We start from the raw sequence: 228,484 nt of genomic DNA on the forward strand, positions 1-228,484 counted from the left end.
AGCCGTTCTCATTGGCCGTTTTCAGACAGCATCAGCCGTAACGCTTGAGCGCCTTAAACAAATTGTGCAAACAAAAAAAGAGCTTTCTCAAATACCCGTTATCGCAAATATAGATTTCGGCCATACAACCCCTTTCTTTACATTTCCGATTGGCGGACGGTGCCGGATCGACGCACAGAAAGAACATGTATCACTTTGTATCACAAAACATTAAGGCAGAGGATGAACACATCCTCTGCCTTTTTTTATTTGGCAAGACCCCAAGGCGAAAATAACAGATAAATGCAGGCCATCAGACAAATCACAAGAATAGAAGCAAGTTTGGCATGCTTCCATGGCCGCAAGTCAACCTTAGCATTTTTCTCAAGCTTGAATTCTGACGGCCTTGGCTTCAATTTTCCGATGAAAAGCATCAAGAGAACGGAAAACGGAAACAAAACGGCCAATATATAGAGAAAATGAATTTGGCCAAAATAGATTTTTGAGATGGTATACAAAACAATGTGTGCGAATATCGCCCATTTCACAGCAAGCGCCGGCACTTTTTTCGTAAAGAATCCAACGACGACGGCAGCCAATACAGGGACATTGAAAAATCCGAACATTTCCTGCAAATAATTGTAAAGGCCGGACGGCGCAAACAGAATAAAAGGCGCGATGATAATCGACACCGCGGCAAGGATCACCACAAAGATCCTTCCCGTTTTCACAAGCTCTTCTTCTTTTGCCTCAGGCTTGAAGATCGGTTTGTACAAATCCAATGTAAACAACGTGATCGTGCTGTTCAGCGAACCGTTAAACGAGCTGAGAATCGCTCCGAATAAAATCGCGGCAAATACACCGATAAGTGCAGTCGGCAGCAAATCAACGATCAGCTTAGGGTAAACGGTGTCAGCATTTTCAATATGACCTCCGTAAAGATGGTAAGCAATAACCCCGGGAAGAACGAGATAAAACACACCGATCGTCTTAAATACACCGGCCAGCAATGCGCCTTTCTGCCCTTCAGCCAAGTTTTTCGCCCCAAGCGCCCGCTGAACGATCGACTGATTAACAGCCCAATAAAATAAGTTGTTCACAAGCAGTCCCGTAAAAATCGTCGGCCACGGGACTTCTGCAGCGTTGTCGGCTGTAATGGCATTCAGCTTTTCCTTATGTACACTCGTCAGCTCAGTATAGCCGTTTAAGAGACTGCCGTCGCCGATTGCCATGATTCCAAGCACAAAAATAAACAGACCGCCAAGAATTAAACCGGCGCCATAAATGGCATCAGCCGATGCCGCAGCTTTTAGTCCCCCAAAAAATATGTAGCAGCAGCTTGCGGCCCCGATCACAAGCGAGATGAAAAAAACAGTCGCAAACGTACTGATTCCAAGCGCAGAGGAAATATTAAACACTTGATCGAGAACGAGCGCCCCGGAGTACAATACGGTTGGCAGAAACGAGGTCGCATATCCCAGAAGCAGGAGAATCGAGACGATTTGCCGCGTTCTTTGATCATAGCGTTTTTCAAGAAAGTCAGGTATCGTCGTAACCCCAGAACTGAGATACCTCGGTAAAAAAACGAATGCCAGCATAATGAGCGCAAGCGGTGCTGTAACCTCCCAAGCCATCGCACTCATCGTTCCCGAATAGCTTTGACCGTTTAACCCTACCATTTGTTCTGTTGACAAATTGGTTAAAAGCAGCGAACTTCCAATATAGAGAGCAGTGAGACTGCGCCCGCCGAGAAAATAACCGTCTGACGTCTTCAAATTAATATCTTTTGTCCTCAGATAAGAAAAAATAAAAATCCCTGCATTAATCAATAAAAATGTCATGATAATCCACAGCAATACTCCTACATCTCCTTTTCTAAATCAGCTGATATGTACATATCTATTGAACTACCCATTTGCCAATCTAAAAAAACATCTAAATCGAAAAAAAGATGCAGAAAACAGAAAAAAGACACTGATCATCTCCATGGTCAGTGTCCATCAATGGTAAAACTTCTTATTTTAAAACTTTTACTTTAACCGTTTTAACGCCCCAGTTTTTTGCCGCGGATTTGCTTGGAACAAATACGTCGATTTTGTTCCCTTTGATCGCACCGCCGGTGTCGGCAGCAGTCGCTTCTCCGTAGCCTTCAACATACACCTTGGATCCAAGCGGGATCACGTTTGGATCCACCGCAATAATCTTGGCGTTTTTATTGGCGTTCAGATCAAAACCCGTAGCTGTCACGCCTGTCATTCCGCCGTCATTGGCAGTGTATGCCGTTGCGGTAACCGTCAGTTCTTTTGCAGCGCTTTGAGAGCTTTGAGATTCGTTTGAACGGGAAGCCGTTTCTTTTTCCTGCTTAGGTGCAGGCGCAGCTTTCTCAACTTTCGCTTCTTTTTGTACGGCAGGCTTTGTTTCCGCAGGCTGCGCCGCAGCAGCTTGAACCGTCGCCTGTCCGTCAACAGTTATGGATGTATTCGGGTAAATGATATCTGATTTTATGTTGTTCCAATTTTTAAGGTCGTTCACGGAAACGCCGAATTGTTGAGCGATTTTCCAGAGAGTGTCTCCCTTTTTAATGGTATATTGTTTCTTTTCTTCTGTCTGTTTTTCAGAAACGTTCAGCTTTTGTCCTGGAATAATCAGGTCTGAGGAAAGCTGATTCCATTCTTTTAAGTCCTGCAGATTTACCCCTTGTTTTTGCGAGATTCCCCAAAGGGTGTCACCTTTTTGGACTGTTACTTCTTTTGCAGAGGCACTCGCTCCGAATGCAGTTGAAGATAGTGCTGCAACTGCAACAAAGGACATAAACGTCTTCTTCATAAGTAAATCCTCCCTTGTTAGCTTTTTATTGTCCGGCTAACAGGAGCAATCGTAACATATGAAAATGTCAAATCAATAACAAAACAATTTGTTTTTGATTACAGTTATTTTACGAGGAGGATTTTCAGCCGTCCAAAAATCGGCATAAATTCAGGTGTATCAAGGGTTCCAATCTTTTTTTATCTGCAATAGGAGATTTACTAAAAAAACTTTTTACATATGATGTTTTTGGGTTTTTATGCTTCTTTCTCAGTTTTATAGGCTTGAAGCTCCTGTAGAAATACAGCGCCGTATTTTACTCTTTTTTGTTCTCCCACTCCTTTGACTGACAAAAGTTCTTCGTCTGTCAGGGGAACTTTCCCGCTCATTTCCCGCAGCGTTTCATCAGAGAATATGACAAAAGGAGGCACGCCTTGTTCCTGGGCAAGTTTTCTGCGCAGCGCTCTTAACCGTTCAAACAATTCGTCATCTTTAACAATTTGACTTGTCTGCATTTTTTCTTTGCGCATCACCGCTTCCCGGCCGAGCAAAACGTTTCGCCCCTTGTTGGCGACAAAGAGAACGGGATATGTTCCGTCGGACATCTGGATGTACTCATCTGCGATTAAAAACTCTATAAAATCGCTGATGTCGGCAATAGACCGGTTCTTTAAAATTCCGTAAGTCGATAATTGCTGGAAGCCGTTTTCGGTCACTTTCTTATTTTTCGAACCTGCCAGAACTTGCGCCACCATGGTTTTTCCGAACCTTTCTCCCATGCGGATGATGCAGGACAGTACCATCTGTGCTTCCTTCGTCACATCGGTGATGCTTCGGGTGTCGAGACAGCTGCTGCACCTGCCGCAGTCTTCAGTCGAAACTTCGCCAAAATAAGAAAGAATAAACCGCTCAAGACAGCCTTCAGTATGGCAAAAATCAACCATTTGCCTCAGCTTTTTCACGTCTTGTGCCCGAATGTCTTCATCTTCTGTCGACTGTTCGATTAAAAACCGCTGAAGCCGGATGTCCTGAGGAGAAAATAGCAGGATACACTCGCTGTCAAGACCGTCGCGTCCGGCTCGTCCTGCTTCTTGATAATAGCTCTCCATGTTCTTTGGAATTTGAGCATGAATCACATAGCGGATATTGGATTTATCGATGCCCATTCCGAATGCTGAGGTCGCTGTCATCACACTGATCTCGTCATTTAAAAAGAGATCCTGCTGCCGGTCCCTTTCTTCATCATTCATCCCGCCGTGATAGCACCCGGCCGCAATTCCTTTTTGAGACAGGCGGCTTGATATTCTTTCGGCTTCCTTTCTTGTCGCTGTATAAATAATTCCCGCCTCTGAGCGGTTTTTCTCCACATATGATTCGATAAAACGATCCTTGTTTTCGCCTTTTAAAATTTTAAACGTCAAATTATCCCGTGAAAAACCGGTGAAAACCGTGCTCTCTTTTTCGATCCCGAGCTGTGTGCAAATATCCTCATGAACCTCGGGCGTTGCGGTAGCCGTCAATGCCAATACGACCGGACGGGTGCCGAGGCTATTTAAAAAGCTTTCAATATGTCTGTAGCTCGGCCTGAAATCGTGGCCCCACTGTGAAATGCAGTGAGCTTCATCAATCGCTGTCAGCGGGATATGAATGCGGGAAAGCACGCGAATAAAATCGGGAGACGTCAGCCGCTCAGGTGTGACATAAAACAGCTTGTAGCCGCCTTCCTTTAAAACGGAAAGCCGCTCAGCGATTTCGCCATGGCCTAAAGAACTGTTCACGTACGCAGCTTGAATTCCAAGCTGATTTAACGCATCCACCTGGTCCTTCATCAAGGAAATTAAAGGAGAGATCACAATGGTTGTCCCCTCCATAAGGAGCGCGGGAATTTGGTAGCAGATTGATTTCCCTCCGCCCGTAGGCATAATGCATGCTGTATCCCGTTTTTCAGAAACAACCGATTGAATGGCTTTCTTCTGACCCGGACGCAGTGAAGGATAGCCATAATAGTGCTGCAATAAAGCTTCAGCTTTCTCTAGCATATAAATGAAACCCTCTCTTATCATAAACTTCTTCCTGTCCACCATGATATCATATTTAAACCGGCAATCAGCCTCTCTCCGTAAAATCGTCTACTCGATAAAGAAAATTCATTTTTAGCTCAAATACAAAAAACTCCGGCGATGATGTAAAGCGTCAGAGTATCAAATGAATCGTTTCGCCTTTCATTTAATCGCAGTTTGTTGTTCAGCTAATAATTGCAAACGCTTCGCTTCCTCCAAGCAAAGTGTTTTGTATGCCAGGGCTCCGGTAATGCTCGCTCTGTCCGATGCATCCCGACGCAGAGCGGAAAGCTCTGAAAGCACAGATGCCGCGTCGTCTTGTATCATTCCGCGGTCATGCAGCATTTGAATCAATTCATCGCCTTCAAGGCGGATCGCATTTTGATCAAATGTCGAGGCTGTTTCCCGCAGAACATTGTGAACATCAGACCAAGCGCTTTCGATCATGTTCTCCCCTGCCGGCGCTGACCGTACAGATGTCAGTCCCGATAACCTTTTTTCCCGTACGGAGACGAGCTTCTGAAGCCTTTTGTCAAACTCCAATTCAAAGTCCTTGTATTTCAGTTTGATCAATTCCTTCATCCGTTCAGACAAAGGTTCCTTTAACAGCAAAACGCACATCATCAAAGTAGCTGGCCATGCCAATGATTGAACCGTCGCAGAAACAAATTCAAGCCAATCCATAAAATCAGCCTCCGTTTCAAAAGGAAAGTTGTTTTGTGAAAGACCAGGTGGTAATGTTGAATCGAAAGGAAAATTTTGTGCAAAAGGGTGTGGTTTACCATGTGGATCATCATCATATTAATGATCATATTGATCGGATTTGCAGGAAACATTGTTGCCATGTTGCGAACGATTGTCAAGCAGAATGATAGAATCATCAGCCTCTTCGAGAATGAAATCAACAAAGGACATTAGACAAATGCTCAGGAAGTGAAGAATCGCGGAAGATACAAAACAGCCCCTCTCCTTATTCGAAGACAAAATAAGGAACCGGTCAGTGGCGGTATTGAGAGACGGCTTCTTTTCATGGTGTTTAAGAGCCGCTGGGATCGGCTTACCACTATATTAAATTGAATATTCAGATTAGTAAATATGAGTAAAGTCCTCACCTCTCTAACCGATACACATGTTAAGGAGGTGGTTATGTTGGATATTGCTGTTTTATCAATGGCCATGAGTCAGGCCGCTCTTTATCAAAACGTGCAAATGTCGCTGACAAAGACGGCTTTGGACACCGCCGAACAAAGCGCACAGCAGCTCGTTGACATGGTTCAGGCGCCTCATCCCGTTTCAGGACATCATATTGACCTGAAAGGTTAAGGCCAAAACATACATTCAGCAGGCTGCAAAGTCTGCCGGATGTATGTTTTCCCGAAGAAATTTTTAAAAAAACCGCTGCAACCTCTTTATTTTTTCTGATTTTTGCACTATAATATTGTTCTGTGTCCCAGTAGCTCAGGTGGATAGAGCAACAGCCTCCTAAGCTGTGTGTCGGGAGTTCGAATCTCTCCTGGGACGTTTTAAATGAGAAGAGGCAAACCCTTGGTACGTAAGGGTTTGCCTCTTTTGTTAATGGCCGTGTTGTTGTTGCTTTAAAATAAAGTTGATTAAAATCATCATGAGAACCCACATATTATAGAAAGAACCCGTTTTGAAAAAAAGATTGATCAAAACGGATTCTTATCCAACGAATTTAAGTTTCGGTTTTATAAAAAAGTTCGAACATTTTCTGGTTCCTTTTGCGAAACGATCATTTCATGATTTACTTGGTTAAATTAAAGCTTTGCTCAATTAAGTTATAAACTTCTTCTTCTGAATCTATACGTTCTAAAACAAGTGATATCCAATTTTCCTTATCCATATGATATCCAGGTAAAATGCTCTTTCCATTTCTTAAACTGCCGCTTATTTCGGGAGGGCATTTTAAATTCAGAATATCTATTTCGTCATTTCCATCTAAGCCTAACTTTTCTGGGAGAACATTCATTACAAGACCATACCATTTTTCGTTAGATTCATGTCTTAAAGCGGCATAGTTTGGAAATTTTTGGAATGGGTAATCTGGCGATGTACCGAATTTTTCTTTGACATGCTTAAAGATATCTTCTCTTGTTAACATACTGAATCATTCCTCCAACAACTTAAATAGATTTTCGGCATTTGCCGATCCAGATGGAACAATGGTGAATTTTTTGAAGTCATGATGTGAAGGAGACATGTTTCTCCTGTAACGGGATTAACACCCTCAGTGGCTTTCTTGTAATCATAATATCCGGTGATGTTTCCTGCAAATGTGCTGCCTGCATCCAACACTTTTTCATACCACTCCCGCTCGCAAGATCTTCCTGTTTTTTGAGTGAGCTCTTTTTGCTTCGATTTCATATGATTAGCCGGCTGCCTCGTATTTGATCATTTTTAACTAGTTCATGAGATCTTTTCACCAAAAACCCGAGCTGGCAACAGCCGGCTCGGGCGGGGTCAATCCCTCTTATTCATTCCTCTTTTCTCTCGGGGTTCCTGATGATGTTTTTGGTGCTCCGGAGGCTGAGTCGTGCGTTCCAGCTCCTCTGTATCTTGTCCCATTCCTTTTAAAAAGGAGAATAGCAGTGTAACTGCTTTGTTGATTTCCGGGTCTTTGAGTGAGCGGATGACATCAAAATAACCTGTTTTCTCTTCGCTGTCCTTTTGTTCCACCGCGTTTGCCACCCCCGCATTCACTTTCAAAATGAGAGGTTCCAGCTGTTTCACGTCTAACATGCCGAGCGTCCCAAACAGAAGAAGCAGATTTTTAAGCGTGTTGGCCGTTTCCTCTGTATCTGCCTTTTTCACTAAGATGTCCAGAACTTTATCTCCTTGGCCAAAAAGGCCGCGGAGCATTGGCAAAACACCGCGCTCGTTCATGTGCCCAATCATATGCAGCGTTTCAAGAATGGCTTCCTTATTTTCGACTAATGCATCTTCTATTTCTTTCATATCACGCTTTCTCTGATCCTCTTCGGTTATCTCGATTTTCTGAATTCGTTTAATCGCTTTAGCCATTATACCCAATCCCCCTTTTCACAGCATCGCCAGGGAAAATATAATCCTTCCGCGCCCATTTCTTTTGTACCTGCACACCGATTTGCGGCTGCGGATTGCCGTTGCGGTGATTGATCTTAGGCAACGGATTGGTTCCATCGCGCTTCAAAATTTCCAATTTGGCCGATGTTTCTTTGTATGCAGGCGTATCGGTATCCTTATCAGCATGGCTGCCTGTTAACAGGTTGATCGCTGCTTCCCCTGAATCGTTCATTGGCAGATACACTTCCTTCCCTTTGACACGATCAGTGATCAAGCACTTCACTTTGACATTTCCGAAAGGCGATGTGAGTCTGACAAGGGTTCCGTCCTGAATTCCCCGCTCTGACGCCAGTTCAGGAGAAATTTCTAAGAACACTTCCGGCGTTTTTTTCGAAATCCCTTTTGATTTGTAGGTCAGGTTCCCTTCGTGGAAATGCTCTAAGAGCCGCCCATTGTTGACGTGGATGTCATATTCCTCACCGAACTCTTCAGGCTCTGCCCACTGAACAGGGTAGAGTTTGGCCTTGCCGTCCGGGAAAGGGAAGCGCTCTGTAAAGAGTAAAGGCGAATCCTTTCCATCAGCGCTTACAGGCCATTGCAGGGAATTGTAGCCTTCAAGGCGTTCATAGGTGACGCCGGCATAAATCGGCGACAGCATGGCTGCTTCCTCCATAATCTCTCCAGGGTGCTCATAGTGCCAGCCGGCGCCAAGCTTATTGGCTACCTCCATAATAATCTGCCAATCAGGCTTTGATTCGCCCAGCGGTTCAAACACCTGATACAGCCGCTGAATACGGCGTTCTGTGTTTGTAAAGGTTCCTTCTTTTTCAAGGCTCGGGCTCGCAGGAAGAACAACATCAGCAAACTCGGCTGTTCGTGAAAAGAAAATGTCCTGCACTACAAAGAAATCAAGCTTTTCATATGCGGCGTGTACATGATTGATATTGGAATCGACCAGACCCATTTCTTCACCTTTTACATACATCGCATTCAGCTGGCCGGAATGGATTTTTTCGATCATTTCGTGGTTGGTCATGCCCGGCTCCTTCGGCAGCGGCACACCCCACGCCCGCTCGTATTTTTGGCGGACTTGTTCGTCCGTCACTTTTTCATACCCCGGCATTCTGTCAGGCATGCTGCCGAAATCACTTGCCCCCTGCACGTTGTTATGGCCGCGCAATGGGTAAGAGCCTGCTCCCGGTTTACCGTAGTTTCCTGTCACAAGCAGCAGATTAGAAATTGCCGTGCTCGTGTCGCTTCCGCCAATATGCTGTGTCACGCCCATTGCCCACAATGCGCACACACTGTCAGCCTGACCAATCATCTCCGCCATTTGGATGAGGGTTTCTTGATCAATTCCGGTTTTCTCCTCGGCATATTCAAGGGTATACGGCGTTAGGCTTTTCACATATTCGTCCCGTCCGTTCACTCTTTCCTGCAAAAAGCGTTCATCTGCCTTGCCGTTTTCAATTAAATATTTGGCGATGGCATTCAGCCAGACGATATCTGATCCGGCACGCGGCTGGACAAATAAATCAGAGCGCTCTGCCATTTCGTGTTTTCTGATATCCGCTACGATCACTTTCTGTCCCCTCAGCTTATGAGCCCGTTTAATGCGAGTGGACAAGACCGGATGCGATTCAGACGTGTTCGAACCGATAATCAACACAAGGTCCGCTTCCGCGATATCTGTAATCGACCCTGAGTCACCGCCATAGCCGACTGTCCGGAACAGGCCGGCAGTCGCAGGAGATTGGCAATAGCGCGAACAGTTGTCGACATTATTTGTGCCGATGATCCCTCTGGCCAGCTTTTGCATGAGGTAGGATTCTTCGTTTGTACATTTAGAAGATGTAATAAAGGCAAGCGAATCCGGGCCAAACTCCTCTTTTAAATCCGTGAACTTGCTGGCGATCAGCGATAACGCCTCTTCCCATTCAGCTTCGCGGAAATGGTCGCCTTCTCGGATCAGCGGCTTTGTCAGGCGTTCCTCGCTGTTGACGAAATCCCAGCCGAACTTTCCTTTTACACAAGTAGAAATGCCGTTGGCCGGCGCTTCCTCCTGCGGCTCGACTTTCAGAATGTCTCTGCCCTTTGTCCAGACATCAAAGCTGCAGCCGACGCCGCAGTATGTGCAGACGGTTTTCGTTTTTTTGATTCGTTCATCACGCATGGCAGATTCCATATCGGAAATGGCGAGAATCGAGCCGTACCCTGTTTCTACGCCTTTTGTGATCTCGATCATCGGACGCAGCGTTTCGTCATCGATTCCTGTTAAATATCCGGCTTCCCCCTCCATTCCTTTTTCCATCATCGCATTACATGGACAGACGGTAGAACAGTGTCCGCATGATACACAAGATGACTCATTGATCGGCACATCATTATCCCAAATGACGCGCGGGCGTTTCCGCTCCCAGTCTATGGTCAGTGTTTCAGTTACCTGAACATCCTGACACGCTTCGACACAGCGTCCGCACAAAATACATTGATCCGGATCGTACCGGTAAAACGGATTTGATTCATCCTTATGGTAAGGCTTCTGATCAAACGGGATGCTTTGGTGATTGACTTTCATTTCTTTCACCGTATTATGTATTTCACATCCCCCATTGTTGTAATCGCAAACTGTACAATAAAGCTCATGATTATATAAAATCTTGTCCATCCCGATAACCTGCGCTTTTTTCACATCAGACGAAAGCGTATCAATGACGTCGCCATCCTTTAATTCAGCGGAGCACGACCTCTTCAGCTCGCCATTGATGCTGACGATGCACGTATCGCATGTTTCAATCGGCCCTAAGCTAGGATGATAGCAAACTTGCGGCACTTCAATCGAGCTGTTATTCAAAAGCTGCAGCACCGTCTGTTCCTCGGACGCTTCCATTTCAACGCCGTTTATTGTGATTTTTTTCTTGTCAGCCATCTCCATTCCCCTTTCTTGCTTGTGTATATACCGAATTACCCATTTCTCTTCCCTTGCAAGGGATCAATAAAACATACAAAGCGCACTCACATGTTTTATTGCATCCTCACCGGGAAACGAGAGGGTAGATGAAAAAGAGGGATCAGCATGAAAAAAACAATGTCTGTTCTAACCGTGGCAGCAGCACTGACAGGCTCTCTTTCCGGCTTTGGGGCGCCGTCCTTTTCAACACCGACAAACACCGTAACTGAAGGCGCGCAATCCTGCATAGACTCCAGCCGCTCCTCCTGTGAAGCTGACGACCTTCATCATCATTCGATACATCCGAGTTCACCCTTGATAAGGGAAAGGTGCGTCTCCCATTCTGGCCAATAAAAAAGCGGCCACCAATCAGCTGCACAACATCCGTGTGCAAAAGATCAGTGTCCGCAGGCTCTCCTTCTTGGACTCAGGTATACGTTCATTTTTCTTGTCTCTATCGTATGACAAAGTGGAATAGAAAAAGTCCCCCATTTTATCCCCCTTTTTGTCGGATTTTTCTCGGAAATTGAACAATAAAAAAAAGCACTCAATCAGAGATTAAGTGCTTGAATATATTAAATTATTCTTCATCGTCCCAATCTTCGTCTTCTTCCCAAATTTCTTTTTTCTCTTTTAGTCTTTCAAAAAGAAAAGTTAAGAAATCTTGTTCAACAGTTCTTCCATAACCTCCTTGAGTTGCCCAAACAACTACAGGACATTCTCCATCAATCATTTTATTCGTATCTAGGCAGTAGGCAAAGATATCGATATCCTCTATCACTACTAATCCTTCATTTAGGTTGTAAAGCTCTCTATACTCTTTAGTTTTTTCAACTACAGATGCACTTACCAGATCGTAGCCTAAAATGTTAGCAGCGTAGATCCCTCCAGAACCATATTTTTTTAAAAACCATCTATAGCTCTCCGGAAGATTAACATTAAGTTCATTTTCAATAAATTTAACCTTTTCTTCAGAAACTCCTCCTGTAATTGTCGCATGGTCTTTGTTCTCATCAATTAATTTTTCTACTTTTTCGGTTAACAATTACAACACCTCTAATCATTTTAAATATTGTTTAGCTCTCCATTTCCAGTACCTATCCCGAAACCTATCATACTGACTTTCTAAAACAGGATCATTTCGAAAACTCTCTCCATTTCCTTTTAGCCCGTGTAATACCTTGCTATATTTAGTATGCCAGCTATTTGGAATCTCTGCCATAGCGCCAGGTTCTTCTTGTATTAGGTGGTGTAGGTTAATTTGAGTACCATCATTTGCAAAAGGTGGTCTTCCTTCCTTCATTAACTGTAAATTTGTCTTTCCACTTTTAGGATCAATTCTATTAATATCAACATCCTTAAACATATACACTCTCCGGCTTACATTTTTAGTCTCTCCTTTTGTCTTTACGTGTCCTTCTATTTCAACAGCTTCATACCGTTTTTTATTTAACCAAGGTAGATTTATATTTTTTCCTGTAAACGGTTTTCTGCTTATATCAGAGACTTTCTTCGCAAACTGAATAAGACTGTCTTTTATATGCTCCCCATTAAGTGCATGATAAGGAACTTTCCCTCCGCCTGCAAGCTGAATTTGCGGCGCAAAAGGGTTGTGTATTTGAATCCCTTTTATGTTTGAAGCAACCCTTTGCATCGATTTCTTGAAAGACGCTACGCTTTTTTCCAAAGCTTGTTTCGATACTTTTTTAGAAGCTTTAGTTGCTTTGGCAGCGACCTGCCCTACCTTCCCCGCTTTGGCGGCTTTTGCTGCTTTGTCAACGCCTTTAGAACCAACAATCGATGTCCCGACCATTCCAACGGCATAGCTAAACCATCTGGCTTGGGTGTAAGAATCACCATTGACGACATCTCGTTGATACGAGTCTTCAATTCCTTTTTTTATAATATTGAATGTGACATCAGGATGATGAAGTGTAAAGTTAATGCCCTCAATCGTTTCGTCTGCGTGAACGACCATGTCCCATAGGCCTACCGCAGTATCGACGACTGCATTTTTGAGTCCTTCAGCACTTCCTTTAATTGCGTTGCCAAAATCACGAGCGCCTTCAATTTGATTGAAATATCGCTGTTGCCAAGGGGAAAGGTTTTCGTACCCTATTTCCGCAGCCATCTCATAAAACTCTGAAGCCGTTGAAAAATTGAAATCATCAAGCTTCTTCTTGAGTTCAGAAATTTTATTATCCTGTTTGCTAACCTCGCTAACTTCTTTTTCAAGCTTTGATCTCTTATCCAGCTTATCCAACATGACGCCCATCGCTGTGTCTTGGCCACCACGTAAAGCATCCATCTCATCTGGCTTTAAAATCGAGCCCTTTTGGTAACCGGTGATTTCAATTTTAGGGCCTGTGTACATCTTTTCAAGCCTACTTATGTATCTCTGCATCGTTTCCAGGTCGTTTTCTGCGGTTTTTAGAGCGCTTGTCTGTTCCCTGTCGAACGTATGCAGCTTTTCAATTGTCTGATTGATTTCCTTTAAGGATTCTGATTCTGTTCATGAAAATCGGTGTCATTCAAATCAGGCAAATCGACAATATGACTGACCTTCGCGATCGTGGCGTTCGATTTAGACACCAGGTGTTTGGTTGTTCGATTGGCCGCATTCAATCCTTGTTCTAGCTCGTGCTCAAGAAAGGTTTGCGAAATAAACCCGTTATGGTTTGGTTCCAGCGAATTCAATGCGGTTTTCATTTTCTTCAGCGTGGAACTGTATTTCTCTATGAAAGTATCATAGAACTGTAGAAAAGGGGTGTGGCACTCTTTGTAAAAGGCACGGATCGCGTCGCCACCTTTTCCTTTTAAAGCATCATCTAGTGATGCGATTTCCTCAACGCTTTTTTGGACTTTGTCGAATTCGTCTGATTGATGTTTTAATTGTTCCAACGTTTGATCAATAGCTTTGTGCAACGCCTGAACATCAAGAGTCTTCATAGCATTCTCCTCTAATACTAAAGTGACATACCACAAAATATTTTACCACTTTATAGAAAAGAATTGGTGAATAAATCCTGCCAATCCATGAAAATGAATCTTATTGAGCAGGTCTTATACCCTGACACGTTCGGCATAACCTTTTTCAGATTCCAAAAAAGGAAAATCATTGTAAAAAAATGATCCTTTATGTAAAATGAATCATATGCAGAAAAAGACAAGGTTTAATTTTTCGAATATTTAAAATCAACTATATGAAAGGATGCTGGGGGCATTGGAAGCTAAGTTGCGTTTGAGAAAGTCGGTAAAATGCTTAATGATTGGTATTGCTTTATTAGACAAAACAATATTCAAAATGCTACTAAACTGCGGGAAGAAATTAAAAATATACTGCCTAATATGAAAGAAAATCAAAATGTGCTGTTATATTTTAACCTTATAGATTCACGTTTTAAACTGATGACCGAGAATTACAAAGAATCTGGAGATCTGTTAAACGATATAAAATCAATAGCTTAGAATCCTGTACTGATGAAATGATTCAGTACTATTTCTCTTTCTTTTCCGGGTTGTATGAGTTTTATAAGAAAAGATTCACCCAAACTATTAATTTTTATAGAATTGCTGAAAGTCATCTACATAAAATCCCTGATGAAATCGAAAGGGCAGAGTTCAATTATCAAGTTGCCATTGCATACTATGAAATTCGGCAAAATTATTTTTCCTTAAATCATGCTGAAAGAGCATTAGAGAGTTTTAAAGCAAACGGTATGTATTCCAATAGAGCAGCAACGTGTCAAATGGTTATTGCATGTAACAAAATCGCAAAGTTTTCCTCTCCCCCCATTATATCAACTTTTAGACCTTCTGAACTAAAATGTAGTTTCAATTCTTTTAGTCTCAAAATATTACCTCCAAAATTTAATTAATATAATAAATAATCATCTTTAATGAACAATGACATCATACGATTGGAATATGCAGCTCTGTTTTCGTGTCAAAGTGAACCACAAAGCCATTGAACAAACCAAAGAATTTTTTCTGTAATCCTCAAAGCAGTAGCCCCATCTTTAAATCCCATTTGGGGGCATGGTTCGCCCACAATAAGGTATTTGAATTAACGATGATTGCCTTTATATAATTCTTTTAATCCTTTCCAATAAATTTTAAAATGGTATAATTTGATTGATTCATTTTTTTATGGAAGGGTATGAGACTTAATGAAATCAGCTTATTGGCTCGGTAATACAATTAAGTTAAGAGCACCTTTAAAAGAAGACATACATATATTTGATACTTTGGATCGTGACATATTAAAGAATCTGAATTCAATTTCTTTTCCTCGAACCAGAATACAAATTCAAGAATGGATTGATACTATTTCAAAAACTCCTTCAAATGAAAGTGACGATTTTTATTTTATTGCTGAAGATGAAAATGAAAATGTAATCGGCACGATTGAAACATTTGATTGTGATATTAAAAATGGTACATTTTCTTATGCCTTATCTGTTTTCCCTAGTTATAGAGGAAAAGGTTTTAGTAAAGATATGATTTTAACTGTGTTGAGATACTATTTTTTTGAACTTAGATATCAAAAGGCAACCATTTGTGTTTACTCGTTTAACAATGAATCTATAACTCTTCACAAAAATCTTAATTTTGTTGAAGAAGGTAGGTTACGAAATATGATTTATACAAATGGTTCATATTTTGATGAAATCTATTTTGGTATGACAAAAGAAGAATTTAAATCCTTTTATAAATTTCCTACTTAATCTTGTAACCCATTCTGTAATCAACACGAGGAAATTCACCCTTCACCGTTTCAATGATCGTTTTTCCATGTTCCGGTGCCTTAGCTTCGTAAGCTGTTCCGTACCACCGCTTTTTTCTCTTGCCCATTACGCGATGACTTGGACTTCTTTTGTTTGATTTCTTCACTCAAAGCAGTTGCGAGATAATATTTGATTGAGTCCATCGCTTTGATCTTTCATGTATCACCATCAGCCTCAAAAAGTGCAAAGATTGGACCATTCTTCATTCTGAATATAAATTCTGACTCTGGCTTGCTCAACTTGGGCGAACGTTCTATATGATGGAGCCAAGACGACTGGATTTGGTACTTGTACGTTTGCCAATGAAGCAACTCCTGTTTTTGCAACAACTTGTTGAAACCCCAACGGAATTGACCTCTTCCTCTTTGATATTTCCAACGACCTTTAACATGAGTCTCGGCCCGCATTTTTCACAAATACCGATTGCAATTTGATGTTGAATTCTTCAGTAGCGTAAAATTGATCAAATCTGAACGAAGGAAGTAGCACTTCAACATTGATAAACTCTTTACGCTGCGTGTCTCTATTAAGCTGAGAGTAAACAGCTAAGATTATTGATTTCGAGAAACCAAGAATTGAAATTATATTTTGGCCAAATACGGTAAAGACCGCGAGCGTGGTTTCCGATGGGGGATAGTCATGAAAGTGAACCAGGCAAATCTAAAATAGATAATTCTTTTTTGATATGGGCGCGGAATTTAGAGTCTTTTAAAAATTTCAGCAGGAACCCATTCATATTTCGAGAAAGTTTTGCTTTCTCGACTGGAGTTAAATCATTTGCAAAAAATGCAATATCTGTCTGGTTTCCATCTTTATCTGTCGCATACATTGCAATCGTAAGAATAAACGCGGTAGATCCTCCCTTTTGTCCCGCATGAACAAGCCATTCACAATTGTTTGGATTTCTCATTATTTGTTCCATTACTGGATCAAGATATTGATATACACTTTCACTAAAATATACTTTGCTATTTAGCTTTTTCATAATAGATACATAATCTCTAGTCGTTGATCGGGGCAAACGGTCAGACCAAATTTTTTGAAAATCATTGTCCAAAGTTTTTCTTAATTGTTTTTTTTCTTGATCAGTTAGTGGTTGGCTCAGCCATCTATTATGAATTTCAATCGCTTTATTACGGTATTCATGCATATCCATGTTTTTCATTACTTCTAGGACTTCTTTTTTCGATAAGTTCTTTTCATTCATCAGTTGGGCAGGTATATAAAGTGCACTTACAATGGGATACATAGGCTCATGCTTTAACATATCTAAGCTCTTTGGAACATGATTGATGTTTTGAAGCCCCAGCACCTCAATTAAGTATTCAGTATTTGCATTAGAACTGTAAGCAATCATCCCGTTGACTACCTCACATAATGGAACACGATCTATCTCTATCTCTTTGTCTTTTTTCAATTGAATAATCCAAGCCTCATGCGCACCGCCGTCTGTTTTTGGGATATAGAAATTCTCTAATTCCTTTAATCTTACTTCTTTTTGCGGATCGATTTTTCCTGCTGCTGCTTGTTGTGCATATTCAATGGCTAAGATGATTTTCACAGTACTTGCCAGAGGGAGTTGTTCGTTTACGTTAACATCAACCCAATTCTCATCGTTGTGTTTTATGGATAATGAGACATTCCCGCTTCCTGATTTTGCTTTAACAAACTGTACAATATACTCTGGATTTAACTTTTTTATTTCCCTCCGAAACATAAGAATACCGATTGCTATTACTAAACCAAGAGAAATTATTATACCTGCAATAATCAATAGTGCAATCTTCAATTTAACACTCCCTATAATGTTCAAATTACTATAGATACGAATTAAATAATGTTAGGTTTCAATTTCCTTCACACCAGCTCTTATGGTACGCAGTCCAGAAACCGTTCTTCTCAGGATTTCTGGGCATCATGGTCCATCCGAATGACACGGCCATCATCACGTTGATACTTAAGCTGGAATCACCAGTCCACCGCTTTTAAGAATAGCAAACGTTATTTCTGCCTTTTTGATAATCTCCGGGTTTCTCATCGTAATCTTCCTTTTAAAATAAGCCATCCCAAACGGCCTTTTTTAACTAAGTCTTGATCGGTTTTAATTTGTCATCAAGCAATTTCTCAACCTTTTTTCAATTCGTATTCGATTCTGCCAGACGAGAGCTCACAGAAATCTTACGACCGCCTTTTTCTACTGGTGTTTGGTGCTTTGCTTCAAAAAAGAAGTTTTTCAGCAAATTAAAAAGCCCTTTTTCTTCATTAGCAGAAGAAAAAAGGCTTCTCTTTTTTTTCGTTGGTTCAGCGGTCGCGACCATTGAATCCCGGTTATGTCACCTTTTTTGATAACGCATTCCAAGCTTATGCGACGAGAACTCAAGCTTCTTTTTTGACCTTGAAATCGGCCGGCGCAGCCTAGGATTCCACTGCTTCACCGACGATGTTGCTTGTCGATCTGCCGTTTTCATGCAGAATATCTGTTACATATGAAGGCTCACTACACTTCAGTGCAGTTGATGACTTCTGTTGGCAGAGTTGGACGCCAACTTGCCAACAGATTTCCATAAATGTATATGGCGGGGACGAAACATCTCTTCTGAATTAATTGAGGGATATCAGGCAGATCACTGTATTCCTAAACTTCCATTCATTCAGTTTTCAATTTCCTTCTTTCTGTCAATTGCAATTTTATGCAATAATGTACAAGGGTTTGCTCATCATGTTCATTCATCTTGATAAATTCAACTGTCATGAGCTGTTTGTTTGTTCTGCGATCAATGTAAGTGCGTTTAACTTGAGCATGGACGTCAATCACATCTTCATCATGTCCCTCATTTGGCAGATGGATACTTAGCTTCAAATCTTCTTCCGGTTCGTGTTTTTGCGTTTCTTCAATGATTAACGCAGCGCCTCCAGCACTGATATTTGCTGTATATGTTTTAAACATTGAGCCAGATCCATATGGGCGAACAGTGACGGGAAGCGTTGTATTGACTCTAAAAAATTGCCGTCTTTGAACTTTTTTCATTTGAACTTCTTCAGGTAAATACATATTTAGTACAGGTATATCCTGATAAATTTCCCGGCCTTTTATTACACTATTAAATTTATATGGGACTTGTTGCTCATTTATAAAATGAACTGTTACCGCTGTATTTGTTGGAATAATAACAGTTCTCCCCGTTTCTTCATCAACAGGATAATGCACTCTTAAAACATTGTCTTCAATAGATAGTACTTTGCTTTTCGCAAGGACATATTCTTGAATTTCGTTTTCAAATTCTATTGTTATAATATTTCCTAAAGATAACAATGGACATCACTCTTTCAATTCTACTTAATCATTATATCGGTACTATGACACATAATTTAAAAAAAGAAAAGAAGAAGGCATTGAAAGGCTACTAAATCTTACATACTGCATAGACTCAGCCGCTTCACCAGTAACCCTGACGATCTTCATCTTCATTCGATACATCATTTGATTATGGAAAGGTGTGTCCCCGGCATTAAAAAGCGGCCGCCAATCAGCTGCACAACATGTGCAAAAGATCAGTGTCCGCAGCCTCTTCGTCTTTGACTTAATATTCACGTTCGTTTTTCTTTTCTCTAGTTTTATCCCCTGAACATAAAACAAGCACTCGATCTGAGATAAGTGCTTGAATATATTAAATTATTCTTCATCGTCCCACTCTTCGTCTTCTTCCCAGTTTTCTTTAGACTCCTTAAGGTCTTTCATGAAAAACTCTAGAAAATTATGTGCAACAACATTTCCGTAACCTCCGTCATTAGCCCATACAATTACAGGACACTCTCCGTCTTCCATTTTATTTGTATCGAGGCAATAGGAGAACTCGTCAACATACTCTATTACAACTATCCCATCAGGTAAATTATAATATTTCCTATAGTCCTCAGTTTGCTCTACAACATAGGCACCCTCAAGGTCATATCCAAGTATCTCCACGCCGAAAATTCCACCTGAGCCATAGTTTTTTAAAAACCATTTATAACTCTCCGGGAATTCAACTTGAAGTGTTTCTTCGATCCACTTTATATTATTTTCATTCGTGCCTCCAGTAAATATTGCCTCATGTTTATTCTCTTCAATAAATTTACTTACTTTTGAGAATGTCATAAAATTATTCACCTCATCTGCTTTTCAATTTCTTCTGCTCTTCCAACGTTTGATCAATGGCTTTGTGCAACGCCTGAACATCAAGAGTCTTCATGGCATTCTCCTCTATTTTGTTTTCATCGAAGAAGCCAGCTGTTTGTCGGTGCCCTGCATTCCTTCGACTGCTGATTCCGTTTGGGCGGCTTGTTTTGAGAAGGCAGAGGCATAGGAAGAAGCGATCTTATGAATCGCCCGATTCAATTCCTCTATCTTCTTCGTCGCATCAAGCTGATTCTGGCCCTTGATATCTGTCGGAACCGATGCTTTCATTGAATGGCTGGAATGCTTCAAATTAGAAAGCTCTTGTTTGACTTCCCCAGTATTTACTTTTATTTCTTGACCCATTTTTCATTTACTCCTTGCTTCGCGCTTCGCGTTCTCAATCTTTTTCTCTAAAGAACGAACTTCCTGGCTGAGCGAGTGAATATCCTCTTCTAAAGATTTGATTCGTTCATCGATTTTGCTTAAAAGATCAGAAAGCTGTTTTCCGCTGATGTCATTGTAGGCAGTCTTCATCAGGCCTCGAATACGGTTAAAGGAGTCAGCAAGACTGCCTTGCCACGAATGAGACGACAACTGTGGTTCGGTGATCGTCTTTTTAGAATCAGAGAACTCCGTTTTGTCTTTTTCTAACTCTTTACGGCAAGCTTTCAGCTCTGTCAAAAATTCTTTCTTCATCGATAAATCAACTTTCATGATATCTAAAGCCAGCGTTTCTCCAAGTATTGAACCGATCATATGCAATACCTCGCTTCCCGAAAAATGTATGACAAAAGTAATGACCAACTAAGAGTTTACCACTATACGGAAAGGAATTGGTGAATAAATCCTTTCAACTATTCTTTAATCAAGAATTTCAAGCGCATAAAAAATGCCGCTAATGAAACGGCTGCAAAAAGATAATTCAAAACTTATTTCTAAGCTGAACAACAACACCATGACTGAGAGCGGGTTGTGATGTTTCTTGAAGCTGGTATACTGCGTGAGCTTTTCTGCTGCTTGGGTTAAATATTTTTCAGCAAATCAAGAAATACTGATGAAAAAGGTGGTGTCTTTTTTGAATTTTCCAATCATTCATACAAACTTTTGGGATGCTGTTATAGCAGTGCCAATTATTTTGATCGTCACACAGATAATTAAAATTTTTCTCAAGGTTCCCAAAAAGTATGTCCCATCAATTGCGATCGCACTAGGCTTAATCATATCTGTTTGCATAAGCCATCGACACAGCCTCATAGCTGGAGTATTTATGGGCGGATTCTATGGTTACGCAGCTATTGGTTCATATGCATCATTGAAAACAACCATTTCATCATATAGAAACAAAAAAACATAAACAGGCAGGAAAATATACATTCCAGAGTTCAACTCGCTTTTTTTCCGCTTTTATCCCCCAGTGAAGGCGCCCAACGAATAAAAGCAAGTTCACATGTTCTTAAATACATAAGTCTTAAATATCGAATGAGAAGTTATCCTGTTTGATGTCTGCCATTGAAAGGATTGGCGTCGTTCCTGCACGCCCGGTTTTGCTTTATGATTTTTGTGCGCCTGTTCTCTTTCCCTTGATATAGGGTTGAAGATTGATTTCCCGAAAAAGCGAATGAATACCACCTCAACAGACACAATAAAAAGAGTTGATATTTCAGCACAATTCGCAAAGGAGTGAAACAATTGTATTGAATGATCATCAGACTGAAAATGCCCCTTTCTATTTTAAAGGAAACATAAAATTCAATAATATGGAGTGATAAACGTGACGCAAAAACATGGAGCAGACAGACCCGATGACTACAAAAGATTTTCTTCAGCAGACAAGGAATACGATTCTCAGCAATCGTTAGACAGCAATGCTAAGACAGAGAACGTTAATACTGAAACTGATAACAAAGAAAACATGAATGACAGCACGGATGTGGCAGGAAAATATTTTGACCCCTCGGATTATGAAGGAGCCACGCAGTTGGAAAAAGGATTGGCTGAAACTCATGAACAAGTCAGTGATGACTATTTTGAAGGAACGATCGATCAAAATCTGGATTAGTCATTTGAACGGCGGAACTAACTTAAAAAGTAAGTTAGTTCCGCTTAGATTAACAAAGTATCGATGTTCTCAAGTCCCAATTAATCATTCAGTAACATCAAAAGTGATGGCCGAATGACAAGCTTAGTCTTTTTACTGCCTCATCTCTAGAATTCCCTCAATGATCTTGACAATTATATGATCAAAAAAGACACAAAGCAAACTCATGATTGCGCTGGTTTTGTGTCCGAGGATTCTCCATTTAAGACTAATATTTTTGTAAATATCTATTTTTTTATTCCCTGTTTCCCTATTAATATCCGTGTCACTCTTTTCATGAAATTCAAATCCCGTCTCCTTGGTCTTCCACTCCTTTACTTCAAAATCACTTTCAATCATTGCCAATGTGGCGCAATCGAAAGGAAAACAGCTACGCCTTCCGCCGATCGAACTTTTATATGAATCTTCTATATATTTGTGCTAAGATAAAGTCATCTTTTGACAGAAAGGCGTGCTACGATGAAAAAATATTTACTCATAACAACCAGAACCGAGAATTTTGAAGATCAATATGTGCCAGCCCATTATCAATTTTTGGACAGGCTTAAAGCCGAGAACCGCTTGGAAATGTTTGGCCCTTTCAGCGATGCTTCCGGGGGCGCTTATCTTATCAGCGCAGAGTCTCTCAAGGAAGCAACAGAGATCGGAAATTCTGATCCGATTGTTGACAGCGGCTCTTCAACACTTGTCATTAAAGAATGGCAGATTAAATAAACTATTTGGACATAGCCAACATAAGCCTCTCCAAACACGGGAAGGCTAATCTTAAACGGAAAATCTAGACCTGCGGGTCATTTTGAAATTACGGTAAAACCGTTTTTTCCCTATTGAAGGAGAATAATATAAACGGCCATCGACATTTTTTAAAATTCTTTGATTTTTCATGTTCCATATTTCTTTTCCTTCGTCGGTAGGACAAGAAGCTATTTCTTGCAATCAACAACCTAGGGGGAGCCAAAGGTGAAATCGGCAGCCCCCTAGTCCCACGATTCAATTTTCTGAATAGTCACTTTGTTTATGATCAACCTTCCACCCATTCCTTCTATCCCTTTCACTGACTGCCATGCCCATCTGTTTTTTGTTTTTCATAGTTTTTGACAGTACCGCCTTTCCCTTTGATCCACATGATCCCGTCTACATCTTTTTCATCTAGTAAACCAAGGAGCCTATTTGTTTTTCCGTTAATGGCTGCAGCTCCTGCATATTTGATTTCCCTATTGACACCGATAACGTTTGAAGCAAATAGTTCGTTCCAGCATTCATCAGCCCGGCAATCTGGGCTCCTGCTGTGTACGGATTAACATATTGGTATGTCAAGGTGATTCGATCTTTCTTTGGATCATTGACGCCCATTTAAATAAATTTTTTCAAGGGCAGTCTCTCGGCCTTCATCAACCCCTACAGCAAAAGTCAAACCAAGATCTTCAATTTCATGGCTGCTCGACCATCCGGTTAAAAAAAGTTGGAGAGGCTTTTACACCCTATCAAAGCCATACGCGATTTTTGGTTTTGTGCTTCTCCTCAAAAAACTTCCATCTTTTTCAACTCATCTATGCTACAATAAAATGGAAAAAGGAGGGGGTTTTGAATGAAACGCTTTTTGCTGGTCATGGTGTTATTTTGTGGATTTTTCAGTTTTGGGAGCAGTGCTGAAGCTTATTCGTTCCCGCATAAGCTGAATCTTACGTTTACGGGAACTCATGTGGAGGACATTCCCTATAGCGACTCTAACGTTTCTCACTGGCATATTGGCTACAAGTTTACGATTTTTAATGCAGAAAACTGCAAAACAACGATTAAAATTCAGATGATGCATCTTTCCGGCAGGTTTATGAGTTTAAGCATTAAAGATTTTGAAGGGAACTGGCCTGATCGAACTGCTCAGGATGTCATCACATTGATGCCTAGGACTTACAGGCTTTATTTTGAGAATACCGAAGGTGAATGTAAAGATATTCGTATTAAAGGAACATACGGAGCTATTCCGCAAACGTATGATAATTTCTCGGTCTTCAGCCAAAGATAGCCGTTATAAAAGACTGCAGGAAGGCAATACAAGCATAAAGGCCCGAGCAGCATTTTGCATGATAGATACTGATATAAACGAATGTGGGGGAATCATTTGAAAAACTTTTGGATATACGAAGACGAAGATCCGTACACTTTAAAAAGCATATCAGAGAGAGGCATTCTGAAAGCTGAAAAAAAGTTAGGTGTGAGACTTCCGGAGGAATATAAAGCGCTTATTCTTGAACAAAATGGTGGCTATATCAATTTTAACGCCTTCCCTTCTGAACGGCCCACCTCCTGGGCTAAAGATCATGTCCAGTTTGACTACTTATTAGGCATAGGGAAAAAGGATGGAATTCTCGAGAGTAAAGCCTTTATTAAAGAATGGGGACTGCCTGACAACCTGGTCCTTATTCATGGAGACGGCCATACGTGGATAGCGCTTGACTACAGGGAGACGAAAGAAAATCCGCCCGTTCACTATTTTGACTCAGAATTTGAAGAAGATTTTAGATTAGCCGGCTCATTTGGAGAATTTCTCTCTAAACTTTATACAGATGACTCCATTGACGATGACCGCTGCGGACATACGGGAGGCATACATTCTGGGAATGCAGATATTCCCTATGTCTATTCGGAAGATGCCATCACAAAAGAAAAAGCGGAACAGATTCTGACTGAAAATTCGGCAGCCGATCTGTATCAGATTCATTACTACCCTATTGAAGGTTTGGATGATTTAAATTGGCTTCTGACAAAAATAAAAGAAAGCTCATTGATAGCAAATATTGACAATGGTGTCGAACTTGCCGTTGTTTTGGAATCTATTATTTCCCATCATAAAGATTTAATCCTTGATAACGAACAAACAAGAAGGCTGGTTTTAGACATTTCAGCTATTCTAAAGAATTTGAATGACTCTGTTATAGACATCCTTTTATTACAGATAAAAAATTCCCTTTAAAAAACAACTTTTACGTTGTTTTTTATTTATGTTTCCGCCCCATTCTTTAAACTCTCCTGTTCCGAGACCTCAATGTAGGCAACTGTTGTTACTCAACCCTTTTATAAAACATAGAATACTAAATAGATTGTTGGAAATTAATCCACAAAAGGAGTTAAGATTATGAATTTGAATGATATAAAAGGAGACTATAATGCCATTTTCGGATTAGGCCACCTCTGTTTAACTGCTCTTCAGCTTAGGAAAAACAATTTAAGGCCGTATGCAGGTCCTTTAGACTGGGTCGGCACCTCTTCCCTGACCGAACTGAACCGTCTTTTAAAGAATCGCTTTTCAAATTTTATGGCACCCCAAAATCTAAGGGTAACAGGCTACTCAACAGGTGTTTATACTACTGACCGTTATATCTCTTTAACAGATGATTATTATCATGTCGATTCAGCTCATGATTTTAAAGCAGATAAAAATACACTCGAACATCTTGCCACATACAATGAAGTGATGGAAAAATTCAATAGAAGAATCAACAGATTTTATGAAAAGATGTCAACCGCTAATCGGATCCTTTTTGTCAGAACTAACGGAACCTACAAGGAGGCTCAAGAACTGGAGTCCGTATTATCGGATTTAGTACAAAACGACTTCAGGGTACTCCTTATCAATCACTCAAAAGTTAAAGGAATTGTCGAGCAGAATTGGCCATTAAAAAGAATATGCGCGGTTACACTTCCAGATCGTGAAATTTGGCAGTCTAATGATCATCTGTGGAGAGAAATGCTTAATGGCGTGAATTATATCCCCTTCTAATCAAAACTTATAAGCGACAGGAAAAGGTTATAACATCATCATAACCTTTTCCATACATACTCTTCTCTGAAAACTAAACCAAAAAGCTGGTCTTCAAACAGAAACAATTCCCAAAGAGCGGCCTTCTGAAGTCAAGCAAGGTAAGTTTATCACTGAATTTCAAAGGAAAGATCAATAGGCGCCTTCAGGGGATCGGGATAAGATATGGTCTCTAGCTTCCAGCGCTTTTTGTCTCACCTTTTCAAGATCTGCATCAACCAATCGACCGTTTCGTTTCACTGCTTTTCCTGCGACATATACGGAATCTACATTTCCGGTGTGCGCGCTTTGGACGATGGCCCCCACCGCATCAGTCAAAGGGAGCAAATTGACGCTGTCCGTTTTCACCATGATAAAGTCAGCATCTTTGCCGGGGGAAAGCGAGCCGATTTTATGATCGAGCCTTAATGCCCTCGCCCCGTCAATGGTCGCTGCTTTCAAGATTTGTTCGGCCGATATGCTCAATTCGGGACCAGGCATGATCCCTTCTTTCAACAGCTCTTCATTGCGCTTTGCACGCTCTGCTTGAAGGGCAAATTTCATCTGTGCGAAAAGGTCACCTCCCGTCGATGTCACAACATCAACCCCAAGTGCAGTAAGAACCCTGTTTTTTAGGGCGAGCCCTGTAACAGGATAGCCGTGCCCCATCATCATCTCAATTTCTGGTGTCACAGAAATCGAGCTTCCGTGAGCCGCAAGCATTTTCATTTCTTCTTCACTCATCGCATTGGCATGCACCATATTTAAATCGGGACCGAGCAGCCCGGCTTGATTCAGCTTCTCAATCGAACGATCTTTCGCTCCCCAGTTGCCAAACGCAATATGCATGCTGCATAAGGCATCAAGTTCCCGGGCCGTTTCGATTTCAAACACAGATGTCTTCCATGAAGAAAACTCCGGACCGCGAATGGCAAGCCCCATCGTCAAAAGCTGATCCTTCGATTGAAAATATGCTTTTTTTACCCGTTTCGCTTCGTCCATATTCGAAAGATCACTGTCTCTGTCCCAATATTCGGCATCACCGGATGTTCCGAAAGCGAATACTGCGCGAATGCCGGCGTCTTTCAGTCCCGCAATCAGCTGGTCCGTATGATCAGGCGATTCAATCATCGTCCAGTCCAGCAAAGTTGTGACCCCTGCCTCAAGCGCCTCAAGCGCTCCTAAATAGTTCGCGACCCAATCATCCTCAGGCCTTCTCATTGATCCATAATTGCCATAATAAATCCGGTTTAAATAGGTTTGCAGGGACCAGTCGGCTCCGATTCCGCGGATCACAGATTCCCATACGTGGCGGTGTGTATCGACAAATCCAGGCATGATCAGCATGTTGGAGGCATCAACAATCTCAGCGTCTCCCGGTGCAATCGACTCGGCAACGTCTAGAATGAAGGAGCCTTCAATCAGCATGTCCCCTTTTTCGATCGTATGAAGCTGCGGATCAAGAGTTACAATCGTTGCATTTTGAAAAAGTGTTTTTTTCATAACGGTTCTCCTTTCTTCCCAGCCAACTAGAAAAAACAGCATCCTATATGTACCATTTTAAAATAAAAAAGGTATAAATGATATTAATATGTATTGTGCGACTTGAAAATCCGCCTTCTGAGCTAGATGGAAGAGATGCAGTACACGATCACGTTAGAAAAAAAGAAAGGTGAATTGCAGGAAACAGCGGTTGTTTAAATTGCAATGATGCGTTGTGTATTTATCGTAAATTCTGCTTTCATACTGCTCGCAATCACGATATACGGTTACTACCTCCCAAATGGAAACAGACCATAAAAAAGCTATGGTCTGTGAAATGAGTGAACGTATATTTAACTGCGATCAAAATATGGTATAATCAAGCTTTTATTAATAGCAATGGCCATAGTCCGACTTTTTTTCATAGCCTTTGCAAGGTTTTCCGCAATGATAGTGTTCATGCGAAACGTCTTTATGATGTGAATAAGTGTGCGGATAGTAATGAACATGTTCATATTTGTGGTGGTCAATTTTTTTAGTATGCTGCGGATGAATATGAGGAACGACAGACTTTGAATACTTATGATCCTCACAATATTTCGTAGGGTAAACATGCGGCTCATGATGTTTTTTGCAGTACATGTGTACACGCTCCTTTCATTTTATAGATTCACTAGTACATTATGCTGAAAAGCTAAAGTCTGACTGCATAAGTACCTATACTTTGTCCCTATTTTTGCCCGTTCATTTTCTGAAGATCGTGTTTGGAAAATCTGCTTGATTACCCTGAAGCATCCGCCGGTTGAATACCCCTTGCTTCCGGAGTTAAAAAACACACTAAACGAATACTTTAAATGTTCGCTTAAAGTCCTTCATCTCCAATATACCTTGACGGGCTCTGTATGAATATGCAGCTCTGTTTTTGTATCGAAATGAACAACAAAGCCTCTGATTAATCCATAGAACTTGTTTTTTTCTGTAATTTTCATAACGGTCGCTTCGTCTTTAAATCCTGGCGGATGGCATGGCTCACCTACAATATATTGCTTTGAATGAACGGTGATTGCTTGAATTGACTTCATTAAATTCCATTCCCCCTCAAGAAACGTCATGCTTCCTTCTGCTTCTGCGCAAAACGGAGATTCACCCTAGTAAAAATTGCGATTCTTCTCTTCCCTGGAGTGCAAAATTATTCGGGTATTTTTACGCTACAAACTGTAGAAGCAGTCTCGGTGATTATCATCATAACACGTTATCCAAAATATTCCTTTCTGCTTTTTGAACATTATGTGGCGGCAGCTCCTCGGTATAGAATCAACCGATAAACTGCGTTAAAATACGGTTGAACATTTCACGTTCCTCCCAGAACGGACCGTGTCCGCTGTATTGAAACGGAACAAGATATGAATTTCTTATTTTGCGGTTGAGTCCCTTTGCTTGTGCAAACGGAATCACCTTGTCTTGAACACCGTGAATGATCAAGGTCGGAGCAGCGACTTTTCCAAGATCATCATACAGTTTCTCATCTCTCAGCATGTCGATGACCGCTTTTGTTGACCAGCCCGCCGCCTGCAATCCCAATTGAAAAAACCAGTCCGAGAACGGTTGTGTAATATATTGAAAGAAAAATGTGTCGGTCACTTCACGCATCATCTTAGGACGATCGTGAGACGCTTGCTGAAGCAATTTGGCTGCCGTCTCTTCTGTAAATCCCACAGGTGCCGCTGCATCGATCAAAACCAGCTTTGAGACCCCGGAACCCCTGTATCGCGACATATAGCGAAGTGCTATGGCGCCGCCGGTTGAATGACCGGCAAGCGTGAAGCGGTTTAGTTGAAGCGTCTCAACGACAGCGCGGATATCGTCAGCCAAACGGTTGTAATTGTAGCCCGTCGCCGGCTTATCCGAACGCCCGAATCCCCGCCAGTCAATGCCGATACAGCGGTATCCCTTTTGTGAAAGATCGTCAAATTGATATTCAAACTGCAGATGGCTTAATGGCCAGCCGTGCAAAAATACAATTGTTTTGCGGCTTTGAGGATTAATGTCTTCTACGTACAGGTTAACGCCTGATTCTGCCTGAACAAAGTATCCCATGCCGTCGCCCCCAATCATGGTGTCTTTTACCATAAGGTACTCCCAAAATGTCAATAGGTGAATGTCCTGGCGGCTGAAGGTGAAGAATTTGAAAAGGTGTGACTGGTTAGACTATTTCAAGATACGGAGGTGGTTCAATGATGAAACGCTTGGGAAGTCTTGCGCTGTCGCTTGTCCTCATGCTGCCTGCGGCGGCGATCCAAGCGCAGCCTGCCGCACCAATACCTTATCCATGCAGCGTCGTTCTTCATCCAGCCCAGGATATTCCCAATGCCCGTGGAACGGCTTTAATTGCAAAAGTGAAAAAACCGTATACCGAAGCACCTGACAGTCCAGTCAGGGAACGGCGAAGCGTCGGCATCTACGCCGATTGGCTTCCGGCCCCTGCTTCATTTGGAGATTATGATCAATATGAAGGAATGGCCCGGATACCGGACCAGATCAGCTGGCGCTTCACCATGCATCTCGTCCGGGAAGACGCGCCAAGCTGGTTTGGCGGAAGTCTTTGGGCGGGCAAATTTGACGAAATATCGTCAGAGCTGACTGTGAATACCCGAGTCGAAGTGCGTCCTTTCAATTCGAAGACGAAAAAGGCCGGCCGAGCTGTTTTGCAGGGGACTTTGCAAGGTTGCAGGAACTAAATGAAAAAAAGGCCGCAGAAGCACCATTAGGACGCTTCTTACGGCCTTTTTTTCATGAGAAGAACTTTTTCTTCCGGAAAGGTTAGTATTTTTCGTAGCGATTACAAGGTTTACCGCAGTAAGAGTGATCATGATAAACCGGCTTATAGTTTGAATAAGAATGCGGATAATAGTGAACATGCTCGTATTTCTGATGATCCACTTTTTTAATATGCTGCGGATGGATGTGAGGAACGATCGTTTTAGAGTATCTGTGATCCTCACAGTACCTGGTAGGATGCACAACTGGCGGCAGAACGCGCGGTTTGCAGTAAGACATAAGCACTTCTCCCTTCCTTGAGTTTCATTCTTCATTATCAAAATATGTTGATTAGCACAAACTTGTACTAATACAAGAAACTAAAAAACCGTCCATTTTCCCCGCCTTTTCACTCAAAAAAGAGTTTCTCTGATCGTATAATAAAAAAATACTAATGAAAATGGAGTTGGACAGATGGATGTGATATCGATCGTTTCTTTTTTAGGTGCGGCTGTACTGCTTACACTTATGCCGGGCCCTGACAACTTGTTCGTTTTGGCACAGAGCATCTCAAAGGGAAAATCGGCAGGTACAGCAACCGCATGCGGGCTATGCACAGGGTTAGTCGTCCATATCACAGCTGCTGCAGCAGGTATTTCTGCTGCGATCTATCAATCAGCTGTCGCCTTCTCGATCGTGAAATATGCAGGTGCAGCCTATCTGTTGTTTTTAGCTTACCAGTCTTTCCGGCGAAAAAGTGCTGGTTTCAATCTTGAAGCTAAAGATTCATTGAACCGCAGAGCTTTATACCAAAAAGGCGTTGTGATGAATCTATTAAACCCGAAGGTCTCTTTGTTCTTCCTTGCCTTTCTTCCGCAATTTATTCATCCCGGCACCTTCAGCGTGACAACGCAAATGCTCGTTTACGGCATGTTATTTTTAATTCAAGCGTTTGTGATCTTTGTGATGATCAGCCTGTTTGCGGAAAAAGTCGGAGACCGGCTGCGCAGAAGTCCGCAAGCCGCCAAAAAAGTTCATTTGCTGGAAGGGTCTTTATTCGCTTTGATCGGGCTTAAAATAGCGGTCAGCCAAAGGTAGCCGCTGAAAAAAAGGTGTGCAGCCGGCACACCTTTTCCCGATTTTACCGCTTATAACATTTGACGCGTTTACCATATCCGCCGTCGGCGCCGTTTTCAAGGACACAGCGGCAATGTCATCCCTAGAACATCGAGGTTCATGTGAAAATGAACAGCCCTGCATTCCGTGATTCGTTTTCAAGCTTGATCTGGAGCGGGAGCTGGTGTTGCGGAATCGAAGTGATTTGTTTCTTTGGCTGGAGTCGAATCACAAGACTGTCAAATTCTGCAGCGCTTTCTTGCTGTGTTAGATTCTTCCTTCGTTTCATTGTATAGTGGAGTGTCAGACAATGAGACAAAAATCTAAATACCGTTGTTCTCTATCCTTCCCCCCTTTCTTTGAAGCCAGTATACAAATTTCCCGCTGCTTCGTAATGATGCAAATCGGTTATTTTCCGCTCAATCCAAATCATCAGATCGAGCAAAGCGGACACATCGATCTTAGGGATGGCAGATCAGTCAATCGATGGGCGTGGGTCTTTTTTGATAGAATATGCCGCTTTTTAAGGAGAAACGGGATCGTTTAATTGCTTTAATCAATGAGATTCATTTTCGCTTTTTATCTGCAAAGCGAGTCTTTTGAATTTATTTACAAATGATATTTTAAATGTTATAATAAATTGTTTACAGAAATAAATTCTATTTTTATTTATATAAATCGATGAATTTAAAATGAAGGAGGTAAAAAGATGGCCAAGACTTCAATGATTGTCAAACAAAAACGGGAACAAAAGTTCAAAGTCAGAGAGTACACCCGCTGTGAACGCTGCGGCAGACCGCATTCCGTGATTCGGAAGTTTAAATTGTGCCGCATCTGCTTCCGTGAGCTTGCTTACAAAGGGCATATCCCCGGCGTTAAAAAAGCAAGCTGGTAAGAACGACTTCGTCAGCCTTTTTAAGAGGCTGGCTTTTTTGATTTAGGCTCTGTTGAATTTTAATGTTGATATTGCATGAAAATAGAGGAAATCCTATGATTAGGGTTTCCTCTATACTTGTTCAACTAACGTCTCTGTTAGCTGGATAAGAACTATTGAATCAGTTGCTCATTATACACACTCATTGAGTGTACATTCTCTTTTAATAGGTTATCAATGATTTGCTTTATTACATTTGGTTCTCGTAAGTCTTCGTTCTCAAATGTTACAAGGTCACTTACTTTTATCCACTTGCAGTCTGAAATTTCATCTTCTTCGAGCTTGATAGAACCTCCGGTAACTTCACCAATAAAATGAAATAAAATAACTTGATTCTTCGTCCTGCTGATAAAATTATATACACCAGCAGCCGCAATCAGTTTTACGTCCAATCCAGTTTCCTCTTTAACTTCTCTTCGAGCTGAATGGAGAATGTCCTCTCCATATTCGATACGTCCACCCGGAAAGTTCCACTTATGAACGGCGGTAGGCTTATTCTCTTTTATCATCAAGACTTTATCATCCCGTAAGATTGATACACTGGCTACTAAAACAATTCCATTTTGCGACATCCATTTCTCCTTCATTTTCATTGGTTTGACTGGCTTCTTCTTTCATGAATCTGCTTTGTTCATTGAAAGCTCTCAACGCTTTGCTCACCTTGAGAATCAAACCGAACTCTTGTTCTGTTTTTATTATATCAGGTATAAGCATCAAACATCAATATAAGCGCTCATGAGCCGTCACTGTTCAATATTTGAACAAACCCGTTTGTTCCGTCGATTCGGATGTAGGCGCCGTCTTCTATGATGTCTGTCGCTTTGTCAATTCCGACGACCGCAGGAATGCCGTATTCCCTTGCCACTACTGAACCATGAGTCATCATGCCGCCCACCTCCGTAATCAGTCCAACCGCTGAAGTAAAAAGCGGAGTCCAGCCCGGATCAGTATACGGCGCCACTAAGATGTCCCCTTGATTCAGCCTCGCGTCTTCAGGGCTCTTCACAACTCTGGCGGTCCCTTCAATGATGCCCGCAGAAACCGGTGTCCCTGTGAGAGCTCCTTCGGGACTTTTTGCATTTCGCAGCCTCCCTGTGATGATCTCCCCTTCACTTGTCATCACACGGGGGGATGTGAGCTTTTGATTGGACATATGCTGCCGTTTTCTGTCTGTTAACCATTCCGGAATATTCCCGATGCTGCGATTCTCCAATAGCGCGATAAGCTCTTCAAGCGTCAAGTAAAAAACATCGTCTTCACAATTGAGGATTCCTTTTTCAACGAGGTGGCGGGCTTCTTTAAGAATGGCTTTTTTGTATAAAAACATCAATTTTACAAGTGTAAATTTATGATGCTCCCGCATTCCCATCAGGCTTCGATACATATGAACGAGCCGGGAGATTCTCTTTTTTTCCGTGAAACGAAATTGAGAGATGATTTCCTTTTTTGCTTCTTCCGCTTCCATTTCGCCTTGTTTAAATTTCCTCCTGTGTTCCCCTTGGGCAGTCGTCCGAATATGGCTGAGTATGGACGGAACGAGCTGAACCGGAGCCTCTGCCCATCTTGACCTTGTCATATCGATTTCTCCCACGCACCGCATCCCGTACTTTTTGAGATAACCATCTAAACTCGCCTTCAATTCGGCGCCGCCGGGGATTTTGAGCAATTCTTCCATAAAGTTTTCGCTGTCTGCACGCTTGAAATAGTCAATGACTTCAGGATACTTCCTCGCTTGATCGGAAAGATCCCCCAACTCAAGACCCATTTCCGTTGTGACATTATGAGGCAGGGATTTATACAATTTTCCCAGTAAAATAGCGCTTTTTTCGTCCCCCAGCTTTTTTTTCAGCTTTTTTTCGAGCGCTCCGGCTGCAATCATTCCGCTGAAGACATATACAGCGACTTTTGAAAGCACGTCTTGGAACATCCTTTCCATTCCTTTTTGGATGACGCGGATCGTCTCAGCACCGGAAGTCCGGCTAAGCTTCTCCTCGGTGTCCGTCACGATCGCTTCAATGATCAATTCCGCTTTTTTCTCGGCTTTATCGGGGTTTTTCATCAGCAGGATTCCGACAACCTTTAATGCTGCCGGAATCAAAATCGGCATCAATCTCCCGGCAATATGAAACATGCCTTTTATCGAAATGGAATTAAGCTGTTGTTCTTTGCGCTTGACTGCCTCCGATACAGCAGATGCCATCAGCTGATCCATACCATTTAATACTTTAAGCAGCCGGCTTCGGGCGAATCTGAGGGAAAGAACACCCGTAATATCGGCGAACACTCTTCCTCCCGCTTCGCGAAGAATCGGCTGTGCCGAAGGGTCTTTTTTAAAAAATCGGAGAACTTGGCTGATCACCGATACACCCAATGGTTTCATTGGATCGGTCATCATTTGGATATAGCCAAAATTAATCAATACATGCGGCTTATCATCAAAAACGTGTACGGCCGGGTATAGGGATGTGATCGGCCGGCTTTGAAGAATGTAAAAGCTGCCGCCGGCAAAAGCCCATTCTATATCCTGTTCCTTACCGTAGTGAGCCTCGATTCTGCGCCCCAGTTCTGCCAATTCGACGATTTTTTGATCCGGCAAAGCCTGTGTTTGTTGTTCTTCCGGAGAGAGGGTTTTCTGAATGGTTCCTCCTTCTGGAACGGAGTAAATGGCCGATTCCTTCTTCGAAAGTTGTTTTTTGACGATTTCACCTGACTGAACCTGATACAGATCAGCGCTCACAATTCCGGACACCAACGCTTCACCCAAGCCGAAGCTGGCATCGATGGAAACCGTTTTGCGGTGCCCCGTGATCGGGTCCGCAGTGAACATAATACCGGACACCTCAGGAAAAACCATCTCTTGCACGACAACTGCAAGAAAAACAGAGCGGTGATCGAAACCGTTTTTCGCGCGGTAGGAAATCGCCCTGTCCGTAAACAGAGAGGACCAGCATTGTTTTACCGCATCAAGAAGCTGATCTTTTCCGCAGACATTCAAAAAGGTATCCTGCTGCCCCGCAAATGAAGCTGTCGGCAGGTCTTCTGCCGTAGCACTGGAGCGGACAGCATAGGCTTTATCTTTGCCGGTCGTATCAACGCCTTCCAGTATCGCCGATTTGATCTCGTCAGGTATGGGAATCTGGGCAAGATGCTCGCGAATCTGCTTCCCCGCAATCCGAATCTGTTCCAGATCATCATGCTTGAGCTGTCCAAGCTGGTCGAGCAGGCTGTCGATGATGCCGCTTGTTTGTATGAACGCGCGATAGGCGGCAGTTGATATGCAAAACCCCTCGGGAACGGGAAAACCCGCTTTTGTCATTTCCCCGAGGTTCGCCCCCTTTCCGCCGACATAGGGCAAAGCAAATTGATCGATTTCATTGAAATACAGCACATATTTCTCCATTCTATCCTCTCCTTAGAGCCGCTTTTTGAAATTCCACGCCTCATTTTGGACGATTGATTTTGCCCTGGCCGGACTTTCAACACACTTTGTCTTATGAGGCATGCTTTTTCATACACAAATATTGAACACTGTGTTGATTAATATTCATCATGTTTATTATAATTGCACAAAAGGCGAATGCAATGAACAATCAATCAGCAAATGTTAAGTTCTCAACACAAACATGGACATTGTTGATTTTCATGGACCTCAGGAGGATTTGTATGACTGGACAAAAAAAAGACCGCAGGGTAAAGCGCACGAAAAAAATGATTAGAGACGCACTTTCTGAACTGATGAAAAATAAAACGTTTGAAGAGATATCCGTCACGGACATTACAACGAAAGCCGATATTAACCGCGGCACGTTTTACTTGCATTACGAAGATAAATACGATTTGCTGGAACAAAGCGAGGAGGAAATTATCCAAGAGATCAGTAACATTGCTAAACGCTCGATTCACTCAATGGACATATTAAATCAGGATGTGATTGATCATCCGCTAACGTTTGTCGTCGATATTTTTCAATATATAAGAGAAAACGAGGTTTTTATGAAGGCAATTTTAGGCCCGAAAGGCCCGGGTTCCTTCCGTTTGAAATTCAAATCGGTTTTGAGCATCAATTTAAAACGGCTGAAAAAAGCGATCAAGGCGGATCCGATCGTACCGGAGGACTACTTGATTTCCTATATAACCGGCGCTCATATCAGCGTCATGCAGCAATGGCTGGAAAACGGCATGAAAGAGACGCCGCATGATATGGCGCTCATTTTATCAAAAATAACCGGGATGGGCCCTGCATACGCGGCAGGACTGAGAAAAAAATGACAGGCTTTCAGGAAGAGGGATAACCCTCTTTTTTGCTTTTTTCGTGGTATGTATAAGAAATCAAAAACAATCCAAAATATAGTGAAAAAGGTGGTGAGACCATGCAGAAGAAAGGCATTCAAAACAGCAGCCTCGAGCAGCTGAAAAACGACCACGAAACAGAAAGCGCATTCCAGCAGGATAACAAAAGCAATAAACAGCAACAAAACAGGAATGCTTTAAAATAAGCTGAAAGGTGTGGAAACGAAATGAAGCATGTAAGAGTATTGTGTTTAAAATTTATTGTGAGCCTTGTCCTCTTATATGTGGTGCTAACTCTATTTTTTGGCGTTCCATTTGGCGAAATGTTTGTTTTGACATTGTTTTTAGGTGTGATCTCCTATCTGATCGGAGATCTTCTTCTTCTGCCGAGAACAAACAATACAACTGCAACAATGGGAGACTTTGGCCTTTCCCTCGTATTGATCTGGGCGATTCTCGCCATGCAAAATAATCCGCCGTATGGTTCGCTTGCTGCCGCTTCAATCGTGTCAGCAATCGGCGTCACAGTGTTCGAATATTTCTTCCACCGCTATATGGAAGCCAACGTTTTGGGCGAAACGGAAAACGAAAAACGGGAAAAGCCAGGCTCATTGCAGTATCAAAGTGAAGCATCGGAAGAACTTTACCCGGTTACCCCATCTAAAAAACAGGACGAAGACTAAGCACAAAAACCTGCCGATCGGCAGGTTTTTTACTTTTTATGCCCCGAGGTATTTTTTCCTCATTTAAAGGAATATCGATCTTTTTCACGAATTGATAATAAAAAAGTGAGGAGGGCTAAAAATATGACACATCGCGCACTAAAGCATTTAGATTATCACAACTGGGCGAATCAAAGGGTGCTCAGCCACCTGAAAAGCCTGCCTGAAGAGCTGTTCACCCGGGAAATCCAAAGCGTTTTTCAATCTGTATCTGAGGTCGTTACCCATATGTGCGTGGCCGACGCCTTGTGGCTGAAAGTAATATCCGGAGCCGCTTACGAGGAAGCAAAGGAAACCGGCATGCGGCTGAAAGAAATGTTAAAGGGAAAAAAGATTGATGACTTCGTCTCCATTTTTCAAGACACGGCGCTTCAATATGAAACGTTTTTTGAAAATCTTGAAGACCCCGATGGTGAAATCACGATTGCACATCCGGCATTCGGCGAAATCAAAACGCCTGTTAGCGAACTCCTTCATCACGTGGTCAATCACGGCACGTACCACAGAGGCAACATTTCAGCGATGCTGAGGCAAATGGGTGAAGCGGGTGTGCCGACTGACTATGTTTATTATTTATTAAGCATGAAGCAGCCGACATAAATAAAAAACCCTTGTTCCGCTTTTGGAACAAGGGTTTCACAATTAAAATGATGCTGCAAGTTTTTTAGCTTCTGCTAAGCCGTTTTCAATGATTTTTTGAGCGTCGTCAGGAACAGCGTTGTGTCCTTCGATGACAACGGTATGCAGGTCTTGAACACCGAAGAAGCCCATGACGGTTTTCATGTAGTTCAATGACATTTCCATTGCAGCCATCGGTCCTTCAGAATAGAAGCCGCCTCTGGCATTTAACAGAGCAACCTTCTTGTCTCCCATCAGGCCTTTAGGTCCTTCAGGAGTGTATGTAAACGTCACTCCTGCGCGGGACAAGTAGTCCACATAAGTGTGAAGTACAGCTGGAACAGCAAAGTTCCACAATGGGAAAGCAAAAACAACTTTATCGGCTTTGACGAATTCGTCCAAGTAACGGTCCGCTACAGCTGCAGCTGCTTTTTCTTCCTCGTTCAATTCCATGCCTTTTCCTGCTTTAAATGTCCCGTTAATAGCATTTCTGCCCAGGTACGGCGGGTTTTCTTTGTAAAGATCAAGCTCTACAATTTCATCGTTTGGATGATTTTCTTTATAGCTGTTAAGAAACGCATCATAAAGTTTTACAGATACAGCTTCTTCAGCAGTACGGTCATTAGCTTTAACAAACAATACTTTAGACATTCTATTTTCCTCCCGTGCTAACGTTTCAATATTTACTTACAAATAGTATGTTACTTTCTTTTAAATAGAAAGTCAACTCATTTATTTTGATGCCAAAAGATGTTTCTATCAAAAAAGCCCTGTTCATATTTGATAAAAAACAAACGATTGCTCATATCAGCAAGAACTTTCGTTCGGATAATACAACATTATTTAAGTTCAAGCATAAAATATTATATTATGTAGCATATTTATGCGTGGTAGGAATATGCTGCGAAGCAAATAAAAAAGTTTTCGTTTAGGTTACAATGGCACATCTCATTAGGAACATTTATATCGATAACAATATACAAACCAAGTGATACTTGCACTTAGTAAAGACAACGCAATCAGTGCGGTTAGATAACTATACGTTTGCCAAACTAGAAATGACCTCCAACTAGCCCCAAATATTGTGGGGAGGATTAGGCATAGGATACCTATAAAAATTGTAGTCACAAGCCAAAAAGCTATGAGTATCAATCTCTTTTTCGTTAACGGTAATTTCCTATTCTGTTTCTTTCTACGCACCCCTAAAAAGAAAAATAGAATTGCTAGTAATGTTAGAGCAATTGTAGCGGAAGATAGGGCGATATCGGAAATCTGCATCAAACTCATTTGATAGCTTTGGGAGATGTTTCCGTCTAAAATATCCTTAATATTATATAACATATCAATATTTGTACTGGCACTATTGGATAATAGAGAGATACCTAGCTGTTCTTCTGGGAATAAGAATATATTTGTTGCAAACGTTGGATTACCACCTGCGTGTTGGATGAATGTCTGATCTGCATTCACGACCCACCCCGCCCCATAGTACAGTTCATCCACAGCCGCAACAGACCTATTGCCCTCATGTGATTTTGCAATCAGCCCTTGAAAGATTTCCGGAATATCTTCAACAATTCCCAATTGAATTCCCATCCAACGGGCTATGTCTTGAGAGGACGAAAACAGATACCCAGCAGGTGTGTTTCCTCTAAATTCCGGTGCATCATATGGCAGCGTCATGAAAAAAGCGGAACGATAGCCCTGTGCCAACTGACCTGTCGCTTGTACCTTACCTCTATTCGCATAAGTTTCATACAACCCCAGTGGTCGAAATACTTGTTCTTCCATAAAATCCTCAAAGCTTTGCCCCGATACGGTTTCTATCACCAAGCCCAGCACATCATAATTTACCGTCCCATATTCATATCTTTCGCCAGGAGGAAATACCACTTCGGCATCTATTAACATTTCAACGGTCTTTTGCAACATATCTGGTGTATTTCCCTCTGGGATATGCTGAGTATGATACCTATTGATTAACCCTGTAGTATGATGAAGGAAATGATTCAAAGTAACACTCTGCATGTCAACGGGCTGTCCCTGATATCGCAATGAGAACCAAGGTAAATACTCTACAACCGAATCGTCCATAGACAAAAATCCCTGCTCTTCCAAAAGTAAAATTCCTAAAGCAGTAAAAGCTTTGCTGACGGAGGCTAACTCCCATATGGTGTTTTCATTGGTCAAAATCCCTTCCTCAGAGTTTGCATAGCCGGATGAAAAGAAATAGGTATCATCCCTTGATTGTATTGAAACTGACATGCCCGGTGTGCCAGATATACGCCTAGCATCTTCTAATAATGATTGGATTGCAACAGACTCTTCCTCTGTCAATGCATAGGCTGAGGTGTTAAATCCAACAAACAACATAAATACTGTGATTATTGTTATAATTATCATCTTACTTCCCATGAGACACCCCCAGTAATAAAATATTGACTCGCTATCTGTGATCATGATGCCACTATATTTTTTCATTTCAAAGCAGACACATTATACCGATTATACAAGGGAAAAGGTTATTTCTGAATATGTAATGAGATTAATAAAATGGAAAAAGATAGATTAAGTTATGGCGCAGTACGTAAAAACTATTACCTTATCTTTGATAAACATAATAGAGAAATTTACATATTAAACATGATTATATGTAAATCTCCTTATTTTTCTGCTAATGTAAAAGATTTTGATAGGTGTATATTCAATGCTTTCATGTCTACAATCCATCAAGCAATTGTTTCTTCGTTTTATATCCAGATATTATACTTTATCGGCGTTCTGTCTCTCACTCAACATCGATTATGCCCCTATGACAATATGTCCGCAAGAATTTTATTGCAGCAAGAATTTTATTGCAGAATTTGATACTTTTTTCTCCCTCTCTAATAGTTGATATGATAAGGATATTACACAATATCACAACACATCATGCGATAATAACATTGAACAAATAAAGATTTATTTTGCACCCCCCCTACAACTCCAATACAAATCGTAATATGATATTAACCGTAACAAAGATATAGACAGAAACTTAGCAAGCGAGAAAATAAAAATGAGAAAGAGCGATGTATGAAGAGCTATTTTTTTAAAAAACAACATTGCATATCGTGATATTTATTTTGTGAGAATAGCCATACTAAAACCTTTCTACATGCGAAAAATCACTTCATAAGCTGTCTTTGAAAGGAATTATTTAAAAATACTCCCATACAACTAAATACAGAAGTTTGAAACTACTACATTCATGAATGGAAACCTAAGATGACTTGTTTCAAGCGAGACATACAAGCAGTCTCTAAACATTGTAGTTGATAAAACAGCGAGCAGTATTGACCGTAAAAGCTGTTATGTAGACTAATGATTGTAAAAACAATCTACTATATATCGCCATGATGGAAGCCTATTCCAGAGCGATTGATAAGCGCCGAGATACCGAATACGAACGGTTAGCGAGATAAATAGAAATAGTGCTTCATTTTTCACAATGGAAGTGAGTGCATGGAGAAATTATGAAAAACTGCCGAAGTGACACCGCTTCCGCAAGCGGCAGCAAAAGCGAGCAAGTGGAAGCGGTGTGCGTGTCGTTGCGTAGCAACGACACCATTCTACCTCTCCATATCTAACAGGGAGGTAGGAAATAGAGAATAATAGTATGGAATCCGTTGATACGGTAAGGGAAATGATGTCCTGTGCTGGAATTTTGTGGCGGACATATCAAGGAATTGGATAAAAAAGGTGATAAAAAAAGACTTTTATATCAGATTGATGGAAGAAACAAAGAGATTTGACTTAGGCATGTAGATTCTTTTAAACAACTAACACTGGATATATCTTGTGAAGAAAAATGATATACAAAAAGCTACGTTTCAAAGATACCTAGAAGCGTCAGGGATTATTAGAAAGTTATTCGGAAATATTCAGTTAAAAGATATGAATGACATTGCTGTGCAAAGAAAAATTGATGAATACGCAAAGAAGCGTTCTCACAGTACCACTCGCAGCTTGTTAATAAAAGTCAAAATGGCACTTCGTGACGCTTACGCTCGTGGTTATCTCACGAATGATTTCGCAGAACTTGTCAAACCTCGTGGGAAAGAGTTATCGAAACGAAACAAAGCGTTATCCATTACGGACTTCCAAAAGCTAAGAACATATCTACTAGCACACACAGAGGAAGAATTTCATGTGCTCGTCTTAGTAGCTTTAGAAACAGGTATGCGAAGAGGAGAATTGGGTTAACGTAGACACCTTCTTGATGAAGTGAGTCTGCAAAACGTAAAGTTGTGTCGCGATCTGGAAGAATAATTGGAATAATAGGTGATTCACTATGTAATACATTAAGACCTATTTGTTGAATGCCGTCTCTTAAGTACTTTTCGTTTTCGTGTAACTTTTCCTGGATGTCCGGATTTTTCTCTAGAATATCAATAGCTGCAATTAAACCTCCGATAACTGATAAATGTTTTATTGTGTCGAGTACTTGACTCCCCGTCGACAGTTGTAGGACATCTCTTTTAACAAACAGAGCCATAGAAAAAAGCACCCTGTTTTTGCGGGTGCTTATTTTGAATCCTGCTCCTCATCAAGACGTTCGTAAGCATATGAACGCTTTTGATCCATCGTTTCTCTGTTTGTCAAATCCTTCATTTGCCGTGTAAATTGCTCGTCATATCCTTCCCCCTCTTGATTTCTTTTTTCTGTTTCAGCTTGAGTCTCCGCGGTTTTTCTTGCATATGGAACGGCTTCGAGGCGCTCATATGGTATTTCTTGACCTGTTGCTTCACATATTCCGTATGTGCCGTCTTCCAATCGCTTGAGGGCGTCTTCCACTTCTTTTAATAAATTTCTGTCCGTCTGCCGGAAGGTCTGCTCTCTCATTCGTTCAAAATAAACGCTGGCATGGTCAGCCTGATGATTGTCAACTCCGTTTGAAAGCTCGCCCGTTTCTTCCGCCATCGACTGATCTGTTCCTTCTGCAGGGGAAAGGCTTTGTTTTAAGTCAATTAATTTATGGTAGAGATGGTCTTTTTGTTTTTGTGTTAATGGCATGGCTGATCCTCCTCCTTTCTTCTTCCTTTCCCGATTTCGTGGGAGAAAAACCCGCCTTTCCAAAATAAAAAGGCCGTTCAGACGCGGGCAAGCGGTGAACAGCCTTTACGGTTTATGCACATAAGTATTTTGATAACAGCGCTTGAATTTCAAGCATGTCGGTATCCTTCGTAAATTCCAGGTCAAAGATTTTGCTGCTGGTCATCAGAGAAAGAGAACTGTCTGGATTGAACATGCTGACTTCTCTAATCGCAAAGCCTTCAATCGATCTGTATGGCAGAAAGACGCGGACTTTCTTTTTGGAAAACAGTTTATTATCAAAAAAAATAATCCGCTTGTTCGTAAAACAAATTTGATCTATCCTCAGTCTGCAAACCGATTCAATTTTTTCTCCTTCTATGAGCAGCGGTTCAAATTTTTTGCCGTCTGCTGTCTTGCTTGCTGAAAAAACGCCCAATCAAAACCCCTCTTTCTGTATATCCAATTTATGTTTATGCACAAGGCAAAGTATACTTGTCAGTTACTAATAAGGATACGATAACCCTGATTTATAAACAATTACGAGCAGATTACATTTCTTTAACGCTATATGTTTGTTTTTACTATCAATTAATACGCCCGGCGGACGCGGGAGGTTTCAACTTTTTATCAGTTTTTTCAGCTTATTTTTCGTTTGCTACCAATCAAAAGGTGGATAACGGATAAAACAAAAAACCGCAGCAGGATGTTCTTCCTCTGCGGTTCTCTTCTGACTATTATGCCTGAAATGCACATATCAGGCACTTGCTTCTGCTTCGGTCAAGCAACTGATTCAGTCAGCCGATTTTTTATGAATGCGTGCGGGTGTTTGTTCAACTACCATTCATTGCTGTTGATGACCCGTGCAAATTGATTCAGGCTTTTACTTCTTCAAAGTACTCTTTGTAATAGCCGCCGACTTTGTTTGTATTATCGATGATAAACAGAAACTCTTCCGTTTCGTTTTTGACCTCGTATACGTTGCCTACGGTCAGCGCTCTGTTGACGATGTACTTTTTGGCATCGGTATGTATGCACTTTACTTTTTTAATGGTGTTATTGTTTTGCCATTTTTCGTGAATCATGCGGATGTCTCCTTTTTCATACGTGTATAGTTTCCATTGTAGCGTTTTTTCGCCGAAATGCAATGCGATCTGGAGGCGAATGTGATTTTAAAGAGCATGGATATTGATTTGGATTCATTCCCTGTTATAGAATGGTGGTGTATAGTTCCAAAATCAGAAATATATCCCTCTTTCATCCGCGCAATGACCAAATCAAAAGACAAACCAGCACCAAGACAACTCACCCGAAGACAGACCAAAATTTCAAAGGAGGTTTGTTTGACAAACATGAGTTCATTAACAATGCAGGTCAGTAAAAAGCTGGAGGTATTTTTGCAGGGAACAAAGAAGCTCTATATTAACGGGGAATTTGTAGCCAGCGCCTCAAACAAAACGTTTGAGACCCCAAACCCGGCGACTGGTGAAACGCTCGCCACCTTATATGAAGCAGATCCCGAGGATGTGGACAAAGCGGTGAAAGCCGCGCGGGAAGCTTTTGACCGCGGTGAGTGGCGGACGATGAACCCGGCCGAAAGAAGCCGGCTGATGTACAAACTCGCCGATCTGATGGAGGAACACAAAACGGAACTGGCTCAGCTTGAAACGCTGGATAACGGAAAGCCGATCAGCGAAACGACCGCAGGCGATATTCCGCTGTCAATTGAACATATGCGCTATTATGCCGGCTGGGCGACGAAAATAACCGGACAGACGATTCCTGTTAACGGACCTTATTTTAACTATACACGACATGAGCCTGTCGGAGTTGTCGGGCAAATTATCCCTTGGAACTTCCCGCTTCTGATGGCCATGTGGAAAATGGGAGCCGCTCTTGCAGCCGGATGTACGGTTGTCTTAAAACCGGCGGAACAAACGCCGCTTTCCGCTCTGTATTTGGCGGAACTGATCGATGAAGCAGGCTTCCCGAAAGGCGTCATCAACATCATTCCTGGCTTCGGTGAGACGGCCGGAGAAGCTCTGACCGATCATGCCCTTGTCGACAAACTGGCATTCACAGGGTCAACGGAAATCGGCAAAAAAATTATGGAGAAAGCGGCCAAATCGGTTAAACGGGTGACCCTTGAACTCGGCGGAAAGTCGCCGAATATCATCCTTCCTGACGCCGATCTGAAGAAAGCGATTCCAGGCGCACTAACCGGCGTCATGTTCAATCAAGGCCAAGTGTGCTGTGCGGGATCGCGCGTGTTCATCCATAAAGACCAATATGACAAAGTCGTCGATGAAATGGCCGCATATTCCAAGTCGCTCCGCCAGGGTGCGGGCCTTCATGAAGACACGCAAATGGGACCGCTTGTCAGCAAAGATCAGCACGAACGCGTCCTCTCGTATATTGAAAAAGGACGTCAGGAAGGTGCGAAAATCGCAGCCGGCGGAACATGCCCTTATGAGCAGGGATACTTTGTTTCTCCGACTGTATTCACCAATGTCGAAGACGAGATGACAATAGCAAAAGAAGAAATCTTTGGTCCTGTTTTGGCGGCGATCCCTTATGAAACGGTAGATGAAGTCATCGAACGGGCCAATCGCAGCGAATACGGCCTTGCTGCTGGCGTATGGACGGAAAATTTGAAAAACGCCCACTATATCGCCGACCGTCTGCAAGCCGGTACCGTTTGGGTCAACTGCTATAATGCCTTTGACGCCGCATCCCCATTCGGCGGCTACAAACAGTCGGGACTCGGACGTGAAATGGGCTCATACGCTCTGGATAACTATACAGAAGTAAAAAGCGTCTGGATTCATACAGGCGAATAACGCACGATATGAGTTTCTGCAGCCGCCCTGTCGATCAGGGCGGTTTTCTTTTTTATAGAAATAAACATTTATAGACACATATGGTAAAATGAATGATAGTTTAAGTCGAATGGAATGATAGAATCGTGTTTTCTTCCTCTCTTGGCAAAACCCTCTGGAATCAAAAAAGTTTTAGATACATATGGGCATCACAAACAGCACAGGCTGTCGGGTCGATTTTGATGACGATCATCGTCATGGTCGATGTGTTTAAGGAAACGAACTCTGTATTCGGATCGGGTCTGGTCTTGGCTTTATCCTCGTTCGGCAGTGTATTAGGCGGTGCGATGGCTTCTTTTGCTATTCAGCGCCTCGACCTGCTTCAAACAGCGGCTTGTTCAACATGGTTCAGAGCGGTCTGCGCATTATGCATCGGCTTATGCCAAACGCTGGGCTTACCCTCTTATATCATTTATGTGCTGCTGTTTTTGCAAAGCTTTGTCGGTTCCTGGTATTCCCCCGCACAGTTAGGTTTACTGTATCAAGCGATTAAAAAGCGCGATTACGTGGCGGCATCGGGAAGCATCGTAACGGTCAACCAGTTTGTTCAGGCAGCAGGCTGGGGGCTCGGCGGCTATTTAACCGTTTTGGCCCAAACTCACACGCTGACAGTGTTTACAGCAGGACTCTTTTTCGCATCAGGACTTTTAATCAAATTGCCGGATTTGAAAACAGCGGTTATCCCTCGTCAAAAAACCCGCACACAATCAGTCTGGCGCACTGTATACAGGAAGAAAACCGTTTTGCTGCTTACGATGATGGACATGTCAGAAGGTTTAGCAAATGCGGTCTGGACTTCCGCCGTTTTGCTGGCTTTTACGAAAGAGGTGCTAAATAAAGGGGAGGCTTGGTGGGGATTCATCAATGCCGGTTATTTTTTGGGAGCGATTTTGGGCGGCATTCTCGCTGTGCTCTTTTCCAACCAGCTCAAAAAAAGGCTTGGCCTCATGATTGTCTTGGGTTCTGTTTCAATGGGAATCGCAACGCTTTTATTCGCCTATTCGTCAAATCCCCTCCTTTCGGTCATCCTCTGTATCATGATGGGTCCGCTTTATCAAGTAAGAGACGTCAGCCAGACGGTTATCCTTCAAGATACGTTGACAGATGAAGAGCGTGCACCGGTCACCGCCGCCAAAAATACTATTTTGACTGCATGGTCTGTCTTGACAATCGCCATTATGGGGGCTTTGGCGGACTTGATCGGGGTGCAAAGCGTATTTATCGCTGCAGCTGTATTATATGCCGGAACAGCCGCTGTCACATTTTTCGTGCGGGATGTGAGAACGTACAGCCAGTCTGCAAGGCAAATAGAACGATGAAGCTGCTGTGGATATTCGATGACAATGGCGCTGATTGCCGGCGGCATTTACAGCCGTTCAGCAAAGATTGAAAAATAAGAATGAACAAAGCGGCGCTCAGTAGAATAACATGCTGCGCGCCCTCTGATTCAGCGGGATATCAGCTCTTCGTATTCCCGCTTCAATATCCCCATAATGATTTCATCTGAGTACTGTTTATTCATATAAAGAGCCTCCCTGACCGTACCTTCCCTTTTAAATCCGGCTTTTTCATATGCTTTCAGCGCGCGCTTATTGTGTGAAAATACTTCGAGCTGAAGGCGGTTAAGATCGAGTCTTTCGAATGCCAACTGCATGGCCAGCCGCACCGCTTCAGAACCATAGCCTTTGTTCAAATAAGCGGGGCTGTGCAAAGCGATTCTAAACCCCGCTTTTCGATTCGTCCGGTCGATGTCAATGATGGACAGATCGCCTATCAAACGATCGTCCTCCTTTAAGCAGACGGCAAAATCATAGCGCGTCTCATCGCTTGTGATTCTCTCGTAGTGCTCATAAAGGTCTTCCATCGTAAATTCGCGCGTCGTGCCCGTCATATATCTGATGTCTTCATTTTGAACAGCTTTGTAAAAGCTCTCCATATCGCCTTTTTCAACAGGTCTGAGATAAACCTTGCGGCACTCAAACATCGAACGCCCCTCCCCTGCTACTTTTGATACGCAGCAAACCAATGGTATGGCTGTATTTCCTTTAAAGATTTATAAAGCAGACGCCCATCCGGTACAGTTACAGCTGCTTTAAGATCCGGCCCCCAATAAAAAAGTCTTTCCTGGCATACCCCGCACGGCGTTAATACCTTGCATTCGGAATGTTCATCATCTCTCACAACACAAACAGAGTGCGTAATTTTTGCCTGATATTTATGGGCTTCGAGAATGGCGCCCGTTTCAATGCATAAATCGGTTGAAGCGTTGATTACTTCCGGCGCTACGCTCGTCAAGATTCTCCCGTCTTCGGTATACATGGCAGCTGCCCCGCCCCATCCGGTCGGATACCTCTTTTTGATCAATTCGACTGCGGTGTCATACAGCATCTGTTCAATATTCATTCAGCAACATCCCCCAAACATTGTTTCTAAGGTCTCTCTTTTTACAATACCTGATAATGGAACAGAGGTAAACGAAGATATTCATGATTTCCTGATCATGCTCACGCATGCCCGCGCCCGAATGCCTCTGTATGCTCATCACATATTCTAAATCGCTGTTCTTCTGTTTTCATCCGGTTGGCATGACACATTTCCGAAATGAATACAGTAAAATGAAGGAGATGAGAAGATTGCGTTCTTTACTAGAAGACGTGAAAGCTTTCAGACAAAAGACGCTCGCAAAGCTTCAAAATAGACAGAGACCTGATGGGTCATGGCGGTTTTGTTTTGAAGGGCCCGTGATGACAGACAGCTTTTTCATTTTAATGCTGACCTCACTTGGCGATCAGGACTCTTCTCTCATCACAAGTCTTGCTGAACGAATCCGTTCGAAGCAGAGCGGAGACGGTGCGTTTCGCAATCATCCGGATGAAACGGCAGGCAATTTGACCGCGACAGTCCAGGGCTATACCGGGATGCTGGCTTCGGGGCTCTATGACCGGAGAGATGCGCATATGCAGAAAGCCGAGGCGTTTATTAAGGCAGCAGGCGGTTTGAAGAATGTGCACTTTATGACGAAGTGGATGCTCGCTGCCAACGGGCTGTATCCATGGCCGAGAGCCTATATTCCGCTTTCGTTTTTACTGATCCCGCCCTATTTCCCGCTGCATTTTTACCATTTCAGCACATACGCAAGAATTCATTTTGTCCCGATGGCCATTACGTTTAATCGACGATTCTCTTTAAAAAACAACCAAATCGGCTCGCTTCGGCATCTGGATGAAACCATGTCAAAAAATCCTCTCGAATGGCTGAACATCCGCTCTTTTGACGAGAGAACCTTCTATTCTTTCAATCTGCAATGGAAGCAGCTCTTTCAATGGCCGGCTTATGTCCATCAGCTCGGATTTGAAGCGGGCAAAAAATATATGCTGGACAGAATCGAAGAAGACGGAACACTATACAGCTATGCGAGCGCGACCATGTTCATGATTTACAGCCTGCTGGCGATGGGAATATCAAAAAACGCCCCCGTTGTTAAAAAAGCAGTCGGCGGAATCAAAAGCCTTATTTCCTCATGCGGAGAGGAAGGCTTCCATTTGGAAAACTCAACTTCCACTGTCTGGGACACCGCGCTCATCAGCTATGCCATGCAGGAATCCGGAATACCTGAACAACATTCTTCCATCTCATCGGCAGCGGACTACCTTCTCAAAAGACAGCATGTGAAAAAAGCGGACTGGGCGGTCTCAAACCCTCAAGCGGCACCGGGAGGATGGGGTTTTTCACACATCAATACAAACAATCCCGATTTGGACGATACCGCTGCGGCATTAAAAGCAATTCCGTTTCAAAGGCGTCCGGCTGCCTGGAACCGGGGGCTCACCTGGCTTTTATCAATGCAAAACAAGGATGGGGGGTTTTCAGCATTTGAAAAAAACGTTGACCATCCGCTCATCCGACATCTGCCGCTCGAATCTGCCGCTGACGCAGCGGTCGATCCGTCAACGGCAGACTTGACTGGGCGCGTTCTTCATCTGCTCGGACTTAAAGAGCGGTTGACAGATGACCATCCCGCAGTCAGAAGCGCTCTAAGGTGGCTTGATCACCATCAGGAAGCTGACGGTTCGTGGTATGGCAGATGGGGCGTCTGCTTTATTTACGGGACATGGGCCGCACTCACCGGAATGAAAGCCGTCGGAATTTCCCGCAATCACGCGTCTGTCAGAAAAGCGGTCTCCTGGCTTAAATCGATCCAGCTCGAAGACGGAAGCTGGGGAGAATCTTGCAAAAGCTGTGAAGCGAAGCGTTTTGTCCCTCTTCACTTTGGAACAGTTGTTCAATCTTCATGGGCGCTGGAGGCGCTTTTGCAATATGAGCGTCCGGATGACCCTAAGATCTTAAAAGGGATTCGTTTTCTCACCGATGATCACGAAAGCTCGCCTGAGCGACTCGAATACCCGACGGGAATCGGGCTGCCGAAACAATTCTACATCCGCTATCACAGTTATCCTTTTGTGTTTTCATTGCTCGCTTCAAGCGCATTTATTAAAAAAGCGGAAATGAGGGAGACATATTGAATGCTTACAAAGAAAAAATAGCGTCATGGGCCAAAGGTCTGAAAGACCAGATGAAAGATGATCCTTCTATAGAAAGCCAGTTAGAAAAACTTTTTCAATCACTGGATGATCCTCGTGCGACCGAACAGGAATGGTATGAACAGGCAGAAGCCGTGTATCAAGCCATCTCCCGCAGTGATGCGTCTCAAGCAGGCCGGCAGCCATTCAGAACAGTGCCGATCGGAGGCCATCGCCTGCCAAGCCTGCCCTACTCTTATTCAGCCCTTGAGCCTTATATTTCAAGAGAAATTATGTTTCTTCATCATACAAAACATCACCAAAGCTATGTCGACGGCTTGAACAAAGCTGAAAAAGAACTGCAGAAAGCAAGGCAAACCAAACAATTCGACCTTGTAAACCACTGGGAAAGAGAGCTCGCCTTCCACGGAGCCGGGCACTATTTGCACACGATATTTTGGTACGCGATGCATCCAAAAGGAAAAAGGCGGCCGACAGGCGAATTGCTGGAAATGATTAACCGTTCTTTCGGCAGCTATTCGGCCTTTAAAGAACAATTTTCCGAAGCGGCGAAAAAGGTGGAAGGCGTGGGCTGGGCGATCCTTGTCTGGGCGCCTCGCTCACACCGCTTGGAAATTCTGATCGCAGAAAAACATCAGCTGATGAGCCAATGGGATGTGATCCCCCTTCTCCCGCTCGACGTATGGGAACACGCATACTACCTTCAATATAAAAATGAAAGGGCAAAATACGTCGATAATTGGTGGAATGTCGTTGACTGGAGAGAACCTGAAAGGCGGTTTGCGACAGCAAAGCGCGTTCTATGGGAGCCCTTCTGATTCAAATTCAATGGCGGGACTTCAACTACTGAAGTCCTCTTTTGTTTCGGTAGTTGCGCCCGACATCGGCCTCCCCGTCAAAGCCTTGCCTCAAAAAGCGGACGAGCCTTTCCTCTCGCACCTTTCTCTTCTCTGCGCCAGGCAGCCGTCGACACTGGCCGAATCGAGCGAAAGTGCCGATACCTTATCACTCTCAATACCGTATCTATATCCCTTAAACCCTCTATCGTCTGTAATAAGATAACAAATAAAAGTTTAAATATCCCAGTTTCTCTTGAGGATTGTTAAGACCGCTACACGAAGATTGGCGAGGCGGAGTCGGAAGAGAATCCCCACAACCATACATCCTTCTGAATCTGCTATTTTGATCATCCCTTTATGAAATACTGAATCTCAACAGTCTATCAATATATCCCAAATTTGTGCCTTAAGTATGGAATGTGAACATTTTTTGATTTATTTGGAAAATAGTCGTTTTTTCTCATTCTTCTAATTCCAAAAATCGTTAAGCTATTCTACAAGAAGGGAGGGAATAAATGAACAAACTGTCGATGTTTGTCTGATTCAGCCGGTCAGTTTTTCGAAAATGGCAAATTTATTTTAGGAGGGTAAATCATGAAAAAAATGTTTGCTTTCTTTACAGCCTTAATGCTCGGTTTGACTTGTTTGCCGTACTTATCAGAAGCGAAAGAATCAAAGCATACGGACAGTTCTGTTACAACCTTGCCTTCTATGTCTATATCCACATCTCTCAATCAGTCATTGGACCAGGAAAAACAACAGTTTAAAACTTCCGCTATTAATCTCAACATCAGCCTCGACCTCTTAGGAATCGGAAACTCGATTAGAGACGCCATCGTTCAAAGCAATAACCGCAGCGGTTTCGTCAAAAACTGCATGGAAACCGCTTTTTATTCTGCCGGGCAAAGATACAATGTCATGGTGTTCAACTTAAGCCAAGGCTATCACAACGGTTTAAGAGGAGTTAAATTTTATGGATCTGCCAACTATCATGGCGTGATTTACGGCATTTGGGTATTTGAAAGCGGACAATTTACAAACCAGGGAGACGGCGGCTGGATTAACTGGGCCTTTAAAGGCTGGTTTGATCGAAACGGCCAAACTGTAACATTCCGCAAGCCTTAATCAAAGTCAAAGTATCCCCCTCTTCTGCCTGCCGGTAAAATCGTCAAGAACGAATTCACGGCAGGCCTTTTTAATATGTCTGCCGCAGAAAAAAGCCGATTAATCAAACACTTCCCTTGCCGGTCATACCGCTGCCATTTCACAGAGAGAAAAGAAAGTACCGCTGACAAACTGTCTGCATGAAAAAAAGGCCGGACAAATCCGGCCTTATAAACAATTCAATCTTAAAATACGCCAATGACGTCCAAAAAGACGACAATAATAACGATCGGAGCGGCGTAGCGGATCAGCAAAAGCCAAGCTGCAAACCATTTTCTGCTGATTTTAGAGCCCTCCCTCAATTCGGCAAAAAGCTCTTCTTTCGGGATTTTGAGCGGCACAAAAACGGCGATGAGCAAAGCGCCGAGCGGCATTAAAATATTGCTGACAAGGTAATCCGCCGCATCAAAAATAGATAGATTAAAAATCGATACATCCTGAAGCACGCCATATGATAATGCTGAAGGAATTCCGAATAGGAAAATCGCAATTCCCCCGGCCCAAGCGAAAGCCTGTCTTTTTTTAGGATCCCCTTTTGATAAGGAAGAAACAAGGATCTCAAGCATTGAAAATGCGGACGTCAGTGTAGCAAATAAAAATAAGAGCAGAAACGCCAATAAAAAGACGATTCCCAAAGGCATCTTGTGAAAGACTGACGGCAGCACATTAAATAACAGCATCGGGCCGGCATCAGGAGATAATCCGAATGAAAAAACGGCCGGAAAAATCGCAAACCCGGCAAGAATCGCTACAGATACATTGAGCAATGTCACTGAAACGGCCGACTGTATAAGGTTTTCTTTTTTCGATAAATAAGAGCTGTACGTTACCATAACGGAAACACCGACACTCAGCGAGAAAAAGGATTGTCCAAGCGCAAACAGCACCGTTTTGGCTGTGATATGGGAAAGATCAGGTTTTAAGAAAAATTCCAAGCCTTCCATTGAACCGGGAAGTGTAAGCGAACGGATGATCAAAAGCAGAAAAATAACGAACAGAGCAGGCATCATAAACTTGCTCGCTTTTTCAATTCCGCTTCTGACCCCTTTTGCAACAACAAGAATCGTGATCATGATAAATGCAAACTGGCTCGCAAGAACGAGATACGGATTTGCAATTGTCTCTCCGAAAAGACCTGCATAATCCGTGCTTCTTGACAGTTCGCCGGTCAGTCCTTTGATAATATAAATGATGATCCAGCCGCCGACAACACTATAGAAAGACAGCAGAATAAAACACGTGATAATGCCGAGCCGGCCGATCCAATGCCAAAGCGAGCCGGGCGCCAGCTCCTTATAGGATTCAACGGCATCTTTTTGAGTCTTTCTGCCGATAATGAACTCCGCCATTAATAACGGAAGCCCAATCAATAAAGTAAAAAGAATAAACATAAGTAAAAATGCTCCACCGCCGCTTGTTCCGGCGACATAAGGAAACTTCCATATCGCGCCGAGCCCGATTGCCGAGCCGGCCGAAGCTAAGATAAATCCAAGCTTTGATGACCATATATTTTGTTGATTTTCCACTTAAGCACCTCTTCTTCTCGGTCTAATTGCATATGGCTACAAACTATCATTTTAAAAAGCATAAACGAATTCGTCAAGGTTTTCAAACATTTCTTTCAGTTTACATAATAATATTATTTAAAACAAATTCGAATTTTACAAGCATTGAATTATTCAGAATATTAATTATAATAAGAGGATGTTATATTTTCTACAGATGTGAGGAGCTGGACTTATGAGTTATTTGATCAAAATCAGTCAATTTGCAGGAAAAACGTTTGCCATTTGGGTGATTCTGTTTGCGGTTCTCGGCTTTGCCTTTCCGACGCAATTCACCTGGATCACCCCTTATATTACCATCCTGCTTGGCGTGATTATGTTTGGCATGGGATTGACATTGTCAGCGGACGATTTTAAAGAGCTGCTGAGACGTCCCCTGCATGTGCTGATCGGTGTGCTGGTTCAATATACGGTCATGCCGCTGCTCGCTTTTGGACTGGCCTATGGACTCGGGCTTCCCTCCGAAATAGCGGTTGGAGTCATTTTAGTGGGATGCTGTCCCGGGGGAACGGCATCAAACGTCATGACATTTTTGGCGAAGGGAAATATCGCCCTGTCAGTGGCGATTACAACGGTTTCCACATTGCTTGCCCCTTTTTTAACGCCGTTTCTCATTTTATTTTTCGCAAAAGAATGGCTTCCGGTATCTCCGGGCTCACTGTTCTTGTCGATTTTACAGGCGGTGCTGCTCCCGATTATCGCCGGGCTGATCGTTCAATTTTTCTTTACAAAACAAGTGAAAAAAGCGGTGCAGGTGCTTCCGCTCGTCTCTGTTCTCGGCATCGTCGCCATCGTCACCGCGGTCGTCGGAGGCAACCGGGAAAACATTATTCAATCAGGGCTGTTGATTTTTGCAGTCGTCGTTCTTCATAATGGCCTCGGCCTTTTCCTTGGCTTTGTTTTGGCAAAGTGCTTTAAAATGGATTATGCATCACAAAAAGCCGTGTCCATTGAGGTCGGCATGCAGAATTCGGGTCTCGGTGCAGCATTGGCAACGGCGCACTTCTCTCCTCTTTCCGCTGTCCCGAGCGCTGTTTTCAGCGTCTGGCATAACCTTTCAGGCTCATGGCTTGCGACATACTGGAGCAAGAAAGCAAATAAGCAGAAGAATAACAATTATTCTCCTGCCCCGCAGATGATAAACAAAAAGCTTTGACCGTACATGCGGCCAAAGCTTTTTTCTTGATTTAACCTTCCAACAGAAGCTGTTCAGGATCTTCAAGCAGATTTTTAATCGTAACCAGGAAGCCGACTGCCTCTTTACCGTCGACGATCCGGTGGTCATACGATAATGCAATGTACATCATCGGGCGGTTTTCGAAACGCTCTTCATCAATTGCCACAGGGCGCAGCTGGATCTTATGCATGCCCAAAATACCAACTTGCGGACTGTTCAAAATCGGAGTCGACAACAGTGATCCGAACGTTCCTCCGTTTGTGATCGTAAAGGAGCCTCCTTGAAGCTCGTTGAGCGACAATTTGTTGTTTCTCGCTTTCTTCGCAAGCTCTCCGATATCCTTTTCAATATCAGCAAAGGTTTTGCGGTCTGCATCCCGAACGACCGGTACGACGAGGCCATCCGGCGCAGCAACAGCGATTCCGATGTCATAGAATTGTTTGATCACAAGCTCGTCGCCTTGAATTTCCGCATTGAGGAGCGGAAATTTTTTCAGCGCGGCGACCACAGCTTTTGTAAAGAATGACATGAATCCGAGCTTCACATCATGCTGCTCAAGGAATTGATCTTTTCGGCGTTTCCTTAGGTTCATGACCGCCGTCATGTCCACTTCGTTGAATGTCGTCAGCATAGCGGCGGTGTGCTGAACTTCAACGAGGCGTTTGGCGATCGTCTGTCTCCGGCGGGACATTCTTTGACGCTCTACCGGTTTACCTGCATTTTCGGTTTGTTTAGCAGCCGGCGCCTGTGTTTCGCGTTTTGGTTCAGGCTGAGCTTTTGGCGGCTGCTCGTTCTTCTGATAAGATTCAACATCTTGCTTTCTGACCCTTCCGAGCGGATCACCGGTAGGAATCTCCGATAAATCGATGCCTTTTTCACGGGCGAGCTTTCGGGCAGCCGGAGAAGCGATTGTCCTTGTTTTGGTTGTATCCGCCTCATCGTTCGCGCTTTCGCGAGGTTCGGCTGTCTTTTCAGACGTGGCTGGCTTCTCTTCCGAAGCGCCGGCGCTTTCTTGAGCGTCAGCTTGAGGAGCCGTTGATTGGCCTCCTTCTCCTTCGCCTTCTGAAATCGTTCCGATTATTTCGCCGACCTGAACCGTGTCACCGGAATCTTTCAGCACTTCCTGAAGAACGCCGGACTGCTCTGCCGTCAATTCAACGTTGACTTTATCAGTCTCCAGCTCAAGCAGGAATTCCCCTTGTTCTACATAATCTCCCGGTTGTTTCAGCCATTGGGCTATCGTTCCTTCTGAAATTGATTCCGCTAATTCAGGTACTTTAATTTCCGCCATTTTTTAGTTCCCCCTTAATTTTTGCGAGTCAAGCTATCAGATACAATGCGTTCCTGTTCCTTTTTATGAACCGTCGGATCCCCTTCTGCCGGACTTGAACGTCTTCTTCTGCCAATATAGCGGACCTTCACGTCCTTTGGAGCAATCTCTCTTAAATAAGGCTCGATATAGTTCCATGCACCCATATTTTGCGGTTCTTCCTGTACCCAGACAATCTCCTCCAAATTCGGGAGTTTGCTGAAGATCGCTTTAATATGCTTTGCAGGGAAAGGATACAGCTCTTCAACCCGTGCAATGTGCAGCCAATCTTTTTCACCTTCCATTTTATTGAAATGGCTGCTGATGTCAATCGAAACTTTACCGCTTGAAAGGACGAGGCGCGTCACTTTGTCATACTGATGGGAAAGTCCTGACATTTCATAGACCGGCTTAAAGTTACTGTCGCTGAGCTCCTGCACTTCTGATACGGTATTCGGATTTCTCAGCAGGCTTTTCGGCGTCATGATGATCAGCGGGCGGATCTCCTCGCGAAGGAGCATCTTCGCCTGCCTTCTTAAAATATGGAAGTACTGGGCAGCGCTCGTCAAGTTGGCGACAGTCCAGTTGTTTTCCGCCGCCAGCTGAAGGAAGCGTTCCGTTCTTCCGCTTGAATGCTCAGGTCCCTGCCCTTCATAGCCGTGCGGCAAGAGAACAACGAGCCCTGATTTTTGTCCCCATTTCGCTCTTCCTGCAGAAATGAACTGATCAAAGTACACTTGCGCCGCGTTTGCAAAGTCTCCAAACTGCGCTTCCCAGATCACCATCGTTTCCGGCGAAGACACGTTATATCCATATTCAAAGCCAAGGACGGATCCTTCAGAAAGCGGGCTGTTGTGAACCGCAAATGACGCTTTCGTATCTGCAAGGTGATGCAGTGCGATGAATTCGTCCCCTGTCTTGCTGTCGTGAAGGACAAGGTTGCGGTGTGCGAATGTGCCGCGTTCTGAATCCTGCCCGGTCAGCCTTAGAGGTGTGCCGTCTTTCAAAATGGATGCAAAAGCCATCGCCTCTGCAAGCGACCAGTCGACTTTTCGGTCATCGTCGAACGCTTTGGCGCGCCTTTCGAGGATTCGCTTTAGCTTATCGAAAACGTTGAAGTTTTCAGGCCATGAAACAAGCTCCTGATTAATTTTGCGCAAAGTTTCAACATCAACCGACGTGTCAACATCAGGAAAACCGTTGGAAACAGGTTCCGGAAGAACGATTTCATGCGTCATATCTTCCTTTTTGGCCGGCACTTTGCGATACGCTTCTTCTAAACGCTTCATGACAGCGTCCCCGATTTTGTCGACGGTTTCATTATCGACGATCCCGTTATGAATCAGCTTTTCAGCAAAGATGTTCTTGACGGTCGGGTGCTTTCTGACCGCATCATACAGCATCGGCTGCGTTGCAGACGGCTCATCCATTTCATTGTGGCCGAAACGGCGGTAGCCGATCAGATCGATCAAAAAGTCTTTGTTGAAAGTCATGCGGTATTCAACAGCGAGCTGAACCGCTGAAAGGCATGCTTCAGGATCATCCGCATTGACGTGGACGATCGGAATCTCAAAACCTTTTGCAAGGTCGCTTGCATATTTCGTCGATCTTGACTCATTGCTTTCCGTCGTAAAGCCGATCATGTTATTGGCGATAATGTGAATCGCTCCGCCCACCTGATAGCCTTTAAGCTGGCTTAAATTCAGCGTTTCCGCGACAATGCCTTCCCCTGGGAATGCCGCATCGCCGTGAATCAGAATCGCCAGCGATTTTTTAACGTCTTGAAGCGGATAGCCGCTCTCCGTTCTCGTTTCCTGGGCGGCTCTTGTCGATCCCTCAACGATCGGATCGATGAACTCCAGGTGGCTCGGATTGTTCGCGAGCGCAATGCGCGCCGTTTTCGTATGCTCATCCTGAATCTGACGGTTGGCGCCGAGGTGATATTTTACGTCACCCGTCCAGCCGTAATTGATCCCTGTCGAACCTTCCGACGGAACGAGATCTTTGTTCGGCGCATGCTGGAATTCAGAAAAAATGATTTCATAAGGTTTTCCGAGCACATGCGCAAGAACGTTCAGGCGGCCCCTGTGCGCCATTCCGATATTAACGTTTGTCGTACCTGCCGAAACGGACTTGGCGATAATATCATCCAGCATGGGCACAAGCGCATCAAGTCCTTCTATTGAAAAGCGTTTTTGCCCGACAAAGGTTTTGTGGAGAAACTGTTCAAGGCTATCAACTTCTGTCAGCCTTCTTAAAACTTCCACCAGCTTTTCTTTCGATTTCGGGGCGAATAATTCCCCGGATTCGATCTTTTTCATCAGCCAGTTGCGCTCTTCAAAAATGTGCACATGGTCAAATTCAAAAGAAATCGATTTTTTGTATGTGTTTTTCAAGTACTGGATGGCTTCTAAACCGTTCGTTACTTCTTTAGGGGCATCTTTGCATATGACAGACGCCGGAATTTTTTTCACATCCTGCTCAGTTAACCCGTACTCAGCAAGAGGAAAAAGCTCCTGTTTCTCTTGTGTTTTTCTCAGTGGATTGACGGAAGCGTTTAAATGGCCATAGGTTCTAATATCTTCTGCGAGTTTTATCACTGATGCGATTTTTTGAATAGATCCAGCCGTGAAATCTGCCTCTTCGTTTTTTAGAGAGGCGGCCCTTATATCGCCCGGGGGAGCTCCAAGTTCGTCAAACATCTCTTTTAAATCAGCATCCAAGCTTTCTGGATCCTTGACGTATTGATCGTAAAGCTCCAGCACATAGCCGAGGTTCGGACCGTGAAATTCTTCCCAAGTCATTCTTTGTTTCATACTATTTTGAAACATTTGAACATTACCCCCAACCTAATAATCAAGTGAATGATTCACTATCTTAATATATCTTCTGAACCTTACGCCCAGAAATATGTAATAAAAACGCTTCCACGTACATTTTACCACTGTTTCTCATTTGTTTCTACACAGATTGTTCAAATAAAATTAAAAAATCATCTTGAAAAATAAAAAATTTTATAATTTTGAACTTTCAGACCGAATTCTTTTAAACCGGCTCATTATTTATTCACATATTTCCCCTGACCGTCTATTTTTTAACATCCCGATGTGCTCCGCAAAAAATTAAGTTGATAAAAATAATAAAAATTTCAATATTTCACTGTGTTTCTACGATAAAAAACAGATGGCCGCGAGTATTGCTGCCATCTGTCCTATCTAGCCTATACTTTTGTTCAACAGCTTTTTTAAAAGCGGGTACAGAACATCGGGAAGCTGATCGACGTCCGGGACGAAAAGGCTGTACTTTCCGTACATGTCCTGTATCGTCTTGATTTGCGATTCTTCGATTTCGCTGTTTGATAAAAATACATTGATGACTTCGATATTTCGTTTCCGCGCTTCCATAACGGCTTCATGTGTATCGACAATCCCGTTTTGTTCATAATCGAATGCGGCCGGCTCCCCATCTGAAAAGACAATCAGGAACTTCTGAGCTTCGCTTCTTTGAACAAGCATCTTCGTCATCTGTCTGATCGCATATCCATCCCGGTTGTCTTCCTCCGGTTCAAGCTGCATGATATGCGGTCCGGCGCCTGCTTTTAAGGAATCCGCAAAAGAGACGACCGTATGAAAGTAATTGGGCTGGCTCGTCTCTGTCGCATCGTTCGTATCTTCCCAAAAACCGACGATTTGGTGAGGGACAGCAACAGATTTAAGCGCTTCGTGAAACAGGACAATGCCCCGTTTCGTCTCCGCCATTTTGTCATGCATGCTTGCTGAACAGTCGACGAGCAATGTAAAAACGGCGTCGATCTCTGTTGACGGTTCTTGCTTTTTATAGAAGAGCCGTGGATTGCGCTCTGTAAAGTAACGGAGCAGTTTATTGTTCAATCTGCCTGCATGCAAATCGGTTCTCGGGAGCGTTTTTTTATGCTCGAGCGTTTTTTGAATCATCTGCTTGAGCCGTTTTTGATACGATTCGATTGTTTTGGCTTGAGCCTGGTAGTCTAATATGTCTTCGTTAGAAGGTTTTTCCGGAGGCTTCATCACCGAAAACGCATAGCGGTTTTCTTTGCCGGCTGGTGCGGCGCCGCTGTTTGGCTCATCTTGAACAGATTCAAGCGATTCAAGTTTTGAATAGTCTTTTCTTCTCGTCTGCTTCGCCGTTCCCTGAACAGACCCGAGCGCTTGGTCGCCGTCTTCGCCTTCTCTTAAAGCGCCGCCGGAAATATCGGTTTTTGCGCCGTGCTCCAAATCAAACTGGAGAAAGCTTTTCGCCGGAGCTTCCGTTTCTCTGTGCCAAGTCGGCATTTCTTCTTCATGAACTTCCTCATCACCCGCACTTTTCTCTTCAAGCGTCAGATCCTCGCTCAGCTTCGGTTTTGCTTTCAAATCTTGAAAAAGCGCTTCTTCGTCAACTTGCTCGTATTCCAATTCCGGAAAAAAGAAGTACGTATTAAGCATATCTTTTTCGAGCACCTCTTCAAAACCTTCCATCAGCCCGCTTACAATCGAGACGATGTCAGCAGTTGAACGCGCTTCGAATACGCGGGCGAGCTCGGCTTCTATAAATCCCTTCATCGGATCGACCGATTCATGTATAGCCGGTATCTCATCAAGCGGCGACTCCGCGGTCAGCTTAAGATATACAGCGCAAAACAAAGCATCTGTAAAAATGCTCCGCTCCAGATTCAGCGTCAACTGGGTCGCAAAATGTTTCCGGTACATTGATTTCCGGCTCGAAAATACCGGTTTTGTACCGGGCCGCTCCCTCTTGATGAACTCTTCGATTCTGATATCTTCAAAAAGCATAAACAACTGTTTTGCCAAACTCTTAAAATGATATTTCCGAGTCGCGTCAAGCATGCGGGAAAAGTCTTTCATCGAGCTGTAACGGGAGCCGATTGACCGCAAGTATACATCGCTTTTCAAACCGTCTACCATATCCCGGTGGTTCCGGTCTTTCCAAAAATGGCTCATGTAGATCTTTTTCTCAAAAGGATTGTAGTAAGACTGAACCCCGTACTCCACTTCAACCTGATCGCTTTTCGCGAGCGTTTTCGCGAGATCTGTCAGCTCCATAAAAAGCAGAGAGTCAATCTTGCTGTCATTGAATTTAATAAACTTCATAAAAAAACCCTCATTCGAACAAAGTTTGGGCAATATTTCGGACCGCCGCTTTTTCGCGTTCATCATCAAGCTTTTCAACGATGCCCCGTTCGATCGCTCGCAGCGGCGGAATATATGTCGACAGGTCGCAAGTATCGAGAAGCGCTCTGATGGAAGCGGCCTCTTCAGAAACCTGTCCATTATGAGCCTGCGTCATTAAGTCCGATGACAGGGTAACAAACCGGTTCAGCAGCTTCTGATTTTTTAGTTCGGATTGTGTTTCAAGCACCCGCTTCAGCAGGTCACCTTTAATGTAGGGCACGTCGATAATGACAAACCGGTTTTTCAGCGCTTCGTTCAACGGGACCGTTCCGACATAGCCTTCGTTTATCGCTGCAATCACGCCGAATCCCTCTTTCGCTTTGATGACGTCCCCCGTAAACGGATTGGTCATCATTTTCCGGTAATCGAGCACCCCGTTTAAGATCGGCAGCGTTTCCGGTTTCGCCATGTTGATTTCGTCAATATATAGGAAATGGCCGTTGTTCATCGCTTTTGTCACAGGACCTTCGATAAATTCAATAGAGGCGTTCCCGTTGGTGTTTTCAATCGTTTTGTAACCGACAAGCGCCTCTGCATCAAGATCCACAGAACAGTTGACACTGTGCATAGGTTTTTGAAAATAAGCGGAGAGCGTTTCGGCAAGTTTTGTTTTTCCGGAGCCTGTCGGGCCTTTTAACAAAACGTTTTTTCCGAGTGACAGCGCGATCATCGCGTCATAGAGAATGGCGCTGTCTTCCGCTTCATAACCGGGCGTTCCAATCAATGATTGGTATTCCGCGGCAACAGGTTTAGCGGCAGACTGAATCAGCCGCTCTTTTATTTTTTCAGGCAGCTCTAGTTCATGCAGATCATATTTCATGTGTTGTAAAATTCCTTTCTCAAAGCGTCTTCTGTATGTAAGTATACTAGAAAAGATGCGCTACCCTCAATATAAACGGCTTCCATGCGCCGATTCACTTTTTTCCGGTGTTCGTCAGCGCTCCGCAAACCATCCGGGCTCCGGAGTTTCCGGATGGATTTGTCAGATCATCATCCTGATGCTCATGAATGACGAAAGCACTTCCGTCATGATCAAGCAGACTGAACTTGCTTTTCTGATCGAGGGTGACGTCCGGCGCATTTACGATAACGTCGACTTTGCCGTCGGCTCCGACTTCAATATTCGGCAAATCACCGGCATGCGGTCCTTTCGGATTGTGAAAGCCGTGCTCCTTTTGGTCAGGATTGAAATGAGCACCCGCACTTTCAAAATCAGGCTTTTTACACACGCCCGTTTCATGAATATGAAAAGCAAGCATTCCCGGCGGCAGATTATGGGCGCTGACTCTGATATCAAGGCCTTCTGCAGCAGATTCAGACACTTCTATAAAACCGGTTTCCGTACCGTCGCGTTTGATCAGCGGTACTTTTAACGGCTGTGTCATCGCTTCAAAGGTTACTCTATGTTCCTGTTCGACATTTTTTTGCTGAATTTCTTTCTGCTGTGTACATGCAGCTGCCAAACAAACGGCCATACATGTGAGCAATATGTAATGTAATGTTCTCAAACGGCTCCCCCCTTCGCTTTTCTTTTCAGTTTAGACAACGAAGAGGGGCATTAAACCTGTCCTTCCTATCCTGAAAACACGCAAAAAAAAAGCCATATAAAATGGCTTTTTTAGAATGAATACCGTTTTGCGCCGAGATAGCGCTGTTTCCAGTAGGAATTGTTCATGTCGCTGACAGTGACACCGGAATCGTTGGCATTGATAAACTTGTTGTTTCCTAAATAAATCCCGACGTGTGAAGGGCCCGCTTTATATGTTTGGAAGAAAACGAAGTCTCCTCTTGAAGGTTGGCTGACTGGTGACATGACGCTCCAGTATCCGGCTGCGCTCAGCCTTGAGACAGATGTGACTTTGTTCAACGTGTAATAGATGAATCCGCTGCAGTCAAAGCCTGAAGGGTTGTTGCCTCCCCATCTGTAAGGCACGCCGATATGCTTTTCTGCTTCTGCAATCATCCGTTCGACCTTTGCACTTGTCGAAGTGCCGGTTGAAACTGAAGAGTTCGGCGAGCTGGAAGACGGGCTGCCAGATGATCCGGAAGTCGATGCACCGGAGATTTTAAGCTTCTGGCCGACTTGCAGGACATCTGTTTTTAATCGATTAGCTTCTCTGATGCTTTGTACTGTCACATTCATCGAATTTGCAATTTTCCACAGAGAATCGCCTGGTTTAACCGTGTAAGTGGTCGTTTTTGAACTGCTGCTTGTGTTCGTTTTACTTGATGAAGAATTTGAAGACGAACCAGAAGATGTTTTGCTTCCGCTGGAAACCGTTCCTTTCACTTTAAGAACCTGGTTCGGGTAGATCGTGTCCGACTTCAAGTTGTTCAGCGTTTTAATTTCGGCGATTGTCATATTCAAATTATTGGCAATTTTCCATAAAGAATCGCCCAATTTGACTTTGTATGTGCTGCTTGAACTTTGCGAGCTTGAGGATGAGCTGGATGATTTCGAACTGGAACTCGAACTTGAGCCAGAGCTGGAACCGGTGTTTTTCGCGCTTCCTTTAATAACCAGCTTTTGTCCTGGGTAAATCATATCGCTGCTCAGACCGTTTAAGTTTTTAATCTCTTTTACGGTTGTTTTGTAGTCTTTGGCAATCAGCCACAAGGAATCTCCTAATTTCACTGTGTAAGTTGACTTTGCAGTGCTTGAGCTTGAGCTGGAACTTGCGGATTTTGTCTGTGAGCTGCTTTTTGACTTGCCGTCCGGTACTTTTAAAGTTTGTCCGACATAAATAACTGTAGATGAAAGATTGTTGGCTGATTGAAGTGCCGAAACACTGGTATTGTACTCAGCTGAAAGCTTCCACAGTGAGTCTCCGCTTTTCACCTTGATGGTTTGGGCTTCTACCGGTGACGCCGCCAATGAAGTTCCAACTACCGCAGAGGCCGCCAAACCTACTGCTATCTTCTTCTTCATAACCTCTTAACCTCCCGTTTCATTTTCGTTCTCTCTATGTATGCCATTACATTTGCCATTGCTTAAGACTTTATCCAGCCGGTCAGGCAGGTGATCTGATCACCGTATGGATGGCCTTTGGCTGAAAGCCCCCTTTTATATTCTTAAGCAAAAAATGCAATTCACGATTTGTATCGGTCTAATTTATATTTTTTTAATAGTCTTTTTGCCTTTTTACAAATTTCTTATTAAAAATACAGACTGATAGGCACATTGACAAAAATCAACACTTTTTTCAATGCTCGAGATATCGGGTGCTTTTTTTGCAAAGGTTTGAGTTTTAAGTTTTCGGAAATACGATGATCAGTTGTTTTAAAATCAGAGGTTCATGGTGAAAACAGCGAGAAGGAGTTAACTGGATATGCTGCATGTGCCGAAACAGCCCGAATAGACGCCGTAACATGCGGATTTCTGTGCCGTTTTACAGCCGATTTTCTTTTTCGGATCAAACGGTCAAGCCCAGCGTTCAAGTTGAGGGTGTAAAAACTGCGTATTCTTATTCATTAGTTTACCGTAAATCGCCGATCAATCCTCATCTATTGCCTAATCGAAAAGCAAAGATCAGGATCACTTATACATTTCTACATTTCAGCACAAATTCCTCCACGAAACCATAAATTGACTATATCATACATTTTTTTTGCCAACATCCGGAATTGGGAGTATCTTTTTTTTAGATCGAACGGCGTTTTACTATTTCATCTATAGATTCTTATTTCCTATCTTAATATAAAGATAAATGTAAAATTAACACTTAATACCCATTCTTTTTTTGTATATCAATAGTCGTTATTTACTATTAGAAAACACATAAAAAAACTTCCGGTTTATTACCGCCGCTTTCATGCATGTTTCCTCCTTTTATGACGCATTTTAAGATATGGAGGTGAATCTTCTTGGCCATTCAAAAAATATGTCAATATTTATGTACGTGTTTAGGAATTCTTTCTCTTTCCTTTATTTATGTGCAAATGTTTAAAAAAGCAAAACAGGCGAAAAAAGATTGAACAGACATTTATTGCATTTTATACATAACGTGTTATAATTTCTCTCGTTATCCAAAAGAAACGGGGAACTGATATGAGGGAAACAAAGGATTTGCGGGAGAAAACAAGGCAGTTTTTAACGATTTTAATTCCGATTTTGATTACGCAAGCGGGACTGTCGCTCATTACGGTTCTCGACACGGTGATGTCAGGCAAAGTCAGTGCCGCCGACCTCGCCGGCGTCGCAATCGGTTCGAGTTTGTGGACCCCGGTTTATACAGGGCTTGCCGGCATTTTGACGGCTGTAACACCGATGGTCGCCCAACTGATGGGGGCCAAGCGGCAAAAGGATGTCCCTTATACTGTTATTCAATCGATTTATGTGGCCGGAATCATTAGCATTGCCGTGATCGTCTCCGGGTACTTACTGATTGATCCGGTGCTTGAGAATCTCGATCTTGAACAGAAGGTAGCGGTCATCGCAAAGCAATATTTAATCTGCATCGGGCTCGGCATATTGCCGCTGTTTGTTTACAATGTGATGCGCTGCTTTATTGATTCACTCGGAAAAACGCGGGTGACGATGCTGGTTACGCTCTGTTCTCTGCCCATTAATTTTGTTTTGAATTATTTGTTCATTTTCGGGAACTTCGGCTTTCCAAAGCTTGGAGGAGCAGGAGCCGGTATGGCTTCCGCCATCACATATTGGTGCATTTGTCTGATCTCTTTATACATCGTCCACAAAAAGACGCCGTTTCACCAGTTTAGGATTTTTGGAACATTCTATTCATTTTCTTTTGCTGAAAGTATGAAACTGCTGAAAATCGGCATTCCGATCGGATTCGCCATCTTCTTTGAGACGAGTATATTCGCAGCTGTCACTTTGCTGATGAGCCATTTTGACACGGTCACGATCGCTTCCCATCAGGCGGCAATGAATTTCGCTTCGCTTCTTTACATGCTTCCATTGAGCGTATCGATGACGCTGACAATTGTCGTCGGCTTTGAGGCCGGAGCAAAACGGTTTAAAGACTCGAGAACCTACAGCTATCTCGGCATTTCAATAGCGGTCGGTTTTTCATTATTCACCGCACTCATCATTTTACTGTTCAGAGAGCAAATCGCCGGTTTGTATGCGGCTGACCGGGATGTGCTGCTTCTGACAAAGGACTTCTTGCTGTTTGCGTTGTTTTTTCAGCTGTCAGATGCCATCGCCGCGCCGATTCAAGGAGCGCTCAGAGGATATAAAGATGTTAACTACACGCTTGTCACAGCTCTCGTCTCGTATTGGATTATCGGGCTTCCGGTCGGTTTTGTGATCGGAACGTATACTTCATTCGGAGCTTTCGGGTACTGGATCGGACTGATCACGGGGCTCGCAGCCGGTGCAGTCGGGCTGTTTTTCAGGCTCAAACGCATTCAAAACCGCTATATTCACACTCAAAGCGTGTAAAAAGGTGCCGGGCTCATATGCCCGACACCTTTTTTGATCATTTTAATCATTCCATTGATAGGTCCAAAATGTTTCTTTTTCAAACCATGTCTCAACAACCGGCTCGCCATTGGCGAGTTTTTTCTCTATTTCTTTCATAAAGCCGCCTGTTTGAGATTTATGCGCTTTGAGCGCGTTCATTTTAATATCTGCGGCTTCTTTGATATCAAGAACGACGTCAGGTTTGCCAAGAACCTCTTCCCTGTGGTGGGTGATGGCCATGCATAAGACGCGCGGCCGGTCTTCTTTCTTTTTCCGCGATAATGCCCTGATGACCGCAGCACCGCACGCATCATGGTCAGGATGAACGCCGTGTCCCGGATAAAACGTCACAACAAGGCTCGGGTTTACATCATCAATGACAGCCTCTATTCGATCGGCCAGTTTTTCTTCATCCTCGAATTCGAGCGTTTTATCGCGGTATCCGAGCATGCGCAAGTCCTGTACATCCATTTCCCTGCAGGCGTCGATCAGCTCTTGCTTTCTGAGCAGCGGAAGGGTTTCCCTGTTGGCAAAAAGCGGGTCTCCCATATTTCTTCCCATCTCGCCCAGCGTCAGGCACGCGTATGTTACAGGTATATCTTCTTTTCGGTTTAAGGCGATCAAGCCGGCGACTCCGAAAGATTCATCGTCAGGATGCGGCAAGATCACGAGTAAATGTTTTTTCATCTATAACACCTTCTTTTTAGACTGCAAATGGCTTTTTGCTGATTTGAAGCGAAATGGCGAGTTTGCCGCCCGGCAAATAGCCGGCGAGAAGCAACCTTCCTTCATCATCAACCGTATAATCCGTCAGGCCTTCGGCGTAGATCCAGCCGTCTTCGATTTTCAAACCGGCGCGAAATGGCCCCTCGCCCGTGATTTTGGCGCGGGAGCATGTCACCTTCGCGTTTCTGATATACGCCACCACGGTCATGTTCTGCTCATCTTTATGCGCGGAATACGATCCGGTTGTCGTCTCCAAATGAATGTAAACAGGCTGGTTTAAAAATGTTTCCAAAGAAGCCTGCACATCTTCTTTTATTATTGCTTTCATGTTACTCCCTGCTTTCTTCGTTTGTTAATAACTCCAATCGTTCCGTATGCCATTCAATCAGCTTGAGCTTCATATCTGGTTCCAATTGTGAATTCACAATGCGCCGGATTGATTGATAGTATTTTTCGTGCTTCGTCTTTCTGAGCCTTGGATGGGTGCGGAGGTCGTTCAACTCATCATCAATCGCCCGATGAAGCGCCTGCCTGCCTTCTCCGTCCATCGTCCGGTTTTTCCAAAGGGTTTTATACGCCCGGAAAAGCTCTAGTTCGTCTGCCATGACGGAATAACCTCCGAATTGCTTCAATAATGTTTAATTATACATAATCAGTGCTTATTGAAAAGAAAAAGGGCTTACGGATGAAAGGAATTTTTTCTTTTTAAAAATACCTTCTCCGGTTTCTTCCATTGAAATTGCGAAAGTGTAAACAAAATCAGCGCCGCCCATATGCAGGTAAACGTAAAGACCTTACTGCTGCTGAACGGTTCATGGTAGACGAACACGCCTAAGCATAATGTAATGGTCGGAGCGATATATTGCAAAATGCCGACTTGATAAAGCGGAAGTTTTTTCGCACCTTCCGCAAATAAAAGCAGCGGAATCGCAGTTAACACTCCTGCCAAAAACAGCAGTACCATCATGCCGATGCTCCCTGAAGCGGCTTGAGCCTTTTCCGGATGGCTGAAGAACAACAGATAGATCACTGCAACCGGAGCGATCATCATCGTTTCCAGGGTAAGTCCTATGGCGCTTGAGAGCGATGTCCGCTTTTTCGCCAGTCCGTAGAGCCCGAAACTGAATGCAAGTATCAGGGCGATGTACGGCACGGAACCGTACTGGAAGGCGGAAATAAGCACGCCGAAGGCAGCGAGAAGAACTGCCGCTCCCTGCATCCGCGTCAGCTTTTCCTTTAAAAAGACAATTCCGAGCACGATCGATACGAGCGGATTGATGTAATAGCCCAGGCTCGCTTCAAGAATATAACCGTTGCTGACAGCCCATATGTAGACATACCAATTGATCGAAATCAGAACGGACGACAAAATGAGCGGTACAAATTCCTTACGGTTTCCCGAAAGCGCGCGAAATGCTTTGACTCCGTTTTTCCACTGCCGCAAAACGAGAAGCACGCCGCACATGAAAACAAATGACCAGATAATCCGGTGCGCCAGTATATCGAGCGCAGCCGTCTGATCGAGCACTTTCCAATATAAAGGAAGGAGCCCCCACAGCAGATAAGAAAGCGCTGTGTAAATGATTCCTTTCGTTTGAGATGAATGATTCATGTCTGTTTCTTTCCTTTCTTCTCATCACTTTCCGCAACTTTTTTGCATATACTGTACCGTCTATGTGAAAGGAAGTGTGATCGTGTTTGATTGGCAACGCTTTTTTCCATTTCAGCAGTTTTCCAAGGACGGATTAAAAAACGCTGACCCGAAAGATGTGGAGCAATATATCCACCACATGATGAAAAGCGTTTTCGGACCGGGGTATGCAGTTCAATTTCCTTTTCGTGACCCTCTCTCAAAAGAAACATCGGCGGCAGATGAATCTGATCCGATTGATATTTTTGAAACGACAAGCCATGTATTTGTTAAAGTACCGCTCACCAAAGAACAGCTTAACCTTCTGAAAATTAAACATACTTCACAAACCCTGATCATAGAAAACTACCCTGAAAAAGGGCGGCAGGAAAAAGTCGTTCTCCCCTCTCTAGTGCGCAGAAAGGGTACGAAAGCAATATTTAAAGACGGCATTTTAGAAGTGATGTTCTTAAAGAATGAGGACTTTAACCTGTCTGAAATCGACATCACGTTTTGAAAACGGCCAGCTTGGCAAAGCAGGCTGTTTTTTTTCTTCCTGTACCATTTTAACACTAGTCCTCAAGGATGATCACCTCATTTGCCTGACATGCGGCTGAACCTTTACATTTCGACGGTGTTAGTCATTATTCCTTAAAAAAACTCTGTAACTATTTGCTCTTTCGGCTGTTGTCAGTTAGTCCTTATAATGATAATGGTTCTCAATTTATAAAACAGGAGGATGGATATGAAAAAGAAAATCAGCTTATTGATCACAGCAATGTTTTTGACGATCCTTTGTTTTTCACCTCAAGCTTCTGCAGCATACAACTCACTGCATAAGGGCTACGCCACTTACACGGGGTCGGGTTACTCCGGCGGTGCATTGCTTTTGGATCCTATTCCGTCCAATATGAAGATCACCGCTTTAAATCCGACAGATATGAATTACCGCGGAGTGAAAGCAGCTCTTGCCGGCGCCTATCTGCGGGTTGAAGGGCCGAAAGGAAAAACGACCGTCTATGTGACCGATCTGTATCCTGAAGGCGCACCGGGAGCTCTTGACCTTTCACCGAACGCTTTTCGCCAGATCGGCGATATGAAAGACGGCAAAATCAACATTAAATGGCGTGTAGTTAAAGCGCCGATTACCGGCAATTTCACTTACCGGATCAAAGAAGGCAGCAGCCAGTGGTGGGCGGCAATCCAAGTCAGAAATCACAAATATCCCGTCATGAAAATGGAATATTACAAAGGCGGAAAGTGGATCAACATGGAGAAAACGGACTACAACCATTTCGTCAGCACCAATCTTGGGACAAGTCCGCTTAAAGTCAGAATTACAGATATCCGAGGAAAAGTCGTAAAAGATACGATCAAAAAACTGCCGGAAAACGGGACGTCAAGCGCATATACCGTACCTGGAAAAGTACAGTTCCCTGACTGATCGATCCGGAAAGAATGAGACGGCGGCCAAAGGCGAAAAGATTCGCAAGCTTTGGCCGCCGCTTCATATTGGACATCCGGCATTTTAGATGCCAGCAACAATTGGCTTATTGATCAATAGCCCGGTCCCGCCCCTCTGAATGGAGCTGCGCCCGGAACACCTCCGTACGGAACGGCCCCAGGAGCTGACCCGTAGCCGTAATAAGGCGTGCCGCCGTAAGGTCCAGGGTATGGCGGCGGGTAAGCGTAAGGTCTTGGGTAGTTAAAAATCGCACTTCCGAGAAATCCGCCCAGCAATCCGCCGACAAGCGGCGCTCCAAAACCCCAGAATAACGGGAATCTGGCCGGGTATCCGGCAGGACCTGATCTCGAATAAAGCATATGAGGGTTCATTGGCTTTTATCCTCCTTTATGTCTGCCTATAGTAAAGGTATTCATAAAGTCGGGAAACGTTTGGGCTATTCTTCATAAATCATTTTTTTTGTCATTCCGCCGTCCACCATCAAGTTTGTACCGGTGACAAAGCGATTGTCCGGATCGGTCAAGTAAAAGCATGCTTTGACGATATCCTGAGGGCGGCCGACCCTGTTTGACAAATGCTGCCCGTGGTCAATAGGCCGCAGGGCAGTATCATCACCGGTTTCGATCCATCCGGGAGAAATGCTGTTGACGACAATTGAATCTTTGCTTAAAGACGCGGCCAATGCGTGAGTCAAAGCGATTAAGCCCCCTTTTGACGCGGCATAGGCTTCCGAGTCAGGCTCGGACATAAACGCCCTTGTCGAAGCGATATTGACGATGGCTCCGCCTGTTTTCGCTTCTTTCATTTTTTTGGCGGCTTCTTTTGCGCAAAGAAACGCGCCTTTCAAATTGGTATTCAGAACATCGTCCCATTCTTCCGCCGTCAAATCATAAGGGGACTTCCAAACTGATCTGCCCGCGTTATTAATGAGCGCAGATATCGAACGGCCGTTTCTGGAAGCTTCCTGCATCAGCTGTTTCACATCTTCTTCAGATCCCACATCACAAGCTGCAAACTGAACCCGCGCTCCGGAAGCGGTCAGCTCTTTTTCAAGCTGTTCCCCCTCTTCCTTCAGTACATCGGCGAATACGACGATAAAACCTTTTTGAGCATAGGCGGTCACAAGGTCTCTTCCGATGCCTTTGGCCCCGCCTGTAATGACGACTGTTTCTTTACTAGTCAATCCGGTCAGCTCCCTTCCGGATCGCAATGATGCTCGGCCCAGGTTTGTATCTCTCTGAGGACAGGCTCTAGCGCCGTTCCCTTGTCTGTCAATTGATAGATGACTTTTACCGGCGTTTCCGGCAGCACTTGGCGCTCGATTATTTTGCAGTGTTCGAGCTCTTTTAAACGTTCAGCCAGCATTTTTTGGCTAATCATCGGTATCATTTCGGTCAAGTCTTTAAACCGTTTAGGTCCATCCAACAATACATGGATGATCAATCCATTCCATCGTTTGCCGAGTAAAGAAAAGGCGGCTTCCATTCTAGGACACATTGTAAACCCCAATTCTCTCACCCCTCCATATCCAGTTGACAAATATAATGTGTGCCATTAAAATACTCAATAAAGTTACAAAAAGTAAGTTTCTAACTTTTTGTCTGACTCTATCATAACATGTTTAGCCCAAAGGAGGAAGTCACATGTCTTCACAAGAAAACACCGCTCTCAACATTCTGGAAGAGCGTACTTCGATTAAAGAATATGACACAAGCGTTTCCATTTCCAAAGAGGAGCTGACAAAGCTGCTGAGCGTCACAACAAAGGCTCCGTCAGCCTGGAATCTGCAGCACTGGCATTTTACAGTCTTCCACAGCCAAGAATCAAAAGATAAGCTCCTTCCGATCGCGTTCAACCAAAAACAAGTCAGCCAGGCATCTGCGGTTGTAGCCGTGCTTGGAGACTTACAAGCGAACCTGAACGGTGAAGCCGTATACGGCCCTCTGACAGAAGCAGGTTATATGACCGAAGACATTAAAAACACGCTGCTCGGACAAATCAACGGCGCTTATCAAAACAGCGGATTTGCAAGAGACGCCGCCTTTACTAACGCATCGCTCGCGGCCATGCAGCTGATGATTGCGGCTAAAGCTATGGGCTATGACACATGCGCGATGGGCGGCTTTGACAAGCAAGCGTTCGTTAAAGAATTCAACATCAATGAACGTTATGTACCGGTCATGCTGATTTCGATCGGAAAACCGGTCAAACCTGCGCACAAAAGCAATCGTTTTGATGTGTCTGACGTATCTACATGGCTGTAAACACGCTAAAAACCTTAGTCCCCAAAAAGGACTAAGGTTTATTTTTATGCTTTTATATGCTTTTCATACCAGATTTTCGCCTGGTCGATCTCGCTGTGTGTCAGCTGATGACCGCCGCTTTCCCAGTGAAGGAGCACTTGGGCGCCGGCGTTTGTGAAATAGCCGGCAAGCTCGCTTGATTCCTGCGGCGGGCAGAGGGGGTCTGTTTTGCCGGCTCCAATGAACACGGGCAGGCCTGTCATATCAGGGAGCTTGCGATTTCTAAACGGAACCATCGGATGATGCAAAATCGCCCCTTTCAGTACACGTTCATGACGGAACAGCAGACTTCCCGCGATATTGGCGCCGTTTGAATAACCGATTGCGACCACCCGGCTCCTGTCAAAGTGAAATTCATTTGCTGCCTCATCTAAAAACGCTTTTAATTCATCCGTCCGGTCGATCAAATCTTTCTCGTCAAACACCCCTTCTCTCAAGCGCCTGAAAAACCGGGGCATTCCGTTTTCCAGCACATTTCCCCTGACTCCGAGTAAATTTGCATCGGAATCAATCATCCTGCCGATCGGCAGAAGATCGTGTTCGTTTCCCCCTGTTCCATGCAATAACAACAGGGTGGTATCAGAATTCCCTTTCTCATATATATGATTCATTTCCTTTCACTCCTTTTCCCATTTTGTTTCAGCGATGTCATTGCGCCGGTGCTTTCCAGCGGTTCATCAATCAAAAAGCCCCCGTTCGCCCGTCTCTTTCCCATTCTTTTACTCAGCAGTCTCCTGCATGGTGATCCTCTTCATTCTGTTTTATCTCGAATTCAAGATATTAATTATTGTAAAGTTATACTTTCGAATATGCAAGCCAGAACGCCTGTTTAAATAATTTAAAAAATCACTTTTTTCTAATAATTATCTTGTGATTAAATCTGACAACTGCTATGATTATGAACATTAAAATCGCTAAAGGAGGAAAAAAGGTGAATCAACAGCTTTTTAAATGGGTTTTGTTCATCATCCCTTTTATCGGGCAGCTTGCCTTGCTACCATTTGTAAACCGGATTGATCCGATCGTTTTCGGACTTCCATTTTTTCATTTTTGGCTGGTGCTGTGGATTGTGCTGACACCGATGATCACATTTGCGATTTACAGATTTGAGAAAAGAAACGGAGGTTATGAGTGATGCAGGGAAATTTAACAGCGCTCCTCATCACCGCCGGCATTATTTTGACCGTGGTCTGTATCGGGTTTATCGCCGGTAGCAATAAGCAGTCGCGGAAATCGGTTGAAGAGTGGTCTGTCGGCGGAAGGCGGTTCGGAGGGCTGCTCGTCTGGTTTCTTGTGGGTGCCGACTTGTATACGGCCTACACGTTTTTAGGATTGACAAGCACCGCTTTTACAAGCGGAAGCATCGCTTTTTTCGCGATTCCTTATTCGGTTTTGGCCTATTTCATCGCCTATTTTTTTCTGCCGAAGATTTGGAAGGTTGCGAAAGTGCACCAGCTCACAACGCTGGCCGATTATGCAAGGGAGCGCTTCAGCAGCAAGCTCCTGTCTTCGCTTGTTGCGATTGTCGGCGTCTTAATGCTGATCCCGTATATCTGCCTGCAGCTCAGCGGAATTCAGGATACGCTTCAAGTCGCGGGTACAGGGTTTATTAACGTCAATGTCGTCGTAATCATTTCGTTCGTCCTTGTCGCGCTTTATACGTTTTTCAGCGGCATCAAAGGTCCTACATACACTGCCATTATTAAAGACATTTTAGTTTGGGTGATGATGCTGTTTATGGTCGTTTCGTTGCCGCTCATCCATTTTAACGGCTGGACGCCGATGATTGACAAGCTGGCAAATGAAGCGCCGCATATGCTGACAATCCCTTCTGACGGACCTCGCGGAATCGCCTGGTTCATCACGGCATCGATCGTTTCCGCGTTTGCTCTGTTCATGTGGGCCCATGCGGCGACAGGCGTTTTCACGGCGAACAGCGCGGATGCACTCAGAAAGAACAGTATGTTTCTGCCGTTGTACAATATTGTATTGATTTTAGTCATTTTTTTAGGCTTTATCGCATTTCTCGTACTTCCTGATGACATTAACCCGAGATTTGCATTGCTGTATTTAATTCAAAGTTCCTACGGCGGCGTCACGCAAGGATTCGCCTATTCAACGATTGCCCTGGCAAGTCTGATCCCGTGTTCGATTATGGCGATAGGGGCATCCAACCTATTCGCTAACAATTTATACCGCGATTTGATCAACCCCCGCGTTTCGGGACAAAAGCTGACGATCATCACCCGCTCGATGGTATTCGTCGTCATCGGTCTGGCCCTTTTATTCGGAATGCTGTTCCCGGCAGCGCTTGTAACGCTTCAGCTGCTCGGTGTATCAGGCATGGTGCAGATATTCCCTGCCATCGTCATCAGCCTGTTCTGGAAAAACCAGACGAAGGAAGCGACGATCATCGGTCTTCTCATCGGCCTGGCCGTTACATTTACCGTTTATTTAACAGGTGCCACTTTCGGCATTTACGAAGGCTTCTGGGGGCTTACCGCCAACCTTTTGACCGTTGTCTTGTTGAATCCGTTTTTTGTGAAAAATGTAAAACACAATTCTGTGATCAGCTTTTTGTTCCATGCTAAGAAGGATGTGCAAAAAAGCGCTTGATCACTAAAAAACCCTTGCGCTTCGTGTGAGCGCAAGGGTTTCTTTTATTTTTCTTTTTTTAAGATCTCTATCGCTTTATCCAGCTGCGTATCATTGTCAGCAAGCTTAGCCTGCAGCTTACTTGTCATGCTGATCGTCGTCTCGCCCGTTAGGATGCCTGTCGTTTTCAGCTTTTGGTCTTTTTGAAAAGCCTTAACGGCAGCCTCTGTCTGTGCGTCGAATGCCCCCGTCGCATTCAGCTTATAGCCGAGCGCTTGGAGCATTTGCTGGGCAGCTTTCACTTCGTCTCCGGTGCTGCCTGCCTTATACTCTTTTTTGGAATCCAGGTACGGCAGTTTAGCATAGCTTGGGAGCTCCGCTTTATATTGAGGTTTGATTCCTTTTTCGTGAATCCAGTCACCATTTGGCGTCAGCCACTTGGCAATCGTCAGCTTGACGGTCGATCCGTCAGAGAAGCTCTCCGCATTTTGAACCGTTCCTTTTCCAAACGTATTTTCACCCACAATCGGGATGCCTGAAGACTGGTGAAGTGCTGCGGCCATGATCTCAGCGGCGCTTGCCGTTCCTCCGTTGACGAGAACGACGGTCGGCTTGTTCACTTTTCGCTCCTTCTCAGCTTTGTACACTTCTTTTTTCCCGTTTTTGGATTCAACCTGCATAATGGTTTTGCCTTTATCGACAAACATGTTGCTCATCATAATCGCTTGGTCCATCAGGCCGCCGGGATTTCCTCTGAGGTCAAGCACGAATCGTTCCGCACCTTTTTCAGACAAGTCATCAATGGCTTTCGTCAGTTCCTTAGCGGTATTTTCAGAGAAAGACGTAATTTGGATTTCACCGATGTTGCCGCCGATCATTTTAGAGTACACCGTTTCGATTGGAATCGTATCGCGCTTAATCGTAACATCGATTTGGCCGACGCCTCCCCTGTTGAGAACAAGCTTGACATTCGTGCCTTTTTTGCCGCGGATCATTGCTGTCGCTTCGTTGACGGTCTTGCCTTTTACGCTTTTGCCGTCCACTTTCTGAATTTCATCATGCGGCTTTAAGCCGGCTTTTTCTGCGGGAGATCCTTTAATAGGCGCGACGATTAGAATTTGTCCATTTTTTTCTTCTACTTGGGCGCCGATTCCTTCAAAAGAAGAGGTAATGCTTTCTTCAAAGCTTTTAGCTTCTTTCTTATCCATGTATGTTGAATATGGATCGTCCAAAGCTCCAAGCATCCCTTTAATTGCCCCGTCAGTCAGCTTTTCATCGTCTGCATTTTGATAATAGTCGCTCTTGATTTTGTCGTACGCCGCCATCAGCTTTTCGAATTTCTCGGAGTCTGAAGCGGAATATACTGAACCGCCGCTGCCTTTGCCCACCAGATAAAGCGTCAGTGCGGAGGCGGCGACAGCCGTAATCAATACAGCCAAAAAGAGTTTTAACTGCTGTTTCAAACGAACACCACCTTTTCTTCTTACCATATTATCATGGACGAATCTTTATTCGTCAACTCGAATTACTCAGGATCCGATTTTCCGGTCTGCTGGGATTCGATCGTTTTTCAACCATTATTCCTTTTTTGCATATGCATACAAAAAAGGAGGGATCTCAATTTGAGCGATTATTTAGACATGCTTGCCAGCTTCGGCGTCTCATCCGCTCATCCTGGCGGGATGTCCCTGTCAAAGGCAGTGCTCGCCAAAGCCGGCATCGACCCTGAGCAGCCGATTCTTGATGCAGGCTGCGGAACTGGCCAGACCGCCGCTTATTTGGGGCAGATGCTGTTTCCTGTCACTGCCCTTGATGCCGACCCGGTCATGATCGATAAAGCCCGACAGCGTTTCAAAAAAGAACAGCTATCCATTCCGATTGTCCACTCTCCACTCGAGGAAATGCCGTTTCAGTCTGAAAGCTTTGCCTGTGTATTATCTGAATCTGTACTGAGCTTCACAGATATCCGGTCCGCTTTACAGGAAATCCGGCGGATTTTAAAACCCGGAGGGATGTTAATCGCGATCGAAGTGTGCCTTAAGGAAGGCAACGCTCTGACAGACGAAGCCAAAAAAGAAATCACGGACTTTTACGGATTCACCGCTTTATATGCCGAGAATGAATGGGTCAATGTCCTGCGGGAAGAAGGATTTTCAAAGGTTAGCATCATCCCTGTCCTATTGGAAGACACAGCAGACCCTGATGACGCCGTCGAAATGGATCTGTCGCCTTCGATTTCCGACAAAAACTATGAAACAATGGAAAAACACCTGCATTACCTGGAAAAATACCGGGATTCTCTTGATCATATTATTTTTATATCACATCTATAAACCATCATTTGTCCTCCTTCTTTCGTCCAACCTTTTCTATTGAAACTATCATAAGCTGACTAGGAATAGATTAGATGATGGAAGGAGCATTCAAGTGGACCGATATTATAGGTTTTGCCACCAAAATGTTGGCAGAGTTGCGAGAATCACCGACAAAGGAGGCCGCGTCCATGTCGGAAGAATCGTCCGTGTATCACCAAGCAAAGTGTATATCGCCCCGATGATCAGACGGGGAGGCCGCGGGTTCGCCTACGGATATTACGGCGGCGGATGGGGTTGGGGCCCTGTATACGGACTTGGCCTCGGTTTAATTGCAGGTGTGGCCCTTGCAGGTTTGTTTTTTTGGTAACATGAAAAGGCCGATATCTATCGGCCTTTCCCTTTTATATCTTTTTCACCTGTTTAAAATACTCTTCAAGCGTCAAGCCGCGTTCTTGGATGACTTTAGCCGCTTTTTTGCCTACATAGCGCAGGTGCCATGGTTCATACTTATATTTCGTAATGTCTTCTTTGTTTTTCGGATAACGGATGATATAGCCGTATTTGTAGGCGTTCTTCTCGACCCATTGTCCGTCTTTCGTATTGCCGAAGTCCTCTGATAAGGCGAAGCCGTTGCTTTTGCTGGAAATATCCATCGCAAGTCCTGTCTGATGCTCGCTTTGACCCGGATATGCCACAGCTTCTTTCGCCTTTTCTTCTCCCTTTTGGCTCACTTCGTTGTTATAGATCGCTTTTTGTCTGTCATAGGATCTGTAGCCGGACACCGCAGCCAGTTCATAGCCTTCTTTTTTCGCGGCACTGAACATCTCTTCAAGCGCTTTGGCGGCTTCTTTTCTGATATACCGCTTGTCGATATCCTCGGTAAAAGAAAACGCGACATCAGGCACTGTCAAGTCGCTCGGTGCATAGTTGCCGGGAAGCGCGTACTCTTTATTGACAAGCGCCAGTATGTTTTCCGGATTTTGAATCGTCGGCAGCCCGTCTACATCTTTAATTTGATTAAAATACTTGCTCTCAAGTATGAACTCCTGATCTTCCAGGCTGCTGTCGTCCTTTTGGTCTTTCGCATCTTTGCTTGCATTTGCAGTGTTCTGTGTTTTAGCCGTGTCATTTTGCTTCTGTTCAGTCATGGTACATCCTGTGCCAAGCAGAACCGCTGCACTCAGCAATGAAGCAATCGTCACGTATTTGTACTTTCCGTTCATTCGAATCCATCCTTTTTCAGTGCATGTATCTGGTTACAATGCGGTATCCAGAGCCAGCAGAATCATATCATTAAAGGTCGTCTGCCTTTCTTCTGCTGTTGTTTCCTCGCCGGTAATAACGTGATCGCTGACCGTTAAAATGGAGAGGGCTTTTCGGCCGAATTTCGCAGCTAATGTATAAAGCGCCGTCGTTTCCATCTCGACCGCAAGCACTCCATGTTTGGCAAGCTTCTCAATTTGGCTGTCGTCATTATAGAATTGATCCGCCGTAAACACGTTCCCTGCCGTAACCGGGATGTTCCGCTCACTTGCAGCGTCATAAGCAGCTTTTAACAGGCCGAAGTCTGCGCAGGGCGCAAAGTCGATCGATCCGAATGCCACTCTGTTGATTTGCGAATCGGTTGATGAAGTCATTGCCAGAATGACATCTCTTACATTGACGTCTTTTCTGATCGCACCGCACGATCCGACGCGGATCAGGTTTTTCACATCATAGCTTCTGATCAGTTCATCGACATAAATTGAAATAGACGGCACACCCATGCCTGTCCCCTGTACGGAAACGCGCTTTCCTTTATAAGTGCCCGTAAAGCCGTACATTCCCCGTACTTCGTTATAACATTCAACGTTTTCCAAATATGTATCAGCGATATATTTTGCACGCAGCGGGTCTCCCGGCAGCAGCACCGTTTCTGCAATTTGTCCTTTTTCTGCGCCAATATGTACGCTCATGAATATTCCTCCTGCCTTTTTAAAGCTGATTGGTGATGATGATTGCAGCATCCACTCGCATATGTATTATAAACCAACATCGCGGAAAAAGAAAATAAAGCCCTGCAACGCTTCGGCATCATTCTTTTGTTGTCATGTTTAAAAAAGGACAGGCATACCTTTAAAAAAGAATCATTACGATTAGCTATTTCAGGATGGAGGAAAAGTGATGTTTCGTTCACTTAATAGTTATTTAATCGACTTTACCGGGCTTGTTGTCATCGGTGTTTTGCTATGCCTTGTGTCAGCCGGCGGATCGCTCGCCGCAGGCCTCCCCTTCCAGATTCCGGCTTCCGTTCAGCAGCTGAATACGATTTTCATCAGCATTTTAATCGAAGCTCTTCCCTTTGTATTAATCGGGGTATTGATCGCCGGTTTCATCCAGATTTTTGTAACTGAAGAGCACATCCGCTCGCTTTTTCCAAAAAACAGGTTTTCAGGAGTAATTGTCAGCTGTTTGCTCGGCGCTTGTTTTCCGGCTTGCGAATGCGGAATTGTCCCGATCGTGAGAAGGCTCGTCTCAAAAGGCGTTCCCATCTACGCCGGCGTCGGCTTTCTGTTGACAGGTCCGCTGATCAATCCGATTGTCATCTTATCCACTTTTATGGCATTTGGCAATGATTTGCGAATGGCCGTTTTAAGGGTTGCTGTCGGTTTTGCCGCAGCGGTCATCATCGCTTTTGCGATCAGCATGATGTTCCGCTCCAGCCAGCTGAAAACGGAAAGCAGCATAACAGCTGCACACTGCGCCCATTCCGGCAGACAATCCCCTTTTTCGGAAAAGCTATTTGATATGCTGAAACACGCTGTTGACGAATTCTTTGATATGGGAAGGTTTCTGATTATCGGCGCTTTAATTGCCGCACTTGTGCAAACCTACCTCCCGTTAAAATCGCTGTTTTTGTTCGGAGGGGGCATGCTCGACTCGGCATTGGTCATGATGGGACTGGCTTACTTTTTATCACTGTGCTCTGAAGCGGATGCATTTATCGGCGCCTCCTTCTCCAATTTGTTTCCTTCTTCGTCCATCCTTGCTTTTCTCGTATACGGACCAATGCTCGATTTAAAAAATACGGTCATGATGCTGCATGCGTTTAAGCCGAAGTTCGTCATTTGTTTGTCTATTCTGATCACAGTTGTTGTCTATGTTTGTATCAAATTTGTCAGTTTGCTTTAGAAAGGAGGTTTCACCAATGGTTTTTCAGCCTCGGCAATTTTTGTGCGCACTCGTGTTGGCGGCTTTTTCCGTCTTTATTTTCAAGCTCCATTACACAGGGGAAATTAATAAGCTGATCAATCCGAAATACGATTACACAAGCCTCATCGCCGCAGGTGTGTTTGCGTTTCTGTTTATCATTCAGCTGACAAGGGTCTGGACGGTGAAGGATGACCACTCTGGAGATTGCGGCTGCGGACATGATCATGACGAATCAAAGCCTTTTTTCATCAGGCTGATGCATTATGGCGTAATCACGCTTCCCCTTATCACCGGATTCACCCTTTCCCCGGCTGTACTGAATTCGTCTGTCGCCGCCAATAAAGGGACGATGCTCACCAAAACGGAGATCGCCCTTCAAACCGAAGGCGAAAAGGAACATGTCATGACACCGGAGATTCAGCAGGGGCTCGCCGATTCAGCGATGCCGAAGTCGGCGTATGACCGGAAGATGGAGCAATTTAAGCATGAAAAGCGAATTGTCATGAATGACGATATGTTTGCAGACTATTATGATGAAGTGACAAGCCGTCTTGATCATTACATTGGAAAAGAAATCACGGTCAAAGGCTTCGTCCATAAGGAAGCGGGGCTGAGCGCACGCCAGCTCGTGCTGTCCCGATTTATGATCACACACTGCATCGCAGACGCCAGCCTGATCGGGTTTCTCGCCGAATGGAGCGGCGCTGAGCAATTGCAGCCTGATACATGGATTGAATTGGAAGGAACGCTCGGCAAAGCATCTTATAACGGCGCTGTCATCCCGATCATCCGCACGAAGCGATGGAAGGAGATCAGCGAGCCGAAGCAGCCGTATGTCTACCCGGCCGCGATCAATATGACAGAATAAAGACGACTTTCTCTTGGATAAATAGCGGGGCGTTTAGTCATCCTATTTTTTAGGAAGGAGGTCATAAATGATGGGCAAAAAACAGCGAAACAGAGTCACCGGTCAGAAAAAGAACAACCACATCCCGACAAAGGACGTCATCGCGGCAGAGGATGCACACGAAAAGGAATTCAGCGCCAGAAAACGAAAGAATACAACATAAAAAAACTGCGGACAGCGCTTCCGCAGTTTTTTCAGCTTTACGATGACTGCAGCAAAATGCGGTTGATTTTGCTCCATCCCGTAGACAGCAGTTTATAATAGGTTTTTCCCTTTCTTCCTTCATCGATTAAAACGATGTCGCCTGTTGCAAGGAATCTCGCCTTATAATCATTCGGCACCGTGTCATAAACATTGAAAGTGGAAAATGTCCGTTCCAGCACATCTTCATGGGTTCTGCCGTTTATTTCCGTTCTGTAAACCATTTCATATCCCTTATCTTCACCAAAGCAAGGCGTTTGAAAAATCGTCACATCATAAGGTGTCAGCTTCTTTTTAAACAGTTGAAACATTAACGGCAATACAGATCCCTCCTTTTTTTATACAATTGGCGCTTCGCGGCTCAATCCCTTTGACTACTTTTGTCGAACAAGCGGGTACTTTTCGCCAATTTTTTTGAAGATGAAAAACAGCGCCAGACCGAGAGAAAATCCTGAGATGACATCTGTCATATAATGAACGCCGAGATACATGCGGCTGATGCCGATAAGTCCGACGATAAGGCCTGTCCACATGTAAAGTGCGCGGCTGCGTTGTTGAAAAAAAGGAATGCAGAGCAAAAAGAGATATGCGATAAACGGATATATGCTCGCCGCATTCATTGAATGGCCGCTCGGAAAGCTGTGTGACGGTTCGTGCACGAGCGGGTTTATCGAAGGGCGCTCTCTGGCAACCCAGCCTTTTAAAGCTTCATTGGCCGTTCTTTCAACAAAAAACAGCAAATAAAGATACAGTGATGCCGCTGCTTTTTTATAGACGGCAAGTACCAAGGTTAAAGCAAGCATCAGCGGCAGCATGAAGCCGCTTGACCCAAGCTCTGTCACCGCTTTAAAAAACGCTGTGAGAACCGGGTGTCTGACAGATTCGAGAGCCTGTATCACGCTCACATCAAACGATTGAACCGCCGGGATGCGGATAAGAATGGCCATCATTGCAAAGACAGCGGCTGAAAATAGTGCTTTATACATTGAAAAAATCAGTGCCTCCTTGTCATTGTTTTTAAACATTTTACACCCGGCTCCCCCGCCGGGCAAATTTATAAGAAAAACCGGAGCAGGTGCGCCCCGGTCCCTTTTTTCAATCCTCTATATGCTCATCTATCATACATTTTGCAATCAGATAATCAAAGGTGATATCGGCAATTTCGAATAGTTCGTCCTCGCTCGGTATGTAGCCTCTTCTTGTCAGCTCTAGATAAAAAAAATCAGCGATTTCTTCTGTATCTATCATCAGTTCAATTTCTTTCATTGTGATCGCCTCCTTATTCTGATGTATGAGCTGGCATCCGGTTTTATAACCGGTTTGTCATAATGTTTGTCCTCTGTCATATACATGTCGTAACAAGACAAAAGCCGGAAGGGGAAAAGAAAATGATCCAAAAAACGCTTGAAGCACTTGACGGAGAAGGGTTTGACCTGGTATTGGGGAAGGTCTTGAAAGCCATGTTCGGCCTGATTGTGTTCGGCTGTTTTCCTTACTTTTTATATTTGTTGTTTATCATTTGAAATATTCCTTCAGGCTGCTTAACACAAACTCCATCATTTCTTTATATTCCGCATCCTGAAACATTTCATACAATACTTTATAGTCATTGTAAATATCAAGCAGCTCATCCACGACAGCAACAGCCATGTTGCGCTCATGCTCATGCTCCTCGGGATCCCCCGCGAATGGCAGAAACACCTTTTCAGATATCGGTTCATCAAGCTCTTGTCCGGCTTCGCCGACATAATGAACAAACAGAAGCTGATGGACGAACTGGTCCATTTCGTAAGTTCTGAGAACGAGCGTTAAATCTTCTTCTTCGGTTTCAAGCCATTCCCCGTCTTTCAAACGGGTCAGCTCGTAAATGATGTCTTCCCAGCCATCCTCCACATATCTCCAAATTTCCGTTCTGTGCCCGGTGATTTTAAACAATTCTTTGCCATAATCTTTTACATAGACGACATCCCCGATTAAAAATTCATATTCGATATCAAGCTTTTCCGTATCGACAATGACCCCGTCATAATCTTTGTAGAGCTGAAGAGAAGTTTCAAAATAAAGCACTTCATTATGATTGACTTCATACAAAAAATGCTTATCGATTTTATGAACTTTTGTAATCGTTCCGACCGTCCCGTACATCACGACAACGACAACATCCCCGACTTTGAATTTAGGCGCGTTTGACTTCATATTTGGATTCCCCCTTGCCTTGAAGCTTCCGTGTTACGCTTATCGTATGCTGAGTGCTGTTAATTCGCATGGGCTAAGGTTACAAAGCCCGATGAGTTTTCCGAAAAGCCCAGCCGGCTTTAGGCGAACGTAAAAAATCCGCAGTTATTCAGAACTGCGGATTTTTTATCGCTTTGTTTCCGAAATATATTGCTCCCAAGCCTCATCAAATGTCGTCATTGACGATAAATAATCCCCATTAAGCTCAAGGTAAGAGCTGATTTCATCGTAATGAGTTGATGTCTTGGGAAATCCGTGATCAAGATAAGCGTGGTTCGCAAATTCGCTGATCGCGTCCTTCGGTTTCGGATGGCGGTATTTCATTAAATAATGGTAAAAAGACTTCACGGTCTCCCCTCCTGTCCTCTTTTGATGTTCTATTATACAGGGCGTCTGAAAAAATACAAACAAAAAAAACCGGCAAAAAGCCGGCTTCATGAAGAAAAATCAAAGTAATTGCGCTTCAATATGCGCTCTGTTTTCATCAGCGCATCATACGAAACGGACGAAGGCAGTTTTTTTGTATCGATCAAGAGCAGCTGATTTTCAATTTCCCAAGTGACATTGTCCTCCTGATAGACCATGCCGCAGCCTTCGCATTCCACCGCAGGTGTATCGGTGATTTCGATCGCTTTCGTCCCGTCAGGAAGCTCCCAATAAACCGCCGTGCGGGCTTCCCCGGCTTTTTCTTCACTGCACCATTCACACCTCTTCATTGCACACGCCCCTCAGCTTCGCCTTCTTTTTTTTGCTGAGCAAGGAATTTCTTTTCTTTCAATTCATCGCGCTTTGCCCGGCGGCTTTTCAATGTTTCATGATCGGGCCTTGTGGAATAGCTCTCCCTTCTTTCAAGCCGTTTTAAGCCGTCCGGTGTGTATGAAAGAGCTTGATCCGCATAGATTGCCGATATGCCGATCTCCTCTTTTTCCTTCATTACATCAGGGAAAATTTCGGCAAAATAGTCGTCCGCTCTTCCCGGAATATAGTTCTCAGGCTCAGGATAAGACGTAATGACGCCTTCAAAATTGCGGAGCACGACTTTATCGGGGCTTTGCGAAATCAAGTAATTCGGCTGTATGGCGATTTTTCCGCCCCCGCCCGGCGCGTCAACGACAAAGGTAGGGACTGCATAACCGCTTGTGTGTCCGCGCAAGCCTTCAATGATTTCAAGACCTTTGGAGACAGGCGCTCTGAAATGGCCGATTCCTTCAGACAAATCGCATTGATAGATATAATACGGACGGACTCTGATTTTCACCAAATCATGCATCAGCTTTTTCATAATGGAAACGCTGTCATTTATACCAGCCAAAATCACGGCCTGATTGCCGACCGGAACCCCGGCGTTGACCAGCTTCTCACAGGCTTCCTTCGCTTCCTTCGTGATTTCGATGCTCGTGTTGAAATGCGTATTCAGCCAGACGGGATGATACTTTTTCAAAATGCTGCAAAGTTTGTCGGTAATCCGCTGCGGGAAGACGACCGGGGCTCTCGTGCCGATCCGGATGATTTCCACGTGCGGGATCGCACGGAGGTTTTTCAAAATATATTCAAGAATTTGATCGTTAATGAGAAGACCGTCCCCTCCTGAAATCAGGACATCCCTGACATCGGGCGTATCCCGGATATATGCGATCGCCTGATCGAGCTGCTTTTTCGGCACGCCCATGCCGATTTGTCCGGAAAAACGCCGCCTTGTACAGTATCTGCAGTACATCGAGCATTGATTAGTGACGAGAAACAAAACCCGGTCCGGATAGCGGTGGGTTAAGCCGGGGACAGGCGAATCTTCATCCTCATGAAGGGGATCTTCAAGGTCGTATTTTGTTTTGTGCATTTCTTCTGCCAGGGGCACCGACTGCATTCTGATCGGACAGCGCGGATCATCCGGATCCATCAGTGAAGCGTAATACGGCGTAATATTTAAAGGGATCGTCTTTGTGGAGATTCTCACCCCTTCTTCTTCCTCTTTCGTAAGATTGACGACTTTTTTCAAATCGTCAAGCGTTCTGACGGTGTTGGTCAGCTGCCAGATCCAGTCGTTCCATTTTTCCTCGGGAACATCTTTCCAAAGCTCAATATCCTTCCAGTGCCTTTTCGGCTGAAACAGACCGTTTTCCATCTTTCATCCCCCTATCAGCATTTTCCCTATACTTTTCAGGTTATGTGACCGGTGTGAAAAGTGTCTCTTCAAATATAAAACCCGCGGAAGACCGCTTTTTAAGACCGGCTTAAATTTTTGCACCAGATGTTCATGTTCTCGATGGTTTTATAAATGAGGCAGTTGTTCAAAAGCCGGCCCCTATATGAGTATGATAAATGATAAAGACTGGCGTTCATCCCGAAAGAAGCTGCTCTTGCGATTGAATAAACGTAAAAGATACCCGCTTGTTTCAAATCGGTTTCGAGTGCGGCAATCAGCCGCCTCGTCAATGAAAAGCCCCTGTATTCCGGCAGGACGGCGCAGTCTGTTATTTCCGCATTCCCCAAAACGGGATTCACGTCTGCACCTGCTGATGCAATCACTTTTTCCCCGTCAAAAGCGAGGTAGTAAACAGCCCCTTTCCCCATCGCTTCCTTAAGATATGCCGGATCTGAAACAGGCGCGGGGTATACAGGAAAGACGCAGTTGTAGAGATCGGCGAGACCAGGCGCATCACTGGAGGCGGCCCGCCTGATATGAAAGGAAGCGTTTTGGGCCTCCGCGATGCGGGGAGTGCTGAACAGCTCTGTCAGCATTTGATCCTGCGCAAGCCAGTCAGCGGTTTTTCGCCTGTCTTCTTTCACATATTTTACGAACACGTCAGCATCATGCCCGTTAAAGTATCCGTCAATTTTCCCTTCCGGTTCAAACGTCCGCTCAAGCAAAGCGTTTCTGTCATTCGTTTTGGTGAAAACGATCATTTTCCCTATGCCGTGTTTTTTTGCTTCTTTCAATATGGCGGGAAAAAATGAACACACATCGCCTTCATAATTGATGATTCTGATTCTTTTACTGAACAAGTCGACATCCGCTTCAAGCGTACAGCTGTCATTGCTCCATTTTTCCACCATATTTAACCTCCAAAACAGCTGATCTTTTCACCGTTCATAATCACACCAATTCATAATAAACAGGCTGATGATTTTGGCTGACTGAATCAGGGCGTCTTTTTCAATGTATTCATTTGCCTGGTGAGCCATTTTCGTTTCTCCCGGACCGAAGACGATGACAGGGGTGCCTCCGGCGTGCGACAATATTCCGCCGTCTGTCGCCCACGGGGAAGCTTCGATTAGGGGATCGTTTGCCGTGATGGTTTGATAGGCGGATTTCAGCACTTTCGTCAGTTCATGGTCTTCAGCCAAATCGTTTGGGAGCCACATGGCGCCGAACCATTCTATGTCAACAGGGTAGTGTTTAAACCATTCATCATGGTATTGAAGATCATTGAGCCAGTTTTCAAACTCGGACTGGACGGCTTCAGGAGATTCGTTCGGAGCGATTCCGCACCTTCCTTCCAGTGTCACCGTGTCAGCGACCGATGAAGGCCATGCGCCTCCTTTGATCGTGCCGATGTTAATCGGAACCGGAATCGGGATATTGTCATACAAAGAATCTGTTATTCTCTTATTCCTGACCTGTTCAAGCTGGCGAAGCGACTGGATGACAAGCATGCTTTTTTCAATGGCGCTGACACCTTCATATCTTGTGCCGCCGTGTGCAGAAAGCCCTTTGACCGTGATTCTGAACCACATCGACCCCTGCTGCTTAATAAACATTTTCATATTTGTCGGCTCGGGAATCAAAGCGCCGTCCGCCTTGTAGCCCCTCATGACGGCCGCCAGCGTCCCGGCTCCGCCACACTCCTCGTCTACGACACTTTGAAAAATCAGGTCTCCTTTTAAGTGAACCCCGCATTGCTCCAGCGCTTCCATCGCCATTAAAAGAGCCGTATTGCCGCCTTTCATGTCAGTTGTGCCCCGGCCGTATATCCGTCCTTGCTTCATGACCGGCTGAAAAGGCTCCGTCTCCCAGTCTTTTCTGTTTCCTTCAGGCACGACATCGATGTGTCCGTTTAAGATCAGCGATTTCCCGCCGCCCTTTCCTCTTTTGACAGCCGTAATATTCGGGCTTTCTTTAAAGCTTGTTCTGTCTGATTTAAACAGCGGGTGCTGTTCCAATTGCTTCATGCTCGGCTCCCAGACATCGATTTCAGCTTCGAATTGCCTCAGTTTCTCCAGGACGACAGCTTGGGCGGTAAATTCACTGCCCATTGTGCTTTTTTCTCCGACGAGTTTTTTCAAAAGGCGAACCGCTTTTTTCTCGTGCGAATCGATCCAATCGCACACCTTTCTCTCTATGTTCTCCATCCAATTCCTCCTCTTACGAAAGCGGCAGTTCGATCCGGACCTTTCCATCCGTCAGCCGCAGCACATCATCAAGATCCTCTTCATTCATCAGCTCTTTTAATACAAAGCCGCCGCTGTCAATGGTGATCACGGCTTTTTCTGTAATCACCATGTCAACGCAGCCTTTTGCAGTCAGTGGCAGAGTGCAGTCGGCGACAAGTTTGGGGGCGCCGTTTTTATCGGTATGGCTCATCACGACAATGACTTTTTTCGCCTTTTGGGCAAGCTCCATCGCCCCTCCCATTCCAGGAACCTTTTTGCCGGGGACGATCCAGTTGGCCAGATCCCCTGACTGGCTGACCTGCAGAGAACCAAGAATCGTGACATCAATCGCGCCCTTTCTGATCATGCCGAACGACAGAGCCGAATCAAAATAAGAAGCGCCTTTTACTACGGTGACAGGCCAGCCTGCCGCATTGCAAAGATTCTCATCTTCCCTTCCTTTTTCAGGCGACTCGCCGATGCCGAGAAGCCCGTTTTCAGATTGGATCATAACGGAAGTGCCCGGATCTAAAAAATTGGGAACTAAAGACGGAATGCCGATGCCCAGATTGACAATCATTCCGCTTTTGATTTCGCGGGCCGCCCGTTTTGCAATTCTCTCCCGCTCTATGACTCCCAAACCCATTTCCAGTTCACCCCTTCCGTTTCAGCGACACCTTCGACAAAAACACCGGGTGTTACAATTTCTTCTTCATCCAGCTCTCCCAGGGGAACGATCCGCTCCACTTCGGCAAATGTCCGATCAGCAGCCATCGCCATAAGCGGGTTCATGTTACGCGCCGTTTTGTCGTAGATGATATTGCCGAATTCATCGGCGGTTTTCCCATAAATAAAAGCGTATTCCGCACTCAGCGCTTCTTCGGCAAGGTATGCACGACCATTCAAAGAAACGATCTTCTTTCCTTGACGCACCATGTCATTATCGATCCCAATATCGGTCAAAATGCCGCCAAGACCTGTGCCGCCCGCACGGATTCTTTCCGCGAGCGTCCCTTGCGGTGAAAATTCAACGGCGAGAAAACCGTCAGTCATTTGTTTTCCCGCAACGGGATTTGATCCGATATGGGAAGCGATCAGCCGCCTTACGCGGTTATTGACGATTAATGGCCCGATGCCGATGCCGGGAAAGCCTGCGTCATTGCATATGACCGTTAAATTTTTTACGCCTTTTTTCAAAATCGCACTGATGAAAGAAGGCGGTGAACCGACTCCCCCAAATCCGCCAAACATGACGGTCGCTTCGTCTTTCAAATCGGCAATCGCATCTTCAACAGCAATTCGTTTGTTCAGGACCGTCATCTTTCGCGTATCACCTTTTCTGCTTGTTTTTCAATCTCGTGTACGGCATGTTTAAATATATGAATAAGTTCTTCCAGCTCTTGATCCGATATCGTAAGGGGCGGCGCAATGATGACCGCATCTCCCCCGCCGCCGTCAATGCCCGCCTGGGACGGATAAAGAAGCAGGCCTCTTTTTTTCGCTTCGGAAATGACGAGAGCCGACACCGGCATTGATGAAGGAAATGTCTTTTTGCTTTTTCGATCGGCGACAAATTCAATCCCGATAAGAAGCCCCTTGCCCCGAACGTCGCCAATGATGCTCGACTGTTTCATGATTTCTTTCAGCATCTTTTTCAGCTTTTCCCCTTTTATCCTGGCTTGTTTGACAAGATCGTGCTTCAGAATGTAGCGGAGAACGGCGAGCGCCGCACGGGTTGAAAAAGGGTTTGCGCTGTACGTATGTCCGCTCATGATGACTCCTGAGCCGTTTTTGACCGTTTCCATGATGTCATCGGATATGACAGCTGCGGCAATCGGTGAATACCCTGCGCTCATCCCCTTGCCGAGTACGGCAATATCCGGGGTCACACCCCAATGTTCAATCGCCAGCAACCGGCCGGTTCTTCCCATCCCACTCATGACTTCATCCGCAATAAAAAGAATTTCATTTTCTTCGCAAATCTTTTTTACTTTTTTGTAATAACCATCGGGCGCTGTTATGGCTGCTCCAGCAGCCCCGATGACGGGTTCGGCCACGAAGCCCGCGATAAATTGCTTGCCGATCCTTTTAATGGCGAGCTCGATTTCTTTCACGCACGCTTCCTGGCAGTCGGGATGAGAAAGCCGGCATCTGTAGCAGTTTGGCGCGGAAGCGGCGGGATACTTGTGCAGCATGTGCGTAAACCTGTAGCGGCGCTCATAAAATCCCGACAGCGACAGGGCTCCGTTTGTAATTCCGTGATAGCTGTTCCATCTTGAAAGGAAAATCGTTTTGTCGTTTTGTCCTTTTTCCTGCCAGTATTGAACGGCGATTTTCATGGCGGTTTCAACAGCTTCCGACCCGCTGTTGACAAAAAAAGACCAATTCAGATCACCCGGCAGCCATTCAGCAAGGAGTTCGGCAAGCTGTTCAGCTGGTTCACTCGTAAACTGTGAACGGTAGACAAATGAAACGAAATCAAGCTGCTCTTTGAGAGAATCAATCACTTCTTGTACACCGTGCCCGAGATTGCAGGTAACAGCCCCCGAACAGCCGTCAAGGTACCGTTTTCCGGAATTGTCGACAATCCAGCTTCCTTTTGCATACTGAACGACCGGATAGCTTGCGTGCAAATCCGGCTTAATCAAAAATGACATGAAAACATCCCCCCTTCCCCAATGAGAGGTTTTTCTTTACATTATATGAATGGGGAAAAGGCGGCATTCTCTTTTCAAGTGAAATGGTTGATTTCGGAGCGATCGCCGTTAGTGTAAACAAAAAAATAAAAGGACATTTCCTTTTATTTTTCCAAGCGCGCTTATTCACATTGACGTTTTGTCCTGCAAAGCAACGGTTTCCTTCGTCTGTTTTTCCCATAAATAAAATGATCTCATCATCGAAAACGCAGCAAACGGCGCGGGCAGTGCGACGATGAGGAATAAATATTCGGGACTGACAGCATCCGACAACATTCCCGCGGCCGCATAGCCGAGCGGCATAAAAGCGCTGTTGACCGCAAAAAAAGCGCCCAGCGATCTGCCTCTGTTTTCACCTTCCGTTACCCTTTGCAAGTAACCTTCAATATAGATGTTGACTACGCCGCTGATCATTCCGATGACGATCAAAATCGCGGCGCCGAGCACGACATGATTAATCCAGCCTAGAGGCGACAAAAGCAGGCCGAAAATCAGCATTAAAGCGGGCACAGCAGCTTTTGCGTGCTCCGGTTTTGCGATAAAAGACAAGAAAAGCGCCGCAGACAGCGTCCCGCACGCCCAAAATGATTGAAAAGCGCCGCCCAGCCAAGCCTGATCTTTTAATAATAGCGAGGTCCAAATGACGATATATATTGGAAAACCGCTGAATACAAGCTGCTGTATGCTCGTCCCATACAACAAATACTTGAGCGGCTTATTTTGAAGCAAGCTTGTAAAACCGCTGAACAATTGTTTGTTTGTAAAAGGAATACGCTTTTGGCTGCCCCTTTTATCTTTGATTCTCCACTCCAAAAAGATGGATAGGAAGGAGAGGCTTCCGCACAGCACCCATAACCAGCCGAAATGCAGAAAGGAAAACAGAATCCCTGTGACAAGCGGAACGATCACTTGGATAAGCTGTGTGATCACTTCTTGAAATGCGATTCCTTTTTCAATTTGTTCTTTCCTCAGTGTATCCGGCAAGAGCGATCTTGCAGCAGGTTCGATTGCGGTCAAACATGCCGATACAATCACCCTTGCAACCGCCAGTAACATAACTGAACTCATGCCTGACAGCGCCAAAAATCCGATTATTAAAAATACAGTTGAAATGATCATATCTGAAGCCGCAATCAATTTCCCCCTGTGAAACCTGTCGGACAGCCAGCCTGTAAACGGCGATATCAAAATCGAGACAGTCAGCCCGATGCCGATCACGACGCTTCCCGAAAGGGCGCTTCCGGTTTCAGCTAAAGACCACCATACCAATGAATAATAGAAAAGAACCGAACTAAAGAGCGATAAAAACGTTCCAGACCACAGTCTGAAAAAGTCCCCTTTAATGACCCAAGCATATTTCAAAGTTTCTCCCCCGTTTGTCCGATATTTTCACCTCATGATTATATTACATATATATGTAAAATTTTACAACAAAAACAAAAAAACCTTCCGGATGGAAGGCTTTGTGAGCATGTCATGCGACCGGGCGTTGGGCTTTTAGCTAGCAAATGAAAGCCGCACCGACAATGATGAGCAAAATAAAGAGGACAACGATGAGCACAAATGTGTTTCTGCCGTGAAACCCGTAGCCGTATCCTCCAGTAGGACAGCAATAATGGGAGTAATGCACAGGCTTATCATCCTTTCGTATAAAGTCTACACCCCAGCCTATGCAGGCCAAGTCCCAATTGGTATGTGCACCTGCCTACTTTATTCAAACAAATATTTAAATACCGTCGTAAGCTTTCCCTTCTGCTGAAAACCCAGCTTTTCATAAAACGTTTTCACCTGATCGCTTCCCGAAGTCACAAGATAGCACGATTCCATGCTCGATTGTTTGGCAGCGACGAGCATCTGCTTGATAAGGCCCGATCCATAGCCTTTCCGCTGATAAGGCTCCAAAATGGCGACTTCCTCGATTTTAGCAACGTTTTCGTCCTGATCGAGATAAAGCTCGGCACATCCAATCGGTTCTCCTTCTTCCGAGTAGCAGACACACAGCTGAATGATGCCTTCCTCGTAAAAACGATACTTGCGCAGCAGCTTTTCCTTCGCAAACGCTTCATTGATCGACAACGAATCATAAGCCTGCATGATGCGGCAGCCGTCAATGAGAGATTTCTTCGTCCCCCATTCTGCCCGCACAGGGGAAACTCCTTTCCAATCTGCAAGCCGGATCGAATAAAACAATTCTTCATCAAGAATGTATCCAAGATCAAAGAGCGACTTTTTCATTGTGAAAGGGAGATCGCGGTTAAAAGAGCTTTTCACATGAATATAATTTCGGTTTAAAATATCGGGTACCCGAACGAGCAGGGAGTACAGCTCTCTCAGCGGAAATTCGTCCTGCAGCTGCAGAAAATGAGATGAAAACATTTGCGGGATCTGGTCATCTGTGTATATATGATAATGCGACTCAACTTTTTTGCTGCATGTCAGCATTAAATAACGGTCTTCTGTGTTTGAAATGGATGTCACAACGGCTGCCTCTTTTCTAAGATGTTCTATTATATTGTTTTTCGCTTTCAGAGCAGAAAATCCTCTAAAAAAGATGGCCCTTTTGAAAAAAGTCATCTGAACATGCCGTTTTTCTCAGCTTTCTTCGTTTGTATTTCGTGGGATGTTAACAGATTTTTCTATATGCTGGGTATCCTCACGGCAGTCTTATGCCGCTTTACTTTAGCAATAGAAACTACTCGACTTTCTAGCTCGGAGTATTCAATTCCAAATTCGGAGATGAAAAAGCCCTCTCTGCTTTGTGAGAGCAAAGAGGGCAAACCATTGGTTATTTATCATACTAAGGTACACGACGAGTGCCTTTAAGATCTATTTTTCCCCTTCAAACAGCTTGGCATATTCGCCGTACCCTTCTTTCTCAAGGTCATCCTTCGGCACGAAACGGAGGGCTGCTGAATTGATGCAATAACGCAGGCCGTCCGGTCCGGGGCCGTCCGGGAACACGTGTCCAAGATGGGAATCGGCAGACTTGCTTCTCACCTCAGTCCGAACCATGCCGTGTGAAGTGTCAAGTTTTTCTTCGATCTCCCCGGTATCGACCGGTTTTGTGAAGCTTGGCCAGCCGCAGTGTGCGTCAAATTTGTCAAGCGATGAAAACAGCGGTTTTCCCGACACGATATCGACATAGATTCCGTCTTCGTGCAGATCCCAGTATTCGTTTTGGAATGGAGGCTCCGTCCCGTTTTTCTGCGTCACTTCATACTGCATCCGGGTCAGCTGCTTCAGCCGTTCTTCTTTATTGTTCGCCATGCTTACGCCCCCAATGCTGTTGTATAAATCCTTCTCTTCCGCTTCCGATCCGATACTGTGTGTAGCGTTCAGGATGCTTTTTATGATAATCCTGATGATATTCTTCAGCCGGATAAAATGGCGCGGCTTCCAGAATGTCGGTCGCGATTGGATCTTTAAAAATGCCACTTTCTTCAAGCTTTTTCTTCGATTCCTCAGCGAGTTTCCGCTGCTTGTTATTATGGTAAAAAATCGCTGTCCGGTAAGACTCGCCGCGGTCTGCGAATTGTCCTCCGCTGTCAGTAGGATCGATTTGCTGCCAGTAGAGTTCCAGCAGTTTTTCGTATGGAAAGACATCGGGATCAAACGTGATTTGCACCGCTTCCCTATGTCCCGTTGTATTGCTGCAAACCTCTTCATAGGTCGGATTTTCCGTATGGCCGCCGGTATAGCCGGATTCGACTTTTATAATGCCCGGCTGTTCGTCAAAAGGCTTGACCATACACCAAAAGCAGCCTCCGGCAAATGTGGCGAGTTCTCGTTTTTCAGCCATCTGTTCTGCCTCCTTCTTTTCAACATTTGTTGGGAACCATTATATCACAGCATGCTCATTTTTAAGCCCTCTCCCGCTCATCGCAAAATCAGCCGCTGCCTAAAAAGAAAAAATGACAATAATATGTCATTGCCATCACCAAATTCTAAGAAACAGCAGTATTCATCTATCATTGTCATGGACCGTTGTTCAATTGATGGTCAAATGAACTAAAAATCTTCTGAAACATACACTTGAAAAACGAAAATTATGGTATCATAGTGATATCATGTTCATGAAAAATAATATTCATGCTGATTCGGTCATTCCTTTTTAAAAAAAGCTGAAATTTGCTACTTATATGGAGGGGCGAAATTTTGAAAGTTAGAGAACAAATGATGTATGATATGGAAGCACTGCTTCGCACAGTATTTAAACAGATACGTGATGAGATAAATGAGCTGCTCGAAAAAGAGATGTCCCGCAATGAATTCATGATTCTCCGCCTGCTGAGTGAGCAAGGTCCGAAGAAAGTCACGGAGTTTGCAACGATTTTAGGCGTTTCTGCGAGCCATATCACAGCTGTAACCGATGCGTTGGTTGAAAAAGGATGGATCACGAGAGTCCGGTCAAAAGAAGACAGACGGATCATCAAAATCCATCTGACAGACGCGGGAAAAGAAATTATCAGATATTTTGAAGAAAAGAAAACGGAATATTATTTCAAGCGGTTCAGCAGCTTCAGTGATGAAGAGCTGAAAACGCTGATTGAACTGTTCAGCAAATTGGACAAAAAACGGGAACAGCGCTAATCGGGTTTTCATAAATTGGCCCGAATCTGTGCACCTTAATTAAAAAAGAGGTGTATTGACATATGACAGCTCCTTATCTTTGTCCAAACTGCAAAACAAACCGAACACGGTTCAACTTAATCGAACAGTCTCCGACATCCGTTAAGATTGATCCGGCAACAGGGGAGATCATGGAAACGTATTCAGATGACGAGCTTTCTCCATTTCACCTGCCCTACAGCGGTCCCGCCATAAAAGTGCAGTGCGGCGCGTGCGGATTAATTGAAGACGAAAAGACTTTTATCAAACTTGCGGAATTCGATAAACGAACATAATAAAGACAGGATAGATGGACATCGTTTCATCTATCCTTTTTCGTGCAGCTTAACGTGAATTCAAACGGAGGCGCACACCCGGTTTCTCCCAAGGTGCTTAGCCCTGTACAAACATTGGTCGGCTTTTTCAATCAACTCGTCCGTACTGCGAATGACCTCCGGAAATGCCGCAACCCCAATCGAAACGGTAATATGAATCTTTTTAGAATGAGAAATTGAAAAAGTGTGTGTCTCCACTTCCTTGCGTATCCTTTCAGCAATCTCTGCAGCCTGCGAATGAGAACTGTTCGGCAATATGACCGAAAACTCTTCTCCGCCGTTTCTTGATACGATACCTTCCGCACGTGTTGACTTTTTTAAAATCGTTCCCAGTTCTTTTAAAATCACGTCTCCATTTGAATGTCCGTATGTATCATTAATCGTTTTGAAATAATCGATATCGATCATAAGCAAAGACAGTTTCTCGTTCTTCTCCCTTGCGTTTGAAATATGAGCATTCCATATCGCATCAAAATGGCGGACATTATTCAATCCCGTTAAATAATCAAGCGACGACTCCTCTTCATACTTTTTCAACAGAAAATGAGATTTTTTTAAATATGAGACGACATATACTGATGTAAATCCGCCGATAGTAGATAAAATCCAGAACCATATCATTAAAATTTTTACTAAATGGAAATCATGGAGGAGCATCAAGATCACAATTGAAATCGCCACATTAGCAAAAATAACCAAAGCAAATGTCTTTCGATAAGTGTCAGCGTCTTTATCCATGACCCTGAGGATGAGATAATATCCTATGAATATAACGATCATTCCTGTAAGCGCTGCAATCGAAGATATATTCCCCCCGTAAACAAATCTTCCTCCTATAATCAGCAGAGAACAAATAAAGGCCGGAAAGACGCCCGTAAATAGAAACAAAATCATAACGGGCACATAACGCAAATCAACGATCGTTTCATCGGTTGCCTGGATCGAAAAGAACATGAGCACATTCCCGAGCAATCCTCCCATGACGCCGTCAATCCAATTAAGTTGTTTGTTTGTAGCTTTTCGGGAAAAAATATTCCACTTTAGCTGAGTGTAGATAAAGAGTGAAGTAATTAAAATGCACAAATTCAAAAATAAATCGATTAAAAACATGACAAGCCCCCAACACCAAACTCATTTTATATTGTATATATCGTCAATTATTAAGACGTTAACAGCATTTTTGTTTCTTTGCTTCAGATGCCCGGCGGGAATCGCTTCCGGGGCTTGCCGCAGGAGCTTGTTCTTTCATTTTTCAAATAAAACGAGGTCCTTCCACTTCCCGTAGCGGTAATATAAAAACGCGGTCAGGCTGCTCAGCATAAAGCTCATTCCAATGCCAAGTGCTATGCCGTTTTCGCCAAGCCACTTTGAAAATAAGTATGTAAACGGATAGCGCAAAACCCAAAAAGAAATCACGTTCAGCACCAAAATTTGAAACATCGCACCCGCTGCCCTTACAACACCGTTTAACACAAAGTTAATCCCGATAAACGGATAGAAAAAAGCAATCGTTTTTAAATATTCTTCCCCGAATGCAGCTGAATCGGCTTCCGAAATAAACAGCCTGACCGCATGATAGCCTGTCAGAAATATCGCGGTGCTGACGGCAGCCATAAACAGCAGAACATAAATGACGCCGTAGTGAGCAATTTTTTTCGTACGCTCCATATCGCCGCTGCCGACGGTTTGGCCAGCCATACTGTTGACAGCCGTGCCGATGGCCATCGCCGGGAGTATCAGCAGGCTGTCAAGCCTCTGTACCGCGCCAAACCCTGACACGACACGTTCTCCAAATGAATTGACAACGCTCATAATCGCCATCGAGCCGCCTGAAATCACCATCATTTGCAAGCCGGCAGGCACTCCGAGCTTCAAAATGACGGACGTCTCTTCCAGAGACGGAAGCGCGGGCTTTGAAAATGGAACAAGCCGCTTTCTCACCGTATAGACCACACCGTAAATGAAAGCAATCCCTTGGGAAACGACGGTTGCATAGGCCGCTCCGGCAATTCCGAGGTTGAATACCGAGATAAACAGCGGATCCATGAACAGGTTCAGGATGACGGCCAAGAGGACGAAACGCAAAGGTGTTTGACTGTCGCCGACCGCCCTTAACACTGTACTGATGAAATTATAGCCGAATAAGAATATAATCCCGATAAAATGAATGCTCAAATAGCTTGCAGCCAAATCCATCATATTGCCGGGCGTTTGAAGAAGCGAAAGCAGAGGCTCTGTGAAAAAATAGCCGATAACCCCGAGCAATACGCTCATCGCTGTCATCAGAACAACAAACGCGTTGATATATGAAGTAAGTCCCTTCTTATCCCCTTTTCCTTTCTGCTGCGCAAGAATCGTCAGCGCCGCATTGTTGACGCCCAATACGAACGACAGCACCGTAAAGAAAACCGTCCCTGAGACGGCCGCAGCACCGAGTGCTTTTGCTCCGAGCAGATTTCCGACCCACAAGCTATCGACGAATTGAAATGAAATCTGCAAAAGATTGGCTAAAATGATCGGGCCGGAAAAAAAGACCAGCTGTTTAAACACATTTCCGTATGTAAAATCCGTTTTCATTGTTTACTCCTTTTCATCTGTCGTCTTGATCGCGATGTGACCGATGGCTTCGCAGCCTCATATAATGTCAGAAAGCATGCAAAGGGGCGTGACAAAATGTTCTCTACAGATCATGATGCCCGTCAAATGGCGGAGGGTTTTCGGAGGAACTGCTACCATCTTCCGCCTGTAGAGGCGCCCTTTTATTTTCGAAACGGCGGAAAAGCAGCGATGATCAGACTGCTCCACGCGGCTCCTCACACCGACAATCTCGACGTATTCGTAAACGGCATATCCGTTTTTCAAAACATCTCCTATACAGATTTATCTTCTTATGTCCGGTTTCCTGCCGGCCGTATTCAAATCGATGTTTTCCAAAGAGGCAGGGCGCACGGTCCCTTGCTGTCGGTACAGTATCACCTGATCCACGGCGGGTACTGCACGGTTGCCGTTACAGGCACAGCTGCAAAGCTCATTCCCGTCGGAATGTATGACCGGCCTGCGGCTGATCCGGAAAGCCGCAGCATCCGTTTCGTTCATTTATCACCGGACTCTCCGGCTCTTGACTTTGCGGTGCAAAACGGACCTGTCCTGTTTTCAAGTGTCCCCTTTCAAACGGTCACGCGGTACATCCAGGTGCGTTCACAGAAAATCGACATGGAGGTAAAGGCCGCCGGTTCAACAGCGGTCCTGCTGAAGGTTCCGAAAATCACGCTTCACGCCGGGGAATCCACAACTTTGTATGGCCTCGGTTTCGTCAACGGCTCCCCTTCTCTCACAATAAAAGCGGCACCGTTTCCTGCCAAAGCTCCGCCTTCATAGCGAAAAAAAAGAGACCTGATGTCTCTTTTACAGTCTGCTGAAGCATGGACAACAAAATCCTAAAACGGTCTCATGTTTTAGGATTTTGCCGGCAATTATTGATTGTGATGGTCAGTTTTTTTATGTTTTTTCGCATCTAGGGTAAAGATCATAATGCTTAAAAACAACGCACAATACCCGATGTTCAAATACATCTTGTCCATGTTTTCATCGATGAAACTGAAGGCGGCGAGGCCGCCGAAGTACAGTGAAAACAACATAGACAGCAAGCTGAAATATGTGTAGATACGTTCCATATGTTCACCCCTGTAAATCCCGCCGCACGATCTATGAATCTGTTTGTGCAGGCTGATAATAAACAAATTCGATTTGATCTTTTTCTAAATCAATGTCTTTTGCTTTCACATACATTCCGTTTTTAAGCGGCATCTCTGACAGACGGACTTGAATTTCTTTAGCATCCGAACGAACGTGTACAAAATCAGGAAGATCATAAAATTGATCCATGTAGTTCAGCACCATCGATATCGGAACATTTAACTTGCCGATCGAAAATCTCGTCACGTCAAGAACCACATCTCCGTTTTTTTCCACTGTCGGCCGAAAGGACACCCTCGCATCGACTGTCGAGGAAAAGGCGCGGATCGCACCGACGATGTGGAATTCATCGTCGATTTCGATTTGATAGTCAAGATCCGGCGAAGACTCCTTCTCCAAATATGTGTTGATGAATGCGGCCAATGATTCTTTCGTGCTCGTCACGTTCAATTGGTATTCGCTCGGAGTCGGCCGCGACGGTTCCTTTTGACCGCCGGGCATGAATACGAGAATGAAAATCCCGGCAAGTATGATGACGTTGACTGCTGCTAAAATTAAAAATAAGTTCTTCCATTTCTTCATTTTTTCACCTTATTCTGCTTGGGGGTCTTCGTTTTTAATTTGTTCGTAAACGCGTTTCGCTATTAAAGAATATCCGTATTGATTAGGATGAAACTCATCTTTTGCAATCTTCTTTTCATCGCTGTATTCCTCAAAAATATCAGCGATATTCGCTATTTTCGTGTTGGAGACCTTTTTCAGGCTTTTTTCTGCTCCTTCATTCCATTCGTCTACGACTTGGTCAATTTCCCTCAGTTCAGACAGCGTAAACTTAAACGGATTATACATGCTGACATAAATCAACTCAGCGCTGGCGTTTTGCTCTCTAATTTCCGCTAAAATATTCGAAAACCGCTTTTCAAACAGTTTTTGTTCAACGCGGAAAGGTGTAAGCGTTAAGTGCGCGAAGTTTTGGCGGACGACTTTCATCAGGTCGTTGCCCCCTATTGTAAACAAAATGTAGTCTGCATCTTTCAGGCCCTCTTGTACTTCTTTTTCTTTTAATCTTTCAAGCAGCTGATCAGTCCGGGAGCCTTTAACGGCATAATTTTTGACCGTTACGGACTTCACATCGCTCCGGCTTTCAAGCTCGTCGGCCACCATGCCGACATAGCCTTTCTTCTCTTGATCGCCTACCCCCTCTGTCAGAGAATCGCCCACTGCTGCAATCACGATATCGCGCTTAGGGGAGACCGATGTTTTTTCAACGCCCGCATTCCATTCCGTACAGGCTGAAAGCAGACAGACGAGGGCCATCATGACTGTTATAAACCGTATGTTCAAAAATGATGCCCCTTCCTTCTAGATACCTAAAAAAAAGTGTACCATGTTTTGATTCTTTTGAAAATGATTTGACAGGTGTAAAAAAAAGCCTGTTTCCGGTGGTCAGGAAGCAGGCTTCAGCGGCAGGCGCCCGTTTTTATCAACGGTTTTCCAGCGTCTTAATATCGGCGATGATTTCATCGTACGGCGTATTTTTTGCACCGTCATAATCCTTGACGACTTTGCCGTTTTGATCGACTAGATAAAATGACGATTGGTGAATCACCTGATCCTCATCTTCAGGTTTTTTCACGATTGCTTTAAAGCTTTTCAGCGCAAATTTTTCAATTTCCTCCTGCGAGTATCCAGTTAAAAAATCCCAGTTTTGAAAATTGAGCGGATAGTTGGCCGCAAATTTTTTCAACTTTTCCGGCGTGTCATTTTCGGGGTCAACGCTGAAAGAGACGATGCGGGCCTGCAGGTTTTCCTCTTCCATTTGTTTTTGCAGTTCAGCCATATGTGAAGTCATCGGCGGACAGATCGTTTTACAGTTCGTAAATATAAAGTCGGCCACCCACACCTGGCCTTTTAAACTTTCAAGAGACACGGTTTTCCCGTCTTGATTTTGAAAAGAAAAAGATTGTACGTCATAGTTTAAAGAATTTTCAATCTTGCTAGTTCCGCAGGACGAAAGAAACACTGTGAGAATCCCTGCAAGGAAAATGCCAAAAACGTTTTTCAATCCTTCCATCCCCTTTTTCAATCGGTGTAAAAAGTAAAACCGATCGCTCCTTTTCCGGTATGAACAGAGATAATCGGCGTTGTGTACGCAATATCAATATCGATTCCCGGGATATGTTCAAGCAAAGAGTCTTTCAGCCTATGAGCAAGGTCGAGTGCATCGGCATGGGCGATGCCGATCGCTTGCACCGTCCTTCCCTTCACCGCGGAAAGAAATTGACCCGTTAAATAACGGATAAGCTGACTGGTGCTCCTGACATTTTTTTCGGGCGTATAGATTCCGTCCTCAAGCCTCGCGATCGGCTTAACCTTGAGCAATGAGCCGATCAGCGCTTTTCCTTTCCCGATGCGGCCGCCTTTGATCAAGTTATCAAAATGATCAATTGTCACATAGAGGGATGTCCGGTCGCGCAAGTTCTCCAGGTCTTTTACAATCGCTTCGGCCGTCATTCCCTCTTCGGCCAGCAAGGCGGCTCGTACGACCTGAAAGCCGAGGCCTTTTGAAATATACATGGAATCAATCACCGTAATATTCCCGTCGACCATGTTTGAAGCGCTTACAGCCGTCTGGTATGTCCCGCTCAATTGGCTTGAGAGATGGATGCTGATCACTTCGCTTCCGTCAGCGGTCAGCTCTTCGTACAGTTTGATAAAAGCGCCTAAAGGCGGCTGTGAACTTTTCGGGAGTTCTGCGGCGCTCTCCATTTTCTCAATAAATTCGTCCGGCTGAATATCGAACCTGTCTCTGTAAACAATGCCGTCGATTGATATCGAGAGCGGGAGAACGGAAATATGATATTCTCTGAGCAGTTCTTCGCTCAAGTCAGCTGTTGAGTCCGTTACAATTTTAATGCTTGGCAATTCCCTTCACATCCTGTCGGTTCAAATGGTGAATTTCCTAGTGAGGCCAAATTCGGCATGAAAAATTCTTTGCCGGCCGAATGCCGTCTTCCGCCCTTTTCCAAGCGGATTTGGCTGTCTTCATGGGCCGGCAAAGAATGCTATCAATTCTTATGCATTATGCTTCAATTCTTCCTCTTGATAAATGGCGAGGTAATCCTGCCATTTCAATGCTCTCTTTAAGTAGTCCCTAAAGGAGTAGACGTTTTTTTTTCCGCTTTGAGCAATAGAGTGTCTTTAAAAAGATTTCGAGCCTCAGACTGGCCATAAAAAAATGCGGGTCGTCCTCCTTCAGCAGGGGTATTTCCGTCACCTTCACCTTCTGTCCATCCGAACGTTTGAACTCCAGGCTTTTAAGTAACAAGCTATCAATCCTCATTTATGAGATATTTTCTTTATTATACATAATCTCAGGAGCCGTTGTCTTTGATTTATACGTGTTTTCAAAAAAATTTCTTAAATCAGCAAATGAAAGAGCCCTTCATCTTTATTCACTTCGACATAGCGGAAGCCTTTACGGTCCATTCTCGCAATCAGCGGCTCGTAGTCTTCGCGCTGTTTCAATTCGATGCCGACGAGCGCAGGGCCGCTGCTTTTATTATTTTTCTTCGTATATTCAAACCGGGTGATATCATCGGTCGGCCCGAGCACTTCATCTAGAAATTCGCGCAAAGCTCCCGCCCTTTGCGGGAAGTTCACGATGAAATAATGCTGGAGTCCTTCATACATCATCGATCTGTCTTTGATTTCCTGCATTCTGCCGATATCGTTGTTTCCTCCGCTCACAATGCATACGACATTCTTTCCTTTGATTTCATCCCTGTAAAGGTCTAAAGCGGCGATCGGCAGCGCTCCCGCAGGCTCGGCGACAATCGCGCATTGGTTGTACAGCTCAAGAATCGCGGTGCATACCTTTCCTTCGGGAACGAGCAAAATATCATCTACAACGGTTTCAAGCGTTTTAAATGTCTCTTCGCCGATTTTTTGCACGGCGGCTCCGTCTACAAATTTATCGATTTTCTCGAGGGTCACGACTTCGCCTTTTTTGTTTGATTCAAATAGAGCCGGCGCGCCTTTGGGCTCAACCGCGATCAGCTTTGTATCCGGGGACACGTTTTTCATGTAGGTTCCCACTCCTGAAAGCAGGCCGCCGCCGCCTACACTTGCAAATAAATAATGGGGTTCTGTTTCGATATCGTTTAAGATTTCGACCGCAACCGTTCCCTGTCCGGCCATGACGGCAGGATCGTCAAACGGGTGGATAAATGCCCGTTTTTCTTCCTCGCAGCAGGCGACTGCGCTTTGATATGCATCATCGAACGTGTCGCCTGTCAGGATGATCTCGATGTATTCCTTGCCGAACAATTCGACTTGAGAAATTTTTTGCCTCGGAGTCGTCGACGGCATAAAAATCTTTCCGTGAATACCGAGATGTTTACAGGAAAAAGCGACCCCCTGCGCATGGTTTCCTGCACTGGCGCAGACGACCCCGTTTTTCGTCGTTTCTTTTGAAAGCTGCTTCATTTTATAATAGGCGCCTCTCAGTTTAAAAGAGCGGACAACCTGCAGGTCTTCTCTTTTTAAATATACGTTGCAATCGTACCTCTCGGAGAGCCTCTCATTTTTTTGGAGGGGGGTATGAATGACAACATCTTTTACATTTTGATGGGCTTTTAAAATGTCTTTGACTTGGATGAGAGAGTTTTCTTTAAGCAACGGTTTCATGTATAAGATCCTTTCTGTATAAAGCTTTATTTAATACGCCATTATATCATGAATATTCAAAATTTAAAGGGCAATTCTTTGTTATTTACAGAATATTATACACTTTCTCAATATATACGGAGTTCTTTTCGATTCTTAATGTGCAGCCAAATATACTTTTTTTCAAAAAACTCTTTATTTGTTCTAATTGGGTGTTATAATAGAACCAATTAGAACCAAAAGGAGATCCGCCATGATTAAACACACGTACCCATCCATAGGGTTCTCCGAGCTGATCGGGGAATGCGATTCCTTTTTGCAAACGAAAAACAGAGCGATACAATTTGCAGCCTCTTCCCATCCGATTCTGATTCATGGAGAAACAGGCACAGGCAAAGAGCTGTTCGCCAAAGCCATTCATTCCGGATCATCTTTCAACCATGATCCCTTCACACACGTAAGCTGCAGCACGCTGAATGAAGATGAAGCGGCTGAAGACTTTTTTCTTTCAGAGATGAATGAATCCGGAACCTTGTTTCTCGACGAAGTGTGGGGGCTTTCCTTGCCTCTCCAGGGCAAGCTTTTGGCAGCCATTGAAAAAGGGATGCCAAAAAGACTGATTGTCACCTCAAGCGTGCCGCTCGGTGAACGGATTGAAAGCAGCGAATTCCGCAAGGATTTGTACTACAGGCTCAATGTGCTCGACCTTCCGCTTCCCCCCCTTGCTGAACGGCGAAGCGACATCCCCCTTCTCGTGCATCATTTTTTAAAAAGCGGGGATCATGACATATATGTCGAACCGGTCGTTTGGAAGGCTTTAGAGCAGCATGAGTTTGAGGGGAACGTCAGAGAACTCAAAAACATGACGGATTATATGAAAACCGTCTCAGACGGGAAAACGATTCAGCTTTACGACACTCCGCCGGCGTTAAGAGAACAAATCGAAAAGAAGAAGCCAAAAGATAAAAAAACGGCTTCAACATCACTGACTTTAATGGAAAAAGAGGAGTTTGCGTTTTTGCTCGATGCAGTCAAGCAATTAAATGAAAAAGGAGAGCCTGCCAGCCGCAGAGTTCTGTCTGAACTGAGCAAAAACGGCAAGTCGGAGCTTACCCCCCAGCAAGTGCGCAGCAGATTGGATTATTTGGAAAAAAGAGAGTTTATTACAAAGGGCCGCGGAAGAGCCGGGACAAAAATCACGCTTGAAGGCCTCCGCTTTTTAAGCTCTTTAAAGCATCACATTATTCAAGAATAGAAAGGGTGTCTTGGTATGTACACGATTAAAGAAGAAATTGCGAATGCAATTACCCATGGGCTCGGCGTTCTCCTCTCCATACCCGCCATCGTATTTTTGGTGATATTTGCGATTCGCTACGGAAGTCCGGTGGATGTTGTCAGCTTTTCGATTTTCGGCGCTTCCATGCTGTTCCTGTATTTAAGTTCGACCCTTCTGCACAGCATTCAGCACCAAAAAACAAAAGATATTCTTGAGATCATCGATCACTCAGCCATCTACGTACTGATTGCGGGTACATACACACCGCTGCTCCTCGGACCTTTGAAAGGCACGCTCGGCTATACAATGCTTGCGGTCGTCTGGGGACTTGCGATTGGCGGAGTTGTATTTAAAATCTTTTTTGTGAAACGATTTATCGTGGTCAGCACGCTGGTGTATCTTGTGATGGGCTGGATGGCGATTATTGCGATCAAGCCGCTTTATACGGCCTTGACCGGAGAAGGATTCGCCCTGCTGCTCTTAGGGGGAATATTGTATTCTGTCGGAACGATCTTTTATTTATGGAGAAAGATCCCGTATCATCATGCGATTTGGCACACCTTCGTACTCGGCGGCAGCGCCTCCATGTTTTTCTGCGTGCTTTTCTACGTGGCAAAGGTGCCGTTTATATCATAAATGGCGAAAACCAGGCTCCCATAAAGGAAGCCTGGTTTTTTTTATGCCCGAAGCTGTTTGTTTTCGGTCAGGACGTATGCCGGGTGGATCGTCAAGTCGATATCAGCAGGTCTCAGCCTCTTGAACAACTTGCCTTTCTTCATGTCTTCCGTACCGGCTGTTTCGACTGCAACGATCGGAATGCCGAGCTTTTTGGATAAAGATTTGTAATCGAGCCCGTCATCTTCAGACAGAATAAAGCTTTGGCCTTTCCTGACGATCTCTTCCACTTTTTCAAGTGATGCTTCCTTGTCGGCGCTTTTTTTGACCGCGGCCATTTTATTGAGCCAGCCGCTGAGCAGCGGATAACGAAAGGCGCGCGGATCAGCAAAAAACGAAGCCGTTTTATCAAGGTGTCCGAGCAGCACGGCGAGCTCTGACAGGCCGAGCTTTGGATGCACGTAAAGGACGGGGCCAGCCGGGGATCTTCCATTCTGATGGATGGAAACGGTCGAACCGGTTAAGCCGATGCACCCCCGTAAAAAAGCTTTCGGCTTATCAAAGACAGCTTCCATCTGATTGGCGTACGAAAGGCGCGGGTCAAGTGTCTGTAGCGCCTGCAGGAGCTTGATATGCTTGATGAACATATAGGCCGAATACATCCATAAAAAACAATAGCGAAACATGAAAATCCTCTCCTCTATCCTTTTCTTTGATAAACGAGGAATTCGTAGTCATATGGATTTTTGTCATCTTTCAGGCCTTTCCGCCTCGAAACGATTTCCCACTCAGCTTCGCTGAATTCAGGAAAATACCGGTCCCCTTCAAAGGTTTCATCGATTTTTGTCACATACAGCTTGTCCGCAAAAGGCAGAATCTCCGCGTACAGTGTTGAACCGCCGATGACAAAACATTCTTCGTTTTTGTTTTTCGCAAACCGCACCGCTTCTTCTGCCGAGTGCATCACCTGACAATTCGGAATATCCAGTTCTTTATTGGATGTAACGATGATGTTCTCCCGGTGAGGCAAAGGTTTGCCGATGGATTCAAACGTCTTTCTCCCCATGATCACGGCGTGTCCTTTCGTCACCTCTTTAAAATACTTCAAATCCTGCGGAAGATGCCATGGCAGATCATTATCTTTGCCGATCAGGCGGTTTCTGTCCATGGCGGTAATCAATGAAATCATTAATTTAAAGCCCCCTTATGATGTTTGTAGCGAAATAATGCCGGATGATGCTCATCTCTTTGTGTGATCATCTGTGAACATGATGCATGAAGATGGAGGTTAAAGCTGTGATGAGAGGAAACCTTTCTTCGAGGTTTTCATTCTGATCAGGCCGCCCGAATGCATTGGTGTCATTCCCCGTTTTGTTCAATTCCGGTTCTCTAACATATGACGGGATATATCCGCATGATGTTTCATTTTTTTCATCCTTTTGTAGTGTATCTTGTTTAACCTTTCGAAAACAAGACATTTTTCGGGAAAAGACATAAAATATCGGCATAAAAAAACCCCGCCTGATGGCGGGGAGGGCGAGGTCTTTCAACGGCTTTTCGCAACGCTCTGTCCGTCTGTTCTCTCTTCATCCTCAAGATCCTGATGCGAATGGGCAATTCGGCTTGCAGCAGCTGCCGCCAAGGCAGCGACGATATCATCAAGGAACGTGTGAACCTCATCGTCCGGACAGTCGTCCAGTTCTTTAATGATGCCGAACTTTTCTTTATCCAGATAGCCGAAGTTCGTCAAGCCGATCGAACCGTAGACGTTTACGATGGAAAGCGGAATAATCTCGTCGATCCCGTAAAGGGGTTCATCCGTTTCGACCAAATATTGAAGCGGTTCAGGCAATAGCTTTTTCTCGGCAAGCTGGTCAAGCGCTATCCCCGTTAACACGGCATGAACGATTTCCCTTTTGTTTAAGACCTTTTCGACATTCTCAACGCATACAGCAAGCGACAGATCAGGATGGTATTTTTCCTGCAGCTTTTGTACGATCAGTGCAATATCCTCAATCGTAACCCCGCGCTCATTCAGCATATTTTTCGTTAAGTGCACCATTTCATTCATCGTATACTTCTTCATCTGCATCAATCTCCTTTAGTGGCTCATCCAGTTAGGCGGTGTATTGCGGTCCCAGTATATGCTTCCGAGATCGTGATGTTTTTGAAAGCCGTCTTCGGCAGTATGATAATGAAAGTTAAACCAGTACCCTTTATGCGGCGGCTTGTCCCTGCGCACATGGAACCTCAGCACATCCTCCCCCGTTTTCCGGTTGTAAACGTGGAAGATTCTCTCCGACTTCCCCGCCGTCGGCGTTTTGGAAATGACAAGATCCTGGTAAGCGTCATTGTCCTGCATTGTCATGAGATGGCTGACGATGATCTCCTCGACCTTTGGAAGCACTTCTTCCCTGTACTCGTCTTCGATGACCGGCGATATCCTGCTGCCGAATTTTACGAATGACAGATTTTCTGCTTCATTGAGCAGTTCATCCTTGTAGCTGTCAAATGAAGATTTGGATTCGCCGTCTTCTTCAAGTTCGGGCTCTTCCTGCTTTTGATAAACAGCTGTATACCCGGATTCTTTCATGCTCTGATGCTCCTGCGGCTTGTCCGCCATTAATGCCGCAGGAGGAGATACAAGGCCGAACGTTGCAATTGTAAATAATGTGACAAGCGCTTTTCTCATCCACATCTTCATGACTGATTAGTCCCCTTTTGGATCGCTTTCTCGTTTTCTCTTATTCTATCATAGGTTGAATTTTCAGTCATTCATAAAGTGACGGTGCAAATAAACAAAACGCCTTTTCTTTTGGCGATAAAACGTTTACAATCAAAGATGAAAATTCCAAAATTGGGAGTGATCGTTCATGATTGAAGGTCTTTTTATAACCGCTTCATTGATTACCCTCGCTTATTTTATCGTCATGGAAATCGCAGATTAAAAAATCCCAAGGTATATACCTTGGGATTTCATTTTTCGAGAACACCGTAATGAAACAGGGCCGTTTTGCGTTTTTTTACGCGAAATCCGTATTTTTCGAAGCGCGGACTTTTCCAGTGGTCTTTCAGGACCACTCTTTTTCTGGCGACCCGAAGTGCTTCATTTAAAGCACCGTCAAGCGTAAACTCGGAATGCGCCCACTTTCTTAAAGGGGCGATGCCGTTTGATTCTTCGATTCCATCATCAAACATCGGGTCAAAGTAGACGATATCTGCTGAATCATCATCAAGATCCAGCAGATATTCAAAGCTGTCGCCGGAATGAACCCGAATCCTTTTCATCGCCTGATCCAAAGCGTCAAGGCCTGTCTCCCACGATTGAAGCCCCGCCTCGACAAGAAAAGCGAGGAGCGGGCTTTTTTCAATTCCGCACACCTCGCCTTGTTCGCCAGCGGCAAGGCTTGCAATGATGGCGTCTGATCCAAGGCCGAGCGTACAATCGAGCAGCTTGTCTCCCGGTTCAACTTGTGCAGCTTCGACAAAAGGATCCGGTTCGCCTCTTAACATGCGCTTCGCCCGGAACATCGCAGAGTTCGGGTGGAAAAAGAACTTTTCGCCTTCTGAATGATACAGCTCGAAGCGCTCTTTTCCAACCACGAGAACATCTTCCTGCTCTGTCTCCCGGATTTGGCGAATCGCCCGTTTTCTCCGTTCGGAAAAGCGGGCGCCGAGCGTCCGGCTGATTTTTTCCGCCGTTAAAACCGTGTTTTCAGTCGGTCTGTAGCTTGTTGTGACAATCATGTTCTTCTCCGTAAAAAATGCCCTTCAAAGGGCATTTTAGCAATGTTTTTCAAAAGCGTCCGTGATGTTTTTCATAATCTCCGTCATTTCACGGCCTTCAATCTGTTCACGAGGAATGAAATGAACGACTTCTTTGCCTTTCAGCAGTGCCATTGAAGGTGAAGACGGTTCATATCCTTCGAAGTATTCCCTCATTTTCGCCGTTGCTTCGCGGTCCTGTCCGGCAAAGACTGTAACGGTCTCATCAGGCCCGTTTTCGCTTCCGGAGACGGCCTGAACGGCTGCCGGTCTCGCCAGCCCTGCGGCACATCCGCAGACTGAATTGACGACGACGAAAGTCGTGCCTTCTGCACCTTCCATGAATGTCTCAACTTCTTCCGCGGTCGATAACTCTTTAAAGCCGGCCTGCACCAATTCCTGACGCATCGGAAGAACGAGCTGGCGCATGTATTCTTCATAAGCTGTTGACATATTAAAAAGCCCCCTCTATAAACCTTGACTACTGATGTCAAGGATACTACAGCGGGGGCTGAATTTCAAACACCGGGCGAAAAAACCGCTAGATTTTCATAATGCCGCCGGTATTGGCAGATGTCACCAGCTTTGAATACCGGGCGAGATAGCCCGTTTTCACTTTCGGTTCAAATCCGGGCCAGTTTGCTTTTCTTTTTTCCCACTCTTCATCGGAGATTTCGATGTTTAAAATCCGCTTTTCGATATCAACAATGATATGGTCGCCGTTTTCTACGAAAGCAAGCGGGCCGCCTTCAGCTGCTTCCGGCGAAACGTGGCCGATCGAAAGACCGCGGGAGGCTCCGGAAAAGCGGCCGTCGGTAATTAAAGCAACTTTCGGACCAAGGCCCATTCCGACGATCTGCGAAGTCGGTGCAAGCATTTCAGGCATTCCCGGTCCGCCTTTAGGACCTTCATAGCGGATGATGACGACATCTCCCGCTTTTACTTTACGGTTAATGATGCCGTCAAGCGCTTCTTCCTGTGAGTCAAAGACAACCGCAGGTCCTTCATGGCGGGTAATCCCGTCTTGGACGCCGCCGGTTTTAATGATCGCACCGTCAGGCGCCAGGTTGCCGAACAGGACGGCGAGTCCGCCTTGCTCTGAAAACGGCTGATCGATCGGATGAATGACCTCGTAATCTTTCACTTCGCGCCCGGCAATATTTTCGCCAAGCGTTTTTCCCGTTACGGTCAGCGTATCCAAGTGAAGCGCGCCTTCTTTTTTCGACAGCTCGTTTAAGACTGCTGATACGCCTCCAGCTTCATGCAAATCTTCAATAAACACATCGGAAGCCGGCGCAAGCTTTGATAAATGCGGAACCCTTGCCGCTACCTCATTGATCCGTTCAAGCGAGTAGTCGACCCCCGCTTCATTGGCGATCGCAAGCGTATGAAGGATCGTATTCGTTGATCCGCCGAGCGCCATGTCTAAAGCGAACGCGTTGTCGATCGCTTTTTCGGTCACGATGTCGCGCGGTTTAATATCCGACTTGATCAACTCCATCAGCTGGCGGGCCGACTGTTTGGCAAATTCCCTGCGGTCGGGCGATGTCGCCAAAATGGTGCCGTTGCCCGGCATGGCGATGCCAAGAGCTTCAGAAAGGCAGTTCATCGAGTTGGCCGTGAACATGCCCGAGCATGATCCGCATGTCGGACAGCCGAACTGTTCAAGCTCCTCAAGCCCTTTCTCATCGATTTTGCCTGATTGATAAGCGCCAACGCCTTCAAATACAGAGGAAAGCGAGATTTTCCGTCCGTCGCTCGTTCTTCCCGCTTCCATCGGCCCCCCGCTGACAAACACGGTCGGAATATTGATCCGCATTGCTGCCATGATCATACCCGGCGTGATTTTATCGCAGTTTGGAATACACACCATTCCGTCAAACCAGTGCGCTGATACAACCGTTTCCACTGAATCGGCGATGATTTCGCGGCTCGGAAGAGAATATCTCATTCCGATGTGCCCCATCGCAATTCCGTCGTCGACCCCGATTGTATTAAATTCAAACGGAACACCGCCGGCCTCTCTGATCGCCTCTTTGACGATTTTTCCAAACTCCTGCAAATGGACATGACCCGGTACGATATCGATATATGAGTTGCAAACGGCAATAAACGGTTTGCCGAAGTCCTCTTCTTTTACCCCAGCCGCGCGCAGCAAACTGCGGTGCGGCGCTCTGTCGATCCCTTTTGTAATCATGTCACTGCGTAAACCTGTCATCGTGATCCTCCTAAACATCTTCGTATTTACATTCTATATTTTCTGAATATTCAGTTTTAAAAAACTGACTGCTAACCGCTTGCCGGACTGATCCGCAAGATGACGGCTGTTTTGATCTTCATCTGTAATCATTCCCCATGAATCAGAACCTCCACATTCCATATGATTGCTAACTACTATATATATTTTCAGCGTGTTTTTCAACAATATTCGAAATATTTTTATAGAAAAAGTGATATTTTATAACAAGACGCGTGACTTTTTTCAAAATTCCCGGATGGATCGCCGCTGCAGAGCGAAGAGCTTAAGGCATAAAAAAAGACGCTGTTTCCAGCGTCCTTGTCAGCCGTCTTTTTTGCGGCTTTCCGTCATTTGCTTCCATACGGAGCCTTTCGCTTCTTCACCGTATTCGATCCGTTCGACCGCCATTTTGACTTGAAGGCTGACTTCAAATTCGGGATCGTTTTCAGCTTCTTTTAAAGCGGGAAGCGCGCTCTCATCGCCGACTTCGTACAGAAACATGGCGGCTCTCCAGCGCACAAGCTTGCTCGGGTCCTTGAGCGCTTTGATCATTGCCGGAATCGCTTCCGGGTTTCCGATGTCTGACAGACAATCACCGGCTGTTCTTCTGACCGTGATCGTTTTGTCTTCGAGTGCTTGATATAAAAGAGGAAGCACCGCAGGCGTTTCGATCATGCCCAAATAAACGACAGCAAGTCTTCTGATCGATGTTTTCGGGTCATTGAGCGCTTTTTCGAGTACTGGAATGTCCTTTTCATCCGGATCCATTTGTTCAAGATGGGCATAGCGTTTTTGCCAATCTTCCTCATCCATCATTTCAAGCGTTACCCGGTAAGACTTTCGCTGCACAGCCGCGCGTTTATCCTCAGCATCGCTTGATGCGGCTGATTCCGTCAGCTTCCGCAGGCGCTCCTCATCGTAAGCCGCCTCAAGCTCTTCCGTTACTTCACGGCCGATTTCTGAAAAATCGCCGAATCTGACGCCTTGCTCTTTCCAAGACCGTTCGAGCACGACGTTGGAAGACGCGGTTTTAAGCTTCAAGATCGCTTCTTGGAAACGTTCTGGAAGGCCGAAGCGCTCCTCGCGCTCGCCGTCGGTCAATTTCACCTGCATCGGTATCCCGCTGAACATTTGCACGAAGACTTTAACTTCGCCAAACGATTCTTTTTCTTCGGAACGGCCCCCCGCCTCTTCGGCTTCGTCCATTCCGAAAGCAGCACGCACGGCAGGGAGGATGTCTTTCCAGTCAAATCTCGCATTGCGCTCGACAGCGATAAAATCGGCCACATGGTAGACGCCTTTTACTCCCTCTATGTTTAAAACCTCTTGGATGACGGGAGGCGCGCCTTCCGCATGGTCCTTTTTATAATTATTGCTTTTTCCGCCCGGCAGTTCTTCGGTCAAAATCACCTTCATTGTATTCGGGCTCGGTGTCGGTTCTATCGATTTAATTTTCATCATTGTCCCCCTCTGTTAAAAGATCCGGTCTTATTCTACCATAACCCCCGGCCCTGATCTATCAAGGCGGCTTTCTCTGGAGAAGGCGCATTCATTTTCCAGTTCGCCGAGAAATTCGAGCATCAGCTGATGCCTTTTTTCCGCGAGCATCCGTCCCGTCTTTGTATTCATCAAATCTTTTAAAAGGAGAAGCTTCTCGTAAAAGTGGCCGACAGCAGTAGGCGCATTGGCGCTCCCGTAGAGGAGATGACCCTTTGCCCCTGCATACATCAAAGCCCTGGCGATCCCGACGGCGCCGATCGCATCAAGCCGATCGGCATCCTGAACTGCCATACCTTCTTTTGAAAGGCGTTCGTCTTTATATTTTTCTCTGTCTCTGAATGACATTCTTGTGATGATGGCAAGAATCCCGTCAACCGTTCCAGGATCGACCTTCCAGTCTTCTGAGAGGCGCCTTTTCAACTCATCAAGCGGAACCCGGTGTTCATCGTCCAGCTTTACATCAATCATATCGTGGAGAAGGGCGGAAGCTTCGGTCACAAACAGGTCTGCACCCTCTTCTTTTGCAATCTGAAGGCTTATGTTCCGAACCCTTTCGATATGCAGCCAGTCATGTCCTGTCCCTTCGGCTGCGAGCTTTTTTCTTACCCATTCGGACATCAAGCGGATCTGTTCTGTTTGTTCCTGATTCAGCCCAGCCATTTCTGAATGGCCTCCTCCATCTCCTTTGGATTGGTTTGCGGTGAAAAACGCTCAACGTTCTCCCCGGTTTGATCAACGAGAAATTTTGTGAAATTCCATTTGACCGCTTTTGTTCCAAGCATGCCCTTCGCCTTGTTCGTCAAGTGGCGGAACAGCGGGTGGATTTGATCTCCTTTTACATTCACCTTCGAAAACATCGGAAACGTGACCCCGTAGTTTACGCTGCAAAATTCTTCTATGCTTTTTTCATCGCCAGGCTCCTGATTCATGAATTGGTTGCTGGGAAAGCCCAGAATCTCAAGCCCCCGGTCTTTATATGTTTCATACAAGTCTTGAAGCTGTTGATATTGGGGTGTAAATCCGCACTTTGAGGCCGTGTTGACGATGAGAAGCACTTTGCCTTTATACGGCCGCAGTGTCGTGTCCTCGCCTTTAATCGTCTTGACGCTGATATCGTAAATGGACATGACGGTCCCTCCTTTTTAGAATAAACCTTTGGCCCTGCCGTCTTCACCGACATCCATTTTAAGTGCAGCAGGATGTTTCGGCAGCCCGGGCATTGTTAAAATGCTGCCAGTTAAAGCGACGATAAATCCCGCGCCCCTCGATGGTTTTAATTCACGGACGGTGATGCTGAAACCTTTCGGCCTGCCAATTTTCCCCGGATCATCTGATAAAGAATACTGAGTTTTGGCCACGCATACTGGCAGCCCGTCCAATCCGTTCTTTTTCAATTCCAGCAGCTGCTTTTTCGCCTTTTCGGTAAACTCTACCCCCTCGGCTCCATAAACGGTGCGGGAAATTTTGGCTAATTTGTCTTCGATCGAGTCGGTTAATTCGTATAAATAGGAAAAATGATTGTCCTTTTGCTCCATGACATGAATGACTTCCCTTGCCAGGTCAATCCCGCCTTTTCCGCCTTCTTCCCAAACATTGCACAGTGCAGCCGGATGCCCGTTGTCCCTGCACCAGCCAAGAACCGTCTCAAGCTCATCCTCCGCATCGTGTACGAACCTGTTGACGGCCACAACGTACGGAAGACCGAAGGCGTCTATCGTTTCGATATGCTTGGCAAGGTTTGCGATTCCGCTTTTTAACGCGTTTACGTCTTTTTGCTTCAAATCGGCGAGAGGCATTCCGCCGTGCATTTTCAGCGCTCTTACGGTGGCGACGATCACGACCGCTCCCGGGGTGAACCCGCCGGCTCTCGTTTTGATGTGCATGAATTTTTCCGCACCCAAATCCGCGCCAAATCCCGCTTCAGTCACGACATAATCAGCCAGTTTCGCCGCCGTTTTAGTCGCGATCAAACTGTTCGCCCCGTGTGCGATGTTTGCAAACGGGCCTCCGTGGACGAGCGCCGGTGTTCCTTCAACAGTCTGAACAAGGTTTGGTTTGATGGCATCTTTTAACAGGAGAGCGAGCGCTCCTTGAACACCGAGCATGCCGGCCGTCACCGGCTGTCCGTCAACAGTGTAGGCAACGATCATTGCTGCCAGACGTCTTTTTAAATCGGCCAAGTCTCCGGCCAGGCATAAAACGGCCATGATTTCCGATGCGACAGTAATGTCAAAGCCGTCTTCCCGGGGAAATCCGTTCGCTTTTCCGCCTAAGCCGACAACGGTTTCGCGCAGCGCCCTGTCATTGAGGTCAAGCGTCCTTTTCCAGACGATTTTTCTAATATCGATGTTTAATTCGTTTCCCTGATGAATATGATTGTCTATAAAAGCCGCCAAAGCGTTGTTCGCAGCTGTGATCGCATGCATATCTCCTGTAAAGTGAAGATTGATATCCTCCATCGGAAGAACCTGGGAATATCCTCCTCCGGCAGCCCCGCCTTTCAGTCCCATTGTCGGACCGAGTGAAGGTTCCCTCAGTGCAACGATCGATTTTTTGCCAATCTGCCAGAGCGCCTGGCTCAATCCGACGGTGACAGTCGACTTCCCTTCGCCGGCCGGGGTCGGGTTGATGGAGGTTACCAAAATCACCTGTCCATCGTTTTTTTCTTTTAAACGCTCAAAAATTTTTAAAGAAATTTTCGCTTTTGTGCAACCAAAACACTCTATTTCATCGTCATTTATATTGAGCTTCCGTGCAATTTCGGCAATCGGTTTTAATTCCGTACTTTGGGCGATTTCTATGTCTGATAGATGGGATTTCATTTGCAAGAGGATCCTCCTTTTGGTTCATCACACGATGATTTTCCATATTTTTCACACACTTCTTTCATTGTAACACAATTCACACATTGAAATATCGCCAAAAAGTTCCTATAATGAAGAAAAATCAGCGGAGAAAACCGGAGGTGGCGTGTTGCCTATCAACATACCTATCAATTTGCCAGCGAAGCAGATTCTTGAAAGTGAAAATATTTTTGTCATGGATGAAAAACGGGCTTTTCATCAGGACATCAGACCTTTAAATATTGTGATTCTTAATCTGATGCCGCAGAAAATCAGGACCGAGACACAGCTGCTCAGAATGCTCGGAAATTCTCCTTTACAGGTATATTTCACTTTTTTAATACCGTCTACACACACGCCAAAACATACACCAAGGCAGCATTTGGAACAGTTTTATACAACTTTTTCTTCGATCAGGAACAGAAAATTTGACGGCATGATCATTACCGGCGCGCCGATCGAGCACCTGGAGTATGAGGAAGTGTCCTATTGGAAAGAACTTCAGGAGATTTTAGAGTGGAGCAAAACGCATGTCACGTCAACGCTCCACATCTGCTGGGGAGCGCAGGCGGGGCTTTATCATCATTACGGAATTCGCAAAGTCAAACTGCCGAAAAAAACATTTGGCGTTTTCGAACACAGAATAATGGAGAAAAATGAAAGACTGGTCAGAGGCTTTGAAGAGTTCTACTATGTCCCGCATTCAAGGCATACAGATATAAATATGGATGACCTAAAAGCCGTTTCTCATTTAAAAGTGCTCAGCGTATCCGATGAAGCGGGCGTCTGTTTAATTGCTTCAAAAGATGAAAAACAAGTTTTTTTAACTGGACATCCTGAGTATGATACAGATACTCTTAAAGAAGAGTATGAAAGGGATTTGGCCAGAAACATGGACATTGATCCGCCGGTGAATTATTTTAAAGACGGGCCGGACGGTGCGGCGCCTGTAAACCGCTGGAAAGCCCACGCGACTCTTTTGTTCATGAACTGGCTGAATTATTACGTTTACCAGGAAACACCGTACGAGTGGAAATGAAATTCTCATGCCCTGGTCTGATGCAAGACATTCAAAATGTGTTAAAATACTGTTGGGTTAGTCTTCCATAAGGGGGTTCGGCTTGGCCGCGAAAGCAGGAATAATAAGGAACCCAGTGCTTTCCTGCCGATCCATACTTTAAAAATACCTTAATTTTTGTTCTTCATTTATAATTAAAATAATATTTATGGTATGGTATGTGTGGACATTGACTCCTGTTTTTTTACCATTTTAGCTCTTGCTGTTTGAATTAATTGAGGTGAATATGCTTGAATACCAATAAAAATATATTAATTTTGACTGCAAATTACGGAAATGGCCATGTTCAAGTAGCCAAAACGCTCTACCAAGAGTGCGAACGGCTCGGTTTTAAGAATGTAACTGTTTCGAATTTGTATCAAGAATCAAACCCGATTGTGTCAGAGATCACACAGTATCTCTACCTGAAAAGCTTTTCAATCGGTAAACAGTTTTATCGCCTTTTCTACTATGGGGTCGATAAAATTTACAATAAAAGAAAGTTTAATATTTATTTCAAAATGGGAAATAAACGGCTGGACCAACTGGTTAAAAAACATCAGCCAGACATCATCATCAATACGTTTCCAATGATTGTCGTACCCGAATACAGACGGAGAATGGGAAAAGTCATTCCGACCTTTAACGTCATGACGGATTTCTGCCTTCACAAAATTTGGGTCCACGAACACATTGACAAATATTACGTTGCCACTGATTATGTGAAGGAAAAACTGCTCGAAATCGGCACTCACCCGAGCAATGTCAAGATCACGGGTATTCCGATCCGCAGGCAGTTTGAAGAAGAAATGGACAAAGATAAAATCTACGAGAAGTATCAGCTGTCTCCCGACAAGAAGATATTGCTGATCATGGCAGGCGCACACGGGGTTCTTAAAAACGTAAAGGAACTGTGTGAATCTCTGGTGACGAAAGAGGATGTTCAAGTCGTCGTCGTGTGCGGAAAAAATACGATGCTGAAATCTTCACTGGAAGACATTGAAGCCCTTTATCCAAACAAGCTGAAATCACTCGGTTATATTGAAAGAATTGACGAGCTGTTCAGGGTGGCTGACTGCATGATCACAAAGCCGGGCGGAATTACCCTGACGGAAGCCACGGCAATCGGCGTTCCCGTCATCCTTTACAAGCCTGTTCCCGGGCAGGAAAAGGAAAATGCCCTGTTCTTCGAAGACAGAGGAGCTGCCATCGTCGTCAACAGGCATGAGGAAATTCTTGAATCAGTCTCCTCCCTTTTGGCTGATGAGAAAAAGTTAAACGAAATGAAGAAAAACATTAAAAACTTGCATTTATCCAATTCATCAGAAGTCATCCTGACGGACATTATCGAGCAGTCTGAAATCATCATGAACAAAAAACAGACTGTCCGGGCGCTGTCCTAAAAAAGCCCGAGTCAAAAAAACACTTGCCCTGCAAGTGTTTTTTTTCGTTTAATATTAAGATTCCGAGTAATAAACTTCTTCAAACGGCTGCACAACGACAAACCCGTTCCCTGAAAACTTCATTTGGATCGATTCCCCGCTTCCCCTGCCGATGAACGTCTTAAAAGATACATCTGTCACAAATTCAGGCTGAAGGCTTCCAGACCAGGCAACCGTTGCGTTTGGATCGGTATAGACTGGGCTTTCCGGGGTTACGATCAAAGTGAGCGGTTCGTAATGGCTTGTGATTGCAGCCATTCCAGTTCCCTCAAGCTTAATGTTAAACAATCCGCCGGCCAGCATGCCGGAAATTCTTTTCATCAGTTTGATGTCCCAGTGGATCGACGGCTCAAATGCGAGCAGATCGTGCCCGTTCACAAATATGGAGTCCCCCTTCAAGTTTAAGATGGAGATCTTCTTTCCTTGATCAGCGAGGTACACCTTTCCGTTTCCTTCCGCTTTCATCAGTGCAGCCCCTTCTCCGCTGAACACTTTTTTCACCATCCGTCCAATTCCGTGTTCAAATACCCCTTCACGCTTAAATTTGACTCTTCCCCTGTAGGAAACCATCGAACCGGCCTTTGCCCACACTTTTCCATCGAGATTAACTTCCAAGAGACGGGGTGTTTCCATTTCAAACAGCCCCTCCCCTTTGTCTTCCTGCTGGGTTTTGGATACAAACTCATCAACCGAATAACGGTTCATCTATAAACACTCCTCTTCGCATTCCTGATATTGGTTTTATTATATACGGGCTGACGCTTAAAATGTTTCGTCCACTTTGCGAAAAATAATGATCAATAACCAGAAACTGAAAACGATTTCAAAGAAATTCCTTAAAAAAGCATTAAAGTTCATTTTTTTCTCTTGACAGCTTGACGAAGCCTCCATAGATAGTGTATAGTGAAACCATCATTTAGCAGAACACCGTTAGATGATGAAAATTTTTTTTAGCACATTGTGCTACAGTACTAGGAGGATTAAGCAATATGCAAAACGGTAAAGTAAAATGGTTTAACAATGAAAAAGGCTTCGGCTTCATCGAAGTTGAAGGCGGAGACGATGTATTCGTTCATTTCACTGCAATCGAAGGTGACGGATACAAATCTCTAGAAGAAGGACAAGAAGTTTCTTTCGAGATTGTTGAAGGTAATCGTGGACCTCAAGCATCTAACGTTGTAAAGCTTTAACAAAATCAAGACAATTGAGACTTCAAATAAGAGGAGAGGCATTTTTTGCCTCTCCTATTTAATTTTCAGCTGAATTTCGATTGCCAGTATATTTTGCTTCAACCTTTGCTCGATTTCCTCAATGTTCTTCTCGAGAGATGGACGCCCCTTTTTCGCGATATCAACGAGCTGTTCAAGATCTTTATATACCTCCACAAATGTCTTGTGAAGAACGGTTTGCAGTTCATTGCTTTCCACTGTTCCTCAGACTCCTTTTTTTCATGATTACCTAAATTAGTAATAAAGACTTATATTTTTTAGGTTCAATAGTTATATCGGATTAATTTTACTTTATTTTTTCTATTTCACACATAAAAATGCCTTTTTTAGAAAAAATACTTGTCGGAGGTGTATGATCATGAACTCAGAACATCGCGATGATCTTGTAACGGGATTTAATCAGCGCAAGCAGCTTGAAATAGCCGTAGAAACCGCCCAAAAGACGACGGGAATGGCGACGAGGCAAAAGAGCTCCACTTTGCTGAAATCGGCGTATCAATCCATCGAAGACGCCAGACAGCTGTCACAGGCTGAGGAACTATCCGCACTGGATGAAGACTTCTTAAACGAACAGCTCAACATCTTAAATGATTGCCAGCACCAGCTTGACGAATCACAGCATTAAAAAAACCGCGTTCAGCGGTTTTTTTAGCGCGGCCCAAGGATGATGGTTTATTGGGGGGATCAATTTTTAATTTTTGTTTGTCAGCACGTCTCCATAGGTTCGGAGCTTTTCTCCGACCGTGCATTTTGAAATGCAAAATGCGTGGGCATACGTTTTTCCGTATTCTTTTCTGAAGTGTTTTTTAATGAAGCACCCTTCACAGTAGGTGTCCTGCAAATGTGTGAGTTCCTTAAAGATCTCTTTCTTATCCAAAACGTTCATCTCCGTTATTCATCTAGTTTGATTTGGCTTTCCACAATGGTATGCTCAAGCATTTTTTTTGCGAGCTGATCCGCTTCCTTGTTGTCTTTGCGGCTGATTTGAATATAGGTGGGCGTTAGCTTTAATTTTTGAAGCTGGCTCTCGATTCTGTCCAGCCATTTCGAATGAACGGGGTCATAGCATGGCCAGTTACCTTCAAGCTGGTTCAGCACGACGAGCGAATCCCCTTTTATGACGACGGAGTTCCTGCTTGCCCCAAGGTCTCTAAGCTCTTTAACGGCTTCGGAGAGAGCCGCATATTCCGCCTCGTTATTCGTTGTCAGCCGAAAGCTCTTGTTCTTTCTCAATCGGTACCGGTCCCCGCCGAGGGAGTAATATATCACAATGCCTAAACCAGCGAGCTGACTTTCTTTATCATAGCTGCCGTCAAAATAGACGGTGATCTCATCCGGTTCAGCCGCAAGTTCTTCTTTCAGCTTTTCCAGCTCTTTCAGAGTCCAAAAGCTGCCCTTCTCATCTTCAAACTCAAGTTCAGTGACATACGGACTTTGAGAAAGCTGACGCCCAGCCGCCACTGCCTCTTTCATCTCGATCCATTCATCAGCTGTAAAAGGAATGGGTGAAGACCCTTTAATCTTGATTTTCATACCTGCTCTCAGTTTCACAAAATCACCTTTATTCAAATTATGGCTTGTTATGCTATAATCAAAACAGTTTATTCAGAAAGGAAGTACTCGTTCTTGTTTAACGAAATATTATGGATTAGTTTTGCGATCATTAATTTTATCATTGTTCTCTTCTTTTTTAAACGATTTGGCAAAACCGGTTTATTTGTCTGGATCGGTTTTGCGACAGCCGCCGCCAATATCGAGGTGGTCAAAACGGTCGAGCTGTTCGGGTTGACCGCGACACTCGGCAACATCCTGTACGGAAGCGTATTTTTTGCGACCGACGTCATCAATGAAAGATACGGAAAGGAAGAAGCGAAAAAAGCCGTTTCAATCGGTTTTTTCATTCTGATTGCTTTGACGCTCGTCATGCAGGGAGCTCTTCTCTTCAAGCCGCATCCGGAAGACATTGCACAGCCTGCGCTGGAGACGATATTCGGCTTCTTGCCCCGTGTGGCGCTCGGCAGCCTGCTCGCCTATATCATCAGCCAAACGCTTGATGTTTATGTATATTCGGGAATCAGAAGGTTATTTCCTTCCGATCGGGCACTGTGGCTTCGCAACAGCGGCAGCACAGCCCTAAGCCAGCTGCTCGATACATTGATTTTTACAAGCGTCGCATTTATGGGCGCTTATCCGCTGAATGTCTGGATTCAGATTTTCATCACGACATATGTCTTGAAATTCGTTGTCGCCGTTTTCGCAGCGCCGTACGCTTATGCCGCTAAAAGAATCACCCCTTTGGATGAAAGGAGCGGAAACAATGCCGATTGAGGTCTATATCGACGGAGCAAGCGCGGGTGATCCCGGACCGTCCGGACTTGGCATTTTCATCAAAGACGGTCAGAAGACCGAGTCCTTCTCCCTTCCCGCCGGCTTACTGAGCAATCATGAAGCGGAATTCAAGGCGCTGATCGAAGGAATGAAGCTGTGCGCCGAACGTAACTACCGGATCGTTTCGTTTCGGACCGATTCGCAGATCGTCGAGCGCACGGCGGATTTGGAGTTTGTCAAAAATCAGGCATTTAAGCCTTATCTGGATGAAATCATCCGCTTAAAAAACGATTTTGATTTATTTTTTATCAAGTGGGTTCCTTCGAAGTCTAACCAGGCGGCTGACAAGCTTGCGAAAAAGGCGATATTGCTGAATCACCCCGAGTAAAATCCATTCCCGCTGCACATCATAACGAGTGAGGTGGTTCATGTGGAAAAACAGCATTCAGCAGGAAGAGGCCGCCTGACAGGCGGTGTCACGCCCCAGGGAGATATTGTATTAAACCGGGATAACCGGCATACAGACCCAAAAACCGAGCTTGAAAACCGGGCGAAAAAAAGCAATACAAAACATTAGAGAGATCGGTTATCCGATCTCTCTTTTTTCGAATTTCACCAGCAGCGGTTCGATTCCCCGTATTTGATGAAGTCTCAGCATCGCTTTCGCCCTGTCATGCATCAAGGTGAAGTCTGCGTCGTCCAATGAGCAGGAAAGCGGTACATCGCATTTGATTTCTGCAAGGATTCTGGACAGCTTCAGGTCTTCAAGACATTCGGTTATTTTCGTCTGCTGACCCTTTGTCAGCTGTCCGATGTTTTCCAGCAGCCGGTCAACAGTCGAATATTCCTTAATCAGTTTGTAGGCCGTCTTTTCGCCGATGCCTTTTACACCCGGGTAGTTATCGCTTGTATCACCCATCAGCGCTTTGATGTCAATCAAAGCCTTCGGCTCGACACCGGTCTCTTCACTGAATGATTCTTCCGTGTATACTTTATAATTGCCGATTCCCTTTTGTAGCAGGGCGACTTTAACATTGACTGTTAAAAGCTGAAGCAAATCTTTATCACCGGTGACGATCGTGATCTCCGCTTCTTCGCTGAACATCGCTGACAGCGTGCCGATGCAGTCATCGGCTTCATAGCCCGCAATGCCGATATTTAAAATCCCGAGCTCTTCCGCCGCTTCCTTAGCCATGTCAAATTGCGGTATCAATTCTAGAGGCGGCTCGCCGCGATTCGCTTTATAGTCCTTAAATAAATCGTTGCGGTACGTTTTGCTTCCCATGTCCCAGCAGCAGACGACATGACTCGGTTCAAACGCAGACACCGCGGTTAACAGATGCTTTAAAAAGCCGTGAACCCCGTTTGTCGGCACCCCTTTGTCATTCAGCATAAAATTGCGGTGCACCGCAGTCGCAAAAAAAGACCGGAATAATAAAGCCATCCCGTCTACAAGCAGCAGCTTCTTGTTCATTATGGAAACTTCCTTTCTTCATACAATGCACTTATTGTACCACAGGAGCAAAAATGATGAAAACAGCGTCAATCGACGCTGTTTCTATTTTTGGTGCTGTTTTTTGCTAGAAATTAATTTGGCGGCTTCCATTTGCGAATAGGATTCAGTCGCAAATTCAGTATTAAAGCCGTTCTTCTTTTTAGCGTTGTTGTTTCGCTGTGCATTCGCGTTGCCAAGCTTTGTTCTTCCCATTACACTTCACCTCCAGCGGGCGTGTCATGGTTTATGTTTTGCAAAAAAACATGACGCCACACGCGGAAGGATTCACCAGCTAGGCCTGCGGATATTTTCGGCTGACGTATTCGGCGACCATTTCTTTCGAGACGAGCCGTCTCGTGGGAACGATGCCTTTTTTGGCCAATTCGTTCATTTGCATGGTAATTTGGTTGATGAGGCCGGTTGAAAATGCTTCATTTCGCCGGCACTTATCAACCGCTTCATCGATCGCTTTTTCCCTCTCCTGTTCGAGACGCACGAACTGCTTGATGTGCTGGTGCTGTTTTTTGGAATGTGCTGTAATGGCTTCATGAACGTTTGTCATCATCTAATTCCCTTCTTTTTTTATTCAGTCTATCATGTCTGCCGGCCAGATATCCATACCAATATCAATCTAATTCAACTTGAGCGGAGCCATTCGCCTGCCAAGTTATGCGCTTTTTCAATGTTTTCACGCTCTGCGCTTTCCAACGGCTCATGAAAGTACGCTTCTTTTTGTTCTTCGAGTTGAGCTTTTGCGGACAGAACAGCCGCTTTCTGTAATTGTCCGGCGCTCGTTTTGCAGCGCTTTAAACATGTCCGCTTTTCACGTTGAATCCATTCGTCCGTGATAGCCGAAAGCTTTGCAGTAAACGCCTCGACAAGCCGGGCTTTGCCATTTTGCTGAAAAAACGCTTTAGGCGTTTTGAACATTTTCAGTTCATCTGCAAATTCCCCTTCATCCGCTGACGCTGCAGCTGTTTCCCAGCTGCCGGTCTCAGGGCGGTCAGCTGTGATATGAACCGCAAAATAAGGATTATCGGCAAGCCGCTCTTTTACGGCATTTGCCCACTGTTCGCCGGCATACTTGAGCATGATGTTTTCCATTCTGATATCAAGCGCTTTTAGTTCCTGCAAAAATTCGAATTCATACTCCTTTAAGCAGCTTTTCAAAGCGGTTTGCAGATTGGCGCGCCAATCTCCGTTCTGAAGCCCTGGATGGATTGCAGCTTTAAATAAATCGTGTGCATAAAAGGCCAGGCGCTGCCTCATGTGGTAAAATTGCTCTTCCACATCCTTTTCGGTCATTTGAAGGATTGATGATCCCTTTTCTGCTTCTTCAATGACAGCTAAAGCCGCTTGATAAGCTTTGGCGATCCGCTTTTGCTCCGCTTCCTTTTCTTCAGCGGAACGGTGCAGTGAACGGCGGAGCTGAAAGACGGTTTCACACAGTTTTTTGCCTTCATCAAGCAGCTCTTCGACAGCTGTTCTGGCTAGACCATTTTCGATAAAATCGTCGAGCTCCCGCTTTAATCTGCTGAAATCGTTATTCGGCGAAGCTTTTTTGCTGAGCTCCTGTTTGCTCGATACGTGATACAGATGCGGGTTTTGAATGCCTTCTTTCAAGAGCTCTCCCCTAACATAGTCTTCAACCGTCTGTAATTCGGCCGGGTTTTCCGCGAGGTCTGCCGCATTTAAAATAAAAAACATTTTATCCATGCTGAAAGCGTCTTTAATGAGTCCGAGCTTGCGCAAAAACGACCGGTCCGTTTTGGAAAATGCATGCTGGTAGTATGTTAAGTAAAGCAGAGCATCGGCATCTTTCATGTATTGAAACGCAAGCTCAGTATGCCGCTTATTCATGCTGCTGGCACCCGGTGTATCGACGATCGTAATTCCTTTCTCCGTGACCGGTGTGCTCAAATAAACGGTGACTTCACGGACGGCGCAGGCCGTTTGTTCTTCAGCGACATACGGATGCAGATCTTCAGCGGAAATCGTCAGGATTTCCCGATCGTTGATATATGAACCATAACGCTCATAAGCTTTGAGGAAGTTCTTGATCAGCAGCCGTTCATCATCATCCAGGTCTCCTTTTTTCAAAAGGTTTCCAAGTTTTTCGCCAAAAGCGGAGCCTTTTGCCGCAGCCATTTTCCCCTCCAATAGCTGATCCAGTTCCGCTCTGATTTCCTCTTCCGTTTTAAAAACGACTTCAGCCGTCCCGTTCCTTTTGGTTCCCGACGGTTTTGTTATTTTATTAATCGTTGCCGTTGTCGGCGTCGGAGATGACGGCAGCACTTTCCGCCCGCAGAGCGCATTTGCAAAAGACGATTTGCCGGAACTGAATGCGCCGAAGAGCGCCAGGGTAAACTGCCTTGTATAAAGGCGTTCCGTTTTGTCCAAGAATGCTTTTCGCTGCTTTTCCAAAGCAGGAATATCCGCCAAAAACCGGGCCAAGTCGAAAAAGTGCTCAATGTACTCAGAAACGCCCTTTTTCGGATGGAGCACATCGTCTTTACGGCTGCTGTTTTCCCCTTGCACACGGACCGGTTCCGCTCGTCGGGCATCAAGCGGTTTTTCAAGGGGCTTTTTTTCTTCGGCATACCAATTCGCTGGCAGCTCGCTCTGATCGCCGTGTTCCCATTGATCCCAGAGACGGTTTGCTTTTTCATATGACTTCTGCTGTTCGATCAACCGACTTTCGAGCTCGGCGAGCTTCGCCTGTTCCGCTTCATATTCGACTTTCATCGCTTCCGCCTGCAGGCCGCTTCTTTCTTTGATGAATGTTTTGAGCTGATCGATAAGCGGCTGCGCTTGTCTTTTTGCCTTTCTTCTGATGTTTTCAGCCAGTTCTTTCGTATAGTTCAGCACGTATTCCGGTGTAAACTCAGCCCCTTTTTTCTGTGAACGAAGCAGTTCATTTTCATCTACCTCTGTCCGAAATTGAAGAACGTCCCGAAGCAGTTCATCACTCTGGACGTTAAAGCGGTTCATGAAAGCCTTGATTGCTTCAATGACATGCCAGTCGATTTCGGCTTGAACCCTTTTTTGAACGTCGGCAAGAAACACTTCTTTTCGTTTTTGTTTTTCTTCAAGCGTTTTGGCCTTGCTGAAAAGAAATCCTTTTTTAAAGCCTTTTTCGATAGATTCCAAATACGATTTGGCCAGTTCTCTCATCTCAAACGGCGTTAAGTTTGCGTTTTGGGCAATTGTATGAATGTCTTTTTTGATTTGTTCCTCCGCCCGTTTTTCCTGTTCTATCAAATCGGCAAGCCGTGCTTTTACAGACTCGACTTTTTCTCTTAAGGAAGCGGTTTCTTCAGACAGAGCCGTGTCTTCGTCACTGATCAGCATTTTGATATGTTCATGAATCAGGCTGCTGATTTTTTGCTCCGTATATGCCTTTAGCTGCTGTTCGGATTGATGCTGCAACCTTTCCAGCACAGCGCGAAGCCGGGTGAATTCGTTCAGCGGATGACCGGCTTCGGTGACCGATGTAAAAAAGAGATGATCTTCATCGATCCCTTCTTTCTGCAGCATATCAAGCACTTGCTTTTTATAGGCATGGAAGCCTGTTTCTGCTTCGTCATGACGGTCAATCTGGTTCACGATGAAAAAAATATTGGGTATCTGATCTTTTATTGATCGAAGAAATTTCACATTTTCTTCGGAATGGACATGATTGTAATGCACGACATAAAACAAGGCATCCGCCTGGTGAAGTATCGAAGACGCCGATAAAAAATGGGCATCGTCCGTCGAATCAATTCCGGGCGTGTCAATTAAGACGGCCTGAGGCGCGATTCCTGAAAATGGCCCCTCGATTTCCACCATTTCAATCTGGCTGCCGTCCCTGCAGTACGCCTGCACTTTTTCTTTATCATAAGAGCCATCCATCCGGGCGTATCTTCCATCGATCGTATGGAGTGTTGTTTTCATTTCCCCCCGGCGGACCAGCACAAGATTGGCGCTCGTCGGTATCGGACTTGTCGGCAGGACGTCTTCCTGAAGCAGCGCGTTCAATAGCGATGATTTTCCTGCTGAATAATGTCCGGTTAACGCAATGTACACTTCTTTTCTCAGCCATTTTCGGATGATTCCCGCAAGCTGCGCAGACCGCTTGTCATCCCCGTTCTTCCTGAGCTCCCCGAAAACCGCTCCGGCTCTTTTCAACAGGTCGTCTTTCGTGTTTATTTGTGCCATGTTTCCTACCCCTTTTTGCGTTGTTGTTTGCCATCTTAGCCCTTTCTCCCATTTTACACAACCTTGCTGTATTTTTCTTCACAATCTGAAAGAAAAAACGAGAAAAAGCTGCCTGTTTCGGCAGCTTCAGCACGTGTATTTATTTATTTTTGCGGATTCGCTCCTGCGATACCTTTTAAGACATAACCAATCAATAAACTGTATGTACTGACCGCCGCCAGCAAAAAAAACATCGTCATACGCGACTCACCATCCTATAATGAGAATGTTTATCATCATTATAAATGAAATGATAATCATTTTCAATGGTGTAATTTTTCTAATGCCTGTTCTTCCGTGCGGATGCGGATGTACATGACAGCAGCGTTGAGCACCGTAAATAAAAGTGCGGTGGCGTATGCCTGGAAAAGCAGGGGCAAAAGCAGAAATTCAAGAGCCACCGCCACATAGTTAGGGTGTTTGAACCATTGATAAGGCCCCTTTCGGACAAGGTTCGTTCCAGGGATGACAAGGATTTTCGTGTTCCAGCATCTCCCCAGAGAAAAGAGCGCCCAATACCGGAGGGCCTGAGTGAAGATGAGGCCTGTTAATACGACAAGCGCCATCGGAAGAGGTCCGCGTTGAAAAGCGATCGTTTCCCAAATCAAACATATGAAAAACAAAACATGCATCGCGACGATATAAGGGTAATGACGTCTCCCGTATTCGACCGCTCCCTCTTTCAGAGCGTTTTTTTCATTGAACTTCGCGACTGCCAGCTCAAGCAAGCGCTGGGCGGCAAAAATGCTTAAAATTGTCCAAAACATGTGTCAGTCACTCTCTTTTTGTCCATTTCAAAAGCAGCAGCTCCGATGAAAAGCCCGGGCCGAGCGCCCCTAAGAGACCGTATTTTCCCGGTATGGGACTGCCATGCAGGCAATATTCTTTTAAAACATGCATCACAGTGGCTGATGACATATTGCCGTGCCTGGCCAAAATTTTTCGTGAACAGTCGATGTGCGCTTCGGAAAAGCCGAGGCTTGCTATATAAGCGTCGAGAACTTTTTTTCCGCCAGGATGGGCAAGAAATACTTGAATGTTCTCCAAAGCGAGTTGTTCCCTATTGAGAAATGCTTCGACATCATTCTTTAAATGTGTTTTGATCAATGTCGGAATGTCCCTGGAAAAAACGACACGGAAACCGTTGTCATTGATTTCCCAGCCCATGACATCTTCCGAATCTTCCAAGGTGGCTGATTGTGAGCTCACTACTTCCGGAAGAACCTCCAATCTGGCTGATGAGATATCCGCTTCCTTGCCGCACATTAAGAGCGCGGCGATTCCATCGCCAAATAAAGATGTGCCGATAAGGTTGCTTTTCGATTGATCATCCTTTTGAAACGTTAAGCTGCACAGCTCCGCCGCAATCACAAGGACATGGGCTTTTGGAAACGCTTTGCAGTATTCGAATGCCCGCGCTATACCTGAAGCTCCTCCTGCACAGCCGAGCCCCCAAATCGGAATCCGCTTCGTCTGTTTTGAAAAAGGCAGAATGTTCATGAGCTTCGCTTCAATGCCGGGAGTCGAGATGCCTGTAGAAGATATAAAAAAAATCGCTTCAATTTTTTCGAAAGGGATTTCTTTTTTCAAAAACCGTTCGTCTGACAGGCAATTCGAAACGGCTTCTGCACTGTGTCTGACAGCCATTTCAATGTACGCCTGATTTTTTTCCTTGAAGCTCCTGGATTCTTTATACCAATCCAAAGGCATGACAAATTGTCTTGAAGCGATTTCTCCATTTTGGAAAGCTGACAGCAGCCGGTCAATGTCTTTAAATGAATCTTTGAACATCTCCCTCGCAAAAACGGCCGCTTCCTTCTGGTCGACATGGCAGCGGGGAAGGCTTGTCCCCGCCGAAATGACGTAGGCCATAATACCACCTCTATTTACAGCGTCTCCCGAATCGCCCGGCCTTATGTGGACCTCTCGAAAAAATAGGCCATCAGCACTTCATCTTCGTATTTCCCGTCCGCAAAAACCTGCTCCTTTTGAACCCCTTCAATGATAAAGCCGCTTTTCTCATAGAGCGACAGCGCTGCTTTATTTGCAGAAAATACGGTCAGGCAGAGCTTATGCAGACGATGCAGCCTGCACCAGTTGAGGGTGTAGGACATGATTTCCCTGCCAATCCCAAGCCCTTGCGCTTTGCTGTGAAGCCATGTTCTGAACAGCCCCGTGTGCCGCTTCATTTTGAGGTCGCCGCGAATGACCCGGGCAATTCCGTACACCGCACCATCGATTTCAACCGCCGCATACATGTTATCCTTTTCCATCATATCGCTGATGAATGCCCGCTCTTCCTCAAGTGTGCGCGGCCGTTCTTTTTGGATGTACACACCGGTTTGAATCACATCTTTTACTGCTTCAATGATGTCGGGGGCATCCGCCATTTTGACGGGACGGATGACAGCTTCACCGCCGTCTTTCGTGCTGATTCGTTCGACAAGCTCATTCACAGTTTCCATTCGTTACGCCTCCTCTTCATACCGGTAGTATGGCTTATCCGCAATGCAAAAAAACCTCACAATCTGTGAGGTTTTAAACGGCTGATTTTTCAGTTGGAACTGCTTCAGGCTGTTCAGCATGACGAGAAAACGGATGGATATGAAAGATCGCATTCAAGAGAATGGCTGTAAAGCTTCCCGCGACAATTCCGTTCTCTGTCAAAAGCTTGACGGCATCGGGAAGGTTTTGAAACATTTGCGGTACAACCGTCACGCCTAGGCCGATTCCGATGGAACACGCTACGATCAATAAGTTCTCCTGCTTTCCGAAATCAACCCGGCTCAGCATTTTGATCCCGTAGGCGATTACCATGCCGAACATCGCGACCATAGCGCCGCCGAGCACAGGTTTAGGAATGATCGTCGTTAAAGCAGCGGCTTTCGGAAACAGCCCCAACAGAATAAGAAAAGCTCCAGCGAGCGCAATCACGCTGTTTTTCTTAACTCCTGTCAGCTGGACGAGACCGACGTTTTGCGAATAGGCCGTATAAGGGAAGGCGTTGAAAACCCCGCCCAGCAGCACGGCAATCCCTTCGGCACGGTAGCCTTTTGCTAAATCTTTTTCTGTCAGCCGGCGGTCCGTCAAATCACCCAATGCAAAGTAGACGCCTGTAGACTCGACAAGGCTGACGATCAGCACGAGGGACATCGTCAAGATCGGTGTGATCTCAAAAACGGGAGTGCCGAAGTAAAACGGATGGATCATCTGCACCCAGCCTGCGTTTGCCACTTCTGTAAAATCAACTTTTCCTATCAGAGCGGCGCCGGCTGTTCCTGCAATTAAACCGATTAAAATGGAAATTGATTTGATAAATCCTGTTGTAAAACGATATAAAAGGACGATGACCAGTAAAACGGAAAAAGCTAAAGCAAGATTGGACAGCTCACCGAAATCGCTGCTGCCTTCACCGCCGGCCATGTTGTTCATCGCAACGGGAATCAAGGTGATACCGATCACCGTGACGACCGATCCTGTGACCACGGGAGGGAAAAACTTAACAAGCTTTCCGAAGAAAAAAGAAACGATAACGACAATCACACCGCCTGCTATGATGCTTCCATAGATCGCTGGAATACCGTATTTTGAAGCAATCGCAATCATTGGTGAAACGGCTGTGAACGTACACCCCAATACAACAGGCAAACCGATTCCGAAAAAGCGGTTTTTCCAAACTTGCAGCAGTGTCGCCACACCGCACATCAAAATGTCGGCAGACACAAGGTATGTGAGCTCAGCCGGCGTCAAGCCGAGAGCGCCGCCGACGATCAGCGGCACGACAACGGCTCCTGCATACATGGCCAGGACGTGCTGAATACTTAATGAAACGGTTTTACCGGCCGTAAGTTTCATGACCCAACCTCCTGTAAAAAGGTAACTTTTCCATCGGCAAGGGATGCAATACGCGCAAGGGATTCGACTCTGATTCCAAGATTGTCAAGCTCCTCCCTGCCCGTCTGGAATGATTTTTCGATAACAATCCCGATTCCGCACACCTTTGCGCCGGCCTGTTCAATGATGGAAACGAGCCCTTTCGCCGCTTGTCCGTTTGCCAAAAAATCGTCGATGATCAGAACTTTGTCATCCTTTGAAAGATGGCTGGCTGATACGGCAATCGTACTTTCCGTTTTTTTTGTAAATGAATAGACAGAAGCCGTCAACAGATTTTCCGTTAAGGTAAGCGATTGACGCTTTCTTGCAAATACTACCGGCACGCCCAGCTTCAAGCCTGCCATCACGGCAGGTGCGATGCCTGAGGATTCGATCGTCACAATCTTCGTGACGCCTTCCTCCCGGAAAAGCGAGGCAAACTCTTCGCCCACAGCAAGCATTAATTCCGGATCGATTTGATGATTTAAAAATGAATCAACTTTCAGCACTTCGTCAGACAACACCGTGCCATGCTCTGCAATTTTTCGTTTTAGCTTTTCCATTAAACCCCTCCGTTCATCAATTGCCCTTCATAAAAAAAAGCATTGTCCGCTCGGATTTTGAATGCGAGCGGGCAATGCTTAAAAAGACGAATTCCGTCTGTTTCACTAAATGACGTTCGTTTTCTTAGCGCCCACTCATAGTCGGACATTTACGGTGTCCGGTAGAAACTTGCGTGCCATATCCACGCGATTATATGAGTGATATAATGTATCAAATTATATCAACTTTCGATCCGGTTGAAAAGGGATAAAACAAAAAAAGACGAACCTGCACACATTTTTTTAGTTTAATGTTCGTATTTAACAGAAAATTCTGATCCAAAAATCCCTCCCGGACTCACGGGAGGGATTTCTTTTTTACAAATAGAGTGTTGTATATTTTTCTTTCAGGTAGCGGATTAAATGACGGACGTTTAATTCTTCGCCTGTCGCAGACTTGATGATGTCCAACGGTTTTTTTCTTTTGCCGTGGATGTGAACGTGCTCTGTCAGCCACTTTCTGATCGGTTCAAATTCGCCGTTTTCAATCATGCGGTCAAACTCCGGAAAATCTTTCAGCATGCTTGATTTCAGTTGAGCCGCATACATATATCCGAGCGCATATGAAGGGAAATAACCGAAATCGCCGCCGGACCAATGGACATCCTGGAGAATTCCTTTAGCATCGTCAGGAGGCGTAATGCCCAGATATGCTTCATATTTGTCATTCCATAGTTTCGGAAGGTCTCCGACCGATACTTCGCCGCTGAAAATCGCTTTTTCAATTTCGTAGCGAATCATAATATGCAGCGGATATGTCAGCTCATCAGCCTCAATCCGAATCAGCGACGGCTTTGATTCATTAACGGCCCTGTAGAACCCTTCAGCAGTAACGCCTGCAAACTGGTCAGGACTTGCTTCTTTTATTTTCTCAAAATACCGCTTCCAAAAACCTTGATGTCTGCCGATAAAGTTCTCATAGAAAAGGGATTGGGATTCATGTATCCCCATTGATGCGCCGTCTGCTAAATTGGTTCCGCCCAGCGCTTCATCAATGTTCTGTTCATAAATGGCATGGCCGCATTCATGAATCGTTCCGAAAACGGCCGAGCGAAAATCGTTTTCATTATATGCTGTGGTCACCCGGGCATCCCCTTGACTGATCGTCACCTGGAAAGGATGAACCGTCTCATCCAGGCGCCCCGCCTCAAAATCATAGCCCAGTTCTTTTAAGAAAAAGTGGCATACATCGCGCTGCCGCTCTTTTGGAAAACGTTCGTGCACAAAGCCCGTATCAGGCTTTTGATCACTGGCGGCAATCTTTTGTACAAGCGGAACGATCGCCTCCCGCAATTCAGAAAAAAGGCCGTCGAGCTTTTCGACTGTAACACCTGGTTCGTATTGGTCCAGAAGGGTGTTATAGGGGTGGCCTTCATATCCCCAGTACGAGATAAACCGTTTTTTATAGTCGATGATTTTTTCTAAATACGGAGCAAAGAGAGAAAAATCGGACGCCTTTTTCGCTTTTTCCCAGACGGATTCCGCTTTGGATGTCAGCGTCGTATATTCTTTGAAATCTTCTTCCGGAATCTTGCTGTTTAAATCGTATTCTTTTTTCGCTTCCTCAACCGCTTTCTGTGTATCGGCAGGCAGATCCTGTTTTTGCTCGGCAAGGGCATCCAAAAGCTCCTTCATCCGCGGGGACGTTCTCATTTGAAAGACGTCTGCCGACAATTGTCCGATCGCTTCGGCGCGGCTTTCTTCGCCTTTTCTCGGCGCGCCCGTCCTCATATCCCAATACATCACGTTAATCGCCTGCTCATACCGGCTGATTTTCTTTAATGTTTCTAAAAACTCTTTTTCATATGTATTGATCGACATCATTCATCCTCCTCTTCCCTTATATGATGCGAATTGTAATCAGACTAATGGAAATATTTACGAAAGTCAACTTTTATGCAGCCAAAAAAAAGAAAAGCGGGATGTCCGCTTTTCTTTATACATAAACCGGCTGAACAGGAAGCACAGATTCGACTTCTTTTATCACATTCCATTCTTGTTCATCGCCCGCAAAAATGCTGATCGTGCCGCGGTCGCTGTTTGATCTGATCAGACGGCCGATGCCTTGGCGCAGCCTTAGCAGCATGTAAGGAAGGTCTACTTCGCGAAAGGCGTTTTCCAAACCGCTCCGCTTCGCTTCAAACACAGGATCATGCGGCGGAAAAGGAAGCGACCAGATGATGACATGTTGCAGCGGATCTCCGGGAATATCGAGCCCTTCCCATAGATGCACAGAGCACAAAACGGATTCTTCAACCGTTTGAAACTTTTCAACAATTGTACTGATTTCTTCATCCCCCTCAAAGTAAACAGGAAACGAAAATGATTCCTGTGCAGTCCGGCGCTTGAAGGACAGAAGCTCCTCAAAAGACGGAAACAGGAGCAGCGTTTTCCCGCCCGATTCTTTGATTGCACGGATTGCCGCTTTTTCTTTTGCTTCTTTTTCCTCAATTCGATGGATGTACACTTTCATCTGCTCTTCATAGTCGTACGGCGAATCAACGGTAAATGATAAGTAGTCGCGGATCCCAAGGCTTGTCGCTAAATAATCGAACGATCCGTTTTCCGATAATGTCGCCGATGAGAAAATAAATGGAATCTGCTTGGAGAACACTTTTTCTCCGAGAACTTCGGAGACGGTTCTCGGCATGACGACGAATGTTGACTCAAGCTCTTTTTGCTCAAGCCAGCTGATCGCATTTTTCCTGTAGAGCGAAAGGGAGTAAGCCATCTGTTCGAGATACTCTTCAACAACGGTTAAAGCGTATTGGTCGATCGTGTACAGCTCGCCTTCAAAAACGAGCGCCTCCCCGATCTTTTCAAGCAAATCATACAGCTCGGCGGCCGCTTTTTTCAGATTGGCATGATCTTTGATGCGCATGCGCTCAGAGCCTTCTGCTTTTTCGGCGTTTTCTGAAAGCAAACCGAAAAATTCGTCGTTGGCGCGAAGCGCTTCTTCGACAAGCTCTGCAAATTCTTCTCTGATGTCATTGCCGAGCAGGCGCTCGAGAAACATTTCGAGCGTCGATTGCTTCACCCTGTACGTCAGCGCCTTTTGCGCCGCAAACTCGAGCAGATGCCCTTCATCGAAAACCACAGCGCTGTGTTCCGGCAAAAGCGGAAGCTGGCCTTCCCGTTTTCTCGCCTCTTCTGTCCAAACGTGCTCCATATAGAAATCGTGGGAACAGATGATGAAATCGGTTGATTTTCGATAATGGTCTCTTGACAGTGTAAGTCCGCATCGGTGCCTCATGTCGCACGTGAGACAGTCTTGAAAAGAATCGTAACCGATTTCAGACCATTCATCATTTGATAAAGACGAATACTCTTTGCGGTCTCCGTACGGATAAAAAGACTGCATGCCCTGCGATTCATGAACGAAAGACGGCAGACTTTCGTAGAGGTCAAGCCATTTCTCATCATCAGATCGCTGCATCGTTTTCTCCAGTTTTTTCAAACATAAATATTGATCATGCGATTTGCTGAGCCTTGCGTCAATCGTCAAGCCCAAATGCTCGGAAATTTTGTAAATATCGCCTTCTTTTTTGACGAGCTGTTCGATCAGCGTCTCATCCGCACAAGCGATGACCGCCGGCTTGCCCGTATACCTGGCATAGCTCAAGGCAAACAGAAGATAGACGAGCGTTTTTCCGGTTCCGACTCCGGCTTCTGCAAACATGACCTTCTTTTCCTTAAATGCCCGTTCTAATTGAAAAGCCATGAATATTTGCTCATCGCGCAAATCAAAGCCTTTTTCAGGAAGAATATCGTAAAATACATCACCGATCCAATTGTTCAGTTCTTCATAAAAGTTTTTTGTTTTTGTTAATGAAAAAGGCAGACGAGATGCTGTCACCCTGCTCCAACCCCCAACTATCGAGTTTTCAGAACTTCTATCCTATCACTATGATTCGGGAAATTCAACAAGAAAGATTTGAGAAAAGGAGCAGGAAGCCTCTCTTAACTATTTCCGGTAAATCGAATGCGTCAAAAACGGATGATCCGTCGATTCCATATGGCTGATCGCGTTTTTCAATTCTTCCTTCGCATATGTAAGGCGCTCTTCGCCAATGTCCTCGAGCTGGTTTTCTGACGTCTCCAGCGCTTTTTGAATCATATGAATGTGATCGCTGTTCAACATGAAATCACCCCTTTTCAAAATCAATAATCCCGAGTATATGCAGGATGAATCGTTTTTATACAGGCTGATTTTATGTTTTTTCTTTGCTCTTGATAAATACGCAAAAATAAAGGGAATCCATAGTATATATGGTTTCCTTCAATCTTGTTATGTAACTCACCCGATTCCGGAACAATTAAAAACTTTAAGAACCGTCTTATATAAGACGGTTCTCCAAAGATTCGATTGCCAGTTTTAGTGCAGTCAAGCGACGCTCATTTAATGTTTTTTGAGGACTGCCTTCTTTTGCTTTGGCTATTTGTTTTTCAATAGATGGAATGATACCTTGTAAAACTTCTTTAGAAGTCAATATGATTTCTTCGTTATAGCCAAAATCTTCTCCATTCCAAATACCTTTTAGGCTTTCTAAACCAATTTTTACTGCGTTTAGTCTCTTTTTGACAAGAGTTGTGTTTGAACCTTTTTCTTTCGTGCTTTTATAAGCATTTGTTAGTTTATTAAAAGTTGACTCCAACGATTGAATGGACAAATCTTGGATTTCTTGGCTGACAGAATTCATATACAAACCTCATTTTTCTTTTTTAATGATTCAACATTTTTTAACAATCTGCTTAATGGTTGAATTAGGACTGCACATTCCTTTTTGCGAGTCGTAAACTGTCATTTCGACTATCGACAAATAAAAATCAAGATATTTCGCAGCGACAATCGACCACTCACAGTGGAAGAAGGTTCAACATAGCGTTTAACCCATCTTGTTCTTTTTGGGTGTGTGGTAATCTGCCGATATCCTTTAACAAGTTGCTAAACGCTTTGCTCTCCTTGATAACTTACCATCGAATATTTGTTCTGATTTTGATTGTATCAAAATTTCGGGGAAGTTATCAAATATCAACATTTACGTTTAACCGTTTTCACAGCGGTCAAACACCCTTTTTCCAGTCAAACAACAGCTTAACATCAGATAGTAAGGACTGTGTTAGACAATGTGCGCTTTATCCACAATAAAAACCCAGTCTATTCTGTTTTTCTATCATATCCTGTAGGGACTTAAAAATTTATAGACTAAAGGTGGAGAGTTTATGTACTATTATGAACCGGCAAAGAAAGATTATTGGGATTATGATTATGATCCTTACAAGAAAGATCACGATTATTGCAAAAAGGACTACTACTACCATGAGCCTTGCAAAAAAGACTTCTATTACCATGAACCTTGCAAGAAGGATTACGATTATTGCAAAAAGGATTATTACTACCATGAGGATTACAAAAAAGACTACGATTACCACAAGCCTTGCAAGAAGGATTACGATTATTGCAAAAAGGATTATTACTACCATGAGGATTACAAAAAAGACTACGATTACCATAAGCCTTGCAAGAAGGATTACGATTATTGCAAAAAGGATTATTACTACCATGAGCCTTGTAAAAAAGACTACGATTACCACAAACCTTGCAAGAAAGACTGCTACTATGAGCCGCGCAAAAAATGCTATGATTCGTCTTATAAAAAGAAAAATGATTCATGGATTTACTAGTGAATCGATGTTTTGCCATGCGCTTTTAAGGGGATAATCCCGCGGGCGCGCAAATTTAAAAACGCCGTTCGGCGGCTTTCCAGCTATGGAAAGAAAAAAGGCTGCCGTTTCATGGCAGCCTTTTAGCTTCACTTCTCTTTATTCGGTTTTGGCGGCCTTTTCCCCCAATACTGGTAATAGTCCGTCTTAATAAAACCGTTAAAGAGTTTCCGTTTTTTTGTCGCTTTTTTCCCGTAGCACTCTTCAAAACGCTCGTTTGATGTCAGCATGTAAACAGACCACGTATCAAGTCCGGCAAATGCTTCGCCCATATCTTTATACATGGCTTCGACTGCTTTCTTTTCACCGAGGCGTTCCCCGTACGGCGGATTTCCGACAATCACGCCGTATTCCTCTTTCGTCCGAAAATCCTTTACCTGCATTTGCTTAAATTCGATGACATCGGCGAGTCCTGCTTCCTCGGCATTCGCTTTGGCGATCTCGATCATACGATGATCCAGGTCATACCCCGAAATTGACAGCGGCTGATCATAATTCGCTTTGTCTTCGACTTCAAGCCTTGCTTGATCCCACACTTCTTTGCCGATCCATTCCCATCTTTCGGATGCAAAATCCCTGTTGAAACCCGGCGCAATATTTTGGCCGATCAAAGCCGCTTCGATCGGTATCGTGCCCGAACCGCAAAACGGATCGACGAAAGGTCTGTCAGGCGTCCAATTTGTCAATTGAATCAATGCTGCAGCGAGGGTTTCTTTCAGCGGCGCTTCCCCTTGACCGGTTCGGTATCCCCGTTTATGAAGCCCGGCTCCGGATGAATCAAGCGTAATGACCGCTTTGTCTTTTAAAAGGGAGACCTCGATTTTATATTCCGGGCCTGTTTCCTCAAGCCACCCGCCTTGTGTCTGATACGCTGATTTCAGCTTCTCGGCGATCGCCTTTTTGACGATGCGCTGGCAGTCCGGCACGCTTGCAAGCACTGATTTAACAGACTTTCCCGTCACGGGGAATGAGGCGTGTTCAGGAAGATAGGCGCTCCAGTCGATCGCTTTTGTCTTCTCGAATAACTCGTCAAAGGTCTTGGCCGTAAATTCGGCAACCTGCACTTTCACCCTGTCAGCAGTTCTCAGCCACAGATTGGCTCTGCAGATGGCGAGGGCATCACCTTCGAACACGACTTTGCCGTTGTCAACCGTACAATCATATCCTAGATCTCGCACCTCTTTGGCAACGATCGCTTCAATTCCCATCGGCGCTGTTGCAATTAATGTATAGGTTTTCATCATATCACCTGTTTTTATGTATGTTTTTTACATGATAAAAGCTCTCCTACCTGCGGAGAGCTTATACATTGTCATCATCATAATAGTGTGTAACGTTCTGTAAGCCATGTTTTGTTCCGTCGTACTGCTGTCGGCTGCTAAGCCTCGTACTCGGGTGGTAATCATCTATCTACAGAGTCAACTCTGTCCTTCTTTCCGTTCATTTCCGTCCAGAAGGTTCCCCTACCAAAATTTGGGTTTCTCGCTCGAGGGGTTTACCGCGTTCCACTCTCACCATTTCTAGTGAGACTTCGTCACTGTGGCACTTTCAAGGATACTCAGCCATATCCATAAAGGACGTAGGCTTTTTTCCTGCCGTCAGCCTTCTGCAAGGCTGCCCTAGCTTATGACTTCGCTAGGCACGAACACTACGGGCATCTCAGCACCGTGCGAGCATGGACTTTCCTCTACAGATGTAAAATCTGCAGCGATTACCCGAACGTTAAGACATCAACTATTATAGCTTAGTTTGTTCTAAAGGGCAAGCGGTTTTCATCAATCGTATAATTTGCTTCCAAACACATGTTTTTCCAAATTGGAAAGCCGTTTTAGAATATCAAAATTGGTCGTATTTGATTGAGCCGGCTGTCTCTTGTTCGCTTCTTCAAGCTGTTTTTTCAACTGCAGGTTTTCCTGCTGCAATTCTTCGATTTCCTGATGGAAGGCTTCATAGTCTTTAATGACCATGTCCAAGAATTTGTCAACATCTTCCTGCTTGTAGCCTCTGACTCCTGTTTTGAATTCTTTTTCCAAAATTTCTTTAGCAGAAAGCTTCACTTTATCAGCAAGCATCTTTTTCACCTCATATCGTGAATCATCATCTTATATTTTTTCAGAAAACGTGTGCAATGTCAAATTTTCTCTTGCACTTTTTACTCTTCGTAAAAGCTGCTTTCTTCAACGGTGACTCTCAGGTCATCCATCGTAATCGTGTAAATCGGAAAATCGCGTTTTTCTTGAGCTTTTTTTGCTTCATTCAGCATATACACAGGCGAGCCTTCTCTTTCTTCGTCGTACAGAATCAATAAGCCATCCGCCTTTTCGATGAAAAACCGGTTTTTTTGTTTAAATTGGACCGGGCTTTCGTACGGCCTGTGTGTCAAGCTTTCAGTGAAATCGCTGGCTGCGAGCACAGCTTCATACTGCTCTTGATTTTTCTCGTTCCACTTCTTTTCCTGTTCCAAAAACGGAGTGATAACCGCCACTTTCAAGTCGGGATATTCTTCCTGCAGCGAAAACGCAACTTCCGCCGCCCATAGTTCCGTGCCGAGCTGGCCTGAGATAAGGATCCATTCCAGCCCTTCCTCAAGCAGGGCGGTCAATCGGTTTTCAAGCGCTTTTTTTATGTAGAACAGGGCCTTGTCATCCTGTTTGAAAATCCCCAGTTCAAACGGCTTGTACCCTGTAACGGCCAATACTTTCATTATGATCACCTGCTAAAAAATGGGGCCGTATTCCGCCCCATTTTTTTAAAAGATATTCTGTTGCTCACGTTCAATCCGGCGCTCGTTCATCCTGACAAAACTTCCGAAAATCCTTTTTAGTAAGGACCCATACCCATTCCAGGTCCTGGCATCGCTCCAGGCCCGGGCATCATTCCTGCGCCAGGGCTCACGAAGTGCTGATGTGATGCCTGGTTGACAGCTGATTGAGTTTGCGGGAAGTAATGAACATGCTGAAAATGCTGATGGTTGACATTCGTTGTGTGCTGCGGGTGAATGTGCGGTACGACGGTTTTGCTTTGCGTATGGTTGTAGCAGCATTGAGTAGGATGAACAATCGGCGCCATTACATGCGGTTTACAGTGCATGAAAATTCCCCTTTCTTTAAGCTTCTATATACACTATTAAACTATGAAGCAAGGGGTAAACATGTACTAATATAAAAACCTATTTTAAAAGTAAGCCATAAAGCTTTCCTTGAAATTCGTCATGATTAATACGATAAACAGTACGACGACAAAAAACAGATAAAACAGCCCCTTATACATATCGACGCTCCCTTCAAACTATTCTAACGCTATTTTACAAGAAGCGATCGGTTTCTACAATTCATAACATGCTTGAAATGTTTGGCTTTCGAAGATCGTCGTTTTCTGCGCTTGCCCGGGGAATATTTCGTCCGAATTTCCTTTCCAGCCGCTCGCGCCGTTTCAAAAGACCGGCTACTTCTTTTTCGGTCAGCTCAAACTTTTGTGAACCGTGCTGCAGCATCAGGTTATCCGTTACCTCGAGGGCGGCCCGAATGTCCCGCTTTCGATGTTCAAAGTATTTGGCGAGTTCGATGCCTGCGCGCCAGGCGGTTTTTCCGTCTGTTCCATTTTGGAGCTTCAGCCAAAGGGATGCGGCTTCTTTTAGCATGCCCTGCTTTTTATACTGCATGGATAAATCGAATGATGCGCGTTCAGACTGCTCGAAAGGCTTTTTTTCAAGCTCCTGCAATTGCGCTGTCGCAAGCTCTGTCTCCCGGTTGGCGAGAAGCCATTTGGCCATCGCGTACTTTTCGTTTGCTTCCGCTGTCTGCTCCGGAGTGAGGATTTTCTTCGATAAATGGATGTAAAGAGAAATTAAAGAAAGCACATCAAGCTCATTGTGGCGCAAAACGCCTTCAATGATTTCCGGACGCTCCTCCTTTAAAAAATGAAAATACATCATCGGCGCCAGGTAGCCCGGCGTATCTTCAGTTCTTACAACGGCCAGCTCTTCCTTTTCCACCGTCCCCAAAGAGACGCGGTCAAACTTATGCTTCCAAAGGCGGCGGGATCCGTGGAGTAGGTCAAAATGGCCGAAATCCGGCAGCTTCGGAACCCTGTCGCGGATCAGCGTGTGCCTCGTTTTCACCTGAGGCCAGTCGAACGCTTTCCCGTTATAGGTGACAAGAGACTGAATATCGACTTCACTCAGGAAGCTGTGATAGAGGGCGGCTTCGTGCCCCGGCTTTGGCAGCAGATGCTGTTTGACGACTACGCGGTCGTCATACACCCGTGCATGGCCGAGCAAAAAGATCGTATTGCCGGCCCCTCCCCCGAGACCGGTCGTTTCCGTATCAAAGAAGAAAAGCTGGCTCGGTGTATACCCTTTGCTTGAAAGCGAATGGGAAACTGCGCTGTTGTTCCAGCGCATAACCGTCTCATGCAGTTCAGAAAATGCGTAATGGCCATGAACATGTGTCAACGGATAAACGACTTCCCTGATCAGGCAATAGCAGTTCTCAAACACATACGGTTTAACACCGAGTTCGGCCCATTCTTTCTCAAAACCGACGGACACGGAAGTCCGCTTTTCTGCCGGAGAATCCGTTTTTTCTTCTTTCGCTTGATTTCCCAGGTGATGCTTATAGCGGTTAAGTTTTCGTTTTAAAGACATTCCGCTCAACCTTTCCAGCCTTTTAAAAGGCGCAGCGCATTGTTTTTTGTCTGATCGCCGCTGCCGCCCACTCCTATGCAGGAAGGGCATCCTGACTCACACGGACATCTTGAAATCAGCCGATGCGCTTCACTGATGATCTCAGGCATTTGTTCATACACTTTCTGAGACAGCCCCACTCCGCCGGGATAGCGATCATACAAAAAGATCGTCGGCTTTTCGTTATGAACGGCTTTAATTTGCGGAAAAACGTGCAGATCAGACGGATCGCACATCACTTTTAAGGCGGCGACATGTCCCAGTACGTTTGCAGTCCCAAGCAAAGCTTCTTCCAATTTGATGTCGTTCCAATTTTGCCGCTCCTCATCGTTCACCTGCACCCAAGCCGCATTGGTATGCAGTTCCTCTTCAGGCAGATGAATCGGGCCTGAGCCGATATTTTCATGCGTCTCAAATTTTATTTTCTTAAAAATCGTCGCTTTCGCCTGAACGGTCACATCCCCAAAACCGAACGCTGCGGTTTCTGTCTTTTTCTCCTTGTCAACTTCGAGAACTCTCAATAGGACGGCAAGATTGGCATCCGTATAGTAATCAACTTGAACCTCGCGGACAAACGCCTTTTTCTCCTCCCAGTCAAGCTTTTCCACCTGGTATTGGATGCCTTGATGCAAATAAATGGCTTCATCATGCAGAAGCGTCATGGCGCTGAACCTGTCCATTTCCCCGATCACTTTCGCCTTCTCGCGCTTTGACTGATCAATAATGACAACATTTTCCTGAGAAGCCGACCTCAAGCTGATGCCGTGCGCCGGAAAAGCGTCATTCATCCAGTGATACGTGTTCCCGGTTAAGTGGAGGACTCTTTCTTCTGCCAAGTAGTCAAGAATATCCTCGATTTCGGCACCGCCGAATGTGTCCGTTCTTTTGAAAGGCAGTTCAAAGGCTGCGCATTTAATATGATCGACAAGAATGACCAGGTTATCCGGATTAATGACGGCAGTCTCGGGATTTTGTTTAAAGAAATAGTCCGGATTCTGTACAATGTACTGATCGAGCGGGGCGGAACTTGCCACCATGACAATCAGCGCTTCGTTGTGCCTTCTTCCAGCACGGCCGGCCTGCTGCCAGGCGCTCGAGATCGTTCCCGGATATCCGGTCATGATGCATGTCTGCAGCTGTCCGATATCAACGCCCAGCTCAAGCGCATTCGTGCTGACAACGCCTTTAATGTCCCCGCTGCGAAGGCCTTTTTCAATGACGCGCCGCTCGTTCGGCAGATAGCCGCCCCTGTACCCCTGAATCGAATGAGGGCCGACAATCGGTTTCATCACTTCCTGCAAGTATGTCAATATAATTTCAACCCGGACTCTGCTTCTTGCAAACACAATCGTCTGAATACCGTTTTTCAGAAATTCGGATGCGAGCTTTCTCACTTCAAGGGTCGCGCTTTTCCTGATGTTAAGCGAACGGTTGACCATCGGCGGGTTGTAAAATAAAAAGTGCTTTCTTCCCGACGGGGCGCCGTTGTTTGAAATCAGATGCATCGGCTGCCCTGTGAGCGTCTCAGCGAGCTCCAATGGATTGGCGATCGTCGCGGATGTACAGATAAACTGCGGCTTGCTTCCGTAAAATTCAGCGATCCGCATCAGCCGTCTGATGACATTGGCTACATGGCTGCCAAAGACTCCCCTGTATACGTGAAGCTCATCGATGACAATATATTTCAGATTTTCAAACAATGACACCCATTTTGTATGGTGGGGCAAGATCGCCGAATGCAGCATATCCGGGTTTGTAATGACGATATGTCCTGCTTTTCTGACTTTCTGCCTGATCGAAGGCGACGTATCTCCGTCATATGTATAACAGTTGATCGACGCACCGATTTCATCGATTAATTCGTTCAGTTCACTTTTTTGGTCCTGCGACAATGCCTTTGTCGGAAAAAGATATAAGCTGCGCGCATCCTGGTCTTCTGTGATCCTCTGAATGACGGGCAGATTGTAGCAAAGCGTCTTCCCAGATGCCGTCGGCGTCACAAGTGTCACGTTTTTGCCGGCGGCGCTGTGCAGAAACGCGTCAGCCTGATGGGAATACAGCTTTTCTATCCCTCTCTGCTGTAAAGCATGCACGATTCTTTTATCTAAACCTTCAGGAAAATCGCGGTAATCCGCTTCTTTTTCCTCAATTGTATGCCAATGAACAATTTGCTTGCTGAAAGCTTGGTCTTCTTTCAGAAGCTGAATCATATCTGTCAAATTTCGTTTTTGAAACAACGCTGTCACCTCTCCCTTCTATTTTAGCGAATGTCCGTTCGTTCTGAAAGAGGTGATTTCCTGAGAAAATGAAAAAGCAGAGAATCGCTCCCTGCTTTTTTGCTGTTACTTAACTTTAAGCTCCATGAGCTTTGTCTCGCTTTTTTTCGCCTTTGCCTCTTCATGTTTTGTGACGCGCTCCAACACATCGCCGTTCATAATGACGATCGGCGTAATGGTGCTGCTCGCTTTTTCCTTGATCAGTTCCAAATCGCACGTTATCAAAGGATCGCCGACTTTTACTTTGTCTCCTTCTTTGACATGGGCTGTGAAACCTTCGCCTTCCATCGCTACGGTTTCCAGACCGATATGAATCAAGAGTTCCACGCCGGACAGTGAACGGATGCCGATGGCATGTTTTGTGTGGAACAGCTGGATCACTTCCCCGTCGACAGGTGAGACGATCTCGCCTGCGGAAGGCTCGACAGCCATTCCGTCACCCATCATCTTTTGGGAGAAAACGGGGTCAGGGACTTTTGAAAGTTCCAAAACTTGTCCGTCTACCGGTGAAAAAACGGTTTCTTCTTTCATTTCATTTTGTTTCTGACCAATACCGAATAATTTTTTCAGCAATACAGTTGGGCTCCTTTCAAAACGCCTCTTTATGATGGCTATTAAAAGAGGAACAGGTTAAATAAATCTTTGGATTCCCCACTATTTAACCACACTTTCAAATTCCCATCAATGAATAACCATACCAAGAGCCCCTGCATAAGCTGAAAATAAAAAACCGGGGTGATGAAGAATGGATTTCAAGGAAAACGACAATCACTCGCTCAGCAAGAAAGACGAAATTCAAGAAGCGGTTGAACAGTTATTTTACAATTCACCTTTCCACGATATTTTAAATTCATTCCAAAAACTGATATCAGACCAGCTTCAGAATTCCACCATTTCCATGAACATCAGAGAGGAGAATGAGGCGCTTCACGTCGACATTGCCGTTCCTGAATCGTTTCAAAACGGAGATATCATGATTGAAGCGAAATCAAGGTATCTTCATGTCGCCTTGAAGGAGAAAAAAGAAAGCGGCGGTTCTTCATCGTTTACAAGCCTGTCCAGAACCGTTTTGCTCCCATATCCCGTCCGCGAAGAAACAATGAAGACGTCGTGGAACCGAAATATCCTCACGGTCTCATTTCCGGAGCAAAAAAAGCATGAATGACCTTCATCCATGCTTTTTTTATTTAAAGAATCCCATAAACCCTTTGGCCAGCGCTCCGACCTGGTTGACCGTGCTCACCATCTGGCCAGCGGTGTCCATCATTTTGCTGAAATCAAACTGCCCGTTCTTTTTTTTGAATTGCGACAGAAAGCTTTGAAACTGAGATGGCTGGTGGAGATTCGGCCGCGGCGAGGGATATGGATGCTGATAAGGAAATGCCTGAAACGGCGGAAGCGGCGGCTGTATTTGTTGCTGAACAGGCTGATGATAGACTGAAAACGGGTCCACATTCTGCTCGATCGGCTGCTGATAGGCCTGCGGCCGCTGAGCTGGATGAGCGTACGGGACGGTTTCCTGGCTGTAGTACGGCTGAACGGGATGATAGGCATGATGGTTTTGCTGATCGGCTTGAACATATGCACCGGGGCCGGAATAAGGATATACGGCGGTTCTCCTCTCTTCCATCTTTCCTCTCCTCCTAAAGCCCTTTTTTATATGTGTATGATATAAAGGCATTTCCTGTTCCAAAGGTTCTGTCACAAGTTTGTCAAAAAGTGTCGAAAATTTTAATATTTGAAAAACAGAAAAAAGTCGAATTGTTATGGTACGATATTATTAATATAAAGGAGAGGGGATGCACCATATGAACGTATCATACTTAAGAAATTGTTTTGCCGAGATGAAACAGTATGAGACAGACTGCATGAACAAACTGATGGATTTTGCCAAGTTTTTGTATATCCAGGGACATCTGACATTAAACGAATTTCGCACAAGTATGAAAGTTCTTGAAGCGAATGGCGCACAGCACCCTGCTTATGATATGAATACGGACGCCAGCTAAACAAACAAAAAGAAGACCGGGTTCTAATCCCGGTCTTCTTTTAATATATCGTCTTCTACGTTTTTCAGCGTATAGAGGACGGACTCCGTCAGATCTTTAAAGCGTTTTTTATGGATTTTGCAGAAATAGGACTGCATGAAAATCTCATTTGCATTTTCCTCAACCGAGCTGAGCTGCTCTTCATAAATGTATTTTGGCCGATTCGCCTTGATATAAGGCAGGCTTTCCGCCAGCCAGCTTTTCACTGTTTGTTCGAATCTCTCGACAGAAGGTTTGACAACCTCGAAAAAATCGTATTCCGTCCCTTCCTCTTTTCCCTTACTGTATCGTTCTTCCGCTTCTTTTACGAGGCGGATTAATTCCCGTGTCTGTACAAGAAGAGATTGTGTATCCAATTTTTTCACCTCGGGTTTATCGTACCAAAGGAAGACGACCGTTACAACGAATCCGGCTTATGCCGTCTCTCCTCTTGGCTCCACTCCCATTAACGTGCTGTTTAAACAAGCTGAGAGCTCTGCCAGTTCTTTTTCAATCAGATCGAGCCGTTCGTTCCAGCTAGCCCGCTTTTCATGCTCCGCCCGGCGTACGGCTTCTGTCAAAGCTTTCTCAGCAGACGACATGTGTGATTCCGTTTCCAAAAGCATTTGAAGGACCGAGTCTTTGCTTGCAAATCCGTTCATTTGCTTCCCTCCTTTTTGATCGCCTTCTATGCATTCTTCCCTATGCGCCCCCTCTCCTCCGCAGCTGACAAAACTAGAAGCAAACCGCCAAAGAAACTCATTTTCCAGCCAAACGCCCGCTTTCGACAAGTGATCTTGCGAAAAATGGTATGATCAGCGCTTTTTTGCAAAATCTAAAAAGGTAAGGAGGTGCCCGCTGTGGAAAACAACAAAAAGAAATCACCTGCGAAAACAAAACCTGATGCTAAACAAACAGACACACTGGATAAGAAATTAGGCGGACCTAACCGCCCGTCCACTTAAAAAGCAAGGAGAACCCTTGCTTTTTTCTGTTTTACCTCTTATTCAGCCAATGCTCCAGTGAAAACAATGCCTGCAGCTGCCTTCTTTTTTGAAAATACCAATCGGTGATTTCGATCGTTTTCGGCAGTTTTTCATCTTTGAACATTGCCTCTCTCTTTCCTCCGCGAAACCAATCGGATTTTAATCCGTCTAATGAATGGGCAACAACGGGATAACACGTTCTCAAAAATGGCGAGGTTCTGATTTTAACCCCTGCCCAGCGTTCCATATCAAAGCGCGACCCGGTATGCGGAACACATGATGTAAAGTGAAAAAAACCGGGGAAAAGCTCAGGCGAAAACAGCAGCTCGCTTAATTGCTTGCCGAGCTTGATCCTTTCCTTTAAACTAGTGAAGCGTTTGACAGACACGCCGTAAAAAACGCCTTCTACCGTCGGAAAAATGACTGTGTTGAAGTGAAACCATTCACATAGCTGAAAAGGAATCGTCTGAAAAACATTCTTTTTAAACAAAGGATTTTGTATAATAGGAGTTTGGATAGTGTTTTGTTCATTTATAATGAGAGCGTACATGAGCCGCTTTTGATCGCGCTCATGCCAGAACCGCTCCCACTCCGTTTTCATAAATGAAGACACACCAAATGAGGGGAGCAAATGAAACAGCGGCTGGCCAAGCTGCTTGGACCAATGGTATAACAGGAGCTGCGGATAGGCGTCCGAAAAAATCAGCCAGTTCGCTCTTTCATACGTTAAAAACAGCCAGTTCTGCTGAAAAGCCGTAAGTCCGAGCTCGAATAAACGCCCTTTTAAATCGGTCATCGACCAGCCGGCATTCCTGGAAACAAATGAAGCCAAAAGCGACCACTTGATTTCAGGATGGCGGTCAAAGTAGCGTTTGTAGGCATTTGTCCGTGAGATATTGTCCTTGTTCAGTTTTGCGGTCAGCTCTTGAATGCGGCTCGTCAGCTCCGCCGCGGAAAAAGTGTTGTGCAAGATCAGCCACTTCCGTTAGTATCCAGATTTTTGTAAAAGGAGGATGAAGAAAGTGATTCGTTACCCGAACGGCAAATCGTATCAGCCGAAAACAGCTGCCTCATCCTTGCAAAAGAAGCCGTCGTATTCCAATCGCGGCATGACCCTCGAAGATGACCTGAATGAAACGAATATGTATTATCAATCTCATTCGATTGCGGTCATCCATAAAAAACCGACTCCTGTACAGATTGTTCAGGTCGATTATCCGAAGCGAAGCGCTGCGGTGATCAAGGAAGCATATTTCAAGCAGTCGTCAACTACTGATTATAATGGGGTTTATAAAGGCCGCTACATCGATTTTGAAGCGAAAGAAACGAAGAGCCGGACCTCTTTCCCGCTTCAGAATTTCCACGATCATCAGATCGAGCATATGAAGCAGGTTGTGGCGCAAGACGGCATTTGTTTTGTTATCATATCCGCTTTTGAAGAAATTTATTTTTTGGAAGCAGAAAAATTATTTTATTTCTGGGAGCGGAAAAAGCAAAACGGCAGAAAATCGATCCGAAAAGACGAGCTTCAGGAAGCCGCTCACCCTATTTCACTTGGATACTCGCCAAGAATTGATTATATTAAGATTATTGATCAGTTGTATTTTTCGCCATCATAAATTATGATTTTAAAGTCATGTGAGCGGAAAGGTTTAACTACGAAAGGTTGAGATGTTATGTCAGATCAATTTAACAGCCGCCAGGAACGGCGAAAAGCCCAGCAGGGCAATAGCAGGTCTAATACTCATTCTAAACCCAAGAAAAAGAAAAAAGCAGGATTGTTTAAGAAAATTCTTTTATCCATTTTAATCATTGGTGTTATCGGCTTGATTGCCGGGGGCGTCACTTTTGCGGTGATGGTAGCGGACTCGCCGTCCCTTGATGACGCAAAACTGAAAACACCGTACTCTTCCACCGTCTATGACAAAAACGGAAAAGAAATCGCCGAAATTGGTTCAGAAAAGCGGACGTACGTGTCGATTAAAGACATCCCTGATTCCGTCAAAAACGCATTTCTTGCAACGGAAGACGCGCGTTTCTATGACCACCACGGCGTCGACCCGATCCGGATCGGAGGAGCGCTTCTGGCAAACTTCGAAGGCGGATTCGGTTCTGAAGGCGGAAGTACGATCACACAGCAGGTCGTCAAAAACTCCCTTCTGTCACATGAAAAAACGCTGAAACGGAAAGTCCAGGAAGTCTGGCTGTCGTTCCAGCTCGAAAGAAAATATTCAAAAGACGAAATTCTGGAAATGTATTTAAACCGGATTTACTTCTCGCCGCAAGCCTATGGTGTCGGAAAAGCGGCTGAACAGTTCTACGGGGTGACAGATCTAAACGACTTAACGGTCGAGCAGGCCGCAACGCTTGCCGGCATGCCGCAAAGCCCGAATAACTACAACCCGATTAAACATCCGGAAAAAGCCGAGAAACGGCGCAATGTCGTACTGAGTCTGATGAATAAACACGGCTTTATCTCTGACGCAGAGTACAACAAAGCGAAAAAAGTAGCCGTCACAAAAGGCCTTGTCTCTCCGAAGGAGTACGCAAAATCAACGTCCAACAAATACAGTGCGTTTATCGAGCAGGCCGTCGCCGAAGTGAAAGAAAAAGCGAACGTCACTCCGGGAACGGACGGACTGAAGATTTACACGACGATTGATACAGATGCACAGGATTATGTGGATGAGCTGATGGACGGCGATTCGATCCAGTATACCGAAAAAATGCAGGCCGGCCTCACCTTGCTTGATACGAAGACCGGAGAAATCCGCGCACTCGGCGGCGGACGCGACCGGAAAGCAGGCGAATTTAACTATGCAGTAGATACGAAACGTCAACCTGGTTCAACGATTAAGCCAATCCTTGACTACGGCCCAGTCATTGAGAACAAGAAATGGTCGACGTATGAACAGATTAACGATGAAGCATACACCTATTCAACCGGTGATCCGATTAACAACTATGACAGAAGACACAGAGGCTGGATATCGATGAGAGAGGCACTTGTCGATTCTCGGAACGTTCCAGCTTTAAAAGCGTTCCAGGCAGCCGGAAAAGATAACGTGTTAAATTTTGCAAAAGGCCTTGGCCTTTCGATTGATAAGGATGAGTTGCACGAATCGTACGCAATCGGCGGCTTCGGAAACGGTGTGTCGCCTCTGCAAATGGCCGGAGCGTACAGCGCATTCGGCAACAACGGCTACTACAATGAGCCTCATACTGTTACAGCGGTGGAATTCAATGACGGCACAAAGCTTGATTTGACGCCTGAATCAAAGGCAGCCATGAGCGATTATACCGCATTTATGATAACGGATATGCTGAAAAGCGCTGTTCAGCGAGGAACAGGAACAGCCGCCCAAGTCAATGGCGTTACTGTAGCAGGTAAAACGGGTACGACGAACTTTACCGAGGACGACATTAGAAAACACGGCATAAGTCGAAATGGAGCGAGGGATTCATGGTTCGTCGGCTATACGCCGCAATATACGGCAGCGGTCTGGACCGGTAAAGAAGGCTTTCATTCGCTGAGCGCAAACGAACAGCAAGTCGCCAAACTTCTGTTCAAAAAACTGATTGCCAAGGTGGACAACGGCAGCGGCTCATTTGAAAAGCCTGACAGCGTCGTTGAAGCGACAGTTCTAAAAGGCTCGAACCCGCCGGTGCTTGCCAGCAGCAACACGCCTAGCGATAAAAAAGTCACTGAGTACTTTGTAAAAGGCACACAGCCGACGACTGTTTCGAAAAAATATGAGGAAAAAGAAGATGCCGACAAGCCGACAGGTTTGAGCGCAGAATATGATAAAGCATCAAAGAGCATCAAGCTTTCATGGTCATATTCCGGAGACGGTGATGTATCCTTTAAAGTCAAACAATCTGTTGACGGAGGCGGATACAGCGAAATTCAAAGCAGCAGTGCGAAAGAAGCTGTCATACCGAATGCAAAAGAAGGATCCGTCTACAAATTCCAAGTCACGGCCGTTACTGAAGATGGCGAAAGCGACCCTGCTTCTGTGACGCTTAAAGTCAACGCGGCTGAAGATGATGAGTCAAAAGCTGACGATGAAAAGAAAGACGAGGATGACGAGAAGAAGCAGGATGCTGATGATGATCAGGACAAAGACAAACAAAATAACGGCAACTCTAATCAGCCGGATGATCAAAATTCAGGCAATCCAGATCAAAACAATCAAAATCCGGGAAATACAGACGGCAGAAAAGATGATGACGCCGATGATCAAAACAAAGATCAGAATAAAGACAAAAACAAAAACCCGGATCAAGACAGCAACACAGATGATCAACAAACAAATTCCAATGGTCAATCAACCGGCACCCATTAATCTAAAAAGCCACTCACAGTTTAGTGAGTGGCTTTTTTATGATTGATGGCAACATATTTATAAAATTGCTTTTTCATTTCCGTAAACAATTCGTCAAGCTGAATAAAACAATGATACTGTGTTGGTTTCTGGAGGATAAACTCGAGGCGTTCCGTCCAGTTCATCGGCTTGGCTCCAAAATCCTTACGGGTGATGGCCTCCCAGTTGAGACTTGTGACAGGCTCCCCCATCGTCCAGTGGAGGCTTGCGATCAAGCAGCACACCCCGTTCAGCATATCATCCTGGCTGCACCTTGACTTTCTCGTTTTAAAGACGGGCAGAAGCTTTTCTTTTTTACGCTCCCAAGCCGCAAACAGAAGCGGAACCCATTCTTCCGCATGCTCCCACGGCTTGTCCTCTTCTATGTCCAGAAAAAAATCGCAGCAGAGCGGATTTTCCAAAAGAACGTCAAGCTTTTCGCCGGATTCCGGTCTTCTCTTACGCAGCGTTTTTTCGTATTCGTCCAACAGAGAAACGCTTGTCACGGCAGCTTCACCAGCCCTTTTTTATATCGTTTTTGCCCTTCCCTGCACAGAGAAAACAACGGGCATTCTTCACATTTCGGCCTTTGCGCCTTGCAGTGATAGCGTCCGAAAAAGATCAGGCGGTGATGAGTAACGGACCACTCTGATTCAGGCACTTTTTTCATCAGCGTCTTTTCGACTTCCGTGACCGAATCCTTCCATCTGCAAATGCCGAGCCTTTTTGAGACCCTTTCCACGTGGGTGTCGACGGCAATGGCTGGAACACCGAATGCAACGGAAACGACGACATTGGCGGTTTTTCTCCCGACGCCCGGAAGTTTCACCAGCTCATCCCGGTCTTTCGGCACTTCACCGCCGTATTCTTCCAGCAGCATTTTGCAGAGCTTTTGAATATTTTTTGCTTTATTCCGGTATAAGCCGATCGATTTGATGTCCTGCTGCAGCTCTTCAAGCGGAACAGCAAGATAATCTTCAGGCTTTTTATATTTTTTGAAAAGCGTTTTCGTCACTTTATTGACAAGCGCATCTGTGCATTGGGCCGATAAAGCGACGGCGATGACAAGTTCAAACGGATTGTCATGGACTAATTCGCATTCAGCATCCGGAAACATTTCACCGATTGTTTCTAAACAAAACTCGATCTGTTTTTTTGTCAGCATGTCTTCACCTTTCACTTTATTGTTCAAGCCAATTGTAAAAAGGAACCTGTCTTGTATACTCCTTTTGCTCACTCTGCCGCGGTGCGGTCTTCCGCCTGAATCTTTGGCTGTAGTTTGCGGCTTGTTCGACTGTTGAAATGCCGTTTTTCTTCCACTCAAACAAAATCCGGTCAATGTAGCGGAAATTGAGTTTTCCTGATATGACGGCTTCTTTGAGAGCTTGTTTGATCAGCTGTGCATCGTGATGATCCTGGTCAAGCCAGATGCTGAGCGTCTCGCATTCAAGCGGAGACAGCGGCCGCGCAAATTCCTCTTCAAAGATCGTATAAAGGCTCTTCTCTTCGCCTTCATTCTGTTCAGCGAGTTTCTTCTGCTCGTCCATTTCAAGATGCTCAAACAGCTTGCCCCAGAGAGGTTCGAGCGAATACTTTTCAAACTTAATGCCGTTCTGGTCTTCGCATTCTTCTATATAGATGAAGCCTTTTTGAATGAACATTCTCAGCATGTTCATACATTGTTCGGTTTCAATCGACATCGTCTTGCTTAATTCCTCCGGCGTCGGAAAAAATGAACCTCTTTCAACATGCATTTTAATGTTTAAGAGCAGCATGAATTCTGTCTCATTTAAGCCAAGCTCCCGATAGTTCAAAAAAAGCAGATTCGGAATGGTGACAGATCCCATCTCCTGCATCTTAATAAAGTGCTGTTTTTTCATTCGATACACCTCTTACCTTCCAGTATATCATGGATGACTGTGAAAAAGTCTCCTGCAATCAGGAGACTTTTTTCTTAAGGATATAAGCGATTTAATAGTCTTGGGAACGGAATCGTTTCGCGGACGTGCGGAGAACCGCAGATCCAGGCAACCGTCCGTTCGAGTCCGAGTCCGAATCCTGAATGCGGAACTGAGCCGTATTTTCTCAGCTCTGCATACCATTGATAAGCATCCGATTCTAAACCATGCTCTTTCAGGCGCGCTTCGAGAAGCTCAAGATCATGGATCCGTTCAGATCCGCCGATAATCTCACCGTAGCCTTCAGGCGCAATCAAGTCAGCGCACAGTACGACATCGTCCCTGTCAGGTGCAGGCTGCATATAAAACGGCTTTAATGATGTCGGATAGTGTGTAATAAATACCGGTTTGTCATAGCTTTCGGCAATCGCCGTTTCGTGAGGAGCGCCGAAGTCATCGCCCCATTCAATATCGTCAAAGCCTTTCTCTTTTAAGAACTGAATCGCTTCATCATACGTGATTCTTGGAAAAGGCGCTTTGATAAGCTCCAGTTTGGAAGTGTCTCTGCCGAGCGTATTCAGTTCAATTTTGCAGTTTTCAAGCACGCTTTGAATGATGAAAGAGACATAGTTCTCTTGAACTTCAAGGTTTTCATTGAATTCGACAAACGCCATTTCCGGTTCGATCATCCAGAATTCAATCAGATGGCGCTTCGTTTTTGATTTCTCAGCTCTGAAAGTCGGCCCGAATGAAAAGACTTTTCCTAAAGCCATTGCAGCTGCTTCCATGTAAAGCTGGCCGCTTTGCGAAAGGTAGGCATCTTCGTCAAAATACTTTGTCGCAAAAAGCTCTGTCGTTCCTTCAGGTGCGCTTCCCGTCAAAATCGGAGGATCGACTTTAACAAAGCCTTCCTTATTGAAAAATTCGTATGTAGCGCGAATGATTTCATTGCGGATTTTCATCGTTGCATGCTGCCGTTTTGATCGGAGCCACAAATGTCTGTGATCCATCAAAAATTCTGTTCCGTGTTCTTTTGGCGTAATCGGATAATCTGTCGCTTCATGGATGACTTCAAGCGATGTGACTGCAAGCTCGTAGCCGAGTGGCGAACGCTCGTCTTTTTTGACGACGCCTTTTACATATAAAGATGTTTCCTGTGTGACAGATTTAGCGGCTTGAAATGTTTCTTCGTCCACTTCCGCTTTGACGACGACTCCTTGGATAAAGCCTGTCCCGTCTCTAAGCTGCAAAAACGCAATTTTGCCGCTTGAGCGTTTGTTGGCGATCCAAGCGCCGATTGTTACTTCTTCACCAACATGCTTGTACACTTGGTTTATTGTTGTTTTCACTATCGTTTCCCTCCAAAACACGAAAGAATTCGGTCAAGCCCTCATTCTTTCTGACGTCCATAACGTATATTATACCTTTTTTGATTCGATCAGGTCAATGCAGCTTGCGTGCATGCAAAAAGCGTCCAGCTGCGGACGCTTTCTGCTTCTAGCGGCTGCGATTCACGACAAAGCGGCGAATCCGTGCGACCGCTTCTTCTAAAAGTGACAGGGATGTCGCATACGACAGACGGATGTTGTCCGGTGCGCCGAACCCTGAACCGGGAACAATCGCAACTTTTTCTTCTTCCAAAAGCGCTTCGGCGAATTCATCAACGCTTGAAAAGCCGCACGATTCTGCCGCTTTTTTTGCATTCGGGAACAAGTAGAAGGCCCCTTCAGGCTTCAGGCATGTCAATCCCGGAATGTCAACAAGCAGTTCATACACCTTGTTCAGCCGGTCTTCAAAAGCTTTTCTCATCTCTTCAACAGGCTCGTTTGGTCCATTGTAAGCAGCAATGGCTCCGTATTGTGCGACAGATGTCGGATTTGACGTGCTGTGGCTGGCAAGGTTCGTCATCGCTTTAATGATCGGTTCGCTGCCTGCCGCATACCCGATTCTCCAGCCGGTCATGCTGTGTGACTTGGAAACCCCGTTGATGATTACGGTTTGATTTTTAAGTTCTGGAGAAAGCTGTGCGATGGATACATGTTTTTTTCCGCCGTAAATCAGCTTTTCATATATTTCATCAGATACGATTAGAATGTTGCGGCGAAGGCATACTTCACCGAGCGCTTTCAGCTCTTCTTCCGTATACATCATGCCTGTCGGATTGCTTGGGGAATTGATGATCACAGCCTTCGTTTTTTCCGTGACGGCTTTTTCAAGCTGCTCCGGAGAAATTTTGAAGCTGTTTTCCTCAAGGCCTTCCACAAATACCGGTTTGCCGCCTGCAAGCTTGACTTGTTCAGGATAGCTGACCCAGTACGGAGTCGGAATAATCACTTCGTCCCCTTCGTCGAGGAGCACTTGAAATAGGGTGTAAAGAGCATGCTTTGCACCTGTGCACACGATAACTTCAGATTGGCGGTACTCGATTCCCTGATCGCGCTTGAATTTTTCGCGGATGCTGTCTTTCAGCGCCGCAAGACCTCCGGAAGGCGTGTATTTGGTATGTCCTTCATTCATCGAACGGACAGCCGCCTCAATGATGTGCTCAGGCGTATTAAAATCCGGTTCACCCGCCCCAAGACCGATGACGTCGTGCCCTGCCGCTTTTAAATCTTTTGCTTTTGCAGTGATTGCCAGTGTTGCAGATGGTGTTAACGCTGATACTCTTTTAGCTAGATTCAACTCGATTTCCCCCTGTTTCGTCTAAGGCGTAATATTTTTGTGAATTTTTCCGTTTATAAAGTCCACATAGCTTAAACTGTACTGCCCATCTTTATTTAAGTATGTAACTTCCCACAATAGAACATTGCCTTCCCTTGCAAGGTGCACCTCTTTAAGCTCAGACACAAGGCCTTCATCCTGAACCGCTTTTGAAGCCTGGCGGCCGGTAATGCCGTCTGCCGCTTTTTTGTAAATCGTTTTCTGCTTTTTGTCAGCAGGCACCCAAACATACATTTTGCCGCCTTTTTTGTCCGTCCCTGTGACAATGTACTGCTTTTCTTTGCCGACAAACGTCTCCACGCTGTCAACTTGTTTTAAGCCTGCTTCCTGCTTGGCTGTTTCGGCAGCCTGCTCGTGGCCGCTTTCTTTCTGATCCATAGCCGTACGGTAGACATTCGCTCCCGCAAGAAGTGCTGTTAAAAAGATAATACCAAATATCAGTATGAAAATTAATGTTTTTTTGCCCATTTTCTGCTCCTAAGTACGATAAATCGTAAAAATGGCCTGTTTTTGATCTTCTTCATCGAGAGCGAGGCCGAACATGAGATCATCGCGTTTGAGCGTGCGGTTCAAAAGGTCGACGATTTTATACAGGTCTTCTGAATGCTCGACGCTTACGGTAGATAAAATTTCGATTTTGTTTTCCATTTTTCAAATACCTCCGAACGAAACAATAATTGTAATTCATACTCTCTGTGCCTAAAGCCATACTAGTTGTTACAACGGGATAACCGTTTAAATAAACAGCCTAAAAAATAAAACCTTAATCCACACCATTTAAGAGCCGCTTTATGCGGCTTTTAGCCGTTTTTCCCGGCTATGTAGGCTTCAAGCTCAAGGAATGTAGGCTCCATGACTTTTGCAGGGGGCAGAGCCTTCATAAACACCGTACCGTAGGAAGAGGTTCGGATGCGGCGGTCGAGAATCACGACCGTTCCGCTGTCTTTCTCCGAGCGAAGCAGCCTGCCGATGCCCTGCCTGAATGCCAGGACAGCTTCCGGCAGAGATACCGCTTGAAACGGGCTTTCTCCCCTTCTCTTTGCCCGGTCACACTTGGCTGATTCAACGGGGTGGTCTGGCGGCCTGAACGGCAGCCTTGCGATGACCAGCGTCGTCAGCTCGTCACCCGGAAAGTCAACGCCCTCCCAAAAATGGTTCGTTCCGAGAAGAACCGCATGGGGATACGATCTAAACAATTTCATAACCTTGACGGGGCTTCCGCCGGAAATCCCCTGCGCAAGGAGCTGACAAGGAAAGTCTTCCTCTTGTTTTATTGCATGGTAGACATCTCGCAGCATATCATGAGACGTAAACAGGACGAGCACTTTGGCGTTTTTCTGTTTTGCAAGCGCCTTGACGAAACGCGTGACATCTCGAATATAGTCTTCAGGATCGTTTTGAATCGGGCTGACATCCGTCGGAATCATGATGTTCATATGCTTATCATAAGAAAAAGGCGCCTCGATTTGCAAGGTCCTCGGATAGAAATCGCTTAAACCGAGCTTTTTGATCATATAGTCAAATGAGTTCTCGACGACAAGCGTCCCCGATGTGAGCACAACACTTTTTTTCTCGGTGAAAAACCGGTCGGCCAGAATTTCGCTTGTATCAAGCGGCTGAGCGTAAATGGCCGCGGCGTTTTTTGCGCCCTTCGCGTCAATTTCAATCCAGACGACCTCATCTTCGACAGGGTCAAACATCAAGCGGGCGAGCGTCTTTCGATATTCTTCAAGGTCGTCCATGCATGAATCGTATTCCTCTAACAAAAACGCCTGGCGGCTGGTGAAGGAAGCCTGTTTTTCAGCGAGGCTTTTCTTTTGATCCGAAAACAGCCGGTGCATGTCATACAGCAAGGAACACAGTCTTCTCGCGCTTTCTTCAAGCCTGTTCCATGCCCTGCTTTCACCGATTTCGCCGATCTTATATAAGAGACGGTTGAGATCGTTTCTTGGTTTCCTCCGCTTGACAAAAGAATGAACAGCCGTAAAGAACAGATCGCTTTCTTCAAGAAGCTGAGCGAGCCATTCGTCCATTTGGAAAAAAGATTCTGGTGAAATGCCTGCTGACCGGTAGAGGCGTTCGGCTTTTTTTAAAATCCCCCTTTGTTTGAGGGTGCCGAGCCGCATCAACCTTTTATGGAGAAAGACATAGTCTGCTCTTGCCCCATACTGCTCGCCCGCTGCGCGTTCAAAGTGATGGGCTTCATCAATAACAAACGTATCGGCATCACCGGTATGAATTCGCTGATTGGCTTCGTCAGTCAACAGAAGCGCATGATTGGTAATGATCATATCAGCCTTCTGCGCCCGCGCTTTGGCTCTCTCATAAAAACACAGTTTCCTTAGGGTGCTGTTTTCTGCATATGAATGCGAATCATATGCCAGTCTGTCCCACAGAAGCTTTCCGCCTGACGGAAGATTAATTTCCGATAAATCGCCCGTTTCTGTATCTGTCAGCCAGACGAGAATTTGCGCTTTTGCAAGGACGCTATCATAATTGTCATCATCTTCCTGTAAAATATGCTTGAATTTGCGAATGGATAAATAATGAGAGCGGCCCTTTAAAACCGCGGCTTTGACCGGGAAAGGAAAAATCTTTTCCAAAAGCGGGATATCACGGTTGATCATCTGCTGCTGAAGCAATGTCGTATATGTGCTGATCACGACCGGCTTGCCTGTTTGCTTGGCGCGGATTGCAGCCGGCACGAGATATCCGAGCGTTTTTCCGATTCCAGTGGCAGCTTCGATCAGAGCATGCTCATGATTTTGAAAAGCGGTCCAGACCTCCCGCATCATTTTCGTCTGTCCTTCTCTCTTGTCAAACCGGTCGTCCAATGAAGAAAGTCCGCCGTCTTTTTCCCAAATAAGCGGCTCTGTCTGCGGGACCCGGCTCTTATGACCGGCCTCTTCATCCTCGTCTTCAGGGGTCCTGATCACAAAGGAACCAACCTTCATAAAGCCGGCATCAAGTTCGGCATCGGCGCCTTTTTCAGCGATCAAGCCGTCAAAAAGCTCCTGCGCGTCACTGATCAAATGCCAGGATAAACGTCTGATTGATTTCAAAACCGGAATCGGCAGCCTTTTCAGTCTGTCCATCATATGTAAAAAGATCAAAGCGGTCACTTCCGCATCGCTGTCAGCCCTGTGCGGGTTTTCATGGCGAATCTGAAGCTCTTCGCTCAGCTCAGTCAATTTATAGCCGTCAAAACCCGGAAAAACGATTCTCGAAAGCTCCACCGTATCGAGAACGCTGCATTCAAGCTCGCCAAAACCGGCCTGCTGCAGCTCATACTTTACAAAAGCAAGATCAAAATGAATGTTATGAGCGATAAAACAGCTGTCTTGAAGCAGCTCAAAAATATCTTCGGCAATCGCCGAAAATGGCTCTTCATTTTCAACCATTTCATTCGAAATTCCCGTCAGCTGCTCGATAAAAGCGGGAATCGGCTGATTGGGATTCACATATTTGGAGAAACGTTCGGTCATTTGTCCATTTTCAATCACAACCGCTGCAATTTGAATGATTCTGTCGCCTTTTTTTGGCGAATTCCCTGTCGTTTCCACATCAATGACCACATATCGTTGATTGTTCATTCAATGGACACCTCAATTTCGATACCTTCGACAAAAGTGTAACACGTTTTAGAAAGATGCGGGGAAAAAGCTTCGCCTTCTACTCTTTCTAAACGATATGAAAGCCCCCTAAAGGCAAGGGGGCTACAGAATGGTACGGGCGGGCTCCTGACCCAGCATTTCCTCGATTTCGTTTCTCTCGTTCAAAACGGCAACCTTCGGCTTATGGGTCTTTGCTTCCTCTTCAGACATCATGGCATAAGAAACGATGATGACGACATCTCCCACTTGAACAAGGCGGGCGGCAGCTCCGTTTAAACAAACGACGCCGCTCCCCCTTTCACCGGGAATGATGTACGTTTCCAGCCGGGCCCCGTTATTATTATTCACAATTTGCACTTTTTCATTTGCCATCATTCCGACGGCATCCAGCAAATCTTCATCAATTGTCACGCTGCCGACGTAGTTCAAATTGGCTTCCGTCACTCTCGCTCTGTGAAGTTTTGCGCTCATTAACGTACGGTACATCATAAATCCTCCTTTTGATCTGCCGGGATATCGACGATGATATTATCAATTAAGCGGGCTTTGGAAAACTGAACGGCAACCGCTATGATGACTTTTCCAGTCAATGGCTCCCTGATCTCCAGATCGGGATATGAATAAATTTCCGCATAATCGATGACACCGCTCGTTTTTTCAAGAATGCTCCGAACCTCTCGCTTAACAGCTTCCGCATCCCTCTCTCCATCGCGGATCAGCTCGGCGCCGCGCTGAAGGGCTTGATAGAGAGCGGGTGCTTCCTGCCGTTCTTCTGCTCGCAGGTTGACATTTCTTGAGCTTTTGGCAAGCCCGTCTTCTTCCCGTTTTGTTTCAACCGGGATCAGCTCAATATCCATGAAAAAGTCGTTGATCAGCCCGTCGACAACGGCAACCTGCTGCGCATCTTTCATGCCAAAATAAACCCTTGTCGGAAAGGTGAGATTGAACAGCTTTGTGAGCACTGTTGCGACACCGTCGAAATGACCTTCCCTTGAACGGCCGCAAAGGACGTCCGTCCGCTTTTTCACGCTTGCGGTAACCGTCGGCTCCTGACCGTACATTTCTTCAGGCTCAGGAGTGAACAAGATGTCCACTCCTCCGTCAGCCGCAAGCTGCCGGTCCCTTTCGATATCTCTCGGGTACGCTTCATAGTCTTCACCTGGACCGAACTGCATAGGATTGACAAAAATGCTCATCACGACAATATCATTGTCTTTTCGCGCTTTTTCCACAAGCGACATATGGCCTTCATGAAGGAAGCCCATTGTCGGCACAAAACCGATCGTTTTGCCTTCTTTGCGATAATTTTTCGTTACATTTTGTATATCTTTTGCTGTATGGATCTGAATCATGCTTATTTCCCTCCGTATAATCCTTCAAGAACTTGCTGATCGATACGGAATGAATGAGCATCTTCAGGAAACACGCGGCTTCTGACATCCTCAACATATCCCCGAAGCGCTTGTTCAAGCGGCTGATCGATTTGCACATACTGTTTTACAAATTTAGGCGTCCGGCTCACTCCGTGTCCGACAACATCGTGGTAAACGAGAACTTGTCCGTCTGTACCAGGGCCTGCTCCAATGCCGATGACAGGAATCGTGAGCTCCTTTGAAATCTGTTCAGCGAGCGCTGCCGGGACGCATTCGAGAACGAGCGCAATTGCGCCTGCTTCTTCACAGCGCCTGCTGTCTTCAATCAGCTTGCGGGCGCTTTCTTCATCTTTCCCCTGAACTTTATAGCCTCCCAAGACACCGACGGATTGAGGAGTCAAGCCTAAGTGGCTGACAACAGGTATTCCGCCGCGTGTTAAAGCCGTGATCGTCTCAAATACACCGTCGCCGCCTTCAAGCTTCAAAGCATCGGCTCCGCTTTCCTGAACGATCGCCGCGGCATTATTCAGAGCGCTTTCCAAAGAGCAGTGATAAGACATAAACGGCATATCCGTCACCACAAACGTATCTTTTGCCCCGCGTTTTACGGCTTTTGTATGGTGGATCATATCAGCGACCGTCACAGATACGGTCGAATCAAGGCCGAGCACAACCATGCCGAGCGAATCGCCGACAAGAATCATATCGACGCCGGCCTGTTCGGCAAGCTTTGCCGCCGGGTAATCGTAGGCCGTCAGCATGACGATCGGCTCTCCCTCTTGTTTCATTTTTAGAAAATCAATCTTTGTCTTCATGTTTTCTCCTCCTCTTTTTCAGAGGAGATGAGCTGCCGTGCTTGCATGTGCATCTTTTCGGACAGCAAAAAAACCTTCCGGCAAGAAGAAGGATTTCGAATCGTCCGTGTTCGGCAAGAATCATCCCTCTGTCCCAGTCCTTTTTGGATCAAGGCAGACTGTTTTTTATCAGTTGCATGTTTTCCAGGTGCAGTTCCTACAGGATACTGCCCATCCGAAGTATACCAAAAACGCATGGATCCTTCCAACTATGACGGATTTATATCGATATCGGCGGAGTATATTTTTTTGATGCCGTCACTCGTTTCCAGGATCAAGACGCCTTCTTCGTCTATTCCCAGCGCTTTGCCGTGAAACGTTCCGTTCAGCGTCCTGGCCGTCAATTCACGGTTCAGGCTCAAAGCGTAGCTCTCCCATAAAAGCTTGATCGGCTCGAAACCGTAGGCGAGATAGTCTTCATACCTTTTTTCAAATGTCGCCATTATCGTTTGAATCAAAGCGGCTCTGTCGATTTTTTCACCGCTTGCGAGACGAAGGCTTGTCGCTGTTTCTTTTAATTCTTCCGGAAAGTCGCCAGCAAGCTGATTGACGTTGATCCCCATTCCGACGATGACAGAATGGACCTGATCGGCTTCCGCCTGCAGTTCGGTTAAGATCCCGACGACTTTTTTGCGGTTGATCAAAATATCGTTCGGCCATTTGATTTCAGCTGCGATGCCGGTTTGCTCTTCGACTGCCTGAACGATCGCGACTGCGGCTAAAAGCGTCAGCTGCGGCGTTTTTTGTACGGGCATTTCAGGTCTTAAAATGATGCTCATCCAAATGCCGTTTCCTTCTGGGGAATGCCATGCTCTCGCCATTCTTCCCCTTCCTTCAGTCTGCTTGTCGGCAACGATGATCGTTCCTTCCGGCGCACCGTTGTTTGTTAGCTCATGGGCGATTTTTTGAGTTGATGAGACGACATCCTGAAAATGGATGGTCTGTCCCATTTTTTTCGTTTTTAACCCGAGCCTGATTTCATCTTCGGTGATTTTGTCAGGTTTTTTTATCATTTTATAGCCGAGCTTTCGGACCGCTTCAAGTTCATATCCCGATTTTCTCAGATCTTCGATATGCTTCCAAACGGCGGTCCTTGAGCATCCGAGCTCTTCGCTGATTTTCTGGCCTGAAATGAATTCGCCGTCGGCCTCTGTAAACAATTGAATGAGTTTCTTTCTTAAATTTGACTGCATGAATCCAGCCACTCCTCTATGGCTTTTTTTTGATTGGCAAGCTCCCCGCTTAACACGGCCCGCTCAATCCGTTTCAAATCATCGGACACCCATTTCCCGGCCGGCTTCTTTCTGAAATTCAACAAATCGCTTCCAGACACCGCCAGGTCTTTCAGGCTTTTAATCGGAAGCGCGCGGTACGACTGTCTGATTTCAGCCAGCCGCTTTTCATCGATTGCCTGCTTGTCCCTTAAGCTGCGGATGGCGGAAGCGGACAGCAGCGTCTCTTCCCCCGCCTCATACATCGAGACGGCATCCCATTTTTGATCGATTCGTTCAGCCGTCAGGAGCGCCTGTTTTATGACTTTCCCCGGAAGCTTCCACCCTTTTAAAAACCGGTGAGCCTCAGCGGAATCGAGTGATATCATGTGAATGAAAGCCGCCCATATATCCGCTCTTTTTTGAAGTTGGTAAAAAGGAAAAGCACGGGCAGCCAGAACGCGCTCCTTTTTGCCGTCCAGCCCCGGAAGCTCCTTGTAAAGCCCTGTTTCAGCCGCCGCTTCCAAAGCCCTGTCCGCCGCTTTTCCTTTTAAAAGCTTTTCGAATTCAACCGTTTTCCGCTCTGTAGAAATATGAGCCAAGAGCAGACGGTTTTCGCAAATCGCTTTTTTTGTATTTGGAGAAAGCTCAAACTCGAGCTGACTCATAAAACGGAGCGCCCGCAGCATGCGTAGCGCATCTTCGTGAAAACGCTCCGCCGGGTCGCCGACCGTTTGAATCAATTTTTCCCGGATGTCGCGGAGTCCGCCGAAATAGTCGATCAGTCTCCCCTGTTCATCCATCGCCATAGCATTAATCGTCAAGTCCCGCCTCTTCAGGTCTTCTTTCAGCGATTTGATAAACTGAACGCCGCTCGGCCTTCTGTAATCCTCGTACTCAAGCTCTGCACGAAAGGTCGTCACCTCATAGGATTCTCCCTCAAAGAGGACGATGATGGTTCCGTGTTCCTTTCCGACATCAACGGTTTTCGGAAAAATGGCTTCAATTTCTTCCGGGGATGCATCTGTAGCGATGTCAATATCACCGATATCCCGGTTCATTTGGGCATCCCTGACAGATCCGCCTACAAAGTAGGCCTGCCGGCCGTGTTTTTTCAGCTCACGAAGGAGAGGAAGAGCCTTCAAAAAGAGATCCTCCATTGTCACACTCCCCGTCTGTTAATTGTTGATAAATTTCTTCATATTGCGCGATGATTTTACTGGAAGAAAAGCGCTCCTTGATGCTTTCTAGCGCCGCTTCCGCAAACTGGCGCTGCAGGCTTTCATCAGTCAGCAAATGGAGCGCTTTACGAGCTGCGCCTTCAATATCTCCTACATCGACCAAGTAACCGGATTTACCGTTTTTGATCACCTCGGGAATACCTCCGATATTGGTGCCGATGCACGGAACGCCGCAGGCCATCGCCTCCAGCAGCACTAAACCGAAGCTTTCCTTCTCGGACAAAAGCAGCTTTAAATCGCTGATGGCGTAAAGCTCTTCTACGCTGTCCTGTTTGCCCAGGAAAAGAACATCATCTTTTAGTCCGAGCTGTCTGACAAGCTGGCAGATCACGGTCATCTCCGGCCCGTCGCCGACGAGAATCAGCTTCGACTTCATTCGTTTGACAATGCGGCTGAAGACATGGATGACGTCCTGCACGCGCTTCACCTGTCTGAAATTGGATACGTGGATGATCACTTTTTCATCAGGGGCGATGCCGTACTGCTCTTTCAGCGAATGATGCTCCTGCTTTTTTAAATACACGCGCTCATCCACAAAATTATAGATCGTTTCGATTTTTTTGTTCGGTTTGATCAAATCGTACGTTTGCGCGGCAAGAGCTGAAGAAACCGCTGTTACGCGGTCAGACGACTCGATCGCAAATTTGATCAGATCTTTTAAAGACGGATCATAGCCGAGAACGGTTATATCTGTGCCGTGCAGCGTTGTGACCGTTTTAATGTTTCCGTTCAGCATTTGCTTCGCTAAAAAAGCGGAAATCGCGTGAGGCACCGCGTAGTGGGCATGCAGAACATCAAGCTGTTCCCGCTTCGCCACCTCCGCCATTTTGCTGGCCAAAGCCAAATCATACGGCGGGTGCTTAAACACGGCATATTGATTGACTTCGACTTCGTGAAAATAGATGTTGGAATACACTTTATTGAGCCTGTACGGAACACTTGATGTAATAAAATGAATTTCATGTCCTTTTTCCGCAAGGAGCTTGCCGAGCTCGGTAGCGATAATTCCTGATCCTCCGACACTCGGATAACATGTGATTCCGATTTTTAACTGTTTCATCATCCGCCCCCAAATAAATCGTTGTTTAACAGAAGAGTCCGCTTTGAAAAAAACCCTTCCGCGTATGCGACGCCGACCTCTTTTCCCAAAAGCTTTTCCCTTGCTTCGACCGTTTCAATATATCCGTTCGTCAACGGTGTTTCAACCGACTGCCGGGAACGGGTGAACTGGCTCTGATAAGCAGCAAGGCTTTCCTTTTTTTGATTGATCGTTTCGGAAATGTCGATGACAAATTCGGGTTTGTGAAAACCGTTGATCATATAGTAGTACACGTTTTGGACTTTATGGGCCGGCTGTTTTTCTGCATCTTCGTATTTATGTATTCCAGCGGAAAAGACCGCTTCTTCGACGATTTCCGCTGCATGCCCGTGATCGGGATGCCGGTCCTTCGGATAAGGGACAAAGACAAGCTTCGGCTTATGTTTTCGAATGACGGCAACCGCTTCCCTGATCGCCTCCTGGCTGGGAAACAGCCCCCTGTCCGGCAGCGTGAGGGAAATCCGCGCGCTGGCGCCGAGAATGTCGGCCGCCTGCGCCGCTTCGCTTTTTCTCGTTTCGACTGTTCCGTTTGAAGACAGTTCAGCCTGGGTTAAATCGCAGATGCCAATTTGAAAGCCTTTTTTAGTATATTTGGCAATGGTTCCTCCCATGCCGATTTCTACATCATCGCTGTGCGCGCCGAAAGCCAGTATATCAAGCATCTCGATCCCCGCCGTGGACAATGTTTCTGAATTCAAACGCGCCTTCCTCGACAGATCGGATCAAGATTTCCGCCGTTCCCATATTGGTGGCGAGCGGAATGGCATAAACGTCAGACAAGCGGATAAGAGCTGACACATCAGGTTCGTGCGGCTGGGCCGTCAGCGGGTCTCTCAGAAAAATCACAAGGTCGATGTCATTTTTCGCAATTAAAGCACCGATCTGCTGGTCTCCGCCAAGCGGTCCCGATTGAAAACGCACGACGGGCAGCCCTGTCGCTTCGGTGATTTTTAAACCGGTCGTCCCTGTCGCAAACAGCTCGTGCTTTTTTAAAATATCTTTATAAGCGGTCGTCAGCTGAATCATGTCCTGTTTTTTTCGGTCATGGGCAATTAAGGCGATTTTCAAAGCGATTTCCCCCTTCTTGTTACTCTATGATATTTTCAAGGCCGTAGACAAGCTGATCGATTTTCATCACTTGTTCAACAGCCAGTTTCACACCAGACATAAAAGATGCGCGGTTGTATGAATCATGACGGATTTTCAAGGTTTGGCCGTCTCCGCCGAACATCACTTCCTGATGGGCGATCAATCCCGGCAGACGAACGCTGTGGAGACGGATTCCGTTTTGATCGGCTCCTCTTGCTCCCGGCAGAATTTCTTTTTCATCCGGATGCCCCTGCATTTTCGCTTCGCGAACAGCCGAAATCATTTCCGCCGTTTTCAAGGCCGTTCCGCTTGGTGCGTCAAGCTTTTGATCATGGTGCTGTTCAATGATTTCGACATCGGTAAAATAGTTGGCAGCCATTTGCGAAAACTTCATCATCAACACGGCTCCGAGCGCGAAGTTTGGCGCGATGATGGCTCCGATCCCCTTCTCGTCGGTCAGTTCCATAAGCTCGTTCAAGTCACTCTCAGAAAATCCTGTCGTTCCCACAACAGGACGGACGCCGTGCTCCAGCGCGATTTTTGTATGTAGCTTGCCGATTTCCGGCGTTGTCAAATCAATTAGAACGTCCGGAGCCGTTTCTGAAAAGCATTCGGTAATATCGGTGTAAATGACGGCTTCTGAACTTGATATCATCACGTCTGACAGCTTTTCACGGTTATATGTACGGTCGATTGCACCGACAAGCTCAAAATGTGCGGTATCTTCAACAAGTTTGACCGCTTCGCTTCCCATTCTTCCGCGCGGTCCTGCTATTGCGATTTTAATGGTCTCCTTTTGCATCTTGATTCTCCTCTACTTTCCTTCTTCTTTTCTTGTCCAGCGGTCTTTGTCACGGGTGTTGAACTTCTCCATGACCATATCATGCGCTTCATCCAATGATATATGAAGCGAATTCGCAAGACAAACTAAAACGAACAATACGTCGCCGATTTCTTCATCGATCTTTTTTTCCGATTCGGTTTTTTTCTTCGGCTTTTCACCGTAATGATGGTTGATTTCCCTCGCCAGTTCGCCAAGCTCTTCCGTCAGCCTGGCCATCATGGCAAGCGGACTGAAATAGCCTTCTTTAAACTGGCCGATATATTCGTCAACCTCACGCTGTATATCTTTCATCGTTTTTTCTTTCGTCATGCTGACAAAACCTCCTGTCATCTCTTACATGTTAGCGAATTCAAACAAGTTTGACAAATGTTTAAGACGGGTTTGCTGTTTTAAAACGGATACACTATAATATTAACGCCAGCTTATGGAAGGAAAGGAGTTTTTTTATGTTCGGAGACATCAGAATGAAGAACGTCCTGTTTATTTTAGCAGGCGCCGCTGTTTTTTCCTTTGGACTCGTTCATTTTAATATGCAGAACAACTTGTCGGAAGGCGGTTTTACCGGCATTACCCTGCTGCTTTATTTCCTGTTTAACATCGATCCTTCCATATCCAATCTGGTGCTGAACATCCCGGTCTTCTTCATCGGCTGGAAACTCCTCGGCAGAACGGTTTTCTCATATACCATTCTCGGCACAGTCAGTCTGTCGGTGTTTTTATGGATTTTTCAGCGCTTCCAGATTCATATGCCGCTACAAAACGATCTTGCGCTCGCGGCTCTTTTTGCAGGCGTGTTTATCGGTACCGGATTGGGCATTATTTTCAGATATGGCGGAACGACGGGCGGCGTCGATATTATTGTGCGGCTGATCAACAAATATTTTCAAGTGCCGATGGGCAAAGCCATGTTTGTGTTTGACGCCTGCGTCATTACATTATCCCTTATTTTTTACCTCTCCTATAAGGAAGCGATGTACACGCTTGTTGCCGTATTTGTCGCCTCAAAGGTCATCGATTTTATGCAGGAAGGCGGTTATGCTGCAAAAGGCGCCACCATCATCTCTGAAAAAAACGACCAGATCCAGCGCAAAATCATTGAAGAAATGGAAAGAGGCGTCACGGTTTTAAAAGGTCAGGGGTCATATACGAAAACAGAGCGGGACGTTCTCTACTGCGTCGTTCCGAAAAATGAGGTTTTCCAGCTGAAAAACGTGATTACCTCTGTCGACCCGCACGCTTTTGTAGCCGTAAGCGACGTACACGACGTTCTGGGAGAAGGGTTTACGCTTGATGAGAACAAAAATCCCATCACACGCTGATTGAAGGTCAGCAAAAAAAAGAAGCTCGCGATCAGCGGAGCTTCTTATTTCGGCCAATCTTTTTCTCTTTTTCTGCGCCTGTCCTCTTCAGCTTTATACTTTCTGAAACCGACATATGTCAGCGTCGAGAGGATAATGCTTCCTGTCGTCAGGATGACCCATAATAGTGAAGGGTCTGCATCATCTTCTTCTACTTGATCAAACACATCTTCCAAATCTTTTTCCAAAAGCGTCAGCCTTTCCAGCTTGCTGCTTTCCGTCATTTGCTGAAAGCCCCCGTTTTCCACGACCGCAATATGGTTGGAGACGCTTTTTAACTGCTTTGGCGAAACATCAATCGTTAAGCTTGGATAAATCGTATCATACAAGGATAAAAAATGATTCCACTTTTCCCTGAATGTCAGGTTGTCTTCTTTCTGAATCCCGGCCTTCAAAGCGCTGAAAGAATCCATGATCGGCTTTTTCAAACTGCTCCACAGCGGATCATGGTCAGATTCTATGGCGTCCATCAGCATTCTAAACTGGGCAGCGGCTTTAAATTTTTCCTGCTGTGCGACATCTTCGCTTTCCAGCCTTTTCAGCGTATCATGGTAGGCCAGACTGACCTGGCGGATTTCCGAGCCTGTCATAATACCCTCTGTTTCCCCATTCTCCGCTGCTTTCAGCCGTTTTTCAAAGTATTGAAGAATTTGTACCGCTTCCTCATATTGAGACTGCCTTGTTAGCTGGAATACCGTATCTGACAGTTCCGTCAATTCCTGCAAAGCCAATGATTCTTTCGCTTTTAAACCGGCCGCAGGAAAAACAAGCGCAAGCATCATGCAAAGGATCACCTTTCGTATCATTACGGTCCCTCCCACTCCTTCTATTAAAGCGTATGAAGAGAGGGACAAGGTTAGACCTAGATTGTGAATCCGTGTTACAGCTTAAAAGCTTTCCGGGACAAAACCAAGTAATAGGCCAAAGCGATCGAAGCGATACTGAGCCAAAATGTAAAATAGCCGATCTGCGGCATATATTGATCGAGCATTGAATAATTCGGCATCATGCCAAACAAGTAATCAATGACATCATTATGCAGCGTCCAAACAGCCGCAAGCGCCAAATGCCACCCTTTAAACCGGTAATGAGGGGCGTACAGCACGCCTTGCACAGCCATTGCGAAATGCGACGCGATCAGCATATAGCCCGTCCAATGGAGGCTTCCGGACACCGCAAGCACAAGAATATTCATCACAACCGCCCACAGCCCGTATTTGACGAGCGTAACAAGCGCAAGCGCCTCAAAGAGAGGAGCATTCCTTCCCAATAAAAGTCCGATGAGAACAAATAAAAAAAACAATGTCGCCGTCGGGCTGTCGGGAACGAAAATCAGAAATTTCGCAGGCGTATTCGTCAGTTGCGGAAGGTACCAGTAATACCCGTAAACCGTACCGAAGAAATTAATGATCAAAAGCAGCAGAAGCAGCGGCTTTTGAGCGAGCATGTAGGAAATCAGTTTCAAAGCAATCAACTCACAGTCTCTTTAAATAAAAAAAGCCGCCGCCGAGTCAGCTTCACAGACTGACCGCAGAAACGTGCGCCAAGAAGCAGCGGCCTTTCCGGCTTCCGTACGGTTCACGATCAGCAGCGGTCAAAATTGAAAAGGCCATCGACATCGTCGACAGCCCGAGAGGCTGACTTGGCGTCAGCTTCAGCTCTATCAAGAGTATAGCCTGCCTTCATCAACTTGACAACCGTTTTATTTCGCCGTTGTTTCGGAGATGAATTTAGACAGTTCTTTAAGCTCTTTATCAGATCCTTTAAAAACGCCAGCAGGCATTTCGCCTTTTCCTTCCTTGGCGATTTTCGCAATCTCTTCCGGAGACAAGCCGTTGTCAACGAGAGACGGGCCTGCCGCTCCTCCCTGCATGTTGTCTCCATGGCACGAAATACAGCCTTGCTCCTGATAAATCTTATACCCTGCTGCACTCGTATCTATATTGGCCTCTTCCTTGATCTTACCCTGCTCTTCAGCAGCGGCCCAGTCGTGGGTGACAACGGACTGCCATGTTAAGAAAATCGTCGCTGAAATTGCCAAAAGCATCAACCCTACGGCAACCGGGCGTTTAAACGGCCTTCTTTCAGGGCCTCTGTCAAGAAACGGTGCCAATAATAGCGCTCCGAATGCAATTGTCGGGATAATAATTGCGCCGACCACCGTATACGGCCCGGCAGCATATTCGTATTTCAGCAATTGGTAAAGAAATAGAAAATACCAGTCTGGCAAAGGTATGTAGCCGGTATCGGTCGGATCTGCCATCCGCTCGAGCGGAGGCTCATGCACGATGGTCAGCACGAGAAAACCGACAAGGAAAACCGCCCCGACCATCCATTCTTTCAACAGGAAATTCGGCCAGAACGCTTCCGTTTTCCCTGGAAATTCGGAATAATCTTTTGGAATATTCGGTTTTCTTTCCGCCGGGATCCGTGAATCACCGACAAACTTCATCCCTTTTCCCCTCTTCATGCCATCCCCTCCTTCTCAATTGAGTCGCTCGCTTACAGCGGCCCAGAAATTCCTTGCTTGCGAATCATGATAAAGTGTGCAGCCATCAGTCCGAACAGAGCGGCTGGCAGGAAAAAGACGTGTATGGCAAAAAAGCGCGTCAACGTCTGAGCGCCGACAATATCCGGATGACCGGCAAGCAGCGTTTTAATTTCCGAGCCGATCAGCGGCGTCGCCTCAGCAATCTGCAAACCTACTTTTGTCGCAAACAGAGCTTTCATATCCCAAGGCAAAAGGTAGCCTGTAAAACCTAAACCGAGCATGACAAAGAAGATCAAAACGCCGACAATCCAGTTCAGCTCTCTCGGCTTCTTATAGGCCCCCTGGAAGAAAACCCTGAGCGTATGAAGAAACATCATCACAATGACCAAGCTTGCACCCCAGTGGTGCATTCCCCTTACAATCTGTCCGAACGCCACTTCATTCTGCAAATAATAAACAGATTCCCAGGCGTTTTTAATATCCGGAACGTAATACATCGTCAAAAACATGCCGGACAGCACCTGAATCACCGTAACGAAAAACGTCAATCCCCCGAAGCAGTACACGAAAGCTGAAAAATGGTGAGCCGGGTTCACGTGTTCAGGAACTTCATGGTCGGCGATGTCCCGCCAGAGCGGCGTAATGTCAAGTCTTTCGTCCACCCAGTCATAAATTTTGTTTAGCATGATCACCCATCCTTCCTCGGCTTGGCTTTCCCTAAGTAAAGGTAGCCGTCTTTAACCTCTTGCTCATAGCGGTCCAAAGGAGCAAGCGGCGGAGTTCCGGGCACGTTGGTACCATCCTTTTCATAAAGTCCGTAATGGCACGGACAAAAGAACTTATTCGGATTTTTAGGATCGCTGTTCCAGTTGACCGTACACCCCAAATGTTTACAAACCGGTGATAAAGCTACAATTTCGTCCCCACTTTTGAAAACCCACGCTGATCTCGATTCTTCCGATTCGTACCAGGCATCCACTTGTTTGATTTTAAAATCGAAGCGCTGCGGTTCATTTGTCAATTCATCAACGCTGACAACCTGAACCATGTCCTGATCTTCAGTCGGCCTTAAAACCGGATCGAGCGCGAAGCGAACCATAGGCATGAGCATCCCCGCCGCCATAAAGCCGCCGACTCCGGTCAGCGTATAGTTTAAAAACTGACGTCTGGATACCCGATGTCTTTTTTCGCTCATCTTCATATCCCCCCTCAAGTCCCCAGCTACAATATAACTGAAATAGAAAAAAATTCATGAAACTAGGACACCCTCATAATATATCAATATTTTAGGAAGGTCAACATTCCCAAAATCATTATACAAAGGAAATGTAAGTGTTTTTATTAAGAGTTCCAATATTGTAACAAAATGTTCAATATTTGCTCAATTTGGTCTTCCAGCAGCTTCTGCTTTAACGAATCCTTCATATGTTCGAGAGGAATCGCCGGAACCCACAGCAGCTTTTGCTCGCTTTCGAGCACCTGCTTCCAGCGTTCATCCGTCGTTAAAAAAACGATGTGGCGAAAATGTTTTCCGGCCATTTCTTTTAAATCGGCGATATGCTGCGCCGATTTTTCATTCGCATCTAAATATGTACAGGGCGGAAACAAATAGATTCTGCCCTTCAGCTGCCTTTCAAGTTCTTCTGCAAGTATAGACGTAAATTCCCCTTTTGATACGGCCGATTTAAACTGATCTCCCAAATTAACCGATATTAAAGGGATGACAGCTGTATCGATGTATTCTTTCGCGTTCAAGTAAATATCCGCATCGTGCGTATTCCATTTCACGGCTCCCGGCCTCCTCGTTTTGACAGCGCTTTCTCCAGAGCTGAACAAGCCTTGCTCTCGGCAAGGCTTGATAGCAGCGGATTATCGCAGCTGGCTCAGTTGTTTAGCTAGTTTTTCGAAGCTTTCTTTATCTTGGCGGTCAAGCGCTTCATCGATTTCCCGCAGCAGCTTTTGTCTCTGAAAAGTGGAAATGGAATGCTCCAAAATCTGTTCAGCGACAATTTTATCTTTTTCATTTTCATATAGGTCTTTCGGAATATGGGGGTTGGCTTCGAGTACCGCCGCATATTCCGGAGAATTATAGGCTGAGCGGAAGTTCAGCTGGATAAAGAGATCCTGCTGCTTATTCAGCCTGATATCATGAAATGATTTTTCTGCATCGGTCGTCATGACATTTTCTTTATAAAAACGAAAAGGCACTTCCTCAACGCAGTGGGTAGACATGATAATGCCCCTCGGACAAAATTCGGCCTGCTCGACAAAATGCACTTTTTCCATCAGCGAGTCATGGCTCATTAAATAATTCAGAATCCATACACACTCTCTTCGTTTCAGCTGATAATGGTTGAGAAACCAGCGGATAAAATCTTTTTTTTCATTGACAGAAACAGGGGTCTGCATGTTATTCCCTCCTCTATCGCATCTTGTGTATTACTTTATAAATTCCACACAAACCGATCATATCCTGCTTATTCAAAGGAATTTTCATCTTCGATTCTGAAAATCGTCTCCTGGACTTCCTCGTTTGCCGGGTCGAGCTCTGCCAGTTTTTTCAGCAGAGGCAGCGCTTCTTTCCGCCGTCCTTCTTCTAGCAGAAACATTGAATATTCGTAAAGGAAATCGGCGTCATCCCGATAGTGCAAAAATGCGTTCTCATATTCCTCACGCGCCTTGTCGTACGCCTCTGTCCGGGCGAATGCCGATGCCAGATGCCAGCTGAACTTCGGATCATCCTCTCCGTATTTGCGGACTTCCTGTACAAGTTCAATAATGCTCTCATCGTCTTCTTCTTCAAGAAACAGCGCAAGCAGGGCATGGACGGCTTCCAGATATCCGGGGTCCAGCGCGAGCGCTTCACGAAGCAGCTCTTTCGCTTCCGAATGCCTTTTCGTTTTTAAGGCTGCTTTTGCAGCGGAAAGATAAAGCTCTTTGTTGAATTCATCGAAGCGGATTCCTTCTTTTGCCGTTTCAAATGCTTCTTCATAAAGCCCTTCTGCTTCAAAGCTGTTTGCCAGAGGCTTGTAAAGTGAAGAATAAGCAGGATCCATTTCCTTCAGCTCTGTCAGTTGTTTAATCGCAGTTTTAGGATACCCCGCTTTCAGCGCCGTAAAACCAAACCCGAACAGTGTGTTGGGCTCCGGGTTCTCCTTGACGGCTTTTTCATACCATTCAAGCGCTTCTTCAAACGCGCCGGATGAACTTAATGATTCCGCCAGCCTTTGGTACACATTGACGCCGCCGATGACGGCTTCTTCTTCGGCCGCTTTTTTGAATTGACGGACCGCTTTGCCGTAAGCTCCCTGAGTGAAATACAGCTCTCCCAAAGCAAAATCGATAACCGGCTCATCCGGCAAAATGGCTTGGGCCTTTAACAGCTTTTGCTCGCTGACTTCAAACAGACCCTGCATCTGATAGAGGTCAGCCATTAAAAGCAGGCACTGCGGGTACGCTTCATCTGTTTCCGGAATCGTTTCGAGCACGCTCAGCGCTTTTTCTTCCTGATCGGTTTCGATGAGGAGTTCGGCATAAAAGCATGTCAGTTCCGTTTCATCCGGATACAGTTCATGGAGATCATTCGCGATGGCGATAGCCTTATCGACAATGCCCCATTCGTAATACAGCTGAGCTACTATGGCTTTGTCTTCATCATGAAGGTCAGACTCGATATCAGCAAGCTTTTTCAATCCGCTTTCCGGGTGGCCTGCTTCAACTAATTTTATGGCTTCTTGAATCGAAGTATTCAAATCTAAACGTCCCTTTCTTTCGTCAATTCATCGCCTGCCGTATCAGCCGGCATATCACGGTGAGTTACTTACTATCATAATTCACGCGGCGGCTTCCGGCAAATATGTTGCCCGCACACCTGTATGAAGCAGATTGATTCTGTTAAGACAAGCTATGCGGGAGACATTCGTTTTATGATCAAACGCCGGGCTTTCATGATTTTCCGGGCTGAAAAAGCCTGAGCACAAGGCTTCAGGCTTTTTTTGCAAGCTTTTCAATATGTTCAAAAAACGAAGGATATGAGACGCTCACAGCTTCAGGCTGTAAAATGTCGATCGGCTGCTCGCAGATGCAGGCGGCGATTCCCAGCATCATTCCGATCCGGTGGTCCCCGTGGCTTGAGACTTTCGCGCCGCCTGTAAGAGGTGTCCTGCCGTGAATCTTCATCCCGTCTTCTGTCGGCTCGATGTTCGCACCGATTTTTTTCAGCTCTGAGGCGACGGTATCGATTCGGTTCGTTTCTTTTACTTTGAGCTCAGCCGCGTCTTTGATGACCGTCGTTCCTTCAGCCTGTGTAGCGAGAAGAGCGATGATCGGTATTTCATCGATGAGGCGCGGGATCAAATCGCCCGAAATCTCAGCGGCTTTCAAAGAGGACGTTTTGATTCTGAGATCGCCGTACGGCTCGGCGTTTCCGGCATTTTTTTCTTCGATTTCAAGATCGGCCCCCATTTCTTTCAAGACATCGATGATTCCCGTCCTGGTCGGATTGAGTCCGACATTGCGAAGCACGACTTCACTGTCAGGAACTAGGGAAGCCGCTGCCAGGAAAAACGCAGCTGATGAAATATCACCCGGCACGAAGACTTCGGCCGCTTTCAGCTGCTGCCCGCCCTCAATTGTTACGCTTGTTTCATCTTCCTGAAGGCTGACACCGAACATTGACAGCATCCGTTCCGTATGGTCTCTTGATTTATGAGGCTCCGTCACCGTTGTGGCGCCTTCGGCCTGCAGACCTGCAAGCAAAACGGCAGATTTGATTTGCGCACTTGCAACAGGCGACTGAAAATCGATCGCTGCCAGATGTCCGCCGCGGACAGAGAGCGGTGTATATTCCCCTCCGGCGCGGCCGTCGATTTTCGCTCCCATTTTTCGAAGCGGTTCTGTGACACGCTTCATCGGCCTTTTGGCGATGCTCTCATCGCCGGCGACTGTACTGTGAAACGGGCGTCCCGCCAAAATGCCGAGCATCAGCCTGATCGTCGTTCCGGAATTCCCCACGTCAAGGAGTTCCGCAGGTTCAGCCAGCTGATCGAGCCCTTTGCCGAGGACGGTGACATCACTGCCATTCTGTTCGATTTCCACACCCATTTTCCGAAAGCAGGCGATCGTGCTCAAGCAGTCAGCTCCTGGCAAAAAGTTTTTGATGACAGTTTTCCCTTCTGCTATGGCTCCGAACATAACAGAGCGATGAGAGATGGATTTATCTCCCGGAATATGAAGCTCTCCTTTTAGTGAACTGATTTTTCCTCTTTTCATGTGTTCCACCTCAATCAGCATAAAATGTTTCATATTTTGCACGGGTTTGAATGCATTTTTCGGCGCGTTTTCGATCTTCATCGGACTGAAAGCTGATTCTGAGAACACCATTTATGTCTTCCCTTGTTTCAATAATCCGGATGTTCGTAATGCTGATTTTCTCGTCAGCGAGAATCGCCGTAATTTCCGAGATGACCCCGGGATGGTCGGGGACATCGACATAAAGATCGTAAAAGGAAGGAATCGCGCCTTTTTGCCGCAAAGGCAGACCGTCGCGGTATTCCTTGGCCTGCCGAAAAAATTCAAACAGCCCGTCTGCATCTTCATTTTCGATAAAAGACTGGATTCTGTCCAGCTCAAATTTCCATTCGTCAAACCGTTCCAATATTTTATCTTTATTGTGCAAAAGAATATCGCGCCACATCGCCGGGCTGCTTGAGGCAATTCTCGTAATATCGCGGAAGCCCCCTGCGGCAAAACGCTTGACGAGCGGATAATGATCTTCGAATTTGACGGTCTGGTGGACGAGACTGGCCGCTACGACGTGCGGAAAGTGGCTGATCACGCTTGTAACGGCGTCGTGTTCAGCCGGAGACATTTCCACAAACTTTGCATTTGTTCCTTTGAGCAGATCTTTTAAGGAAGCAACCGCTTCTTTGCCGGCGGAGCCGGAAGGCGTCAAAATGTAAAACGCGTTCTCGAAAAGGAAGTCTTTGGCGGCTGCGACGCCCGATTTATGCGATCCGGCCATCGGATGGCCCCCAATAAACCTGTATTCATCCGGCAGCACTTTCTCGGCATGGCTGACGACCTTTTGTTTCGTGCTGCCGACATCTGTAATGAGCAGCTTTTTTCTGATGCCTGAAGCGGCAAGTTCATCAAGCATGTGAAGCGTCTGTTCGACCGGCGCCGCTAAAAAAACGGTTGATGCTTCGTTCACCCCTTCTAAAAAAGAAACAGCCGGAGCATCAATAACGCCAAGCTTTTGTGCAGCTCTTGCCTGCTCTTCTGACACGTCAAACCCGATGATCCGTTTGCCGGGGTGTTCCTTTTTGATGGCAAGGGCGATCGAACCGCCGATTAAGCCCAAACCGGCCAATAAAATCGTTTCATTTGGTTGAGTCATTTTTTATCACCTAAGTTCATCAATAGACTAAAGAGGTGACTGAATCATCACCTCTTACAACATGCCGGCTAACGTTTTCAACAAGCCTTCGTTCTGTTCCTTCGTACCGACCGATATTCTAAGGAATGTCGGAAAGCCGAGCGCATTCCCCGATCTGACGATATAGCCTTTTTTCAGCAGATCCATGAAAAGTTCGTCTGCATTCCGTTTAAAATCGATCAGCACAAAGTTCGTTTGTGAAGGATAGTAATTTAGCCCGTGCTCATCACAGAAATCGTAGTACTGTTTGAGCCCTTCATTGTTTTTTTTCACGCAATCGTCGATAAATGCCTGATCGCCCAGCGCGGCAAGCGCGGCAGCCTGGCCGAGCCGGTTTGTATTAAACGGCTGTCTCGCCGGCTCAACCGCCTGAATCAGCTGTTCAGAGGCAATCCCATAGCCGACCCTCAAAGACGCTAAACCGTAAGCTTTTGAAAACGTCCTGAGAATCATCAAGTTCGAAAAGCGTTCCAAAAGCGGAATGGTCTCAGGGTAGTCTTGAGCCGTTACGTATTCGTAATAAGCTTCATCGACGACAGCAAGGACATGTTCCGGGACTTTTTCAAGAAAACGGATCAGGTTGCGGCCGGATTCATACGTTCCGGTCGGATTGTTCGGGCTGCAAACCCAGACAACCTTCGTCTGTTCATCGATCGCCTCCAGCATTGCATCCAGGTCGTGGCAGCCGTTTTCAAGCAGGCCGATTTCCCTGACTTCCGCTCCTTCGATGACAGCATTGTGCTTGTATTGTGAAAATGTCGGATTCGCCATTACAGTGTTTGATGCAGGATCCAACAAAGAGCGGGAAATAATTTGAATGACTTCGTCCGTTCCGTTTCCAAGGATGATGTTCGTTTCGTTTACGCCGAGATGGGAGGCAAGCTTTGTTCTTAATGCCGCACTATAGCCGTCAGGATAGAGAGCCATTTGCTGCACTTCGGTCTGGAGCGCTGCTTTTGCCGCTTCCGAACAGCCGTAAGGATTTTCATTTGAAGCGAGCTTGACGACCCGGTCGAGGTTGAATTCTTTTTTGACCTCTTCAATCGGTTTGCCCGGCTTGTAAGGCGTTAATTGTTTTAACTGTTCTTTAATTTGCAACATTCTGTCACCTCATTTTACCATGTACGATCCGCTAAATGTCTTAGCGTATGCCTCAAACGCCTTTAAGGCTTGTTCCCTTGTCTCAGGGGCGATGAGTTCGTCTTTCAGCTCTTCGATCTTTCTGACAAGGGCGCTTCCCACGACAACGCCGTCCGCCAGTTCATTCATCATCTCCACTTGTTTGGAGCTGGAAATCCCAAACCCAACGGCAACCGGGACGGAGCTCATTCCTTTAACTGACCTGATAAATGAAGAAACAGAATCTTCGAATTCATTGCGCACACCTGTCACACCGAGCGAAGAAACGCAATACACAAAACCTTCCGCTTGCTGCGTTATTTTTTGAATGCGCGATTCGCTTGTCGGCGCGACCAGCGAAATATAGGTAATCCCGTGTTTTTTACACTGCTGCTGCAAATATACACTTTCCTCAAAAGGAAGGTCCGGTACAAGGAGTCCGTCTAGCCGATTTTGTCGCAGTAAAGCGAAAAAGTGATCTGTATCTAATTGTAACACAGGATTATAATACGTAAAGAGAATAATCGGAATATGGACGCCGTTTTTTTTCATTTCACCGCCAAGCCTGATCGCTTTTACGATGTTCATGTCGTTGTCAAGCGCCCTTTTGGACGCGCGCTGAATCACCGGGCCGTCAGCGAGCGGATCAGAATACGGAACCCCGAGTTCAAGGGCGGACGCCCCCGCCTCTTGAAGGGATTTCGCCAGCTCGATCGAGATTTCAGGCAGCGGGTCTCCCGCTGTAATAAACGGAACAAATAACTTATCGGACGGCTGTTTTTTCAGATTGAACATCTTGATTCACCTCTTCTTCCAACACCTTCATCAAGGTATGGACGTCTTTGTCTCCCCTGCCTGAAAGGCAGACGAGAACACTTTTCTCTCTCGGCAGTTCTTTAGCGATGTCAAATGCTTTTGCCAATGCATGGGCGGATTCAATAGCCGGCAAAATGCCTTCTGTCTCTGTCAGCAGCCTTAATGCCGAGACCGCTTCATCATCAGTGACAGATTCATATGTGACGCGCCCTGTTTGATGAAGATGAGCGTGCTCGGGGCCGACCCCCGGATAATCAAGGCCTGCTGAGATGGAATAAGGCTCAATGATCTGTCCGTACTCGTCTTGAATCAAGTAGGTCAAAGAACCGTGGATAACGCCTTTTGTACCCTTTGTGATCGTTGCCGCGTGAAGGGGGGTGTCGACACCTTTTCCCGCAGCTTCGACTCCGATCAGTTCAACAGTTTCTTCAATGAATGCGCTGAACATCCCGATCGCATTGCTTCCGCCTCCGACACAGGCGACAACTTTATCGGGGAGGCTTTGCTCCAATTGATAAAACTGCGCTTTCGCCTCTTCGCCGATCATCCGTTGAAATTCACGGACGATATAAGGATACGGGTGCGGCCCGACGACGGAACCGATCATGTAAAAATGATCCTGGCAATGCTGAACCCAGTAACGGATCGCCTCGTTTGTAGCATCTTTTAATGTCCCGTTTCCGCTTGACACCGGAACGACCTCCGCTCCCAAGAGCTTCATCCGGAACACGTTCAGCGATTGTCTGGCAACATCTTCTTCACCCATAAAGACAATGCATGACAAGCCGAACTTTGCAGCGACAGTCGCCGCAGCCACGCCGTGCTGCCCTGCGCCGGTTTCAGCGATGAGCTTTGTTTTCCCCATTTTCTTGGCCAACAGAGCCTGGCCGAGGGCATTGTTGATTTTGTGGGCGCCTGTATGGTTTAAATCTTCTCTTTTTAAATAAATCTTCGCTCCGCCCAGCTGCTTTGTGAGCCGGTCAGCGAACGTCAAAGCCGTCGGCCTGCCTGAGTAGTCTTTTAAAAGCTTTTGATAATCCTTTTGAAACGAGGGGTCGTCTTTCAGTTCAAGAAACGCTTTTTCGATTTCTTCCAAAGGCTGCATGAGTGTTTCCGGCACGAATTTCCCGCCAAAATCACCAAACCTGCCTTGTTCATTCGGATATGAATACATGTTCGAACATCCTTTCTTCTAAAAGGCCGATCAGCTTTTCGCTTTTCCTGCCTCTTTCTTCAATTCCGCTTGCCAGGTCGATTCCCGGCGGGCGCCGCTTTAAAAGATCCGCGATTGTGTCCGGGTTCACGCCCCCGGCGATAAACAGTCGCTTTCTTTCTCTTTGCGCTGCATCTTTATACATCGGAACGCTGTCCCACGAAAACGAAACGCCCGTTCCTCCTCTGAGCCCTTTAACAGACGAGTCGATGACATACCCGTCGATGTAAGGTGCGAAAGATGCCATGCGCTGAACGGTATCATCCCCATGGTGGAGCGCCTTCCAAATCTCGCAGTCTGTCATGCTTTTCAGCCGCTTGATGTCTGCCTCTGTTTCATCTCCGTGAAGCTGGATCACGTCCAAACCGGCATCTTTTACGATTTCTGCTATTCTGCAAATATTTTCATTAACAAAGACGCCGACAAGCTTTTTACCCGCTGTATCCGTTTTGCCACACCAGCGTTTCACATCCTCCGGGTCTGCCGACCGTCTGCTTTCGGCGAAAATAAATCCGAGGTAATCGGCTTTCGAGCGGGCTGTCACCTTTAAATCTTCCAATGAATGAATCCCGCAATATTTTAAGCCCGGTTTCTCCATCATCCGTTCTCTCCGAATAACGCATGGACAGCCTTCAGCTGTGACGGCTCTCTCATTAACGATTCGCCGACTAGCACAGCCCGGGCTCCGCACGCTTTTACAAAAGCGAGGTCTTCCGATTGTCCGATGCCGCTTTCGCTGATAAGAACGGTACCTGACGGAACGAGTTTTGCCATACGCTCCGTTTGCCCGACGGATGTTTCAAAGGTTTTTAGATTTCGATTGTTTACGCCGATGATTTCGGGTGTAAAGACATTTAAAATACCTTCAAGCGTCTCTTCGCCATGAACTTCGACAAGCACATCCATACCTTTTTCAGCAGCTTGCTGATAGAGGTCAAACAGCTTTTGCGGTTCAAGCGCTTCTCCGATCAGCAGGATCGCATCCGCTCCGATGCGGTCCGCTTCTTCAACCTGAATGGAATCAATGATAAAATCCTTGCGCAGTACTGGCAGCGAAACCGAGCGTTTCACATCTGACAAATAACTGTTCTTCCCTTGAAAAAAAGGTGTATCTGTCAGAACAGACAAACAGTCGGCTTTAGCCTGTTCGTACTGTTTAGCGATTTGTACGGGCTCAAAGTTTTCCTGAATCACACCTTTTGACGGTGAAGCTTTTTTCACCTCCGCAATTAAAGCGACAAACCGGTTAGGAGAAAGAAGCGCCTTTTTAAATGACCGCTTTGGCAGCTTCAAATCTTCCGGCAGTTCGATTTTCAGAATGTCTTCTCGTTTTCTATCAATAATTTGATTAAGCATACAACTCTTCCTCTTTCTGTTTTAATCGTTCCAGCTGATCAAGCGCCTCACCGCTTGCAACAGCTTCTAAAGCGAGTGCAACGCCTTCTTTTAAACCCGGCGCCTGTTCTGCGACGTATAAAGCGGCTCCGGCATTAAACGCTGCGATATGAACAGCCGAATCCGGAGCGCGGTTTTTCAAAATATCGACGATGAGACGGCCGCTTTCTTCAGGCGTCGCCACCTGAATGTCGCTTATGCTGCCGAACGGCAGACCGACATCGCCAGGCTCAACGGTGTATTCGTATGTTTTGCCGCCTTTCAGTTCAATCACATCTGTCGGCGATGTGATCGACAGTTCATCAAGACCGTCCCGGCTCGATACAAACAATACGTGTTCCGGTTCAAACGCTTCAAGTGCGCGGGCCATGAGCTTTGCTTTTTCAATCGAGTAGACGCCGATCACCTGGCGCTTGGCTTTCATTGGATTGCTGAGCGGGCCGAGCAGATTGAATACGGTTCTAAAAGCCAAATCCTTCCTTGCGCCGGCCACGTGCTTCATGGAAGAGTGATAGCTTGGCGCATAGAGGAATCCCATATTGCGGCGTTCAATGCTCTGAATCGTTTCTTCAGGCGACGTCTGAATTGAAACGCCGAGATATTCGAGAACATCAGCGCTCCCGCTTTTTGAAGAAACGGAACGATTACCGTGTTTGGCGATTTTTGCCCCGGCTGATGAAGCGATGATCGCCGCCGCTGTGGAAATGTTGAAGGTGGAGCTTCCGTCTCCTCCGGTTCCGCACGTATCAACAACATCTTCCGGCCCGTTTATTGTTTGCGCCTGCTCCCGCATGGCTCTGATAAATCCCGCAATCTCTTCAGCCGTTTCTCCCCTGTAGGCGAGAACGGACAGGAGGCCTCCAATTTCCGCGGCGCTCAGCGAGCCGGTCATCATGTCACGCATGATGCTGTGTGCCTCGGTTTCATTCATTGTTCCTCCATTAACGCATGATTTCAGCAGTTCGTTCATTGCCGTCCTCCCCCTTTTCGAGAAACATTTCTTCAGCGATTTGAATCGTTTTTAACAGAGCCCCCGCTTTATTGCAGGTCTCTTCCCACTCTTTTTCAGGCACGGAGTCGGCTACGATGCCTGCTCCGGCCTGGATGGACGCCACTCCGTTTTTCACGCTCATCGTCCGGATCGTGATGCATGAATCGATATTTCCGTCAAATCCGATATAAGCAATGCATCCCCCATATGTTTCCCTCGGTTCGGGCTCAAGTTCATTTAAAAGCTGAATCGCGCGGATTTTCGGAGCGCCGGTCAAAGTTCCGGCCGGAAATGCGCTCATTAAAGCGTCTACCGGATGAACGCCCGCTTTTAACGAGCCGGTTACGATCGAAATGATGTGCATGACGTGTGAAAAGGAAACGATTTTCGTAAACTCGGGCACTTGGACAGATCCGTACTCAGCTACTCTGCCGATATCATTTCTCGCCAAATCGACGAGCATGTAGTGCTCCGCTTTTTCTTTCTCATCAGCTAAAAGATCTTTTTCGAGCCGCTTATCTTCAGCCTGATCACCGCCTCTTTTCCTCGTGCCGGCAATCGGATGAATTTCAAGATGACCGTTTTGAACATGGATCAGGCGTTCAGGCGAGCTTCCGACGAGATCGCGGTCAGGAAGCTTCATGTAGTACATGTACGGGGACGGGTTGACCATTCTCAGCACTCTGTATAACTCAAAAGAACTGACCTTCACCGGAATATCGAACCTTTGCGAAAGGACGCCTTGAAAAATGTCTCCCGCTTTAATGTACTCTTTCAAGCGATTAACATCGGCCAAAAACCGGGATTTCTCATATGTTGATTGAACCCCTTTAAAGCTGGGGGCCGTGTGCCGTCCTTGCGGGAGAAACAGCTCTTTCGTCGTTTTCCGGCCTGACAGCCTTTGTGTAAGCTGTTTGAGCTCTTCTTTCCCCTTTTTAAAAATGCGCTGTTTCTCCTCCCTTGTTTCACTGCCTTCAAGCCTTGCATAGTGGATGAAATGCAGCTTTTTCAGCTCGTGATCATAGGCGATCATCGTCCGGCAGACAAACAGGAGGCATTTTTCCATCTCCGTTTCTTTGCTGTGCCCTTTGACGGACGGTTCAATGAGCGGCATTAAATCATAGCTTAAATAGCCGACCGCTCCCCCTGTAAACGGGATGTCGAGCTCAGGCGCTTTGATCGAATATGTCTCCGACATCCATTCGAGAATTTCTTTTAACTGTGAAGCTGAATATAGCTTTTTCTGCTTTTGATCGCAGGCGTGAAACCGGCCGCATTCTTCTTTGATCGTCAAAAAGGGGTCCAGACCGATGAAAGAATATCTTGACCATGCAGAGGTTTCATCCTGGCTTTCCAGCAAATACACGATGTTTTCCTGCAGCTTCTCGACCAATTGAACGGGCGTCAGCGTATCGACGGAAAAACTCTCAATTATCGGTATTGTTTTAAAGTGTGAAGTATCCTCTGAAAAAGAGGCAAAATCGGTTTGCAGACTCAACAATCTCTCACTCCTTATTCAGGCGGAGAGAATGAGAAGAAGGCCTTTAGAGGACAAATGATTGAATTGAAGAGGGGAAAACGAAACAAACCCAAAAGAACAGCGTCTTTTGGGTAGAATGAATAAACGTTTTGTCTCAACTCAGCTCATCTCAGCTCATTCTCAATCTACCCTAGTCTCATACTCAGCTTTTCTAAACTAAAACCCCATACACACTCCTGTGTATTTCAAGGTTTCTACAATCGTATTACAATTCAGTATTTTTTGTCAATGATAAATCAGGTCTGAGCGTTACGGCATTTTCTAAATAAACGTGGCGGACTTCATCCTGCCGCATATCCGTCTGAACCGTCATCATCACTCTGATGCATTTTTTAAGGGCGTGTTCAACATCCATTTCCTGCATGCACATGACGGGCACATGCTGCCAGCCGTCAAACGTTCTGACGACCTTTGCGGGAAAAGCAGCGTGAATATCGGAAGTGGCAGAAATGAAGATCTGCACAACTTGCTCAGGTTTGAGTTGATTTTCATCGATCATTTTTCCGATCAGCTGTTTCGTCCGCTCCGTAATGTCTTTTTCTGTATCCTGGTCAACTGTCGTCGCTCCCCGAATTCCGCGCATCATCATTTGCCTCCCCCCAATCTCCACATATTCAGCCATCGTTCAATTTCATCGGCTTTAAAGGAGTGCAGCCGCACACTGCCGATCTTATCCAGCAGAACAAACTGAATGATGCCTCCGCGTGTTTTTTTATCGTTCATCATTCGATTGATGAGAGCTTCTGTTGAAACTTCGCGTTTTACGCTTTCCGGATAGCCGAGATTATTCAGCCAGGCGGCGATTTTTGTACGGTCAACAGGACAATTCAACACCTTCTCGCTGACAAACAAAGCAAATTGCATGCCTAAAGCGACAGCGTCGCCATGGGTCATCTCTCCGTAGCCGTATTCGGCTTCAACGGCGTGGCCAAGCGTGTGCCCAAAATTCAGAAAGGCCCTGATTCCCTGTTCGCGCTCGTCTTGTGAGACAACTTCCGCTTTAATCGAAATGCCTTTGTACACCATTTCACTGAGCTGGCCGGTCGTAATCGCTTTAATTGAATCAATTTTAAGCAATTCGTTCAAGAAAGATTCATCACGGATAAATGCGTGCTTAATGACTTCCGCAAGACCTGAACGCATTTCTTTTTCAGAAAGCGTGCTCAAGCATTCGGTATCATAAACCACCGCCTTCGGCTGATGAAAAGCGCCGATTAAGTTTTTTCCGAGCGGATGATTAATGGCAACTTTCCCTCCGACCGCGCTATCATGAGACAGCAGAGTCGTTGGGAATTGCACATAATCGATGCCCCTCATAAAAGTTGAAGCGACGAACCCTGCAAGATCGCCGACAACGCCGCCGCCCAGCGCCACAATGCATGACGAACGGTCAAGGTGAAATTGAATGGCTTCCGTCTGGAGCTTCATAAACAGATCGATTGATTTGGCCTGTTCACCGCTTGGCACCGCAACCTTTTTGACGGGCCATTTGCTGCGGAGAAGGCCGAACAGTTCTTCTCCATAGTGTTTATCAACTTCTTCGTCGGTGATCAATAGCACTTTCGTCATCGGAAGGTTCAAGGATGACAAGAGCTCTGCCGCGTTTTTTCTAATGCCTCCCCCGATGAACACCGGGTAGGACAAAGAAGCGGTTTCGATTTGAAGTGATTTCATTAAAACTCCCTCGCAAGCTTTCTCATTTTCTCAACATTTTCAGCGATCCGGTCCATTTGGTCAACGCCAAACTGCTCGACGATCGCCTTGGCGATTTCCCATGCAACAACCGCTTCAGCCACTACGCTTGCGGCAGGGACAGCGCAGGAATCGGAACGCTCGATGCTTGCTGTAAACGGCTCTTTCGTCTCGATATCAACGCTTTTGAGCGGTTTGTATAACGTTGGAATCGGCTTCATCACGCCTCTGACGACAATCGGCATTCCCGTTGTCATCCCGCCTTCAAGGCCGCCGAGACGGTTTGTAGCGCGCGTATAGCCTTTTTCTTCGTCCCAAATGATTTCGTCATGGACTTCACTGCCGTTTTTGCGTGCAGCTTCAAAGCCGATGCCGAATTCAACACCTTTAAAAGCATTGATGCTCAGCACGGCGGCAGCCAGCTTGCTGTCGAGTTTGCGGTCGTAATGGACATAGCTGCCGACTCCTACCGGCACCCCTTCAACAATCACCTCGACGATTCCGCCGATCGAATCGCCATTTGCTTTTGCTTCATCGATCGCGTCCATCATTTTTCTGCCCGCTTCTTCGTCATAGCATCTGACAGGAGACTCTTCGGTTACTTTTTTCAAGTCTTCGATAGATTCATAATTTGTTTTTTCGGCTTTTACTCCGCCGATCTCCAGCACGTGGCCGGCCACTTGGATGCCGAGCTGGGAAAGGATCTTTTTGGCGACGGCTCCTGCCGCCACACGGACGGTCGTTTCTCTGGCAGATGAACGTTCAAGCACGTTGCGCATATCTCTGTGCCCGTATTTGATCGCGCCGTTCAAATCAGCGTGACCCGGTCTTGGCCTTGAAATCTGTCGTTTCATTTCGCTTTCTTCTTCAGCCGTGATCGGCTCTGATCCCATGATTTTCGTCCAGTGTTTCCAGTCGTTGTTTTCGACGACGAGAGCGATCGGCGATCCAAGAGAACGCCCGTGCCTTACACCGCTTGTGATCCGTGCCTGATCTTTTTCGATTTGCATCCGGCGTCCGCGGCCGTGGCCTTTTTGACGTCTTTGAAGCTCGTAATCAATGTCTTCTGTTGTGATATAAAGCCCTGCTGGGACTCCTTCGATAATTGTCGTAAGCTGCGGACCGTGAGATTCACCGGCTGTTAAATACCTCATGCTTTCGTTCTCCCTTCATCACATTAACGCTTTTAAGTAAAACTATAACATAACCTTTTATAAAAAGTCAGCTAACTTTTTTGATAGAAAAACGTATCTGTCGATTGAAAACCGTATTTTTCCGGATTGAAGATCTGTTCCGTGCTTCCGACAAACAAAACTCCATTATTCTTCAAACTGCCGCTGAACTTATGATAGATCTTCTCTTTTGCTTCCTCTGTAAAATATATGAGAACATTGCGGCATACAATGATATCAAAATCTTTCTCATATGCATCAGCCAGTAAATTGTGTTTTTGAAAGCGAATGTTTTTCTTGATCTCGTCTTTGACGGCAAATCGGTTTCCGTCTTGCGTAAAATAAAGTTCCTTTATCTCTTTCGGCACTTCCTGCAGAGATCTTTCCTGATACACGCCTTCTTTCGCTTTCGCAAGAACTTTGTCATCGATATCTGTTGCGATGATCTGATAGTCTGAGAGGCCTTTCTGTCTGCTTAAAATCATCGATAATGTATACGGCTCTTCACCGGTTGAACATGCCGCACTCCATACTTTCAATGTTTTCGCAGGCTTTAAGAGCGGGAGGATGGTTTTTTCGAGAACCTCCCACCTCTTATAGTTTCTGTAAAATTCTGAAACATTAATCGTCATCCTGTCCAGCGTTTCCTGCAGAAGAGCTTCATTCTTTTCTAAAGCAAGCGCAAATTCGCGGAAATCGCCGTACCCCTTTTTTTCATAAAGAGACGTTAGCCTTCTTTTCATTTGCGCTTCTTTGTACAATGCCAAATCCACACCAGTTATTTTTTTCCATTTATCAACAAAGAAACTGTAATTGTCCATGTTTTCTCTCCTAATCGTCGTGCTGATATGAGTACAATTATAGCTTGTTTTCTTTTAAATTTGTATCTTTAAAAAGAAAAAAGCCTACCCGGCGGCAGCCATTCTGATCCATATAAAAAAATCAGCTTTTCAGCTGATTTTTAGTAAATCCATTGATTCATTAACTTCTCGTCTTCAACAAGTTCGTCTTCTTTAAAAAACAAGTTGATTTCGCGTGCTGCACTTTCAGGAGAATCTGAACCGTGAATGATATTTTTTCCGACAAACATGCCGAAGTCTCCGCGAATTGTTCCTGGGAGCGCTTCCTTAGGGTTCGTCTTCCCGATCAGCTGTCTGGCGACCGCGATTGCGTCTTCGCCTTCCCACACCATGGCGAATACCGGGCCTGAAGTAATAAAGTCGACAAGCTCGCCGAAAAACGGTTTGCCGTTATGTTCTTTATAATGCTCGCCTGCCGTCTCTTCTGAAACCTTCATCAGCTTGGCTCCGATTAATTGTAAGCCCTTACGTTCGAATCTTAACAAAATTTCGCCGATCAGCTGACGCTGAACGCCGTCAGGTTTTACCATCACAAAGGTTTTTTCCATAGTCGATTCTCCACCCCGCTAATATGTATAGGCTTTCAACACTACAACAGAAATATAGCATTTTTCAAACAATTAATCAATAAAGGGTGGAGAATATTCATACTTTCGACTCATTTGTCTTTTTTTAGAACTTTCGTTTGCCGATGTATTTCGCAATTTGGCCCAATGCCGTCCGCGCCCGGTTTTTCGGGAGCGTTTCAAGCAGTGCGAAAGCCTTATTTAAATACATTTCGCTGACTCTGAACGATTGTTCTATGGCATCGGTTTTCTTCAGTTCCTCGATCACTGGTTTGATCTGTTCCGGAGTCGTTTCACTGTTGACCAGCATAAGCCGCGCTTTTAATTCAGGCGATTTCCGTGCATATAATACGGGAAGCGTGACATTCCCCTGAAGCAGATCACTGCCCACAGGCTTGCCAAGCTCTTTTTCGCTTGAGGTGAAATCGAGGATGTCATCAATAATTTGATAGGACATGCCGACATAATAGCCGAACCAGTACAACGTTTTATGAATGTTTTCACCCGCGCCGGCAGCAATGGCGCCTAGCTGGCAGCTCGATGCGATCAGAAGGGCTGTCTTGCGCCTGATTCTCCGCAAATAGGTTCTGAGGTTTTGCTCCATATTATATTTATCTTTGATTTGTTCAATTTCTCCAAGACAGACTTCGACAATCGCCTTGGACAAGATTTCGTGGGCTTTCGGTTCGTTTATTTTCGTCATCGCTTCAAGTGAGCGAGCGAACAAATAATCACCTGTGTACATTGCAATCCGGTTATCCCACTTCGCTTTGATAGTCGGCTGTCCCCTTCTAAGCTCCGCATCATCGATGACATCGTCGTGTACGAGCGAAGCCATATGTATCAATTCCAATGAAACAGCGACATTTTTAATTTTGTTGATATCGTATTCACCGAACATGCCGGAAAGCAGGACAAACACAGGACGAATCCGCTTGCCTCCGGCCTGCAGCAAATGCAGGCTCGCTTCACTTAGCAATGGATAGTCGGAGTGCACGGTCTTTTCAAGCTCTTTTTCTATTAATTCAATATCGTCATTTAAAAAAGAATAAAACGTTGTCAATTTCATATCGATTCACCCGAGTATTTCAGTAGTCATCATCGCTTCAAGCCGACATGTGTAGCCGCTACGCCGCCTGTGAACGGATGATATTGAACATTTTCTAATCCAGCCTCTTCAAACAATGCAGCAAGTTCTTTCATACCAGGAAATTCCCTGGCCGATTCCTGAAGCCATGAATACTCCTTAAAGCTTTTGGCAAAGAGCTTTCCAAACATGGGCATAATAAAACGGAAGTACAGGAAGTACAGCTGTTTGAACCCGAACATTTCAGGCTGGGACGTCTCAAGGCATACAACCTGGCCGCCGGGTTTTACCACGCGCGCCATCTCTTTTAATACGGTTAAATAGTCGGGAACATTGCGAAGCCCGAAGCCGATGGTGACATAGTCGAACGTATTGTCCGGGAAGGGCAGTTCCATCGCGTTGCCGTGGATCAGTTCGATCTGGCTGTAGCTGTCGGTCTTTTGTTCGGCGATGCTCAGCATGTTTTTGCTGAAATCAAGGCCCTTGATTTCCCCTGTCTCTCCGGCCGCATCAGCGAGCGCGATTGTCCAGTCGCCCGTCCCGCAGCAGACGTCAAGCGCTTTGGCTCCTTTTGGTACGTTCATGAGCTGCATCGTTTTGTCGCGCCATTTTTTATGCTGTTTAAAGCTGATGACGGAGTTCATCTGGTCGTAATTTTTATAAATCTTTTCAAACACGCCGTGTACGCGCTGTTCTTTTGACTGCACCATGATTACCCTTCTTCCACTTTCTGATGATAAGTTCGTTTTTCAGGCCGAATTTCCTGCAGGCGTTTCAAAAGCCATTTTTGGACGGCGGGCTTTGCAGCAAGCGACTGGTTGATCGCAAGCTTGGCTTCTTCATAAGCCGCTGCAGCCAGCTGTCCGCATGAAGCCTGGTCTTCCGGAAACTCTTTCTGTATGATCGTCTCCAGCAGCCGGGAATCTGAAGCTTTTTCTTCGGCCGCAAACCTTTTAAACACAAGAAAGTCATTGGCGGCTGTTTTCCAGTGAGGCAGGTAAAAGTGGTCGGCGAGATGGTGAAAAAGTGCAGCTTCCACTATGCTGACGCTTTTTTTCAGGCTGTCCGCATCTTTTGCGGAATGGTCGTAAATCCTGATTTTATGTTCGTTTATTTCTTTGATGGCCGCAGCGAGCGTCCGAATCATATAAATATCCTTCATACCCGATAACAGCGAGTAGTACATGCCGCTGAAATAATCACCGGCCAATACGGTCAGCTGGCGGTTTTTATAGTCGTCCTGCTTAATTGAAGCTGCGGTCGTGACTTCATCATGGGTATCAAGGGCTGTTTGAACAAGCATCGCCGTTAAGATGTAACTTTCCTTGTCAGCTTCTTTTAAATCCGTTTCCTCAAACAGAGCGTAGAAAAGAAACAGCTTATCCTCATCAACTTTCGGCGCAGTCAAATGCTTCGCCAAATATGGATGTGAAAGCTTTTGATTCAGCTTGATTTTCAAATAAGATAATTGTCCGTAGATGTCTTGCAAAGATATCACCCTTGTCCCAAAATTCGCAGTTTTTCTTTTTGATTGATTATGTATCTTTTTTGAGCGGAGAAAGTTTAATTATACCATAATATGTTGAAAGATATTGTCTTATGCCACGCAAACGGCCATAAAAGGCCGGCTATCTATTTTTTCGACTCGCTTTTCATCTCGCCGTTTGCCGTCTGAATCAGGGCCTCGCCCCGGATCTTGATCGCAGAGGTGTGCTCGGTAAACTGGCAGATCATCACCTCTCCTTTATCAAGCTTTTCTGAATGATGAAATCTTGTGTCCGTGCCCCTCGTCAGGCCGATCACGTTGACGCCGTCTTCGACGGCTTTGATAACGACAAAATCATTCGATTGATTATTGGTCATGTTCATCGCACACCTTCTCATTTTTAATCATGATGTTTTGATAAGCTCCAACACCTCAGAGCGAGCGGCTACATCTTGTCTAAACGTTCCTCTTACGGCTGAAGTGACAGTTTTTGAACCCGGCTTTTTCACGCCGCGCATCGTCATGCACATGTGCTCGGCTTCAACAACAACCATGACACCGTGCGGAGTCAGCGTTTCAACAATGCTGTCGGCGATTGTTGACGTAATCCGCTCCTGCAGCTGCGGGCGCTTTGCCACCGCTTCAACGGCTCTCGCCAATTTGCTGAGCCCTGTCACTTTTCCCCCTTTAGGGATATAAGCTACATGGGCTTTCCCGTAGAAAGGGACTAAATGGTGCTCACACATTGAATAAAAGGGAATATCTTTAACAAGAACAAGCTCTTCGTGATCCTCGCCGAAAATCGTTTTGAAATGCTCTTTCGGATCTTCGTTTAACCCTGCAAATACTTCGGCGTACATTTTCGCGACTCTTTTCGGTGTATCAAGAAGGCCTTCACGGTTCGGATCTTCTCCGATCGCCTCCAATATTTGCCGGACAGCTTGTTCAATTTGTTCTTTGTTGATTTCTCTCATTGTTTTATATCCTCCAGAAACGCATACATTTAATTCAGATTCTAGCACACTTCAGCTTATAAAAGCAAAATGAAAGGTTTTTTGCCGGCAAAATGTTTTCCGTCTGAAAAAAAGCCTTAAAATTATGAAAAGCCCCTTTGAAAAGGGGCTTTCCTGTGAAGAAACAACATGGTATGTATTACGCGCGAAAACGGCATATATACATACAATTATTTTCCTGCTACAGCGTCTTTAAGCGCTTTACCTGGTTTGAAAGCAGGTACTTTGCTTGCAGGGATTTCGATTTCTTCACCTGTTTGAGGATTGCGTCCTTTACGAGCTGAGCGCTCACGAACCTCAAAGTTACCAAAACCGATCAATTGAATTTTTTCACCGTTTTTAAGTGCATCTAAAATTGTATCAAAAACAGAATCAACTGCTTTAGTAGCGTCTTTTTTAGATAGTTCGCTTGCTTCTGCAACCGCATTGATTAGTTCTGTCTTGTTCATGCCTTTCACCTCCTCCCAAAAGGTATCAAACAATAGATTATCATCATTTCTTCACAGTTCAACCTGTTTCTATACCTGTTTGAACAGAAATTTCAAATAAATATAGAAAAGGCATTTCACGGCTTTCAGTGAAAATTTCACTTTGAGAGGAACGTTTGTCCAGTAAAGTGAAGATTTTCTGTATGTAGATTAACACATCTGAATAACCATATCAAGCATTTTAAAGCGATGATCCCTTATTCGTCAAGGTTTAAGCAGAATGAAACGAACAAATATTCCTGTTTTTCCTTTTTTAATCATAATCTTTCCTATATTTCCAGCCGCTTGCCCCTGCCGTCTCAATCCCTTTCACGGCGCCTGTTCATCCTGTTTCAGGCATGAAAAAAAGACCTCCCGTATGATAAGAGGCCTTCCCTTTTATAAGATGATCGCAATCAAGCCGCCTGATCCTTCATTGATGATGCGCTCGAGCGTCTCCTTCAGCTTATATCTTGCATTTTCAGGCATGAGGGACAACTTCGCCTGAATCCCTTCTCTGACGATGGAGCTCAGGCTCCTTCCGAAAATGTCGGAATTCCAGATTGACAGCGGATCATCCTCAAAGTCCTGCATTAAATAGCGGACAAGCTCTTCGCTCTGCTTCTCTGTTCCGATGATTGGCGCAAACTCGCTCTCCACATCGACTTTGATCATATGAATCGACGGCGCCACCGCTTTCAGGCGGACTCCGAATCTTGACCCCTGCCTGATGATTTCCGGTTCATCAAGGCTCATATCGGTTAATGCGGGAGCAGCGATTCCATAACCGGTTTGTTTCACCATTTTCAACGCATCTGATACTTGATCATATTCGGTCTTGGCATGGGCAAAATCCTGCATGAGCTGAAGGAGGTGATCCTTTCCTCTGATTTCAACGCCGACGACTTCCCTCAAAATTTCATCGTACAGGTAATCCGGCGCGTACAAATCGATTTCGGCGATCCCCTGGCCCATTTCTATTCCGGCGAGGCTGGCGCGCTCGATAAAATCAAATTCGCTGAAGTGTCCGACGACGCGGTCGACATCTCTCAGTCTTTTAATATCTTTGACGGTTTCTTTAACGGAATCTTGATAGTTTTCCCTGAGCCAATGATTCTCTTTTAATACCATGACCCAGCTCGGAAGATTGACGTTGACTTCGAGTACAGGGAATTCGTAAAGCGCTTCTCTGAGAACGCTCAGAACGTCCGCTTCCCTCATGCTTTCAACGCTCATCGCCAGCACCGGAATGTCGTATTTCTCCATCAGCTCTTGCCTGAGCGCTTCCGTTTCCGGATGGTACGGCCTTACGGAATTGATGACCATGATAAACGGTTTTCCAACCTCTTTTAATTCATCGATCACCCGTTCTTCAGCCTCGATATAATCCTGTCTGGCGATTTCTCCAATCGTGCCGTCAGTCGTAATCACAACACCGATGGTGGAGTGTTCCTGGATGACTTTTCTCGTGCCGATTTCGGCAGCTTCGTGAAATGGAATCGGCTCTTCATACCAAGGAGTGTTGATCATTCTCGGCCCGTTTTCATCCTCGTATCCCTTTGCTCCGGGTACAGTATAGCCGACACAGTCGACAAGCCTTATATTCACATCGAGTCCGTCACTGACATGAACTGACATTGCCTGATTCGGAACAAACTTCGGTTCAGTTGTCATAATGGTTTTGCCAGCGGCACTTTGGGGGAGCTCATCTTGTGCGCGCGCCCGGTCTGCTTCATTGTTGATATTCGGGAGCACCACTAGCTCCATAAATTTTTTGATAAACGTAGATTTTCCTGTACGTACAGCTCCTACGACACCTAAGTATATATCGCCTCCTGTTCGTTCAGCGATATCCTTGAAAATATCGACCTTTTCCAAGTGATCCCCTCCCGGACTTCCAATCCTTTTCAATTTTTTACTTCTTCATCAATCAAAAACAGGACACTATAGTGTATGACGTTGTCCTATTTCAATATGACAGCTTAGGGAAATTTTTTCGGCATGCATGAAAAAACCTTTCTCCTCATTGTATGCTGAGGAGAAAGGTTCATGACTGATACTTGCATTTTGACCGATATTCTATTCGAGAAAAACAGGTTCCTGTTTGTCATTCACTGTATACTTTACCGAAAACGCTGGAACAAAAGGCGTCTCTTTCCACATCAAATCCTGAATTTCCTCACCCGGCTTTACCGTTTTTTTCGACCGCTTTATCAGGTTGGCCAAATCCACTCGGTAATCCACTTGAATGTCGCCTTTTTCATCGACGAGAAGCGGCAGAGAGGTGCCGGAAAGCGGACTCGTGACAGAAGGCGCCTCTTTCAGTCCGAGCTTTTCATGGTCAAGCATGAATAAGTGATTGGATACGACTTTTTTATACGGCGGATACTTGTGCTGATCTTTATACATTTCGACCCGAAGCTTTAGCTCTCTGATCATTTCCGACATTTTTATATCAATGAGCTTGACCGTCGGCTTTTTTTCTACATCGACAAGAACGTACAAGTACTCTCCGCCGCTTTCATAGGAAGTACCCGGCGGCTCAGCCATATACCGGGGGGACAGCCTGTTAAAATCGATAGGGTATTTTTGATAGATTGGAACGCTCATATCCCTTGTCTTAATCGGCAGAAGCCCTCCCGTCGCCTCCCTGAATTCATCAACGGCCGCCTGCACTTCTTTGAGCTGGTGCTGATACGGCACGCTGTTTTTCGCCTTTCTTTCTTCAGGGTACAAACAGCCGCTTAGCATGATTGCGGTCAATACAGTAACAAGCAGTGCGTTTACGATTTTCATATGAATCTTCCTTTTTTATGCTTTATTCGTTGACGGGACCGCTGAAGACGACAAAAAAGACGATCACGCCGGAGATGAGCATACATGTATAGGCGACGAACGACGTGAGCACTTTTAAAAAACGGTTTTTAAATTTATATCTGCTTATGTATATGGCAATCACCGCTAAGAACATCAGGCCCATTGATCCCAAGGCAAACCACATTTTTAACAGACCGACATTCACATTGAAGCCCTCCTTCTACCTTTTCTTGTGATGTAAGCGTTATATTTCATTTTATATAAGAAAAATCAGAAGTTCAACAGCTTTTCCAATATTTCGAAACGGAAAAAACCGCAAAAAAAACCTGAAGCAAAGAGGGGGGCTTTGCTTCAGGCATAACGATTGTGACTATATAACCCAATTGGTAAGATACAGCTCTTCCAGACTTCGATTCTATTTTATGCAAGTCTTCGGACAAATGTATCCTCTCTTGCCTAAGTCTCCAAAATGTTTCGGTTTTTTTAAAACGAACTTAGAGGAGAGTATAAAGCAGTTGGTGATGGAGTGGTCATTTCATTTGATTTTCAAATGTGTTCACAAGATCTTCCATCTCGTGTGTTTTGACTCTCGCCATCAATGATTCGACTGCCGTCTCAACTTTTTCGCCGTCAAACAATACTTTGTGCAATGCCTCGGTAATCGGCATTTTCACATCAAATTTCTTTGAAAGCTGATAAGCGGCTTTTGTCGTGCGGACCCCCTCAACGACCATCCCCATTTCTTCCAGAACTTCATCCAGTTTGAAGCCTTTACCCAGCATATTACCGGCTCGCCAATTTCGTGAATGGACGCTCGTGCAGGTGACGATCAAATCCCCGATTCCTGTAAGCCCCGAGAATGTCAGCGGGTTTCCGCCCATTTTCGTGCCGAGTCGGGCGATCTCTGCCAAGCCCCTTGTAATCAGCGCAGCTTTCGCATTATCTCCGTACCCCAAACCGTCTGTAATGCCCGCGGCAAGCGCAATGACGTTTTTCAGCGCGCCGCCGATCTCTACGCCGATCATATCCGGATTGGTATACACGCGGAAATTCTGATTCATAAACATATCCTGGATCGCCTGTGCCGATTCAATGCTGCTGTCGGCAGCTACGGTTACGGTCGTCGGGTGTCTTAAACCGACTTCTTCCGCATGGCTCGGCCCGGAGAGAACGACGATGTCCTCCCTTAATTCAGCCGGAATTTCCTCTTTCATCATTTCAGAAATGCGGAGCAGTGTGTCAGGCTCAATTCCTTTTGAAACATGTACAAAAATCGCCTTTTGGTCGATGAAGGAAACAGCCTGTGCGAGAACTTCGCGGATCGCTTTTGTCGGAACGGCGACGATGATCGTCTTGACATCGGCCACTGCAGCTTCGAGATCTGGTGTGGCATGCACGTTTTCAGAAAGTTTGACACCCGGCAGATAATCTTTGTTTTCATGGTGTTCATTAATTTGCTGAATCAGTTCTTCACGATGACCCCAAATGCACACATCGTACTGGTTGTCCGCCAAAACGAGCGCCAAGGCTGTTCCCCAGCTTCCGGCTCCCAAAATCGATACTTTTGTCATTTTTACTACACCTCTTTATTTTCTTGCTCTTGCGAAAATCTTGATTGGTGTTCCTTCAAATCCAAAGGCGTCGCGTATCCGGTTTTCCAAAAAGCGTTCGTAAGAAAAATGCATCAGCTCAGGATCATTGACAAATACGACAAATGTCGGCGGCTTCACAGCCACTTGTGTCGCATAATAAATTTTTAAGCGGTTGCCATTATGCGTCGGCGTCGGGTTCATAGCCACTGCATCCATAATGATATCATTAAGAATATTGGTCTGCACCCTCATCGAATGGTTTTCGCTTGCCGTCATGACTGCAGGCATCAGCGTATGGATGCGCTTTTTCGTCAAAGCGGACATAAACAAAACAGGCGCGTAGTCCAAAAATTGAAAGTGATCTCTAACCTTTTCTTCGAATTCTTTCATCGTCCGCTCGTCTTTTTCGACTGCATCCCATTTATTCACGACGATGACGACGGCTTTTCCCGCTTCATGCGCATAGCCGGCAATCCGCTTGTCCTGCTCGATGATGCCTTCTTCGCCGTCCAAGACGACGCAGACGACTTCTGAGCGGTCGATCGCCTTTAAAGCCCGGAGGACGCTGTATTTTTCAGTTGCCTCATACACTTTTCCCTTTTTTCTCATCCCGGCTGTATCAACGATGACAAAGTCTCTTTGATTGTATGTAAACCTCGTGTCAATGGCGTCGCGCGTTGTTCCCGCAATATTGCTGACGATCACGCGCTCTTCTCCAAGCATGGCGTTTACAAGAGAGGATTTTCCGACGTTCGGCCGGCCGATGAGGCAAAATTGAACGACCTCATCCTCATACTTCGTTTCGGGTATGTTTTTAAAATGTTCGCTGACCGCATCAAGCAGATCGCCGAGACCGAGGCCGTGCGTCCCTGAAATCGGGTACGGCTCGCCAAAGCCGAGGGCATAAAAATCGTAAATGTTTGCTCTCATTTCAGGATTATCCACTTTATTAACCGCCAGAACGACGGGTTTTTTTGTACGGTATAAAATTTTTGCCACTTCTTCATCAGCAGCCGTGACGCCTTCGCGGCCGTTCGTCATGAAAATAATCACATCTGCTTCTTCCATGGCGATCTCGGCCTGATGGCGAATCTGCGCCAAAAACGGCTCATCACCGACTTCGATTCCGCCTGTATCAATCAGGTTGAAGTCGTGATTCAGCCACTCGGCAGAGCTGTATATCCGATCCCGCGTCACGCCAGGTGTATCTTCCACAATCGAAATTCTTTCGCCAGCGATCCTGTTAAAGATCGTGGACTTCCCCACATTGGGCCTTCCAACTATGGCTACGACAGGTTTTCCCATAGTACCCTTCCTTTCAATTCAGTAAAGCTTTTCCATCTTTAAATGAATCATCATTTATTTTTCTTTTCAAAAATCAGTTTGAAGAAAGAAACCCTTCTTATTCCATGAGAAGGGCTTAACTCATATATTATATCAATTTCTAAAAAGATCACAACTGTAATTAAAAATGTTTCACAATCAAATAAAGGTCATCTCCTATTCCGTGGGCGATTCCGTCGAGAATGGCTTCAAGGTTTTTCGCGTACGTGTTCATTTCCTCGGGGGTGTCGCAGAAAAATGCAGCCGTCCCTCCGATCACTCGCTCTCGCCTTGTTGTGACGACGGCGAGGATGAATTTTTCGATTGATTCGCTCATTTTATCACCTTGCTGTGCTTTTCTTTAATAAATTCCATCGGTACGCGAATGGCGTTTTCCAGCGTCGGAACATCGCCGATGACCCTGATCGCCGTCTCCTTGTCCTTGATGACCGGAAGGACAAAAACCGCGACCCGCCCGTCATTCAAATCCCTTTTCGCCAGCGGCGAAAGAGAGGGTTCTCCGGAGTCTCGATACACTCCGAGCACATTGGAAACGTCGAATAAAATCGCTTGCCTTTGCCCGAGATTGGCAATGGTTACTGCGGAATTAAAATTTTTCGGTTTTAAAATAAAACCCATGCCGTGTTCCAAAATCAGCTTCTGTTTTTCAGGAAGCCCGATATTCATAATGTAAATATTGTCGACATAAAGGCCGGCTCCTTCAAAATGAGGCTTTTTATACTCTATATCGACGATGTCCTTAATAAAGCTTCCGGACATTAAGATCCTGCCCGAGATAAAACAGATGAAAGCTGCAGCAAGGCCTGCCCATACCGATGAAAACAGAATATATGCGAGGGTCGTCAGGAGCGATGTGAAAATGACAATGTAATTTCTGCTTTCAAAGGCGATCGCAATTCCTTCGATATACGTGCTGCCTCTTGAAACAAGTTCATAGCCGTCAAGCTGCGTCAATGTTTCGCGTTCCATATTCCGGACATCCCTGAATTGGGTTGCAGCCAGCGTTAAAAACGTAATCGCTGTATAATCCGATTTTAAGATCGACGGAATAATGATCGCTCCAATGCTGGCAGCGATCAAAGCCAGCGCAATATGTATCGTTTTCCCATGAAGATATGTAGGGTACTGGCGGTAGTCGGTTCGGAGCATGTACACTCTGACAACAATACCGGCGATAATTCCCAAGATGATCGGATAAGTATATTGGCTCATGACATTTTTGCTGCTCCTTTATTCAATCGCTTCCATTTGTGATAGAACTGATGCATCAGCCGTTCATACTGGGAGATTCCGTAAACGAGAACGATCCCCGCAGCGCACATTGACAGCCATGAATAACCGCCGGCTGCAATGTCTCCATAAAGCTTTCTGATGACGAATGTATACAAGAGCTCCCCCTGGCACGCACCGAGCACAAACATCCCGAGACGGGCGGCGAAGCTTCTTTCAAAAGCCGTCGTCATGATGACAAACAGAATGATGATCAGCCATTCAGGCTTTAGGATAAACCAAACAGGGTCATATAATGCAAACAGAAACAAAAAACCGTAGGCGGACACCATCGACAAATGAAGCAGGAGCCGCTTGACGCTTTTATGAAGCCTTAAATAACCGCACAGCATGAAAGCTCCTATATAAAACGACAAATAGGCGGCATTAAAATGCAGAAAGAGCTGAATCTGATACATACTTAACATGATGTTGAGCAGAATAAATGCTGACGCATAAAAGCGAAAGCTGTTTTTCTCAAGAATAAAAGTCGTTAACACCCATAAAAACCACATTGACCAATAATAATAGAATTCTTCCATATGTTTTCGTCCTCCATTTTCAGTATGGAGTGACTTGAGATTTTTTAAACGTGCAATAAGGAGGGAACAGCGTTGGGAAAAGACAGGCAGGAAAAGAAGCTGAAACAGCAGAAGCGAACCGAATCCGACCGTGACCAGTCCATCAGCTACAATGGGGCCGCCTCTCTCGAAAGTGCGGAGGAAGCACGGAAGCGAAACCCGTAAAAAAACCGGCTCATGAGAAGCCGGTTTTTTTAGCGCTTGCTGTAAACAAAGGGGTCAACACCCCTCGCTTTCAGCCAATGATATGTATCGCCCTTGATGACGAGCGGTGCTTTTTTCAACTGTTCAATCGTCCGGCACCCCAAGACGGTCATGATCCTTTTTAAATCTTCGATCAGGCTCTCGATTTCGGCGGCTAACGCCTCTTCTCCCGAAGCTGTCAGCACTTGGAGAAAATAGCCCGCCATCCCCGCCGCAGACGCACCCAGCGCTATCGATTTGGCCAGATCAAGGGCATCTTGAATGCCTCCGGATGCGATAATCGGCTGATCGCCGAACAGAGAGCTGACTTCGGCCAGGCTGGCTGCTGTCGATATGCCCCATTGATCGAAAAACTGAACCGCTTTATCTCTGCGCAAATTTTCGATTTTCGAAAAATTCGTTCCTCCGAAACCGCCGACATCGACCGCCTGGACCCCGGCGTTAAAAAGCCGGGCCGCGGTGTCCCTGCTCATGCCAAAGCCCACTTCTTTTACGGCGACCGGTACGCTGACATTTCGGCAGATGTCTTCAATCCGGTGCAGACGACCTGTAAAGCTGCGGTCGCCTTCAGGCATGACAATTTCCTGAATCACATTGAGGTGAATTTGAAGCATGTCGGCTTCAATCATGTCGACCGCCCGTTTGGCCTGATCCACCGTCGCTTCGCTCCCCAAATTGGCGAATACAAGACCCTTCTGATTTTCTTTTCTGACGATCTCGTATGAAGGACGTTCATCAGGGTCTTTCAAAGCGGACATTTGCGAGCCGACAGCGACCGGTATGCCCGTTTGTGCAGCCGCCCTCGCCAAAGCCCTGTTGATCTCAAACGTCGCCTTCCCGCCCCCGCCTGTCATCGCATTGATAAAAATAGGCGAACTTAAAAACAGTTCGCCTATTTTGGTTGAAGTATCAACTTGTGACAATTCCGTTTCCGGAAGGCTGACGTGAACAAACGTAATATCATCAAGCCCGGTCTGACGTTTCTGTCCGGTGGACAAGGCATGATCAATGTGTTCTTTTTTTCTTTTTGCTCGCGTCACCATCATCACCAAATTTTACTTTAATTTATTCAGTTTGTCTCCGATCATTTCACCAAGCTGGAATCCTGAAGACTCTTCCTTCGCCTGGTATTGACGGTAATCTTCCTGCTCTGCTTTATCGGTGTTTTCTTCAAGCTCTTTCATGCTTAAAGAAATGCGCTCTTCCTCTTCGTTGACGTCAAGAACTTTCACTTTAACGTCCTGGCCTTCCTCAAGGACTTCATGAGGTGTTCCGATGTGTTTGTTCGAGATTTGCGAAATGTGGACGAGGCCTTCAACTCCAGGCAGCACTTCGACAAACGCACCGAAGCTCACCAAGCGCTGGACTTTTCCGTCCAATACGTCTCCAGGCTTCACTTTTTCGCCGATGTTGGACCAAGGCCCAGGAAGCGTTTCTTTGATTGATAGCGAAATTCGCTCATTGTCGCGGTCGACGGACAGCACTTTGACTTTGACATCCTGGCCTTCTTCGACTACGTCTGACGGTTTTTCAACGTGTGAATGCGACAGCTGGGAGATGTGAACAAGACCGTCAATGCCGCCGATGTCAACGAAAGCACCGAAATCTGTCAGGCGCTGCACTTTTCCTTCAAGTACCTGTCCCGCTTCCAGCGTTTGAAGAAAATCCTGTTTTCTTTCCGACTGCTCTTTTTCAACAACCGCACGGTGTGATAAAATCACGCGGTTTTTATCTCTGTCAAGCTCAACGACGATTAAAGTAAGCGTCTTTCCTTTATAATCTGTAAAATCTTCAACAAAATGCGCCTCTACAAGCGATGCGGGAATGAATCCGCGCACGCCGATATCGACGACCAGACCGCCTTTAACGACGTCTTTTACTTCGGCTTCAAACACTTCTTTTGACTCAAACTTTTTCTCTAGGTCTTCCCAAGCGCGGTCTGCATCAACAGCACGTTTTGATAAAATCAATGCATCGTCTTCCACTTTTGTCACTTTTAATTCAAGCTCATCGTCTACATTGACGACATCTGATGCTTTTTCAACATGAAGACTTGATAATTCACTGATTGGGATAATTCCGGTTTGCTTGCAGTTGGGGATGTCAACATCGACATGCTTGTCCTCAACTTTCGTTACAATACCTTTCACCACATCTCCAACCTCTGGTACTTGAACATCAATTTGATTCATTTCCTCTGTCATTTCAATAACCTCCTTGGTCCAAACCTACACAGCTTTTGTAAAAACGGTTATTCCGGACGAATTGATATCCGATCCGGACAGCCGATATGTATTAAAGAACCATTCAAAAATGGATATTTGAATGTTCTAAAACATGATTTATTATTACTAACTTCTAATAAAAGCCTGTGTTTGTCAAGTCAAAACATGCAGACAATAAGTAATTTGCCCGGATTTTTTATTTTTGAGCCTTTTTGTCTACAACCTGCAGGATTTTTTCGGCCACCTCATCGATCGTCAGTGAAGTCGTATCGATTTCAAGCGCATCGTCCGCTTTTTTCAACGGCGAAATCTCGCGCTCTGAATCGAGTTTGTCACGGCGCCTGATTTCTTCTGCAAGCGTTTCATAGTTTACATTGTACCCTTTTTTGACGTTTTCTTCAAAGCGGCGTTTTGCCCGCTCTTCAACGGACGCCAAAAGAAATATTTTCACTTCCGCATTCGGGAGAACGTGGGTACCGATGTCGCGGCCGTCCATGACGACGCCGCCTTTTTCAGCCAGCTGCTGCTGCCTTTTCGTCATTTCTTCGCGGATCCCGGCGTATTTGGCGACGATTGAAACCTGGTTGCTCACGTCATCCGTGCGGATCGCCTCTGTTACATCTTCGCCTGCGATATAAACCTTCTGCTCCCCTTCAAGCGAAACCGTGAGATCGATGGCAGATTCTTTTAACAAGGCCGTCAACGCCGCTTCGTCGTTTAAATCGACGCCCTTTTTCAGCGCTAAATACGTAATCGCCCTGTACATGGCACCCGTATCGATATAAATATACGACTTTTTTCCGGCCACGATTTTAGCCACGGTGCTTTTTCCGGCTGCCGCAGGGCCGTCTATTGCAATGCATAATTTCTTTTCCATAATTCCTCTCCTTGCTATCTGGTACTCCTTATAGGATTGTATCATGTATCAGGCGAAAAAGGGGAGATTTTAGCGTGAATTTACGGCTTAAATGTCTCGATCCATTCGCCGATTTTCATGTTGTTCACGCCTTCATACTGCACAACTTTTGACAGATAAGGCTCAGCCTTGGAGAAATGAAAAAGAAGCTGCACGCTGATTAATATGACCGCCTGTACGACAAGAATCTTAAATAATAACCGTTCTATTGTTTTCATAACATTCCTCCGCTGCCCGGAAAGTTTATGGCACCGGGCATGTTCAATTTTCACCGGCGGACGTTCCGCCCATACGTTCAGTATGGAAATGTTTAGGACGAATTATTCCGAATGCTAAAAAGGAAAAGGCATGTATCCGCCTTTTCCCTCTGATCTATCGTTTTACAAATCGTTATATATCGGTTCTGCACTTTTCATTTTTTGGACCTTCTCTTCCGTGCCGTCTTCGGTATTGATAAACATGCGGAATGTATCGTTTTCAATCGTGCCGAGAATTTCGTAGCAGAGCACTTCTTGTGAAAGCTCGTTTGTGACTAAAGCAAGGCGCGTCTCCTGAACCTTTACGTTGGGATTCAGGCTTGCTTTCGCTTTTTCAAGCGTTAATTTCGGCTTCGGCAAGTCTCTTTTTTTATGGGAGATTAAGAAATCCTTTGCATTAAATCCGGTAATTTCGCCGTCGTCAAGCGCGACCTTGATGCGGATGCTGTCCGGATAGAGCCAGACGCCGTCCTGGACCGGAACAAACGAAAATACGCCGACGCCGTCGTATTGCGAGCTTTCATCCATCTTCAGGTCTTCGGTTTTATAGCCGTTTTTTTTCAAAAATTGAAGGGCTTTGTTCGACGCGTCGTTCAGGCTGATTTTTTCATCTTTAATTTTTTTGTTTTGGATCAGATAAACTGGATATCCGCCTTTTTCGGTAATGTCCATATAAATATCCGCTTTTTGATCAGGGTCCTGCATGCTGATGCTATATACATCCCTGTTCGTTTTCTTGCCGCTTTTCGACACTTTGATATTGTAATTTTTGTCCTGAGCGAATTTTTGGGCAATCTTGCGCGCTTCTTTTTCGGTTATTCTCTTGCCTTTTAAATGGTCGTACCCTTGCTGCTCTTTTTTCGTGTTCGTCATCTCTGTCGCGCTTAAATCCGTATCAGAAAACGCACTTGCGCTTTTTTCAACGGTTTTAAATCCATTAATGATCGTATTGTCGCTTTGTTTTTGGCCGGACGCGAGCGCAAGCTCTACATCCATCCATCTCAGATTTTTGTCTATAATCAAATGCTGGACATTACGCAATTCATTTTGTATATCCTTTGAATTTTCATATAGCTGATTTAAAGAAGCGTACTCTTTTTTATTAAGCGGCTCTTTGTCAAGGTCGCGCACGGCTGCTTTGTAGCTGAAATCTCCGACCTTTGCCAAAAATTCTTCTGTCTTGTTAAACGGCATTAAGGTCAGCGGCAGCTGGCTGACATTGTTATGCGCTTCAGAAGTCGTCTTCCATACTTCCGCCAAGGCGGGAGACAGGGTTTTTTTGCTGTTCATCGCAAGTGTGCTCCCGATTTTGTCATGCAGCTGATCCACCTGATAAGTTAAATCGTGAAATGCCCTTTGATAGTTGTTTTCGGCATGAAGCAAAACGGCGTCTTTCTCCTGATGTTCCTTATAGCCCCAATAGCTTGTTCCGACGATGGCGACACCTAAAAGGGCGATTAAAATTCCTCTGATCATTTATAGCACCTCGCTTTTATTCACAGAAAATGTGTTTACCGATCCTTTTAATTTGTGGTCTGCCCCAAATCCATGAGCTAGTGGCCGTGTCAGGGTTAAAGTAGTAAGTCGCATTTTCTGACGGATCCCAGCCATTGATGGCGTCAAGAACGGCTTTTTTCGCCGTTTCATCCGGGGTCATGTAAATCTGTCCATCCGCGACAGCTGTAAATGCAAGCGGTTCAAAGATAACACCAGCCACCGTGTTCGGGAAGGTAGGGCTGTCGAGCCTGTTTAAAATAACGGCTGCAACAGCAACCTGGCCGTCATACGGTTCTCCGCGCGCTTCACCGTAAACCGCTTGGGCCAACAGATTAATGTCGTTGTTCGAGAAACCGCCCGGCATGTTGGCTGCAACGGCATCCTGTTTTTTAGGCGCCTGCTGTTTAGGTGCAGCCTTTGGCTGCGCTTGTTTTTTCGGCTGTGCAGGAGCGGCCTGCTGCTTTTGCTGCGGCTGCTTTTGGGCAGTGCCCTGCTGCTGTGCGCCCTGCTGCTGTCTTGCTTCCGCCTTTTTTCTCGCCTGCTGCTGCACTTCTTTTGAAGGCTTCGTCTGATACTTTAGCGGCAGTCCGCCGTAATGTGTAAATTGGTTTCCTTTTCGAAGTTGTCTGTGCACGTAGTCGCTGTAATATTTAGTATGATTGATTAAAAATCGTTTTGTTTTCGGCCCGACCAGGCCGTCTGTATCCTTTAAGCCGAACTGATTTTGGAAATTGCGGACGGCCCAGTATGTCGCCCATCCGTATACTCCGTCAATTCTGCCATTGTAATAGCCGTTGTATTGAAGCCTTGCCTGCAGTTCAATCACATCATCCCCTGTCGCCCCCCGCTGTATTACCTGTTCAGAAAAGGCAGCGCTTTTTTGACTGAATGGAAGTGAAAGACTGGTTGCCATAATGGTACATAAAATGACATTCAAACAAAAAGAACCTTTCGACTTCATGTTTTAAGCCTCCTCCAGCATTTTTGTACCCATATCTTTTGTAGAGAGGCAGATTTTATACACGCTTTCCTTTCTGTTTCAACTTTAGGTAAATATGCCGGACAGAAAATGAAAAAAACCGCCTATGCTCGAGGCGGCTATTGCTGAAGAGACTGCCCGCCGGCTTTGACGGAACGGGCTTTTTTTGCTTTGCGCAAGCCGAACCACCAAAGAAACGCCATAAAGGGCAGCATAAAATAAATCCAGTTTTTTAAGGCAAGCAGAATATAATCGTAGAGACCGTGAAGCAAAGCCGGAATAAAAAGCGAGCAGAACAGCCATTTCATCTTTGTTTTACTTGAGGAAAAACGGGCTTTGCCGATGTAAAAGCCCATGATCACTCCGAATAAGGCATGGCTGGAAACCGGAAGCAAAGCGCGCATAAAAGCGTACTCCACCCCGTTCCCGATGAGATACAATATATTTTCAAGCGTCGCAAACCCCAATGAAAGGCTTGTCCCGTATACGATCCCGTCATAGTGTTCATCAAAATCGATATGCTGAAAAGCGCTGACCATCAGCAAAAACCATTTTAAAAATTCTTCCAAAAAGCCGGAAGTTAAAAATGAAACGACAAAACTGCCCTCAGAAATGTGTTCTTTTTCCAATACATACTGGATAAACATCGTCGGAAAAACGAGCAAGACCCCCAGTATAAAAAGGCGGATGACCATATGAATGGGCTCGGATTCATATTTTTCCTTTAAGTAAAAATACATTAACAGTGCGATTCCGGGAGCTAAGCCTGCTGAGATAATTCCGAACATGAGGAAACCTCTTTCCTTTTCATCTCATTCTATCCTACCATGATTCTGATTGTTTTGAAATTGAAAAAGAACGGGCCGCCTAGTAGCAGAATTTGTCTTTTATACCTTCTTCATAGCTTGCAAGAAGGACGGCCAGTTTCATTCTCGCTTTTTCGCTGTCATAATCCTTGCCTAAGATGACACCTTTTTTCGCGAGGTCATAGCTGCTGCCCGCATAGTCATAGGTCGTATACACTTCGCCTTCCTCTGCGCTCGTCGTGATGACGATATAAACGCCCTGATGTAAAGCTTGCTCAATATCGCCCACCATATTCGGCGGTACCTGTCCCCTTCCGACTCCTTCAAGGACGATCCCTGCTGCACCCTCGCGGACAGCGGCTCTGATAAACTTGCCGTCTCCATCCAGATAGCATTTGACGATATCCACTTCAGGAAGCGGTCTTTGCAGCTGATGAACATCCCGCTTTAAGGGCTTTTGATAAACGTATACTTTATCATTGTCAATAATCCCTAAGTAACCGAAGCCGAATACGTCAAAACCCTGCAGGTTCGAAGCGTGCACTTTTTTAACGTAGCGCGCGTTGAAGATCCTCTCGTTAAAAACAACGACCGTGCCGGCTCCTTTTATATCTGGGCTGCACGCTGTATAAACGGCGTGTCTGATATTTGTATATGCATCTGTTCCTTGCTGCTCGGGGGCTCGTTGTGAGCCTGTGACAACGACCGGCCTCTCATCCTGCAAGGTTAAATCTAAAAAATAAGCGGTTTCTTCAAGCGTGTCCGTACCATGCGTCACAACCACGCCGTCATAGCTGCCGTCCTGAAAAACGCGTTCGACGGTTTGTTTGAGTTCTAGTAAATGCTGAAATGTAATATGCATACTCGGAAGCTGAAACGCCGGATAGACATCGATCTGGACATCTTCCGGCAGGCTGCACATTTCGGCTAATTCAGGACCGCTGATCGCCCCTGCCGCAAGCCTGCCGCTTTCGGTTTTCCGGCTGGCGATCGTTCCTCCCGTTGTAATAAGAGCTACTTTCTTTTTCATGTCAGGCTGCCCCTTTTCATGTTGGTCTGTGTGCCGATAAAAAAAGAGAGCACATCTATTTATAGAATATGCTCTCTTTTGCCTGATAAAAATCATAAAATATTGGTTTTATATTCGTTTAGCAATTTCAGCTGCAATTAAGCCGCCGTGAAAACGTCCGTTTTCAATGAAGATTTCATTTGCGTTGTTCCCGGCCGCAATAACGCCGGCGATGAAGATGCCTTCTTCGTTCGTCTCCATCGTTTCTTCATTAAAGGAAGGACGGCCCGACTCCGCGTCAATTTCGACTCCCATTTTTTGAAGGAAGCCGTGATCAGGGTGATAGCCTGTCATCGCGAATACAAAATCATTTTTGATCTTGGTCTCTTTTCCGTCGACAGAAAAAATCAGCTCTTCTTCCGTAATTTCTTTGACGACCGCCCGGAATTCCATTCTGATTTTTCCGTGCTTGACAAGCGAAAGGAATTCGGGAAGGATCCATGGTTTGATGCTGGAGGAATATTCGTTCCCTCTGTACAGAACGGTCACTCTTGCGCCCGCTTTAACGAGCTCCATCGCCGCGTCGACGCTTGAGTTTTTCCCGCCGATAACCGCAACATCTTTATCAAAATACGGATGAGCCTCTTTAAAATAATGGAATACTTTCGGAAGGTCTTCTCCCGGGACGTTCATATAGTTCGGGTTGTCATAATATCCCGTTGCGATCACGCAAAATGACGACAAATACGTATCCTTTGATGTTTCCACGACAAATTGGTTATTTTCTGTTTTTGTGACGGATTGAACTTTCTCAAACGCGTTGATCCGCAAATTTTTCCGCTTGGCGACTTCCCTGTAATAAGAAAGCGCCTGATTTCTGACCGGCTTGTGATTTTCGGTAATAAAAGCGACATCGCCAATTTCAAGTTTTTCGCTTGAGCTGAAAAAGGTTTGGTGTGTAGGATATTGATAAATGCTGTTGACGATGTTTCCTTTTTCAATGACGAGTGCATCTATTCCGATCTCTTGCATGTGAATAGCTGCTGAAAGCCCGCAGGGGCCACCGCCGATAATGATCACTTTTTCTTCTTTCATGTTCCGTTCATCTCCTGTCATATCGGGCAAATCAAAAAATCTCCTATTTTATGATAGGAGATTTTTTGGGTTGTTGCAAATGTTTGAACCTATATCCAGCCTCTGAAGCGGGATGCTTCCGCCATCTTGCGGACGCCCACCATATAGGCTGCAAGCCGCATGTCGATTCTGCGGTTGTGCGCCATTTCGTAAATATTGTTGAACGACTTGACCATCATTTTTTCCAAACGTTCTTCAACTTCTTCTTCAGTCCAGTAGAATCCCTGGTTGTTTTGCACCCACTCAAAATACGATACGGTTACACCGCCGGCGCTTGCCAGCACGTCCGGTACAAGAAGAATGCCGCGGTCGGAAAGAATTTTCGTCGCTTCGAGCGTCGTCGGGCCGTTGGCTGCTTCGACAACGATTTTCGCCTTGATGTTATGGGCGTTTTCCGCGGTAATTTGATTTTCTATTGCAGCCGGCACCAGAATGTCGCATTCCAGCTCCAGCAGTTCTTTGTTTGTAATGGTGTCATTAAACAGCTTTGTGACCGTTCCAAAGCTGTCCCGGCGGTCAAGCAGGTAATCGATGTCAAGCCCTTCAGGATCATACAGGCCGCCGTATGCATCAGAAATGCCGACAACTTTTGCACCCGCGTCATACATGAATTTCGCAAGGTAGCTTCCCGCATTTCCGAACCCCTGCACGACGACAGAAGCTCCCTCAATGTCGATGTCTTTCTTTTTCGCCGCCTCTTTAATGCAGATTGTAACCCCTTTTGCTGTCGCAGATTCTCTGCCGTGAGAACCACCTAAAACGAGCGGTTTGCCGGTAATGAAGCCCGGCGAGTTGAATTCGTCGATTCTTGAATATTCGTCCATCATCCATGCCATGATTTGAGAATTGGTAAATACATCGGGAGCCGGCACGTCTTTTGTCGGTCCGACAATTTGGCTGATCGCCCGGACGTACCCTCTGCTTAAACGTTCCAGTTCAGGAAAGGACATATCCCGCGGATCACAGATGATCCCGCCCTTTCCGCCTCCATATGGAAGGTCGATGATGCCGCATTTCAGACTCATCCAAATAGAAAGCGCTTTAACTTCTTTTTCTGTAACTCCCGGATGAAAACGGATGCCGCCTTTTGTCGGCCCTACTGCATCATTGTGCTGGGCTCGGTAGCCCGTGAAAATCTTAACAGATCCATCGTCCATGCGAACCGGAATTTTCACCGTTAAAAAACGGATCGGTTCTTTTAGTAATTCATACACCTCTTCAGGATACCCCAATTTTTCAAGCGCCTTATGTATCACCGTTTGCGTTGATTTCAAAACGTCATGTGTGTTTTCTTCAGTATGACCGGTGTTTTGATCGGCTACCATTATAAGTTAACCTCCTAAAGTCTTTCTGGCATGTTGTCCTTTCAGAGAATAGTATACACCCTTGCACTAATCATGCAAAGAACAATCAACCATTTTTCGTGAAAATATTCGAGAAAAATCTTTTTTGTTATATTCTTATTTTCGGCAGAAAAAAACTGCTGTTTAACACAGCAGAATATCTTTTTTGAATGCGGGCTATTTGAAATATGTCTGAATGGTCTGAACGGCATTGTTTTCCATGATTTTCTTTCCGTATTCCTGAAGCCTGTAAATCGTTAAAGTCGTCGGATTCCCATATTCGGCTAAAATCGAAATCACGCCGTCAGCCTCATGGGAGTCAAAATCGTCGAGACTTAAGAAATACCTGTCTTCATAGTGGTAGACTGTCCCGCCTTGAATACCGATGCGGTCCAGGTTTTTGGAAAGTTCAATCAGATGCTCAAACGTTTGAAATTCATATATAATGTCAACACTTTCGCCAAGTTTGACTTGCATTTCAATATAGTCCTCATCATACTCATTATCGTCTTCATCTGTTTCTTGATTTTTTGTGACAATGATGACCATTCCTTGTGCTTGAAGAGAATACACTTCAACAGCGATTGGGCCATTCGCTTCGAACCCGAGCTCTGTATTCGCTTCGTTCATCATGTCTTTAAACAGCTGCTGAACTTTAAATGAGTCTTTCCAAAGGTCTTCTTTCGTCAGCCCCCGGTCTGTCAGATCGTCAAGTGTCAGAAAGATTTTGATCTTATTATAATTTAGACGCTCAAGCCGCATAACGTTCCCTCCTGCCTCTTCTTGCACACATCATATATCTTATTATATGGAGATGATGAGTCATAGGTTCTTAATTTTGATACCAGTTTACACTGTGTTTGGGCGGAAGACAAGCACAATGCCGCCTTTTCGTTCCTTTTCAGTGAAAAAGCATCAGTTTCCTTCCATGCAGGGTCCCGGGACCAGCTTAATCAGATGGGTTTCCGGCCTCGCTCCCAGCCGCAGCGGAAGCTTCGATGTGCCATAGCCGTTGCTGATCAAGTACGGCGCCTGATGAACGGTTCCGGTTCCTCCGATTTCACAGAGCCCGAATCTGCCGAGGCGAATCTGTCCTCCGTGGGTATGACCGCTCAATATGAGATCAATACCGTCTGTCTCCTGTATTTGATGATGAATCTCCGGATTATGTGACACAAGGATGGTCGGAAAATCCTGCTGCACGCCTCTGAGCGCTGCCTGGTAATCATCCAATTCGAGCCTGATGTCATCCACTCCGCAAATATTGACGGCTTGTCCTTGATGGTCATGCAAAACCGAAGCATTGCGCAAAGGCGTTACGCCGTGTGCCTTGAATATTTCCTGCAGCCTTTCCTGATCAACTTCATAATCGTTATTTCCCCATACAAAATACGTTTTTCCCAAACTTGAAAGCCTTTTGATATTTTCTTCAAGTCTCGAATAAGGAACGCCGCCCTCCGCTAAGTCGCCGCCGATCAAGACGAGCTGAACCCCGTGTTCTTTCACTTCACGAATAATGTCTTCACTGACTGTCCGCCTATGAATATCCGAAATAAAAAAGACGGTCAATTCGTTATTTAGGCGCCTGAGCGAAAACTCGGCTTTCAATACCCGGTTTTCTCGCGCGATACCTGACATTTTCCACACTAAAGCAGCAAAACCGATGAAAACGGCCGAAGCCAGACTGAGCCAATAGATCATGTGCATTCTCCAATCTGTTTTGTTTATCATAAGACGGCTTTATGCAAAAAGACGTTTCTTTTAATAAGAAAACGTCTTTTTTATTTGCTTTCGAAATAAAGATTAATGTCATACTGCTGTTTCATGATCTTAAAAACCGTTTCCCTTGATTTCCACTCTTCAGGCTGGGGCCATAAATCCGTGCTTTTCTGAATAATCTCGCATCTCAGCTTATGAAATTCCCCTTCTGCTTTTTCTTCCTTCTTTTTAAAATAGTAAGCGGTGCTGTATGCAAAAGCGGCCGACAAAATCCAAAGCAGGTAGACGGAGTCATTCAGCAAGCCGGAAAGGAAGCCGTTTTGCCCGAGCCCTTTTGACGCTGCAAACAAACAAAACGAAACCGCGCATATCGCCGCCAGCGCCTGCCACCTGAATGTCTGTCTGGCATAGTTTTCGTACTTTTTCTTCCTTTTAATTAAGGCGCGGAGCATTTGTTTCGTCGGTTCGTCCGTAAAACGGTTCAGCTCTTCAAGCTCGCTTCCCACAGTCCTCACACCTTGTCCTATTTGATAGTACAATGTATATGTATTCGCGGGCAAAATGATGCCATTGTTAATAAATCGGGATATTCAGAATCTGGCCGGTGTAGACATTGTTGCCTGATAATTGATTATAATTGCGGATTTTTTCCTCTCCTGACCGGTTCTTATAATATTTCATCGAAATCCGATAAAGCGTCTCTTTTTCGCCAACCGTGTGCTTCAGCACCTTTTTGGGCTGCGGCGCTTGCTGAACGGGCGGCGTTTGAGCTGCGCTTGCCGTTTTCTTCTCTTGTTCCGCAGGCTGCTTCGGTGCGGTAGGCTTCTTTGCAGCGACAGGCTTCTCCTCAGCTTTTTTTGCCTCTTTAGGCTGCTCTTTTTCCTTTTGCTCGTCTTTTTTTGACGGTTCATCCTCTTTATTTTCCGATTGTTTGTTCTCTTTCAGCTTTTCTTCTTGAAGGGCGGCGGCTGTATGCTGCGAAGCCGCCTTTTGATCCGCTTCTTGTTCACCGTTTTGATTTTCATTCGTCATTCCCGTCTCACCGGATTTGTTTTCATAAAACACATTATCATACTGATCAGAGTTGGAATCGCCGCCTTTGTCTTGGTTCAGCATGTACATAAACACCACGAAGACGATGATCGGAATGAAAACAAACATGACTGCAAGTGACGTGAATAGCGGATTTCTGTCTTTATTCTTTTTTTTGGTGTGCTTCTTTTTTTTGTGATACGTCTGCCTGGAAGGAATGTCATCATCAGGTGTCTTCAGTTCAACAGCCACGGCCGCCTCCCGGCTCATTTCAGCACGGGTCTTCTCCTGCTCCTTCTTCTTCCTCTCTATCCTTGACATCTCCGTCATGCGAACTCCTCCTTACGTGTTGAAAACGAATCTGGCACGCAAATACAACATCGATCAAAAAGTGTGCCGTCACAGGAACGAATAAATTCCCTGTCCATTCAAAGCTCAATCCGAGCAAAAAGCTGATGGACACAACCATTACAAACAGCAGCCATTTTTTCAAATAACGAAAATGCAAAATCGCGAAAATAATGCTCGCTGCCCAGAGACCGAAATGCGTCTGAATAACGCCTCTGAACAATATTTCCTCTGCAAATGCAATGAAAAGGGTAAGAATCACGATATGCGGGTACGAGCGTTCACGAAAAAGCTTTTCATTTATCCCTTCATCGTCATACATATGCTTCGGAGCCCATTTCATCACCATCAGGTCGGCGATAATCACGAGAGCCGCGAGCGGCGCCCCGTATTTCAAGATGCTCAAGTCCGATGGATTCCAAAGCGACAAAAAATCGTCTGCATCATCAAATAAAAAGATGCCCATCAATAATGCGGTAAAAAGCATCAGCATCTGGGAAAAATAGAGCTGTTTCAGCATTTCCCTGTCTGACAGGCGACGTATGATTTCCGACTGCTTTTTCAGCATACACGATCACAGCTGGCGGCAAATATGGCATCTAATTCTTCTTCCCACGCTGTCAATTTGTTCATAGACGGACGGTCTCCTTTGGCTTCGTATGCTTCAAGACTTAAACCGCAGGATGTACAGCACGCTGTGTCATCCGTTTCCAGCGGTTCTTTTTGTTCATTAAAATAAGCGAGCAAGCTTTCCCTGAAACACCCTTCGCTTTCGGTGACGGCGGCGAACCCAGCCGCTTTTTTCAACTTGAGCTCCCTGCGGCTGTCCATCTCCCTCTGAATGACCGCCCGGCCGTCGTCGCCAAGGTGATGCACCTTCTGATAAAGATGTAGAAAATGGCGGGCTTGCGTTTCCGATAAACCGGCCTGCTGTAGAACTTCCCGCCGGTTTCGCTCATCTTTCACTCCGGCAAGCTTTTCGTATAAAAAGCCGATATCACTTTGAGAGAGTGCTTCCATTTGAATGAGCTGCTCCTGGATTTCCTCGTCTCCCGGAGCTTTCAGCAAAATGCTGACGCTCTGCTTTCCATCCCTGCCCGCACGTCCGATTTCCTGCAGATACGCCTCTGTCGTCTGCGGGAGGCTGAAATGGATCACATATCTGACATCAGGCTTGTCAACTCCCATACCGAAGGCGTTCGTGCAGCAGACTACATCAAGCTGGTTGCGAATGAACTGCTGCTGAATCAGCATCCTGTCGCTTGCCTCCATCCCGCCATGATAAAATCCCGTTCTCAATTTTGTCTCATCACGAAGCTTGTCAGCCAGTTCTTCAGCCCATTTTCTTGTCGGGCAATAAACAAGACCGGGACCTTGTAGCTTTTGAACCAGCCCAGTCAGTCGCTCCGTCTTCTCAGCGGTATCCCGCAACTTTTCAATATGAAGCGCAATGTTCGGGCGATCAACGGAATGGATCAAATAATTGGCGCCTTTAAGCCCCAGCATATTGGAAATGTCCTTCAATGTCGCTTCGGTTGCCGTCGCTGTAAGCGCCAGGGTGACGGGATGACCGAGGAGCGCCTTGATGTCTCCAAGCTTCGAATAATCAGGCCTGAAATCATGCCCCCATTGTGAAATGCAGTGAGCTTCATCAACGACAAAAAGGCTGACATTGAGCAATTGAAGCTTTTTTAGCACTTGGCCGGATTGGAGGGCTTCTGGTGAAATATACAGATATTTGAGGCTGTGAAGCCGACTTAATACGTCATTTTTTTCCTGGTGTGTCAAAGCGCTGTTCAAGGCCGCGGCCCGCTTCTCTCCGCGCATTTTTAATTGCTGCACCTGGTCTTCCATTAAAGACAAAAGCGGTGAGACGATCAGGACGGTTCCGTCTTTCAACAATCCGGGAAGCTGGTAGCACAGCGATTTCCCGCCTCCTGTCGGAAGCATCGCCACCGTGTCCCGCCCCTCCAGCACGCTTTTGATGATCTTTTCCTGGCCGTTTTTAAAAGTATGATAACCAAAGTACCGGCGGAGCGCCTGATGAAGTTTATCCATTCCTGATCACCGTTTTCGACAAGGCCAGGCGGATTTTAAAATAGCTGTATCGGCCGCCGAGCCCCTCTTTAATTTGTCTGATTTTATTGGTTTGGTTCGCTTTCGCATAATCGGCAATGATTTTCTGCTCCTCTTTCGACACGTACTGATCGATGGAAAAAGACGGATCATGAATGGCAATTTCCACAATGTGATCCTCGATCGTCGCCGCTTTCAGCTTTCGAATGTCTGCGATCCGGTCTATTGTATGCCCTTCTTTTATAAGAAAAAGCGTTTTTCTCGTCGATTGTGTCAAGCCATCATTCAAAGGAATGTCCTGAATAAGCGTTTGAAAAAGCGGACTTTCACCATTTTGGGCGGATTGAATAAAATGATGCAGAACATCCCAAAACAGTGCATATATGTACCACTCATCAAGGTCCATTTTTTCGGAAAGCTGTCTAAATGTATAGCCCGCTTTTGCCCCGGAAGTCAGGGAGTGGACAAAAATAGCGGCCTGTTCATCATCGTTCAAAACAGACAGCTTCTCTTTCAGCTCATGGTGAAACTGGGCTGCTGTTTCAGCGGCATTCCGGCTTCTTAAATATTGTTTAACCCAGTTCTGAATCTGATAATCTTTTACGATCGGTAAATACACGCGTTCGCGGTAAAGTTTGTTGGAGAGCACCTGAATCAAAAGCGACATCCTTGCCCACATGATTTTGGCTGCCGCCTGATAATAGCCGCCGTGAAAATGGCGGGGCCACGGGTAAAGGGCAAAAAAGCCGGCAAGTTCCTCTTCTCCTTTTTCGGTGACGATGTAAGCGCCGCTTTCCGCTTTTTCTCTGACCAAAGACTCCTGTTTCAATTGTTGAACGCTGACTGTCACCTGCTCTCTGGATAGAGCCGAACAAAAGCCAAAGTATTTTGAAACGGCAAATAAACCGGCGTCCTGTATCGTCTGTGACGACCTTTTTCCTTTTAATAAATGATAGACCGCGCTTGAAGAACGCTCACCCTTCATGGATGACAGAATGTCGAGCACAATGGCGTCAAAAAAATGAACCGGCATATCATCACCTACAATCTTCCGGCAACATTCGATCTTTTCTTCTTTTTATTTTAACAGATTTTGCGGAGAAATCGACGTTTAAACTCATATAAAAGGGGTATGTTAGCAGTAGAACCCTTGTGTGATAAGCATTCTCAATATTTTTGAGTTGAAATGTAAGATTAACACCATTACAATAAGGAATGGGAATAGGTTTCATATCGGATAGATAGAGGGTTAAACCATTTGTTCCAACGAAGAACAATCTGGGAGGTTTTTTATTCATGCCAAAATATACAATTGTAGACAAAGATACGTGCATCGCATGCGGAGCTTGTGGTGCTGCGGCTCCTGATATTTATGATTACGACGATGAGGGAATCGCGTTTGTCACCCTTGACGACAATCAGGGTGTCGTCGAAGTCCCTGACGTCTTGGAAGAAGACATGATGGACGCATTTGAAGGCTGTCCTACAGATTCGATCAAAGTTGCGGATGAGCCGTTCGAAGGCGACCCGCTTAAACACGAATAAAGCAAAAAAACATCCGGTGCACAAAGTGCCGGATGTTTTTTTATCAGATAAGCACTGCTTCGCCAACAAGCAAAAAGAAGCCGGCTCCTTCTGCAGCTGAAAATGCCCGGCACTGTGCCGGGCATTTTTCATGTCTATTTATTTGGCGGCCATGCGGACGTTTTCCTTCAGCCGCGGCTTCAACGAAAGGAAAATCGGCGTGGACACGAGAGCCACAGCGATGCCTTTGATGAAATTAAATGGCAGGATTCCGGCCAAAACTGTGGTTTTGAGCGCTTCTCCCGATAGCACTGGAGCATTTAAAAACCAAGTGTAGGCAGGCAGAAATAATAGATAATTTAAAATGCTCATCGAAACGGCCATCACAAGCGTCCCTGCGAAAAGAGCTGTGACAAACCCTTTGGCAGAACTTGATTTTTTAAGCAGCACAGCCGCCGGCAGGATAAACAATGTTCCGGCAATGAAGTTAGCCGCCTGATCAATCGGAACGCCTGAGGCGCTTCCGGCAATAAAGTAATTCAGCACGTTTTTGATCGCTTCAACAGCAATTCCGGCTCCCGGACCATACAAAATAACAGCGAGCAGTGCCGGGATATCACTAAAATCGATTTTCAAATACGGGAATGCCCCCAAGATCGGAAAACTCAGCATCATTAAAATAAATGCGATGCTGCTCAGCATGCTGATTGAGACGAGACGTCTCACCTTGTTGTGTTTCATTTTGTCACTCTCTCCTTTTCGATCACATCTCACGAAAAGAGGAATGGTTCTTTCCCCCTGCCCTAAACAAAAAACCCGCTTTATTGAAAAAGCGGGGCTGTTTTACAGACAGGTCAAATAAACGTTTGAAAATATCATTTCAAAACGCACGGAACCTCCATCTTCTCCCATCCAGACTATACTGTCGGCTTCGGAATCGCACCGAATCCTGCCCCTAAAGAGGCTCGCGGGCTTAGAGCGCTTGCTCATCACCGCCGGTAGGGAATTTCACCCTGCCCCGAAGATTGATCTTATTTATTTTTGATACTGATATTATTATAAATGAATTGTGAAAAAATGTACAGATTCAAAGCTTATTGAGCTGTTTTGGGGCGTCCTTCAGGATATTTCGGCAAACTCACTTTTTCCACACACTAAAAACCGCACATTCACAGTTATTTCATTTTTAATTTTCGTCTTTCCGCGCGAAACTCATTGACACCCTTTATGGAATATGGTAAATTATCAGATATTTATGACGCTTATTTAGGAGGAAATCTTACATGTTTCGAGTATTGGTCTCAGATAAAATGTCCAGCGACGGCCTCAAACCATTAATGGAAGCAGATTTTATTGAAATTGTAGAAAAGAATGTTGCGGAAGCGGAAGACGAGCTTCATACGTTTGACGCTCTCTTGGTGCGGAGCGCCACGAAGGTGACCGAAGAATTGTTTAAAAAGATGACTTCGCTAAAAATTGTTGCCAGAGCAGGTGTCGGCGTCGACAATATCGATATTGACGAGGCGACAAAGCACGGTGTCATCGTCGTAAACGCGCCAAACGGAAATACAATTTCAACTGCTGAACATACTTTTGCAATGTTTTCAGCGTTAATGAGACATATTCCGCAGGCAAACATCTCCGTTAAATCCAGGGAGTGGAATCGTTCGGCTTACGTCGGTTCAGAGCTTTACGGAAAAACGCTCGGCATCATCGGAATGGGCCGCATTGGAAGCGAAATCGCGAGCCGCGCAAAAGCGTTCGGCATGACCGTTCATGTATTTGACCCGTTCCTGACGCAAGAAAGGGCAAGCAAGCTCGGCGTTAACGCGAACAGCTTTGAAGAAGTTCTGGCATGCGCTGACATTATTACAGTTCATACCCCGCTCACAAAAGAAACGAAGGGACTTTTGAACAAAGAAACCATCGCAAAGACGAAAAAAGGCGTTCGTCTCGTGAACTGTGCAAGAGGCGGGATCATCGATGAAGCGGCGCTTTTGGAAGCTTTGGAAAGCGGACATGTCGCAGGCGCTGCCCTCGATGTGTTTGAAGTCGAGCCTCCGGTCGATTCAAAACTGATCGATCATCCGCTTGTGGTCGCGACTCCTCACTTGGGCGCTTCAACGAAAGAAGCTCAGCTGAATGTCGCTGCACAAGTTTCCGAAGAAGTCCTTCAATATGCGCAAGGAAATCCTGTGATGTCCGCGATCAACCTTCCGGCCATGACAAAGGATTCATTCGAAAAAATCCAGCCTTATCATCAGTTTGCCAATACGATCGGAAACCTTGTGTCTCAGTGTATGAATGAGCCTGTTCAAGATGTAGCCATTCAATATGAAGGCTCTATCGCCAAGCTTGAAACGTCATTTATTACGAAAAGCCTTTTGGCCGGATTCCTGAAGCCGAGGGTCGCGGCTACCGTCAACGAAGTGAATGCCGGCACTGTCGCGAAAGAGCGCGGCATCAGCTTCAGCGAAAAAATTTCTTCCAATGAGTCAGGCTATGAAAACTGCATTTCTGTGACTGTCACCGGAGATGTGACGACATTCTCTTTAAGAGCGACGTACATTCCGCACTTCGGCGGTCGCATCGTTGCCTTAAACGGCTTTGATATCGATTTTTATCCGGCTGGACACCTTGTGTATATTCACCACCAGGATAAACCGGGGGCTATCGGCCATGTCGGACGAATTTTAGGAGACCATGACATCAACATCGCCACTATGCAGGTGGGCCGAAAAGAAAAAGGCGGAGAAGCGATCATGATGCTTTCATTTGACCGCCACCTTGAGGACGATATTTTAAATGAGCTGAAAAACATCCCGGATATCGTGTCTGTTAAAGTCATCGACCTTCCTTAATAAAAAGCCCCGGAACCTGAAAGAAATTCCTTTCGGGTTCCGTTTTTTTAGGAACTCTCCCTGATCTCAAGCAGCTGGCGGGGATAAATCTGCTCGCCTTTCAAATCGTTCCATTCTTTGAGGTGCCGGACAGTAACGCCCATTTTTTCGGCGATATGATGAAGCGTATCCCCTTTCTGCACCACATATGTGCCGGTCTTCGGTTCATCGTCATGAAGGCGGAGTGTTTGGCCGGCCTTAAGCTTCGAATGTTTCAACCCGTTTATTCTCATGATCTCCTCGATAGATATACCGCTATCCTTGCTGATTTTCCAGAGCGTGTCCCCTTTTTGAACAGTTACGGCACCGCTCATTGTCCCGGTGTTTTGATGAACGTGGACCGAATTTTGCTGGAACGCTTCTTCACGAAGCACCGTCAGCGGATTGATTGCATATCTTTTATCTTCAGTCCATGAACCGTGATGCATTTCAAAATGCAGGTGGGTTCCGGTCGATATTCCCGTATTGCCGATGATTCCGATTTGCTCGCCTTTTTTCACCCGTTCTTTTTCCTTTTTCAGGCGTTTGCTTAAGTGGGCATAAACGGTTTCATATCCGTTGTCATGTTTGATAAATATCACGTGGCCGTAGGAGTCCGATTGATACGATTTGCTTACCGTTCCGTCTGCGGCTGCCGCTACAGCTTCCCCTTCAGGAGCGGCAATGTCAAGCCCCTTATGTTTTCCGTCTCTCGTCCCGAATTGATCTGTGATCTCCCCTTTAATCGGTTCAATCCACTCTGAAGCTGCCGCTCCCGGCGTAGTGACGAGAAACGCAAGCCCCGAAAGCCATGCGATCGCGAACAGGAAGTTTTGATGTCTGAGTATCTTCAAGGGTTTCCATATCCTCCTATTACAAGCATCTGCGGTAAAATTCCCCCGATTCGGAGACAGCTTAGTATACTTCCAAATCAATACATTTTATACATCAAAAAAAGACTCCGCGCGGGGAGTCTTTTAGCTTTCTATCGTTATCGGATTCGGTGCGTAAGGAACCTGTACAGATTTCGACAAGTCATAGGCGCCGACCTTGGTTGTGGATGCATTTTTAAATTTCACTTTTGTGAACCCGAAATCTTTGGCGGTCAATAGAAGGCCTTCCACCATCAAAACGTCTTCAGGTTTATTTTCAATATTCGCGGAGGAAGAAAATTGAATGATCAGTTCTTTTCCATTCTTTTGAATATCTTCAATCTTTGTATCATCGGATAGAATGGGTTGTAAATGAGTGCCGCTTTCTTTAACTTTCATCATCTTTATTGCTTCCTGCACCGTTTCGTAAGATTCGCTTGAAGGTGCAAGGAACCGGCGTCCGTCAGAGCTTTCATATAAATAGTAGCCTTTTTGCGTCTGATGCATAATCGCCATATCAGCGAGCATTCCGAATGATTCAAATTCAACGCCAGATTCATCATCGGAAATAAACAAAACAGAATCATATGAACCCCATTTAAAGGTTTCGTTGATCACATTTTTCAGCCGTTCGAAATCTTCCACTGAAAGCTCCGGTATTTTTTCATTTACTTGAATCGTCAGTTTTTTACCGTTTTTCTGTTCTTTGAACTTCACCTGATCAAGATAAGATGTATCAAATGATGTAAATTGGTCCACTTTAAGCCGGCTGTATGCGTGAAGTGCATCTTCAAGATTCGTCATGCTTATGCTTTTCTCAAGACTTATCGGGACAACGACAGACTTGGACTTGTCAAGGAAAGCGAAGGTGATATAGTCGTCTTTTTGATTCTGGGAGACGACAAACGTATTTGCAGGTTCAGACTTGGCAGCATCAGCCTCCGTCTGCACCAATTTTCCGTCAGATGAAATGTTGGCGTCGGCGCTGTTTTGAGATCTGATCTGTTCGATTAATTGAGGAGTGATCAGCATCAGAAGAAAGAGAACCAAAACTGTAGCAGCAAATGCGCCGACCCGTTTTTTCGGTGATTTACGCTTTGGTGCGAAAATCAGCTTTTGATAGATCTGATTTGCCGAACGATTATCCTTAACCGTTGGAAGTTGGCTTAGTAACGCCTTCAGCCGTTCTTCGTTCCATTCTGACTTCTTCATTCTTTGGATCCTCCTTCAAAAGCTCCATCTGTTTACGAAGCACTTTCAGACCGCGGTGCTGAGTGGTTTTCACCTTGCTTTCGGAAAAATTTAAGGCTTTTGCCGTTTCACTGATCGAATACCCTTGGATAAACCGCAATACGATAACGGATCTTTGATCAAGCGTACACCTGTCAAGGGCCTCGAAAATTTCCTTCAGGTTTTCATTCTGCATCACGATGTCCTCAGGCAGAGGCTTGCGGTCTTTTACATCTTGCTTCTCCCAGTCAAACGTCCCCAAAATCCGCTGGCGGATCGTCTGCTGCTTTCTGAACCAGTCGATCGCAACGTGCCGCGCAATCGAAAGAAGCCAGGTTTTTTCGCTGCTTCTGCCTTCAAATGTTTCATAAGAATGCAGGACGCGGATGTATACTTCCTGAACTAAGTCTTCTGCCTGGTTTTTGTCTTTTACCATATAAAATAAAAACTGAAATAAATCCTGATGATACTGATCATATATTTTCTGAAAGGTTTCTTCCACCTGAAACCCCTCCGTTCAATTTATTGTCGTTTGTCAATCTTAAAAGGTTACATTACAACTATTACAACTATATTACGAACATATGAAAATGGAAAGGGGGTTTAACTAAAGTTAAGCTTAATTTTAACTTAACAAGCATAAAAGCACCCGTTCTAAATGAACAGGTGCCAAGCTTACAGGAACTTCCGCTTTCTCACTAAGCTGCGTCCGTATACTCATAATCGGAACGTTCCTTAAGGCGGATCCTTTGAAATGGACTGATTTTCATCCGTTTATGACTTTAAGTCCAATTGTTGGCGAAGCTTTTTGGAAATCTCCTTTCTCTTTTCGTCAGTCACCAGGTGATACCATAAGCCGTCAACTTTTTTATCTTCACCCTCAATTTCTATCTGTTTAATATCCTTGGCAGCTTCTTTATAAGAATGTTGAATATCGATCATCTTGTCCAGTGTTAAGTTTGTTTTGATGTTTTTTTCTAATGCTGTCAAAATTTCTTGATAGTTTGTTAATGATTTTAATTGGGCACCTTCATGAATGATTTCATTGATGATCTCACGCTGACGCTCTTGACGTCCAAAATCACCGCGGGGATCGTCTTTTCTCATCCTAGCATATGTCAAAGCAGTTTTGCCATTAAGATGCTGCTTTCCTTTTGACAGATGCACGCCTTCAAGGGTGAAATCAATCCGATTATCCACCGTAATGCCGCCAATTGCATCGACAATATCTTTAAACCCATCCATATTGATTTTAATATAATAATTGATGGGAATGTTCAAAAATTGTTCTACAGTTTCAACGGTCCCTTCAATTCCGCCATAGGTGTAGGCCGAATTCATTTTCGAAAATTTATTCTTCGATTTGATAAACACCCTTGTATCACGCGGAATACTTGTCATTGTCGTTTTCTTTGTCTCCGGGTTAATCGTCATCACAATCATAGAATCCGGTCGTCCTTTATCACCAGGGCGCTCATCTATCCCTAATAAGAGAATGGATATAGGATCGTGCGGAGCAGTATCCTTCTGCTCGGCATCCTTGTGAAGAGGCTCGTACATTCCATTTATTGATTTTGCGACGGTACGGTAAATCCCGTATGAAACCACACTGCCAATCGTTATCACTAGCGCGAGGGCGAACAATATCACATTTTTCATCTTTAGTTTTCTTTTTCTCATTTTCACCATAGTATCCCTTCCTTGTTGATCCAGGTCATATTTTTTAATTCCATCTGAAATGAACCGGTTTTATCGAATCATGAATAGGCTTCATTTCATATCCGTTTTCCTGAAAGTATTTCAATAGTTTCTCCAAATGGGCCGCAGTTGTCGGTTTTTCATGCATTAATACGACAAGCGGCTCAACACCGGAAAGGTTATTGACTTGCTGAATCACATTATTGACGAATTGACCGTTTGTATTTGCAGATTTCCAGTCCTCTGAATCAACAGTCCAGTCCCAAAGATTAAAGTGGTCACGCTTAATGACTTCTTGAAATGGACCGGTAATATAAGGCTTTGATCCGTAAGGCGATCTGATCAAATGCGTGTCAACGTTGGTCGTTTCTTTGATCGTTTTCAACGTATCGTTCATTTCTGCTGCAAAGCTTTCAGGAGATTTATAGATTTTCGATACTTGGTGCGTCACGCCGTGAGAGCCGACAGAGTGGCCGCTTTCAACCATTTTTCTCACAATATCGGGATTTTGTTCGATATTCGGTTTTAACATGAAAAAAGTAGCTTTTGCATGATACTTATCGAGCAAACTTAAGATTTTATCTGAAGCCGCAGGATTCGGCCCGTCGTCAAATGACAAATAGACGACCTTTCCGATTTCCGGCGCTGTTTGCTTATTTTCTTTTTTCTCTGCTTTATGTTTGCCTCCCGTCACAGGTGCTGAAGCGGAGGAATTTTCTTTTAGCGGTTCCTGCTTTGGACCAGCGAGTGCATTCCACGAAATGCATAACAAAGTCACCCCCAGTACAATCAACATACCCAGCACTAATTTTCCTAGTGCGCTCAATTTACGATCTTCTTTTGGTGAATTTAACACTTTTTCCAACTCCTTAAGCTGTAATTATCAATCACTATGTTTCTTTTAATCTCGTCACATACAAGACAACGTTCTATAAGAAGGATGCTCTTTAAATATAAAGGGAAGATATCGCAGAAGTTCGGCCAACTTGTAAACAAAATGTCACAAAAAGAGGAAAAACATCATTTTTTGAGGGATGTTAATCAGTAAATAATAAGACTTATTACCTTGAAGGGGATAGTGAGAAAGGAATGGATAAAAAGAAAAACCTTATTTCGGTATTTAACTGAAATAAGGTTTTTTTTGCCTGATATTAAAGTATAAAACGATCGGTTATTTAAATGTGATGATATAAGCTTGTTCTTCTAAAAATCGCGCCGATGCACTCTCCATAGAAGGATACTGGTATTGTGCGCTAACGAGTAGGCTGTTGCCGTCCGGGCTCCAATATATTTCCGAAGGGATGGTGCCGTGGTATATCGGTTCTTCATACAGGATATTTTTCCCTTGAAGCTTGCCTGCATAGATATTGTCTTCATCCTTCAAAGAGTAAGCGATTTTCTTTAAGTCGTTTGAGAATTTAAAAACAGTTACTTTTTCGAGCAGAGCAGAAAGCTCGCCGTTTCTGCGATCATATTCGTACAGGGTTTCCCCTGTGTCCAGGAATACAAATTGATCATTGTTTAACCAAACAGGCCCGCCGCGGCTGTCCAGACGCTTGTCCTGGATTTTGATGCGGTTGCCGTCAATCGTTCCCATTCTAATCCCGTACTCGTCGGAACGCTGCAACACGGTAAGCAGCAAATCTCGTCCATTATCAGAGATGTTAACTCCCGTAAGCGAATCTTTCTCCGCAAAATCATTCAATGTATACGTTTTGAGCGTTCCGGAATCCGTATCATAAACACGAAGGCTTGTCTGATTCCCCTGCCCGGCATTTAAAACGAGATAACAAACGTATCTGCTATTATTTGACCATGAAACATCTTGGACATAGACCTCATTGCTGGCGGAGATGCTGGCGATTTCTGTGTTTTTTCCGTTCGCCGGCGAAAACAGCTGCATTGATGTCTTACTTAATGACAAAGTGACTCCGGCGATACGCTTTCCGTCTGGAGACATTTTCAGGTTGGACATGTTGCTTTCAATGCCTTTTACGATTTCAGCTTTTTCATAGGGGGAGGAAAGGCGCTGAAGACTGCGCGCTGTACGTTCGGATGTCCCATCTCCCTTGAAAAAACCGACAACGGAATCCGGTGAAGACCACCCAAGCAGCTGCCCTGCTTTTGGAAGGCGATAAATCGTATTGACTTGAAAAGGGCGGGTCTTCTGGTCATC

The 228,484-nt window shown here is 45.4% G+C and carries 250 protein-coding genes, 1 tRNA gene, 1 other RNA gene, 4 pseudogenes and 2 riboswitches (2 of these 258 cut by a window edge); of the genes and pseudogenes, 60 read left to right on the plus strand and 196 right to left on the minus strand.

Annotation, left to right across the window (positions count from 1 at the left end; all coding sequences use genetic code 11):
• Positions 1-214 carry the final stretch of a S66 family peptidase gene (locus tag M1D67_RS11570; protein WP_020451768.1) on the plus strand. Its footprint begins 752 nt before the window's first position, so only the last 214 of its 966 coding nucleotides appear in the window; its start codon lies beyond the left edge, outside the window; its stop codon occupies positions 212-214.
• 31 nt (positions 215-245) lie between these two features.
• On the opposite strand, the gene M1D67_RS11575 is transcribed toward M1D67_RS11570, so the two are convergent.
• The 4 genes from M1D67_RS11575 to M1D67_RS11590 form a co-directional block, all read right to left on the minus strand.
• Positions 246-1,835, minus strand: coding sequence for a solute:sodium symporter family transporter (locus M1D67_RS11575; RefSeq protein WP_231006558.1), 1,590 nt, complete (start codon positions 1,833-1,835; stop codon positions 246-248).
• A gap of 160 nt (positions 1,836-1,995) precedes the next feature.
• Positions 1,996-2,805, minus strand: coding sequence for a 3D domain-containing protein (locus tag M1D67_RS11580; RefSeq protein WP_023855696.1), 810 nt, complete (start codon positions 2,803-2,805; stop codon positions 1,996-1,998).
• Positions 2,806-3,041: 236 nt separating this feature from the next.
• Positions 3,042-4,823, minus strand: coding sequence for a DNA helicase RecQ (recQ, locus tag M1D67_RS11585; RefSeq protein WP_020451771.1), 1,782 nt, complete (start codon positions 4,821-4,823; stop codon positions 3,042-3,044).
• Positions 4,824-5,006: 183 nt separating this feature from the next.
• Positions 5,007-5,528 (minus strand): hypothetical protein, encoded by a 522-nt coding sequence (locus tag M1D67_RS11590; protein WP_020451772.1) that lies wholly within the window; start codon positions 5,526-5,528, stop codon positions 5,007-5,009.
• 99 nt (positions 5,529-5,627) lie between these two features.
• Here M1D67_RS11590 and M1D67_RS11595 point away from each other — a divergent pair, with 99 nt between their 5' ends.
• The 3 genes from M1D67_RS11595 (at position 5,628) to M1D67_RS11605 (ending at position 6,365) form a co-directional block, all read left to right on the plus strand.
• A complete protein-coding gene (locus tag M1D67_RS11595; protein ID WP_257878874.1) occupies positions 5,628-5,762 on the plus strand; it encodes a hypothetical protein in 135 nt (44 codons plus the stop codon).
• Positions 5,763-5,990: 228 nt separating this feature from the next.
• Complete coding sequence (locus tag M1D67_RS11600) at positions 5,991-6,167, plus strand: YjfB family protein (RefSeq protein WP_003182594.1); 177 nt, start codon at positions 5,991-5,993, stop codon at positions 6,165-6,167.
• A gap of 124 nt (positions 6,168-6,291) precedes the next feature.
• Positions 6,292-6,365: transfer RNA gene (locus tag M1D67_RS11605), tRNA-Arg, on the plus strand.
• 244 nt (positions 6,366-6,609) lie between these two features.
• Here M1D67_RS11605 and M1D67_RS11610 read toward each other — a convergent pair.
• The 6 genes and pseudogenes from M1D67_RS11610 to M1D67_RS11635 form a co-directional block, all read right to left on the minus strand.
• A complete protein-coding gene (locus M1D67_RS11610) occupies positions 6,610-6,966 on the minus strand; it encodes an MmcQ/YjbR family DNA-binding protein (protein WP_023855693.1) in 357 nt (118 codons plus the stop codon).
• Positions 6,960-7,229: a pre-toxin TG domain-containing protein gene (locus M1D67_RS11615; RefSeq protein WP_025811318.1), complete on the minus strand. Its 270-nt coding sequence runs from the start codon at positions 7,227-7,229 to the stop codon at positions 6,960-6,962. Before M1D67_RS11615 ends, M1D67_RS11610 begins: the two co-directional genes overlap by 7 nt.
• Positions 7,230-7,325: 96 nt before the next feature.
• Positions 7,326-7,886, minus strand: coding sequence for a helical membrane plugin domain-containing protein (locus M1D67_RS11620; protein ID WP_023855691.1), 561 nt, complete (start codon positions 7,884-7,886; stop codon positions 7,326-7,328).
• Positions 7,879-10,836 carry a formate dehydrogenase subunit alpha gene (gene fdhF / locus M1D67_RS11625; RefSeq protein WP_479831315.1) on the minus strand — a complete coding sequence of 986 codons (2,958 nt, stop codon included), beginning with the start codon at positions 10,834-10,836 and terminating at the stop codon, positions 7,879-7,881. Before fdhF ends, M1D67_RS11620 begins: the two co-directional genes overlap by 8 nt.
• Positions 10,837-11,437: 601 nt before the next feature.
• The gene (locus tag M1D67_RS11630) at positions 11,438-11,902 is read right to left on the minus strand and encodes an SMI1/KNR4 family protein (RefSeq protein WP_080131423.1); all 465 of its coding nucleotides are present in this window, start codon (positions 11,900-11,902) and stop codon (positions 11,438-11,440) included.
• Positions 11,903-11,917: 15 nt separating this feature from the next.
• Positions 11,918-13,806 (minus strand): annotated as a pseudogene (locus M1D67_RS11635) (T7SS effector LXG polymorphic toxin).
• Positions 13,807-14,115: 309 nt separating this feature from the next.
• On the opposite strand from M1D67_RS11635, the gene M1D67_RS11640 reads away from it, so the two are divergent.
• The gene (locus tag M1D67_RS11640) at positions 14,116-14,325 is read left to right on the plus strand and encodes a response regulator aspartate phosphatase (RefSeq protein ID WP_224146215.1); all 210 of its coding nucleotides are present in this window, start codon (positions 14,116-14,118) and stop codon (positions 14,323-14,325) included.
• 701 nt (positions 14,326-15,026) lie between these two features.
• A complete protein-coding gene (locus M1D67_RS11645; protein WP_105981015.1) occupies positions 15,027-15,584 on the plus strand; it encodes a GNAT family N-acetyltransferase in 558 nt (185 codons plus the stop codon).
• Here M1D67_RS11645 and M1D67_RS11650 read toward each other — a convergent pair.
• The 6 genes and pseudogenes from M1D67_RS11650 to M1D67_RS11675 all read right to left on the minus strand — a co-directional run.
• A pseudogene (locus M1D67_RS11650) lies at positions 15,577-15,684 on the minus strand (XtrA/YqaO family protein); the annotation flags it as partial. The gene M1D67_RS11645 and the pseudogene M1D67_RS11650 overlap by 8 nt on opposite strands.
• A 597-nt stretch (positions 15,685-16,281) precedes the next feature.
• Entirely contained in the window at positions 16,282-17,433 is a 1,152-nt protein-coding gene (locus M1D67_RS11655) for a serine hydrolase (protein WP_051502138.1), read from the minus strand.
• An 858-nt stretch (positions 17,434-18,291) separates the two neighbouring features.
• Positions 18,292-18,957: a flagellar brake protein gene (locus tag M1D67_RS11660; protein WP_025811311.1), complete on the minus strand. Its 666-nt coding sequence runs from the start codon at positions 18,955-18,957 to the stop codon at positions 18,292-18,294.
• Between the two features lie 360 nt (positions 18,958-19,317).
• A complete protein-coding gene (locus M1D67_RS11665) occupies positions 19,318-19,782 on the minus strand; it encodes an SMI1/KNR4 family protein (protein ID WP_025811310.1) in 465 nt (154 codons plus the stop codon).
• A gap of 105 nt (positions 19,783-19,887) precedes the next feature.
• A complete protein-coding gene (locus tag M1D67_RS11670; protein WP_025811309.1) occupies positions 19,888-20,166 on the minus strand; it encodes a YwqI/YxiC family protein in 279 nt (92 codons plus the stop codon).
• Between the two features lie 3 nt (positions 20,167-20,169).
• On the minus strand, positions 20,170-20,559 hold the full coding sequence (locus M1D67_RS11675) for a YwqH-like family protein (RefSeq protein WP_033155122.1): 390 nt from the start codon (positions 20,557-20,559) through the stop codon (positions 20,170-20,172).
• Between the two features lie 319 nt (positions 20,560-20,878).
• Between M1D67_RS11675 and M1D67_RS11680 the strand changes: the two genes are divergently transcribed.
• From M1D67_RS11680 to M1D67_RS11705, 6 genes are all read left to right on the plus strand, one after another.
• Entirely contained in the window at positions 20,879-21,157 is a 279-nt protein-coding gene (locus M1D67_RS11680) for a hypothetical protein (protein ID WP_095291991.1), read from the plus strand.
• Between the two features lie 417 nt (positions 21,158-21,574).
• Positions 21,575-21,862, plus strand: a complete 288-nt coding sequence (locus M1D67_RS11685) for a YozQ family protein (RefSeq protein ID WP_020451786.1) — start codon at positions 21,575-21,577, stop codon at positions 21,860-21,862.
• A 498-nt stretch (positions 21,863-22,360) separates the two neighbouring features.
• Positions 22,361-22,615 carry a YciI family protein gene (locus tag M1D67_RS11690; protein ID WP_020451787.1) on the plus strand — a complete coding sequence of 85 codons (255 nt, stop codon included), beginning with the start codon at positions 22,361-22,363 and terminating at the stop codon, positions 22,613-22,615.
• Between the two features lie 874 nt (positions 22,616-23,489).
• Positions 23,490-23,927 carry a hypothetical protein gene (locus tag M1D67_RS11695; RefSeq protein ID WP_020451788.1) on the plus strand — a complete coding sequence of 146 codons (438 nt, stop codon included), beginning with the start codon at positions 23,490-23,492 and terminating at the stop codon, positions 23,925-23,927.
• Positions 23,928-24,023: 96 nt separating this feature from the next.
• Positions 24,024-24,875, plus strand: a complete 852-nt coding sequence (locus M1D67_RS11700) for an SMI1/KNR4 family protein (protein ID WP_105981017.1) — start codon at positions 24,024-24,026, stop codon at positions 24,873-24,875.
• A gap of 162 nt (positions 24,876-25,037) precedes the next feature.
• Entirely contained in the window at positions 25,038-25,682 is a 645-nt protein-coding gene (locus M1D67_RS11705) for a DUF1796 family putative cysteine peptidase (RefSeq protein ID WP_020451790.1), read from the plus strand.
• A gap of 171 nt (positions 25,683-25,853) precedes the next feature.
• On the opposite strand, the gene M1D67_RS11710 is transcribed toward M1D67_RS11705, so the two are convergent.
• From M1D67_RS11710 to M1D67_RS11725, 4 genes are all read right to left on the minus strand, one after another.
• Complete coding sequence (locus tag M1D67_RS11710) at positions 25,854-27,203, minus strand: amidohydrolase family protein (protein WP_103749488.1); 1,350 nt, start codon at positions 27,201-27,203, stop codon at positions 25,854-25,856.
• Between the two features lie 369 nt (positions 27,204-27,572).
• The gene (locus M1D67_RS11715) at positions 27,573-27,824 is read right to left on the minus strand and encodes a CotD family spore coat protein (RefSeq protein ID WP_020451792.1); all 252 of its coding nucleotides are present in this window, start codon (positions 27,822-27,824) and stop codon (positions 27,573-27,575) included.
• 230 nt (positions 27,825-28,054) lie between these two features.
• Positions 28,055-28,264, minus strand: a complete 210-nt coding sequence (locus M1D67_RS11720; RefSeq protein WP_020451793.1) for a hypothetical protein — start codon at positions 28,262-28,264, stop codon at positions 28,055-28,057.
• A gap of 232 nt (positions 28,265-28,496) precedes the next feature.
• The gene (locus M1D67_RS11725; RefSeq protein ID WP_105981365.1) at positions 28,497-29,279 is read right to left on the minus strand and encodes an alpha/beta fold hydrolase; all 783 of its coding nucleotides are present in this window, start codon (positions 29,277-29,279) and stop codon (positions 28,497-28,499) included.
• Positions 29,280-29,416: 137 nt separating this feature from the next.
• Between M1D67_RS11725 and M1D67_RS11730 the strand changes: the two genes are divergently transcribed.
• Positions 29,417-29,920 carry a YoqH family protein gene (locus M1D67_RS11730; RefSeq protein ID WP_031305168.1) on the plus strand — a complete coding sequence of 168 codons (504 nt, stop codon included), beginning with the start codon at positions 29,417-29,419 and terminating at the stop codon, positions 29,918-29,920.
• Between the two features lie 82 nt (positions 29,921-30,002).
• Here M1D67_RS11730 and M1D67_RS11735 read toward each other — a convergent pair whose 3' ends face one another.
• Positions 30,003-30,239: a CotD family spore coat protein gene (locus M1D67_RS11735; protein ID WP_023857337.1), complete on the minus strand. Its 237-nt coding sequence runs from the start codon at positions 30,237-30,239 to the stop codon at positions 30,003-30,005.
• A gap of 174 nt (positions 30,240-30,413) precedes the next feature.
• On the opposite strand from M1D67_RS11735, the gene M1D67_RS11740 reads away from it, so the two are divergent.
• Positions 30,414-31,037: a LysE family translocator gene (locus tag M1D67_RS11740; protein ID WP_020451796.1), complete on the plus strand. Its 624-nt coding sequence runs from the start codon at positions 30,414-30,416 to the stop codon at positions 31,035-31,037.
• Positions 31,038-31,764: 727 nt separating this feature from the next.
• Complete coding sequence (locus M1D67_RS11745) at positions 31,765-31,950, plus strand: type Z 30S ribosomal protein S14 (protein WP_003182651.1); 186 nt, start codon at positions 31,765-31,767, stop codon at positions 31,948-31,950.
• Positions 31,951-32,102: 152 nt separating this feature from the next.
• Here the strand turns inward: M1D67_RS11745 and M1D67_RS11750 are convergent, their stop codons facing one another.
• Entirely contained in the window at positions 32,103-32,561 is a 459-nt protein-coding gene (locus M1D67_RS11750) for an NUDIX hydrolase (RefSeq protein ID WP_023857340.1), read from the minus strand.
• Between the two features lie 161 nt (positions 32,562-32,722).
• The gene (locus tag M1D67_RS11755; protein WP_105981018.1) at positions 32,723-35,389 is read right to left on the minus strand and encodes a phosphoenolpyruvate synthase; all 2,667 of its coding nucleotides are present in this window, start codon (positions 35,387-35,389) and stop codon (positions 32,723-32,725) included.
• A 263-nt stretch (positions 35,390-35,652) separates the two neighbouring features.
• Between M1D67_RS11755 and M1D67_RS11760 the strand changes: the two genes are divergently transcribed.
• The 4 genes from M1D67_RS11760 to M1D67_RS11775 all read left to right on the plus strand — a co-directional run bounded on the left by M1D67_RS11760 (position 35,653) and on the right by M1D67_RS11775 (position 37,601).
• Positions 35,653-36,258: a TetR/AcrR family transcriptional regulator gene (locus tag M1D67_RS11760; protein WP_026579558.1), complete on the plus strand. Its 606-nt coding sequence runs from the start codon at positions 35,653-35,655 to the stop codon at positions 36,256-36,258.
• A 101-nt stretch (positions 36,259-36,359) separates the two neighbouring features.
• On the plus strand, positions 36,360-36,485 hold the full coding sequence (locus tag M1D67_RS11765; RefSeq protein ID WP_020451800.1) for a hypothetical protein: 126 nt from the start codon (positions 36,360-36,362) through the stop codon (positions 36,483-36,485).
• A gap of 21 nt (positions 36,486-36,506) precedes the next feature.
• Positions 36,507-36,962 (plus strand): YndM family protein, encoded by a 456-nt coding sequence (locus tag M1D67_RS11770; RefSeq protein ID WP_105981019.1) that lies wholly within the window; start codon positions 36,507-36,509, stop codon positions 36,960-36,962.
• A gap of 123 nt (positions 36,963-37,085) precedes the next feature.
• Entirely contained in the window at positions 37,086-37,601 is a 516-nt protein-coding gene (locus M1D67_RS11775) for a DinB family protein (RefSeq protein ID WP_020451802.1), read from the plus strand.
• A 42-nt stretch (positions 37,602-37,643) separates the two neighbouring features.
• Here M1D67_RS11775 and M1D67_RS11780 read toward each other — a convergent pair whose 3' ends face one another.
• On the minus strand, positions 37,644-38,270 hold the full coding sequence (locus tag M1D67_RS11780) for an FMN-dependent NADH-azoreductase (RefSeq protein ID WP_020451803.1): 627 nt from the start codon (positions 38,268-38,270) through the stop codon (positions 37,644-37,646).
• 300 nt (positions 38,271-38,570) lie between these two features.
• Positions 38,571-40,034: a serine hydrolase gene (locus M1D67_RS11785; protein ID WP_025811298.1), complete on the minus strand. Its 1,464-nt coding sequence runs from the start codon at positions 40,032-40,034 to the stop codon at positions 38,571-38,573.
• Between the two features lie 1,425 nt (positions 40,035-41,459).
• Here M1D67_RS11785 and M1D67_RS11790 point away from each other — a divergent pair.
• Positions 41,460-41,864 (plus strand): integrase, encoded by a 405-nt coding sequence (locus M1D67_RS11790; RefSeq protein WP_020451805.1) that lies wholly within the window; start codon positions 41,460-41,462, stop codon positions 41,862-41,864.
• Here the strand turns inward: M1D67_RS11790 and M1D67_RS11795 are convergent.
• The 4 genes from M1D67_RS11795 to M1D67_RS11810 form a co-directional block, all read right to left on the minus strand.
• Positions 41,752-42,156, minus strand: a complete 405-nt coding sequence (locus M1D67_RS11795; protein WP_043054340.1) for an aminotransferase class I/II-fold pyridoxal phosphate-dependent enzyme — start codon at positions 42,154-42,156, stop codon at positions 41,752-41,754. The two genes, M1D67_RS11790 and M1D67_RS11795, sit on opposite strands and share 113 nt — an antisense overlap.
• A gap of 29 nt (positions 42,157-42,185) precedes the next feature.
• Complete coding sequence (locus M1D67_RS11800; protein WP_020451807.1) at positions 42,186-42,674, minus strand: TraR/DksA family transcriptional regulator; 489 nt, start codon at positions 42,672-42,674, stop codon at positions 42,186-42,188.
• 112 nt (positions 42,675-42,786) lie between these two features.
• Positions 42,787-43,131 (minus strand): PH domain-containing protein, encoded by a 345-nt coding sequence (locus tag M1D67_RS11805; protein ID WP_020451808.1) that lies wholly within the window; start codon positions 43,129-43,131, stop codon positions 42,787-42,789.
• A gap of 436 nt (positions 43,132-43,567) precedes the next feature.
• The gene (locus M1D67_RS11810; RefSeq protein WP_020451809.1) at positions 43,568-43,777 is read right to left on the minus strand and encodes a DUF6501 family protein; all 210 of its coding nucleotides are present in this window, start codon (positions 43,775-43,777) and stop codon (positions 43,568-43,570) included.
• A gap of 267 nt (positions 43,778-44,044) precedes the next feature.
• Between M1D67_RS11810 and M1D67_RS11815 the strand changes: the two genes are divergently transcribed.
• Positions 44,045-45,532, plus strand: coding sequence for an aldehyde dehydrogenase family protein (locus M1D67_RS11815; protein WP_195202009.1), 1,488 nt, complete (start codon positions 44,045-44,047; stop codon positions 45,530-45,532).
• Between the two features lie 221 nt (positions 45,533-45,753).
• Positions 45,754-46,890 (plus strand): MFS transporter, encoded by a 1,137-nt coding sequence (locus M1D67_RS11820; protein WP_240681406.1) that lies wholly within the window; start codon positions 45,754-45,756, stop codon positions 46,888-46,890.
• 128 nt (positions 46,891-47,018) lie between these two features.
• Here M1D67_RS11820 and M1D67_RS11825 read toward each other — a convergent pair whose 3' ends face one another.
• Positions 47,019-47,555 (minus strand): GNAT family N-acetyltransferase, encoded by a 537-nt coding sequence (locus tag M1D67_RS11825; RefSeq protein ID WP_035338564.1) that lies wholly within the window; start codon positions 47,553-47,555, stop codon positions 47,019-47,021.
• A gap of 17 nt (positions 47,556-47,572) precedes the next feature.
• Positions 47,573-47,974, minus strand: coding sequence for a cytidine deaminase (locus M1D67_RS11830; RefSeq protein WP_035338563.1), 402 nt, complete (start codon positions 47,972-47,974; stop codon positions 47,573-47,575).
• 221 nt (positions 47,975-48,195) lie between these two features.
• Here M1D67_RS11830 and M1D67_RS11835 point away from each other — a divergent pair, with 221 nt between their 5' ends.
• From M1D67_RS11835 to M1D67_RS11845, 3 genes are all read left to right on the plus strand, one after another.
• A complete protein-coding gene (locus M1D67_RS11835; protein WP_458117429.1) occupies positions 48,196-50,094 on the plus strand; it encodes a terpene cyclase/mutase family protein in 1,899 nt (632 codons plus the stop codon).
• Positions 50,095-50,144: 50 nt separating this feature from the next.
• Entirely contained in the window at positions 50,145-50,930 is a 786-nt protein-coding gene (locus M1D67_RS11840) for a superoxide dismutase (protein WP_224067368.1), read from the plus strand.
• A 615-nt stretch (positions 50,931-51,545) separates the two neighbouring features.
• Positions 51,546-52,076 carry a hypothetical protein gene (locus M1D67_RS11845; protein WP_020451816.1) on the plus strand — a complete coding sequence of 177 codons (531 nt, stop codon included), beginning with the start codon at positions 51,546-51,548 and terminating at the stop codon, positions 52,074-52,076.
• 224 nt (positions 52,077-52,300) lie between these two features.
• Here the strand turns inward: M1D67_RS11845 and M1D67_RS11850 are convergent, their stop codons facing one another.
• Complete coding sequence (locus M1D67_RS11850) at positions 52,301-53,641, minus strand: sodium-dependent transporter (RefSeq protein ID WP_020451817.1); 1,341 nt, start codon at positions 53,639-53,641, stop codon at positions 52,301-52,303.
• A 214-nt stretch (positions 53,642-53,855) separates the two neighbouring features.
• Here M1D67_RS11850 and M1D67_RS11855 point away from each other — a divergent pair, with 214 nt between their 5' ends.
• Positions 53,856-54,836, plus strand: a complete 981-nt coding sequence (locus M1D67_RS11855) for a bile acid:sodium symporter family protein (protein WP_023857353.1) — start codon at positions 53,856-53,858, stop codon at positions 54,834-54,836.
• A 31-nt stretch (positions 54,837-54,867) separates the two neighbouring features.
• Here the strand turns inward: M1D67_RS11855 and odhB are convergent, their stop codons facing one another.
• From odhB to M1D67_RS11885, 6 genes are all read right to left on the minus strand, one after another.
• On the minus strand, positions 54,868-56,148 hold the full coding sequence (gene odhB, locus M1D67_RS11860; protein WP_025811296.1) for a 2-oxoglutarate dehydrogenase complex dihydrolipoyllysine-residue succinyltransferase: 1,281 nt from the start codon (positions 56,146-56,148) through the stop codon (positions 54,868-54,870).
• A gap of 14 nt (positions 56,149-56,162) precedes the next feature.
• Entirely contained in the window at positions 56,163-58,997 is a 2,835-nt protein-coding gene (gene sucA / locus M1D67_RS11865) for a 2-oxoglutarate dehydrogenase E1 component (RefSeq protein ID WP_123032396.1), read from the minus strand.
• 384 nt (positions 58,998-59,381) lie between these two features.
• Positions 59,382-61,295, minus strand: coding sequence for a vWA domain-containing protein (locus tag M1D67_RS11870; protein WP_479831316.1), 1,914 nt, complete (start codon positions 61,293-61,295; stop codon positions 59,382-59,384).
• Between the two features lie 10 nt (positions 61,296-61,305).
• Positions 61,306-62,196 carry an ATP-binding protein gene (locus M1D67_RS11875; RefSeq protein WP_023857357.1) on the minus strand — a complete coding sequence of 297 codons (891 nt, stop codon included), beginning with the start codon at positions 62,194-62,196 and terminating at the stop codon, positions 61,306-61,308.
• A gap of 94 nt (positions 62,197-62,290) precedes the next feature.
• A complete protein-coding gene (locus M1D67_RS11880; RefSeq protein ID WP_407640594.1) occupies positions 62,291-62,851 on the minus strand; it encodes a superoxide dismutase family protein in 561 nt (186 codons plus the stop codon).
• 143 nt (positions 62,852-62,994) lie between these two features.
• Positions 62,995-64,305 (minus strand): C40 family peptidase, encoded by a 1,311-nt coding sequence (locus M1D67_RS11885; RefSeq protein WP_023857359.1) that lies wholly within the window; start codon positions 64,303-64,305, stop codon positions 62,995-62,997.
• A gap of 1,119 nt (positions 64,306-65,424) precedes the next feature.
• Here M1D67_RS11885 and M1D67_RS11890 point away from each other — a divergent pair.
• A complete protein-coding gene (locus tag M1D67_RS11890) occupies positions 65,425-66,783 on the plus strand; it encodes an MATE family efflux transporter (protein ID WP_023857362.1) in 1,359 nt (452 codons plus the stop codon).
• Positions 66,784-66,825: 42 nt separating this feature from the next.
• Here the strand turns inward: M1D67_RS11890 and bshB2 are convergent, their stop codons facing one another.
• From bshB2 to rarD, 4 genes are all read right to left on the minus strand, one after another.
• On the minus strand, positions 66,826-67,491 hold the full coding sequence (gene bshB2, locus M1D67_RS11895) for a bacillithiol biosynthesis deacetylase BshB2 (RefSeq protein ID WP_025811289.1): 666 nt from the start codon (positions 67,489-67,491) through the stop codon (positions 66,826-66,828).
• Positions 67,492-67,507: 16 nt separating this feature from the next.
• Positions 67,508-67,858: a YojF family protein gene (locus M1D67_RS11900; protein ID WP_020451827.1), complete on the minus strand. Its 351-nt coding sequence runs from the start codon at positions 67,856-67,858 to the stop codon at positions 67,508-67,510.
• 1 nt (position 67,859) lies between these two features.
• Positions 67,860-68,135 carry a hypothetical protein gene (locus tag M1D67_RS11905; RefSeq protein WP_023857365.1) on the minus strand — a complete coding sequence of 92 codons (276 nt, stop codon included), beginning with the start codon at positions 68,133-68,135 and terminating at the stop codon, positions 67,860-67,862.
• 74 nt (positions 68,136-68,209) lie between these two features.
• Positions 68,210-69,142, minus strand: coding sequence for an EamA family transporter RarD (gene rarD / locus M1D67_RS11910; protein ID WP_020451828.1), 933 nt, complete (start codon positions 69,140-69,142; stop codon positions 68,210-68,212).
• 82 nt (positions 69,143-69,224) lie between these two features.
• On the opposite strand from rarD, the gene M1D67_RS11915 reads away from it, so the two are divergent.
• Positions 69,225-69,677 carry a spore gernimation protein GerT gene (locus M1D67_RS11915; protein WP_149169614.1) on the plus strand — a complete coding sequence of 151 codons (453 nt, stop codon included), beginning with the start codon at positions 69,225-69,227 and terminating at the stop codon, positions 69,675-69,677.
• 228 nt (positions 69,678-69,905) lie between these two features.
• Positions 69,906-70,604: an expansin ExlX gene (gene exlX, locus M1D67_RS11920; RefSeq protein WP_020451830.1), complete on the plus strand. Its 699-nt coding sequence runs from the start codon at positions 69,906-69,908 to the stop codon at positions 70,602-70,604.
• A gap of 113 nt (positions 70,605-70,717) precedes the next feature.
• Here the strand turns inward: exlX and M1D67_RS11925 are convergent, their stop codons facing one another.
• The 3 genes from M1D67_RS11925 to yodB all read right to left on the minus strand — a co-directional run bounded on the left by M1D67_RS11925 (position 70,718) and on the right by yodB (position 72,134).
• Positions 70,718-70,996 (minus strand): hypothetical protein, encoded by a 279-nt coding sequence (locus tag M1D67_RS11925; protein WP_023857367.1) that lies wholly within the window; start codon positions 70,994-70,996, stop codon positions 70,718-70,720.
• Positions 70,997-71,061: 65 nt separating this feature from the next.
• Complete coding sequence (locus tag M1D67_RS11930; RefSeq protein ID WP_026579550.1) at positions 71,062-71,808, minus strand: SDR family NAD(P)-dependent oxidoreductase; 747 nt, start codon at positions 71,806-71,808, stop codon at positions 71,062-71,064.
• Between the two features lie 5 nt (positions 71,809-71,813).
• The gene (yodB, locus tag M1D67_RS11935; RefSeq protein WP_023857369.1) at positions 71,814-72,134 is read right to left on the minus strand and encodes a transcriptional regulator YodB; all 321 of its coding nucleotides are present in this window, start codon (positions 72,132-72,134) and stop codon (positions 71,814-71,816) included.
• A 134-nt stretch (positions 72,135-72,268) separates the two neighbouring features.
• On the opposite strand from yodB, the gene M1D67_RS11940 reads away from it, so the two are divergent.
• Positions 72,269-72,889, plus strand: coding sequence for a nitroreductase family protein (locus M1D67_RS11940; protein WP_020451833.1), 621 nt, complete (start codon positions 72,269-72,271; stop codon positions 72,887-72,889).
• Between the two features lie 44 nt (positions 72,890-72,933).
• Here M1D67_RS11940 and M1D67_RS11945 read toward each other — a convergent pair whose 3' ends face one another.
• Positions 72,934-73,539, minus strand: coding sequence for an alpha/beta hydrolase (locus tag M1D67_RS11945; RefSeq protein WP_020451834.1), 606 nt, complete (start codon positions 73,537-73,539; stop codon positions 72,934-72,936).
• 320 nt (positions 73,540-73,859) lie between these two features.
• Between M1D67_RS11945 and M1D67_RS11950 the strand changes: the two genes are divergently transcribed.
• Positions 73,860-74,063, plus strand: coding sequence for a DUF3311 domain-containing protein (locus M1D67_RS11950; RefSeq protein WP_020451835.1), 204 nt, complete (start codon positions 73,860-73,862; stop codon positions 74,061-74,063).
• On the plus strand, positions 74,063-75,544 hold the full coding sequence (locus tag M1D67_RS11955) for a sodium:solute symporter family protein (protein ID WP_195202006.1): 1,482 nt from the start codon (positions 74,063-74,065) through the stop codon (positions 75,542-75,544). Before M1D67_RS11950 ends, M1D67_RS11955 begins: the two co-directional genes overlap by 1 nt.
• 44 nt (positions 75,545-75,588) lie before the next feature.
• On the opposite strand, the gene M1D67_RS11960 is transcribed toward M1D67_RS11955, so the two are convergent.
• A complete protein-coding gene (locus M1D67_RS11960; protein WP_020451837.1) occupies positions 75,589-76,986 on the minus strand; it encodes a S41 family peptidase in 1,398 nt (465 codons plus the stop codon).
• Between the two features lie 159 nt (positions 76,987-77,145).
• Here M1D67_RS11960 and M1D67_RS11965 point away from each other — a divergent pair, with 159 nt between their 5' ends.
• Positions 77,146-77,856: a class I SAM-dependent methyltransferase gene (locus M1D67_RS11965; protein ID WP_023857372.1), complete on the plus strand. Its 711-nt coding sequence runs from the start codon at positions 77,146-77,148 to the stop codon at positions 77,854-77,856.
• Between the two features lie 94 nt (positions 77,857-77,950).
• Positions 77,951-78,205, plus strand: coding sequence for a hypothetical protein (locus M1D67_RS11970; RefSeq protein WP_020451839.1), 255 nt, complete (start codon positions 77,951-77,953; stop codon positions 78,203-78,205).
• 34 nt (positions 78,206-78,239) lie between these two features.
• Here the strand turns inward: M1D67_RS11970 and M1D67_RS11975 are convergent, their stop codons facing one another.
• Together M1D67_RS11975 and deoD are read right to left on the minus strand one after the other, a co-directional pair.
• A complete protein-coding gene (locus M1D67_RS11975; RefSeq protein WP_025811280.1) occupies positions 78,240-79,061 on the minus strand; it encodes a M15 family metallopeptidase in 822 nt (273 codons plus the stop codon).
• Between the two features lie 33 nt (positions 79,062-79,094).
• Positions 79,095-79,793: a purine-nucleoside phosphorylase gene (gene deoD / locus M1D67_RS11980; protein WP_479831317.1), complete on the minus strand. Its 699-nt coding sequence runs from the start codon at positions 79,791-79,793 to the stop codon at positions 79,095-79,097.
• A 208-nt stretch (positions 79,794-80,001) separates the two neighbouring features.
• Between deoD and M1D67_RS11985 the strand changes: the two genes are divergently transcribed.
• The 3 genes from M1D67_RS11985 (at position 80,002) to M1D67_RS11995 (ending at position 82,100) form a co-directional block, all read left to right on the plus strand.
• On the plus strand, positions 80,002-81,009 hold the full coding sequence (locus tag M1D67_RS11985; RefSeq protein ID WP_043054345.1) for a permease: 1,008 nt from the start codon (positions 80,002-80,004) through the stop codon (positions 81,007-81,009).
• A 16-nt stretch (positions 81,010-81,025) separates the two neighbouring features.
• Positions 81,026-81,898 (plus strand): TIGR03943 family putative permease subunit, encoded by an 873-nt coding sequence (locus M1D67_RS11990; protein WP_149169615.1) that lies wholly within the window; start codon positions 81,026-81,028, stop codon positions 81,896-81,898.
• A 70-nt stretch (positions 81,899-81,968) separates the two neighbouring features.
• Positions 81,969-82,100 (plus strand): hypothetical protein, encoded by a 132-nt coding sequence (locus tag M1D67_RS11995; RefSeq protein ID WP_020451843.1) that lies wholly within the window; start codon positions 81,969-81,971, stop codon positions 82,098-82,100.
• Between the two features lie 37 nt (positions 82,101-82,137).
• Here the strand turns inward: M1D67_RS11995 and M1D67_RS12000 are convergent, their stop codons facing one another.
• From M1D67_RS12000 to M1D67_RS12010, 3 genes are all read right to left on the minus strand, one after another.
• Positions 82,138-82,449, minus strand: a complete 312-nt coding sequence (locus M1D67_RS12000; protein ID WP_173636688.1) for a YodL domain-containing protein — start codon at positions 82,447-82,449, stop codon at positions 82,138-82,140.
• A gap of 63 nt (positions 82,450-82,512) precedes the next feature.
• Positions 82,513-83,124, minus strand: a complete 612-nt coding sequence (locus M1D67_RS12005) for a phosphatase PAP2 family protein (RefSeq protein ID WP_041817450.1) — start codon at positions 83,122-83,124, stop codon at positions 82,513-82,515.
• A gap of 109 nt (positions 83,125-83,233) precedes the next feature.
• A complete protein-coding gene (locus tag M1D67_RS12010; protein WP_020451846.1) occupies positions 83,234-83,404 on the minus strand; it encodes a YozD family protein in 171 nt (56 codons plus the stop codon).
• A gap of 122 nt (positions 83,405-83,526) precedes the next feature.
• Here M1D67_RS12010 and M1D67_RS12015 point away from each other — a divergent pair, with 122 nt between their 5' ends.
• On the plus strand, positions 83,527-83,661 hold the full coding sequence (locus tag M1D67_RS12015) for a hypothetical protein (RefSeq protein ID WP_020451847.1): 135 nt from the start codon (positions 83,527-83,529) through the stop codon (positions 83,659-83,661).
• Here the strand turns inward: M1D67_RS12015 and M1D67_RS12020 are convergent.
• From M1D67_RS12020 to msrA, 14 genes are all read right to left on the minus strand, one after another.
• Entirely contained in the window at positions 83,654-84,334 is a 681-nt protein-coding gene (locus tag M1D67_RS12020; RefSeq protein WP_020451848.1) for a hypothetical protein, read from the minus strand. The genes M1D67_RS12015 and M1D67_RS12020 overlap by 8 nt on opposite strands.
• Positions 84,335-84,499: 165 nt before the next feature.
• Positions 84,500-84,721 (minus strand): YozE family protein, encoded by a 222-nt coding sequence (locus tag M1D67_RS12025; RefSeq protein WP_020451849.1) that lies wholly within the window; start codon positions 84,719-84,721, stop codon positions 84,500-84,502.
• Between the two features lie 86 nt (positions 84,722-84,807).
• Positions 84,808-85,089, minus strand: coding sequence for a YokU family protein (locus M1D67_RS12030; protein WP_020451850.1), 282 nt, complete (start codon positions 85,087-85,089; stop codon positions 84,808-84,810).
• A complete protein-coding gene (gene kamA, locus M1D67_RS12035) occupies positions 85,086-86,495 on the minus strand; it encodes a lysine 2,3-aminomutase (RefSeq protein WP_039072794.1) in 1,410 nt (469 codons plus the stop codon). The genes M1D67_RS12030 and kamA overlap by 4 nt, the downstream gene beginning before the upstream one ends.
• A gap of 98 nt (positions 86,496-86,593) precedes the next feature.
• Positions 86,594-87,427 carry a putative beta-lysine N-acetyltransferase gene (ablB, locus tag M1D67_RS12040; protein WP_145624881.1) on the minus strand — a complete coding sequence of 278 codons (834 nt, stop codon included), beginning with the start codon at positions 87,425-87,427 and terminating at the stop codon, positions 86,594-86,596.
• Between the two features lie 27 nt (positions 87,428-87,454).
• Complete coding sequence (locus M1D67_RS12045; protein ID WP_020451853.1) at positions 87,455-88,723, minus strand: peptidase; 1,269 nt, start codon at positions 88,721-88,723, stop codon at positions 87,455-87,457.
• 13 nt (positions 88,724-88,736) lie between these two features.
• Complete coding sequence (locus M1D67_RS12050; RefSeq protein WP_020451854.1) at positions 88,737-89,390, minus strand: 3-oxoacid CoA-transferase subunit B; 654 nt, start codon at positions 89,388-89,390, stop codon at positions 88,737-88,739.
• Complete coding sequence (locus tag M1D67_RS12055) at positions 89,372-90,064, minus strand: CoA transferase subunit A (protein WP_020451855.1); 693 nt, start codon at positions 90,062-90,064, stop codon at positions 89,372-89,374. Before M1D67_RS12055 ends, M1D67_RS12050 begins: the two co-directional genes overlap by 19 nt.
• The gene (locus tag M1D67_RS12060; protein ID WP_020451856.1) at positions 90,061-91,401 is read right to left on the minus strand and encodes an aspartate aminotransferase family protein; all 1,341 of its coding nucleotides are present in this window, start codon (positions 91,399-91,401) and stop codon (positions 90,061-90,063) included. Before M1D67_RS12060 ends, M1D67_RS12055 begins: the two co-directional genes overlap by 4 nt.
• 165 nt (positions 91,402-91,566) lie before the next feature.
• Positions 91,567-92,802: an MFS transporter gene (locus M1D67_RS12065; RefSeq protein ID WP_043054354.1), complete on the minus strand. Its 1,236-nt coding sequence runs from the start codon at positions 92,800-92,802 to the stop codon at positions 91,567-91,569.
• A gap of 139 nt (positions 92,803-92,941) precedes the next feature.
• Positions 92,942-93,070, minus strand: coding sequence for a YjcZ family sporulation protein (locus M1D67_RS12070; RefSeq protein ID WP_003182774.1), 129 nt, complete (start codon positions 93,068-93,070; stop codon positions 92,942-92,944).
• Between the two features lie 80 nt (positions 93,071-93,150).
• Positions 93,151-93,918 carry a GNAT family N-acetyltransferase gene (locus M1D67_RS12075; protein WP_052500264.1) on the minus strand — a complete coding sequence of 256 codons (768 nt, stop codon included), beginning with the start codon at positions 93,916-93,918 and terminating at the stop codon, positions 93,151-93,153.
• 348 nt (positions 93,919-94,266) lie between these two features.
• Positions 94,267-94,707 carry a peptide-methionine (R)-S-oxide reductase MsrB gene (gene msrB / locus M1D67_RS12080; RefSeq protein WP_020451861.1) on the minus strand — a complete coding sequence of 147 codons (441 nt, stop codon included), beginning with the start codon at positions 94,705-94,707 and terminating at the stop codon, positions 94,267-94,269.
• Positions 94,694-95,239 carry a peptide-methionine (S)-S-oxide reductase MsrA gene (gene msrA, locus M1D67_RS12085; RefSeq protein ID WP_020451862.1) on the minus strand — a complete coding sequence of 182 codons (546 nt, stop codon included), beginning with the start codon at positions 95,237-95,239 and terminating at the stop codon, positions 94,694-94,696. The genes msrB and msrA overlap by 14 nt, the downstream gene beginning before the upstream one ends.
• Positions 95,240-95,595: 356 nt before the next feature.
• Here msrA and M1D67_RS12090 point away from each other — a divergent pair, with 356 nt between their 5' ends.
• Both M1D67_RS12090 and M1D67_RS12095 read left to right on the plus strand, forming a co-directional pair.
• Complete coding sequence (locus M1D67_RS12090; protein ID WP_020451863.1) at positions 95,596-96,030, plus strand: MarR family transcriptional regulator; 435 nt, start codon at positions 95,596-95,598, stop codon at positions 96,028-96,030.
• A gap of 62 nt (positions 96,031-96,092) precedes the next feature.
• The gene (locus M1D67_RS12095) at positions 96,093-96,344 is read left to right on the plus strand and encodes a hypothetical protein (protein WP_020451864.1); all 252 of its coding nucleotides are present in this window, start codon (positions 96,093-96,095) and stop codon (positions 96,342-96,344) included.
• 60 nt (positions 96,345-96,404) lie between these two features.
• Here M1D67_RS12095 and M1D67_RS12100 read toward each other — a convergent pair whose 3' ends face one another.
• Both M1D67_RS12100 and M1D67_RS12105 read right to left on the minus strand, forming a co-directional pair.
• Positions 96,405-97,493: a diguanylate cyclase gene (locus M1D67_RS12100; protein ID WP_020451865.1), complete on the minus strand. Its 1,089-nt coding sequence runs from the start codon at positions 97,491-97,493 to the stop codon at positions 96,405-96,407.
• A gap of 135 nt (positions 97,494-97,628) precedes the next feature.
• The gene (locus M1D67_RS12105) at positions 97,629-98,960 is read right to left on the minus strand and encodes an MATE family efflux transporter (RefSeq protein ID WP_105980476.1); all 1,332 of its coding nucleotides are present in this window, start codon (positions 98,958-98,960) and stop codon (positions 97,629-97,631) included.
• A 96-nt stretch (positions 98,961-99,056) separates the two neighbouring features.
• Between M1D67_RS12105 and M1D67_RS12110 the strand changes: the two genes are divergently transcribed.
• On the plus strand, positions 99,057-99,761 hold the full coding sequence (locus M1D67_RS12110; RefSeq protein WP_059230629.1) for a DUF4397 domain-containing protein: 705 nt from the start codon (positions 99,057-99,059) through the stop codon (positions 99,759-99,761).
• Between the two features lie 95 nt (positions 99,762-99,856).
• Here the strand turns inward: M1D67_RS12110 and ypmT are convergent, their stop codons facing one another.
• The 7 genes and pseudogenes from ypmT to ilvA all read right to left on the minus strand — a co-directional run bounded on the left by ypmT (position 99,857) and on the right by ilvA (position 104,768).
• Positions 99,857-100,057, minus strand: a complete 201-nt coding sequence (ypmT, locus tag M1D67_RS12115) for a protein YpmT (protein WP_020451868.1) — start codon at positions 100,055-100,057, stop codon at positions 99,857-99,859.
• A gap of 31 nt (positions 100,058-100,088) precedes the next feature.
• The gene (locus M1D67_RS12120; protein WP_020451869.1) at positions 100,089-100,661 is read right to left on the minus strand and encodes a YpmS family protein; all 573 of its coding nucleotides are present in this window, start codon (positions 100,659-100,661) and stop codon (positions 100,089-100,091) included.
• 9 nt (positions 100,662-100,670) lie between these two features.
• Positions 100,671-101,423, minus strand: coding sequence for an SGNH/GDSL hydrolase family protein (locus tag M1D67_RS12125; RefSeq protein ID WP_020451870.1), 753 nt, complete (start codon positions 101,421-101,423; stop codon positions 100,671-100,673).
• A 139-nt stretch (positions 101,424-101,562) separates the two neighbouring features.
• Positions 101,563-102,153: an SCO family protein gene (locus M1D67_RS12130; protein WP_031305174.1), complete on the minus strand. Its 591-nt coding sequence runs from the start codon at positions 102,151-102,153 to the stop codon at positions 101,563-101,565.
• An 8-nt stretch (positions 102,154-102,161) separates the two neighbouring features.
• Entirely contained in the window at positions 102,162-103,004 is an 843-nt protein-coding gene (locus tag M1D67_RS12135) for a DegV family protein (RefSeq protein ID WP_020451872.1), read from the minus strand.
• Positions 103,005-103,154: 150 nt separating this feature from the next.
• Positions 103,155-103,407 (minus strand): annotated as a pseudogene (locus tag M1D67_RS12140) (YpmP family protein).
• Between the two features lie 92 nt (positions 103,408-103,499).
• Positions 103,500-104,768 (minus strand): threonine ammonia-lyase IlvA, encoded by a 1,269-nt coding sequence (gene ilvA, locus M1D67_RS12145; RefSeq protein ID WP_020451874.1) that lies wholly within the window; start codon positions 104,766-104,768, stop codon positions 103,500-103,502.
• Between the two features lie 232 nt (positions 104,769-105,000).
• Between ilvA and M1D67_RS12150 the strand changes: the two genes are divergently transcribed.
• Together M1D67_RS12150 and trhA are read left to right on the plus strand one after the other, a co-directional pair.
• The gene (locus M1D67_RS12150) at positions 105,001-106,002 is read left to right on the plus strand and encodes a sigma 54-interacting transcriptional regulator (protein ID WP_023857390.1); all 1,002 of its coding nucleotides are present in this window, start codon (positions 105,001-105,003) and stop codon (positions 106,000-106,002) included.
• Positions 106,003-106,017: 15 nt separating this feature from the next.
• Positions 106,018-106,659, plus strand: a complete 642-nt coding sequence (gene trhA / locus M1D67_RS12155; RefSeq protein ID WP_020451876.1) for a PAQR family membrane homeostasis protein TrhA — start codon at positions 106,018-106,020, stop codon at positions 106,657-106,659.
• 41 nt (positions 106,660-106,700) lie between these two features.
• Here trhA and M1D67_RS12160 read toward each other — a convergent pair whose 3' ends face one another.
• The 11 genes from M1D67_RS12160 to M1D67_RS12210 all read right to left on the minus strand — a co-directional run bounded on the left by M1D67_RS12160 (position 106,701) and on the right by M1D67_RS12210 (position 116,964).
• Entirely contained in the window at positions 106,701-107,324 is a 624-nt protein-coding gene (locus tag M1D67_RS12160) for a hypothetical protein (RefSeq protein WP_025811262.1), read from the minus strand.
• A gap of 14 nt (positions 107,325-107,338) precedes the next feature.
• The gene (locus tag M1D67_RS12165) at positions 107,339-107,827 is read right to left on the minus strand and encodes a dihydrofolate reductase (RefSeq protein ID WP_020451878.1); all 489 of its coding nucleotides are present in this window, start codon (positions 107,825-107,827) and stop codon (positions 107,339-107,341) included.
• A gap of 357 nt (positions 107,828-108,184) precedes the next feature.
• Positions 108,185-108,724 carry a phosphatidylglycerophosphatase A family protein gene (locus M1D67_RS12170; protein WP_025811261.1) on the minus strand — a complete coding sequence of 180 codons (540 nt, stop codon included), beginning with the start codon at positions 108,722-108,724 and terminating at the stop codon, positions 108,185-108,187.
• Positions 108,725-108,739: 15 nt separating this feature from the next.
• Positions 108,740-109,342, minus strand: coding sequence for a YpjP family protein (locus M1D67_RS12175; protein WP_479831318.1), 603 nt, complete (start codon positions 109,340-109,342; stop codon positions 108,740-108,742).
• A 272-nt stretch (positions 109,343-109,614) separates the two neighbouring features.
• Entirely contained in the window at positions 109,615-110,385 is a 771-nt protein-coding gene (locus tag M1D67_RS12180) for a class I SAM-dependent methyltransferase (RefSeq protein WP_033155097.1), read from the minus strand.
• A gap of 36 nt (positions 110,386-110,421) precedes the next feature.
• Positions 110,422-110,856 carry a BrxA/BrxB family bacilliredoxin gene (locus M1D67_RS12185; RefSeq protein WP_025811259.1) on the minus strand — a complete coding sequence of 145 codons (435 nt, stop codon included), beginning with the start codon at positions 110,854-110,856 and terminating at the stop codon, positions 110,422-110,424.
• 88 nt (positions 110,857-110,944) lie between these two features.
• Positions 110,945-112,621, minus strand: coding sequence for a dihydroxy-acid dehydratase (gene ilvD, locus M1D67_RS12190; protein ID WP_020451884.1), 1,677 nt, complete (start codon positions 112,619-112,621; stop codon positions 110,945-110,947).
• 342 nt (positions 112,622-112,963) lie between these two features.
• On the minus strand, positions 112,964-114,100 hold the full coding sequence (locus M1D67_RS12195) for a conserved virulence factor C family protein (protein ID WP_026579412.1): 1,137 nt from the start codon (positions 114,098-114,100) through the stop codon (positions 112,964-112,966).
• 30 nt (positions 114,101-114,130) lie between these two features.
• Positions 114,131-114,802, minus strand: coding sequence for an HD domain-containing protein (locus tag M1D67_RS12200; protein ID WP_035338550.1), 672 nt, complete (start codon positions 114,800-114,802; stop codon positions 114,131-114,133).
• Complete coding sequence (locus M1D67_RS12205; RefSeq protein ID WP_020451887.1) at positions 114,790-115,269, minus strand: glutathione peroxidase; 480 nt, start codon at positions 115,267-115,269, stop codon at positions 114,790-114,792. The genes M1D67_RS12200 and M1D67_RS12205 overlap by 13 nt, the downstream gene beginning before the upstream one ends.
• A 15-nt stretch (positions 115,270-115,284) precedes the next feature.
• Entirely contained in the window at positions 115,285-116,964 is a 1,680-nt protein-coding gene (locus M1D67_RS12210) for a formate--tetrahydrofolate ligase (RefSeq protein WP_103749549.1), read from the minus strand.
• Positions 116,965-117,115: 151 nt separating this feature from the next.
• Between M1D67_RS12210 and metA the strand changes: the two genes are divergently transcribed.
• Entirely contained in the window at positions 117,116-118,024 is a 909-nt protein-coding gene (metA, locus tag M1D67_RS12215; RefSeq protein WP_020451889.1) for a homoserine O-acetyltransferase MetA, read from the plus strand.
• A gap of 269 nt (positions 118,025-118,293) precedes the next feature.
• Entirely contained in the window at positions 118,294-119,445 is a 1,152-nt protein-coding gene (locus tag M1D67_RS12220; RefSeq protein WP_020451890.1) for a diglucosyl diacylglycerol synthase, read from the plus strand.
• 54 nt (positions 119,446-119,499) lie between these two features.
• Here M1D67_RS12220 and M1D67_RS12225 read toward each other — a convergent pair whose 3' ends face one another.
• Positions 119,500-120,189: an AIM24 family protein gene (locus tag M1D67_RS12225; protein WP_020451891.1), complete on the minus strand. Its 690-nt coding sequence runs from the start codon at positions 120,187-120,189 to the stop codon at positions 119,500-119,502.
• A 284-nt stretch (positions 120,190-120,473) separates the two neighbouring features.
• Here M1D67_RS12225 and cspD point away from each other — a divergent pair, with 284 nt between their 5' ends.
• Positions 120,474-120,674: a cold-shock protein CspD gene (gene cspD, locus M1D67_RS12230; RefSeq protein ID WP_003230776.1), complete on the plus strand. Its 201-nt coding sequence runs from the start codon at positions 120,474-120,476 to the stop codon at positions 120,672-120,674.
• Between the two features lie 54 nt (positions 120,675-120,728).
• On the opposite strand, the gene M1D67_RS12235 is transcribed toward cspD, so the two are convergent.
• Complete coding sequence (locus M1D67_RS12235) at positions 120,729-120,911, minus strand: hypothetical protein (protein WP_003182837.1); 183 nt, start codon at positions 120,909-120,911, stop codon at positions 120,729-120,731.
• Between the two features lie 160 nt (positions 120,912-121,071).
• Here M1D67_RS12235 and M1D67_RS12240 point away from each other — a divergent pair, with 160 nt between their 5' ends.
• Positions 121,072-121,338 (plus strand): DUF2564 family protein, encoded by a 267-nt coding sequence (locus tag M1D67_RS12240; protein ID WP_020451892.1) that lies wholly within the window; start codon positions 121,072-121,074, stop codon positions 121,336-121,338.
• Between the two features lie 66 nt (positions 121,339-121,404).
• On the opposite strand, the gene M1D67_RS12245 is transcribed toward M1D67_RS12240, so the two are convergent.
• A complete protein-coding gene (locus tag M1D67_RS12245) occupies positions 121,405-121,590 on the minus strand; it encodes a zinc-finger domain-containing protein (RefSeq protein WP_003182841.1) in 186 nt (61 codons plus the stop codon).
• Between the two features lie 14 nt (positions 121,591-121,604).
• Positions 121,605-122,246 carry a reverse transcriptase-like protein gene (locus M1D67_RS12250; protein ID WP_206761193.1) on the minus strand — a complete coding sequence of 214 codons (642 nt, stop codon included), beginning with the start codon at positions 122,244-122,246 and terminating at the stop codon, positions 121,605-121,607.
• A 93-nt stretch (positions 122,247-122,339) separates the two neighbouring features.
• Here M1D67_RS12250 and M1D67_RS12255 point away from each other — a divergent pair, with 93 nt between their 5' ends.
• The 3 genes from M1D67_RS12255 to sspL are packed head-to-tail and all read left to right on the plus strand — an operon-like array spanning position 122,340 to position 123,618.
• The gene (locus tag M1D67_RS12255) at positions 122,340-123,041 is read left to right on the plus strand and encodes a queuosine precursor transporter (protein WP_023857402.1); all 702 of its coding nucleotides are present in this window, start codon (positions 122,340-122,342) and stop codon (positions 123,039-123,041) included.
• Positions 123,031-123,429, plus strand: coding sequence for a reverse transcriptase-like protein (locus M1D67_RS12260; protein ID WP_479831319.1), 399 nt, complete (start codon positions 123,031-123,033; stop codon positions 123,427-123,429). The genes M1D67_RS12255 and M1D67_RS12260 overlap by 11 nt, the downstream gene beginning before the upstream one ends.
• Before the next feature lie 42 nt (positions 123,430-123,471).
• Positions 123,472-123,618: a small, acid-soluble spore protein L gene (gene sspL / locus M1D67_RS12265; RefSeq protein ID WP_003182847.1), complete on the plus strand. Its 147-nt coding sequence runs from the start codon at positions 123,472-123,474 to the stop codon at positions 123,616-123,618.
• 9 nt (positions 123,619-123,627) lie between these two features.
• Here the strand turns inward: sspL and M1D67_RS12270 are convergent, their stop codons facing one another.
• The 15 genes and pseudogenes from M1D67_RS12270 to M1D67_RS12340 form a co-directional block, all read right to left on the minus strand.
• On the minus strand, positions 123,628-124,515 hold the full coding sequence (locus M1D67_RS12270) for a 5'-3' exonuclease (RefSeq protein ID WP_020451896.1): 888 nt from the start codon (positions 124,513-124,515) through the stop codon (positions 123,628-123,630).
• A gap of 84 nt (positions 124,516-124,599) precedes the next feature.
• The gene (locus M1D67_RS12275; RefSeq protein ID WP_003182852.1) at positions 124,600-124,749 is read right to left on the minus strand and encodes a hypothetical protein; all 150 of its coding nucleotides are present in this window, start codon (positions 124,747-124,749) and stop codon (positions 124,600-124,602) included.
• Positions 124,750-124,828: 79 nt separating this feature from the next.
• A complete protein-coding gene (locus tag M1D67_RS12280) occupies positions 124,829-125,098 on the minus strand; it encodes a YpbS family protein (RefSeq protein ID WP_023857403.1) in 270 nt (89 codons plus the stop codon).
• 74 nt (positions 125,099-125,172) lie between these two features.
• Positions 125,173-128,736 carry a dynamin GTPase gene (dynA, locus tag M1D67_RS12285; protein ID WP_479831320.1) on the minus strand — a complete coding sequence of 1,188 codons (3,564 nt, stop codon included), beginning with the start codon at positions 128,734-128,736 and terminating at the stop codon, positions 125,173-125,175.
• A gap of 143 nt (positions 128,737-128,879) precedes the next feature.
• Positions 128,880-128,975 (minus strand): Fur-regulated basic protein FbpC, encoded by a 96-nt coding sequence (fbpC, locus tag M1D67_RS12290; protein WP_003182857.1) that lies wholly within the window; start codon positions 128,973-128,975, stop codon positions 128,880-128,882.
• Positions 128,976-129,038: 63 nt separating this feature from the next.
• The gene (locus tag M1D67_RS12295) at positions 129,039-129,542 is read right to left on the minus strand and encodes an isoprenylcysteine carboxyl methyltransferase family protein (protein ID WP_020451899.1); all 504 of its coding nucleotides are present in this window, start codon (positions 129,540-129,542) and stop codon (positions 129,039-129,041) included.
• A 7-nt stretch (positions 129,543-129,549) separates the two neighbouring features.
• Positions 129,550-130,647, minus strand: a complete 1,098-nt coding sequence (locus M1D67_RS12300; protein WP_020451900.1) for a type III polyketide synthase — start codon at positions 130,645-130,647, stop codon at positions 129,550-129,552.
• Between the two features lie 41 nt (positions 130,648-130,688).
• Entirely contained in the window at positions 130,689-131,240 is a 552-nt protein-coding gene (locus M1D67_RS12305; protein WP_020451901.1) for a GNAT family N-acetyltransferase, read from the minus strand.
• Between the two features lie 73 nt (positions 131,241-131,313).
• Positions 131,314-132,630, minus strand: coding sequence for a nucleobase:cation symporter-2 family protein (locus M1D67_RS12310; protein WP_020451902.1), 1,317 nt, complete (start codon positions 132,628-132,630; stop codon positions 131,314-131,316).
• Positions 132,627-133,211, minus strand: a complete 585-nt coding sequence (gene xpt / locus M1D67_RS12315) for a xanthine phosphoribosyltransferase (protein ID WP_020451903.1) — start codon at positions 133,209-133,211, stop codon at positions 132,627-132,629. Before xpt ends, M1D67_RS12310 begins: the two co-directional genes overlap by 4 nt.
• A 118-nt stretch (positions 133,212-133,329) precedes the next feature.
• A riboswitch (purine riboswitch) is annotated at positions 133,330-133,429 on the minus strand.
• Positions 133,430-133,568: 139 nt separating this feature from the next.
• Positions 133,569-135,071: a carboxypeptidase M32 gene (locus M1D67_RS12320; RefSeq protein WP_023857407.1), complete on the minus strand. Its 1,503-nt coding sequence runs from the start codon at positions 135,069-135,071 to the stop codon at positions 133,569-133,571.
• Between the two features lie 115 nt (positions 135,072-135,186).
• Positions 135,187-137,106: an ATP-dependent DNA helicase gene (locus M1D67_RS12325; protein ID WP_020451905.1), complete on the minus strand. Its 1,920-nt coding sequence runs from the start codon at positions 137,104-137,106 to the stop codon at positions 135,187-135,189.
• A 108-nt stretch (positions 137,107-137,214) separates the two neighbouring features.
• Positions 137,215-137,391, minus strand: coding sequence for a hypothetical protein (locus M1D67_RS12330; protein ID WP_020451906.1), 177 nt, complete (start codon positions 137,389-137,391; stop codon positions 137,215-137,217).
• A gap of 196 nt (positions 137,392-137,587) precedes the next feature.
• Positions 137,588-137,950, minus strand: a complete 363-nt coding sequence (locus M1D67_RS12335; protein WP_020451907.1) for a hypothetical protein — start codon at positions 137,948-137,950, stop codon at positions 137,588-137,590.
• 146 nt (positions 137,951-138,096) lie between these two features.
• Positions 138,097-138,218: pseudogene (locus M1D67_RS12340) on the minus strand (IS1595 family transposase); the annotation flags it as partial.
• A 255-nt stretch (positions 138,219-138,473) separates the two neighbouring features.
• Between M1D67_RS12340 and M1D67_RS12345 the strand changes: the two are divergent.
• Complete coding sequence (locus M1D67_RS12345) at positions 138,474-138,935, plus strand: hypothetical protein (RefSeq protein ID WP_020451908.1); 462 nt, start codon at positions 138,474-138,476, stop codon at positions 138,933-138,935.
• Positions 138,936-139,063: 128 nt separating this feature from the next.
• Here M1D67_RS12345 and M1D67_RS12350 read toward each other — a convergent pair whose 3' ends face one another.
• The 8 genes from M1D67_RS12350 to M1D67_RS12385 form a co-directional block, all read right to left on the minus strand.
• Positions 139,064-140,215: a THUMP domain-containing class I SAM-dependent RNA methyltransferase gene (locus tag M1D67_RS12350; RefSeq protein WP_105981031.1), complete on the minus strand. Its 1,152-nt coding sequence runs from the start codon at positions 140,213-140,215 to the stop codon at positions 139,064-139,066.
• 95 nt (positions 140,216-140,310) lie between these two features.
• Positions 140,311-140,697: RNase P RNA component class B (gene rnpB, locus M1D67_RS12355), an RNA gene on the minus strand.
• Between the two features lie 52 nt (positions 140,698-140,749).
• On the minus strand, positions 140,750-141,046 hold the full coding sequence (gene gpsB, locus M1D67_RS12360; protein ID WP_003182873.1) for a cell division regulator GpsB: 297 nt from the start codon (positions 141,044-141,046) through the stop codon (positions 140,750-140,752).
• Between the two features lie 80 nt (positions 141,047-141,126).
• Positions 141,127-141,678 carry an SLOG family protein gene (locus M1D67_RS12365; RefSeq protein WP_039072801.1) on the minus strand — a complete coding sequence of 184 codons (552 nt, stop codon included), beginning with the start codon at positions 141,676-141,678 and terminating at the stop codon, positions 141,127-141,129.
• A gap of 116 nt (positions 141,679-141,794) precedes the next feature.
• Entirely contained in the window at positions 141,795-142,064 is a 270-nt protein-coding gene (locus tag M1D67_RS12370) for a CotD family spore coat protein (RefSeq protein WP_020451911.1), read from the minus strand.
• 241 nt (positions 142,065-142,305) lie between these two features.
• Positions 142,306-143,619 carry a ribonuclease H-like domain-containing protein gene (locus M1D67_RS12375; protein WP_105981367.1) on the minus strand — a complete coding sequence of 438 codons (1,314 nt, stop codon included), beginning with the start codon at positions 143,617-143,619 and terminating at the stop codon, positions 142,306-142,308.
• 5 nt (positions 143,620-143,624) lie between these two features.
• Positions 143,625-145,868: a DEAD/DEAH box helicase gene (locus M1D67_RS12380; RefSeq protein WP_043054590.1), complete on the minus strand. Its 2,244-nt coding sequence runs from the start codon at positions 145,866-145,868 to the stop codon at positions 143,625-143,627.
• 132 nt (positions 145,869-146,000) lie between these two features.
• A complete protein-coding gene (locus M1D67_RS12385) occupies positions 146,001-146,507 on the minus strand; it encodes a PTS sugar transporter subunit IIA (RefSeq protein ID WP_020451914.1) in 507 nt (168 codons plus the stop codon).
• A 172-nt stretch (positions 146,508-146,679) separates the two neighbouring features.
• Here M1D67_RS12385 and M1D67_RS12390 point away from each other — a divergent pair, with 172 nt between their 5' ends.
• Positions 146,680-147,099: an Hsp20/alpha crystallin family protein gene (locus tag M1D67_RS12390; RefSeq protein ID WP_020451915.1), complete on the plus strand. Its 420-nt coding sequence runs from the start codon at positions 146,680-146,682 to the stop codon at positions 147,097-147,099.
• An 18-nt stretch (positions 147,100-147,117) separates the two neighbouring features.
• Here M1D67_RS12390 and M1D67_RS12395 read toward each other — a convergent pair whose 3' ends face one another.
• On the minus strand, positions 147,118-147,564 hold the full coding sequence (locus M1D67_RS12395; RefSeq protein WP_101561025.1) for a YppG family protein: 447 nt from the start codon (positions 147,562-147,564) through the stop codon (positions 147,118-147,120).
• Between the two features lie 178 nt (positions 147,565-147,742).
• Between M1D67_RS12395 and M1D67_RS12400 the strand changes: the two genes are divergently transcribed.
• Positions 147,743-147,943 (plus strand): YppF family protein, encoded by a 201-nt coding sequence (locus tag M1D67_RS12400; protein ID WP_011198064.1) that lies wholly within the window; start codon positions 147,743-147,745, stop codon positions 147,941-147,943.
• Positions 147,944-147,966: 23 nt separating this feature from the next.
• Here the strand turns inward: M1D67_RS12400 and M1D67_RS12405 are convergent, their stop codons facing one another.
• Positions 147,967-148,338: a YppE family protein gene (locus M1D67_RS12405; protein WP_026579400.1), complete on the minus strand. Its 372-nt coding sequence runs from the start codon at positions 148,336-148,338 to the stop codon at positions 147,967-147,969.
• 57 nt (positions 148,339-148,395) lie between these two features.
• Positions 148,396-148,623: a YppD family protein gene (locus M1D67_RS12410; RefSeq protein ID WP_023857416.1), complete on the minus strand. Its 228-nt coding sequence runs from the start codon at positions 148,621-148,623 to the stop codon at positions 148,396-148,398.
• A 198-nt stretch (positions 148,624-148,821) separates the two neighbouring features.
• Here M1D67_RS12410 and sspM point away from each other — a divergent pair, with 198 nt between their 5' ends.
• Positions 148,822-148,926, plus strand: a complete 105-nt coding sequence (sspM, locus tag M1D67_RS12415) for an acid-soluble spore protein SspM (RefSeq protein ID WP_009328007.1) — start codon at positions 148,822-148,824, stop codon at positions 148,924-148,926.
• A gap of 31 nt (positions 148,927-148,957) precedes the next feature.
• Here sspM and M1D67_RS12420 read toward each other — a convergent pair whose 3' ends face one another.
• A complete protein-coding gene (locus M1D67_RS12420; protein WP_145930231.1) occupies positions 148,958-149,917 on the minus strand; it encodes a DUF2515 domain-containing protein in 960 nt (319 codons plus the stop codon).
• 52 nt (positions 149,918-149,969) lie between these two features.
• Between M1D67_RS12420 and recU the strand changes: the two genes are divergently transcribed.
• Complete coding sequence (gene recU, locus M1D67_RS12425) at positions 149,970-150,566, plus strand: Holliday junction resolvase RecU (protein ID WP_003182896.1); 597 nt, start codon at positions 149,970-149,972, stop codon at positions 150,564-150,566.
• 57 nt (positions 150,567-150,623) lie between these two features.
• Entirely contained in the window at positions 150,624-153,293 is a 2,670-nt protein-coding gene (locus M1D67_RS12430; RefSeq protein WP_479831321.1) for a PBP1A family penicillin-binding protein, read from the plus strand.
• A 20-nt stretch (positions 153,294-153,313) separates the two neighbouring features.
• On the opposite strand, the gene M1D67_RS12435 is transcribed toward M1D67_RS12430, so the two are convergent.
• The 18 genes from M1D67_RS12435 to M1D67_RS12520 form a co-directional block, all read right to left on the minus strand.
• Positions 153,314-153,817: a YpoC family protein gene (locus M1D67_RS12435; RefSeq protein WP_105980452.1), complete on the minus strand. Its 504-nt coding sequence runs from the start codon at positions 153,815-153,817 to the stop codon at positions 153,314-153,316.
• Positions 153,814-154,476: an endonuclease III gene (gene nth / locus M1D67_RS12440; RefSeq protein ID WP_023857420.1), complete on the minus strand. Its 663-nt coding sequence runs from the start codon at positions 154,474-154,476 to the stop codon at positions 153,814-153,816. The genes M1D67_RS12435 and nth overlap by 4 nt, the downstream gene beginning before the upstream one ends.
• Before the next feature lie 16 nt (positions 154,477-154,492).
• On the minus strand, positions 154,493-155,191 hold the full coding sequence (locus M1D67_RS12445) for a DnaD domain-containing protein (protein ID WP_023857421.1): 699 nt from the start codon (positions 155,189-155,191) through the stop codon (positions 154,493-154,495).
• 74 nt (positions 155,192-155,265) lie between these two features.
• A complete protein-coding gene (gene asnS / locus M1D67_RS12450) occupies positions 155,266-156,558 on the minus strand; it encodes an asparagine--tRNA ligase (protein ID WP_026579395.1) in 1,293 nt (430 codons plus the stop codon).
• A 148-nt stretch (positions 156,559-156,706) separates the two neighbouring features.
• On the minus strand, positions 156,707-157,891 hold the full coding sequence (locus tag M1D67_RS12455) for a pyridoxal phosphate-dependent aminotransferase (RefSeq protein WP_023857423.1): 1,185 nt from the start codon (positions 157,889-157,891) through the stop codon (positions 156,707-156,709).
• 21 nt (positions 157,892-157,912) lie between these two features.
• Positions 157,913-158,398 carry a cell wall elongation/penicillin-binding protein regulator TseB gene (gene tseB / locus M1D67_RS12460; protein ID WP_020451926.1) on the minus strand — a complete coding sequence of 162 codons (486 nt, stop codon included), beginning with the start codon at positions 158,396-158,398 and terminating at the stop codon, positions 157,913-157,915.
• Positions 158,399-158,407: 9 nt separating this feature from the next.
• The gene (locus M1D67_RS12465) at positions 158,408-158,578 is read right to left on the minus strand and encodes a YpmA family protein (RefSeq protein WP_003182913.1); all 171 of its coding nucleotides are present in this window, start codon (positions 158,576-158,578) and stop codon (positions 158,408-158,410) included.
• A gap of 152 nt (positions 158,579-158,730) precedes the next feature.
• Complete coding sequence (gene dinG, locus M1D67_RS12470; RefSeq protein WP_105981036.1) at positions 158,731-161,523, minus strand: ATP-dependent DNA helicase DinG; 2,793 nt, start codon at positions 161,521-161,523, stop codon at positions 158,731-158,733.
• 123 nt (positions 161,524-161,646) lie between these two features.
• The gene (panD, locus tag M1D67_RS12475; protein ID WP_003182918.1) at positions 161,647-162,030 is read right to left on the minus strand and encodes an aspartate 1-decarboxylase; all 384 of its coding nucleotides are present in this window, start codon (positions 162,028-162,030) and stop codon (positions 161,647-161,649) included.
• Positions 162,030-162,896: a pantoate--beta-alanine ligase gene (gene panC, locus M1D67_RS12480; RefSeq protein WP_105981037.1), complete on the minus strand. Its 867-nt coding sequence runs from the start codon at positions 162,894-162,896 to the stop codon at positions 162,030-162,032. The genes panD and panC overlap by 1 nt, the downstream gene beginning before the upstream one ends.
• A 2-nt stretch (positions 162,897-162,898) precedes the next feature.
• Positions 162,899-163,732: a 3-methyl-2-oxobutanoate hydroxymethyltransferase gene (panB, locus tag M1D67_RS12485; RefSeq protein WP_020451930.1), complete on the minus strand. Its 834-nt coding sequence runs from the start codon at positions 163,730-163,732 to the stop codon at positions 162,899-162,901.
• A 248-nt stretch (positions 163,733-163,980) separates the two neighbouring features.
• Positions 163,981-164,964 carry a bifunctional biotin--[acetyl-CoA-carboxylase] synthetase/biotin operon repressor gene (locus M1D67_RS12490; protein WP_020451932.1) on the minus strand — a complete coding sequence of 328 codons (984 nt, stop codon included), beginning with the start codon at positions 164,962-164,964 and terminating at the stop codon, positions 163,981-163,983.
• Positions 164,949-166,142 carry a CCA tRNA nucleotidyltransferase gene (locus tag M1D67_RS12495; protein ID WP_020451933.1) on the minus strand — a complete coding sequence of 398 codons (1,194 nt, stop codon included), beginning with the start codon at positions 166,140-166,142 and terminating at the stop codon, positions 164,949-164,951. Before M1D67_RS12495 ends, M1D67_RS12490 begins: the two co-directional genes overlap by 16 nt.
• Positions 166,102-167,283 (minus strand): N-acetyl-alpha-D-glucosaminyl L-malate synthase BshA, encoded by a 1,182-nt coding sequence (gene bshA / locus M1D67_RS12500; protein WP_025811230.1) that lies wholly within the window; start codon positions 167,281-167,283, stop codon positions 166,102-166,104. Before bshA ends, M1D67_RS12495 begins: the two co-directional genes overlap by 41 nt.
• A complete protein-coding gene (bshB1, locus tag M1D67_RS12505; RefSeq protein WP_020451935.1) occupies positions 167,283-167,984 on the minus strand; it encodes a bacillithiol biosynthesis deacetylase BshB1 in 702 nt (233 codons plus the stop codon). The genes bshA and bshB1 overlap by 1 nt, the downstream gene beginning before the upstream one ends.
• A complete protein-coding gene (mgsA, locus tag M1D67_RS12510; RefSeq protein ID WP_020451936.1) occupies positions 167,977-168,390 on the minus strand; it encodes a methylglyoxal synthase in 414 nt (137 codons plus the stop codon). Before mgsA ends, bshB1 begins: the two co-directional genes overlap by 8 nt.
• Positions 168,391-168,409: 19 nt before the next feature.
• Complete coding sequence (gene dapB, locus M1D67_RS12515; protein ID WP_020451937.1) at positions 168,410-169,213, minus strand: 4-hydroxy-tetrahydrodipicolinate reductase; 804 nt, start codon at positions 169,211-169,213, stop codon at positions 168,410-168,412.
• A 12-nt stretch (positions 169,214-169,225) separates the two neighbouring features.
• Positions 169,226-169,564 carry a nucleotide pyrophosphohydrolase gene (locus M1D67_RS12520; protein ID WP_023857432.1) on the minus strand — a complete coding sequence of 113 codons (339 nt, stop codon included), beginning with the start codon at positions 169,562-169,564 and terminating at the stop codon, positions 169,226-169,228.
• Positions 169,565-169,701: 137 nt separating this feature from the next.
• Between M1D67_RS12520 and M1D67_RS12525 the strand changes: the two genes are divergently transcribed.
• Positions 169,702-170,574: a YitT family protein gene (locus M1D67_RS12525; protein WP_023857433.1), complete on the plus strand. Its 873-nt coding sequence runs from the start codon at positions 169,702-169,704 to the stop codon at positions 170,572-170,574.
• A gap of 44 nt (positions 170,575-170,618) precedes the next feature.
• On the opposite strand, the gene ypjB is transcribed toward M1D67_RS12525, so the two are convergent.
• From ypjB to M1D67_RS12710, 37 genes are all read right to left on the minus strand, one after another.
• Positions 170,619-171,419 carry a sporulation protein YpjB gene (ypjB, locus tag M1D67_RS12530; RefSeq protein WP_035338516.1) on the minus strand — a complete coding sequence of 267 codons (801 nt, stop codon included), beginning with the start codon at positions 171,417-171,419 and terminating at the stop codon, positions 170,619-170,621.
• A 74-nt stretch (positions 171,420-171,493) separates the two neighbouring features.
• On the minus strand, positions 171,494-172,078 hold the full coding sequence (gene lhaT / locus M1D67_RS12535) for a lipoprotein heptaprenylglyceryl N-acetyltransferase LhaT (RefSeq protein ID WP_026579388.1): 585 nt from the start codon (positions 172,076-172,078) through the stop codon (positions 171,494-171,496).
• Between the two features lie 52 nt (positions 172,079-172,130).
• Complete coding sequence (locus M1D67_RS12540) at positions 172,131-172,280, minus strand: hypothetical protein (RefSeq protein WP_164468298.1); 150 nt, start codon at positions 172,278-172,280, stop codon at positions 172,131-172,133.
• Between the two features lie 35 nt (positions 172,281-172,315).
• The gene (locus M1D67_RS12545; protein WP_020451942.1) at positions 172,316-173,083 is read right to left on the minus strand and encodes a menaquinol-cytochrome c reductase cytochrome b/c subunit; all 768 of its coding nucleotides are present in this window, start codon (positions 173,081-173,083) and stop codon (positions 172,316-172,318) included.
• Between the two features lie 32 nt (positions 173,084-173,115).
• On the minus strand, positions 173,116-173,790 hold the full coding sequence (gene qcrB / locus M1D67_RS12550) for a menaquinol-cytochrome c reductase cytochrome b subunit (protein WP_003182952.1): 675 nt from the start codon (positions 173,788-173,790) through the stop codon (positions 173,116-173,118).
• Positions 173,791-173,792: 2 nt separating this feature from the next.
• The gene (locus M1D67_RS12555; protein WP_003182954.1) at positions 173,793-174,299 is read right to left on the minus strand and encodes a QcrA and Rieske domain-containing protein; all 507 of its coding nucleotides are present in this window, start codon (positions 174,297-174,299) and stop codon (positions 173,793-173,795) included.
• A gap of 146 nt (positions 174,300-174,445) precedes the next feature.
• Complete coding sequence (locus M1D67_RS12560) at positions 174,446-174,892, minus strand: YpiF family protein (protein ID WP_025811228.1); 447 nt, start codon at positions 174,890-174,892, stop codon at positions 174,446-174,448.
• A gap of 81 nt (positions 174,893-174,973) precedes the next feature.
• Positions 174,974-175,513 (minus strand): ReoY family proteolytic degradation factor, encoded by a 540-nt coding sequence (locus M1D67_RS12565; RefSeq protein WP_020451944.1) that lies wholly within the window; start codon positions 175,511-175,513, stop codon positions 174,974-174,976.
• A gap of 68 nt (positions 175,514-175,581) precedes the next feature.
• A complete protein-coding gene (locus M1D67_RS12570) occupies positions 175,582-176,856 on the minus strand; it encodes a tetratricopeptide repeat protein (protein ID WP_035338515.1) in 1,275 nt (424 codons plus the stop codon).
• A 232-nt stretch (positions 176,857-177,088) separates the two neighbouring features.
• Positions 177,089-178,375, minus strand: a complete 1,287-nt coding sequence (aroA, locus tag M1D67_RS12575) for a 3-phosphoshikimate 1-carboxyvinyltransferase (RefSeq protein ID WP_023857440.1) — start codon at positions 178,373-178,375, stop codon at positions 177,089-177,091.
• A gap of 10 nt (positions 178,376-178,385) precedes the next feature.
• Positions 178,386-179,501, minus strand: coding sequence for a prephenate dehydrogenase (locus M1D67_RS12580; protein WP_105981041.1), 1,116 nt, complete (start codon positions 179,499-179,501; stop codon positions 178,386-178,388).
• Positions 179,502-179,555: 54 nt separating this feature from the next.
• Positions 179,556-180,641: a histidinol-phosphate transaminase gene (gene hisC / locus M1D67_RS12585; protein ID WP_105981042.1), complete on the minus strand. Its 1,086-nt coding sequence runs from the start codon at positions 180,639-180,641 to the stop codon at positions 179,556-179,558.
• A 9-nt stretch (positions 180,642-180,650) separates the two neighbouring features.
• Positions 180,651-181,454, minus strand: coding sequence for a tryptophan synthase subunit alpha (gene trpA / locus M1D67_RS12590; protein ID WP_026579384.1), 804 nt, complete (start codon positions 181,452-181,454; stop codon positions 180,651-180,653).
• A complete protein-coding gene (trpB, locus tag M1D67_RS12595; RefSeq protein WP_023857444.1) occupies positions 181,423-182,649 on the minus strand; it encodes a tryptophan synthase subunit beta in 1,227 nt (408 codons plus the stop codon). The genes trpA and trpB overlap by 32 nt, the downstream gene beginning before the upstream one ends.
• Positions 182,630-183,286, minus strand: coding sequence for a phosphoribosylanthranilate isomerase (locus M1D67_RS12600; protein WP_025811224.1), 657 nt, complete (start codon positions 183,284-183,286; stop codon positions 182,630-182,632). Before M1D67_RS12600 ends, trpB begins: the two co-directional genes overlap by 20 nt.
• Entirely contained in the window at positions 183,286-184,044 is a 759-nt protein-coding gene (trpC, locus tag M1D67_RS12605; protein ID WP_105981043.1) for an indole-3-glycerol phosphate synthase TrpC, read from the minus strand. Before trpC ends, M1D67_RS12600 begins: the two co-directional genes overlap by 1 nt.
• Entirely contained in the window at positions 184,037-185,053 is a 1,017-nt protein-coding gene (trpD, locus tag M1D67_RS12610; RefSeq protein ID WP_105981044.1) for an anthranilate phosphoribosyltransferase, read from the minus strand. Before trpD ends, trpC begins: the two co-directional genes overlap by 8 nt.
• Positions 185,025-186,572, minus strand: a complete 1,548-nt coding sequence (gene trpE / locus M1D67_RS12615) for an anthranilate synthase component I (RefSeq protein ID WP_025811223.1) — start codon at positions 186,570-186,572, stop codon at positions 185,025-185,027. Before trpE ends, trpD begins: the two co-directional genes overlap by 29 nt.
• A gap of 247 nt (positions 186,573-186,819) precedes the next feature.
• Entirely contained in the window at positions 186,820-187,203 is a 384-nt protein-coding gene (aroH, locus tag M1D67_RS12620; protein ID WP_023857449.1) for a chorismate mutase, read from the minus strand.
• Entirely contained in the window at positions 187,200-188,288 is a 1,089-nt protein-coding gene (gene aroB / locus M1D67_RS12625) for a 3-dehydroquinate synthase (protein WP_479831322.1), read from the minus strand. The genes aroH and aroB overlap by 4 nt, the downstream gene beginning before the upstream one ends.
• A complete protein-coding gene (gene aroC / locus M1D67_RS12630) occupies positions 188,288-189,460 on the minus strand; it encodes a chorismate synthase (RefSeq protein ID WP_020451957.1) in 1,173 nt (390 codons plus the stop codon). The genes aroB and aroC overlap by 1 nt, the downstream gene beginning before the upstream one ends.
• Before the next feature lie 71 nt (positions 189,461-189,531).
• Positions 189,532-190,299 (minus strand): CheR family methyltransferase, encoded by a 768-nt coding sequence (locus M1D67_RS12635; protein ID WP_020451958.1) that lies wholly within the window; start codon positions 190,297-190,299, stop codon positions 189,532-189,534.
• A gap of 140 nt (positions 190,300-190,439) precedes the next feature.
• Positions 190,440-190,886 carry a nucleoside-diphosphate kinase gene (gene ndk / locus M1D67_RS12640; protein WP_003182994.1) on the minus strand — a complete coding sequence of 149 codons (447 nt, stop codon included), beginning with the start codon at positions 190,884-190,886 and terminating at the stop codon, positions 190,440-190,442.
• Positions 190,887-191,010: 124 nt separating this feature from the next.
• Positions 191,011-191,973, minus strand: a complete 963-nt coding sequence (gene hepT / locus M1D67_RS12645) for a heptaprenyl diphosphate synthase component II (protein WP_020451959.1) — start codon at positions 191,971-191,973, stop codon at positions 191,011-191,013.
• A 29-nt stretch (positions 191,974-192,002) separates the two neighbouring features.
• Entirely contained in the window at positions 192,003-192,701 is a 699-nt protein-coding gene (locus tag M1D67_RS12650; protein WP_020451960.1) for a demethylmenaquinone methyltransferase, read from the minus strand.
• A gap of 2 nt (positions 192,702-192,703) precedes the next feature.
• Positions 192,704-193,480: a heptaprenyl diphosphate synthase component 1 gene (locus M1D67_RS12655; RefSeq protein WP_023857454.1), complete on the minus strand. Its 777-nt coding sequence runs from the start codon at positions 193,478-193,480 to the stop codon at positions 192,704-192,706.
• 143 nt (positions 193,481-193,623) lie between these two features.
• The gene (gene mtrB / locus M1D67_RS12660; protein ID WP_023857455.1) at positions 193,624-193,854 is read right to left on the minus strand and encodes a trp RNA-binding attenuation protein MtrB; all 231 of its coding nucleotides are present in this window, start codon (positions 193,852-193,854) and stop codon (positions 193,624-193,626) included.
• Positions 193,855-193,881: 27 nt separating this feature from the next.
• Positions 193,882-194,451: a GTP cyclohydrolase I FolE gene (folE, locus tag M1D67_RS12665; protein WP_020451963.1), complete on the minus strand. Its 570-nt coding sequence runs from the start codon at positions 194,449-194,451 to the stop codon at positions 193,882-193,884.
• Between the two features lie 209 nt (positions 194,452-194,660).
• The gene (gene hbs / locus M1D67_RS12670; protein WP_003183006.1) at positions 194,661-194,939 is read right to left on the minus strand and encodes a non-specific DNA-binding protein Hbs; all 279 of its coding nucleotides are present in this window, start codon (positions 194,937-194,939) and stop codon (positions 194,661-194,663) included.
• A gap of 417 nt (positions 194,940-195,356) precedes the next feature.
• A complete protein-coding gene (spoIVA, locus tag M1D67_RS12675; protein ID WP_020451964.1) occupies positions 195,357-196,835 on the minus strand; it encodes a stage IV sporulation protein A in 1,479 nt (492 codons plus the stop codon).
• 201 nt (positions 196,836-197,036) lie between these two features.
• Positions 197,037-197,753: a hypothetical protein gene (locus M1D67_RS12680; protein ID WP_020451965.1), complete on the minus strand. Its 717-nt coding sequence runs from the start codon at positions 197,751-197,753 to the stop codon at positions 197,037-197,039.
• Positions 197,754-197,775: 22 nt separating this feature from the next.
• On the minus strand, positions 197,776-197,979 hold the full coding sequence (locus tag M1D67_RS12685; protein ID WP_020451966.1) for a DUF2768 domain-containing protein: 204 nt from the start codon (positions 197,977-197,979) through the stop codon (positions 197,776-197,778).
• Positions 197,980-198,304: 325 nt separating this feature from the next.
• Positions 198,305-199,345, minus strand: coding sequence for an NAD(P)H-dependent glycerol-3-phosphate dehydrogenase (locus tag M1D67_RS12690; protein ID WP_095291594.1), 1,041 nt, complete (start codon positions 199,343-199,345; stop codon positions 198,305-198,307).
• A 15-nt stretch (positions 199,346-199,360) separates the two neighbouring features.
• On the minus strand, positions 199,361-200,671 hold the full coding sequence (gene der / locus M1D67_RS12695) for a ribosome biogenesis GTPase Der (protein WP_020451968.1): 1,311 nt from the start codon (positions 200,669-200,671) through the stop codon (positions 199,361-199,363).
• Positions 200,672-200,831: 160 nt separating this feature from the next.
• The gene (locus tag M1D67_RS12700; RefSeq protein ID WP_023857457.1) at positions 200,832-201,026 is read right to left on the minus strand and encodes a capping complex subunit for YIEGIA; all 195 of its coding nucleotides are present in this window, start codon (positions 201,024-201,026) and stop codon (positions 200,832-200,834) included.
• Entirely contained in the window at positions 201,023-201,922 is a 900-nt protein-coding gene (locus M1D67_RS12705; RefSeq protein WP_020451970.1) for a YIEGIA family protein, read from the minus strand. The genes M1D67_RS12700 and M1D67_RS12705 overlap by 4 nt, the downstream gene beginning before the upstream one ends.
• Positions 201,919-202,521 (minus strand): YphA family membrane protein, encoded by a 603-nt coding sequence (locus M1D67_RS12710; RefSeq protein WP_026579374.1) that lies wholly within the window; start codon positions 202,519-202,521, stop codon positions 201,919-201,921. The genes M1D67_RS12705 and M1D67_RS12710 overlap by 4 nt, the downstream gene beginning before the upstream one ends.
• 72 nt (positions 202,522-202,593) lie before the next feature.
• Here M1D67_RS12710 and M1D67_RS12715 point away from each other — a divergent pair, with 72 nt between their 5' ends.
• Positions 202,594-202,725 carry a YpzI family protein gene (locus M1D67_RS12715; RefSeq protein ID WP_105981046.1) on the plus strand — a complete coding sequence of 44 codons (132 nt, stop codon included), beginning with the start codon at positions 202,594-202,596 and terminating at the stop codon, positions 202,723-202,725.
• A gap of 29 nt (positions 202,726-202,754) precedes the next feature.
• Here M1D67_RS12715 and fni read toward each other — a convergent pair whose 3' ends face one another.
• The 17 genes from fni to M1D67_RS12800 form a co-directional block, all read right to left on the minus strand.
• Complete coding sequence (gene fni, locus M1D67_RS12720) at positions 202,755-203,804, minus strand: type 2 isopentenyl-diphosphate Delta-isomerase (protein WP_023857459.1); 1,050 nt, start codon at positions 203,802-203,804, stop codon at positions 202,755-202,757.
• A 15-nt stretch (positions 203,805-203,819) separates the two neighbouring features.
• Positions 203,820-204,968 carry a 30S ribosomal protein S1 gene (gene rpsA / locus M1D67_RS12725; protein ID WP_023857460.1) on the minus strand — a complete coding sequence of 383 codons (1,149 nt, stop codon included), beginning with the start codon at positions 204,966-204,968 and terminating at the stop codon, positions 203,820-203,822.
• A 217-nt stretch (positions 204,969-205,185) separates the two neighbouring features.
• Positions 205,186-205,866 (minus strand): (d)CMP kinase, encoded by a 681-nt coding sequence (gene cmk / locus M1D67_RS12730; RefSeq protein WP_023857461.1) that lies wholly within the window; start codon positions 205,864-205,866, stop codon positions 205,186-205,188.
• A gap of 80 nt (positions 205,867-205,946) precedes the next feature.
• Positions 205,947-206,123, minus strand: coding sequence for a YpfB family protein (locus tag M1D67_RS12735; protein WP_023857462.1), 177 nt, complete (start codon positions 206,121-206,123; stop codon positions 205,947-205,949).
• Positions 206,124-206,285: 162 nt separating this feature from the next.
• Entirely contained in the window at positions 206,286-207,638 is a 1,353-nt protein-coding gene (gene ypeB, locus M1D67_RS12740) for a germination protein YpeB (RefSeq protein WP_023857463.1), read from the minus strand.
• A gap of 16 nt (positions 207,639-207,654) precedes the next feature.
• The gene (sleB, locus tag M1D67_RS12745) at positions 207,655-208,572 is read right to left on the minus strand and encodes a spore cortex-lytic enzyme (RefSeq protein WP_371268733.1); all 918 of its coding nucleotides are present in this window, start codon (positions 208,570-208,572) and stop codon (positions 207,655-207,657) included.
• Between the two features lie 185 nt (positions 208,573-208,757).
• Positions 208,758-209,426: a glutamic-type intramembrane protease PrsW gene (prsW, locus tag M1D67_RS12750; protein WP_023857465.1), complete on the minus strand. Its 669-nt coding sequence runs from the start codon at positions 209,424-209,426 to the stop codon at positions 208,758-208,760.
• Between the two features lie 79 nt (positions 209,427-209,505).
• On the minus strand, positions 209,506-210,474 hold the full coding sequence (locus tag M1D67_RS12755; RefSeq protein ID WP_479831323.1) for an asparaginase: 969 nt from the start codon (positions 210,472-210,474) through the stop codon (positions 209,506-209,508).
• Positions 210,475-210,582: 108 nt separating this feature from the next.
• On the minus strand, positions 210,583-211,548 hold the full coding sequence (locus tag M1D67_RS12760) for a YpdA family putative bacillithiol disulfide reductase (RefSeq protein WP_023857466.1): 966 nt from the start codon (positions 211,546-211,548) through the stop codon (positions 210,583-210,585).
• A gap of 89 nt (positions 211,549-211,637) precedes the next feature.
• Positions 211,638-212,912 (minus strand): Glu/Leu/Phe/Val family dehydrogenase, encoded by a 1,275-nt coding sequence (locus tag M1D67_RS12765; protein ID WP_020451980.1) that lies wholly within the window; start codon positions 212,910-212,912, stop codon positions 211,638-211,640.
• A gap of 195 nt (positions 212,913-213,107) precedes the next feature.
• Positions 213,108-213,692 carry a genetic competence negative regulator gene (locus M1D67_RS12770; protein WP_020451981.1) on the minus strand — a complete coding sequence of 195 codons (585 nt, stop codon included), beginning with the start codon at positions 213,690-213,692 and terminating at the stop codon, positions 213,108-213,110.
• Positions 213,693-213,845: 153 nt separating this feature from the next.
• Positions 213,846-214,631 carry a metallophosphoesterase gene (locus M1D67_RS12775; RefSeq protein WP_026579371.1) on the minus strand — a complete coding sequence of 262 codons (786 nt, stop codon included), beginning with the start codon at positions 214,629-214,631 and terminating at the stop codon, positions 213,846-213,848.
• A gap of 80 nt (positions 214,632-214,711) precedes the next feature.
• Positions 214,712-215,101 (minus strand): YpbF family protein, encoded by a 390-nt coding sequence (locus tag M1D67_RS12780; protein WP_229029999.1) that lies wholly within the window; start codon positions 215,099-215,101, stop codon positions 214,712-214,714.
• Between the two features lie 121 nt (positions 215,102-215,222).
• Entirely contained in the window at positions 215,223-215,951 is a 729-nt protein-coding gene (locus M1D67_RS12785) for a LysM peptidoglycan-binding domain-containing protein (protein WP_105981047.1), read from the minus strand.
• 1 nt (position 215,952) lies between these two features.
• Positions 215,953-216,597, minus strand: coding sequence for a CPBP family intramembrane glutamic endopeptidase (locus M1D67_RS12790; protein ID WP_020451986.1), 645 nt, complete (start codon positions 216,595-216,597; stop codon positions 215,953-215,955).
• Entirely contained in the window at positions 216,591-218,087 is a 1,497-nt protein-coding gene (locus M1D67_RS12795; RefSeq protein ID WP_149169636.1) for a RecQ family ATP-dependent DNA helicase, read from the minus strand. The genes M1D67_RS12790 and M1D67_RS12795 overlap by 7 nt, the downstream gene beginning before the upstream one ends.
• A complete protein-coding gene (locus M1D67_RS12800) occupies positions 218,080-219,138 on the minus strand; it encodes a YpbB family protein (RefSeq protein ID WP_146874486.1) in 1,059 nt (352 codons plus the stop codon). The genes M1D67_RS12795 and M1D67_RS12800 overlap by 8 nt, the downstream gene beginning before the upstream one ends.
• Before the next feature lie 263 nt (positions 219,139-219,401).
• Between M1D67_RS12800 and M1D67_RS12805 the strand changes: the two genes are divergently transcribed.
• Positions 219,402-219,650 carry a ferredoxin gene (locus M1D67_RS12805; protein WP_003183064.1) on the plus strand — a complete coding sequence of 83 codons (249 nt, stop codon included), beginning with the start codon at positions 219,402-219,404 and terminating at the stop codon, positions 219,648-219,650.
• Positions 219,651-219,788: 138 nt separating this feature from the next.
• Here the strand turns inward: M1D67_RS12805 and M1D67_RS12810 are convergent, their stop codons facing one another.
• Complete coding sequence (locus tag M1D67_RS12810; protein ID WP_035338506.1) at positions 219,789-220,370, minus strand: ECF transporter S component; 582 nt, start codon at positions 220,368-220,370, stop codon at positions 219,789-219,791.
• A 155-nt stretch (positions 220,371-220,525) separates the two neighbouring features.
• Positions 220,526-220,659, minus strand: a riboswitch (FMN riboswitch).
• 253 nt (positions 220,660-220,912) lie between these two features.
• Here M1D67_RS12810 and serA point away from each other — a divergent pair.
• The gene (gene serA, locus M1D67_RS12815) at positions 220,913-222,490 is read left to right on the plus strand and encodes a phosphoglycerate dehydrogenase (RefSeq protein WP_023857473.1); all 1,578 of its coding nucleotides are present in this window, start codon (positions 220,913-220,915) and stop codon (positions 222,488-222,490) included.
• 47 nt (positions 222,491-222,537) lie between these two features.
• Here the strand turns inward: serA and M1D67_RS12820 are convergent, their stop codons facing one another.
• From M1D67_RS12820 to M1D67_RS12845, 6 genes are all read right to left on the minus strand, one after another.
• On the minus strand, positions 222,538-223,362 hold the full coding sequence (locus tag M1D67_RS12820) for a M23 family metallopeptidase (protein ID WP_035338504.1): 825 nt from the start codon (positions 223,360-223,362) through the stop codon (positions 222,538-222,540).
• A 123-nt stretch (positions 223,363-223,485) separates the two neighbouring features.
• Positions 223,486-224,592: a GerMN domain-containing protein gene (locus tag M1D67_RS12825; protein ID WP_023857475.1), complete on the minus strand. Its 1,107-nt coding sequence runs from the start codon at positions 224,590-224,592 to the stop codon at positions 223,486-223,488.
• On the minus strand, positions 224,528-225,112 hold the full coding sequence (gene sigX / locus M1D67_RS12830; RefSeq protein WP_023857476.1) for an RNA polymerase sigma factor SigX: 585 nt from the start codon (positions 225,110-225,112) through the stop codon (positions 224,528-224,530). Before sigX ends, M1D67_RS12825 begins: the two co-directional genes overlap by 65 nt.
• A 272-nt stretch (positions 225,113-225,384) precedes the next feature.
• Positions 225,385-226,299, minus strand: a complete 915-nt coding sequence (locus M1D67_RS12835) for an LCP family glycopolymer transferase (RefSeq protein WP_101561042.1) — start codon at positions 226,297-226,299, stop codon at positions 225,385-225,387.
• Between the two features lie 34 nt (positions 226,300-226,333).
• Positions 226,334-227,164 (minus strand): polysaccharide deacetylase family protein, encoded by an 831-nt coding sequence (locus M1D67_RS12840; RefSeq protein ID WP_095291563.1) that lies wholly within the window; start codon positions 227,162-227,164, stop codon positions 226,334-226,336.
• 315 nt (positions 227,165-227,479) lie between these two features.
• Positions 227,480-228,484: the 3' portion of a WD40 repeat domain-containing protein gene (locus tag M1D67_RS12845; RefSeq protein WP_479831324.1), read on the minus strand. It continues 129 nt past the right edge of the window; only the last 1,005 of its 1,134 coding nucleotides appear in the window; its start codon lies beyond the right edge, outside the window; the stop codon is at positions 227,480-227,482.

It is taken from the genome of Bacillus sp. PK6-025 (genome assembly GCF_056530265.1).

Coding starts and splice junctions, on each gene's coding strand:
- M1D67_RS12105 (WP_105980476.1), bottom strand. CDS start 98,960: ATGAAAACGGATTTTACATACGGAAATGTGTTTAAACAGCTGGTCTTT.
- rpsA (WP_023857460.1), bottom strand. CDS start 204,968: ATGACAGAGGAAATGAATCAAATTGATGTTCAAGTACCAGAGGTTGGA.
- M1D67_RS12005 (WP_041817450.1), bottom strand. CDS start 83,124: ATGTATAAAGCACTATTTTCAGCCGCTGTCTTTGCAATGATGGCCATT.
- M1D67_RS11900 (WP_020451827.1), bottom strand. CDS start 67,858: ATGAAAGCAATAATAAAAGAAGATGTGCAGGCTTCTTTGGAAACATTT.
- M1D67_RS12320 (WP_023857407.1), bottom strand. CDS start 135,071: ATGTCGATCAATACATATGAAAAAGAGTTTTTAGAAACATTAAAGAAA.
- kamA (WP_039072794.1), bottom strand. CDS start 86,495: ATGGAAAACGGTCTGTTTCAGCCGAAAAGGCACTGGAAGGATATTGAG.
- mtrB (WP_023857455.1), bottom strand. CDS start 193,854: ATGACCAATAATCAATCGAATGATTTTGTCGTTATCAAAGCCGTCGAA.
- M1D67_RS12795 (WP_149169636.1), bottom strand. CDS start 218,087: ATGGATAAACTTCATCAGGCGCTCCGCCGGTACTTTGGTTATCATACT.
- ypmT (WP_020451868.1), bottom strand. CDS start 100,057: ATGGAACGTATCTACACATATTTCAGCTTGCTGTCTATGTTGTTTTCA.
- odhB (WP_025811296.1), bottom strand. CDS start 56,148: ATGGCGGAAATTAAAGTACCTGAATTAGCGGAATCAATTTCAGAAGGA.
- M1D67_RS12110 (WP_059230629.1), top strand. CDS start 99,057: ATGTTCTCTACAGATCATGATGCCCGTCAAATGGCGGAGGGTTTTCGG.
- M1D67_RS12160 (WP_025811262.1), bottom strand. CDS start 107,324: ATGTTTCGCTATTGTTTTTTATGGATGTATTCGGCCTATATGTTCATC.
- panD (WP_003182918.1), bottom strand. CDS start 162,030: ATGTACCGTACGTTAATGAGCGCAAAACTTCACAGAGCGAGAGTGACG.
- aroC (WP_020451957.1), bottom strand. CDS start 189,460: ATGAGGTATTTAACAGCCGGTGAATCTCACGGTCCGCAGCTTACGACA.
- ablB (WP_145624881.1), bottom strand. CDS start 87,427: ATGGTGGAAAAATGGAGCAATGACAGCTGTACGCTTGAAGCGGATGTC.
- M1D67_RS12800 (WP_146874486.1), bottom strand. CDS start 219,138: ATGCCGGTTCATTTTTTTGACGCCATTGTGCTCGACATTCTGTCATCC.
- M1D67_RS11825 (WP_035338564.1), bottom strand. CDS start 47,555: ATGTTTGAGTGCCGCAAGGTTTATCTCAGACCTGTTGAAAAAGGCGAT.
- M1D67_RS12735 (WP_023857462.1), bottom strand. CDS start 206,123: ATGAAAACAATAGAACGGTTATTATTTAAGATTCTTGTCGTACAGGCG.
- M1D67_RS11610 (WP_023855693.1), bottom strand. CDS start 6,966: ATGTTAACAAGAGAAGATATCTTTAAGCATGTCAAAGAAAAATTCGGT.
- M1D67_RS12275 (WP_003182852.1), bottom strand. CDS start 124,749: ATGGGAAGAACAAAGCTTGGCAACGCGAATGCACAGCGAAACAACAAC.
- trpC (WP_105981043.1), bottom strand. CDS start 184,044: ATGCTTAATCAAATTATTGATAGAAAACGAGAAGACATTCTGAAAATC.
- tseB (WP_020451926.1), bottom strand. CDS start 158,398: ATGGGCAAAAAAACATTAATTTTCATACTGATATTTGGTATTATCTTT.
- M1D67_RS12335 (WP_020451907.1), bottom strand. CDS start 137,950: ATGAATTCTGTCAGCCAAGAAATCCAAGATTTGTCCATTCAATCGTTG.
- gpsB (WP_003182873.1), bottom strand. CDS start 141,046: ATGCTTGCTGATAAAGTGAAGCTTTCTGCTAAAGAAATTTTGGAAAAA.
- M1D67_RS11665 (WP_025811310.1), bottom strand. CDS start 19,782: ATGACATTCTCAAAAGTAAGTAAATTTATTGAAGAGAATAAACATGAG.
- rarD (WP_020451828.1), bottom strand. CDS start 69,142: ATGAATCATTCATCTCAAACGAAAGGAATCATTTACACAGCGCTTTCT.
- ndk (WP_003182994.1), bottom strand. CDS start 190,886: ATGGAAAAAACCTTTGTGATGGTAAAACCTGACGGCGTTCAGCGTCAG.
- M1D67_RS11670 (WP_025811309.1), bottom strand. CDS start 20,166: ATGGGTCAAGAAATAAAAGTAAATACTGGGGAAGTCAAACAAGAGCTT.
- prsW (WP_023857465.1), bottom strand. CDS start 209,426: ATGTTCGGAATTATCTCAGCAGGCTTAGCTCCCGGAATCGCACTGTTA.
- M1D67_RS11945 (WP_020451834.1), bottom strand. CDS start 73,539: ATGAATCATATATATGAGAAAGGGAATTCTGATACCACCCTGTTGTTA.
- M1D67_RS11730 (WP_031305168.1), top strand. CDS start 29,417: ATGATGAAACGCTTGGGAAGTCTTGCGCTGTCGCTTGTCCTCATGCTG.
- M1D67_RS12015 (WP_020451847.1), top strand. CDS start 83,527: ATGATCCAAAAAACGCTTGAAGCACTTGACGGAGAAGGGTTTGACCTG.
- M1D67_RS12210 (WP_103749549.1), bottom strand. CDS start 116,964: ATGAAATCCCATCTATCAGACATAGAAATCGCCCAAAGTACGGAATTA.
- sucA (WP_123032396.1), bottom strand. CDS start 58,997: ATGTTTCAAAATAGTATGAAACAAAGAATGACTTGGGAAGAATTTCAC.
- M1D67_RS11905 (WP_023857365.1), bottom strand. CDS start 68,135: ATGGCAGACGAACTAGAGCTTTTCCGGGCGTATAAAACCCTTTGGAAA.
- M1D67_RS12045 (WP_020451853.1), bottom strand. CDS start 88,723: ATGGAGAACATAGAGAGAAAGGTGTGCGATTGGATCGATTCGCACGAG.
- M1D67_RS12260 (WP_479831319.1), top strand. CDS start 123,031: ATGCCGATTGAGGTCTATATCGACGGAGCAAGCGCGGGTGATCCCGGA.
- M1D67_RS12030 (WP_020451850.1), bottom strand. CDS start 85,089: ATGAAGAGGTGTGAATGGTGCAGTGAAGAAAAAGCCGGGGAAGCCCGC.
- M1D67_RS12410 (WP_023857416.1), bottom strand. CDS start 148,623: ATGAACGGATTTGCAAGCAAAGACTCGGTCCTTCAAATGCTTTTGGAA.
- cspD (WP_003230776.1), top strand. CDS start 120,474: ATGCAAAACGGTAAAGTAAAATGGTTTAACAATGAAAAAGGCTTCGGC.
- M1D67_RS12130 (WP_031305174.1), bottom strand. CDS start 102,153: ATGGAAGGATTGAAAAACGTTTTTGGCATTTTCCTTGCAGGGATTCTC.
- panB (WP_020451930.1), bottom strand. CDS start 163,732: ATGAAGACAAAGATTGATTTTCTAAAAATGAAACAAGAGGGAGAGCCG.
- M1D67_RS12770 (WP_020451981.1), bottom strand. CDS start 213,692: ATGCGGCTTGAGCGTCTAAATTATAATAAGATCAAAATCTTTCTGACA.
- M1D67_RS11845 (WP_020451816.1), top strand. CDS start 51,546: ATGAAAAAAATGTTTGCTTTCTTTACAGCCTTAATGCTCGGTTTGACT.
- M1D67_RS12300 (WP_020451900.1), bottom strand. CDS start 130,647: ATGGCCTACGTCATTTCGGCGGGGACAAGCCTTCCCCGCTGCCATGTC.
- M1D67_RS11725 (WP_105981365.1), bottom strand. CDS start 29,279: ATGGGATACTTTGTTCAGGCAGAATCAGGCGTTAACCTGTACGTAGAA.
- M1D67_RS12055 (WP_020451855.1), bottom strand. CDS start 90,064: ATGACGGTCCTGAACAAACGAATTGCTGTTGAAGATGCGATTGCCGAT.
- bshB1 (WP_020451935.1), bottom strand. CDS start 167,984: ATGCTTGATATACTGGCTTTCGGCGCGCACAGCGATGATGTAGAAATC.
- M1D67_RS12310 (WP_020451902.1), bottom strand. CDS start 132,630: ATGAAACTTACGGCCGGTAAAACCGTTTCATTAAGTATTCAGCACGTC.
- M1D67_RS11580 (WP_023855696.1), bottom strand. CDS start 2,805: ATGAAGAAGACGTTTATGTCCTTTGTTGCAGTTGCAGCACTATCTTCA.
- ilvD (WP_020451884.1), bottom strand. CDS start 112,621: ATGACAGGTTTACGCAGTGACATGATTACAAAAGGGATCGACAGAGCG.
- M1D67_RS11740 (WP_020451796.1), top strand. CDS start 30,414: ATGGATGTGATATCGATCGTTTCTTTTTTAGGTGCGGCTGTACTGCTT.
- M1D67_RS11735 (WP_023857337.1), bottom strand. CDS start 30,239: ATGTCTTACTGCAAACCGCGCGTTCTGCCGCCAGTTGTGCATCCTACC.
- M1D67_RS12060 (WP_020451856.1), bottom strand. CDS start 91,401: ATGTCATTTTTGATTAAGCCGGATTTGCACGCAAGCTATCCGGTCGTT.
- hisC (WP_105981042.1), bottom strand. CDS start 180,641: ATGTTGCAAATTAAAGAACAGTTAAAACAATTAACGCCTTACAAGCCG.
- M1D67_RS12705 (WP_020451970.1), bottom strand. CDS start 201,922: ATGAGCCAATATACTTATCCGATCATCTTGGGAATTATCGCCGGTATT.
- M1D67_RS11985 (WP_043054345.1), top strand. CDS start 80,002: ATGTTTCGTTCACTTAATAGTTATTTAATCGACTTTACCGGGCTTGTT.
- M1D67_RS12020 (WP_020451848.1), bottom strand. CDS start 84,334: ATGAAGTCAAACGCGCCTAAATTCAAAGTCGGGGATGTTGTCGTTGTC.
- M1D67_RS11720 (WP_020451793.1), bottom strand. CDS start 28,264: ATGAAGTCAATTCAAGCAATCACCGTTCATTCAAAGCAATATATTGTA.
- M1D67_RS12690 (WP_095291594.1), bottom strand. CDS start 199,345: ATGACAAAAGTATCGATTTTGGGAGCCGGAAGCTGGGGAACAGCCTTG.
- M1D67_RS11940 (WP_020451833.1), top strand. CDS start 72,269: ATGTCTTCACAAGAAAACACCGCTCTCAACATTCTGGAAGAGCGTACT.
- M1D67_RS12350 (WP_105981031.1), bottom strand. CDS start 140,215: ATGAAAACCTATACATTAATTGCAACAGCGCCGATGGGAATTGAAGCG.
- M1D67_RS12400 (WP_011198064.1), top strand. CDS start 147,743: ATGAACGTATCATACTTAAGAAATTGTTTTGCCGAGATGAAACAGTAT.
- M1D67_RS11595 (WP_257878874.1), top strand. CDS start 5,628: ATGTGGATCATCATCATATTAATGATCATATTGATCGGATTTGCAGGA.
- M1D67_RS11810 (WP_020451809.1), bottom strand. CDS start 43,777: ATGATTCACGAAAAATGGCAAAACAATAACACCATTAAAAAAGTAAAG.
- M1D67_RS12775 (WP_026579371.1), bottom strand. CDS start 214,631: ATGATCTATTGGCTCAGTCTGGCTTCGGCCGTTTTCATCGGTTTTGCT.
- M1D67_RS12805 (WP_003183064.1), top strand. CDS start 219,402: ATGCCAAAATATACAATTGTAGACAAAGATACGTGCATCGCATGCGGA.
- aroH (WP_023857449.1), bottom strand. CDS start 187,203: ATGATGATGCGCGGAATTCGGGGAGCGACGACAGTTGACCAGGATACA.
- M1D67_RS12095 (WP_020451864.1), top strand. CDS start 96,093: ATGACAGCTCCTTATCTTTGTCCAAACTGCAAAACAAACCGAACACGG.
- M1D67_RS11640 (WP_224146215.1), top strand. CDS start 14,116: ATGCTTAATGATTGGTATTGCTTTATTAGACAAAACAATATTCAAAAT.
- M1D67_RS12525 (WP_023857433.1), top strand. CDS start 169,702: ATGTTCGGAGACATCAGAATGAAGAACGTCCTGTTTATTTTAGCAGGC.
- M1D67_RS12165 (WP_020451878.1), bottom strand. CDS start 107,827: ATGATTTCATTGATTACCGCCATGGACAGAAACCGCCTGATCGGCAAA.
- M1D67_RS12180 (WP_033155097.1), bottom strand. CDS start 110,385: ATGATTGTCACAACAAGCTACAGACCGACTGAAAACACGGTTTTAACG.
- M1D67_RS11590 (WP_020451772.1), bottom strand. CDS start 5,528: ATGGATTGGCTTGAATTTGTTTCTGCGACGGTTCAATCATTGGCATGG.
- M1D67_RS12790 (WP_020451986.1), bottom strand. CDS start 216,597: ATGCTGAAAAAGCAGTCGGAAATCATACGTCGCCTGTCAGACAGGGAA.
- trpD (WP_105981044.1), bottom strand. CDS start 185,053: ATGAACGAACTGCTGAAATCATGCGTTAATGGAGGAACAATGAATGAA.
- M1D67_RS12250 (WP_206761193.1), bottom strand. CDS start 122,246: ATGAAAATCAAGATTAAAGGGTCTTCACCCATTCCTTTTACAGCTGAT.
- M1D67_RS11770 (WP_105981019.1), top strand. CDS start 36,507: ATGAAGCATGTAAGAGTATTGTGTTTAAAATTTATTGTGAGCCTTGTC.
- msrB (WP_020451861.1), bottom strand. CDS start 94,707: ATGGCGAACAATAAAGAAGAACGGCTGAAGCAGCTGACCCGGATGCAG.
- M1D67_RS12050 (WP_020451854.1), bottom strand. CDS start 89,390: ATGGGTTTGGGAGTCATAGAGCGGGAGAGAATTGCAAAACGGGCGGCC.
- M1D67_RS11785 (WP_025811298.1), bottom strand. CDS start 40,034: ATGGGAAGTAAGATGATAATTATAACAATAATCACAGTATTTATGTTG.
- M1D67_RS11765 (WP_020451800.1), top strand. CDS start 36,360: ATGCAGAAGAAAGGCATTCAAAACAGCAGCCTCGAGCAGCTGAAAAAC.
- M1D67_RS11880 (WP_407640594.1), bottom strand. CDS start 62,851: ATGGCCGTTTGTTTGGCAGCTGCATGTACACAGCAGAAAGAAATTCAG.
- dynA (WP_479831320.1), bottom strand. CDS start 128,736: ATGGCACAAATAAACACGAAAGACGACCTGTTGAAAAGAGCCGGAGCG.
- M1D67_RS12810 (WP_035338506.1), bottom strand. CDS start 220,370: ATGAAACACAACAAGGTGAGACGTCTCGTCTCAATCAGCATGCTGAGC.
- M1D67_RS11780 (WP_020451803.1), bottom strand. CDS start 38,270: ATGTCTAAAGTATTGTTTGTTAAAGCTAATGACCGTACTGCTGAAGAA.
- deoD (WP_479831317.1), bottom strand. CDS start 79,793: ATGAGCGTACATATTGGCGCAGAAAAAGGACAAATTGCAGAAACGGTG.
- M1D67_RS12390 (WP_020451915.1), top strand. CDS start 146,680: ATGGATTTCAAGGAAAACGACAATCACTCGCTCAGCAAGAAAGACGAA.
- M1D67_RS12710 (WP_026579374.1), bottom strand. CDS start 202,521: ATGGAAGAATTCTATTATTATTGGTCAATGTGGTTTTTATGGGTGTTA.
- M1D67_RS11955 (WP_195202006.1), top strand. CDS start 74,063: ATGCAGGGAAATTTAACAGCGCTCCTCATCACCGCCGGCATTATTTTG.
- trpB (WP_023857444.1), bottom strand. CDS start 182,649: ATGTATTCATATCCGAATGAACAAGGCAGGTTTGGTGATTTTGGCGGG.
- M1D67_RS12100 (WP_020451865.1), bottom strand. CDS start 97,493: ATGTTTTTAATCGATTTATTTTTGAATTTGTGCATTTTAATTACTTCA.
- M1D67_RS12270 (WP_020451896.1), bottom strand. CDS start 124,515: ATGAACAAGAAGCTGCTGCTTGTAGACGGGATGGCTTTATTATTCCGG.
- bshB2 (WP_025811289.1), bottom strand. CDS start 67,491: ATGAAAAAACATTTACTCGTGATCTTGCCGCATCCTGACGATGAATCT.
- M1D67_RS12545 (WP_020451942.1), bottom strand. CDS start 173,083: ATGAAGAGGGGAAAAGGGATGAAGTTTGTCGGTGATTCACGGATCCCG.
- hbs (WP_003183006.1), bottom strand. CDS start 194,939: ATGAACAAGACAGAACTAATCAATGCGGTTGCAGAAGCAAGCGAACTA.
- M1D67_RS12330 (WP_020451906.1), bottom strand. CDS start 137,391: ATGTTGAACAGCGATCACATTCATATGATTCAAAAAGCGCTGGAGACG.
- M1D67_RS11830 (WP_035338563.1), bottom strand. CDS start 47,974: ATGAATATTGAACAGATGCTGTATGACACCGCAGTCGAATTGATCAAA.
- M1D67_RS12760 (WP_023857466.1), bottom strand. CDS start 211,548: ATGAAAGAAGAAAAAGTGATCATTATCGGCGGTGGCCCCTGCGGGCTT.
- M1D67_RS12565 (WP_020451944.1), bottom strand. CDS start 175,513: ATGCAGACCCCTGTTTCTGTCAATGAAAAAAAAGATTTTATCCGCTGG.
- M1D67_RS12650 (WP_020451960.1), bottom strand. CDS start 192,701: ATGGTGCAGTCAAAAGAACAGCGCGTACACGGCGTGTTTGAAAAGATT.
- M1D67_RS11795 (WP_043054340.1), bottom strand. CDS start 42,156: ATGGCTCTGTTTGTTAAAAGAGATGTCCTACAACTGTCGACGGGGAGT.
- M1D67_RS11645 (WP_105981015.1), top strand. CDS start 15,027: ATGAAATCAGCTTATTGGCTCGGTAATACAATTAAGTTAAGAGCACCT.
- M1D67_RS11975 (WP_025811280.1), bottom strand. CDS start 79,061: ATGAACGGAAAGTACAAATACGTGACGATTGCTTCATTGCTGAGTGCA.
- folE (WP_020451963.1), bottom strand. CDS start 194,451: ATGAGAGAAATCAACAAAGAACAAATTGAACAAGCTGTCCGGCAAATA.
- M1D67_RS11870 (WP_479831316.1), bottom strand. CDS start 61,295: ATGAAGTTTATTAAATTCAATGACAGCAAGATTGACTCTCTGCTTTTT.
- M1D67_RS11890 (WP_023857362.1), top strand. CDS start 65,425: ATGAGGGAAACAAAGGATTTGCGGGAGAAAACAAGGCAGTTTTTAACG.
- M1D67_RS12205 (WP_020451887.1), bottom strand. CDS start 115,269: ATGTCCATTTACGATATCAGCGTCAAGACGATTAAAGGCGAGGACACG.
- M1D67_RS12635 (WP_020451958.1), bottom strand. CDS start 190,299: ATGGACAATTACAGTTTCTTTGTTGATAAATGGAAAAAAATAACTGGT.
- msrA (WP_020451862.1), bottom strand. CDS start 95,239: ATGGCTGAAAAACGAGAACTCGCCACATTTGCCGGAGGCTGCTTTTGG.
- M1D67_RS11675 (WP_033155122.1), bottom strand. CDS start 20,559: ATGATCGGTTCAATACTTGGAGAAACGCTGGCTTTAGATATCATGAAA.
- trhA (WP_020451876.1), top strand. CDS start 106,018: ATGTACACGATTAAAGAAGAAATTGCGAATGCAATTACCCATGGGCTC.
- M1D67_RS12225 (WP_020451891.1), bottom strand. CDS start 120,189: ATGAACCGTTATTCGGTTGATGAGTTTGTATCCAAAACCCAGCAGGAA.
- M1D67_RS12295 (WP_020451899.1), bottom strand. CDS start 129,542: ATGTTTTGGACAATTTTAAGCATTTTTGCCGCCCAGCGCTTGCTTGAG.
- ilvA (WP_020451874.1), bottom strand. CDS start 104,768: ATGAAACCGTTGCTTAAAGAAAACTCTCTCATCCAAGTCAAAGACATT.
- hepT (WP_020451959.1), bottom strand. CDS start 191,973: ATGAAATTGACAACGTTTTATTCTTTTTTAAATGACGATATTGAATTA.
- exlX (WP_020451830.1), top strand. CDS start 69,906: ATGAAAAAGAAAATCAGCTTATTGATCACAGCAATGTTTTTGACGATC.
- M1D67_RS11990 (WP_149169615.1), top strand. CDS start 81,026: ATGGTTTTTCAGCCTCGGCAATTTTTGTGCGCACTCGTGTTGGCGGCT.
- M1D67_RS11840 (WP_224067368.1), top strand. CDS start 50,145: ATGAAAGATGATCCTTCTATAGAAAGCCAGTTAGAAAAACTTTTTCAA.
- fbpC (WP_003182857.1), bottom strand. CDS start 128,975: ATGACGATGTTTTTTTTGCTGGCGGCGGTCAGTACATACAGTTTATTG.
- bshA (WP_025811230.1), bottom strand. CDS start 167,283: ATGAAACAGTTAAAAATCGGAATCACATGTTATCCGAGTGTCGGAGGA.
- M1D67_RS12495 (WP_020451933.1), bottom strand. CDS start 166,142: ATGGAGGATCTCTTTTTGAAGGCTCTTCCTCTCCTTCGTGAGCTGAAA.
- M1D67_RS12280 (WP_023857403.1), bottom strand. CDS start 125,098: ATGACAAACGTTCATGAAGCCATTACAGCACATTCCAAAAAACAGCAC.
- M1D67_RS12195 (WP_026579412.1), bottom strand. CDS start 114,100: ATGAAAATTAAATCGATAGAACCGACACCGAGCCCGAATACAATGAAG.
- dapB (WP_020451937.1), bottom strand. CDS start 169,213: ATGCAAAAGGAGACCATTAAAATCGCAATAGCAGGACCGCGCGGAAGA.
- M1D67_RS12185 (WP_025811259.1), bottom strand. CDS start 110,856: ATGTCAACAGCTTATGAAGAATACATGCGCCAGCTCGTTCTTCCGATG.
- panC (WP_105981037.1), bottom strand. CDS start 162,896: ATGATTCAGATCCATACAGCAAAAGATATACAAAATGTAACGAAAAAT.
- ypeB (WP_023857463.1), bottom strand. CDS start 207,638: ATGATCAGAGGAATTTTAATCGCCCTTTTAGGTGTCGCCATCGTCGGA.
- M1D67_RS11695 (WP_020451788.1), top strand. CDS start 23,490: ATGAAACGCTTTTTGCTGGTCATGGTGTTATTTTGTGGATTTTTCAGT.
- M1D67_RS12490 (WP_020451932.1), bottom strand. CDS start 164,964: ATGCAGTCAAATTTAAGAAAGAAACTCATTCAATTGTTTACAGAGGCC.
- M1D67_RS11705 (WP_020451790.1), top strand. CDS start 25,038: ATGAATTTGAATGATATAAAAGGAGACTATAATGCCATTTTCGGATTA.
- M1D67_RS12825 (WP_023857475.1), bottom strand. CDS start 224,592: ATGAAGAAGTCAGAATGGAACGAAGAACGGCTGAAGGCGTTACTAAGC.
- ypjB (WP_035338516.1), bottom strand. CDS start 171,419: ATGATACGAAAGGTGATCCTTTGCATGATGCTTGCGCTTGTTTTTCCT.
- M1D67_RS12200 (WP_035338550.1), bottom strand. CDS start 114,802: ATGGCTGGGCTGAATCAGGAACAAACAGAACAGATCCGCTTGATGTCC.
- cmk (WP_023857461.1), bottom strand. CDS start 205,866: ATGGAAAAGAAATTATGCATTGCAATAGACGGCCCTGCGGCAGCCGGA.
- dinG (WP_105981036.1), bottom strand. CDS start 161,523: ATGAACAATCAACGATATGTGGTCATTGATGTGGAAACGACAGGGAAT.
- M1D67_RS12680 (WP_020451965.1), bottom strand. CDS start 197,753: ATGAAAATCGTAAACGCACTGCTTGTTACTGTATTGACCGCAATCATG.
- M1D67_RS11775 (WP_020451802.1), top strand. CDS start 37,086: ATGACACATCGCGCACTAAAGCATTTAGATTATCACAACTGGGCGAAT.
- M1D67_RS11800 (WP_020451807.1), bottom strand. CDS start 42,674: ATGCCATTAACACAAAAACAAAAAGACCATCTCTACCATAAATTAATT.
- M1D67_RS12785 (WP_105981047.1), bottom strand. CDS start 215,951: ATGAGCCGGGAGGCGGCCGTGGCTGTTGAACTGAAGACACCTGATGAT.
- trpA (WP_026579384.1), bottom strand. CDS start 181,454: ATGTTCAATCTGAAAAAACAGCCGTCCGATAAGTTATTTGTTCCGTTT.
- M1D67_RS12170 (WP_025811261.1), bottom strand. CDS start 108,724: ATGAAGAAGTATACGATGAATGAAATGGTGCACTTAACGAAAAATATG.
- M1D67_RS12305 (WP_020451901.1), bottom strand. CDS start 131,240: ATGGAAACTGTGAATGAGCTTGTCGAACGAATCAGCACGAAAGACGGC.
- M1D67_RS12765 (WP_020451980.1), bottom strand. CDS start 212,912: ATGGTAGCCGATCAAAACACCGGTCATACTGAAGAAAACACACATGAC.
- M1D67_RS12555 (WP_003182954.1), bottom strand. CDS start 174,299: ATGAGCGAAAAAAGACATCGGGTATCCAGACGTCAGTTTTTAAACTAT.
- sleB (WP_371268733.1), bottom strand. CDS start 208,572: ATGGCAACCAGTCTTTCACTTCCATTCAGTCAAAAAAGCGCTGCCTTT.
- M1D67_RS11710 (WP_103749488.1), bottom strand. CDS start 27,203: ATGAAAAAAACACTTTTTCAAAATGCAACGATTGTAACTCTTGATCCG.
- der (WP_020451968.1), bottom strand. CDS start 200,671: ATGGGAAAACCTGTCGTAGCCATAGTTGGAAGGCCCAATGTGGGGAAG.
- M1D67_RS11755 (WP_105981018.1), bottom strand. CDS start 35,389: ATGGAGAAATATGTGCTGTATTTCAATGAAATCGATCAATTTGCTTTG.
- nth (WP_023857420.1), bottom strand. CDS start 154,476: ATGCTGACAAAAAAACAGATCGAGTTTTGTTTAGAAACAATCGGTGAA.
- xpt (WP_020451903.1), bottom strand. CDS start 133,211: ATGGAAAAGCTAAAACGAAAAATTGCAGAGCATGGCACGGTGTTGTCT.
- M1D67_RS12520 (WP_023857432.1), bottom strand. CDS start 169,564: ATGACGAAAGAAAAAACGATGAAAGATATACAGCGTGAGGTTGACGAA.
- qcrB (WP_003182952.1), bottom strand. CDS start 173,790: ATGCTAAACAAAATTTATGACTGGGTGGACGAAAGACTTGACATTACG.
- M1D67_RS12375 (WP_105981367.1), bottom strand. CDS start 143,619: ATGTCTTTAAAACGAAAACTTAACCGCTATAAGCATCACCTGGGAAAT.
- M1D67_RS12395 (WP_101561025.1), bottom strand. CDS start 147,564: ATGGAAGAGAGGAGAACCGCCGTATATCCTTATTCCGGCCCCGGTGCA.
- M1D67_RS12370 (WP_020451911.1), bottom strand. CDS start 142,064: ATGCACTGTAAACCGCATGTAATGGCGCCGATTGTTCATCCTACTCAA.
- fdhF (WP_479831315.1), bottom strand. CDS start 10,836: ATGGCTGACAAGAAAAAAATCACAATAAACGGCGTTGAAATGGAAGCG.
- M1D67_RS11815 (WP_195202009.1), top strand. CDS start 44,045: ATGAGTTCATTAACAATGCAGGTCAGTAAAAAGCTGGAGGTATTTTTG.
- M1D67_RS12465 (WP_003182913.1), bottom strand. CDS start 158,578: ATGGAAAACAAAATCGAAATTTTATCTACCGTAAGCGTCGAGCATTCA.
- M1D67_RS12150 (WP_023857390.1), top strand. CDS start 105,001: ATGATTAAACACACGTACCCATCCATAGGGTTCTCCGAGCTGATCGGG.
- M1D67_RS12000 (WP_173636688.1), bottom strand. CDS start 82,449: ATGTTTCAACTGTTTAAAAAGAAGCTGACACCTTATGATGTGACGATT.
- M1D67_RS11600 (WP_003182594.1), top strand. CDS start 5,991: ATGTTGGATATTGCTGTTTTATCAATGGCCATGAGTCAGGCCGCTCTT.
- M1D67_RS11885 (WP_023857359.1), bottom strand. CDS start 64,305: ATGAAGAAGAAGATAGCAGTAGGTTTGGCGGCCTCTGCGGTAGTTGGA.
- M1D67_RS11750 (WP_023857340.1), bottom strand. CDS start 32,561: ATGTCGCAAAATGGAATTGTTTTAGTAGCCAGTGTATCAATCTTACGG.
- M1D67_RS12175 (WP_479831318.1), bottom strand. CDS start 109,342: ATGAAGATGTGGATGAGAAAAGCGCTTGTCACATTATTTACAATTGCA.
- M1D67_RS12835 (WP_101561042.1), bottom strand. CDS start 226,299: ATGGTGAAAATGAGAAAAAGAAAACTAAAGATGAAAAATGTGATATTG.
- M1D67_RS12430 (WP_479831321.1), top strand. CDS start 150,624: ATGTCAGATCAATTTAACAGCCGCCAGGAACGGCGAAAAGCCCAGCAG.
- M1D67_RS11760 (WP_026579558.1), top strand. CDS start 35,653: ATGACTGGACAAAAAAAAGACCGCAGGGTAAAGCGCACGAAAAAAATG.
- M1D67_RS11620 (WP_023855691.1), bottom strand. CDS start 7,886: ATGGCTAAAGCGATTAAACGAATTCAGAAAATCGAGATAACCGAAGAG.
- M1D67_RS12600 (WP_025811224.1), bottom strand. CDS start 183,286: ATGGAGAAACCGGGCTTAAAATATTGCGGGATTCATTCATTGGAAGAT.
- M1D67_RS11715 (WP_020451792.1), bottom strand. CDS start 27,824: ATGTACTGCAAAAAACATCATGAGCCGCATGTTTACCCTACGAAATAT.
- aroA (WP_023857440.1), bottom strand. CDS start 178,375: ATGAAAAGAGGAAAAATCAGTTCACTAAAAGGAGAGCTTCATATTCCG.
- M1D67_RS12345 (WP_020451908.1), top strand. CDS start 138,474: ATGTACTATTATGAACCGGCAAAGAAAGATTATTGGGATTATGATTAT.
- recQ (WP_020451771.1), bottom strand. CDS start 4,823: ATGCTAGAGAAAGCTGAAGCTTTATTGCAGCACTATTATGGCTATCCT.
- M1D67_RS12700 (WP_023857457.1), bottom strand. CDS start 201,026: ATGAGCGAATCAATCGAAAAATTCATCCTCGCCGTCGTCACAACAAGG.
- M1D67_RS12380 (WP_043054590.1), bottom strand. CDS start 145,868: ATGATTCAGCTTCTGAAAGAAGACCAAGCTTTCAGCAAGCAAATTGTT.
- M1D67_RS11820 (WP_240681406.1), top strand. CDS start 45,754: ATGACGATCATCGTCATGGTCGATGTGTTTAAGGAAACGAACTCTGTA.
- M1D67_RS12780 (WP_229029999.1), bottom strand. CDS start 215,101: ATGCTCCGCGCCTTAATTAAAAGGAAGAAAAAGTACGAAAACTATGCC.
- M1D67_RS11615 (WP_025811318.1), bottom strand. CDS start 7,229: ATGAAATCGAAGCAAAAAGAGCTCACTCAAAAAACAGGAAGATCTTGC.
- M1D67_RS12445 (WP_023857421.1), bottom strand. CDS start 155,191: ATGAAAAAACAGCACTTTATTAAGATGCAGGAGATGGGATCTGTCACC.
- M1D67_RS12010 (WP_020451846.1), bottom strand. CDS start 83,404: ATGAAAGAAATTGAACTGATGATAGATACAGAAGAAATCGCTGATTTT.
- M1D67_RS11690 (WP_020451787.1), top strand. CDS start 22,361: ATGAAAAAATATTTACTCATAACAACCAGAACCGAGAATTTTGAAGAT.
- M1D67_RS11745 (WP_003182651.1), top strand. CDS start 31,765: ATGGCCAAGACTTCAATGATTGTCAAACAAAAACGGGAACAAAAGTTC.
- serA (WP_023857473.1), top strand. CDS start 220,913: ATGTTTCGAGTATTGGTCTCAGATAAAATGTCCAGCGACGGCCTCAAA.
- M1D67_RS11925 (WP_023857367.1), bottom strand. CDS start 70,996: ATGAACCCTCATATGCTTTATTCGAGATCAGGTCCTGCCGGATACCCG.
- M1D67_RS12120 (WP_020451869.1), bottom strand. CDS start 100,661: ATGAAGAAATGGAAGAACTTATTTTTAATTTTAGCAGCAGTCAACGTC.
- M1D67_RS11995 (WP_020451843.1), top strand. CDS start 81,969: ATGGGCAAAAAACAGCGAAACAGAGTCACCGGTCAGAAAAAGAACAAC.
- M1D67_RS11875 (WP_023857357.1), bottom strand. CDS start 62,196: ATGAAATATGATCTGCATGAACTAGAGCTGCCTGAAAAAATAAAAGAG.
- aroB (WP_479831322.1), bottom strand. CDS start 188,288: ATGAAATCACTTCAAATCGAAACCGCTTCTTTGTCCTACCCGGTGTTC.
- M1D67_RS12240 (WP_020451892.1), top strand. CDS start 121,072: ATGAACTCAGAACATCGCGATGATCTTGTAACGGGATTTAATCAGCGC.
- M1D67_RS12755 (WP_479831323.1), bottom strand. CDS start 210,474: ATGAAAAAGAAAGTAGCTCTTATTACAACGGGAGGAACGATCGCCAGC.
- M1D67_RS12580 (WP_105981041.1), bottom strand. CDS start 179,501: ATGACTCAACCAAATGAAACGATTTTATTGGCCGGTTTGGGCTTAATC.
- M1D67_RS12365 (WP_039072801.1), bottom strand. CDS start 141,678: ATGAAAGTATTGGCCGTTACAGGGTACAAGCCGTTTGAACTGGGGATT.
- M1D67_RS11855 (WP_023857353.1), top strand. CDS start 53,856: ATGAGTTATTTGATCAAAATCAGTCAATTTGCAGGAAAAACGTTTGCC.
- M1D67_RS11835 (WP_458117429.1), top strand. CDS start 48,196: ATGAGAAGATTGCGTTCTTTACTAGAAGACGTGAAAGCTTTCAGACAA.